The sequence below is a fragment of the Flavobacterium sp. CLA17 genome, assembly GCF_013112255.2.
In the GTDB taxonomy this organism is placed as follows: Bacteria; Bacteroidota; Bacteroidia; order Flavobacteriales; family Flavobacteriaceae; genus Flavobacterium; species Flavobacterium circumlabens.
In genome coordinates, this window is the sequence record NZ_CP068294.1 from 5,240,356 (window position 1) to 5,471,041 (window position 230,686).

The following is a 230,686-nucleotide window of genomic DNA, read 5'->3' on the forward strand; positions in this document are numbered from 1 at the left end:
GGTATTCCATTAATTCTTCTGAATTAAACAGGAATAATTGCGGTAATTCAGCTACTGCAAACCTGCTCTGCTTTGCAAAATTCCTAAGAATCAGTTGAAATGAATCTATTTTCATTTTCATTTTCCGATGAAAGTCCATCAAAATTTCATAATCTTCGAAAACGTAATAGTTTTTAAAAAATATTATGCATGCATAGTATATTATTCCGATTTTAATTTCTAAATTTGTAAAAGAATATTATAAATATAAAATATATACTTATGAAAATATTAGTTTGCATCAGCCATGTGCCTGATACTACTTCAAAAATTAACTTCTCAAATGGTGATTCAGAATTTGATACCAATGGTGTACAATATGTAATTAATCCTAATGATGAGTTTGGTTTAACACGTGCCATCTGGTTCCAGGAGCAACAAGGTGCTACTGTAACCGTAGTAAATGTTGGAGGTCCTGATACGGAGCCAACTTTACGTAAAGCACTTGCAATTGGTGCAAATGAAGCTATTCGCGTAAATGCAAATCCAACTGATGGTTTTTTTGTTGCAAAACAATTGGCTGAAGTAATTAAAACCGGTGGTTACGATTTAGTAATTGCAGGAAAAGAATCTTTAGATTATAATGGCGGAATGGTTCCGGGAATGATTGCAGGAATTTTAGGTTCTAACTTTTTAAACTCTTGCACCAGTGTAACTGTTGACGGAAATAATGTAAAAGCGGTTCGTGAAATTGATGGTGGAAAAGAAACAGTAAGCACTACTTTACCTTTGATTATCGGAGGTCAGAAAGGTCTTGTTGAAGAAAAAGACTTACGTATTCCGAACATGAGAGGAATTATGACTGCAAGAACAAAAGCGCTTACTATTCTTGAGCCGGTTGATGCTCCTCTAAATACAAAAGCAGTAAAATTTGAAAAACCAGCTCCTAAATCAGCCGTAAAATTAGTTTCTCCTGATAATTTAGATGAGTTAGTTAATTTATTACACAACGAAGCGAAAGTAATCTAGTAATCAGTTTTCAGTCGCAGTTTTCAGTCTTATAACCTGAAAACTTAAACTTCAAACTTTTAAACAAAAAAATCATGTCAATATTAATATACGCAGAATCTGCAGAAGGAAAATTTAAAAAAGTTGCTTTTGAATTAGCTTCTTACGCTAAAAAAGTAGCCGAATCACTTGGAACAACTGTTACAGCTTTAACTATAAATACCAACGACGTAAGCGAATTATCAAAATACGGAGTTGATAAAGTTCTAAAAGTAAACAACGATAAGTTAGCTGGTTTTACGGCTAAAGCTTACGCTGATGTAATCAAACAAGCGGCTCAGAAAGAAGGAACAAAAGTAGTTTTACTTTCGTCTACAACAGACAGTATCTACCTTTCTTCATTGGTAGCCGTATCATTGGAAGCTGGTTTTGCTTCAAATGTGGTTGGTTTACCGGTAAGCACTTCACCATTTCAGGTAAAGAGAAATGCTTTCTCCAACAAAGCGTTCAACATTACACAAATCGATACGGATGTAAAAGTTCTTGGTCTTGCTAAAAATTCTTACGGAATTTTTGAAAGTGCAGGATCTGCAACCGAAGAAGATTTTAACCCTGCAATCGGTGATAACGACTTTGGTGTAAAAGTAGAATCTGTAGAAAAAGTATCCGGAAAAGTTTCTATCGCTGATGCTGATGTAGTAGTTTCCGGCGGACGTGGACTAAAAGGTCCGGAAAACTGGGGATTGGTAGAAGATTTAGCGGCTGTTTTGGGCGCTGCAACTGCCTGCTCTAAACCGGTTTCTGATTTAGGCTGGAGACCTCACAGCGAGCACGTTGGACAAACAGGAAAGCCAGTGGCAACCAATCTTTACATTGCAATCGGAATCTCAGGAGCGATCCAGCATATTGCGGGTATTAACTCTTCAAAAGTAAAAGTAGTAATCAACAGTGATCCTGAAGCACCTTTCTTTAAAGTTGCCGATTATGGAGTTGTTGGAGATGCTTTTGAAATTGTACCGCAATTAATTGAGAAATTAAAAGCCTTTAAAGCACAACATTCTTAGAAATAAAATTCTCTGTAAAAATATAGCTGCCTAAAAATAAGATAATCGTATCTTTGTTTTAGGTAGCTTTTTTGTTCCATATTTTTTGATTAAAATTGCACCTTTATTTTCCAATCAAAAAAAGTATTAAAATGAGGCATTAATTGCCCTTTTTTACCCACATATATGAGTCTAGTAAAACTATCCATAAAAGGAATTTCATACAGTCAAACTCAAAATGGCGCTTATGCCCTTATTTTGAATGAAGTTGACGGCGAAAGAAAACTTCCGATTGTTATTGGTGCTTTTGAAGCCCAGTCGATTGCTATCGCCTTAGAAAAAGAAATAAAACCGCCCCGCCCGTTAACACACGATTTATTTAAAAATTTCGCGGAAAGATTTGACATTGTTGTAAAACAGGTTATCATCCACAAACTGGTCGATGGTGTTTTTTATTCCAGTTTAATTTGTGAAAGGGATAAAATCGAAGAAATCATCGATGCCAGAACCTCTGACGCTATTGCTTTGGCGTTGCGTTTTAATGCTCCTATTTTTACCTATAAAAACATTTTGGATAAAGCGGGAATTTATTTAAAATCAAATTCTGCAGAGACGGATCAGGGAGCGCAGGAAATAGATGATGTACTATCAAATCCGGAGACTTTCGGACGTGAAGAAGAAAGTAATCAGTCCGGCGATGTCTACGCAAAACACAGCTTACAGGAACTAAACGATCTTTTAGATCAGGCAGTCTCTCAGGAAGACTATGAAAAAGCAGCGAAAATCAGAGACGAGATCTCAAAAAGATAATTTTAAGGCTGAAAGCCATGAGCTTTACGCTATAAGCTAAAGCACAAAATATTAAAAACAAGCTGTAAGCATTAGGAAAAAGCCTAAAGCTTAAAGCCCAAGCTTAAAGCAATCATGAAGCAATACTTAGACTTAGTACAACATGTTTTAGAAAACGGTTGTCAAAAAGGAGACCGCACAGGAACAGGAACAAAGAGTGTTTTTGGATACCAGATGCGTTTTGATTTAAGTGAAGGTTTCCCAATGGTTACAACCAAAAAATTACACTTAAAATCTATCATCTACGAATTACTTTGGTTTTTAAAAGGAGATACCAATATTGCTTATCTTCAGGAAAACGGAGTGAAAATCTGGGATGCGTGGGCAGATTCAAACGGAGATCTGGGACCTGTTTACGGACATCAGTGGCGTAACTGGAACAGCGAGGAAATCGACCAGATTTCTGAATTAATAACAGAATTAAAAACAAATCCGAACAGCAGGAGAATGCTCGTTTCTGCATGGAACCCTTCGGTTTTACCGGATACCAAAAAATCATTTGAAGAAAATGTAGCCAACAACAAAGCCGCATTGCCTCCCTGCCATGCCTTTTTTCAGTTTTACGTGACGAATCCTGATACGGAAAAAGGGGAAACAAAAGGAAAATTATCGTGCCAGTTGTACCAACGAAGTGCTGATATCTTTTTGGGAGTTCCATTCAACATTGCTTCTTATGCACTTTTAACCATGATGATTGCACAGGTTTGCGATTTGGAATACGGTGAATTCATTCACACTTTTGGAGATGCACATATTTACAACAACCATTTTGAGCAATTAGAATTACAATTGACCCGTGAACCAAAACCATTACCAAAAATGATTTTAAATCCGGAGATTAAAAACATTTTTGATTTCGATTATAATGATTTTACACTTTTAGATTATGAGCCACACGCTGGTATAAAAGGAAGTGTTGCTGTATAAATATAAAATCCGCTTTAAGGCGGATTTTTTTATACTACCAAGACACTATTTTCACTTCCGGCAAAATCATTCCATTTATAGGAATCGGCTTCCGGTTCATTCACATAAGTTCCGTCAATTACGTATTTAAACTCGTAAATCGCATCTTTAACCAGGTCATAGGTCGCTTTAAAAGTTCCGTTTTTCAACTTACTTAAAGTTCCTTCCTGAGCGTTCCAGTTGTTAAAGTCTCCAACTACAGCTGCCGCACTGGCATCTTTAGCATCTATTGAAAACGTAACTTTACAAACTGGTTTCGTTTTCACAAATTGTTTTTTTAAAGCCATAACCATTTAATTTTTAGATTGATAGAACTAAATTACGCAAATTAACAGGAAGATTCGACACTCGGATAAACGATTTGTGATAATAGCAAAAAGCGCAACTATTTTTAGCCGCATTCATAATTAATTCCCGCTTAAATTTTGGATTTCAGATTCTTAGCGCATTTAAAAGCAAATATTCTGTGCTCAAAATATTGTCCTTTCAAAATAAATTCTAACTTTATAATCTCATTATTTTTGAAATCTTATGGAAAAAGAAGTGCACGAGCAATATGAATATGCCAGAAGGAGGATCAGACAAAAGAAAATATTGTATTTTCATTTTGTGCTGTTTCTTTTAGGCAGTTTATTTTTATTTATTGCGAATCGATTTTTTGGATTTGGTACTACTAACACCAACAGCGTTACCGTTACCGACACTACTCAAAATTGGTGTATCTGGGCGATCACAATATGGTTTTTTATTTTTATCCTTCATTTTATAAAAGTTTATATTACGGATAGGTTTATGAATAAAAACTGGGAAAGAGAGCAAATTGACCGACTTGTTGCCTTGCAGCAAAAAAGGATAAGCCAATTAGAATCAAGAATAGAAGAGAATACCGAAAATAAAATTTAGTTCAGCATACCATGATTATAATGATAGCAGCCGTTGCCGAAAACAATGCCCTTGGAAAAAACAATGAATTGGTCTGGCATTTGCCAAATGACTTCAGGAGATTCAAAGCATTAACTACAAACCATTATATTATAATGGGAAGAAAGACTTTTGAAAGTTTCCCAAAACCCTTACCAAACCGGACCCACGTGATTATAACCCGTCAAAAAGATTATAATCCGCAAGGCTGCATTGTTGTGGACAGTATTGAAAAAGCACTTGCGGTATGCCCTGCAGAGGAAGATTCCTATATTATTGGCGGAGGTGAAATCTATAATTTAGGTCTCCCATATGCCGACATTATTGAAATAACCAAAGTACATTATACTTTTGAGGCTGATACATTTTTTCCGAAAATCAACAAAAACGAATGGCAGTTGGTGGAGGCTGAGACGAATCTCAAAGATGAAAAACATCAATACGATTATACTTACGAAACTTACATTAGAAAATAATTTCCTTTTAAAGTTTTTAATAAAATATCATTTAGAATACTCATTTTTCAAAATTTAAATTTAGCTGCTCATTTTCTTTGGTATCGTTTAATTTTATCTCATAAACATATTTTTCACAAGTATTCTATCTTTTTGTTTTAGCTACTTGGTTCCTTTGCGGAATTATTTAATTTAGCCTCCGATTAAAAACTAAAAAATATCATGAAAAAATTACTTTATTTATTAAGTGCAATTATAGCAATATTAACATCTTGTTCCAGCGACAATGATACTGATTCACTTAATCAAGCACATATACCCTTATTACTAAAATATGTTATTACTAAAGATGGTAAGACGATTTACACGGGAGAAAATATTTACAATGGAAATAGAATCGTAAGCTTTAGTGACTCAAATGGAAACAAATCAAATTACACATATACTGGAGATCTAATCACAAAAATAGAAGACATTAATACTAAAGGAATGATAACTAGAGACTATAGTTACTCTAGCGGAAAGCTAGAATCAGTTTTATATAAATCCCCTTCTAGTAAAAATTTAAAAATAAAATACACTCATAATCAGGACGGTACGATATCTTACAAAAAATATCTCATTCAAGTATCAACAGGATCAGAAGAAGAAGAGGGTAGTACAGGAAAATACACTTTTAAAGATGGTAATTTAATAAAAACTGAAAGTTTCTATTATAATAGTCCTGAAGGCTTAACAATAAGCGAATATGATTCTAAAAATTCTTTTAATAAAAATATCCTAGGACTGAAACTATTACTAGATTACAGTTCCACTTCTATTAATAATTTAGTTAAACAAACTATTGTAACATTTTCAGACAACAATTCCACATCTATCATATCAACTTATGCTTTTACATATGACGCAAACGGTTACGCAACAGAAATGAAAACCTCAAAGAGTGACGGAGCCTCTAATACTACACAAACAATAAAATATTTCTATTAATTAAATCATTAAAATGAATTAGAATTTTCACAGAAACCTCATTTCATAAATTTAAGATAAAACACCAATTACAAGCTGCACTTACATTAAGAAATAAAAAAAACATCCTCAATTGAGGATGTTTTTGGCAAAAATTGATTTCTGGTTTTGGACTTTTCAAGAGTAGCATTGGATAGGAACAACAATTACCTGACGGGATTGTTATAACATTATTATTATTTTCTGAGAGCAAATCTCAAAAAAGCCTTTACTACCAAATACCACGAAGGCGTTAAAGGCTAGAAAATTAAAATTTCCAAAAACAAATTAATCCTAAGAACGTATTGCGCTTTAAAATTGAATATTGTCAACCAAAACAATATTTAAAAAACTACTACAAGAACAAACTACAGCCAGCGCAGAGGCATTCATTTGGTTTAAGTCACTAATCACCAGCAATCCGTAAAAATCTTAAACATTATCATATGACAAAATTGACTATAAAATCCTACATCTACAATACCCACTTACCGTGATTTTTTTAAAATACCCCCTTTTAGGGATGGGCCAAAAAAAGAATCTTCAGCAAAAAATAGCTGTTTGTAAAAACATTTGATTTACAAATTAAAAATCTGAATTACAGTTAAAGAAGATTTGTATTATATTTGCGTAAATAAAAAAAATGTCTGAAAAAATAACTCCGTATAAAAACTCTACATTAGGCAAAAAAGAACAAGTTGCCCAGATGTTTGACACGATTTCCGGGAACTATGATAATTTAAACCGTGTAATTTCATTTGGTATTGATATTAAGTGGAGAAAAAAGGTATTGAAAATAGTTTCTGACACAAAACCAAAAATTATACTTGATATCGCAACAGGAACCGGCGATTTAGCTATTTTAATGGCACAGACGAATGCAGAAAAAATTATTGGTCTGGATATTTCGGCAGGAATGCTTGAAGTTGGAAAAAAGAAAGTAGACGAAAAAAAATTATCAAATGTTATTGAGTTGGTTTTAGGAGATTCTGAAAACATCCCTTTTGAAGATAATTATTTTGATGCCATAACCGTTAGTTTTGGAGTTCGGAACTTTGAAACCCTTGAAAAAGGTTTTGGTGAAATCTTAAGGGTTTTGAAACCAAACGGTGTATTTGTAATTCTTGAAACTTCGGTTCCGGACAAAACACCTTACAAACAAGGATATCGTTTTTACACCAAAAATATACTTCCGTTAATAGGAAAACTGTTTTCAAAAGATAATTCAGCTTACGGATATTTGTCCGAATCTGCTGCTGCTTTTCCTTATGGAGAGGCCCTGAACAATATTTTACGAAAAATTGGGTTTATAGATGTTGTGGCTATGCCTCAAACTTTTGGAGTTGCAACCATTTATTCTGCTTCTAAAAAATAGTATGAAAAAAACAGTAATCTTAATTTTATTAGTCTTAACGACAAAAGGATATTCGCAATTTGCTAAAAATATGTTTAGCAAAGACCCTATTATTAATCTCGAAAACTGGCAAAAACAACGCCTGTACTTCGGTTATTATTTAGGTTTTAATAGTTTCGACTTTAAATTTGATTACAAAAACAAGGTACAGCAGGATATTCAGGTAAAAAAAACAACCGGTTTTAATGTTGGGGTTGTAGCCGATTTAAGATTGCAGGAATATATCAACCTGCGTTTTGAACCTGGTTTGTATTATACAAAACGTGATTTATATTATCCGCTTGAAAAGCAGGCTGATTATTTGCGAGAGGTAAGCAGTACCTACATTCACTTTCCTCTATTACTGAAATTTTCTGCTTTACGTACCGGAAATATTCGCCCCTATTTAGTGGGAGGGATGTCAACTACATTAAACCTTTCGAGTAATTCAAAATCTGTAGATGATAATCATGATCAGAAATTTAGGGTAAAACCCTGGACTGCGGCTTATGAACTTGGTTTTGGAATTGATATTTTCTCAGAGTATTTTATTTTCTCTCCTTCTATCAGAGGAATGTTTGGTATCACTGACGAATTAATCAGGGATAATCCGGCTAATGGCCCAAGCCCATGGACGGATAACATTGATTCCATGAAATCGAGAGCGATTTTAATAAATTTTACTTTTCATTAAAACAAAACCCTAACTATTTCGTTTAAATTCACTAAGAATAATTGCTGTTGCGGTGGCTACGTTTAAACTTTCCGTTTTTTGCAGTTCACCGAACCTTGGAATTGTGAGTCGGCTTGTAACCGTTTTTTCAATCTCTTCAGAAATACCATTGGCTTCATTACCCATGATAATGATCCCGTCTTGTGGCAAATTGGATTGATAAATGTTTTCTCCGTCCATAAAGGTTCCAAAAACAGGCAACTTTGTTTGCGTGATAAACGTTTTCAGATCGACATAATTTACATTTACCCTGGTGATAGAACCCATCGTAGCTTGTACTACTTTCGGATTGTAAATATCAACGGTTTCTTTAGAGCAAATAATTTGCTTAATACCAAACCAGTCGCAAAGACGTAAAATCGTCCCTAAATTTCCGGGATCACGAATGTCGTCCAGCGCCAGAATTAAACCGGTATCGGTAATTTTATTTTCGGAAGGCATTTTGAAAACCGCTAAACACGAATTCGGAGTTGCCAAAGCACTTATCTTTTTAAGTTCCTGCTCATTAATAAGCGTACGTTTTGAAGACTGAACGGCCTCAAAATCATTTTGTGTGGTGTATAAATGTTCTAATTCAAAGTTGGATTGCAAGAGTTCCTGAATTACTTTTACCCCTTCGGCAAAAAATAATTGATTTGCTAAGCGTTGCTTTTTTTGATGTAAACCGGATATAAGCTTGATTTGGTTTTTACTAACCATAAAATAATGTACTTTTGAATTAAATATTTAATATCACTTGAAAAAGAATTCCACAAAAATACTAGCATTTATTCTAATAGCAATACTTATTTGCGCTTGTAATGCTGTAAAAAGAGTTCCGGACGGAAAAAGCCTTCTTACTAAAAACACTATTCTTGTAAATGGAAAGTCTACCAATGATGAAACTGCTTCCAACCAAATGTACCAAAAACCAAATGGTACTTTACTGGGATACAAATTACGTCTGAATTTATACAACTTAGCCAACTTAAATCCGGATTCTACGTATCAGGCAAAATTTAAAAACAATCCGGGCTTATATGAGCGCCAGGCAAAAATATTATCTGCAAAACAAGTCGACCGTCTTGGACAGTCTTTTTTATACAAAGGAATTCACGAATTTTTGAAAAGTACCGGAGAACCACCGGTTATTATTGATACGACAAAAACAAAAAAATCTTTGCTGCGTTTGAAATTTTACTATTTCAACAATGGTTATTTTAATGTAAAAACCGATTATAATATTGACAGCGTAGGGCGCAAAAAAGCTAAAGTCAATTATAATATCACCACAGGCCCGGCTTTTCTTCTGGATTCCATCAGAACCAGTATTATGACTCCGGCTTTAGATTCGTTATATAAAACCAATAAAGAACCTTCCTTATTGAAATCGGGAAGTCAATATAAAACTTCGGATTTTGAGGATGAGAAAAACCGTATCACTACTTATTTCAGAAATCACGGTGCGTATTTCTTCCAGCCTACCTATGTAACTTATGACATTGATACGATTGGTAAAAAAAACAAAGCTGACGTTAATTTAATCATCAACAACAATAATATCCAGGAAAGGGATTCCAGCAGAACAGAGCCCTTTAAAATATATAAAATAAGTGATGTAAACATCTATACAGATTATTCACCGGCCAATTCAAAAACTCCGATCAAAGACAGTACGACGTACAACAACTTTAACCTGTACAGTTATAAAAAATTAAAATACAAACCGCGTGCTATTACAGATGCTGTTTTTATTTCAAAAGGAAGTACGTTTTCAGACACCAGAACAACGCTTTCGACACGATACTTAAACAATCTGAAGATTTTTAATTATCCGTCGATACAATATGAAGTGGACAAACGCGACCCATTGGGAGAATCGCTGATTGCGAATGTTTTTTTAACTCCCAGAAAAAAATACAGTTTCGGTGCGACTTTAGATTTTACCCATTCCAATATTCAGGATTTTGGAATCGGAGCCAGTGTTTCCGAGACTATCCGTAACGTTTTTAACAGGGCTGAAACTTTAGAGATTTCCGCGCGCGTAAATATTGGATCCTCAAAAGACATGGCCAATCCGAACAATAATTTCTTTAATGTTTCGGAATATGGTCTGGATATGAAATTAAATTTTCCGAGAATCTTATTGCCTTTCGGAACCGAAAAAATTATTCCGAAAAGAATGATTCCGTCCACAAGTATCTCTGCCGGTTTCTCCAAACAAAGGAACATTGGTCTGGATAAAGAAAATTTCACGGGTGGACTTGCTTACAATTGGTCTCCGAAGCGAAGCAACACTGCCAAACTCGAATTGCTGAATGCTCAATTTGTACGCAACTTAAATCCGGACAATTACTTCAATGTGTATACTTCCTCGTATAACGAACTGAATAATATTGCCAGTACTTATAACACAGATATTACCAATTTGGACGATAATGAAAATCTGATCATCACAAAAGGAACCGCAGGTTTCACCGATGATGTTATAAATGGACGAACTTTGCTAACACCCGGCAGTCCGGACTACAAACAAGTTGAAAGTATTGAAGAACGAAGAGTTCGTCTGACCGAGAATGATTTTATTCTGGCCACCAGTTATACGTTCACCAAAACAACCAAAAAAGATCTGGCGGACAATACTTTTTATCAGTTTAAAACAAAAATAGAATCTGCAGGTACCTTACTGACAGCGGTTTCAAACATTGCTAAGTTGCCTAAAAACATCAGTGGTAATTACGAAATATTCAACTTAGAATATTCAGAATATATAAAAACCGAATTTGATTACATCAAGCACTGGGATTTTGGAAAAGAAAAAGTAATAGCCGTAAGGAGCTTTTTCGGAATCGCGATTCCATTTGGAAATTCAGATTATATTCCGTTCTCCCGAAGTTATTATTCCGGAGGTTCAAATGATAATCGTGCCTGGCAGCCGTATTCATTAGGTCCCGGAACTACCAATGCTTCCAACGACTTTAATGAGGCCAATATGAAAATTGCACTTAGTGCCGAATTTCGATTTAAGGTATTTGGAGATGTAAAAGGAGCTATCTTTGCAGATGCCGGAAATATCTGGAATGTGCTCGATAATGTCATCGATGAGAAAGCAAAATTCTCTGGCGTAAACGATTTAGCTGAAATTGCTTTGGGTTCCGGATTTGGATTACGTTACGATTTAAGCTTCTTTGTTATTCGTTTAGATTTAGGCTTCAAGACCTATAATCCGGCGCATGACGAAGGAAATCGTTGGTTCAGAGAATACAATTTTGGTCACTCGGTTTTAAATTTTGGAATAAATTATCCGTTCTAATGCTAATTAATTCTTATTTTTGCAACCTAAAAACTAAAAACAACTATAAAAAAAATTACAATGGCACACAATATCAAACCAGGAGTAGCTACAGGAGATCAGGTTCAGGAGATTTTTAATTATGCGAAAGAAAAAGGATTTGCACTTCCGGCAGTAAATGTTACGGGATCAAGTACTATTAATGGAGTTCTTGAAACTGCAGCGAAACTTAATGCACCGGTTATCATTCAATTTTCAAACGGTGGAGCACAATTTAACGCTGGTAAAGGTTTATCTAATGCAGGTGAAAAATCAGCTATCGCTGGTGGAATCGCAGGAGCAAAACATATTCATACTTTGGCAGAAGCTTACGGAGCAACTGTAATTTTACACACTGACCACTGTGCCAAAAAATTATTGCCTTGGATTGATGGTTTATTAGATGCTTCTGAAAAACATTTTGCAGAAACAGGAAAACCATTATTCAGTTCTCATATGATCGATTTGTCTGAGGAGCCAATCGAAGAAAACATCGAGATCTGTAAAGAATATTTGGCAAGAATGAGCAAAATGGGAATGACATTGGAAATCGAGCTTGGAATTACAGGTGGAGAAGAAGATGGCGTTGACAACTCTGATGTTGACAGCTCAAAATTATACACACAACCGGAAGAAGTAGCTTATGCTTACGAAGAATTATCTAAAATAAGCCCTAAATTTACAATTGCAGCAGCTTTTGGAAACGTTCACGGGGTTTACAAACCAGGAAACGTAAAATTGACTCCGAAAATCTTAAAAAATTCTCAGGATTTCGTTCAGAACAAATTCAACACGGGTCATAATCCGGTAGATTTCGTTTTCCACGGAGGTTCAGGTTCTACATTGGAAGAAATCAGAGAAGGAATTAGCTACGGAGTAATCAAAATGAATATTGATACTGATTTACAATTTGCATACACAGAAGGAATTCGTGATTATATGGTTAAAAACATTGACTATTTAAAAACACAAATCGGTAACCCGGAAGGTGCTGAAGCTCCTAACAAAAAATATTATGACCCAAGAAGATGGGTACGTGAAAGCGAAGTGACATTCAACACAAGATTGGAGCAGGCTTTTGCAGACTTAAACAATGTGAATACACTATAAGTAAAAGTTTAAAGTTTCAGGTTTCAGGTTTCGCAACTTTAAACTTTAAACCTGAAACAACAAAAACAATAAATATGGCTTGGTTTAAAAGACAGGAAAAAGGGATTACGACCGCTACTGAAGATAAGATGGACGTTCCGAAAGGATTGTGGTACAAATCTCCGACCGGAAAAATTATTGATGCTGACGAATTAGCAAGAAACTTATTTGTGAGTCCTGAAGATGATTTTCACGTTAGAATTGGAAGCGCAACCTACTTTGAGATTTTATTCGACAACAATGAGTTTGTTGAATTAGATAAAAACATGACTTCTAAAGATCCCCTGCATTTTGTGGATACAAAAAAATATGCAGAAAGACTGAAAGATGTAATGGAGAAAACTCACCTTAAAGACGCTGTGCGTACCGGAGTGGGAAAATCTAAAGGAAAAGAACTGGTAATCTGCTGTATGGATTTCGCCTTTATTGGTGGCTCTATGGGAGCTGTTGTAGGGGAGAAAATCGCAAGAGGAATTAATCACGCGATCAAAAACAATCTGCCTTTTGTCATGATTTCAAAATCCGGAGGAGCCCGTATGATGGAAGCGGCTTATTCGTTAATGCAGTTGGCTAAAACCTCTGTAAAACTGGCACAGCTTGCAGAAGCAGGATTACCGTACATTTCTTTATGTACAGATCCTACCACCGGAGGAACTACTGCCTCTTACGCCATGTTGGGAGATATTAATATTTCTGAGCCGGGTGCTTTAATTGGTTTCGCAGGTCCGCGTGTGGTTCGTGATACTACAGGAAAAGATTTACCGGAAGGTTTTCAAACCGCTGAGTTTCTTTTAGAACACGGTTTCCTTGACTTTATTACGCCAAGAAAAGATTTAAAGGATAAGATCAACTTATATATTGATTTAATTCAAAATAATAACATCAGATAGTTTCTAAAAACTTCTAAAATACCCAACCCGACAGCCTTAAAACTGTCGGGTTTCTTTTTTACAAAAAAATCGAAAAATACAATTGTGACAAAATAAAAATTAAGTTTGTCACACTTTCTGTTTCAAAATTTCTGTTGTAATTTTTTTGTTATAAAAAAAATTACAACAATTTATTTACAACACTTTTGTTGTAAAATTTCTGTTGTAAAAAAAAAATACAACAATTAGTTTACAACAGTATTGTTGAAAAATTAAAATTACACTTAAACTTTCAACAACAATAAAACACAATACATACTAGTTCATCAATTAATCCCTGAAAAATTGTATTTTTGCCTGGTGCACCGTAAGTAATCGTTTTACCCCCAAAACGAACCAGCAAGGGTAACTTACAAAAGCAAAACCGTTTTTTACCAAAACCGATTTTTTTTAAAGCAATATAAATATCTTTGAACTATGAGCACAGCAACGAAACCAAGTCATATCGGGCGAAAAATTAGCCGTATTCGTGAACTGAAAGACATGAAACAGGAAGCTTTGGCACAAGCTTTAGGCACCAACCAACAGGCCATTTCGATTATCGAGAACAGCGAAACTATAGACGAAGAAAAACTTAAAGAAGTAGCAAAAGCACTTGGTGTAAGTGTGGAAGCCATAAAAAACTTTACGGAAGAAAATATGATCAGTTATTTAAATAATTTCTATGATAATAGTAGTGCCGGAAATGGCTTTAATGCTAACCCAAGTCATTGTACTTTCAACTCATTAGACAAAATGATGGAAATGGTAGATGAAAACAGAAAGCTGTACGAACGTTTGGTCCAGTCAGAAAAAGATAAAATTGAATATTTAGAAAAATTGCTCAAAGGAAAATAAGGTTTTCCAACGTTTGACTAAAGCCCTTTTTAACTGCTCTATATTTAAATCTCCAGCTAAAGCAGGAGGCAATTCAATATAAAAAACGCATAACAGCAAAACTGTTTTTTACCAAAATCGATTTTTTTTTAAAGCAATATAAATATCTTTGAACTATGAGCACAGCAATAAAACCAAATCATATAGGCCGAAAAATCAGCCGTATTCGTGAACTGAAAGACATGAAACAGGAAGCTTTGGCACAAGCTTTAGGCACCAACCAACAGGCCATTTCGATTATCGAGAACAGCGAAACTATAGACGAAGAAAAACTTAAAGAAGTAGCAAAAGCACTTGGTGTAAGTGTGGAAGCCATAAAAAACTTTACCGAAGAAAATATGATCAGTTATTTAAATAATTTCTATGACAATAGTATCAGCAATGGCATGAATGGAATATTCAATCCTAGTCATTGTTCCTTCAACCCACTAGACAAAATGATGGAAATGATAGATGAAAACAGAAAGCTGTACGAACGTTTGCTCCAGTCAGAAAAAGATAAAATTGAATATTTAGAAAAACTGCTCAAAGGATAATAAGGTTTTTCGAAACCTGTTCCTTTCCATAAAAAAATCCCGTGAAAAATTTTCCACGGGATTTTTTAATTTTGTCTTGTTCGAAAATGATACGTTTTAAGTGTACTATTTTTTGGGTCTGCCCCTTTTTAATTCTTTTTCGGCTATTTTAAAAGCTAATTTTTCACGCCATAGCGCGTACCGTTCCCTAAAAACTATTTTTACAGCGCTATCTACCGCACCATGCAGGAACAAACTCCAGACGCTGGCCATTTTTCGGGTTATAGAACTGTCCCATGCGCGAAGACTCAGCGAAAAAGAGCCATCAATATACCGCATCCAGTGCCACATTCCGGTAGGCATGAACAAGGTATCTCCGTGTTCCAGGAAAACTTCATACCCTTCGACGCCTTTCAGCGCGGGAAATTTTTTAAAATCGGGGTTGGTTACATCATACTCTTCTAAAGCGTAGGTCGTATTTGGAACACAATAAAGCCTTTTTTTCCATTTATAGTCAAACAAGATAACCTGTTTTCTCCCTCCAAAATGGGTATGGAAAAGATGAGGCAAATCGATATCATAATGTAAAAATGTGATAGCCTGCGAGCCTCCGAAAAACATGGCAGGCATACTTTCTATAAACCCTCCCATTAATTCTTTTGGCACTTTCACATCATTGACCAATTCGGGTTTGTGTTTAAAAAGATTGAAGAAAAAAATACGCAGTTGTGTTGGCTCTCTTTTTATCAGATCCAGATAATCACCGAATTTCATCGTGGCAATCGAGGCATTGATTACTTTTTTAGGATCTGCTTTGGAGTTGTCCACTAGTTTGACTTCAATATCCCCTGCAATTTCCTTAAAATAATCCGTGGACCATTTTTCTCTTGCCGGCCAGTCTTTTGTCAATCCTTTTATAATTAAAGGCTTTTTTTTATCTAAATAGTTCTTCTTAAAATCTTGTCTGGAAATAGACTCAACAACGTCGACAGGTTTTAGTATAAAGCTCATTTTTTTCCCTAATTTAAATTGTCAGTTTCCCAAAATTATCTAATTATTTTTATTCTATAACATTTGCAGTAAAATAGTACAAAAGAAAAACAGGCCGTATTCCTGACCGAATAACTTCAACAGGAGCAGCACTTACTTTCAAAAACATCAAATTTTCCAGTCCTTATATTTCAGGACCATACAATTTAATCAAAAAAAACCGAAGAATGATCTTCGGTTTTTTAAATTTTAAATTTATTATTCAATAGAATACATTCTTTCGCTAAAAAACACATCGTTTCTCTTAAACTTCTTATTACATTTCAAAAGAAACACAAAGTTTACCCAGCAAAAACCTCTGACCCTTTGCAACTCTGTCCCTTTGTACCTACTTCAAAGAAGCCATATCAATCACAAAACGATATTTCACATCACTTTTGTTCATACGTTCGTAAGCTTCATTAATGTACGCCATATCGATGATTTCAACATCTGACGTAATATTGTGTTCAGCACAGTAATCTAACATTTCCTGCGTTTCTTTAATTCCGCCAATCAAACTCCCAATGATACTTCTTCTTTTCATGATTAAAGTAAAAACAGGTATTTCTGCAGGTGCAGGTGGTGCTCCAACCACAATCATGGTTCCGTTTGTTTTTAGTAAATTCAGATACGCATTATGATCGTGTTTGGCCGAAACGGTATTTAAAATAAAATCGAAGCTGCTCGCTAATGATTCCATAGTTTCCGGATTGGAAGTCAGGGCAAAATGATGTGCCCCTAATTTTTTAGCATCGGCTTCTTTAGACGGAGAATGGCTTAACATGGTCACTTCGGCACCAAACGAAACCGCAAATTTTACGGCCATATGTCCTAAACCACCCAAACCTAAAACGCCAACTTTATGCCCCTTGCCTACTTTTAAATAACGCAGCGGAGAATAAGTAGTAATTCCGGCGCATAATAAAGGCGCCACTCCTTTTAAATCTAATTTTTCAGAAACGTGAAGGGTGTAATTTTCATCGACAATAATACTGGTCGAATAGCCGCCTCTTGTCGGAATATCAGTTCCTCGTTCTACACTATTGTAAGTTTGCGTCATTCCTTCATCACAAAATTGTTCCTCACCAGCCTGACAGCTCGGACAAGTTCTGCAGGAATCTACAAAACAGCCTACTCCGGCCAGTTCGCCAACTTTAAATTTAGAAACCTCACTCCCAACAGCAACAATTCGGCCCACGATTTCGTGTCCCGGAACTAAGGGGTAATTTACAGGTCCCCATTCTCCTTTTGCGGTGTGAATATCGGAGTGGCAAACACCACTATACAAAATTTCTATCTGAACCTGATGAGCACCAACTTCTTTTCTTTCAAACGTATAGGGTTTTAACGGATTTTCTGCATCAAAGGCAGCATAAGCTTTTACTGGTATCATGTTATCGTATTTTAATTAAGCTATTAAAATTACAATAAATTCTCCATCAAAATAAAATTTGAAGGGGCAAAAAAGATGTTTTTTTGAGTATTTGAATTTTACATTCCGGTTCTGATGGCCTCTACCGGATCCAAATTTGCCGCCGAAATTGCCGGCAGAATTCCCGAAATCAATCCGATAAGCGCGGCTAAGCTTGTTCCTAAAACTATATTTCCGAAACTTAAAACGAATTCAAAATCTAATAATTTGGTCAATAAAAGGGAGATCCCCCAAACCATCAGCAAACCAATTATTCCTCCGATTACAGACAGAATAATGGCTTCAAACAAAAACTGAAATAATATAAATTTGTTTTTGGCTCCTAATGATTTCTGAATTCCGATAAGATTCGTGCGCTCTTTAACCGAAACAAACATGATATTCGCAATTCCAAAACCGCCCACCAGCAGCGAAAATCCACTGATAATCCAGCCCACAACGTTCATCTGTCCTAAAATTCCATCAATAAAATCGGTAAACCCGGAAAGTACATTAATGAAAAAGTTGTCTATTTCACCCGCTTTCATCCCACGGATCCCTCTTATTTTTTGTGCTATTTCGGCTTTGTAAGCATCCATGTCAACGCCTTTAACCGGTTTCAAAACAATTACCGGGGTCATCGAATCGCTGTCGCCATACATTCGGCGTAAAAAATTGGCCGGCAAATACACAGAGGTGTCATTACTATCGCCAAAAAAACCTGCCCCTTGTTTCGCTATCACTCCGATTACGGTAAAACGCTGTCCGTAAAGTCTAATATTTTTTCCAATAGGATCTATGGTACCAAAAAGGCCGTCTGCAATTTCGTATCCCAAAACAATAACGGCGGTTCCTGAATTCGATTCCGATTCGTTGTAGAATCTTCCTTTATCAAAACTTAATCCATCAATATCGACCATCTCAAAAGAAGACGGTACAATATTTACATCGGCAACGGTTTTAGAATCGTATTTTAAGCTTTCATGATTGACAAAAAGCTGATAACCGACTTGTTGTGTATTGTTGAGTGAGTTTTTTAAAGCAATGTATTCATCGTATTTCACATTTGGGAACTGTTCTCTTTTCCATTGGGGAATTTCGGAAGGCCCGAAACAATACTTCATCAAATAAATCGTATTTTTATCTAAGCTGCTCAGATCTTTAGAAATTTTACGGTCTAAAGAATCAACTGCGGCGAGTACCGCAATAATCGAAAAAATACCAATTGTTACACCAAGCAATGACAATAAAGTACGCAATTTATTATTCCTTAAAGCATTTATGGCAAAGCTTAAACTTTCTTTCAGCAACCTTAGATAAACAATCATATTTTCGTATTTTTCAATAAAGTAAAATTCAATAATTTAAAATAAAAAACCTAACAAAACTTAACTTACTCATCAGTAGATTTTTTTACCATAATGTTACAGTATTTTTCTTTAAAATAATATTTAAAAAAACTACTTTTGCAGTCTGAAAATCATAACTACACAATGAGCACAACTAAAACAATACAATCGGCCTTAATATCTGTTTTTTCGAAAGACGGACTTGAGCCAATCGTTAGAAAATTACACGAACAAAACGTAACACTTTATTCGACCGGAGGAACGGAAGATTTTATTAAAAACTTAGGGATTCCTGTAGTTCCGGTTGAGGATATCACTTCTTTTCCTGAAATTCTTGGCGGAAGAGTAAAAACGTTACACCCGAAAATTTTTGGCGGAATTTTAAACCGTCAGGATAACGAAAGTGATGTTCAGCAAATGAAGGAATTTGATATTCCCCAGATTGACTTAGTGATTGTTGATTTGTACCCGTTTGAAAAAACGGTTGCTTCAGGTGCAAGCGAACAGGATATTATTGAAAAAATTGATATTGGCGGAATCTCCTTAATCCGTGCCGGTGCAAAAAACTTTAAAGACACTGTAATTGTAGCTTCAGTAAATGAATACAGTTTGCTTTTGGATTTGATTACAGAACAAAACGGAGCAACAACGCTTGAAAACAGAAGATTGCTTGCTACAAAAGCATTCCACGTTTCTTCTCATTATGATGGTGCGATTTTTAATTACTTCAATACAGATGAAACGATCTATAAAGAAAGTATTGACAACGGTCAGATTTTACGTTATGGAGAAAATCCACACCAAAAAGGATTCTTTTTTGGAGATTTTGATGCCATGTTCAAAAAAGTCCACGGAAAAGAGTTATCTTACAACAACCTGCTGGATGTAGATGCTGCGGTAAACTTAATTAATGAGTTTAAAACAGACGGGCCTACTTTCGCCATTTTAAAACATAACAATGCTTGTGGTTTAGCTTCAAGAAAAACAATCAGTGAGGCTTACTTAGCGGCGCTGGCTTGTGATCCTACTTCTGCGTTTGGCGGAGTTTTGATTTCAAATGTTAAAATTGATTTGGCTACAGCCCAGGAAATCAACAAATTGTTCTGTGAGGTTGTCATCGCTCCAAGTTATGATGATGAGGCCATTACGGTTTTACAGGAAAAGAAAAACAGGATTATATTGGTTCAGAATGAAGTGGAATTACCTTCAAGACAAGTGAGAACATGTCTTAACGGTTTGTTAATTCAGGACAGAAATAATATTACGGATACTAAAGAGCATTTAAAGACCGTTACTATTACCGAGCCGACTGCTCAGGAAGTAGAAGATTTGATATTTGCTTCAAAAATTTGCAAGAACACCAAATCAAATACGATTGTGTTTGCTAAAAACGGAACATTAATTTCGTCAGGAACAGGTCAGACGTCAAGAGTTGATGCTTTAATGCAGGCAATTGACAAGGCAAAAGCTTTCGGTTTTGATCTGACAGGAGCTTCGATGGCGAGCGATGCATTTTTCCCGTTTCCGGATTGTGTTGAATTAGCCAAAAAAGCAGGAATAACCGCTGTTATTCAGCCGGGAGGATCAATAAAAGACGAATTAAGCATAAATTATTGCAACGAAAATAATCTTGCAATGGTATTTACAGGAACACGTCATTTTAAACATTAATTTGTTTAACTTTGTTCAAAATAATTTATAACATTTTAAACCCCTAAAAAACTTATGGGATTTTTTGATTTCATGACCGAGGATATTGCGATAGACCTTGGTACCGCAAACACTTTAATCATACATAATGATAAAGTTGTTATTGATAGTCCGTCAATCGTTGCACGTGACAGAATATCAGGCAAAATCATTGCTGTTGGTAAGGAAGCCAATATGATGCAAGGTAAAACGCATGAAAATATCAAAACCATAAGGCCTTTGAAGGACGGTGTAATTGCCGATTTTGATGCTTCGGAAAAAATGATCAATATGTTCATTAAAAGTATTCCGGCATTGAAAAAAAGAATGTTTACTCCAGCGCTAAGAATGGTATTATGTATTCCTTCCGGAATTACTGAGGTTGAAATGCGTGCCGTAAAAGAATCTTGTGAAAGAGTAAACGGAAAAGAAGTTTACCTGATTCACGAACCAATGGCAGCAGCAATTGGTATTGGTATCGATATCATGCAGCCTAAAGGAAACATGATTGTTGATATTGGTGGTGGAACAACTGAAATCGCAGTTATTGCCTTAGGCGGAATTGTATGTGATAAATCTGTAAAAATTGCAGGTGACGTTTTCACTAACGATATTGTTTATTACATGCGTACACAACACAATCTTTTTGTTGGAGAAAGTACTGCCGAGAAAATAAAAATTCAGATTGGAGCTGCTATCGAAGATTTAGACGGTCCTCCGGAAGATATGTCTGTTCAGGGTAGAGATTTACTTACGGGTAAACCAAAACAAGTAGATGTTTCTTACCGTGAAATTGCCAAAGCATTAGACAAATCGATTCAACGTATTGAAGATGCTGTAATGGAAACGTTATCACAAACTCCTCCTGAATTAGCAGCCGATATCTACAACACCGGTATTTATTTAGCCGGTGGCGGATCGATGTTAAGAGGTCTTGACAAACGTATTTCCCAAAAAACAGATTTACCTGTTTATATTGCTGAAGATCCGTTAAGAGCCGTTGTTCGCGGAACCGGAATGGCACTTAAAAACATTGCAAAATTCAAAAGCATCTTAATAAAATAAGATTTAAAATAACAATTCTTATATTTTTATCAGAGTCAGATTGAATCATCTGACCCTGATAAAATTTGAACCCAATAGCATATCCTGAAACAAAATAACCGAACAAGAAATGCAGCAAATTTTTAATTTCATTATAAGAAACAGTAATCGATTGCTGTTTTTGCTGCTTTTAGGTATTTCGTTGGCTCTCACAATTCAATCTCATTCGTACCATAGAAGCAGAGTAATCAGTTCAGCAAATTTTTTAAGCGGAGGTGTTTATGAAAGAATTAATCGCGTAAACGAATATTTGAACCTGAGAACACAAAACGACGAACTGGTACTTGAAAACGCAAGATTAAAAAGTCTTTTATTCAATAAAGAAGATACCACAAAAATACCTTTGGCAGACAGTATTAAAGGCGTAAAACCTGCTGATATTATTGTTTCGAAAGTTATTCACAACTCCTACAATACACACGAAAACTATATCACTTTAAACTCCGGTGCAAAAGAAGGAGTGAAACAGGATATGGGAGTTATCAATAGTCTAGGAATTATTGGTGTGGTAGACAATACATCAAAAAACTATTCTACCGTAGTTAGTATTCTGAATATGAAATCGCACATTAATGCAAAACTAAAAAAGTCAAATCATTTTGGTTCATTAACATGGAGCGGAAAAAGCACAGGATTTGTTCAGCTTGAAGATGTTCCAAGACTAGCTTCTATTAGAAAAGGCGATACAATTGTTACAGGTGGGCAGTCCGTAATTTTTCCAGAAGGAATTAATATTGGTACAGTCGAAAAAATATACGTTAAAACAGGCACCAGCTATTATGTTATAGACGTTAAACTTTTTAACGACATGACAAACTTAGGACATGTATATGTCATTAAGAGTAAGGACAGAGAAGAACTTATTAATTTAGAAAAACAGGGAAAAGATGAATAGCGCATTGTTAGTCAATATTTTTCGATTTATTGTGTTACTGGCAATTCAGATTGTTATTTTCAATAATATGAATTTCCTGGGATACATAAGTCCTTTTCCATACCTGTTGTATATCATTCTTTATCCTGTAAACAGTAACAGATCCGGTTTAATTATCTCCAGTTTTTTACTTGGACTCACCATGGATATGTTTTGTAATTCTGGCGGAATTCATGCTACGGCCTGTGTCATTTTAGCGTATTACAGGCCCTATATTTTCAAATTTTCATTTGGACTGAGTTATGAATATCAAACTATAAAACTAAACGAATCCTTAACACCGGAAAGATTCTCTTTTATTTTAGTATCCGTGATTCTGCATCACATTATACTTTTTACATTTGAAGCTTTTCAATTTAAATTCATTGGTGACGTTTTACTTCGAACTTTATTCAGTTCCATATTTACCATAATTGTTTCAATCATAATAATATATCTTATTAAGCCCAATAAACGATGAGAAAAATTCTGCTGCCCTCTTTAATTATTATCGCAGCATCTCTGCTTGTGATGAGGGTATTTTATTTGCAAATTATAGACGATTCTTTTAAGTTAAAATCTGACAATAATGCAATCAAGAAGCAGTATGACTATCCGGAAAGAGGCTATATTTATGACCGAAACGGAAAGTTATTAGTTGCCAATCAGGCTTCTTATGACATCATGGTAATCCCGAGAGAAATCAAGGAAAACCTTAATATTGACGAATTTTGCGCATTGCTCAATATTACCAGAGAAGATTATGAAAAGAGAATTGCAAAAGCGAAAGTATACAGTCCGAGATTACCTTCTGTTTTTCTATCGCAATTAAACAAATCTGAATTTGCCGCTTTTCAGGAAAAAATCAGAAAATATGAAGGCTTTTATTTCCAGAAACGTTCTCTTCGTGATTATGAAGTAGATTATGGCGCCAATATTTTTGGTTCTATTCTACAGGTAAATGAAAAATTAATTGCTAAAAACCCTTATTACAATAGTGGTGACTTAATTGGAAGACAAGGTGTTGAAGAAAGCTACGAAGAAGTTTTACGCGGAATAAAAGGTGTAAAATACATCCAGAAAGACAAATACAATAGAGAAATTGGTTCTTATAAAGAAGGCAAATACGACACTATCGCTGTAGCCGGAGAAGACATTAATCTGACTATTGATGCTGAACTTCAAAAATATGGTGAAGAATTAATGATCAATAAAAGAGGTGGAATTGTTGCCATTGAACCTAAAACAGGTGAAATTCTGGCATTAGTTACCGCTCCTTCTTATGATCCTGGTATTTTGGTGGGAAGACAACGATCTAAAAACTATACGATTTTATATCATGATTCTATTGCAAAACCTTTATACGACAGAGGTCTTTTAGCGGAATATCCTCCGGGATCTCCATTTAAAATCCTAACCGGATTGGTTGCTCTTCAGGAAGGTGTCATTAACGAACAAACTACTTTTATGTGCCATCACGGTTTCAGTTATGGCAGAGGTCGTTTTATGAAATGTCACGGTTTTGGCCCGCACCAGTTACATAACGGAATTTACAATTCGTGTAATACTTATTTTGCTCAGTCTTATATGTTAACTATTAACAAATATGGTGACCCGGGCAAAGCGGTAGACATTTGGAGCAATCACGTAAAAAGTTTTGGTTTAGGCCAATTTATGGGATACGATTTACCAACGGGTAAAAAAGGAAATATTCCAACTTCAAAAACATACAAAAAAATATATCCCAACGGCGGCTGGAGAAGCACCACGATTGTATCAAACGCAATTGGGCAGGGAGAAGTTTTAATGACTCCTATTCAATTAGCCAATATGATGGCGACTGTTGCCAATCAGGGATATTACTATACGCCTCATATTATTAAAAAAATTGAAGGTAAAAAAATAGACGCTAAATTTACAACCAAACACGAAACTACAATTGACAAAAAATATTTTCCTCCGGTCATAAGTGGTTTGTTTGATGTATATAATAAAGGAACTGCTTACGCTTTAAGAGTGGAAGGAATCGATATTTGCGGAAAAACAGGAACTGCTGAAAATTATGCCAAAATCGATGGTGTGAGAACAAAGCTAAAAGATCACTCTATTTTTGTGGCTTTTGCGCCAAAAGACAATCCTAAAATCGCAATCGCGATTATGATTGAAAATGGAGGTTTTGGAGCAACTGTTGCAGGTCCAATTGCCAGTTTAATGGTTGAAAAATATCTGAGAAGAAAAATTTCAAGAACTGATTTAGAAATTCGGGTTTTAAATAAGAGCTTAGTCAGTGAATATGCGAAAGTTGGAGGAATCAATCCGGCAAGTTTAATTGAATCTACACCAAAAGATTCCGTTTTAAAAGCTAAGATTATTGTTCCAAAAACTCCAGCAGCTGCAAAAACAGTAACTCCGAAAACAGAGATAAAAAGAACTACAGTAGACACAACAAAAGAAAACTAACAAAGATTATTTCAAATGAAAAATCAAAGTGTAAAAAATAATATTGACTGGATAAGTGTTATTATCTACGCTGCACTTGTTGTATTGGGGTGGCTGAACATCTATTCTTCTTCATTATTATCTACTGATGGTACTTATGAAAAGCAATTAATTTTTATTGCCTGTACAATTCCTTTAATTTTTATTGTTCTTTTTGTAGATGGTAAATTTTATGAAAAATACGCCAGTATTATCTTTGGGGTATCCTTACTGTCATTGGCAGGTTTGTTTCTTTTTGGAAAAACAATTGCCGGACAAAGATGCTGGTATGCTATTGGAAGTTTTACGATACAGCCTTCGGAGTTTGCAAAAGCTGCAACTTCACTGGCACTGGCAAAATACCTGAGTGACAGTCAGATTAACCTAAAAGAGACCAACAGACAAATTCAGGCTTTAGCCATTGTCTTTTTACCGGTTCTTCTGATCTTACCACAACCCGACCCGGGAAGTGCTTTGATTTATAGTATTTTCATCGTGGTTTTGTTTAGGGAAGGATTACCGGCATGGTATGTATGGACAGGATTTTTAGCTATATTACTCTTTGTTTTAACACTTGTTCTGGAACCTTATGTCGTAATTTTAATCTCTCTGGCAGTATTAACCATTATCTATTTTAAGGGAAGGGTCGTCGATCGAAACCTTCTTTTGAGTGCTATCTTACTGGCTATTATTTCAGGCTTTGTTCTTTCTGTTGATTATGTATTTGACAATGTTTTCAAACAACACCATAGAGACCGTTTCAATATCCTTTTAGGAAAAAGTGTCGATATGAAAGGCATCGGATACAACACAAATCAATCTGAAATTGCAATTGGATCCGGTGGATGGATGGGAAAAGGTTTCCTGGAAGGAACTCAGACCAAAGGTGGTTTTGTACCCGAACAGCATACCGATTATATCTTTACGACTGTTGGTGAAGAATGGGGTTTTCTCGGATCATTAGTGGTTATTTCCCTTTTTGTCGGATTGTTATTAAGAGTCATCTATTTGGCCGAAAGACAAAAGACAAAATTCAGCCGGGTATATGGTTATTGTGTGGCCGGAATTTTATTCACGCACTTTTTTGTAAACATTGCTATGGTTGCAGGGATTTTCCCAACGATTGGAGTGCCATTGCCTTTCTTTTCATACGGTGGTTCCGGACTCTGGGGATTTACTATTTTACTGTTTATTTTCTTAAAAATGGATGCTAATAAGGTTAATGAATGGTAATTTTAAAAAAACAAAAGTTTAAAATTCCAAAATCCAATTCCGAAGAAAATAACAAAAGAATTAATTAAGTTCTTAAACTAAAAAACAGCTCGTTCGTTATCCTGTAACAAACAAACTACCTTAAAAAACTCTTTTTAAATTTAATAAGTCATTCTAAAACATAAAAAAGTCCGAAGCTTAAAGCTTCGGACTTTTTTATATATGTTAACTATACTTATATTTTTTCGCTTGGTCTTTTCTTTAAGAATTTAAGTAAAACCGGGAATGTAGAGATGATTACAATGATAATAATAATGTACTCGATATGTTCTTTTAAATCTATACCTTGTTTTAGAAAAACGCCATATAAATAGTGCCCTGAAAAGATCAATAAGAATGACCAAAGAAATGAACTCAGGATATTATAAAACATAAATTTCTTTTTATCCATAGAAACTATTCCGGCTATAATTGGAGCAAAAGTTCTTAAGATTGGAAGAAAACGGGCATAGATAATTGCTTTACCTCCATACTTCTCAAAGAAATCTTTTGATTGCAATAAGTATTTCTTTTTGAACCAGAAGGAATCTTCTTTTTTAAACAAGTAATATCCGCTTTTGGCTCCAAACCAATATCCTGTCATATTACCCAAAACTCCCATCACCGCAACCAAAGTTGAAAGCAAAAATACGTTGATAAAATCGCTTGGAATATGCACCACATTCTGAATCAAATCACGACTGTAAATACCCGCTAAAAAAAGCAAACTATCTCCAGGCAGAAAAAAACCTGCAAAAAGTCCTGTCTCAGCGAATACGATAAACAAAACAATATATAACCCAATCTGAAATCCTCCGACACTTAACGTAATATAAAATTCAGGGTTAATTAATTGAGTCCAGTCGAAATTATTCATAAATGCGTTTGGTTATATTTATAAGTTCGTGAAAGTAACAATAATTTACTTCAACCACAATAAAATGCGGTATTTTAAAGATAAATTAACGATTCAAAAAAGCCCGGGTTCAAACCCGGGCTCTCAAAATTATTCTCTTTGATACTTGCAGCAAGTGTGCAAATTATCATAATCTGCCTGAGTTGCTTTTATCTCTTTGGTATCATGTCCAACCTTTGCGATTGCTTTATTTAAATCTTCCGGAGAAGACTTTTCTTCATTCAGAATTACGGTAAGCTGGTGCGAACTCATATCCCAGTTAGCCGTCTTTACGCCCGGCACACCAAAAGCAGCTTTTTCGATACGTTTCTTACATTGTTCGCAATTACCATTTACTTCTGTAGCGTATTTTAGATTCTTGTTCTTTTTAGTCTGCGCCTGGGCTGAAAATCCTAAAAAAGTTACCAGTACAATTAAAATTAAGTTTTTCATTTTAGTAGTATTTATTGTTATTGATTTTTGATATTGATTTTTGATATTGATTTTTGCTTTTATTTTATTTTATTTTATTTTAAATCGCAATCCTGCGTAATACATTTGACCAAAAATGGGTGCGTAAGCTATAGAAGCATCAAAATTAGGCCCAAAAGGATTGCTGGCTCCTAAAATTGCTTTTTCCTGCTTGTAATTCCCAATATTTTCCCCGCCAATGTAGACTTCAAATACCGGAGAAAAAACTCTGGTAACCTGTGCATTCATAACAGCGTAAGAAGGCGAAAAATCAGGAAACTGATCTGCTGCAGGATTTGATGCTGTATAGGGCAATTGCTGTTTTCCCGACCAGTTAAAGGTGTAATCAAACTTCCATTGTTTGTCGTTATTCATATTGGTTTCATATTCCAGATTTCCTAAAAAACGGTGTTTTGCCTGCAAAGGCCGTTGGAAAGTTCCTCTTAGATAATCGGTCTGAATGTCATAATATTTATAAGCGGTTCTCAAATTCAGATTATGAACCAATTCATAATTGAACTCCACCTGCAGACTATTTGCAAATGAACTTCCTTTAAGGTTATAGAACAAAGCTTCCTGAGGACTTTGCATCAAATCAACAACGGCCTGGTTTTGAAAATCCGTACGATACAAATCAAATCCCGTTTCTGCATTTTTACCAAACAATTTAAACTTCTGGGAAAAACTTAAACCGTAATTCCAGGCTATCTCCGGATTTAATCCGTAAATTTTTCCGTTCGTATCTAAAATTGAAAAAGTTCTTGAACTGGCAAAAAGCTGCTGGTTTTCGGCAAAGATATTAGCGGAACGCTTTCCTCTTCCTGCTGAAAAACGAAGCACGCCATCTTTCCACGGATTGTATCTCAGATGCAGACGCGGTGTTACAAAAAAGCCTAATCTGTTATGATTATCGACTCTTCCGCCTAAAATCAAACTGAAGTTATCGGTGTTATCATAGGTGTATTCAAAAAATGCCCCAACCGAATTATCGATTCTGCTGTAATCATTCACATTTACAAACTCCTGATACTGGTCGTACGAAAAATTCAGACCTGTTGTGAATTTATGCATCGTATTGTTGATAATGGAATTGAAAATCAAATTCGAATAATAACTGTTTTGCCTGATGTTGTATTGGTTTAAACCAAAGTACGATTCCTGATCGTGGCTATTAAAAGCATTCTGAAAACCAATACTCTGATACGGCATATTCTTAAAAACATATCCTATTTTTGTGGAAACTTCAAAACGTTCCGTATTGATTTCCGAACCCCAGTAATTAGTTGTTCCTCTGTCCCTGTCTTTATCAAAATTTACTTCACCGGTTTGCTTTTTATCATTCATATACCTGAAATTGATAAAACTTACCAGACCGCTTTCCGGGTTATAATATTGATAACGATTCAGTATATTGATTTGTTTCCCTAACGGATTATCCAGAAAACCGTCGTTATTCATGTCGTTCTTTGCAACACGGGTATTTCCGTGCAGAAACAGGCTGGTTGCCCATTTATCGGATAATTTTTTATTGAAATGTGTATTCAGTTCAAAACGGGAATCCGTAGACCCGTAAACGTTTAGAAAAAACGGAATGTCGCTTAGCGGTTTTAAAAGCTCTGTATTAATTTGTCCTGAAATACTTTCATAACCATTGATAACACTTCCGGCGCCTTTGGTAATCTGCACACTTTCGATCCAGGTTCCCGGGGTAAAGGACAAACCATAAGCCTGGGAAGCTCCACGGACTGAAGGAATATTTTCTTCCGTAATCATTAAATACGGGCTTGTTAAGCCGAGCATTTTTATTTGTTTCGTTCCCGTTAAGGCATCAGAAAAATTCACATCTATAGACGGATTGGTCTCGAAACTCTCGGCAAGGTTACAACAAGCCGCTTTTAGCAATTCTTTACTTGTAATGAGAGTTGTGTTGGCGGTAACGGTATAGGATTTTTTAATTCCTTTTTGCTTTTTCGTAATTTTTACTTCTTCCAGATCTTCTTGTGAGAAGACAGAAACGGAAAGCAAAAACATAACAAAAAGCATTATATTTTTTTGCATACAAAATAATTTTAATGTTAAAAGATAACTGCTTTTGAATGTTTCTCCACTAATAAGAGACAACTAAGCAGTACAATACAAGCCTAGAAAAGACTTGATCTTAAGCATTAAAATCAGGCGTAAAAAATATATTGACTGTATAATTTAAATAAGGGAGGCGCATTCGCATCTGAATAGTACGAAATGATCTGATTGCTTTTAAAATTTGGAATGGCCAGAAAAGCAATTGGCTGGAATTCCTGAAGTACAGCCGGAAAAGCAAGCTGAAAAAAGAATAACTTAAAAGTGGCGTTATCCGATTTTTTTTCGAAATGAACTACTTTATCTTTACAACAGGATGATTTTTTCTCAGACGATCCGCAACATTTCTTTTCAGGAGAAACAGAAGCTGTGGTATTTAAAGAAACGGAAGCAATTTTTCCTCCACAATAATGCACATCAAAAGCAAACCCAATGTTGGAAACCAACAAAAGGAACGCTAAAAATAATCCGGTGCACTTCTTTAAATTCATAATTGCAAAAATATTCAAAAGACCCTGAAAAAAATATAATAAAATGTTATTTTTTGAAACCCTGCATCTGATAATAAAAGGCAGGAATAAACAGCAATACAAAAATGGGCTGAATGATAAATCTTCTAACGTAAAAAAGCAACCAGCTCCCATCGGCAAAATATTCCAAAATCACAAAAAACACCCCGAAAAGAACCACCAGAAAACAACCGTACAAAAAGGCACTAAATTTAAGAATTACTAAATCCTGAAACAGTACATAAATAAGCAGGAGAGATAAAACCGTGTTTAGAAAATACCGCAGTAAAAGTCCCCAAAAAAGTTTAAAAACATCAACTTTGGGAAAAGGCAATCCTTTAAAATCAGAATCAAAATAAACCAAAAAAGGATCGTAAAACAAGATCTTTTCAAAAGCTCTTATTACACCAAAACCGACCACGATAAGAACCGCAAGTATGATTTTACCTTTATGATCTTTTATTTTATTTAGCATATTTTGAAAATTTGTTGACCCAAAAAACCCATAAACCAAAAACCAATCCGTAGATTATTAACGGAAAAAGGACTCCATGGAGAATATGTTCTTTCTCCCGAAAATGAAATAACAACACAGTCAATAATCCAATTCGGATAACATTCATAACATAAATCAGGAAAACACCAAACAGAATAAAAAGCAAAGTCGTCTTAAACTTTCCGGAAAATGCTATTACAAAAGAAACAAACAGAATCATAACGCTTACAGCATTACATCCTTCTACAATTATAATGGTAAACTTATTATTATACCGAACTTCTAAGTAAGGACCTGAAAGACTTTTAGCAATTTTAGTGTTTTCATTAAACAACTGCATCAGCTGATCTACATTATGACCAATCATTGTGGTTATTCCGTCAATATCATTTGCATGAAAACTGTTTAAGTAAAATTTATAAATAACAGTCAATCCGATATAAGCAGCGAAAAAAGTGCCTATAAAAATCAGAAAGGGTTTAAATTGAAGTAAATATTTTTTCAAGTGAAATTTTTAACAAATTTATGTATTTTTTAAATTCAGTATTAAATACTTTTGCATAAAATTTTGCATTATGACATTTCAGGAATTACAACCAAAGATAAGTGCTATTATAGCTGATACCAATACGGTTAGAGACGAAAAATTATTATCTGTCTGCCAATTATTAAACGAAAACGTTGAATATTACAATTGGGTTGGGTTTTATTTTGCGAATCACGAAAGCAAAACGCTGCATTTAGGTCCTTATGTAGGAGCAGAAACCGATCACACCGTGATTCCTTTTGGAAAAGGAATATGTGGTCAGGTTGCAGAAAGCAATGCCAATTTTGTGGTGCCGGATGTTGCTGCACAAGACAATTATATTGCCTGCAGTTTTACCGTGAAGTCTGAAATCGTTGTTCCTTTATTTGTTAACGGACAAAACATTGGTCAGATTGATATTGACAGTCACGTTATTGATCCGTTTACAGAAGCTGACGAAAGATTTTTAGAATTTGTAAATCAGGAAGTTGCTACTTTATTTTAAAAATTACGGGCCTCAAGAATTACCAGAATGCTATTTTTTGACCTAATTTATTGAAACTTTAAATTTTTCAGTCTATAAATTTATTTTTTCGGAAAAAAAATGTAATTTTGCACCCGTCTTACAAAAGATGTATGACATACATAAAAATCATTAAATAATATTGGAATGTATTTAACTAAAGAAAAAAAAGAAGAGATTTTTGCACAACACGGTGAAGCAACAAACACTGGAAAAGCAGAAGCTCAAATTGCATTGTTCACTTACAGAATTTCACACTTAACTGAGCACTTGAAAAAAAATCGTCACGATTACAACACTGAGCGTTCTCTTGTACTACTAGTAGGTAAAAGAAGATCTTTGTTGGATTACTTGAAAAAGAAAGAGATCAACAGATATCGTGAGATTATCAAAGTATTGAATATCAGAAAATAATCAATATAGAAAAGAGGTGCGAAAGTGCCTCTTTTTGTTTTTTACAGAATATATTTATTACAAGCATTTTATTAGAAAAAAAGTTTGGTTTTTCATTGGGTTTTAGAAACAACAACTACACACAACAACTACAACACAACTAAAACCCATTGTATAACCAATAAGGAAAAAATTTATGATTCCACAATTATTTGTAGAAAAAATCGATTTAGGTGATGGCAGAAACATCACAATCGAGACAGGACGTTTAGCAAAACAAGCTGATGGTTCTGTAGTAGTAAGAATTGGTAAAACTGTTATTTTAGGAACAGTTGTATCATCAAGAAAAGCGAGTCCTGGTATTGACTTTTTACCATTAACGGTAGATTACCGTGAAAAATTTGCAGCAGCAGGTCGTTTCCCTGGTGGTTTCTTCAAAAGAGAAGCTCGCCCTAGTGATAGCGAAGTATTAACAATGAGATTAGTTGACCGTGTTTTACGTCCGCTTTTCCCAAGTGATTATCACGCAGAAGTTCAGGTTATGATTCAGCTTATGTCTCATGACGATGAAGTTATGCCGGATGCATTAGCAGGATTAGCCGCTTCGGCAGCACTTGCTTTGTCTGACATTCCTTTTGAAACTTTAATTTCTGAAGCCAGAGTTGGAAGAATTGACGGTAAATTTATCATCAATCCATCCCGTGCACAATTAGAATTATCTGATATTGATATGATGATTGGAGCTTCGACTGATTCTATCGCAATGGTAGAAGGAGAAATGAAAGAAATCTCAGAAGCTGAAATGTTAGAAGCAATTAAATTTGCTCACGAACATATTAAAGTACAAATTGCAGCTCAGGAAAGACTGGCAGCTGCGTTTGGAAAAAAAGAAGTTCGTACTTATGAAACTGAAAAAACAGACGATGCTATTTACGCAAAAGTAAAAGCAGCGGCTTACGATAAAATTTACGCTATTGCAAGTAAAGGTTCAGCTAAACACGAACGTTCTGCTGCATTTGATGCCGTAAAAGAAGAAGTGAAAGCCTTATTTACTGAAGAAGAATTGGCAGAAAATGGAGATTTAGTTTCTAAATATTTCTACAAAACCAATAAAGAAGCGGTTCGTAATGTAACTTTAGATTTAGGAACCCGTCTTGACGGAAGAAAAACTACAGAAATCAGACCAATCTGGTGTGAAGTAGATTACTTACCATCTGTTCACGGTTCTGCATTATTTACACGTGGAGAAACTCAGGCTTTGGCAACAGCAACTTTAGGAACATCCAGAGAAGCAAACCAAATTGATTCTCCATCTGAACAAGGAGAAGAAAAATTCTATCTACACTATAACTTTCCACCATTTTCTACAGGAGAAGCTCGTCCGTTAAGAGGAACTTCAAGAAGAGAAGTTGGACACGGAAACCTGGCACAAAGAGCATTGAAAAATATGATCCCTGCTGAAAATCCGTATACTATCAGAGTTGTTTCTGAAGTATTGGAATCAAATGGTTCCTCTTCTATGGCTACAGTTTGTGCCGGAACATTAGCTTTAATGGATGCCGGTATTCAAATGATTCGTCCGGTTTCAGGAATTGCAATGGGATTGATTACTGATGGCGATCGTTTTGCTGTTTTATCTGATATTTTAGGTGATGAAGATCATTTAGGAGATATGGATTTCAAAGTAACCGGAACTTCTGAAGGTATTACAGCTTGTCAGATGGACATCAAAATTGACGGATTGAAATACGAAATCATGGAGCAGGCTTTGGCTCAGGCTCGTGACGGACGTTTACATATTTTAGGAAAATTACTTGAAACTCTTGCAAAACCAAATGCAGATGTTAAAGCGCATTCTCCAAAAATCATCACCAGAACTATTCCTGGAAACTTTATTGGAGCATTAATCGGACCTGGCGGAAAAGTAATTCAGGAATTACAAAAAGCCACGGGAACAACTATCGTGATCAACGAAGTAAACGAAGAAGGTGTTATCGAAATCTTAGGGACAGATCCTGCCGGAATTGAAGCTGTATTGGCTAAAATTCAATCTATTACTTTCAAACCGCAAATGGGCGAAGCTTATGAGGTTAAAGTAATTAAAATGCTTGATTTTGGAGCTGTAGTAGAATATACTGCTGCGCCAGGAAATGAGGTATTGCTTCACGTATCTGAGCTAGCCTGGGAACGTACTGAAAATGTTACCGATGTTGTAAACATGGGAGATGTTTTTGAAGTGAAATACTTAGGGCTTGATCCTAAAACCAGAAAAGAAAAAGTGTCCAGAAAAGCACTTTTACAAAGACCTCCGCGTGAGGAGAAAAAAGAGTAATCAGATCTTAGTTTACTAAAGGTTTATTCATAGAAAACCCCAATTCATTTATTTGAATTGGGGTTTTTCGTTTTAAATATTAGTGTTTTTATTACATTTTAACAGATTTTCGTGTAGCGTGTAGCATTTTTTTAATACTTTTGAAATCATCAAAACAAATCATCAAAACCACACAATATTTTGAAAAATTATCAAAATAAATCTATTTTCCTTATTTTATTTGGATTATTCTTAAACATCTACACCATACACAGCCAGACAAGCAATACTGCTTCTTTATACAACTGGTTTGACAAAACTGTTGGTAAACAAAACTTAGAACTGTATAATGGCCCCCGCCATGTTAATCTATACAGGACTCTCGATAAAAGTCATAGTTATTATTTCTCCAATAACTACAGCACCGGAGATCTTAAATACCAGGGTCAGAATTACTATAATCTGGATCTTAAATATGATATCAATAATGACATCATAGTATTGAAGGCTAATGGTGAATACGATTATTTGGGTATCAATCTGATTAAAGAGGAAACGGCCTGGTTTACTCTTAACAACAAAAAATTTATTAATATAAATTTCAATAACCCATCAAGCCCGGCTTACATGAATGGTTATTATCAGGAAATTATTTTCTCCAAAAACAATACACTTTATATCAAACACCATAAAAACAGGACAAAAGTTATTGATACCAGAGCAATTTCTGACGGAACCAATCAGAATAGTTCTGATGAATTTAAAGAAAAAAATGAATACGTCTTAAAGTACAAAGATGCCTACTATAAAATAAGTTCAAGAAGTGACATTATTGAAATTTTTCCTCAGTATAAAAGCGAAATAAAAAAATACTACAACTCTAACATTCAATTAGAAGAATCCGATAAGAAAGTTTTTATTGAAAATTTAATCAAAGAAATCAACAGTCTTATCCCTAATGAAGTCAATTAAAAAAATGAGAAAAATTATATTAGCCCTATTTTTATTAGCTTTTACATTATCGTTCAGTCAGGAAAAAAAGAACAATATATCCATTGAATTTAAAAATGCTGACTTAAAAACAGCAATAGAAAGTCTTGAAAAAGTGGCGGGCTACCGATTTTATTTCGATGAAAACTGGATCAAATCTGAAGCTGTTGTCATAAACGTAACTTACACCGATGCTTCACTGGAAGAAGTACTTAGCACTATTTTCGAAAAAACGACCCTGAATTATTTCATTACCGATAAAAAAATAATACTGACAAAAAATAGTATAATCCACAGTTCCTTACCTAGTAATTATTTTGAACCTGTACCTGCAAAAACCGTTATTGCAGAAAACAAAAGCACAACAAAACCCTTATTTCACCAACAACTCGATACAAAAAGACAAAATACTACCAATAACGGCATAACCTATATTGGTAAAGAGAAAAGGGGAGAAGAATTAAAATCATACTCCTTATCCGGCATCATAAAGAATGAAAAAACTAAAAAACCTCTTTCTAATGTCACCATAAAAGTGCGTGATAAAAATATCAGCACAACCACTAACGAACAGGGATATTATAAAATTGAAGTGCCGTATGGTCTCAATTATCTGGAAATAGAATCAATCAATCATAAAAAGGACACACAACCAATTATGGTCTATGACGATGGTAAACTGGATGTCACTCTTTATGAAAGCATCAATGAGCTGGACGAAGTAGTGATCAATAAGAACGCGAATCGAAATGTAAAAACTGCCGTAGCCGGGGTTTCCAGTATAGATGTCGAAGGAATAAAAAATATTCCGCTGGTTCTTGGGGAACGTGATATTTTTAGAGTTGCCACTACTTTACCCGGAATAAAAACTACAGGGGAAGGTTCTGCAGGATTTAATGTGCGTGGAGGAAAAGATGACCAGAATCTAATCCTTTTAGACAATGCCGTTTTATACAATACCTCGCATTTCCTCGGATTTTTCTCTGCTGTTAATCCATATACAACCAGCAAAGTAGACATTTACAAAGGGAGTATCCCGGCAAGGTTTGGAGGAAGATTATCTTCTGTTTTTGATATTACCACAAAAAATGGCAATCCTGAAAAATTCTCCGGTGAAGGAGGAATCGGATCTGTAACAAGTAATCTTTCGATAAGTACACCAATAGTAAAAAACAAATCAAGTTTATTAGTCGGTATCAGAGGAACCTATTCTGAATGGATTTTAAAACGATTGAAAGACGAATCTTTAAAAAACAGTGAGGCGTCTTTTTTTGATGGAATCCTAAAATACAATCACAAAATAAACACCAATAACAATATTGAGACAACTTTATATTACAGTAAAGATCGTTTTAGTATTTCTTCGGATTCTGTCTATAAATACAGTAACGCACTGGTTTCATTAAAATGGAATCATTCCTTCAATGCTAAAAGCAAAGCAGATCTTATATTTACCAATAGTGAATATAAATTCAACATTGACTATGACAACGGAGGAATAAATTCGTTTGATTATGGCTATAAACTAAATGAAACGCAGGTTATTCTAAATGGGAATTATAATTTAAATAAAAAGCACGCTTTTAATTACGGTGTCTCCAGTAAACTTTATAATGTTGATCCCGGATATCTGCATCCCAAAAAACCGGAAGATGCTACATTAATTGCAGTAAACATAGACGGCGAGAAGGCATTAGAATCAGCGGTTTATTTTGCAGACAATTATAATATCACCGAAAAACTATTGATCACTTTAGGCTTGCGCTATTCGAGTTATTCGGCAATGGGTGAAGCCACGGAAAGAATTTACCAAAACAATGCCCCTATCAACGACAATACGGTCATAGGTTCCAAATATTACAAGAAAAATGAAACTATTAAAACCTATGGTGGATTTGAACCCCGAATTGCAGCACGGTATTTATTTACAGACGATTTCTCTGTAAAAGCCAGCTATGACAAAACGTATCAATACATTCACTTATTAACCAGTAACACTACACAATCGCCTACTGATGCCTGGAAGTTATCTGATTTAAATATAGCACCTCAGAAAGCACAGCAATTTTCACTGGGCCTTTATAAAAATTTAGACGATGACAAATATGAACTTAGCCTGGAAGGCTATTATAAAAAATCCGATAATTTACTAGACTATAAAGTTGGTGCAGAATTGTTATTGAATAAAAATCCTGAAACACAACTACTTCAGGGAGAAGGAAAAGCTTACGGAGTTGAGTTTTTAATCAAAAAAAACACAGGCAAACTTAATGGCTGGCTAGGTTATACGTATGCCCGTACTTTTATTAAATCAGACAGTCAGTTTGCGGAAGAAAAGGTAAACAATGGCCATTATTTTCCAACAAATTTTGACAAACCACATGAGGTGAGTGCTGTATTAAATTATAAATTCACGAAAAGATACAGTCTTTCCAGTAATTTTGTCTATCAATCCGGAAGACCCATTACCTATCCTATAGGAAGCTATGTATACAATGGTTTAGAATATACCTTATATAGTGACAGGAATAAATTTAGAATCCCGGATTATTATCGATTAGATGTTGGTTTCAATATCGAAGGAAATCATAAAATTAAAAAGCTGTCACACAGCTTCTGGAATATATCAATCTATAATGTTTTAGGAAGAAACAATCCATATTCTATCTTTTTTGTAACGACAAATGGTGAGATAAAAGCCTATAAAACGTCTATATTTTCGGTGCCTATTCCAACTATAACTTATAATGTCAAATTTTAGTAATCGTTAAATGAAATTTACAATTCGACATAGTAACCTTCTTTATCAAGCAATTGTTTTAGTACTTTTTTGCCTTTCTATGGGTAGCTGTACAGAGCAATATGCTTTTCAAACCAATACCTTTGAGAGCATACTTGTTGTTCAGGCAAACATTACAAATGAATTAAAAAAGCAGGAAGTTAAGATTACCAGATCTTATCGTCTTGAGGAAAACGGACCAACTCCTGAAAAAGGAGCTACTGTGTACGTAACCGATAGCGAAAACAATAACTATGAATTTGAATTTGAAGACTTCTCTGGTCTTTACGTTTCAAACAATCCTTTTCAGGCAGTTCCCGGGCGATCCTATCAATTGAATTTCACCACCAAAGAGGGAAAATCATATTCGTCTGCAATGGAAACTTTGACTCCTGTTAGTGAAATTAATGTAGAGCCAAAAATCGAAACAGTCGACGGAGAAAAAGGAGTACAAATAAGGGTCACCAGTAATGACCCAAGTTCAAAATCACAATTCTACAGATTCGAATATGACGAAACCTACAAAGTAGTCGCTCCCGACTGGAAACCGAATAAACTTATTGTAGACCCAAGCAACCCGGGTCCGGAATATACTTTCCTTACTGTTCCAAGAAATAATGGCGAATCAAGAATATGTTATACCACAAAAAAATCAGATGATTTGCTTTTGATAAGCAATGTAGGCCTTAGCGAAGATCGTATCAATTTACCCATACGCTTCATAAACATCAAGGATCCGATTATTATGCAGCGTTACAGCATTATAGTCCGTCAATATGTTCAGAATTTGGCCTCTTATACTTATTATAAAACACTGAAAAATCTTTCTACTTCTGCAAGTCTCCTTTCACAAGTACAGCCAGGGTTTAATTATGGTAATTTAAAATCAAATGATGATCCCGATGAGAAGATAATTGGCTTTTTTGAGGTATCATCAATTTCATCAAAAAGAATATTTTTCAATTTCAGGGATATCTTTATAACAGATCAGCATCCTCCATTTTTTTTCAGTTGCACACCACTGGAATTATCGAATTGCTGGAATGTCGGTTGCGGCGGACCAAAAATATATTCGATAGTTACCGGATTAGGCCGAGAGTTTATTTTTTACGGATCTCAGAATTATATGGAAAATATCATATTTGTTCCATCACCCTGTGGTGATTGTACTCAAATTTCATCTAACATCAGACCTTTATTCTGGATAGATTAAAAAATAACACAATGCAATCCATAGTATTACACACATTGGTAATTGCACAAAATATTTCGTTAAGAAAAAAAAAGAGAATACAAATTACCTACTTATGAAATTTATAATTCAACATATCAACTTTTTAGGCAAGACAATTGCTTTAGTACTTTTTTGCCTTTTTATGGGCAGTTGTACGGAGCAATATGCTTTTCAAACCAACACCTTTGAAAGCATACCGGTTGTTCAGGCAATCCTTACAAATGAAGTAAAAAAGCAGGAAGTAAAAATCACCCGATCCTATCGTCTGGAGGAAAATGGCCCAACTCCTGAAAAAGGAGCAACTGTCTTCATCACCGATAGCGATAATAATACATATGAATTTGAATTTGAAGAATTCTCCGGTCTCTATGTTTCAAACACTCCTTTTCAGGCGGTTCCCGGAAAATCATATCAACTGAATATTACAACCCCGGACGGAAAATCATACTCGTCTGTACCAGAAACTTTAACTCCTGTTACCGAAATTCAGGTCGAACCAAAAATCGAAACAATCGACGGGCAAAAAGGGGTACAAATAGTAGTAACCAGCTATGACCCGACTTCAAAATCACAATTTTACAGATTCGAATACGACGAAACTTATAAAATAGTATCTCCGGACTGGAAACCTAATAAACTGATCTTAGATCCCAATAATCCGGGTCCGGACTTCACTTATCTGACTGTTCCCAGAGATAACGGCGAATCAAGAGTCTGTTTCACCACAAAAAAATCAGATGACTTACTGTTAATCAGCAATGTCGGCCTTAGCGAGGACCGAATCAATCTGCCCATACGTTTTATAGATATACAAAGTCCGCTACTTTACGAACGATACAGTATTATAGTGCGGGAATATGTGCAGAATTTAGCCTCTTATACCTATTACAAAACCTTAAAAAACCTTTCTACTTCCTCCAGTCTTTTATCACAAGTTCAGCCCGGGTTTAATTATGGTAATTTAAAATCAAATGATAATTCAGACGAGAAAATTATTGGCTATTTTGAAGTATCATCCGTTTCATCAAAAAGAATCTTTTTTAATTTCAGGGATATCTTTAAAGATGATCCCTACCCGCCATTTATTGCAGATTGCAGTCAGACACTATCCTTAGCGAACTGCTTTACGGACAAGTTCTGCAGAGGACCGCAAATATATTCTATAGTTACAGGGGCCGGAAGAGAGTATGTGTTTTTTGCCGCTCTTAATAATAACACAACCTATGTTTTTACTCCTGCACCTTGTGGTGACTGTACTAAAATTTCATCTAACATTAAACCTTTATTTTGGATAGATTAAAACGAATAACCAGCACAATAATGGTAATAGCAATAAATACTTTTGCTATTGCCCAAAATAGTTCATTAAACAAAAATGAAGCTATTAGTACAGCTACGACTGAAAATATATTTGTTCACTTAAACAACACAACATTAATTACCGGAGAGACGCTGCATTGCAAATTGTATTGTACCAATCCAGTCAATAATGCTTTGAGTAAAATCAGTAAAATTGCTTATGTTGATCTTATCAATAGTGACAATCAGGTTGTTTTTACCAACAAAATTTATCTGGATAACGGAAAAGGGCAGGGTGACTTTTTCATACCGACCACAATTGAAACAGGCAGCTATAAACTTATTGCCTACACCAAATGGATGTTAAATAAAAATGATTTTAAAACTTCCAAAACGGATCTTTTAGTAATAAATCCCTATTTAGCCGGTAAAAAATCTAACTCCGGTAAGAATTCTAATTCCCAGAGTAAAGAACCAAATGTGTTAGCGAGTGGATCTGCTGCAGAAAATGAAATTAAGGATAAAAATTTCGCAATAGCATTAGATAAAAACACATTTCACGAAAGAGAACTGGTTCAGTTAAAAATAAAATCGTTAACTCCTGAAATCAAAAAAGGAAGTTTTTCTCTTTCTGTAAAGAAAATTGATAATTTGCCTGCTAAAAAACAATTGAACGCTTCAGAGTTTGTAAAATTCAACTCTACTAATGAAGTAACAAACAGAATAAATGATTCGATCCAATTTATTCCTGAGCTTAGAGGTGAGATTATTTCAGGCGTTATTACAAATAGTAAAGACCCTAAGCAGGTAAGCCATAAAAACGTAGCCTTGTCTATTCCCGGTAAAGAATTCGCCTTTAAAATTGTTCAGACCAATTCAGTGGGAAGGTTTAACTTTATTCTGGATAAAAATCCAAACTATTCCAGTGTTGTTGTTCAGGTATTGGAAAATGATAAGAACGACTATAAAATAGAAATCGATAAAAACACAGGATACAATTTGTCTGACTTAAAAACCACCGATGAGCTATCCCTGACTGCTGATTATAAAGAAGCTATCGAACAAAGATCCGTTGCCAACCAGATAGAGAATTCGTATTACCCGCTAAAAAAAGACAGCATAGCGGCTAATCAGAGTACTTTTCCGTTTTATCATCCACTGGAAAAAGAATATGTACTGGCCGACTATACAAAATTCCCTACCCTAAAGGAAACCATTACAGAAGTTGTAAAAGAGATGTATTATCGCGAAAAAGACAATAATTATTCCTTAAATCTGAGAGATATCAATTACGACCTGGAATATTTTTCCGAACCTGCTTTGGTATTAGTTGACGGGCTTTTAATTCAGAATGTAAATGAATTATTTACTTATAAAACAGAAAACATCTATAAAGTCAGCATTGTTCCGGGCGTCTATTTTTATGGACCAAAAGCGTTTAATGGCGTTATCAATTTCACTACTAAAAACATGGATTACGTAACATCAGCAAATGGCAGTTATATTTTAAAAACTGAAATTCAAAGACCTCAGAATAAAATCATCGCTTTCAAAGAAGATTATACCGATAAAAGCAAATACGAAAGAATTCCGGATTACAGATATCAATTGCTTTGGCAGCCGGAATTAACTTTAGAAAACAAAGAAAATATAATCTCCTTTTTTACCTCTGATGTTGCAGGAAAATACGAAATAAACGTGGAAGGATTTACAAATGAAGGAATTCCTGTCTCTTTAAAAGAAACTTTTGAAGTAAAAGATTCAACTGTAAATTAAAAAATAGCACCTGTTTTTTCTCCTAAAAACCCTTGTTTCTAAACTTAGGAGCAAGGGTTTTATTTATTTTCTATTTCACAACGCAACCTTTTTAGTGTTTTAATACTATTAATTATAAACCGTAAGTTAGAATAAAAAATAAAATTTGAATTTAGACCAACTCATAAAAGACTGTTGCAAACAAAACAGAAAAGCACAAGAAGCATTATACGAAATGTATAAAAAGACTCTTTTTGTGTTAAGTCTGAAGTATTGCCCGAATGACGCAGAAGCAGAGGATAATCTTCACGACTCTTTTATTGAAATCTTTACCAATATAAAAAATTATAAAGGAAATGGAAGTTTTGAGGGCTGGATTAAAAGAATTACCATCAACAAGGCAATAACAAGGTACAAGCAATCATATACCCTGACTGCTATCAAAGACGATTATCCTGAAGACCATACTGTAAATGAAACTGAAATCGATCTGCCTCTTGAAATCCTCTTATCTTTTGTTCAGGAACTCCCTCACCAATATCGTTTGGTTTTCAATTTATATGAACTGGATGATTACTCACATCAGGAGATCGCAACGATGTTATCCATATCTGAAAGTACTTCAAAATCAAACTTACACAGAGCAAAACAAATTTTGAAAGAAAAAATTAAATCAAAAAGCACATTTTATTATTCTAAGCGAAAAAATGGAAAATAGAACTGAAATAGGAAAAAAAATAAAAGACAAGTTAGCTGATTTGGATAAAAATCCAAGTGAATTTGTATGGTCTAAGATTGAAACCGATCTTAATAAAAAAAGAAACAAAAGAATATTATCCTGGATAATTCCGGGCATAATCATTGCTATACTTTTTTGTACACTATTTTATTTTAATTCAGATTTCCAGGATAAAACTCAAAAATCGGATAATCAGGCAAAACAGGAAACGACAGCGAAAGCTCCTAGCCAAAAAACCAATCTTGTATCAGATCAAAAACTAAATCAGAAATCAAATCCAAAACTGCAAAAATCAGGATCAGATATCGTTACCAGAGTTAAAAAAACTAAAAGTGTAAAACTAGTTAAGGAATCGAGCAAACTTGTGACTTCTACAAATGAGTACGAAGAATACGAAGTCGTAAAAAAATACAAAGTCATTCTTAAAAAAGAACAGGTAACCACAAAACTATTAAAGTCGGGAACCGTAAAAAAAACGATCCGGCCAAAGGGTCAGGAAAATAAAGTGGTGATAAAAAAAAACAAAACTACAGAACCAAAGTCTAAAAAAAAGACTAAACGACATAATACAAAAGCCAACAAAACTGTTTATAAGCCAATAGCCAACGAAATTCCTAAAAAGACAGCCTTCGAAAAAGACGCTGCAACACAAACAAAAACGGAAAGCACTCCACGAATAATTGAAGCAAAAACCGATACCATTGCAAAAATTGACAGTCTCAAAGTAAAGAAAGACACGCTTCCGAAAAGAGCCTATAAAAAAACCGTTTATACTACTGAAAGCAAAGATTCAGATCCGGAAGTGAGCGTATCCATTTTTTACGGTCCGGCTATTTCCGGATCTTTAAACAGCGCATCGATGATCGATCCGTCTATGGATAATTTAGCGACAAAGCACCCGGTCACTTCACATTATGGTGTCTATGTAAAAACCATGTACGACAAAATCGGTTTTCGGGCAGGATTTTCTAAAATAAACTTAAAAACTTCAACCCGAATGGATAAAGATGAACTAATCCCGAATTATAACAATATCGCATTAAAGTCTGAAATCAATATAAAACAAACCTTTGCCGGTTCAAATGAAGTTGATTTAGTACAAAAGCTGTCTTATTACGAACTTCCAATAGAATTTGTGTATGCTTTCAAAAAAGATGAAAGTAAAATCGGAATGGAAGCTTTTACGGGATGCAGCTTTTTAATTTCAGATCAAAACCAGCTGTCCTTAAAATCCGAAAAAGTTGCTATGCAAAATATCGGCGAAGCAAAAAATATTTCAGGCATCAATTTTTCATACAATTTAGGAATAGGAATCAGCTATAAACTAAATTCCAGATTTAACCTGGATATCAATCCTCTCTTCAAATATTATTTGAGCACTTTCAAAGAAAGCGGCGACGCTAAACCCTATAGTTTCTCACTTCAATCCGGGGTTAGTTATAAATTTTAAAAATATTTTTCAGTTCGTTGTAACTTTTTCTCCACTTCCTACGTATAACTATTTGTACACTTTAAAAAATAGGGAGACAACAACATGAGACAACTTAAAATCACCAAGCAGGTAACCAATCGTGAAACTGCATCGTTAGATAAATATCTACAAGAAATCGGAAAAGTTGACCTGATTACCGCTGATGAAGAGGTAGAATTAGCACAAAGAATAAAGGCCGGTGATCAAAGAGCTTTAGAAAAATTAACAAAAGCCAACCTACGTTTCGTAGTTTCTGTGGCAAAACAATATCAAAATCAAGGATTAACTCTTCCTGATTTAATTAACGAAGGAAACTTAGGTCTAATTAAAGCGGCTCAGCGTTTTGATGAAACGCGTGGTTTCAAATTTATCTCTTACGCAGTTTGGTGGATTCGTCAATCGATCCTTCAGGCTCTGGCAGAACAATCACGTATCGTACGTTTACCATTAAACAAAATTGGTTCCATCAATAAAATCAACAAGATGTACGCTTTACTAGAGCAATCTAACGAGCGTCCGCCTTCTGCTGAGGAAATTGCAAAAGAACTTGACATGACCGTAAATGATGTAAAAGAGTCTATGAAAAACTCTGGCCGTCACTTATCTATGGATGCACCTCTTGTTGAAGGTGAAGATTCTAATCTTTATGACGTTTTACGTTCCGGAGAATCTCCAAACCCGGACAGAGAATTAATCCACGAATCATTACGTACTGAAATCGAGCGTTCGTTAGAAACATTAACTCCAAGAGAGGCAGATGTAGTTCGTTTGTATTTTGGTCTTGGCGATCAGCATCCAATGACATTAGAAGAAATTGGAGAAACTTTCGACTTAACCCGTGAGCGTGTACGTCAGATTAAAGAAAAAGCAATCCGCAGATTAAAACATACTTCAAGAAGTAAAATCCTTAAAACTTATTTAGGATAAAAAGCCTAAATTCCATTATTTAAATCCCAAATTCCAACTCAAAATTGGAATTTGGATTTTTTATCCTGGAATTTTATAGTAAACAACAGTTTGATTGACTGTTCGTTTTTTGATTGATGATTGAAACTCCGGCTGATTACCGGAGTTTTTTATTTTTATTTTTTAACCGCAAAGCACGGAAGTGGTTTACGCGAAGTTCGCCAGATTTTTTTTGCTGTTTATTTTAAAAAAAATAGGAAAGACACAAAGCTTTGCGAACTTTGCATTTTTTACAAAATCTTATAAGACAAAAATCTTTGCGCGCTTTGCGGTTAAATTTTACTGCAAATCATAAAAAATTTATCTTTGTAAAAAACAACACACAATACACAATGAAAAATACATTTATTGCTCCTTCCGTTCTTGCAGCAGATTTTGCTAATTTACAGCGCGATATCGAAATGATAAACAACAGCCAGGCTGATTGGTTTCATATTGATATTATGGATGGGGTTTTTGTTCCGAACATCTCTTTCGGAATGCCTGTTTTAGAGGCCATTTCAAAACATGCCAAAAAATATATTGATGTACATTTAATGATTATCGATCCGGATCGTTACATCAAAACTTTTGCTGATTTAGGAGCAAATGGACTAACAGTTCATTACGAAGCCTGCCCACACCTGCACAGAACATTACAGGCTATCAAAGCCGAAGGAATGAAAGCTGGAGTAGCAATGAACCCGCATACAAATATTGACCTGTTAGAAGACGTTATAAACGATATTGACGTTGTTTGTATTATGAGCGTGAATCCGGGCTTTGGAGGACAATCCTTTATTGAAAACACCTATGCCAAAGTAAAAAAACTAAAAGAGTTGATTACGCGCAAAAATGCTTCGACACTTATTGAAATTGATGGCGGTGTAACCAATAAAAACGCAAAACAATTAGTAGAAGCCGGAGCAGACGTTCTGGTTGCCGGAAGCTTTGTCTTTAAAGCCGAAAACCCTACAGCAACTATTGCTGACTTAAAAGTCATGACTGCTTTTTAAATTTTTTAAATTTGGAAAAAAATCAATTCCGGTCTTGTTTTCGATAGTTTCGATAGGAACTACAAAATCGTAAAGCGACTTATCACTATCTTCATTGGGAACCAAAAAAGCAATAGCTTTATGCTCATTTCCTGATTTAGCCAGAATGATTTTATAAAAATATTTGGGAACAGAAACCTTTTCTGTTCCTATTTTTTTATCTGAATCTTTCAAAATACCTCCTGTTACCACATAAATATCATTGTACTTTCCAGCCCAATAACGCGTCTTCTGCTCTATTCTATTCCAGATTCCGCTATTAAAATCATGTTTCTGAGGTGAAATATTTGAGGTGTAAAAAGTATCATTATAAGCACTTACATCAAACTCCATATCTCCGGCAGGGCAAAGATGCCCTTTGTCATATCCTGATTTTTTATAATTTCTCCAATCGGCAGAACCTGTTGTTACTTTTGGATCTTCAATGAAATACGGACGCTTATAATTTCCGTTTTTCAAATATTCTTTCTTTAATTCGTAAGCAACCCATTCTGCCTGCTCAAATTTTTCATTATAAGAGAGTGTATAATACTTATGAGTTACAATTTGTCTGGTTGTAGATGTTGGCAGATAAGCAGTCGTATACAATGAATCAGAGCTGTTTTTATTCGAAGAAAAATGAGGCTGCTCTTCTATCATCTGCTTCTTTATTTCTACTTCATTTTTACAGGAAAGAAACACAAAATTTATCAAACACAAAACAAGAAATTTTTTCATATTCTTATACTTAAAATAAATAAAAAAACGCTCCGTAAATATAAACTTTCGGAGCGTTTCAATAACAAATTAATTTTCAGAAAAATTAAGATTTGACTAATTTATCTTTTTTAATTTTCGAAGAATTATTTTTAACCATAGAGGCTTTAGTTTGTAAATCATCTAAAACATTTAAGGCTTCTTCTACATAAACATCTTTTGACAATGCCTGGTGCCAGGCTTCTCTTTTCTCTTTTAAAGTGGCATCATTTTTAATCTCAAGCTCTTCATAAGGCAAAGATTTAAATACCAGATTGTTTTTATACTCTGAAATAGGTTTGTATTTTTTACCTTCATTTTCAACCTGTTCCTGCGTTGCTTTAAAGCTTGTAATATTCAGGCTGTATGTATTCTCTTTGCTCTTAACATCAATCCATTTTGCGTTGTCTTCAATTAATTTAAATTGAGCATTTTGAGCAATTCTGCTTGTACTGTTTGCGATAGCCTGATTGAATTTTTCATTTGAAGTCCACGTGCTGTAATCAGCAGGGTCAATTTTATCCCAAGGCATTGCGTTATCAATATCACGCTCTCCCATTTTCAGGTAAGCATAACGATCCGGCATAACAACATCACTGTGAACACCTTCTAATTGAGTTGAACCTCCATTAATTCTGTAAAACTTTTGTCCGGTAATTTTCAAAGCACCTAAATCGCCATAACTTGTGTTACGAACAAACTGATTTAAATCAAGTACGTTTTGTACAGTTCCTTTTCCGTAAGTTTGTTTACTTCCGATAATAACGCCACGTTTGTAATCCTGAATTGCGGCAGCCAAAATTTCCGATGCAGAAGCTGAAAAACTGTTTACCATAATTACTAACGGTCCATCCCACTCGATTTTTTTATCTTTATCGTATAGAACTTCTTTCTTTTTACCTGCAGATTTTACCTGAACAATTGGCCCTTCTTCGATAAATAAACCGGCAATATCAACAACTGTAGATAAAGATCCTCCTCCATCGTCACGAACGTCAAGTACAATTCCGTTGATATCTTCTTTTTTAAGTCTTTCCACTTCCAGGGCAATATCTTTTCCGGCATCACGGCCATCTTTATTTTCAAAATCGATATAAAATTTAGGCAAATAAATCACCCCGTATTTCAATCCGTTTTTCTCAACAATACTGGATTTGGCATATGTTTCTTCTATTTCGACTACGTCTCTTATAATAGAAATAACTTTGATACTTCCATCTACTTTTTTAACTGTAAGTTTAACTTCAGTACCTTTATGTCCTTTAATTTTCTTCACAACATCATCCAGACGCATACCTACAACATCTACAGGCTCTTCGTTTCCTTGTGCTACTTTCAAAATTAAATCGCCGGATTCCAGTTGTTTTCCTTTCCAGGCAGGTCCGCCTGAAATCAATTCATCTATCTGGGTAAAGTCATTTTTCTTGGTCAGTCTCGCTCCGATACCTTCCAGTTTTCCACTGATGTTCACATCAAAACGGTCTTTTTCTTCCGGAGCAAAATAACTTGTATGCGGATCAAAACGTGTCATAATAGAATTTACATACACAGAAAACCAATCTTCTTTGTTTAAGTCCTTGATAAGGCTGAAATTATCATCCAAAGATTTCAAAGAACTCTCACGAGTTTCCTTTTCTAAGGTTTCAAAAGATTTTGCTTTGTAAGCAGGATCTGTTTTCTTTTTATCCTCTTCTAATTTTTGTTTTGTTACCAGTGAAGAAAGGGTTGAAAGTTTAATTTGCTTTCTCCATCTTTCATTAATTTCAACTGCATTTTTAGCGTAAGGTAAATGCTCATAATCTGCATTGAAAGTCTCATCAACATTGTAGTTGAAGGGCTGGGCTAAAATAGTTTTGTAGCGTTTTTTACTTTCTTCCATACGCTTCATCAATCTTGTATAGGTAAGATTGAAAAAAGTAAGGTCTTTATTCAAAAACTGGTCATCCAGCATCAGTTCATATTGCTTGAACTCATCAATATCAGATTGCAGGAAGAATCTTTTGGAAGGATCCAGTGCATCGATATAGTCTTTGAAAATTCCCTTAGAAAACTCATCGTTAATTTCTGCCGGACTGTAATGTCCTTTTTCAATCACAAAAGCAAGTAATTCTAATAGTGTTTTATCTCTGTTAGGGTCCGGATCAACTGTGTTATCTGCATTTATTTTGAAAGCAAATAAGGTCAACGACAAGCATAATACGGCTATAAGTATTTTATAATTTCTTTTCATAAATTTAATAATAGCATTCATCAATTTTTTAATCTAAGTTACGGTAAAAACTATGCCAGTTAAGCCAAGTTCACTATAATTTTTTGTTAAAGATATAAAAATGTTTCACTTCCCAAAGTTAACTTTTATTTAGTTGACAAATTTTATTTTATTTGTTATTATTCTAAGAAATTCTGTCACTACATTTGCTTTTCTTATCCTTTTAACTGCCAAATACCTGCAACATGAAACAAGAAAAACCACTTATATTAGTAACCAATGATGATGGTATTCTCGCTCCGGGAATCAGAGCTTTGATAAGTGTGATGGAAACAATTGGAGAAGTGATTGTGGTTGCACCCGACAAACCTCAAAGTGCAATGGGTCATGCCATTACTATCAACAATACGCTGTATCTGGATAAAATTTCCGGAGAAAATGACCCTATTGCAGAATATAGCTGTTCCGGAACTCCGGTGGACTGCGTTAAACTGGCCGTAAATGAAATCCTGAAAAGAAAACCGGATATTTGCGTTTCCGGAGTTAATCACGGTTCCAATTCTTCTATAAACGTAATTTATTCCGGAACCATGAGTGCCGCAGTGGAGGCCGGAATTGAAGGAATTCCTGCCATCGGATTTTCTTTATTGGATTATGACTGGAATGCGGATTTTGAACCCATCAAATCTTTTATAAAAAAAATTACGCTGGAAACCATTGAAAACAAACTTCCTAAAGGAATTGTTCTAAATGTCAATTTTCCAAAATTAAAGGAAAATGAAATCAAAGGAATCAAGATTTGTCGTCAGGCGAAAGCTTATTATGCCCAAAAATTTGACAAAAGACAAACCCCTTTCGGCAAAGACTATTACTGGCTGACCGGAAAATTTGTAAACGAAGACAAAGGGGAAGACACTGACGAATGGGCATTGGAAAACGGATACATCTCAGTAGTTCCTGTACAATTTGACTTAACCGCTCACCATACGATACAACAACTTAACACCTGGAATTTAAATGAATAAAAAAGATTTACTCATTGGTTTTATTGTCGGCATTTTTACTTCTCTTTTAGGAAGTTATTTATTTATTACGTTTTTTACTCAGTTTGACATTGCAACAGGGATTCAAACTATACGAGAACATGGTTATTTGGGAAAAATAATCACTTTAGGAACTATTTTAGACCTTGCCGTTTTTGCTATTCTCTTAAAAAAGGACAAAGAATTTATGGCTCGCGGTGTTATCTTAGCTGTGATTGTTCTGGCAATTTCTACTTTGTTTATTTAAATCTTATCTTTGCCTTGCAAAAAATTAGTTGTGTTGAAAAAAGAACACATTCTCAAAAATACGAATATGAAATACTATATAATAGCTGGTGAAGCCTCCGGAGATCTGCATGGTTCTAATTTAATGAAAGCGCTGTATGAGGAAGATCCTCAGGCTGAGATTAGATTTTGGGGCGGCGATTTAATGCAAAAGGCAGGCGGAACTTTAGTAAAACACTATCGTGAATTGGCTTTTATGGGTTTTATTGAAGTTGTTTTTAACTTAAAAACCATTTTATCGAATATTACTTTTTGCAAAAAAGACATTACTGCTTTCCAACCTGATGTTCTTATTTTTATTGACTACCCGGGTTTTAATATGCGTATTGCAAAATGGGCCAAAGCTCTTAATTACAAAACCCATTATTATATTTCTCCGCAAATATGGGCCTGGAAAGAAAGCAGAATCAAGGCCATTAAACAAGATGTCGACAAAATGTTTGTCATTTTACCTTTTGAGAAAAGTTTCTATGAAGACAAACATCATTTTCCGGTAGATTTTGTGGGACATCCCTTAATTGATGCTATCCAGAATCAGCCTGCTTTTGACGAAGCTGTTTTTAGAAAAGAAAATCATTTGAGCGAAAAACCAATCATTGCCGTTTTGCCGGGAAGCCGTCAGCAGGAAATTACCAAAATGCTGAGCGTAATGCTGAGTGTTGTAGATGATTTTCAGGAGTATCAATTTGTAATTGCAGGTGCCCCAAGTCAGGATTTCGAATTTTACCAGCAATTTATCACCAATAAAAACATCAAATTTATTTCGAATAAAACATACGATTTACTTCGATCCTCAACTGCGGCTCTGGTTACATCAGGCACTGCAACTTTAGAAACAGCTTTGTTTAAAGTTCCGGAAGTGGTTTGTTATAAAGGAAGTAACATTTCCTATCAGATTGCAAAGCGTATTATTACCTTAAAATACATTTCACTTGTCAATTTAATTATGGATCAGGAAGTTGTAACCGAATTAATTCAGAGCGACTGTACTACCAAACGCATTAAAGAAGAATTACAAAAATTACTAGAGCCTGCTTATCGTGAAAAACTGCTGAAAAATTATGATATTTTAGAGCAGAAACTGGGCGGGGTTGGTGCGAGTAAAAAAACCGCAAAACTTATTGTTGCTGATTTAAAACAACTTTAAAAGAATTCATTTTGAACAAATTACTCGTTTTAATCCTTTTTGCCAGCATGCTTTCTTTCTGCAAATCAGGTTCAGCAGTAGTTAAAAACGAATCGATACGGGAAAGCAAAAATACGGTAAAGCATTTAATTGATGTATCAACATCTAATCTCGGGGTGCGATACAAAGCCGGAGGCACAACTAAAAGCGGCTTTGATTGCTCAGGATTAGTTTTCACTACTTTTCAGACTGAAAATATTACAATGCCGAGAAGTTCCTACGAGCAAGCAAAAATTGGAAAAATAATCCAATTTGATGATGCCAAAAAAGGAGATTTGATATTCTTTAAAACCAACAAAAGCAAACAAATCAACCACGTTGGACTTATCACGGAAAAAACCGGCAATGAAATAAAATTTATACATTCCTCCACTTCAAAAGGGGTAATAATTTCCTCCACTAAAGAGCCTTATTACCAAAATTCCATTGTTCAGATCAACAGGATTATTGAATAATTATTTCTAAATAAAATATTATTTTTCTTACAAAATTTTAATACTTTTAATCCATGAAAGTATTAGATTTCCCTTTGACTAAAATCACAATCAGTTTTGTAATCGGTATATTGGTTTCGTACTACTGGCAGCCCACAATTTTTATTGCTGCCGCTATGACAATAATTACAGCCATTATTTTTTCAATTCTCTATTTCTTATCCTTTAAAAACAAAAGAGTAATCCTTGTTTTTGGTATAAGTACTTACCTTATTTCATTTTGGCTGGGTATTATTACCTTATTACTCCATACAGAATCACTTCAGCAGTCGAATTATATTCATTGCAAAAAAGCGTTCGAAAATGAGCAAAACATTTCTTTTACTTTAATGGAACAATTAAAAGGCAATAGTTATAATGATCGATATGTCGCTCTTTTAAACCATATTGAAAGCAGCACGTATACAGGAAAAATTATTGTAAATATTAAAAAAGACAATCTCCGTAATACGCTTATTATTGGAAATATCATTCAGGCAAAAGTAACTTTACAACACACAACTGCGCCAAAAAATCCCAATCAATTTGATTATGGTAAATATCTGGCAAATAAACAAATATATGCTCAGGTGTATCTTTCTAAAGCAGAAATAGAGGTTAGTAAAAAAATCAGAAAGAATGTTTGGTTTTATGCTGCAAGGCTAAACTCACGAATAATCCGCAATCTTGAAAAAGCACATTTCAATAAAACTGAAATGAATGTTGCAATGGGGTTGATTTTAGGCCAACGCCAAGAAATTTCATCTGATATCCTTAAGGACTATCAATATTCGGGAGCAACACATATCTTATCTGTTTCCGGACTTCATGTGGGCTTTATTATGTTGTTTATACTGTTTATTTTAAAACCAATATCCAATACCAGAAAAGGTTCGTTTATAAAATTAATCGCCATTTTGATTTCACTAAGCCTTTTCGGGATTATCTCGGGACTTTCACCTCCGGTTTTGCGTTCTGTTGTCATGTTCTCCTTTCTGGCAATTGGAAATCATTTGAGAAGAGGCAGCAATATTTACCATACTTTACTAATTTCAATTCTGCTGATTTTATTATTCGAGCCCTACTTTTTGTTTGATGCCGGTTTTCAATTAAGTTATATTGCCCTCTTTTCGATTCTCTGGATACAGCCCTTGCTTAAAGAAATATGGAAACCCAAAAACAAAATTTCGACTTACATCTGGGAAGCTTTAACCGTTTCTTTTGCCGCTCAGATCGGAACATTTCCTGTTTGTTTGTATTACTTTCACCAATTCCCTTGTCTGTTTTTTGTAACCAACATTCTCATTCTTCCTGTTTTATCGTTTACAATGATAACCGGAATTATAGTAATGCTAATTTCTGCGTTTTTCAGTTGTCCCGTTTTCTTAATTCAGATTTTTGAAAAAAGTATTTATATCCTAAACCTGATTACCCATACTATAGCTTCAATGGAATATTTTGTAATTCGTGATATTAGTTTCAATTTTTATTACTTAATCACTTTCTATTTGTTGACTATAGCTATCATTTTTTGGCTTAAAAAACCAACTTACCCTAAAGTAATAGCGATTTTTATTGCTGTTATTCTTGTTCAGTTGTCCTTCATTATGACAAAAAAAGATCTGGAAGAAAAACAGGAACTGATTGTTTATAACGTAAAGAAAAAAACGATTATCACAGAAAGAAACGGAAAAAAAATGCTGCTTTTTACAAATGAGGATTTGGGAAAAAATAGTAAAACCCTTTCTATAATTGGAAATACTGAATCTTTACAGGGTATACAAAAAATTAAAAACACCTTCTTTTTTAACAGTAAAAAAATCCTTTTGATTGACAGTAGTGGTGTTTACAAGAGAAACATCTCCCCGGACATTTTGATCCTTATACAGTCTCCGAAGATCAATGTAGATCGTGTTTTACTTGATCTGAAACCAAAAATAATAGTTGCTGATGCATCAAATTCTTATTCAATTCAGAACTATTGGAAAACCAGTTGTTCAAAAAAAAGAATCCCATTTCACGCAACCGGCGAAATGGGATTCTTCAAATTAAACTAGGAAATTAATATATAGGCAGGTCTATTCAGACGGATTTAAAATCAATTCAGATTCTGATATCCAGGACCTTGCTCCCTCATTTTTATAGGATAATTTTCCAAGTGCCTGAAACATTGTTTTACCATTCCTGGTGTTAGCGAAGGCAAAACACACTTCCGGTAAATCGACAATGCTAAAAGCATTTTTTAACTTAATATTTTGCTCCTTCACATCACTGGAGGTATCAGCAGATAAATCAAGTTTCACTAATATGACTTTTTTACGGGACCAGTTCTGAAATTCAGGAGTATTGAACACCTCTCTTTGGATACTTTCAGATGCACCTGTCCCGGTAAATAAAATTAGGAGTGGTTTTCTTTGTTCATTACTCAGTGTAATTGCATCAGTCATGTTTGTTGTCCAAACTCCATTCTGCGCCTTCATCAGAAATGTAACTAAAAAAAATAGTAGGATAAGTAGTTTTCGATTCATAAATGGGCAGTTATTTAAGTTAACAAATAAAAACTAAATTAACATAATAGGCTTAAAAAACAATACATATTGTTACCAAAAACCAAATAAACATGAAGTAAAACGATATTTATTATTAAAACGATAAATATTTCATATAATAAAAAAAATCAGAGTTTTAAATAGCAATAGTTCAGCTGCTATTTTTTAATTGTAAAAAAATATCCCTTTTTACTTAGCAGCAAAAAGGGATTCTACAAATTAAACTAAGAAACTTAATTTAAATTTTATTCATTCACTGGGATGCAAAATAGCATCTGATTCTGAAATCCATGATCGGGCACCGCCAGGTTTGTAAGCGATTTTTCCTAATGCACTAAAAGTGGTTTTGTTCTTCCTGATGGAGGCGCTGGCATAACATACCTCCGGTAAATCGACAACACCAAAAGCATTTTTCAATCTGAGGTTTTGCTCTTTGTCGCTATCAGATGCATTAATATCCGATAAATCCAATTTTACGAGGATAACGTTGTCTCTTGACCAGACAGCAAAATCAGGTGTTTTAAAAATTTCATTTTGAAGATTATCCGGCACACCTGAGGCGGTGAATAAAATCAGCATGGGTTTTCTTTGTTCATTACTTATTGCAATTGCATCGGTCATATTAGTTCGCCAGACTAAATTTTGGGACTGCATTAAAAATGAACCTAAAAAAAAGAGTAGGATAAGTATTTTTTTAGTCATATCGTTTGGTTTTGGTTAGATTAGCATAACGAAATTAACATAATATTTTAATTTTCCAATTTTTATTAATAAAAAAAATACACTATTTGTTTTTTTTATTATAATTAAATATTAAAATAATAATTACATAAATACAAGTGGATACTTTTTCTTACTAAACAAAAAAACTCCTTACGTTACCGTAAGGAGTTTTACAAAAATTTATGAGTATTTATTCTTTTTAAGATTTCTTTGGATGAACAATTCCGTCAGCAACTGCTAACCAGGCAGATGGCCCTCCGGCAACATATCCTGTCTGACCAAGGCCTTTGAAATTAACCTTTCCGTCTTTGGCTTCGGCACTTGTAAAATAAATGGTTGGAAAACCTTGTATGCCGAAAGCTTGCTGCAATTCGTTGTTCTGACTTTTTAACTCCGGAGCCTGAGGTGTTCTTCTCGGATAGTCTAACTCAACTAAAATGACATTATCGCTGGCCCATTTTGTAAACTCAGGTGTTTTTAAAACTTCATTTTGCAATCGGATACACCAGCCACACCAGTCGCTTCCTGTAAAAAACAACAGCATTGGTTTGTTTTCCTTATTACTTATTGTAATCGCTTCTTTGACATCAGTATACCATTTTAATTCCTGTGCCTGTGAAGTAAAAGCACTTACTATAAATAAGGCTACTAAAAATATTTTTTTCATGATCGTTTTAATTTTTTACAAATCTAAACAAAATTTGAATTGTAAAATGTCGTCTATTTTACTTCTTGCATTAATTTTCTAATAATTGGCGAAATTGCAATTAAAATTACTCCGGCAACAACCGAATAAATAGCCAGTTGATAATATCCTTCTGTGTAAGATTGCAATTTAGAAAGCAAAGTATCACCTGTATTCGATCTGGATATTTCAGCACCTAGCTTTCCTGCGAATAATTGTCCAAACGCACTGGCTAAAAACCATAATCCCATCATCATACCAAATAATCTTTTTGGAGATAACTTCGTGATAATAGACATTCCGATTGGTCCTAAACAAAGCTCCCCGATAGTCGTTATTAAATAAGCAAAAGTAAACACGTTTAAAGAGGCAATACCTTCAGCATTCGCAAAGAACTTCGTAAGATAAAAAATATAAAAAGAAGCCCCTAAAAACAAAAACCCAATTCCGAATTTAATCAAAGTATTAGGCTCAATTTTTCTCTTGCCCAGCCAAATCCACAGCAAACCGATAAGCGGACTTAAAACCACCACAAAGAATGTGTTCGAACTATTATTTACGACATTAGGATCAATGCTAAAAAACAACAGCTTATTGCTTAAGTTATCTTTAGCAAAAAGTGATAACGAACCACCACTTTGCTCATAGATTGCATTAAACAATAAGTAAAAGAATACAAACAAAAAGGCTGCAAATAACTTTTTCTGCAATTTTACATCCCCTAACTTAATCAGTTCATATGTAAAGTAAAGAACGGCCACTATACCGATTGTGTACATGAAATAATCGGTATAATCCGTATTTTTTACCATTATAAAAATAAAAGGCAAACTTAAAATTGATACCGCATACACAGCTATCTCGCGAATTCTTCTCTTACCAGGCTCTAAATTTAACAACGGAGAATCTCCAATTGGGCCTAAGTATTTTTTAGTGAATAAAAAGGTAACTAAACCTAAAAACATTACTATGGCCGCAGATAAAAAGCACAATTGCCAGGAATAATATTTACCCAGATAAATACATAAGGCACCTCCTAAAAGGCCTCCCACATTTATCCCGGCATAAAACATTCCGTAACCTGCGTCTCTTCTGTTATCATCTTCGTGATACAACTCCCCTACCATTGAAGAAACATTTGGTTTAAAGAAACCGGTACCAATAATAGAAAATGCAATACCATAATAAAACATAGCTTGTGGCGAAAAAGCAATCAAAAGATTCCCAAGAATCATAACGATTCCACCAAAGAACAACGATTTTTTAAATCCTAAAACTTTATCTGCAAAAATACCTCCGATAAAAGTAAAAGCATATACGAAAGCCTGAATAGCACCATATTGTAAATTGGCATGTTCATCTTTCAACAAAAGCTGATCTACCATAAAAAATGTAAGCACTCCGCGCATTCCGTAAAAACAGAAACGTTCCCACATTTCAACAAAAAACAAATACCACAATTGCTTTGGATAGTTGCCCTTAAAATTCTGAATTTCTTCTAATGTTATTGTTTTCTCCATTTTATCTAACACCATGCATCATTTTTTTCAAGAATGGAGTCAAAGCAAATAACACAATTGCCGCGATACCTGTAAGAACAACAAACACCATAAAAAACTCATACAAATTGTGGATTTCAAATCCTGCAAAAAAGTGATTATGCGCACTAATCTGATGTTTGTCCAACAAAGCTATTTGCTCTGCCGTTGGTGTTATTTTATTATCTAAAACTGCCTGAAGATCGATTCCTAATTCTTTTGCTTTTTCAAATTTATCACCTGTTGCCGGTAAAATAGATCCTAAAGTTCCTCCTAAAGCATAACCTGAAGCATTCGACAAAAAGAAAACCCCATATAACAATGACGCAAAACGCTTTGGAGATAATTTACCTACTAATGATAAACCAATTGGAGATAAACACAACTCCGCACACGTGTTTAAGAAATATAATAAAATAAGCCATTTTACCAATAACAGACCAGAAGTTCCGATATAGGAAACCTGAGTTGCAATCATAAAGAAACTTACTGAAATTACTACCAAACCAACAGCAAGTTTAACCGGTGAAATTGGTTCTCTGTTATTAGCTCTCAAAGAATCCCATAAGATACTGAACGGCACAGCCATTATTACAACAAACAATCCATTAAAAATCTGAACCATTGAAGGTGGCATCTCCCAGCCAAAGAAATGTCTGTCTGTCTGATTATCTGCAATAAAAGTCAATGAAGAACCTGCTTGTTCAAATGCAGCCCAGAAGAAAATAATAAAGAAAGAAACAATATAGATTACAATAATTCTGTCTCTTTCTATTTTTGTCAAAGAAGTATCAGAAATAATTAGTCCTGCCAATGACAATCCGCTGGAGTAAATCAAAGTATAAATTAAATTCTGACCTACAACATAATGAAAAAAGAATCCTAATGCTATAAATGCAATCCCGGCAATCGTTAAGGCTTTACCGGAGAAATTAGCTTTTTGAGCTTCTCCTTCTTCAAAATCTTCTGCTACGTTTTTAGAAGGCAGACCTCCTAATGGTCTTCCTTCCGGAGAAACCACATATTTATTTTTCAAGAAATAGAAAAGAACTGTTCCGATAAGCATCGCTCCGGAAGCTGCCATAAATCCCCATCTGAAAGCGTGAATATCTCTAATTCCACCAGAATCTTTAACATCTCCCAACAAAGGACAAATAGACTGCCCTAAGAAAGCTCCAATGTTAATTCCCATGTAGAAAATAGTAAAAGCAGTATCCAGCTTTGTTTTTTCCTGTTTAGGATACAAACTCCCAACCATACTTGAAATGTTTGGCTTAAAGAATCCGTTACCAAAAACAATAACTCCCAAACCGCAGTACATGATCGCTTTAGCCAAAGGCAAATTACTTTCAAAAACACTACCGCTCGTAAACAATAACATTTGTCCGATCGCCATCAACAATCCGCCTAATAAGATACAATTCCTGTTACCTAAAAAACGATCTGCAACAAAACCACCCAACATTGGAGTCAGGTAACAAAGTCCAAGGAAACCTCCATAAATCAAAGACGCCTCTTCTTCCTTCATCAATAATGAATTCACAAGAAATAAAGTTAATAAAGCTCGCATTCCATAAAAGTTGAATCGCTCCCACATCTCCGTTCCAAACAATACCCAAAGCCCTTTTGGATGCCCGGTTTTTACTTTAGTTTCTCCCATATTATTCATTATTTTTAAGGTTAATAAGATTTCGATTATAAATTTTCTTTGATAAAGTTAGTCATTTTATTATAAAGCTGAATTCTGGTCTTCCCACCGTAAATACCGTGGTTTTTGTCCGGATATATCTGAGAATCAAATTGTTTATTCGCCTGAATTAACGCTTCCATCATTTGCATTGAGTTTTGCACATGAACGTTGTCATCACCAGATCCGTGAATCAATAAAAATTTACCTTTTAATTTATCAACATGATTTATTGGAGAATTCTGATCGTAACCGCCTGCATTTTCCTGAGGCGTCTGCATGTATCTTTCTGTATAAACGCTGTCATAAAAACGCCAGTTGGTTACCGGAGCAACCGCGATCGCCATTTTGAAAACATCGTTCCCCTGAAAAATACAGTTTGAAGCCATAAAACCTCCATAACTCCAACCAAAGATTCCAATTCTTGAAGCATCAACATATGGGTAAGTCCCTATTACTTTCGCAGCATCAATCTGATCTTCTACCTCGTATTTTCCTAATTCTTTTTGTGTTACTTTTTTGAAATCAGCACCTTTAAAACCGGTTCCTCTACCATCTACACAAACTACGATATAACCTTGTTGTGTAAGGGATAAAAACCAGTAATCATCGGTATTATTCCAGTCATTATTTACCTGCTGAGATCCCGGACCAGAATATTGGTACATGAAAACAGGATATTTTTTTGAAGCGTCAAAATCTTTTGGTTTTAAAATCCACGCATTTAGTTCGTTTCCTTTAGCTGTTTTTAAAACAAAAAATTCTTTTGTCGGCAAATTATACGCTGCTAATTTTGCAGCAAGTGCCTGATTGTTTTCAATAACCTGAACTTCTTTACCCGTTTTTGCTTCGTTTAAAGTATAAGTGGTTGGCTGAGATGCACTGGAAAACGTATTAATATAAAACTGGAAGTTCGGACTTAAGGTCGCCGCATTGGTTCCGGTATTTTTAGATAAACGAACTTTGTTTTTTCCGTCTAAAGCGATACGATAAATATCTCTGTTGATTGAACCATTTTCAGTAGACTGATAGAAAATAGTTTTAGTTTTTTCGTCAAAACCGTAGTACGAAGTTACTTCCCAGTTTCCTTTTGTAACCTGATTTTTTAATTTTCCGTTTTTATCATACACGTATATATGATTAAAACCGTCTTTTTCGCTTGTCCAGATAAAACTGTTGTCTTTTAGGAAAGTCAGATTATCCGTAACATCTACATAAGCTTTGTCCTTTTCATTCAAAACTACTTTTGCAGCAGCCGTTGTTCCGTCGACAAATAACAAATCTAAATTATCCTGGTGGCGGTTTAGCACCTGAGCTGATAATGTATTAACATCATTTGTCCACTGTAATCTGGCAATATAAAAATCATTGTAGTTTCCTAAATCAACTTTTTTAGTGGCATTTCCTGCAGCATCATAAATATGCAATGAAACTACTGAATTTTTTTCTCCCGCTTTCGGATATTTAAAAGTCTCAATGGTCGGATATAAATCTTTATGAAACATTGACATGGAGAATTCCGGAACGGCGCTTTCGTCAAAACGGATATAAGCTAATTTTTTACTGTCTTTACTCCAGTCGAATGCTCTTACAAAAGCAAACTCTTCTTCGTAAACCCAGTCCGTAATACCGTTGATGATCGCATTTTTCTTGCCGTCAGTTGTAACAGCCGTTGCTTTCTTTGAAGCTACGTCGTAAATGTATAAGTTATTCTCTCTGGCGTAAGCAATTTTGGTTCCATCAGGAGAAAAAGTTGGCTCCTGAATCTTAAAGTCAAACAGTTTCGTTAATGACTTTGAAGCAATATCGTATAAAAAGTAGTTGGCCGTAAAAGAGTGACGGAAAATTTTATCGGAGTTGCAGGCAATTAAAATCTTTTTTTCTGAAGCATCAAAAGTATAACTGTCAATTCCGTCTGCAAGTTCCTTATGATTTTTGGTATCAATTAGATTGGATACTTTTTTCAGCGTTGCAAAATCATATAAATCAATTTGCATGCTCCGGCTGGCCTGATCAACATTCAATACTGTATACTGATCTGTATTTTTCAGGGATTGCAGTTCATCCATTCCTTTTGCCCGGAAAGTCCCGCCATAAATATTCTCAACAGTGATTTTTTGTTGCCCGAAAACGGTACCAACTAATAACAAAAATATTACAGTAATTTTACTTGCATTCATTAGAATTATTTTAAATATAAAAAAGAGCCCAATTTTAGTAAAAAAAATAAACATAATACACATTTCAAGTGTTAAATGTTAAAAAAAATAACGATTGCGTAGTTTTCAATTTTCAAATAGATTGCAAACAAAACCCCAGAATTGGTATATTTGCGGCAACATTACTATTTAATATACTGAGAATGAACAACGCCGTTGCCGGATTTTCGAAATTATCCAAAAAAGAAAAAGTAAACTGGATTGCAGAAACCTATTTTTCCACTCCTGATGAGGCGCTTAAAATAATAGGAAATTACTGGAATTCAGACGACAAGCTCCAGCAACTGCACGATGAATTCATAGAAAACACCATTACTAATTTATACATACCATTGGGAGTTGCTCCTAATTTTTTGATAAACGGAAAGTACAAAACAATTCCAATGGCAATTGAAGAAAGTTCCGTGGTGGCTGCTGCTTCAAAATCGGCAAAATACTGGGCCACCCGAGGCGGATTTAAAGCAACTGTTATTGATACGCAAAAAATTGGTCAGGTTCATTTTACTTTCAACGGAGACGGGCAAAAATTACAATCGTTCTTCGATCAGATAAAACCGTTGTTTTTCTCCAATACGCAAAGCATTACGAAAAACATGCAACAACGCGGCGGCGGAATTCTTGATATTCAGCTCAAAGACAAACGAAACCTGCTGGAACATTATTTTCAGCTTCATGCCACTTTTGAAACCAAAGACAGCATGGGAGCTAACTTTATTAACTCTTGTCTCGAGCAATTTGCATCAACCTTAAAAGAGGAGTTTCAGAATTGTGATGCATTTGATGAAAATGAACACCTAAATGTAATCATGAGTATTCTGTCTAATTATGTACCAAACTGCATTGTACGAGCCGAAGTTTCCTGTCCTGTTGAAGATTTAAGCGAAAAACATATTGCAAATCCACAGGATTTTGCGGAACGATTTGTACAAGCCGTTCAAATTGCCGAAGTCGAGCCGTTCAGGGCAGTAACCCACAATAAAGGCATCATGAATGGTGTCGACGCTGTCATTCTTGCAACCGGAAATGACTTTAGGGCTGTAGAAGCCGGTGTACATGCCTATGCAGCAAAAAATGGCCAATATGCAAGTTTATCACATGCTAAAATCGAAAACGGAATTTTTACCTTCTGGCTTGAAATTCCATTAGCTTTAGGTACTGTAGGCGGATTAACTTCTTTGCATCCTTTGGTAAAACTATGTTTAGAGATACTGGAAAAACCTTCAGCTGAAGAATTAATGCAAATTGTTGCGGTTGCCGGACTGGCTCAAAACTTTGCCGCTCTACGATCGCTGACTACAACCGGAATTCAGGAAGGACACATGAAAATGCACCTGAACAATATCATCAATCAATTTGAAGCTACAGAAGAAGAGCGTCATTCGATTAAAACTCATTTTAAGAAAAATGTGATTTCTCACAGCGCGGTGGTTGAATTTATTGAAAATCTAAGAAAATAAAATAAATAAAAATTCCAAGTAGTATAGCTTCTGAATAAATTCCAAATCCCAGTTATTGGAATTTGGAATTTATCCTGAGGCTTCGGAATTGGAATATATTTTAAAATTGAAGCATGAAGACAACCTATTACAGTAACGGAAAACTTTTAATAACAGGCGAATATCTCGTTTTAGATGGTGCTGAAGCGCTTGCATTACCAACGAAATTTGGTCAGAATTTAATCGTGGAGAACGATTCTGAACACCAGATTCAATGGAAAAGTTTTGATTTTGATCAACAAATCTGGTTTGAAGACACGATTACTTTTACTGAGATTATAAACAATGACGGCCCTAAAGTCGAAAATGTAAAAAAGACTTTAATCAATATTTTACATGAAGCTTATCTTCTGAATCCTGATTTTATTGATTCCTCAGAAGGTTATAAGGTAAGTACAGCGCTTACATTTCCCAAAAACTGGGGGCTGGGAACTTCCTCTACTTTATTGAACAATATTGCACAATGGAGTAAAATTGACGCTTTTACATTGCTTAAAAACAGCTTTGGCGGTAGTGGTTATGACATTGCCTGCGCACAAAACAATACTCCTATTGTATATCGTCTGGATCAGAATTTCCCAACGGTAGACCTTATTAATTTTAATCCTGAATTTAGAGATCACATTCACTTTGTTTATCTTAATAAAAAACAAAGCAGTAAAGCCGCGATCAATGCTTATTATAACAACAAGAATGAACATTTAGCACAAAATATTGCGACGAATGATAAAATCACAGCTGCTGTTATCAATGCTAAGACAATAAAGGAATTTGCTTCTGCTATCGAGAAACATGAAATTCATTTAAGTACGATCTTAGAAATAAAAACTATAAAAGAGATTGCTTTTCCTGATTTTAATGGTGTCGTTAAGAGTCTTGGAGCCTGGGGGGGCGATTTTATAATGGCAATTTCGAAAGAAAATCCGAAGGACTATTTCGTTTCAAGGGGCTATGAAACTATTCTTTCGTATAATGAGATGATTTTGTAGGTAAATCATTTCTATTTTAAAATAAAAAGCCTTTTAATAATTTACTTTTTTGTTTTTATCATGTTTCGTCTCGAGTCGCCGGACTATCTGATTTTCCTGCTCATTCGGATCAACAGAGGAATTGGACTCAATAAGCGTATTATGTAAACGCTCTGCCATCTTTTCTATACTGTTGGTTATAGAATCGTAGACTACTTCCATTCTCCGGTGTTTTTCTTCTTTTACAGCTTTTAAAACATCCTCCACAAAAATCTTGTCGTATTTTTCAGCAACAGAATCACGAGTGTTTGTCAATCTGATTACATTATCGTGTCCTAGTATAGTTACTTTAAAGTGCTGTTCTTCGTTGCTTAAATAATACTTCCCTCCCAATTCATCACAATTAATGTCGGTACTACCCACTTTTAATAGTTCAGTGATGATTCCAAAAATATGATTTTCAATTTTGGAATATACTCTGGGTTTCTTTTTAAATAACTTAAACATAAAAATCATTAAACACTTGATTATTAAAGTATTTGTTCGTCATAGTCTCTTTTATTTATTGAACCTGTTTAATGTTTTAGACCATTTGCTAAAACAAAAATTCAGACAAATTAACATTAATATTTTGAAAAACCCAAATTTTTTAGATTGTATTTCTATTATTCCTATATAATTAAATAAAATCTGAGTGATAAGTATTACAAATGAAAACCCTCAAATAAATAGAAATAAAAAAGCCCGAAACATTCAAAAGAACATTTCGGGCTGTCTATTTTATTTTAAGTACTACATTAAAAACTAGTAGTTAAATTGTAATCTGTTATCTTCAATTTTTGCATTGTTTTTTAACGCTGGTAAAATTCTGCTTGCATCAGATGCACTTTGCGCTTTTACTTTTGCAACATATTCAGCATGATTAGCAATCGCCGGAGCTTTTACTACACTAATATTTTTAACAACATAAACACCTGTATTTCCTTCAATTGGAGCAGAAAGTTTATTTGCAGTTAAAGCAAATGCATTACCTACAACTTTTGGCTCTTGTCCTACTCCTCCAGGAAGAACCGGATTGTCCATAGTTACGTCAGCAGCTTGCTGAACAGCAACACCAGCACTTTTAGCAATTGCCTCAAGGGTTGAACCTGTCATTTTAGCTTTTAGCATTTCTGCTTTTTTCTTGTTTTTTAAGATTGACTCTACATAAGGTCTTGCCAAACTTACAGATACTAAACCTGATTTGTTTTCGCTTTTGTATTGTGCAATTACGTGCCCAATATTAGCCAGCTCAAATCTTTTTACATCCCCTTTGTTTGTTTCTTTGTCAAATGCCCATCTTACAATGTTACGTTGGTTTCCCAGAGGACCAAACGCTTCATCCATTGCTTTTGCCGTTACAGGTGCAGCAATTTTTAAACCTAATTCTTTTGCTGTAGCAGCAAAATCTTTATCAGCAGCTTCCATTTCAAATTTGGTAGCCAAAGTAAATACTTTATCAGAAGTAGCTTCAGAAGGCTCAATTTTCTGAGCAATAGTCGCTAAACGAATTCCGTCTTGTTTATCCGTGATTTTGATAATATGAAATCCGAAAGGAGTTTCAACTAAACCAATTTTACCAATTCCGTTACTGAATACGAAATCATTGAATGGTTTTACCATTTGGTTTGGGCCAAAATATCCTAAATCACCACCTTGTTGTGCAGATGAATCATCAGAGCTTGTAAAAGCCAGCATCATAAAACTATCCGGATTAGCCTGAACCTGAGCCAGAATTTCTTCTGCTTTTGCTTTAGCTTCTTCTTTAGTTCTTTTTTCTTTTGTGTTTGGAGTCTGAGACCCTGTATATCCAATTAAGATGTGACTTGCTTTTGCATTAACTCCTGCTTTAAATCCCTGAGATTTAGAAATGCAGTAGTATTTACCATAAACATAAGGTCCGTAGATTTCACCCGGAGCTAAACTGAATAATTTATCAGCGTCAACTGCAGGTAAATTATTTTTAGCCACGTAGGTAGAATCGTAAGGAATATCAGAATTTGAGTTTACAAATTCAGCAATGTTAGTTGCATTTCTGAAACCCGGCAAAGTATCATTTTTACCAGTTTTTGCGTTGTAAACAACACTTCCTGATAATAATGCAGTGATTCTAGCTTTGATTTCAGCTTCGTCTTCTTTTGACGCTTTGTCTTCTACTAAAACATATTGAATCTCACGAGTTTCATCTGCTTTGAATTTCTTCTCGTTTTTCTTCATGTAATCCACAATATCCGAATCAGAAATTTTCACGTCACTGTCTTTAATAGAAGAATACAATGCGGCAGCATAAGCAAAGTTTACTTTGTTCGCTTCCATTTCATATTTCAGTTTTCCTTCACTAGCCGTTGTATAAAGTGCTGATTTTACTAATGTATTGTAGATTTGAAATTTTGCATTTAATGTAGCATCTTTTTCTTTCTCAGAAATATATTGTGCTGCTTCAGGATTTGTTTTAAAGTACTCCTTGAATTTAGCGATATCAAACATACCGGCTGCATTCAGGAACATTGGATTTTTACCAATATTCGGATCTGCTTTTAAAACCTCCAAAAGGTGTTTTTCACCGACTCTTAATCCTAATTTATCAAATTGAGATGACAATAAAGCGATTGAAACTTCCTGATCCCAAACTCTGTTTGCAGCTTCAGTAGAAGAAATCCCTTGTCCGCTTTTTTCAACATTACTAACTTTAACTCTAAAGTCTTCAAATGAAATATCTTTTCCATCGATGCTTCCCACATCTTTTGAACTTTGACCGAAAGTCCCTCTAGTGAATAGATCTTGTATTATAAATGCAAATAATGCAAGTGCAATAACTCCTATTAATAAAGCGGAACGCTGTCTGATTTTTGCTAAAACTGCCATTTTTATTGTCGTTAATTTTTATATTCAGTTTGCGAAAATACAATTATCTAGTTAATAACAATACAACTAGTGTTTTATTTTGCACATTTTTTTTTAATTACTAAAAAAATTACTCTTTTATAGTCATTTTTACCAATTCAATTTTCTTGTTTGTCGCTTCCTGTATCACAAAATAGTAGCGACCAATAACGATTTCTTCCCCTATTTGCGGAATTTCTTTTGTTGAATTCACAATAAAACCTCCTAAAGTCCCGTAGGAATCTTCTTCAGGAATACCCAACTTATAGACTTCATTCAAATACTCCACATCCAGACGGGTCGAAAATAAATACTTACCTTCTCCTAACTCCTGCTCTATCAGTTCTTCGTCTAAGTCATGCTCATCTTCTATTTCGCCAAAAAGCTCTTCTACAATATCCTCAATGGTTATTATGCCAGAAGTTCCTCCGTGTTCATCGAGTACAACAGCTACATTTCTCCTTTTTTTAATCAGCAGGTTCAGGGCATCTTTTATCGAAATGGTTTCCGGAACAAACTCAACAGTCATCAAAACAGATTTAATGGTTTTCGGCTTTTTAAACAAGTCAAAAGAATGCACATAACCCACAATATCATCGAGCGAGTTTTGGCTCACTACAATTTTAGAATAGCCGGTTTCTACAAACAAATCCTTAAGTTCCCCAACGCTGTCAAATAAATCTATATCGACAATTTCCGTACGGGGCGTCATAATATCACGCGCTTTTACACCTGAAAACTCCAAAGCATTCTGAAAAATCTGAATTTCGGAATCTACCTCTTGATTGTCTTCAACAGAGCTCATTTGCTCTGTGATATAATTACCCAGTTCTATTTTACTAAAATACAACTGCACCTGATCTCCTTCTGTTTTGAAAAATTTCCTTAAAATAAAATCAGAAATCCAGATAAAGAAAGTCGAGATATAGTAAAACAAACGGTAAAAGAGATAGGCCGGAATGGCAAAAATCCTAATAAATGAATTGGCATAAATTTGAAAAAAGACTTTCGGAAAAAACTCTGCTGTTATTAAAACTATAAAGGTAGAAATAGCGGTCTGAATCAATAAACTGGTAAGATCCGAAAAATGGTATCCAAATTTAAGGAGCTGAGCCAGAATAAGATCACCCATAAAAAACCCGTAAACCACCAGTGCAACATTGTTACCAATAAGCATTGCGGCAATAAATTTGGAAGGATTCTCGGTAAGTCTGGTCAGAATTTGGGAAACAAAATTGTCTTGTTTTTTTTCTATTTCAAGATAAATTTTGTTAGAGGAAATAAAAGCTATTTCCATTCCTGAAAAAAAGGCTGATAGTATTAAACATAGTATTATAATACTAATCTCCATTTTTTATTGTTTTTTGTTACGATCGTCAAACTTCTTAGCATATTTTCTTCTGAAGAAAAACATAAAAACGGCTAAGAAGGCAATTATGAAACTTAAAGTTGAAGTATCATTTCCTTCATTTAGCTTTATAATTCCATCATAAATAAAAAAAACCGCAAACAATATGTAAACGTATTGTGTATATTTTAAGTAACCCATAATCTGTGTATTTATTCTTCGGCTTCTAATTCGCCTGTTATTCGCTGTGAATTGATCACTTTAAAGTCTTTACTAAAATCTATTCCCTGCCCGTAAGAAACTCCTTTTGCATCGGTAAGCTTAAATTTTCTTTCCGTATAAAACCATTCGTTCTTCTGATCAAAATACAGCTGTTCTGTTTCAAGCATCTGACCTGTTTCTGAAGTGATTTTTACTTTTCCCTGCAGGTCTATAATTCCGGTTTCTTTATACGAAACAGCATAATTCGATCTGATAAAAGTACGCTTTTGTTTTTTATCATATAAGGTGACATCAATACCTTTTGGGAATTCTGTAAACGGGAAGTCAAGATTTGAATAATCCAGCATTTTTGAACTGATCAGTACTCCGGTTATGCGTCCGGAATCTGTGTATTTTATATTAACGGTATCTGCGTCACTTCCGGGAACAAACTCTGAGAAGTTAATTTTCTGAACTTCTTTAAAATTACTTTCGCACCCAAAAAACATTGTCACAGCTAGAACTGTGACAATGGTTATTATATATTTCTTTGGTAAATTCATTTGCCAAATGTAGTAAATTGTAATGAGCTTAAAAAAACATTAAGTTCTGCTTAGTTGAATTTACTTTTCACGAACCATTTGTCGTTGAAAGAAAAACCTATACTAAAGTTCAGATAATTTTCCTTAACCAAACCTGAAGAAGTAGTTCCTCTTTTACCAAACTCAACTCCAAAATTCACATTTGAAAAAGATCCTGTAATCGGCAAACCTGCACCTAAACTCATCCCAACATCATTAACTGATTCATTATTTATTACTAAACCAATTTTTTCATATTTAAGACCTGCTCTGTATGTGATTCTGCTAAAGTAACTTGAAAACGAAGTGTAGTTGGGAATATAATAACCTCCAATAGCATATTTGGCATAATTTTCGTAACGCACATTGTCTACTGTATTGTAATGGTTATTAAGTTTTCCATCTCCCTGAAAAGCCAATGTAGTACCGATTAACCATTTTCTGGCCTCTCCAATACCAGCGCCAATCGTAAATTTACCAGGTAATTTCAATTCGGTTGCAACAACAGGATAAGTATAAGAAGCAGCATCACCGTCAACCTGGACAGTTCTGGTATTATCTGAATTTAAATTACCGGAAAAATTGTAACTCAAACTCGTATATAAATTCATTTTTTTATAAATCTTCGTTTGATACATGGTACCAATGTTAAAAGTAGCACCGGATATTTTAGAAATATTTTCTTCTCTGGTCGCATTTTGAACGTCTGTTACAAGCTCTATACTGGTGGTTGTAATTTTACCAAAATCATATTGCACATCTGCTCCAATGTTCCATTTAGGCGTAATTTTATATCCTAAACCAAAGAACACTTTATTAACGCCTCCTTTTCCTTCCAGCTGACTACTTACACCTCCGGGAACATCAGTATTATCATTTGCAATTCTGTATCCTACAGCCGACAAAGGAACCAGACCAAATGCTGCACCGAATTTTCCCATAGGAATTCCCACTGCCAGATAATCAAAAGTTGTTCTTTGTGCTTTTGAAGTTTCACCTTCTGTTTTTATCTTAGAAGTTCCAAAAGTTCCCCCTACAGAAAAAGTCGTTTGCCCCAAACTGGCATAACTTGCCGGATTTTCAATATTCAAATGTATACTATCCTGTTCTACTGCAACACCTGCCATAGACCTGAATTCAAGAGTTCCTTTGAACTTTACATCTCCAATTCCGTAGAAGGAATATGGTGAAGCAGTACCTTGTTGCGCGAATGAAACGAACGATATAAGTAAACAGGTACTTATTATAATTTTTTTAATCATTGTCGATTTTATATTGAAATGTTTGGCTCAAACTTTCCAAAAGGAAATTTGAATTGGCAAATATGGTATTTTTTAATCGTTTAGCCAAAAAATCTGCATCGCCACCCGTTAAAATTATTATAAAATTTGAAAAGTTTGCCCGATATTCATCGATAAAACCATCGATCTCATAGACGAACCCATTCACAACACCAGAGTGAATAGCCTCTTTTGTGGAATTTCCTATATAGTGTTCCGGACCTTCCAGAGTCAGCAAAGGCAGTCTGGCCGTGAAATTATGCAAAGCTTCATAACGCAATCGCAAACCCGGAGAAATTGCTCCGCCCAGATAATTATCCTTTTCGTCGATAAAATCGTAGGTAATGCAAGTTCCTGCATCGATTACTAATCTGTTTTGTTTTGGAAACTGTAAAGTGGCGCCGGCAGCCAAAACCATCCTGTCAATTCCTAACGTTTTTGGGGTTGCATATTTATTGTTGAAGGGAAAAACATCTTCATGCGTTAAAAAATGAATATTGAGTTCCTTTTCGAAAGCCAAAAAAGACTGTTTTTCGATATTTCCGACCGAAGCAACGACCAAATCGGAACAATTTTGAAATTTTTTTAAAATTTTTTTAATTTTTTTTTCAAGCTCATTTTTCTCAAAAACAAAATTTTCAACAACAGTACTTCCCTCAAAGACAGCAGCTTTAATTCTGGTATTACCAACATCAACAGTTAAAATCATGTTTGCTTTTTTATAAATGCAAAGATACGAATTGATTTTTTTTAAAAAATGTTTTGGATAAACGAAAAATGATTCTATCTTTGCACCCGCAATCAGCACGGTGCCTTAGCTCAGATGGTAGAGCAATGGACTGAAAATCCATGTGTCCCTGGTTCGATCCCTGGAGGCACCACCGTTAAAACCCGAATAGAAATATTCGGGTTTTTTGTTTTTAATATCTTTTGACAAATGCATTATTTGGAAAAATTCATTAAACGAATGAAAAGCAAAATCTTTAATAATAAAGTAATTAATGATCCTTCTATCTTAAAAGATATTCTTTCTAAAAGAAAATCATAATTTGTCCCTGATTCTCCCGAAGCCTCGGGACTGGAGGCGCCACCGTTAAAACCCGAATAGTCCCGAGGCTTCGGGATTCGGTTTTTTTGTTTTTAATATTTTTCTGAAAGTTTTACCACAATGAGCGCTAAGATTTACACAATCCCGATAGCTATCGGGAGCAAAGTATAGTTAAACCTTTGTGGACTTCTTACTGTTAAATACTTAAATCATTTTGTCATTTCGACGTAAGGAGAAATCACATTTGCAATTCGACAAAGATTGGCGATTTGAGGAACGGAGCTTCTATTGTGATTTCTCCTTACGTCGAAATGACAAGGTGCGGATTCCAAAGAACGCTAAGATTTACGCAATCCCGATAGCTATCGAGAGCTAAGTTTAGCTTAAGCTTTGTGAACCTTTGCGTTTTTACGTTGTACCCTTGCATTTAAATTAAATTTTACTTCCTCCTATTATAATTTTAACAAGGTTTATTACTGTTAAAAACACACTTGTTTTAAATTAATGTCTTTTTGTTAAAAAAGTATTAACTAAATAAAAAAATATCTCATATATTCGTGAAATGATACCTTATGATTTCATTTATTATTAAAACCACAAGACAGTTTATGAGTAAAAATTCTACAAAAGGCATTTGGAAAGTAATTTCGGCCTCTTCAATGGGGACTATGATAGAATGGTATGACTTTTATATTTTTGGAAGTCTGGCCGTCGTAATCTCCACCAAATTCTTTCCGACTGATAATCCGACTGCAGCTTTTTTATCCACTTTAGCCACTTTTGCCGCCGGATTTGTAGTTCGTCCTTTTGGTGCTTTATTTTTTGGAAGACTTGGGGATATCATTGGCCGCAAATATACTTTTATGGCTACCTTATTATTAATGGGTGGTTCGACGTTCTTAATCGGCTGTATTCCCAGTTATGAAACGATAGGCTTTTTAGCGCCGTTACTGGTACTTATCCTGCGTTTACTGCAAGGACTTGCTCTTGGCGGAGAATATGGCGGAGCAGCCACTTATGTTGCCGAGCATGCTCCCCAGGGACAAAAAGGATATTGGACCTCCTGGATTCAGACCACTGCAACTGTAGGTTTGTTTATTTCTTTGATGGTCATATTAGCCACAAAAAATGTGCTGTCAGCTGAAGACTTTGATTCCTGGGGATGGCGCGTACCGTTTTGGGTTTCTATTGTTATGGTTGGAGTCTCCTATCTGATTCGAAAAAACATGGACGAATCTCCTGTTTTTGCAAAAGCAAAAAAAGAAGGTACTACAAGTAAAAATCCTTTAAAAGAAAGTTTTGGCAATCGATATAACCTGAAGTTTGTATTACTGGCCTTATTTGGCGCTACCATGGGACAGGGTGTGGTTTGGTACACCGGGCAATTCTATGCCATGAGCTTCATGAAAACAGTAATGAACATCGATTCCTCGCAAGTTGATCAACTTCTTGGAATTGCTTTATTATTAGGAACTCCTTTTTTTATTGTTTTCGGGTGGCTGAGCGACAAGATCGGACGAAAATACATTATGATGGGCGGAATGCTGCTTGCCATTTTATTGTACAGACCTATTTATAAAGCAATGTATACTACTACAGATGTAAGTACCAAAACTGAAATTGTAGAAAAAAGAAGTCAAAACTCAGCAACAACAAAAAATAACGATGTAATCACCACAATTTCAAAAACCTACACTGACAGAACTTCGTATGTAGAGAAGAGAACGGCTTTTAACAATAAGAAAGAAGCCCAGACCAACGTCTCCATCACTATTAATTCTAATGATGAGTGGGCCTTGATTCTACTGGTTTTCATTCAGGTTTTATTTGTTACTATGGTATACGGACCGATTGCAGCATTTTTGGTAGAAATGTTTCCGGCCAAAATCAGATATACGTCTATGTCTTTACCTTATCATGTTGGAAATGGAATTTTTGGAGGATTGCTTCCTGCAATATCCACCTATTTTGTAACACATGCCAAAGAAACAGGAAAAGCTGATTTTTATCTGGAAGGATTATGGTATCCTATTATTATTGCTTCGGTATCCTTTATAATTGGAATGATTTACATTGATAATAAAAACAAAATTAATCACCTTTAAATTTAATAAAATGAATACAATCAAACAGACTTTAGGTGTTCTATGGGTGATACTGGCAATTGCAGCTGCGTATTTTTGCGTTTTTGAATTCGGTTTACCAAAACTGCTGTCAGACAAACAAGATGATCTTGTATTCGGGATTATAATCCTTTTTATCCTGACTCCTTTAATTGTTCTGGGATTGGGAACTTTTGGTTATTTTGCCGTTATTGGAGAATACAACGAAAAGAAATAAAGTAGTAAAAGCACAAAAATAAAAAGGCTGTCTATTTACAGACAGCCCTTTTACATTACTAACAAACTATTATTTTTTGATGAATTTCATCACTTGTGTTTTATTGTTTTCATCAACTGCTTTAACAAGATACAATCCTGTTTCCAGATCTGTTACCGAAAACTGAAAATCTGCATTTCCATTCGTTACAAAACTTTTTACCAATTGACCCGAAACGGAGTAAATCTGAACTTTTGCTGTACTTACATTTAAAGTAAAATAATCTGAAACCGGATTTGGATACAGATTTACCGTATTCCCTTTTTCAAAATCAGCTATTGCTAAACTTGCCTGTTTGTTACCGTAAATTCGGTATTCTCCAGCCGGAATATTTATTGGAGCTGCAGCATCTGTAACATTCATACTGGTATTATCCATTAAATTATACCAGGTTCCGGTGTATTGGAAACCTGTAGCAACATTTTGAGCCGTAAGTCCAAAGTTGGCCAGAATCAATACATCTTTTAATTGCGTTGCCGCTAAATTTGCATTGGTGATTTTTATGTTGACACTTGATGAACTTGCATTAGCAATTGTAGGTGTTCCCAAAAATACCGGTTCCGTAGTTTTTAGTGTAATCATTTTAGCCCAATCGTTATAGATTTTATTTCTGCTTGAATCACCCAGCCAATTCTCAACCCATTGAGGCTGTGGTTTGGTGTCTAATTTACAATCTCCCGAAATGGTTCCTGAGGAATCATTTACCGAACCATTCTGACAGGTGAAAATAGAATCATCCCAGCCTAATTCTCCAAAATGCCAAATCATTTTTGGACCCGGCACTAATAAAGATACGGCTCCTATAGCAGACATTCTTGATAAGGCTGTATTTAAGTTTTTAACATTATAAGTTCCGTTGGAAGCTCCGTATTGTACATTTTTATACATCAAACGCTCTTCATCATGACTTTCTGCGTAACCCATTAATCGATTTCCCGTAAAACCATGGCTACCGCTTGTCATTCTTGAAATATTACCACCATATCCCATTGACAATTCATTGTAAGGATCTGTCATTTTGCCCCACATCATGATTCCTTTACTTGGTGTTTCGGTGATTCTGTAATTGGCCCATTGCTGTTCTTCTGAATCAGAACCTAAGTGTTCGAAAATCGTGTAATGTGTAGGATCCAGGCTCCAGGAATAATCGGCATATTTTCTCAAAACATCTACTCTGTCCTGCTGATAACCGTTTGTACAAGATTCATCACTGGCAGTACAAGCTTGTGTAAATCCTTTGGTCAAATCCCAACGGAATCCATCTATTTTATATTCCTGAATCCATTGTTTGATAACGCGGTCTACATAATTTTGCGTTTTTAGGGATTGGTGGTTAAAGTCTTCCCCAACACTATAAGTATGTTTAGCCACCGTATTAAAATAAGGATTTTCAGCTGTTGGTGACCCAAAACCATCTCCATCCGGATCGTTCATCCACATTCTGACCATCGGATTTCTTCCGAAGGCATGATTTAAGGCAACGTCAAGAATAACTGCAATTCCGTTTTGGTGACACAAATCGATCAGCTCTTTTAATTTCTCTGAGGTCCCGTAAAACTTATCCAAAGCCATGTGAAAGGAGGTATTATAGCCCCAGCTTTCGTTGCCTTCAAATTCCATTACCGGCATTAATTGGATCGCATTTATTTTAAGGTTTTTAAAATAATCTATTTTGTCAATCAAACTTTGGTAGTTTCTGGCAGCATCAAAATCACGAACCAAAACTTCATATACTACCAGTTTCTCTTTCTCCGGTTTTGTAAAATTAGTCACCTGCCAATTATAAGGTGTCTGACCTGTTTTAAGTACGGTAACTTCAAAGTTTTGTCCTGTCGGATAAACCGGCATATTCGGATAAGAAGCTGAAGGAATTCCGGCATCATCATAAGGAGATAACACCAAAGTAGAATACGGATCAGCTGTTTTTACCAAAGAAGGCGAATTAGCAAGCGGTGTTGCATCAACCACCCAATATTGATAGGTATTGTTTACTCCGGAAACCAAACCTGTAATTTCCAGCCAGAATTTTCCTGAAGTTGGATCTTTTTTCATGGCGTATGCCGATGAAGGCTGCCAGTTGTTAAAACTTCCCGCAACGTAAACAAAGTCTTTTAGAGGTGCATCCAGAACCAAAGTCGCTTTTGTAGCATCGGCAGTATTATAGTTAATTCCATCCACTAAACCGGCTGGCATTGCTGCTGAAACCGTATTTGGATTTACAATTACAGAGAATTTTTTAAGAATAGTTGTTGCTCCCTGAACGATACTTAACTCATAGCTTTGATTATTTGTAATATTAGTATGAGAGTAGGAATAAGATGATGTACCTGCATTCGTATTGATTGTCGTTCCGTTTGCTTTCAGGGTATAACTTGCAGCACCATTTGTATTGGTTGCTGAAATAGTAAAATTGGAACCTGAGGCAATAACGCTGGCGCTATTTTCGGTCGGAGCCGTTAAAGTGGCCTGAAAAGAACCTACTTCAACCAGAATATCCTGAGATTGTTTTCCTCCTGATCCGTCTTTTGCTTTAACCAGAAAGCCCATTCTGCCGATTCCGCTTCTATTAAAATATACAGACGGGACAAAAGTTTTGGTATAGGTATCTGTTCCGGCATTATAAGTGAATTTACTGGCTTCATTAGAAACCGTCCAGGAACCGTTCGAAGGAGAGTCCATTTGAGCGGCATCGTTTACATTATAGGACCATGACCAAAGATATAAGGCATTTCCGCTAACACTCCACGTACTTTCATTAATACTTGAACCATTAATTGTTATAGTAATAGAAGTCGTATCCTCAAAAGGTGACGGATTTATGGAGTACGTAACTGTTTGCTGTTGTGCAAAAATAGCCGTCGACAGCAAAAGGAAAAATAAGTGTAAAGTTTTTTTCATAATGTGGTTGATTGGTTAGTTATATTAAAAAAGGGCCATCCTGAGACAGCCCTTTTACTATTTCAAAAATTATTAGTTTTTCTGAATAGTGTATTCTTTATTAGCGATATCAACGATAACAGTATAATTACCAGCTGATGTGATTGGAATATTAGCACCTCCGGCATCTAATTTCTTGTCATTACCATCATCTCCGTAATTAACAGCCCAGCCATCATCTAATCTAAACTTAATTTCTCCTACTATTAATGGTCCCACATAAGAATATTTTTTAGTAGCCAAATCATAATTTAAATCCGTGTCCGGATCATTCCATCCATTAGGAGTTGCAGAACCAATTAGACCCCAGTTAGCCCAGGCAGCATAAGGTGTTACTTTAATTGTAAATGCATTAGAATATTGAGGAAGACCTGTGGCTCCTACAACAGATTTAATACGAACATCAACATCATTCGACTGATATGGCGTAAAACCTCCATTAAGTACTGCAGAATTTAATTCTTCAACAGTCAATTCTTTTGAATTCGCTGTAGTATTACTTACCGTACTTGGATTTGCAAAATTAGTTCCCGCTTTTGCAATTTGAATAGTATAATTTACTACGGTTTGCTGTCCCGTGTAGGTTGCTTTATTCCAGGTTACTGTTGTAGCAATATCTTTCCCGGTTTCTTTTGAGAGCACGATACTAAAACCAGTTAATGGTGTTAATAATACAGGAGCTGTTCCTGCATCAACAACAGGTCTGTTTTCTACATCATCAGCATTACATGAAACCAGCAATACACCAATAAATGCGATTAAAATTTTATAACTATTTTTCATTTTAATATTTTATAAGATGTTAGTATTGCGGATTTTGCTTCAAGGTTGGATTTGCCTGAATGTTTCTTGCAGGAATTGGCATTAAATCCCTGTAAGACTCAGTAGCATTACCATTTACAGAACCACCTTTCCATTGCCAGATTTTAGATCCGCCTGTGAATTTTCCAAAACGAATCAAATCAGTTCTTCTGTGGCATTCCCAAAACAACTCTCTTCCTCTTTCATCTAATAGGAAATCAAGTGTTAACTGAGCCGTTGTAATAGTTTGCGCACCAGCTCTTGTTCTAATTTGGTTGATATACCCTAAAGCAGTATTAATATTTCCTGTTGATGCTCCTCTTACAGTTGCCTCAGCATACATTAAATACGCATCCGTTAGTCTGAACATTGGGAAATCAATATCCGGGATATCATTTCTTTGAGCAGCAGTACCATCAGAATTTTTGTTGATGTACTTTGTTACAGCATAACCGTCTGTAAAAGTTCCAACATTATTAATGTCTTTTGACTGACCAGCTGTATAAAATGTACCTCTTTTATCTCCGGTTCCGGTTTCGTCAGGGAAAAGATTTACAAACTCTCTACGAGTTCTGATTCCCTGCCATCCACCATCCATACCTCTTGAAGCAGCATCCATGCTACCTCCGATAGAAGCGTGCATGATAAAACTCATTCCTCCACCAGTTGCTCTAATGGCGTTACCATCTCCAACAATTGGAAATATAAATTCTTTTTCAGCACCATTTCTGTTATTATCCGCAGAGAATAAATAGCGGTAAGGAACATCTGCAAAAGCATATGTTGAATTAATGACTTCACTGCATAATGTAGCCGCTTCATTGTTTCTGTCTACACCTGTATATACTTTAGAATTTAAATAAATTTGTGCCAATAAAAATTTGGCCGCTATTTTATCTACTCTGCCATATTCATTTTGTCCCGAAGCAGCTAAAGTATTGTCAATGTCTTTTAATTCAGATTCAATAAAAGCAAAAACTTCCGCTCTTGATTTTTGCACCGGATAAAAGAATCCAACAGGATCATTTTCTGTAGTAATTGGCACATTTCCGAACAAATCCATTAAATTATAATAAGAGAAAGCTCTTAAAAAGCGTGCTTCAGCTCTAAATTTAGCAATATCCGTTTTCAGGTTGGCATCAACGCCTCTTGCTGTTAATTTATCATCAGTAGTTTGTCTTAAAAACTCATTGGCAAGACTAATGTGATAAAACGCTCTTGAGAAAGTTCCTTCCAGAAATTCATTTGCCGGAGCCCATGTCTGAGAATTAAGAGTTGGTAAAGTACCATCAGCCCAGGCAATAATTGCTTCATCTGTAGAAAATTCCTGTGTTACGAAAAGTAATCTTAAGTAACTGCTAAAGTCACCTCCAAGTCCTGCAATATCAGGATTTTTTCCTGGTTGAGAAGCATCACCATCACCATCATTTCCACCTACATACAAACCTGCGTACAATTTTGCCAGTACTTGTTTGTAAGATGCCGGATCCTGAAAAAAGGTCTCAGATAAAAATTCGTCATCATCCTTTGGCGTCACGTTTAAATCGTCCGTACACGAAGTAAGCGTCATACTTAATCCTAAAACGAATAGGAAAAAATAAGATATATATTTAAATGATATTTTCATTTTGTTTGTTTTTAAATTTTTGATTTTCAAGCTACTATTAGAAATTGGCATTTACTCCAAACAGGAAAGTTCTCGCTCTTGGGTAAACATTATTATCAATTCCGTTGAATTTTTCAGGATCTAAACCGTCATATTTCGTTAGAATGAAAACATTCTGAACACCTGCTGTAAATCTTAAAGAAGCACTTTTTATGATTGTTTTATCAAAAGTATATCCAAGTGTAACGTTATCTAATTTGATAAAAGAAGCGTCTTTTACAAAATAATCAGACAAATAACGTGATGTTCCGTTATCTTCAAAAGTAAATCCGGTATTGTAGTAATCGGAGCTTACGTTAGATAAATCAGTTTGTCTTCTTAATCCTGCATCGGAATATCCTAAGTTAGAACTTACGTTATCAAAAATTTTGTTTCCTACACTTGCTCTCCAGTTCATTGTAAAATCAAACTTTTTGTAGTTTAAAGTAGAGAACAAACCAAAAGTATAATCCGGTGCCGTTTTACCAGCTCTGTAACGGTCACCCGCATCAATTTTGCCATCCGCGTTTCTATCCACATAAGCTCCTGCAATTGGTCTCTTATTGGCATCATATAACTGCTCGTATACAAAAAATGAATTTGGCGCATATCCTACTGAGTTAATCAGGATTTTATTTCCATTTCCACCAGCAATATTATCTCCGGTTAAATACCCCTGAAAACCCGGAACTGTAATTCCTAATTCAGAAATATTCTGGTCAATGTAAGTCGTATTGAATGCTACATTCCAGGTCAGATCATCCGTTTTAACAATATCAGAAGCAATACTAAACTCAACCCCTTTTGTTCTTACGCTACCAATATTAAAGAAACCCTGGTTTCTTAGGTTGGCACCATCAGGAACTGCAATATCTGCTAATAAATCGGTTGATTTTTTATCGAAATAGTTAATAGATCCTGTAACTCTGTCGTTGAAGAGTCCGTAATCAATACCTACGTTCATCTCAGCCAATTCTTCCCATTTGATATTTTCGTTATATCCTTCAGGTCTCGCAGTAGAATAAACAGTATTACCAAAAACATACTGAGAATTTATGGTTCCTAAAGTTACTCTTCGTAAATAATCGTACTGAGCAGAAATATCCTGCTGACCTGTTGTACCGTAACCAACTCTTAATTTTACAGTTGAAAAAGTAGCATTATCTTTTAAGAAAGCTTCCTCAGACAGGTTCCATGCAAAAGCACCCCCTGCGAAGTTACCCCATCTATTATCTTCAGAAAAACGGGAAGTTCCGTCTCTTCTGTAATTTAAAGTAAGTAAATATCTGCTGTCATACCCTAAATTCAAACGTCCGAAGAAAGATTGTAAGTTAACATCCGGATCCGTAGCAACATCCTCATTTGGATTTGGCTGTCTTGTCTCACCAGAAGAATACTTTTCTTTTTGGAACAACTGGTAGTTATAACCTGCAGTCGCATCAATTTTAATTTTTCCTAAATCTTTAGTATAATTAAAATAAGCATTTAAGTTTTTGTTTTGAAGTGCATCCGTATAGCTTGAATAGTTTCCTAAATTTACGTAAGCAGGATCACTAAACGCTTTTGGCTGATATCCTAAAGCACTTTGAGTACTTACTTCAGTAAATCCGCTACTGTCAAATCTGTCAATACCTGCTTCAACAACAGCTCTTAAATCTTCAAAGAAATGCAGTTTATAATCTAATCTTACATTACCCCATTTTCTTGTAGAAGTTGCTCTTCTGTTATCCTGGTTTAATCTTGCAACAGGGTTTCTTGCCGGCAATAATGGTAAATTTCCTGTAGGCTCTAACCATTCGAAATAACCTCCGTAACGGGAACCTGCTTCGTAAACGGACTGCGTTGGATCAAATCCGATAGCACTTCCGATAACAGCACCTTCGTCCTGAAATTGATTTTTACCAAAAGATAAATTTCCGCTAATGTCAATTTTTAAATGATTATCAAACAAAACCGGATTTAACGATATCGATGTCGTAGTTCTTTCAAAAGAAGTGTTTCTAAGGATTCCAGGATTATCAACATTTCCAACAGATAAACGCACCGGTAATTTATTGAATAAAGAACCACTTACAGAGATATTGTTGTTTGTTGTTAAGGCAGTATGGAAAATTTCATCTTGCCAGTTTGTATTGGCAGTACCCAATAACGCTTGTTGCGCCGGAGTACCTTTTGTATTTACCAGTTCACGGTATTGATCAGCACTCATTACATCCACTGTATTGGCTACTGTATTTACCCCAATCTGAGAACTGAAATTCACTTTTACAGCACCTTTTGATCCTTTTTTAGTGGTAATAACAATTACACCATTTGCAGCTCTTGATCCGTAGATGGCAGCAGCAGAAGCATCTTTAAGAACTGTAAATGATTCAATATCATTCGGGTCAATTGTAGACAAAATACTTGTAGCTCCACTTGGAACCGCGTTGCTTAAAGGAAGTCCGTCTAAAACGATTAAAGGCTCATTAGAAGCGTTTAATGAAGATCCTCCACGAATTCTAATATCCGCTTTGGCTCCAGGAGAACCTCCTCCAACAACATTTACACCTGAAATACGTCCGCTAATCAAACTTTCCGGAGTTACGTTAATTCCTTTATTAAATTCTTTAGCAGAAATTTGTGATACAGATCCTGTCGCGTCTTTTTTCTTAACAGTACCATAACCTACTTGCACCACAACTTCTTTAAGCTGATTGGTATCTTCTTCTAAGGAAACACTTAATGTTTGTTGGCCATTATACGTTACAGTTGACGTTTTATACCCAATAAACGAAACAATAATTTTGTCTCCGTTTTTTACATTAGATAACTGAAATTTACCGTCAAAATCTGTTGATGTTCCGCCCGGAGCACCTTGTACATTTACATTTACTCCCGGAATTGGTTGTCCCGTTGCCAGATCGGCAACTGTTCCTTTTAAAGTACTTTGAGCTAGTACTGTAAACGGTAACAGTAAGAATAAAAATAACAACTTTTTGTAAATTGTTTTCATACTTTTTGTTTAAATTAGTTTGAGTTTTTGATTGTTAGTTTAGTTTTTAATTTTACTTCGAATTTCAAAATTAGGAATTTATTAACATGCTCAACGACTTACAATTTTAATAGGGTTACGAAAACGTGATAGTGTTGAAAACTTTCTATTTTTTGTAATCTTTTAAGTCAAAAATTATCAATTATAAAAATATTAGATACCTTTATTAACAATTAGATTTTTTTCAAATTAGTATATGAAACGTAAAATAACCCTAAAACAGATTGCAAGGGAACTTGACGTATCGATTTCAACTGTCTCAAAATCACTACGAAACAGTCTTGAAATCGGCGAAGAAACACGCGAAAGAGTGCAGGCTTTTGCAAAGTATTACAATTACAAGCCGAACAATATCGCCCTTAGTTTAAAAAATCGAAAAACGAAAAGTATTGGTATTATCATTCCGGAAATTGTACATTATTTTTTCTCTACCGTAATCAACGGAATCGAACAGGTGGCCAATGAAAATGGCTACAGTGTTGTGATTTGTTTATCGGATGATTCTTTTGACAAGGAAGTCTTAAATATGGAAATGCTGGCCAACGGAAGTATCGATGGTTTTATCATGTCTCTTTCTAAAGAAACCCAGTATAAAGGTGATTTTCACCACATTACCGAAGTCATCAATCAGGGAATGCCGGTGGTCATGTTCGATCGTGTGACCAACGATATTTTATGCGACAAAGTAATTATAGATGATAAAGCTGCTGCCTACGAAGCCGTTCAGAGTTTAATCGATAATGGCCGAAAAAAGATCGCCCTGGTAACAACTGTTGACTATGTAAGTGTGGGGAAATTACGTACTGACGGTTACGAAAAAGCCTTACTGGACAACGGATTACCTTTTAATGAAGATTTAATTATTAAAATTGAAGATGTCGATACCTGCGAAATCACCATCAGTCAGCTTTTACACGACAGGGCATTTGATGCCGTTTTTGCTGTAAACGAGCTTTTTGCCGTTACCATTATCAAAACAGCCAGTAAAATGGGCCTTAAAGTTCCCGAAGACCTGGCCGTAATTGCTTTTACAGACGGAATTATCTCTAAATACTCGACTCCAAGTATCACGACAGTGAGCCAGAGCGGTGAAAAAATGGGAAATAAAGCGGCTAAAATGCTGATCGAAAGACTGGAAGCCGAACACGATGACGACGACGAAGAAAACGAAAATTATACTACCGAGGTCATTGAAACTCATTTAATAAAAAGAGAATCTACTGACTAAAAATCTTAAAATCAACGTTTTCTAAAGCCGTAAATAATATTTATGGCTTTTTTGTTAGGCTATTTTAAAAAATAATTAATACTTTTACGCCTGCTCAAAGCTTTTACTTTTACTTCGAAAAAATAAGTAAGTTTTGATAAGCAAAGCGCTTATCGTCTAATTAATTTTTTAATTACGATAATGGAAAAGCGTAAATTAAGTTTCTGGGAAATTTGGAACATGAGTTTCGGTTTCTTAGGAATACAAATGGGATTTGCACTTCAGAATGCAAATGCCAGCAGAATTCTTCAAATTTTTGGTGCCGACGTACATGAACTTTCATGGTTCTGGATTATTGCTCCTCTTATGGGATTAATAGTTCAGCCCGTTATTGGTCATTACAGCGATAAAACCTGGGGACGTTTCGGCAGACGAAAACCCTTTTTTCTGGTTGGTGCTATTTTAGCTTCAGTTGGATTAATTTTAATGCCACAAGCTAATATTTTCATTTCAGTTTTGCCTGCTTTATGGGTTGGAGCCGGAATGTTAATGATTATGGATGCTTCTTTCAACATTGCCATGGAGCCGTTTCGCGCTTTAGTTGGTGATAATTTAAGAACAGATCAGCGTACTGCAGGTTTTAGTATTCAAACTTCATTAATTGGTTTTGGAGCCGTAATTGGGTCAGCTTTGCCTTATGTTTTAACGAAATATTTTCATATTTCAAACAATGCCGCTCCTGGAAGCATTCCTTTAAATCTAAAATTATCTTTTATTATTGGAGCAGCCGTCTTAATAGGTTCTATTCTGGTGACACTTTTTACAACAAAAGAATATTCACCTGAAGAATTAGCCAATTTTGAAGATCCTCAAAGTGAAGTCGACGTTCCTTCTGACGAAAAATCAAAACTTACAGACATTTTTACAGACTTTGCAAAAATGCCAACAACAATGCGTCAGTTGAGTTGGGTACAATTTTTTTCCTGGTTTGGATTATTTGGAATGTGGGTTTTTACAACTCCCGCCATTGCGCATCACATTTACGGATTACCTTTAGATGACACTTCAAGTCAGCAATATCAGGACGCCGGAGACTGGGTTGGGATTTTATTTGGAGTTTATAACTTAGTTTCTGCTATTATCGCACTGTTTTTCCTGCCTTACATCGCTAAAAAAATTGGAAGAAAATCTACTCATGCACTTTCTTTAATTATTGGAGGAATTGGATTAATCTCTATTTATTTCATGCCAAATGAAGACTGGGTTGTATTACCAATGATTTTAATTGGAGTCGCATGGGCTAGTATTCTGGCCATGCCATACGCTATTCTTGCAGGATCAATTGCTCCAAAAAAGATGGGAGTTTACATGGGAATCTTCAACTTCTTTGTCGTTATTCCACAAATTGTAAATGCACTTATTGGAGGTCCAATTGTAAAATACCTTTATAATGGCGATGCAATCTACGCCTTAATTACAAGTGGGATTAGTTTTTTAATTGCCGCTCTTTTAGTCTACAAAGTAAAAGATGTAGATGATACTGTACAAAAATCATAAATAAGAATCCCCCTTATAATGAACAAAAAAGCATTCATATTCGATCTTGATGGCGTAATCGTTGATACTGCCAAATATCATTTTTTAGCCTGGCAGAAAATCGCTGAGGCCTTAAACATAAATTTTACACACGAAAATAACGAATTACTAAAAGGTGTAAGCCGTGTACGTTCGTTAGATATAATTCTTGAATTGGGAAATGTTCAGGCTTCGCAGGAAGACAAAGACAAATGGCTGATTCAGAAAAATGAAGATTATTTATCTTATTTAGTTGATATGGACGAAAGCGAGATTCTTCCCGGAGTTTTTAAAATTCTGCAACTATTGAAAGAAAAAAATCAGGGAATTGCGTTGGGCTCTGCGAGTAAAAATGCCAGACCAATCCTTGAAAAAACCGGAATCCTTTCGTATTTCGATGTTATTGTAGACGGAAATGACGTCACCAATGCCAAACCGGATCCGGAAGTTTTCTTAAAAGCGGCTCAATTATTAAACATTGAACCCGAAAATGCAATAGTGTTCGAAGATTCAGTTGCCGGAATTCAGGCAGCAAACATAGGAGAAATGGTGAGTGTAGGAATTGGTGAGGAAACAATTTTACATGAAGCTGATTATATTTTTAAAGATTTCACAGAAATCGACTCGAGCTTTATAGAGCAGTTAATTGGATAATTTAGAAAATGTGTCAATGAGATAATGATCTTATCGACAAATTCTCTAATTAGCTTATTATTTCTGTTTTATCTAATGTGAAAAAGTTATTAAAAACCAAGGCAATTATCTAATTATCAAATTGCCATATTATCTAATTTGAAAAATGAATCAAGATTATATAAAACCAGACAATTGGTCCATCATAGAAGAAGGATTTGACTCTGAAAGAGTAAAATCGTCGGAAAGCCTTTTTAGTATCGGAAACGGTGCTATGGGACAACGTGCCAATTTTGAAGAAACCTATTCCGGTGAAACTTTTCAGGGAAGTTACATTGCCGGAATTTATTATCCCGACAAAACCAAAGTGGGCTGGTGGAAAAATGGCTACCCGAAATATTTTGCAAAAGTATTAAATGCACCAAACTGGATTGGAATTGACGTTGAAATCAACGAAGAAAATCTGGATTTACACCAATGTACCGAAGTTAGAAATTTCCGCAGGGAACTGAATATGAAAGAAGGATGGTACAATCGTTCTTTTGAAGCCGTGATGAAAAACGGAACTGAAATCGCCGTAAACGTTCGTCGTTTTCTTTCTTTAGACCTGGATGAAACGGGTGTAATCAAATTTGATATTACCCCTTTAAACAAAGATGCCAAAATTGTTTACAAACCTTACGTAGATGCAGGCGTAACGAATGAAGATGCGAACTGGGAAGAAAAATTCTGGGAGCCATTAGAAGTTAAAAAAGGCACCAATGAAGCTTTTGTAACCGCGCAGACTTTTAAAACGCATTTTAAAGTGACCACCTTCATGCACAATACGATTTTTGCAAACGGAGAAAATGTAAACATTTCCCCTTCAACAATCGATTCAACAACCGACAGGGTTCAGTATACATACGGGACTATTATCGCAAAAGGCCAAACCTCCTCCATTCAGAAAATTGGTGGCTATACCGTTTCTTTAAATCATGAAAATACGTTAACCGCTGCCGAAAAAGTTATTAAAGCAGCCTTACATTTAGGATACGATACTTTATTTCAAAATCAAATTGACGCCTGGAGTAAAATTTGGGAAATGTCAGATATTACGATTGATGGCGACGTAAAAGCGCAGCAGGGAATTCGTTTTAACATCTTCCAGTTAAACCAGACCTATTTAGGAAAAGACAGTAGATTAAACATTGGACCAAAAGGTTTCACCGGAGAAAAATACGGTGGATCTACTTATTGGGACACTGAAGCGTATTGTATTCCGTTTTACATGGCGACGAAAGATCAGCAGGTTGCCCGTAATTTATTAACGTACCGTTTCAATCAATTAGACAAGGCAATTGAAAATGCCAGGGATAATTTAGGTTTCAAAAATGGCGCTGCACTTTACCCGATGGTGACCATGAATGGGGAAGAATGCCATAATGAATGGGAAATCACACACGAAGAAATCCACAGAAATGGTGCGATCGCTTTTGCTATTTTCAATTATTACCGTTACACCGGAGATTACTCGTATATCCCTGAAAAAGGCTTGGAAGTTTTAATCGGAATTGCGCGTTTCTGGCACCAGAGAGCTTCTTTTTCTAAAGACAAAAACCAATATGTAATTCTGGGCGTTACAGGTCCAAACGAATACGAAAACAACATCAACAATAATTTCTACACCAATTATATTGCAAAATGGTGTATTGATTATGCCACAGAACAAATTAAAAAAGTGGCTTCAGAATATCCTTTAGACCACAAACGCATTATAGAAAAAGTAACTCTTTCGGCTGCTGAAATTCAGGAATGGAAAAAAGTGGCTGACAATATGTATTTCCCAACCTCTAAGGAATTAGGAGTTTATTTGCAGCAAGACGGTTTCTTAGACAAGGATTTAGTTCCTGTCAAAGATCTGGATCGTTCTCAGCGTCCAATCAATCAAAAATGGTCATGGGATCGCGTTTTACGTTCGCCTTATATCAAACAAGCCGATGTACTACAATGTTTTTATTTCTTCGAAAGTCATTTCTCTAAGGAAGAATTAAAACGTAATTTTGAGTTTTACGAATCTTTTACGGTTCATGAAAGTTCGCTTTCGCCTTGCGTGCACTCGATTCAGGCTGCCGCTTTAGACAAAATGGATATGGCGTATACGTTCTATCTAAGAACTTCCCGTTTAGACTTAGACGATTACAACAAGGAAGTGGAAGAAGGCTGCCACATCACCTCTATGGCCGGAACCTGGATGAGTATCGTGGAAGGTTTTGGCGGAATGCGTGTTACAAATGACCAGCTTCATTTTTCCCCGAAAATTCCAAAAGAATGGAAAGGATATTCCTTTAAAATTAACTTTAGAAATCAAATTCTGAAAGTGGCTGTCAATCATAATGAAACGACTTTTACAGTAGATGGAGATCAGGATTTAACAATTGTAGTAAACGGAAAATCTATAGTTGCCAATAAACAACTTGTTCAAATTAATTAAATTACAATACTTTAAAAACTAAAAAACATGAAAAACTTATTTTTCGCAAGTTTACTCTTGTTTGCATTTAGCTCCATTGCAAATGCACAGCAATTAAAATCACCCGAAGGAAAGTTCGTAATGGAATTTTCGCTTCAGAATGACGGAACTCCGACTTATAATTTAAAATACAAAAATAAAGAAGTTGTAAAAACCAGTAAATTAGGTCTTGAACTTAAAGACGACAAAAAATCTTTATTGAATGATTTTGCGATTGCTGACAGTAAAACAACAACTTTCGACGAAACCTGGAAACCGGTTTGGGGAGAAGTGGACCAAATTAGAAATCATTATAATGAATTGGCCGTTACTTTAAACCAAAAAGGAACAGATCGTCAAATCGTGATTCGTTTCCGTTTGTTTGATGACGGTTTAGGATTCAGATATGAATTTCCAACGCAAAAGAACCTTACCTATTTCGTAATCAAAGAAGAAAGAACTCAATTTGCAATGGCGGGCGACCACACGGCTTTCTGGATTCCGGGAGATTACGACACCCAGGAATACGATTACACCAAATCAAAATTATCTGAGATCAGAGGTTTGTCTGAAAAAGCTTTTACCGCAAATGTTTCGCAAAAAAACTTTTCACCAACCGGAGTTCAGACTTCCCTGATGCTTAAAACAAACGATGGAATTTATATCAACCTGCACGAAGCGGCACTGATCAACTATTCCTGTATGCATTTGAATTTAGATGACAAAAACATGATCTTCGAATCCTGGTTAACGCCGGATGCAAAAGGAGACAAAGGGTATATGCAGGCACCAAGTCATTCGCCATGGAGAACGATTATGGCAAGCGATGACGCGAGAGAAATCCTATCATCCAAAATGACTTTAAACCTAAACGATCCGTCTAAAATTGACGATACTTCGTGGATTAAGCCTGTAAAATATGTTGGTGTCTGGTGGGAAATGATTACAGGAAAAAGCTCCTGGTCGTATACTAACGATTTTCCAACGGTACAATTGGGAATTTCTGATTTCTCTAAAGCAAAACCAAGCGGAACACACGGAGCAAATAATGCCAACGTAAAAAAATACATTGATTTTGCTGCTGCAAATGGTTTCGATGCTGTTTTGGTTGAAGGCTGGAACGAAGGCTGGGAAGACTGGTTTGGTCACTCCAAAGATTATGTTTTTGACTTCGTAACCCCTTATCCGGATTTTGACGTGAAAGGTTTGCACGAATATGCAAAATCGAAAGGAATCAAAATGATCATGCACCATGAAACTTCAGGTTCTGTTCGTAACTACGAACGTCACATGGACAAAGCTTACCAATTCATGAAAGACAACGGATACGATGCTGTAAAAAGCGGATACGTTGGAGATATTTTGCCTCGCGGTGAAAACCATTACGATCAATGGATTGTAAACCATTATCAATATGCAATCGAAAAAGCAGCTGATTATAAAATTATGGTGAACGCTCACGAAGCAGTTCGTCCAACGGGAATTTGCAGAACATACCCAAACTTAATTGGAAACGAAGCAGCAAGAGGAACAGAATATCAGGCTTTTGGAGGTTCTAAACCAAACCATGTTACAGTTTTACCATTTACACGTTTAATTGGCGGACCAATGGATTATACGCCGGGAATCTTCGAAATGGATATCAGTAAAATGAATCCTGACAACAAATCGCACGTGAATAGTACCATTGCCAATCAACTGGCATTATACGTTACGATGTACAGCCCATTGCAAATGGCAGCTGATACACCTGAGAATTACAACCGCTTTCCGGATGCCTTCCAGTTCATTAAAGATGTAGCAGTAGACTGGTCGGAGAGCAAATATATCGAAGCTGAACCAGGTGATTTTATCACGGTTGCCCGTAAAGCAAAAGGAACAAACAACTGGTTCGTTGGAAATGTAAACGGAGAAACTTCACGTACGTCAAACATCGATTTCAGTTTCCTTGAAAAAGGGAAAAAATACACCGCAACAATCTATGCTGATGCAAAAGATGCGCATTACAAAACAAATCCGCAAGCTTACACCATCAAAAAAATTGCTGTAACCAATAAATCAAAATTATCACAGTTATCCGTTCCTGGCGGAGGTTACGCAATTAGTGTAATCGAAACTAAGTAATTTTTTCAAAGGCAAGTAATCCTCCCCAAGATTACTTGTCTTTTTTTTAACTCTATCTTTTTGTCAGTCGAGCGGAGTCAAAATGCCGCAAAGGTTCTCGACTTCGCTCGAACTGACAATTAGAATAATTACATTAAAACTATGAATATCCAAAAAACAACACCTCAGACCAACCATTTCTTGTATACAGTATTACTGCTTATTCTAATCTTTTCTGCTTCCGCGAAAGCACAAATCCAAAAAGTAGAACCACCCTTTTGGTATGCGGGCATGAAAAATCCGGAAGTACAAATTATGTTCTACGGAAAAAATATAGCGCAATACGACGCTTCGGTTTCGAACAATGTGACGATCAAAAATGTCGAAAAAACAGAAAATCCAAACTACCTTTTTGTTACCATCGATACACAAAACAGCAAAGCTTCTGAATTGGTTTTTTCTTTTAAATTGAAAAACAAAGTCGCTTTTACACAAAAATATTCGCTTAAGGAAAGAAGAGCCAATTCGGCCGACAGAAAAAGTTACGATGCATCAGACATGATTTACCTGATCATGCCGGATCGTTTTGCTAATGGAAACCCTAAAAACGACAGTGATGCCGTCTTAACCGAAAAAGCAAACCGCGCTGAACCTGGTGGACGTCACGGAGGCGATATCGAAGGAATCATCAAAAATCTGGATTACATTTCTTCTTTGGGTGCCACAACAATCTGGAGCACTCCTTTATGTGAAGACAACGACAAACAGCATTCGTATCATACTTACGGACAATCTGACGTTTACAAAATAGATCCGCGCTACGGAAAGAATGAAGATTATGCGCGTCTATCAGCAGAAATGCATAAAAAAGACATGAAACTGGTGATGGATTATGTAACCAATCACTGGGGAATTACACATTGGATGATCAAAGATTTACCAACAAAATCGTGGATCAATCAATTCGAAAACTACACCCAAACCCATCACAGACGTGAAGTAATTACCGATATTCATGCCTCAAAATTAGATCAGGAGGTTTGTGTTGACGGATGGTTTGTTCCTTCAATGCCGGATTTGAATCTAAGAAATCCTCTCGTTGCAAAATACCTGACGCAAAACGCCATTTGGTGGATTGAATTTGCCAATCTTGACGGATTCAGAGTAGATACTTACAATTATTCTGATGCTACCGCGATGGCCAATTGGGCAAAAGCAATTACCACCGAATACCCGAATTTTAATATTGTAGGTGAAATCTGGATGCACAATCAGGCGAATTTATCATATTGGCAAAAAGACAGCAAAATTGGTGCAATCGAAAATTACAATTCCAATTTGCCAAGCGTGATGGACTTTACTTTGCAGGATCAGATTGGTTCTGCTTTTAATGACAATGAAGCGAATTGGGATAACGGCATGATTAAATTCTATAACAATTTTGCTTTAGATTATTTATATCCAAACCCGAACAGTATTATGGTTTTTGCCGAAAATCACGATACTGATCGTATCAATCATACCTACAAATACGACTTCACGAAATACAAACTGGTCATGACTTTACTGGCTACCGTTCGTGGAATTCCGCAATTGTATTACGGTTCAGAAATTGGAATGGGCGGTGATAAAGGCAAAAGCGGCGATGCAGACATTCGTCAGGATTTTCCGGGCGGATGGGCCGGCGATAAAAACAATGCTTTAACCGCGGCAGGGAGAACTGCGGAACAGGCTAAATTTTTCGATTTTACATCCAAATTATTCAGCTGGAGAAAATCAAATGAAGCTGTCCACTTCGGCAAAATGACCCATTATATTCCGGAAAACAATACGTATGTTTATTTCAGATACACTGATGCTAAAACCGTAATGGTTGTTTTCAATAACAATGCAAAAGAGCAGACAATTAAGACAAATCGTTTTAAAGAAAATATTAAAAACTTTAAATCAGGAAAAGATATTCTTACCGGAAAAACATTCGATTTAGCTACTGAAATCACTTTAGAACCTAAATCGGCTGTTGTTTTAGAATTGGAATAAAAACGTTTAACCGGAAAGTCCGCAAGGGCAATCGCAAAGTTCGCAATATTTTCTGCCACAGATTACAAGATTAACTCAGATTTTAAAAAATCATTTTAATCTTGTAATCTGTGGCATTTTTTTAAATTTTATACTTTCCTTTCTTTATCTTTAATATTTATGGCTTAAAATTAGTTTTAATGAATAACGACAATACTTCAAAAGCACCTTTCGTCTGGGAAGGGGCAAATGTTTATTTTTTACTTACCGATCGTTTTTATAACGGAAATCCTGCTAACGATTTAAATTACAACCGAACCAAAACTCCAGGGAAACTCCGTGGTTTTGAAGGTGGGGATATTATCGGAATTACGAAGAAAATCGACGAAGGTTATTTTGAGCTGTTAGGCATAAATGCCATTTGGCTTACGCCGATTGTAGAACAAATTCACGATGGCGTTGACGAAGGAACCGGGCTGAGTTATGGCTTTCACGGTTATTGGGCAAGAGACTGGACGGCTTTAGATCCAAATTTCGGAACCAAAGAAGATTTGGCCAATCTCGTTAAAAAAGCGCACGCAAAAGGCATCCGAATTGTACTGGACGGCGTTATCAATCATACAGGTCCGGTAACTCCCGAAGATCCCATTTGGCCGGAAGACTGGGTAAGAACAGGAGTGGTCTGCGATTACAAATCATTCGAAAATACCACCATGTGTACTTTGGTCGATAATCTTCCGGACGTCAGAACCGAAAGTAATCAGGAAGTAGCGCTGCCTTCTTTTTTAATCGAAAAATGGAAAAATGAAGGCCGTTATGAAAAAGAAGTTACTTCCTTAAATGAATTTTTCGAAAGAACAAAATATCCCCGAACACCAAAATATTACATTATAAAATGGCTGACCGATTATATCCTGGAATTCGGAATTGACGGTTACCGAGCCGACACCGTAAAACATACCGAAGAAATTGTCTGGGTTGATTTCAGAAAAGAATGTGACTACGCTTTTGAAATCTGGAAAAAAAATCATCCTTCAGAGGTTTTAGACCAAAATCCATTTTATACCATTGCCGAAGTCTACGGTTATGAAATCAGTGGTGGGCAGGATTATGATTTTGGAGATAGAAAAGTAAATTATTTTCAGCATGGTTTTCACTGCATGATTAATTTTGAGTTTAAGTTAGATGCCCAAAACGATTATGAATTTATCTTTTCGAAATATTCGGAGAAACTTCAAAATGAATTAAAAGGGTATAGTGTATTAAATTATGTATCCTCTCACGATGACCCCACTCCTTTTGATGCGCATCGAAACAGAACGTTCGAATCCGGAACCAAATTATTGCTTTCGCCCGGAATGTCTCAGGTGTACTATGGTGATGAATCAGGTCGCTCACTGGTTATTGAAGGTACAGAAGGCGATGCTACTTTACGATCTTTCATGAACTGGGATGATATTCAAAATAATTCCGAGACACAAAAAATACTCTGGCATTGGCAAAAACTGGGTCAATTCCGTAGAAATCATCCGGCAGTGGGCGCAGGAATACACCACCTGATTTCGGCAAAACCCTATATTTTCTCGAGAAGTTATACGAATGGAAATTATACAGATGAAGTTGTAATTGGGTTAGATTTAGGAATTGGCTTAAAAGAACTTCCTGTCGACTCCATTTTTAAAGACGGTACCCCACTAAAAGATGCTTTTTCCGGAAAAGAAACAACAGTTCAAAACGGAAAAGCATTCATTGATTCTGAATTCGGACTTGTTTTATTGGAGCCTGCTTAGTTGCCAAAACGATTTCTTAAAATCTAGTGCTGGAATTTTTCGCTCGCAGATTTTGCAGATAAGGCGCATTTAAAAAATAAATGCATGTTTGATTCTAAATAAATCTGCTTGATCTGCAAAATCTGCGTGAACCAAAAAACATTTTAATTTTTTTATTCCGATAACTCTCGGAAAAGATTTTTTCAGCCACAGATTAAAGGATTAAAAAGGATTTCGAAATCTGTGTAAATCTGTGTACTCAGTGGCTAACTTTTTTATACAATCCTTGCGTGCTTTGAGCAAAACTTTGCGACCTTTGCGGTTAAACTTTTTAGACATGCTGAAAATAGCACATCGAGGTGCCAAAGCTTACGAACCTGAGAACACTTTAAAAGCCTTTCAGAAAGCATTAAATTTAAATGCTGACGGAATAGAACTCGACGTTCACTTAAGCTCCGACGGACATATCATCGTTATTCACGACGAAACCATCGACAAAATGACTAACGGAAAAGGGTTTGTAAATACGCTGTCTTTGCCCGAATTGAAATCGTTTTTAATTGACGGTCAGTACGAAATTCCGACTTTAAAAGAAGTTTTTGATTTGGTAAATAAAAAATGCCTGATCAATATCGAACTGAAAAATGCAGCTGCTTTAACGAAACTTGTTGCTTTAATCGATGAATATGTTTCCGAAAAAAACTGGAAGTATGAGCATTTTATCGTCTCAAGTTTTGACTGGAATGCTTTGCAGGAAGTACACAACTTAGATTCAAAAATTCCGATTGGTGTTTTAGCGGAAACCAATCTTGATTTGGCTTTGGCTTTCGCTGAGTTTATAAAAGCACGCGCCATTCATCCGTATTACCATTTACTGAATCCGGAAAATGTTCGCGAAATGCAGAAAAAAGGATTTCTCGTTTTACCGTGGACCGTTAATATTGAAGAAGACATTCAAAAAATAAAAAGTTATAACGTTGACGGAATCATAACTGATTTTCCGGACAAAATATAAAGTTAAAAATTTAGCCATTGCCGATAAATATTGGGATAAAAGATTATAATGATTTCAAAATCTGTGTAGTCTGTGGCATATAAAAATTAGTGCTAATTCGTGCAATTCGTGGCAAAAAATAAAATATGATCAAAAATTTCGACATAATCATCGTTGGCGGAGGCGCTGCAGGTTTTTTTACTGCCATTAATATTGCAGAGAAAAATCCGAAACTTAAAATTGCTATTTTAGAAAGAGGCAAAGAAGTACTTTCTAAAGTTCGTGTTTCCGGCGGCGGAAGATGCAACGTAACACACGCTTGTTTTGAACCGAATGAATTGGTTAAGTTTTATCCGCGTGGCGAAAAAGAACTTCGCGGTCCTTTTCATCAGTTTTGCTCCGGTGATACGATTGAATGGTTCGAAAAACACGGTGTTGAATTAAAAATCGAAGACGATGGCCGAATGTTTCCGGTTTCCAATTCTTCGCAAACCATCATTGATTGTTTTCTGGAAGCCACCGGAAAACTAGGCATTAAAGTCCTGACCGGACAAAGCGTACAATCGATTTTTAAAGCTGAAAATCACTGGAAAATTGACACCCAGGATGAAAATTATGTAACTGAAAAATTAGTGCTGGCCACAGGAAGCAACCCTAAAATATGGGAAATGCTACAGACGCAGGGCCACGCAATTGTAAGCCCGGTTCCTTCCCTTTTTACTTTCAACATCAAAGATCCCCGCATTAAAGAATTACCGGGCGTTGCGGCACAAGTTACCGTAAACGTAAAAGACACCAAATTGGAATCAACCGGACCTTTGTTAATTACGCATTGGGGAATGAGCGGTCCGGCAATTTTGAAACTTTCTGCCTGGGGCGCACGAATTTTATACGACAAAAATTACCAGTTTACCATTTTCGTCAACTGGCTGAATGACGTTGATACCGAAGATGCAGAAAAAATCCTGAAAGACTTAAAACAGGAACACGCCAAAAAAGCAGTTTCGAAAAAATCCCCTTTCGACTTTCCGAATCGTTTATGGGAAAGTTTAGTGCTCGCTTCCGAAATTGAAGCAGAAACAAAATGGGCAGATCTGTCTAGAATTCAATTGCAGAATTTAGCTTCCCAATTAACAAAAGCAAAATTTCAGGTCAACGGAAAAAGCACCTTCAAGGAAGAATTTGTAACTGCCGGCGGTATAGATTTAAAGGAAATCAACTTTAAAACCATGGAAAGCAAATTACATCAAAACCTTTATTTCGCCGGAGAAATAGTCAATATTGATGCAATTACAGGTGGATTTAATTTCCAGAATGCCTGGACAAGCGGATTTATTTTGGCTAACAATATATAGAAGGCTTTTTTTTAATTAAGACCGAATCGTACGGAGGGAAAAGTAGCGGTTTTTAGTCGCAGTCGCAGTCCCAGTTTTCAGTCGCAATCTGAGCAACTGTAAACTGGGACTGAGACTGAGACTGTACACTACACCAAAAACCGAATTAACAAGACTTTACGTCTTTGCTAAGTTTTCATTAAGACAATTCTAATAATTTTACTTTCAACTAAATACCACTAAATGAAAGTAAAATTACTTACTACAATTTCCTTTTTCACGTATCAGCTCTCTATTTCTCAAACCGAAAAATTGGTTCACGGAAAAGTTATTTCCAATAATAATCCGCTTAATAAAGTAGAGGTTATAAACAAAACAGCCAAAACAAGTACGAGAACAAATGATTTAGGAGAGTTTTCGATTCTTGTACGGGCTAAAGACAGTTTACTCTTTTTTTCAAAAGACTATTTTTTCAAAAGATTGAAACTTACTCAGGAAGAGATTGATCAGAATAATATTCTCGTTAATATGATTATAAAACCTGAGGAACTGGATGAAGTAGTCGTTACAGCGATAAAATTTGATAAAATAAAGATCTCCCAACACGACATAGATACCATAAAATTTACCAAAGATGTCGGTTCGCTGCAAAAATATACCGGCGTATATAACGGAACTATTACAAACGGTATGGACTTTACCAGAATAGGAACAGGGCTTTTAAATTTATTTAAAAACGATAAAGAAGAGCTCAAAAAGAAAACTTCGCAAACTGATTTCAAAAAACTTATAGCAGCGTCGATTCCTTCAGATTTTTTTACCCGAGATTTAAAATTAAAACCCGAAGAAAAAGAGTTATTTATCGAATTTTGTGACGCTGACCCAAGATCTAAAACTATTTTAGAACACAATAACGTATTAACTACAATGGATTTCCTTTATGCTAAAAATGAAATGTTCAAAAAACTGAAAACCGAGACTAAAAACTGAGACTGAGACTTAAAAAAAAATCACCTGTTCAGCCACCAGATACTCGCATTCAGAATTGCAGCAAAACTTACCCAGGCCATATACGGAATCAGCAGATATCCCGCCGTTTTATTGATTTTGAGGAACTTTAAATACGTTTCGTAAATCATAAGCCATAAAATTGCAATTTCGATTAAAGCCAGCATTGGGTTTTTTAATCCGAAGAAAAGATACGACCAGAGGGCATTCAATATTAACTGAACCACAAAGAAGCCTAATGCTTTTTTAACTTCTGTATTCTGTTCTTTTATTTTATCCCAAACCAATCCTGCAGCAACCGCCATAAAGACATAAAGCAACGTCCAAACCGGCATAAAAATCCAATTGGGCGGATTAAAAACTGGCTTTATAATTGTTGGATACCAGGTTTCAACACTCGGTCTTGTAACCATACTTGCCGAATATCCTACCATCAGACAAACTACCAGAGCAATTGCGATTTTGGCTATTTTGTTCATTTTATTTAATTTTTAGTCAAAAATAATCAAAAGAAAGGTTAAACCATATAAGTTATGTAAGTTCATTTTAGTGCTAACTGTTAGTTTGACGTGCATTTTTATTTTTGATTCAAAAAACACTGTTTATAAAATTGTTATACAAGTTAGATTTAGTTTGACTTATATTTTCTTATATAACTTATATGGTGAAATATTTTAAAAACTATCTTTGCCAAAATTTTATAATTCATGTTTACAGCAACTGATTTTATTCCAAAAAAATATACTTCGACTATCGAAAATGGAAACTCTGAATGGAGTGCTCCCAGCAATATTGCATTAGTGAAATACTGGGGAAAAAAAGACCACCAGATTCCGGCAAATCCATCGGTTAGTTTTACTTTAAACAATTGCAAGACCATTACGAAGTTAGGCTTTTCGAAGCGATATACTTCGGCTCCGCTGAGTGAGACAACAGCTATTTTTTCATTTGATTTACTTTTTGAAGGAAAACCGAAAGAAGATTTCAAACCGAAAATTCAGAAGTTTTTAGAACGAATTGAAATTTATTTGCCTTTTTTAAAAGATTATCATTTTACAATCGATACCCAAAATACGTTTCCACATAGCTCGGGAATTGCTTCTTCCGCCTCAGGAATGGCTGCATTGGCAATGAATTTCATGAGTTTGGAAAAAGTATTAAATCCCGAGATGAGTGATGAATATTTTTTTCAAAAAGCATCTTTTTTAGCCCGTTTAGGCTCCGGAAGTGCCTGCAGAAGTGTAAAAGGAAATGTTGTGGTTTGGGGAAATCAGGCGAATATCGAAGGAAGTTCAGACTTATTTGGTGTTGAATTTCCGCATACCATTCATGATAATTTCAAGAAGTATCAGGATACGATTTTATTGGTGGATAAAGGAGAAAAACAGGTTTCCAGTACCGTTGGACACGATTTGATGCACAACCATCCGTATGCTGAAAGACGCTTTGCCCAGGCACACGAAAACCTGGATCTGCTAATTTCGATTTTTGAAAGTGGGAATGTTGACGAATTCATAAAAGTGGTCGAAAGCGAAGCCTTGACTTTACACGCTATGATGATGACTTCGATGCCGTATTATATTTTAATGAAACCAAATACATTGCAAATCATAAATGCCATTTGGAAATTCAGAACGGAAACACAAATTCCGGTTTGCTTTACGCTGGATGCCGGAGCAAATGTTCATGTTTTATATCCCGAAAACGTTAGCGAAAAAGTACTTCAATTTATTCAGGACGAATTAGTTGTATTTTGCCAGAATGGTCAGTACATTTGTGATCAGATTGGAGACGGCGCAATTGCATTATAATTTTACGTATCTTTAGTTAAAATTTTGATTATGGACATTCAATTAGAAAAACTCGAGTTAATAAAAAAGCTAGTAGAGACTGAAGATCCAACTATTATAAATTCTATCAGGAAAATTTTTTCGAAAAAGAAAAAAGATTGGTGGGATGATTTAACTGAAGCCCAGAAAGAAGAAATTAAAGAAGGGGAAAGACAAATTGAACGAGGTGAATTTGTTTTGTATGAAGATATGATGAAAAAGCATCGTTAATGGAAAGAACGATAATCTTTTCAAAAAATGCAGAAAAAAGTTTATTTGAATTATTTGAGTACATGGAAATTAAATGGTCAAAAGAAGTAAAAAATAAATTTATATCAAATCTAGACAAAGTAATCTATCTAATACAAAGAGATCCTGGAATTTTTCCTAAATCGGAACTAAATAAAAATTATCACAAATGCGTTTTGTCAAAACAAACAACAATATATTATAGATTCAATACAAAAAGAGTTGAAGTAATAACATTTTTTGACACACGACAAGACCCAAATAAAATAAAGAAAGACATAAAATAAACATGAAAGGACCCTTATTTTACTCAAAAATATTACTCTTTGGAGAATACGGAATCATCCGCGACTCTAAAGGACTTTCTATCCCTTATAATTTTTACAATGGTGCTTTGAAGAAAACCGAAAATCCTTCGGCAGAAGCAATTGCATCAAACTTAAGCCTGAAACGTTTTGTAAGTTATCTGGAAACTTTACAAACAGAACAACCGGAACTGGTTACTTTTGATTTGACTTCCCTAAAAAATGATGTTGAAACCGGCATGTATTTCGATTCAAGTATCCCGCAAGGATATGGCGTTGGAAGCAGCGGTGCGCTTGTGGCTGCAATTTATGATAAATATGCACATCAAAAAATTACGGTTTTAGAGAATTTAACCCGTGAAAAACTATTACAGTTAAAAAATATATTTTCTCAAATGGAGAGTTTTTTCCACGGAAAAAGTTCAGGATTGGATCCTTTAAACAGTTATTTGAGTATTCCGATTTTAATTAATTCCAAAGACAATATTGAAGCAACCGGAATTCCGACTCAAAGTTTTGACGGAAAAGGTGCTGTGTTTTTATTAGATTCAGGAATTGTTGGTGAAACGGCTCCAATGGTGAACATCTTTATGGAAAACCTGAAAGACAAAGGTTTCCGTGCAATGCTTAAAAACCAATTTGTAAAATATACAGATGCCTGCGTAGAGAACTTTTTACATGGAGACATGAAGTCTTTATTTACCAACACAAAAAAATTATCTAAAGTCGTTTTAAACAACTTTAAACCGATGATTCCGGAACAATTTCACGGAATCTGGCAAAACGGAATTGACACAAACGACTATTACTTAAAACTTTGTGGTTCCGGAGGCGGTGGTTACATTCTTGGTTTTACAGAAGATTTGGAGCGTGCTAAAGTTTCGCTGAAAGATTACAAACTAGAAGTTGTTTATCAATTTTAAATTATAATTTTCCCTCCAATTAGACGTTACTATAGAGAGTGTAGCTCATTATTCCCTTTTTTTATTTTGTTACTTTGTCTGATTTTTTTTATTAAAAAATAACCCGTTAACCCAAAATGTTAAGCAGAAAGAATAAAATTTTAGCGATGAAAGTTATTAGTTTGTTCTCTGTGGTGAGAGGTTATAACATTCCTATTATCGTTTTAGCGCAGTATTTATCTGCAATTTTCATATTGGCTCCCGAAAAAAGAGCTCTGGATATTTTACTCGATTTCAATTTATTGTTAATTGTCTTTGCTTCTGCCATTACGATTGCTTCGGGATATATTATCAATAATTTTTACGACAGTCAGAAAGATCTAATCAACAGGCCAAACAAATCTATGCTGGATAGATTGGTGAGTCAGAAGACTAAATTATCGGTGTATTTTACCTTGAATTTTATCGCTGTTTTAATGGCCCTGATTGTTTCCTGGCGCGCTTTTTTATTCTTTTCCGTTTATATTTTCTTAATTTGGTTTTACTCCCATAAAATAAAAAAATACCCGATTATTGGTAATTTAACCGCTGCTTTACTGGCTGTAGTTCCGTTTTTTGCCATCTTATTATATTTCTATAACAAAATATCTTTCGAAGAAATCGAAAATCACATGAGTCATTTCGCGGTAATTTCAGCACATGCCATGTTCTTATTTTTATTGCTTTTGATTCGCGAAATGATAAAAGATCTGGAGAATCTGAAAGGTGACCTGGTAAACAATTACAAGACGATTCCCATACTATATAACGAAACAACTTCAAAACAAATCATTACGGTTTTAACCTTTTTGACGATTGTACCCGTTTATATCCTGATTAACATTTACGATGTGGGTTTTATGGATATTTATTTTTATATCTGTTTTGTGGTAATGCTTTTTTTCCTTTTATATCTTTGGAAATCAAACTCAAAAGGGCAATATTTACTGCTGCACAATGTATTGAAATTCCTGATTGTCTCCGGAGTTTTCTGTATTGTTTTAATCAATCCAAGTGTTTTGTGGCACGGGAAGAGTTTGCTGTTGAAATCTTAATTATCATTCACAGAGATTCTCAAAATTCACACAAAACTGCACAATAATTAAATATAATTCTTTGCGAATCTCTGTCAAATTCTTTGTCAATCTCTCTGTAAATAAGCCCAAAAAATAACAGCTATTAATCTAAGGACAATGAACTTAGGATTATTTAGCAAGAATAAACTATCTTTGCACAAATTACAGAATTATATGAACAATAAGGAAGGCAATAAAGACAGAGGCGGATCGAGACCAAATAGCTCCAGATCAAACTCTAACAAGCCAAAACCTGCCATGCAAAAGCGTGCTCAAGGGCCGAAAAAAGTGAAACCTGCTGTGAAAGCAGCTGAAGAAGAAGCGGCACAAAAACTTAAAAAACAGAATCAGGCGCCAAAAAGGCAAAAAGCTGCTGACGAAATTCGTCTGAACAAGTACATCTCAAATTCTGGTGTATGCTCGCGTCGTGATGCCGATATATACATTCAGTCCGGAAATGTCAAAGTGAATGGTGTACCGGTTACTGAAATGGGATATTTAGTAAAATTAAATGATGTTGTAAACTTTGACGGTGTTGTTCTGACTCCGGAAAAGAAAGAATACATCTTGTTGAACAAACCTAAAAACTTTACAACTGCCTTAGATGAAGGTCAGGAATATCGTAATGTTCTGGAATTAGTTCGTGGTTCTACTACCGCTAAGATTGCTCCGATTGGCAGAATGGATAAAAACACAACTGGTTTGTTGTTGTTTACAAACGATACGGATATGATTCGTAAATTTACTTTACCGAGTCAGAAATCATCTAAAATCTATCAGGTTTCTTTAGATAAAAATCTAAAATTTGAAGATTTAGAAAAAATCAGCAAAGGTCTGGTTCTTGACGGACACCGCGTTTTTGTTGAGGAAATCAGCTATATTGAAAAAGAAGCAAAAAGTGAAGTGGGTCTTAAATTACGTTCATCTAATGTAAAGGTGGTTCGTGCAATTTTCGAAAACTTTGATTATGATGTTTTACGTATAGATCGTGTTTCATTTGCCGGTCTTACCAAAAAGAATTTACCACGTGGTAACTGGCGTTTTCTAACGGATCAGGAAGTCATAAACTTGAAAAACGTTTAATAAAAACGATTTCAGACAATCCATATAAATCCTGTTTTACTGCTGTAAAATGGGATTTTTTATTTTAAGAATATTTTGAAAATATTAAAAGAAATTGTGACCGAAAAGTGTAAAGATTGATCTTCCTAAATTGGCCTGATTTTTATCATCTACTGATTCGTAACACGAAAAACCAAGTATAATTTTGATTCCAGGGTGAATACTATTTAGGATATCTCTTTTCTGTTCTTCCAATAACAGTTTTAAACTGTCTAAAAGCTGGATATTATTTTTAAGATACGAAACGACCAGTAGTGCTGAAAAATTTAAAATTTCTCTTGCTGTCTCGCTTTTGATTCCGACTTCATTTGAAATCATCTCAGAGATTCTTCCTTTTTTGTTGGTGAAAATTTCTTTTAATAAATCATTTCCCTCTTCACGATAACAATCATCTACTGATAAAATTCTTCCGGAAGTAAAATCAACTTCACCATAAAAGGTTGAATTTTCGTCAATTAATGAAACAATTTCTTTATAAAAACCTGACTCCTCTGATTTATTGTACAAGCCCATTAGAACTGTACCTATTGAAACATCAATTCCTTTTATTAAAAGGGCATCATTTTCAAAATAAAATTTATTCAGCTTTGAAACGACATTGGAAGATATAAAACGTCTAAGTTCAATTTGTAGGTTTGGAGTCATAATATTTAATTTTTTAGAAATTTATTTAAATCCATTCAAAATAATCGACAAAGTGGGGCTTTTAATCGTTTATCAGGATAAAAATATAAAATATTTTAACATTTCCAAAAGATAAGTTAAAAATTTCCCTATGCAATTATGACATATTTAGCACCAAATCCAAAAAGTCTCAATGAACATAACCCTTTCGTTATCAAAAACAAATAAAAAAAAACGAAAGAAAATTAAAATATTTTTCACAAAAAATAAAAAAATAAGAAAAAGCTTAATCCCTGAGCAAAAATTTAAAACAATCCACTTCGGTTTTGCCACACTATATTGATAAAAATACCAAGAAAAATAATACAAAACAGAAAATTAACAAAACTGGAAGCGAGAAATCCGAGTAAGGATCCTGTTGCCGCTTTTAACGCCCTGCGGTGATTTTTAGAATCATAAATAAGCTCCCCTATAAAAGCCCCTGCAAAAGGACCGATAATCACACCAAAAGGAATTGGGGAAAGAATTCCGACTATCAAACCGATATTGGTGCCCCAGACTCCGTAGGAACTCCCGCCAAATTTCTTAGTTCCTTTGGCAGGAATTACATAATCCAGAATCGTAATGATAACTGTTATTAAAAGTGTAATCCCTAATACCCAATAATTATTTTCAACTGCTTTCGTTAAGTACAAAAGTAACAGGCCCACCCAACAACTGGATAATCCCGGCAAAACCGGCATAAAGCTACCGAATATCCCAACAATCATGCACACAAAACCAAGTACTAACAATACTATATCCATACGAAAAAGAATATTTTTTTATTTAACAAAATGAAACTGCAATTTAAAACAACAATGTCTTTTAGAAAGCTACGAAGAATATCTGTAATACAAAGCTTCTAAAAAAAAATAATTGTATTTTTATACCATAATTAATTTAGTTCCATTCAACATCAAAATCTTGAAGCATTTCCCTCTTTTTTTAGTCGTACTATTTTTCAATTCTTGTCAATATTTTGAGAAGCAGGTTCCGTCTGAAAAAGAATTACTACAAAAAGAACTGAAATCAATTAACTGGAAAGAAGTAGATGAATTTCCATCTGTTGCCGATTGCGAAAAAATAGCAGACAAAAAACAGCGTCAGCAGTGCTTTTTCGAAAAAATGGCACAACTAATTCAGGAAAAATTAGATGTAGATTCTCTTTCTATTCTTTATCCCGAACTCGATACTATTGAGGTAAAAGTAACGGTGTTTCCTAACGCCACAATGAAATTCGAACCCCAATTTCCAAAAGATTCGGTCGCTTATGACACCATTAAGATCGACAGCATACTGCATGCGCGCCTGGTTGATTTTCCAAAAGTAAATCCTGCGATCAAACGCGGAGTCCCTGTAAAAACACAGTTTATTCTTCCTGTCATTATAAAAGAAAAAAGTAGTAAGTAAATTTTAGACAGATTTGAATGCATAACTTTTTACTGAATATGCAAACTTGTTTTCTTTGAGATTAAAAAAAACTACACTTTAAAACTTCGTCCCTTCCAGTTGTAAGAGCCAAACAAACTATACAAAGCAACAGCCGAACTGAAAAAAGGATAAAACAAACTACTCAAAAACAAATACTTAATTCGTTTGTTCGTTAAAAATTGATTGGTGATGTAAAGCAGTCCAAAATCAATTATAAACTTTAAACCCACCAATAAAGTTAAAAGTTGCCACGACCAGATTCCGAAAAACAAAAATACAGTTCCGATTACCAAACTAAGATTTGCAAAGAAAACGATCAGTCCTAAAATTTTCCCGAAGAAGCTTTGATATGAACCTGTTTTTGCGGCCCAACGCACTCTTTGGTAAAATAGCGATTCCCAGTCCTGAGTTGGTTTTGTATGAACAATCGCTTCTTCTGCTTTTAGATAATGAACCAGATTTTGATTTAAATTTGCAACTTTTTGGAGTAAAAAAACGTCATCTCCGCTTGCAATTGCATTATTCCCCTCGAAACCATTGATCTTTTCAAACAATGATTTTTTATAGGCAAAATTTGCCCCGTTGCACATAAAAGCTTTTTTTATTCCGAAACTTCCAATTGTAGCACCTTGCAGACTCGTAAGATCTAACTGCTGAAAATGATGCAAAAACGAATTGTCGCAATCATAAGTGACAGGGCCTGCAAGCATTGCAACTTTGTTTTCCTGAATATAATGATCAAAAGTCAGCAGCCAATTTTCAGGAACGATACAATCAGCATCGGTCGTAATAACCCAATCTGTTTTTACGTGTTTCATTGCTGTAGCAATGGCATCTTTTTTAGGAGATTTTGAAACTCTGATATTGTCAATTATCTTAATTTGGAATTTAAAAGCTGAAAACTGAAATTTTTCCGTTGATTCATCATCAACCAAAATCACATCCAATAAATCAACCGGATAATTAAGTTTTGAAAAACTGGTCAAAAGATGAGGCAAATTATGAGCTTCATTTCGAAAGGGAACAATAATCGTAAAACTCGTCTGGGGATCTAAATTATTTTTCCGGTATTTTTTTACTTTGAAAAAACCATAAATCAACGAGCCAATCGTAATGATGTAAATTTGTAACAGGAGGAACAAGGCCAGACTCATTTTACAGCTTTCGTTTTAAAATTCAAAACATAATAACTTCCCAAAATTACCGGTAAAACAACATTTAAAAACCACATTAAAGTAGAAATAAAAACGACAATCCATTCGTTAACACCTAAAATTCCGAAGAAATAAATAGCCACACTTCCTTTGACCGCAAAGTCCAAAAACTGAAAAGTCGGCAACGATGAAGCCAAAAAATAGACTACCGCAATCGTTGCGATTAGTGTAAAATAGGGCAACTCTACATCAAAAGCCAAAAACAAAAAGTAATATTGATGTGAAAAAACCAGGTAACGGCAAATGCCTAAAAATATATTTTTCTGATGAACTGACTTTGGAATTTCATTGATTTTATGAAGCAGTTTTTCTATCGAATACCCTTTGATTTTAATCTTTTTCAATGAAAATAAAATTGCAAAAAACAAAAAGAAAACGGCAAATAAAATGAAAACGGTTTTGGTTGTGATTACATTGTATTTCGCATTAAAATACAGCAATCCGAAAACACCAAAAATCACCGTCAGAATCATCTGGATTCCGTTACAGATCAGATTCAGGAAAACCACTTTCTTTGCTTCCGATTTGGGATAAAACAATGCTTTTCCGGCATACTCTCCTACTCCATTTGGTGTAAAAATTCCGGCTGTCAGAGCGGCAAGTACTTGTTTCGTAGCTTCTCCTATTGAAATTTCGTTAATTACCCTGGCCAGATTCTGCCATTTCAAAATCTCAAAATAACGATTCAAAACACTTAAAAGCAAAATAAACGCAATTCCTGAAACAGACTGATTTTTACGAAATAAAGTGATAAATTTCTGCCAGTCCAATTTGTCGTTGTGTGCCAGCTGATCGTAAATAAAATAAAAAGCACCTCCAACAATCAAAAGTTTGGCCAGAAGAACAAGGAATTGTTTAGCTTTGTGAGGAATTGAAATCATGCTGCAAAAGTAATCAATTTGAAAATGTGGCAATTTTAAAATTAGAAAATGAATTATATTCCTTTTTTAAAACTTTCAACCTGAAACTTCAAACCTGAAACAAAAAACTTGACAAAAGAACGCATCATATTAGGCATTGACCCCGGAACAACCATTATGGGCTTTGGATTGATTAAAGTCATCAATAAAAAAATGGAATTCCTGCAACTGAATGAGTTGCAGCTTTCTAAATATGACAATCATTACCAGAAGCTTAAAATTATTTTTGACCGTACCATAGAATTAATCGAAACACATCATCCGGACGAAATTGCCATCGAAGCACCTTTCTTTGGGAAAAACGTACAATCGATGCTGAAGTTAGGCCGTGCGCAAGGCGTTGCAATGGCAGCGGGACTTTCGAGAGATATTCCGATTACGGAATACGAACCCAAAAAGATCAAAATGGCCATTACCGGAAACGGAAATGCCAGTAAAGAACAAGTTGCCAAAATGCTGCAACAGCTTTTAGGCTTAAAAGAATTACCTAAAAATCTCGATTCAACTGATGGTTTGGCCGCTGCAGTTTGTCATTTCTTTAACTCCGGAAAAATAGTTGCCGGAAAAAGTTATACCGGTTGGGATGCTTTTGTGAAACAGAATGAAGACAAAATCCGTAAATGAGAAAATCCGTAAATTAGGAAATGTGTCAATTAGATAATTACTATATGACGTATATTTTAATTTTTCTAATTTATTAATTCTTATTTAGCTAACGATCTGATTATATATATTTTTGCATTCTTTATATTGCCCCTCTATATCATTATCTAATTTTCTAATTGATAAAATTATCTAATTTAAAAAATGTCCGGTATCTACATCCACATACCATTTTGCAAACAGGCTTGCCATTATTGCGATTTTCATTTTTCGACTTCTATGAAGAAGAAAGAAGAGATGGTTTTGGCTATTGCCAAAGAAATCGGGATGCGCAAAAGTGAGTTTGAAAATGAAATCGTTGAAACCATTTATTTTGGCGGAGGAACTCCTTCGGTTTTGGAAAATTCAGAACTGCAGCTTCTGATTGATACGATTTATGAGAATTACAGGGTTTCTGAAAACCCGGAAATAACGCTTGAAGCCAATCCTGATGATTTGTCGAAAGAAAGAATTTTTGAATTATCTAAAAGTCCCATAAATCGGCTAAGTATTGGAATTCAGTCTTTTTATGAAGAAGATTTAAAGATGATGAATCGGGCTCATAACAGCGCGGAAGCCATCAATTGTCTGACAGAAGCGACAAAATATTTCGACAATATTTCATTGGATTTAATTTATGGAATCCCGGGAATGAGCGACGAAATGTGGAGGCAGAATATTGAAACGGCATTGAGTTTCGGCATTCCGCACATATCAAGTTATGCCTTAACAGTGGAACCAAAAACAGCTTTAAGAAAACTTATCGATACCGGAAAGATTGCCGAACCGCAAGATGAAGTGGCTTCCAATCATTTTATGATTTTGGTGGAAACACTTGAAAAAAGGGGTTTCATTCATTACGAATTATCGAATTTCGGAAAAGAGAATTACTTTTCTAAAAACAATTCCGCTTATTGGCTGGGCAAAAAATATATCGGAGCCGGGCCTTCTGCTCATAGTTATGATGGTGAAAAAAGAGGCTGGAATATTGCTAATAATTCACTTTATCTCAAATCGATCCTGGCCAGTGTATTGCCAATTGAAACCGAAATTCTATCAAAATCAGATCGTTATAACGAATATATTATGACGGGATTACGAACCATCTGGGGCGTTTCGCTGGAAAGAATTGAAAATGAATTCGGATCTGAATATCTGGATTATCTGAATAAACAAATGCAGAAATTTCTTGATGACGATTTAGTTTTTATTGAAAATAATATTCTAAAGCCAACCGCAAAAGGAAAATTTTTAACAGATGGAATCGCAAGTGATCTGTTTTACTTAAATTTGGAAGAATAAAAATTAGAACGCTGATAAAACGGATGCAAGCAACGCCGATTGAAAAAATCCGTAAAATCCGCGTTAGAATATCCGTAAAATCCGCGTGCCATTATGCTAGCAAAAATAAACAACTTCGAAATAGACTTGTCAAAACCAATCGACATCTCGATTCCGTTAACGAATACAGACGAAAATCCGATTGCCTGGTACATTGAAAAACCAACCATTGAACCTGTCGTTTTTGGCGAATGGATCGGGAAAGTTTCGGAAGGAAAATCTTCGACCAATTTTAACAATATCTTTTTCAATCCGCACGGACATGGCACACACACGGAATGCCTGGGACATATTACCAATGACTTTTATAGTATCAATCAAGCACTGAAACAGTTTTTCTTTGTTGCACAACTAATCACCATTGAACCTGAAAAATTGGGAGATGATTTGGTTATTACAAAAAATCAGGTTGAAAAAGCGATAAATGCATGGACTTCCAGTGCTAAAACTGAAGCTTTAATTATCAGAACAATTCCGAATCAAAAAGAGAAAAAATCCAGAAAATATTCGAATACCAATCCGCCTTATTTATCTGAAGAAGCAGCAATTTTCATCCGCGAAAGCGAAATTCAGCATTTATTAATCGATTTGCCAAGTGTCGACAAAGAACATGATGAAGGAAAACTCCTGGCTCATAAAGCATTCTGGAACGTAAAAGACACCTTACACTTAAATTCTGATGCGCGTTTAAACGCTACAATTACCGAAATGATTTTTGTTCCCAATGAAATTGCAGATGGAAACTATTTGCTAAATTTACAAATTGCATCATTTGAAAATGATGCCAGCCCAAGTAAACCAATTTTATATTCTGTACTATTTTTTTGACATAATTTTGTTGATCACAATTATAACTTGTAGTTTTGCACCTACAAAAAATTAGAAAAAATGAAAACAGCAAAGAAACCAAACCTGAAACGAACCAATCACCATACAATTTGGTCTCATCTGATTTTGTTTATTTTTGTTTTCTCTTTTACGAGCATATTTAGCCAGAATAAATCTCAAAAAGACACCGTAAACTTTATTTATTATCCGGATAAAATAATGATTCGGGCAAACGTAAGCACGCAAAGTGACAATTATTTTTTGAATAATAAAAACGGTACTAATTTAGATTTAGAGACCAACAACAGTTACAAACTATTCTTAAATATCGATTATAAATTTATTGGATTTAGTTACGGATTTTACCCGAAGTTTTTTGGCGGCAATAAAGATGAAAATTTAAAAGGAAAATCTTCATTTTCAGATTACAATTTTCGCTTCTTTTTAGGAAGATGGCTTCAGACAGTGCAATTCAGCAAAACAAAAGGTTATTATATCTCCAATATGGCTGATTTTTCACCTGGCTGGGTAGAAGGAAAAGATCCCTATCTTCAGTTTCCGGATTTTAAAACGATACAATACGGAATGTCAACATCCTATATTTTTAACCCTAAATTTTCGCTTAAAAGTATTACTTCACTTACCGAATGGCAAAAAAAGAGTGCCGGAAGCTTTATTCCTTCCTTAAATTACAGCTATAACACTATCAGATCAAAAATAGATAATTTTGACGGTAAGCAAAAGGAATTCGATGTTCGATTGGCAGCGGGATACTATTATAATTTCATCATTGGAAAAAAGTTTTATATTGCCCCAAATTTATCCCCATCGCTTGGCGTAAAATTTTTAAAGGACAAGAGTACTGATTCCGGTGTTACAACGATCGAGAAGCACACGTACTTCACCCGAAATCTTGAAGGCGGCATAAAAATGGGCTATAATAGTGACCGCATACTTTGTGGAGCAAGCTTAAACTTTAGCAGCAGCTCTTATAACGAAGATAAATCTACTATTATTTCTAATGACAAAGTCTACGGATTATTGTATTTTGGCTATCGTTTTGATGCTCCCGGTTTTATTAGAAAGCCAATTGAAAAAATTGACGGGAAAATTAAAATGTAAGACCACCTAAAACTATAGTACCGCAAGAAAGCATGAATCAGATTATCGTTTCGACAGATAAAAATAAACTTGATGTTCCGTTTATTCAAACTTTTTTAAAAGATATTTACTGGACTGCGGCACGAACAATCGAAGACGTACAGACTACTATAGATGCTTCGGTTTGTTTTGGAATTTATTTAAATGATAAACAGATTGGTTTTGCACGCGTGATAACGGATTATGTGGTTTTCGGATATGTGATGGATGTTTTTATTACCGAAGAACATCGTGGCAAAGGTTACTCTTCTGTCTTAATCGAAAAGATGATGAGTGAACCCGTTCTGAAAGATATTAAAATCTGGAGATTGGCCACGACAGATGCGCATTTTTTATATGAGAAATTTGGCTTTAAATCATTAGAACATCCTGAAAAAATGATGGAAAAGAAATTACTATGAAAACAATAATCAAACTGGAAGAATCAGGCTTATTTATTTTGGGGATTTATTTATTCAGTCTCTTAAATTATCAATGGTGGTGGTTTTTGGTCTTAATTTTAGCACCGGATTTTTCTATGCTTGGTTATATCTGAATACTAAAATTGGTGCTTATTCCTACAATCTATTTCATCATAAAGGGCTTTCCGTTTTGCTTTATTTAGCGGGTTGTTATTTAAAAATAGAATTATTGCAGCTTGTTGGCGTTATTTTATTTTCGCATGCTGCAATGGACCGAATATTTGGCTATGGACTAAAGTATGAAAAAGGATTTAAATACACCCATCTAGGTGAAGTTGGTAAATAAATAATGATATGAATTTAGAAACGTTTTACGAATATTGTCTTTCGAAAAAAGGAGTGACCGAACATTTCCCGTTTGATGAAGATACTCTGGTTTTTAAAGTAGGCGGAAAAATGTTTGCCTTATCCTCCTTATCGCAATGGGAAAAAAGCGAACCTTCCGTAAATTTAAAATGCGATCCCGAGCGTGCACAGGAGCTAAGAGCCGAATACGAAGAGATAAAACCCGGATTTCATATGAGTAAGGTACACTGGAATACGATTGCACTAAACGGAAATCTGCCAGCGAAATTCGTAAAAGAATTAATTGATCATTCGTATGAACTGGTTTTCAAAAGTTTGACAAAGAAAATTCAAAATGAAATTATTGAATTAGAAAATTAGGCATTACATTTGCATCGTAGGAAAAAAAACTTAGCAACTTATACCCCATGAAAGAACAATTTAAAAAGTTTTTAAACGAAGAACAAGATCCAAAGGCGATTGAAAAAATCACTTCAAAACTCAATGATTTATTGATGAAAGGTGAAGAAATCGGATACATCGCGGTTCAGAAAAAACCGGCAATAACTGTTTTTCCTGATAGTATTGTATTAACAAACAAAAGAATTATTATTTGTAAACCTAAAAATTTAGGTCTTTCAATGGACTTTACAGATTACACCTGGGATGAAATCGTGGGTACTTTTGTAAAAGAAAACATTTTAGGTTCAGAGTTCTCTTTTTCTACGAAAACCGATATTCAGGCTTCGATAGATTATATTCCAAAAATTCAGGCTCGTAAAATTTTTACTTATGCTAAAGAACAGCTGGATATCTTAAAAAACCCAACTGTTGCAACTCCTGTCGTGGAAGCTATTCAGGCAGAAGAATTTGAAACAGAAGACGAAATCGAAGAAGTGGAAACGGAAGAAGTAACCAGTTTTGCAGAAATTATGCCGGCTGTTACGCCATCTTACACGGAGACTTTTGAGCCAATTCAGCCTCAAGCTCCGACCGGAGATCGTAAATTAAGCGAATTATCCAAAGAAGAGCTTTTTGATAAACTACAGAATTACAAAAAATTACTGGACAACGGTTTAATCATGCAAGGTGAATACGATACATTCAAAAAAGAAATATTGAGTTATATGTAAAATGTAATTTGTGAGAGGTAAAATGTCTTCTTACTAAAAATAAAAAAAGTCTTAAGTTCATTTAGATCTTAAGACTTTTTACATTTTACGGATTACATTTTCACAAAGTAGCTTTCTGTTTTTCTACAAAACTATTAGATTGCAATTCCAGTAACTCTGTTGCATTTTTACGCTGCAGATCATACAGGCTTTTATCTTCGGCTATATCCGAGTAAACTCTGTCGTGCATTTCTGCACTGGTTTTAACCAATAAATCACGTTGGTATTTATTCTGCGATAAAGTAGCTTTCATGGCAGTTTCGGCTTCTTCCTGCTTGAAATCAAATTCGCCTTTAGGAGCAAGTAATTTAGCAATAATCGGAGAGGTTTCTATCGCCAGAAACAACAACATGATAAAGAATGACGGCAGCCATGGCAATTTATCCAAAGCATTAATTCTCGCCATTAAACCATCAAAACCTTCTATGATGGGTTGTGTTTGCGATACTTTTTTATCTAAATCGGCCTGAAGCTGTTTTCCTGTTTTTTCTTTCTCAGCTATTTTTGCTTCGTTGCTTGTTTTTAAATCCGCAAACTCTTTTAGGGAAGCGTCGTGCTTTTCTCGTTTTTCTTTATAAACCGGACCTTTTCCTAACTTCTTAGTTCCTGCAGTTCCTTCAGCTTCTGTAATATAAGTCGAATATAAGGCATTTACTTCCTTCTCTTTTTTCAGGATATCATTTTTCAAAGCTGTAATCTCCGCCTTATTCTTGTCTAAATCAGATTTGAAATAATTCCCAACCTGTTTTTTGTTGGCCAGTTCCATTTCATTTTTTTCTTTCAATAAAACAGTATTGATTTCTTTTTCGAAAATTTTAATTTCCAATGGCTTCGAAATTACGATTGCAATAATAACCGCCAAAAGGATACGCGGTGTAGCCTGAAGAAATTCATCTAAAAAACGATCTCTTTTTTTAATCGTAGAAACGATAAACCGATCTAAATTGAAGATTAGCAAACTCCACACAAATCCGAAGATTAAAGCCGGATAAATAGAGTCAAAAACAGTGAAAAGCGCATAAGCACTGGCCAGAAAAGCCATAACTGCAGTAAAAAAAACAGTGGCGCCAATACCCACATATTTCGTTTGTTCCCCTTCTGAACAACCGTCCAGCAAGTCTCGGTCGACTCCTGAACAAAGGATAAAAAATTGTTTTAACATGATTGATGATTTTTGATTGATGATTACTTCGTCAGTTCTCCCTTCGGGCTCGTGTGATAGGGCAAATTTAGCGCCAAAATTTTGATTCTCACGCAAATAGTTGATTTGTTTTCATTTAGCCAACTTCAAAATTATGTTTATTAAATGTTATTTAAACATTAATCCTTTTGTAATCCAGACTACAAATCATAACACTATGTTAATTTTTTTCACCAAGTTTAATAATATTTAGGTTTTAGTTTCGCAATTAAAATAAACCAAAAAACACAATGAAGAATTTTTATTTAGTAGTAACACTCTTTTTATTAACCATGTCCGGTTATGCTCAAAAGGCCATAATATCCGGAAAGGTATTAGATGCCGATGACAAACTCCCGTTACCGGGAGCAATGATTCAGATTGTAGGTGAAAACAAATACACTGTTTCAGATTATAATGGGCGATTTGAATTGCTTAATATAAATGTAGGTACTTATCAGGTTTTAGTAAAATATATTGGTTACACTTCAATAACGCATGAAATAACTGTAGAACAAGGTAAAAACAATGTACTTGATTTTGTTCTTAAAGCTTCAGGAACCGAATTAAATGAAGTTGTTGTCGGAGATATCTTAAAAGGTCAGGCCAAAGCCCTAAATCAACAAAAAAACAATAAAAATATCGGAAACGTAATCTCCTCTGATCAGGTAGGTCGTTTTCCCGATGCTAACGTGGGTGACGCTTTAAAACGTGTTCCGGGAATCACCATGCAAAATGATCAGGGCGAAGCACGTAATATTATCATAAGAGGTTTGGCTCCTTCTTTGAACTCTGTTACGCTAAATGGCGACAGAATTCCGTCTGCAGAAGGAGATAACAGAAATGTACAAATGGATTTGATTCCATCAGATATGATTTCGACTATCGAAGTGAATAAAACCCTGACTTCAGATATGGATGCGGATGCTATTGGAGGTTCTGTAAATTTAATTACCAGAGCCACTCCAAATGGCGAAAGAATCTCTGCTACTCTTGCCGGAGGTTATTTGCCTATACGTGAAAAAGCAAGCTACACCGCAGGTTTAGTATACGGAAATCGTTTTTTTGGTAATAAATTAGGTGCTGTTTTCAGCGGATCTTACAACAATGTAGATTACGGTTCTGATAACATCGAAAACGAATGGGTAAAAGATGAGTTCGGAAATGAATATTTACAGGCATCAGAAGTTAGAAAGTACGATGTACAACGTATTCGCCGCAGTGGATCTGTTGCTTTAGATTACAAATTTGATGAAAACAATACCATTTTCGCCAATGCTATTTATAACTGGAGAGATGACAGAGAAAATCGTTTCAGAACGACTTATGATGATATCGAACCGATTTACAATGGTGAAACCATTACCGGTTTTGAAGGCCGTGTAACCCGCCAGACAAAAGGTGGTGTTGACAACAGCAGAAACAAAAGCAGAAGATTAGAAGATCAGCGTGTTCAGAACTATTCAATCCGCGGTGAGCATTTGATTCACTCTACATTAGATCTAGACTGGTCTGCCAATTACGCAAAAGCAAGAGAATACCGTCCGGGTGAGCGCTACATTGACTATCGTCAGGAAGGCCTGGAAGTGTTTGAAAACTTAACTGATTTGAGATTTCCTCTGGTTACAACTGCAGGAGAAGCCGTAGATCAATTCGAATTTGATTCGGTTACTGAAAATACAGATGAAACAAGCGAAAGTGAATTTGGTGCCAAAGTAAATATCCGCTTCCCTTTTTCTATCATTGCTGCTGAGAAAGGAAGAATCAGAACTGGTCTTCGTCTTAGAATGAAAGAAAAAGAAAGAAATAATATTTTCTATTCGTATGAACCTGTGAGCGGAATGGAATTATTATCAGAGGTAGGAACAAGTTATTACGATGGCAAAAATTTCAATCCGGGTAACAAATATGTTCCGGGAACTTTTGTTTCAGCCAATTTCTTAGGAAATCTGGATTTGAATAATGCCGCATTATTTGATAAAGAAACAGATCCTTCAGAATTTTTAGCAGTAAATTACAATGCCAAAGAAAATATTTATGCGGCTTATGTAAGATGGGATCAGGACTTTAACGATAAGCTTTCAATGGTTTTAGGTTTCCGTTTAGAAAACACTCACATTGATTACACCGGAAACCGTGTATTAGATGAAGAGGAATTAGAAAGCCAGATCAACACCACGAATTCTTATACCAATCTCTTACCAAGCATTTCATTCCAATATAATGCAACGAAAGATTTAGTTTTAAGAGCGGCAGCTACAACAGCTTTGGCAAGACCTAACTATTATGCATTGGCTCCTTACGTAAACAATGTTGCTTCTGATAAGGAAATTACAGCTGGAAATCCAGCTCTGGATGTAACGTATTCATACAATTATGATTTTATGGCTGAAAATTACTTCAAATCAGTTGGATTAATTTCAGGAGGTGTTTTCTACAAAAGGTTAAATGATTTCATTTACAACTACAGCGATAATCAATATACTGATACAAAATTTGCTGCTGATTTTCCAAATCAGGCAAATCCTATTCCAGCCGGCGAAAACTGGTCGTTTATACAGTCCAGAAATGGAGATACAGTTGATGTATACGGATTTGAGGTTGCTTTTCAGCGTCAGTTAGATTTCTTGCCAGGGAAATTTTTAAAAGGATTTGGAATCTATCTGAATTATACTTACACCAAATCTGAGGCAAAAGGAATTGCTGATGAAGACGGAAACGAAAGAAACAATATCAGTCTTCCGGGTACCACTCCTCATATGTTTAACGGATCGTTATCTTGGGAGAACAAAAGATTCTCTGCCAGAGTTTCGACCAACTTTACTTCAGATTATTTAGATGAATTAGGTTCAGAATCTTACAAAGACAGCTATTACGATAAACAACTTTTTGTTGACGCCAATGCTTCTTTCAAAATCACACCAAAACTTCGTCTTTTTGCAGAAGCCAATAATTTAACCAACCAGCCATTGCGCTATTACCAAGGTATTGAAGCGCATACCAAACAAGCAGAATATTACCAGGCCAGATATAATTTTGGATTGAAATTAGACTTGTAACAATCAATTTATATAATTCTTACATTAGACAGGGCTTAACCGCTCTGTCTAATTGCATTAAACTAATAAACCAAATGAAAAATAAATCACTACTCTCATTTTTACTTTTAGGGTTTTTATTAATCGCCTGTAAAGACGACAAATTAGCTCCGGTTGCTAAAAATGCAGTAAAACCAACCCTCGTTACAAAAGCTTTGCCTCACGATACTGATGATCCCTCTATCTGGATTCACCCGACAGATCCTTCAAAAAGCATAATTGTAGGGACTGATAAAGATACTGATGGCGGTTTATACGCTTTTGACCTGAACGGAAAAATTCTAAAAAAATCAATTCCGTTGAAAAGACCGAACAATGTTGATATCGCTTACGGCTTATTAATTGACGGAAAAAAAACAGACATTGCCGTTACTACAGAACGTGAAAGCAACAAAATCAGAATTTTCAGCCTGCCGGATTTAGAACCAATTGACAATGGCGGAATTCCTGTTTTTGAAGGTGAAGAATTACGCGACCCAATGGGAATTGCATTGTACACACGCCCGGACGATAAAAAGATTTTTGCAATTGTGGGAAGAAAATCAGGGCCTTCAGGAAGTTATTTATGGCAATACGAACTTTCAGGTACCGGAAAAGCAGCAACTGCAAAAGTGGTTCGGAAATTTGGCGCTTACAGCGGAAAAAAAGAAATCGAAGCCATTGCGGTGGACAACGAATTAGGAACAGTTTTATATTGTGACGAACAATTCGGAATCAGAAAATACAAAGCCGATCCTGCTTTAAACGATAATAAGGAAATAGCACTTTTTGGAAAAACAGGTTTCAAAGCCGATAATGAAGGAATCGCCATCTACAAAAAAACAGATTCTACAGGTTACATTTTAGTATCCAACCAACAGGCCAATACCTTTATGGTGTATCCGAGAGAAGGTGCAAAGGGAAATCCAAATAATTATCCGCTGCTGGCAGAAATTCCAACGTCCACAATCGAATGCGACGGAGCCGATGTAACCAGCATTAATTTAGGTGGAAATTATAAAAATGGGCTTTTCGTAGCCATGAGCAACGGAATGGTTTTTCAGTATTATTCCTGGGATTTGATTCAGGCACGTATCGATAAGAAGTAGTTTTTAGTCGCTGAGTTCAGTCGCAGTCGCGGTATTCAGTTTTCAGTTTCTTACTGTGACTAAAAACTGAGACTGAAGACTCAAGATCTGTCAGGCTGAGCGAAGTCGAAGCCCACGCAAAGAAAAGCCCTTCGACTTCGCTCAGGGTGACACCGAAAACCGAGACTGAGACTGCGACTGAAAACTGAAACCAGCATATAACAAAAAAAGCTGTTCATAACGAACAGCTTTTTCTGGTTTGAATTAGTAATTTCCTTATTCTGTAATCGGTGCGCCGGCCAAAATTTCGGCATTGGCAAATTCTTCAAATTTGGCAAAATTAGCTTTGAATTTCTGAGCTAATTCAATTGCTTTTTTATCGTATAAATCTTTGTCTTCCCAAGTATTTCTAGGATTCAAAATCTCGCTTGGAACATTAGGGCAGCTTTGTGGTTTTGCAATTCCAAAAACGGTATGGTTTTTAAATTCTACATTGTCCAATTCACCGTTAAGTGCTGCAGTAATCATGGCACGTGTATATTTCAATTTCATACGGGTTCCGGTTCCGTAAGCACCACCTGTCCAACCGGTATTAATCAACCAGACTTTTACATCTGCATCTTTCATCTTTTTAGTCAACATTTCTGCATAACGTGTTGGATGCAAAGGCATGAATGGCGCTCCGAAACAAGCTGAGAAATTAGGCTGTGGTTCTGTAACTCCGGCTTCAGTTCCGGCAACTTTAGCGGTATATCCTGATATAAAATGGTAAGCAGCCTGACCTGGAGTCAGTTTTGAGATTGGAGGCAAAATTCCAAAAGAATCTGCCGTTAAGAAAAATATATTTTTAGGGTTATGTCCGATAGATCCCGGCTGAATATTGTCAATATGTGTTATTGGGTAACTTACACGTGTATTTTGAGTAATCGAAACATCATCATAATCCACTTCATTTGTTCCCGCTTTGAAAACCACATTTTCTAAAAGTGCTCCTTTTTTGATCGCTCTGAAAATGTCCGGTTCGTTTTCTTCTGTCAGGTTAATAACTTTTGCGTAGCAACCCCCTTCAAAATTGAAAACAGTATTTTCCGCAGTCCATCCGTGTTCATCATCACCAATTAACTTACGTGCAGGATCTGCAGATAAAGTTGTTTTTCCTGTACCTGACAATCCGAAGAAAATGGCAGTATCACCTGCTTCTCCAACATTGGCACTACAGTGCATTGGTAATGCATTTTTGAAAACCGGCAAAATGAAATTTAAAGCAGAAAAGATTCCTTTTTTCATTTCTCCTGTGTAACCTGTTCCACCAACAAGGGCAATTTTTCTGGTAAAATCCAAAATAGCAAAATTAGACTGACGTGTTCCGTCTACCGCAGGATCTGCCATAAAACTTGGTGCACAAATTACTGTCCATTCCGGAGTAAAGTTCGCTAATTCTGAATCTTCCGGTCTTAAAAACATATTGTAACAAAACAAATTAGACCATGCCGTTTCAGTTACTACACGAACATTTAATCTGTAATTGGCATCAGAGCAAACGTAAGAGTCTCTGACAAATACTTCTTTATGAGATAAAAACTGAGTTACTTTATTATATAACTTTTCAAAAGCTTCCGGTGAAAATGGAATGTTTACATTTCCCCACCAAACTTTATCTTCTGTAATACTGTCTTTTACAATAAAACGATCCTGTGGAGAACGTCCTGTAAATTCGCCCGTATTAATTGCCAATGCTCCCGTAGAGTTCTCCACACCTTGGCCTGACTGCAAAGTAATCGCATGCAATTCATCTGCTGATAATTGATAGCGAACTGTTGCATTTTCAATTCCCAGTTCTTTTAACGAAATCGATTGCGTGAAAAGTGTGTTAGTGTCCATAAATTTTGTTGTTGTGTGTGTTTCTTTTTTTAGTGAACAAACATAATTACTTTGATTCCTAAGCTTTTATACTCAAAACATGAATTGTTATATTTTTTATCAATAGAGATAAAAACCAATAAAAATTCACATAAGCAATCTTATATGTTATTTATGAGACAAAATTAAAGATTAATTTTTAGATAAAATTTTTTATTCGGGATTTTATGATTTTTTCCTCAAAATAGTAGCAAATAATACCAACCATGCAAGAATTAACAGAAATCCTCCTAAAGGTGTTGCGAATACGATAATTTTTGAGTCAAAAACTGTGTATTCTTTTGTCACTAATAAATAGATTGACCCGCTAAACAGAACAACACCTGCAACCGCCAGACTATAGATGGTCTTTAAGGTTTTTTCAGCAATGTCTTTTCTGGTGGAAAGAAAAAACAGAAAAAAAGCATGATACATCTGATAACGGACGCCAACTTCAAAAGTATTTAATTGTTCAACCGATAACCATTTTTTAAGAAGATGGGCTCCGAAAGCTCCCAAAATAATAGCTAACATCCCGATAAATGCACCTGTCAAAACAATTTTTCTTTTCATGTTTTCTATGTTTTTCAATATTTAAACAAAAATACTTCAAACCATTCAAAAAACTTTTCTCTTTTTAAAAATCTTTTGCAGTAAAGGGAATTTGTTCGTTTTATTCTTAAAATTAAAAATAAATCATTTTTTTTAAATATTCTGAATGTTATATTTATAACATTTTAATATATTTGTGTTATAAATATAAAACATGAGAAGCATTTTAATTATTGGAGCCGGTCGTTCTGCCTCTTCACTGATCCGTTATTTACTCTCAAAATCAGAGAGTGAAAATTTACATCTTATTGTAGCCGATTTGTCTTTGGCCCTGGCCGAAAAAAAAACGCAGCAACACCCGAATGCCACTCCAATAGCTTTAGATATATTTAATATTGCAGAAAGAAAAGAGGCAATAGAAAAGGCATCCATTGTAATCTCAATGCTTCCGGCACATTTACACATTGAGATAGCCAAAGATTGTATTCAATTCAGGAAACACCTCGTAACGGCTTCGTATATAAGTGATGCCATGCAGGCGCTAGATGAAGAAGCCAAAGAAAACAACCTGATTTTTATGAACGAAATCGGTCTTGACCCCGGAATCGACCATATGAGCGCCATGAAAGTTATTGATGAAATCAGGGTAAAAGGCGGTAAAATGCTGCTTTTTGAATCTTTTTGCGGTGGATTAGTCGCTCCCGAATCCGACAATAATTTATGGAATTATAAATTTACCTGGGCACCCCGGAATGTAGTTTTAGCAGGACAGGGCGGCGCCGCCAAGTTTGTTCAGGAAGGCACTTATAAATACATTCCGTATTGCAATTTATTCCGAAGAACTGAATTCCTTGAGGTGGAAGGCTACGGAAAATTTGAAGCCTATTCGAATCGGGATTCGCTAAAATACCGCTCTATTTACGGATTGGATGATATCCTGACTTTATACAGAGGAACCATCAGAAGAGTTGGTTATTCTAAAGCCTGGAATATGTTTGTGCAGCTTGGAATGACCGATGACAGTTATGTTATGGAAGATTCTGAAAACATGAGTTACCGCCAGTTTGTGAATTCATTTTTACCGTATCATCCAACAGATTCTGTTGAAATCAAGACCCGATTGATCTTAAAAATTGATCAGGACGATATTATGTGGGACAAACTTTTGGAACTGGATTTATTCAATCCCGACAAAAAAGTGAATTTGTCGAATGCAACTCCTGCTCAGATCTTAGAAAAAATACTTTCCGACAGCTGGACATTAGAACCTGATGATAAAGACATGATTGTAATGTATCATAAATTCGGATACGAAATAAACGGCGAGAAAAAGCAAATCGATTCTAAAATGGTCTGTATTGGAGACGATCAGACGTATACCGCGATGGCAAAAACCGTGGGGTTACCGGTTGCAATGGCTACTTTATTGATTCTGAATGGGAAAAATTACAACCCCGGGCGTGCAACTTCCTATAAACAAAGAAGTTTATGTGCCTATTTTGAAAGAATTAGAAGAGTATGGTGTCGTTTTTAACGAACAAACCATGCCTTACTTTGGATATAATCCGGACTTGTTTTAGTTCTGATTTATTTATTTTTTTTGAGAATTTTTTTAGTTTTTAATTTTATCCGCTTCTAAAATTTTTAGAAGCGGATTTTTTTATAATTACTCCTTAGCCTGAATTGTGATTGGCAAACTGTACATCGTAGCAACCGGCTCTCCGTTAACTTTTCCCGGCAGCCAGTTCGGACATAACTTAAGCACTCTGATAGCTTCGTCTCCTGTTCCGTAGCCAATATCTCTTAATAATTTAAAATCAGACAACGCTCCGTCTTTTTCTACAATAAAAGTGACATAAACTCTTCCCTTTAATTTGACATCTGCTGGTGTCACTGGCATTTTATAATTCTGACCAATGAACTTATAAAACAGCTCAATTCCTCCCGGGTAACTTGGATTTTCAGTTAAATCACTTGTCTTATAAATTGCACCTTCCTCTTTTTTTACTTTTTGATTTTTCGGGTCATACACATCGATTTCTACAGATTCGGGACCACCCTTTTCGAGCTTTGAATCAATTTCCTCTTTGATCGCAGGAAATTTTACTCCCTCAAACAAATTTGGCACTACTTTCTTTTCGGTCGGGCTAAGGTCTTTATATTTTTTCTCAGCCACTACAATCCCTTTATCATCTTTTATTTTAAAAGTGGTCTTATCATAATAAGCATCCAAAGCACTCGCCTTTTTAGCAGTTTCTTTATTTGAAGTTGATTTGATTTTTGCTTCCTGTGCCACCGTCTTAGTACATAAAAAATATACCAGTCCGGTTAATAATGGCAAAAGAATTGTCTTTTTAAAAAATCCTCTTGAAGCAGAGGTTGTGGTTGTCATCATAATTAATCTTTTTTTAGTTACAGAATAGTTCAAATTACTGGCCAGGTAATAGATCGGATTATGATTCGCTTTTGCCAGTAATAAATTCTGGTAAAACGAAACATTGTTATGTGATTTTACAACTTTTTCATCCGCAAGAAATTCGTGATTAAGTTGTATTGATTTTTTATAGAAAATGAATATTGGATGGAACCAAAAAACAGTTTTAATTATTTCTATCAATAAAACATCAAGAGAATGCTTCTGATTAACGTGAATGAGCTCGTGCGTAAATAATTCGGTTTCAATTTTATTGTTTTGAAACTCTTCTTCATTTATGAAAATAGTATTGAGAAATGTATACGGCAGCGTTTGTTCCTTCAGTAAAACCAAGGTTGCCTTTTGGTGCTTTAGTGTAACACCGGATTTTGTTTTTTTAATCAGTTTATATAAATTGTTTACAAATCTGAAAAATAAAACTGTCGTTACTATTCCGTATAAAAACCAGCCAAGAATAACATAAATTGAAGTTTTCTCCGCTACTATATTGGCGGTAATTTTCCCCGGAACCACAACATTTGTATTTGCGACATCTGCCACTTCTTTTATAATTTCGATCGTAACAAAGGGAAGTACAAACGAAATTACAAGACTCCCAAGCAGGAAAAATCTATTGAATTGATGAAATTTTTCCTTTTCTAAAAGCAAATAGTAAGCCCCCAGAAGCACACACAATGCAATCGTCGATTTGATAAGAAAGTCTGTCATTTTTTCTTTTTTTGAATTTGCGAATCAATTATTTTTCTAAGTTCTTCCAATTCAGAAGTACTAAGATTGGTTTCAGTCGTAAAAAACGAAGCAAACTGCGAGGCCGAATTATTAAAGAAATTGCTAATCAATCCGTTGACATGTTTAGAAAAATAAACCGTCTTTTCGACCAAAGGATAATATTCCCTCGAGTTCCCGAATTCATTATACGCAACAAATTTCTTATCGATCATTCGTTTTAGTAAAGTTGCGACTGTCGTGGTCGCCGGCTTTGGATCGGGATACGCTTCAAGCAAATCTTTCATAAAAGCTTTTTCAAGCTTCCACAAATGCTCCATTAATTGTTCTTCTGAGTTTGATAGTTGCATTTTTTTAGGTTCTAAGGTTCTGAGTTACTAAGTTTTTGAGTTTTTTTGCCACAGATTAAATCGATTAGATGATTTTTATTCCATGTCTTGCTTCTTGCTTCTATATTCTACATTCTATACTCTTTATTCACCATTACTATACTTCTTGATTTCCGTTAATTTTCCTTTATCCGAATAAAATTTCCAGTCTCCAAAATAAAACCAATGTATTTCTGTTGAATTAACTTCGATTTTAGTTTTTCCTGTCGATTCTAATTTTCCGTTTTCATAATAATTTTTGACCGTACAGATTCCGTTTTTATATTTTTCAGTTTTGCGAATTTTTCCGTTAATGTAAGATTTCCACTTTTTTACCGGTTGATCGTGTTTGTAATATTCAAGTGATTTGTATTGAATACTGTCCTGCACATAAACATCGACCCATTTTCCTTCTTTCTTCTTGTCAACTTTCTGATTGATCAGCGGTGCTTTACATCCAAACCATAAAAACAGAACTAATATAAAAAGTAATTTATCTCTCATTTTCGTTCTACATCTATAGTTGTTACTCTACAAATGTAGAGATTAATTTTTAATGTGCAAGAGAAATTTTAAAAAAGTTACTAAGGACCTAAGTCGCTAAGGCTCTGAGGTTTTCTTTTGAGGTTCAGTAGGCAGGTGCAAAGAGGCAGAGGCTCTAAGGAACAAAGGTTTTTTTGAGAAGTAAAGGCGCAGACGTTTTTTCAATAGCCCCCAGCTTTAGCTGGGCCGTTTACAATACAGGTGAAGAAAACGGCTTTAGCCAAATCATTACACCCCCCAAGATTAAGAACAAAAAAAAAACTCCGGCTAAAAGCCGGAGTCTATATAATCTAAAACAAATACGGTGTCAAAACCTTTGCACCTTTGTACCTCTGTTCCTTTGCACCTTTTTCAAAAAAACCTACTTCGAAAGCTCTACAAAATACTTGTAAAACAACGGAATCGTTTCAATTCCTTTTAAGTAATTAAAGATTCCGAAATGCTCGTTTGGCGAGTGAATCGCGTCACTGTCCAATCCGAAGCCCATAAGGATGGTTTTGCTTTTCAGTTCTTTTTCGAACAAGGCTACAATCGGAATACTTCCACCAGAACGAACCGGAATTGCCGGAACTCCAAACGTTTCTGTATACGCTTTGTTTGCCGCCTGATATCCAATACTGTCAATTGGCGTTACATAACCCTGACCTCCGTGGTGCGGTGTCACTTTTACGGTAACCCCGGCCGGAGCAATACTCTCGAAATGTTTAGAGAAAAGTGCTGTGATTTCTTCCCAGTCCTGATTTGGAACCAAACGCATCGAGATTTTAGCGAAAGCTTTGCTCGCAATAACCGTTTTGGCACCTTCACCCTGATATCCGCCCCAGATTCCGTTTACGTCTAACGTTGGACGAATCGAGTTACGTTCGTTGGTTACATATCCTTTTTCGCCATAAACATCGTTTAGCGCCAAGGCATTTTTATATTTTTCTAAACTGAAAGGTGCTTTTGCCATTTCAGCTCTTTCTGCTGTAGATAATTCCTGAACTTTATCGTAGAAACCCGGAATCGTAATATGATTGTCTTCGTCATGAAGCGAAGCGATCATTTTTGCCAGAACATTAATTGGGTTCGCCACTGCTCCACCATATAAACCGGAATGCAAATCACGATTCGGGCCTGTAACTTCTACCTCAACATAACTCAATCCGCGTAAACCTGTCGTAATCGATGGTTGTTGGTTAGAAATCATTCCGGTATCTGAAATTAGAATCACGTCATTTTTTAGTTTTTCCTGATTGCGTTCTACAAACCAGGCCAAACTTGCCGAACCTACTTCTTCTTCACCTTCGATCATGAATTTTACATTACATGGCAGCGTATTCGTTTGCACCATAAGCTCTAACGCTTTTACGTGCATGTACATCTGACCTTTGTCATCACAGGCTCCACGGGCAAAAATAGCCCCTTCAGGGTGAATTTCTGTGTTTTTGATTACGGGTTCAAAAGGTGGTGATGTCCATAATTCTAATGGATCCGGCGGCTGCACATCATAATGTCCGTAAACCAGAACGGTTGGTAAATTAGGGTCGATTATTTTCTCTCCATAGATAATCGGATAACCCGGAGTATCGCAAATTTCGACTAAATCACAGCCTGCTTTTGATAAACTTTCTTTTACAGCTTCGGCTGTATCAATAACATCTTGCGAGTAAGCAGTGTCGGCACTTACCGACGGAATTTTTAATAATTCGATCAACTCACTGATAAAGCGATCTTTATGTTGTTGAACGTAAGACTTTATATTTTCCATTTCAATTATTTTTATAGAATTTCAAAAATACAAAAAAGAGAATAAATATTTTTTTGCAAAAATGCTTTGAAATTTAGAAGTTATGTTTATCTTTGCACCCACAATTGAGCGGATATGGTGAAATTGGTAGACATGCCAGACTTAGGATCTGGTGCCGCAAGGCGTGTAGGTTCGAGTCCTATTATCCGCACTGAAAAAAGCTTCTGAGAAATCAGAAGCTTTTTTGTTTTTAGGCAGTTTGTCATTTCGAGGAACGAAAATCCAATTTTTCAAAACCACATCCATATAATAACAACTACAATTATGGATATAATCAGTATGACGCAGTTGGCTTTCTGATCTTTTGATTTGTCATTATTGCACCAATGACAGACTTTACCAATAAACGATGTTTCTTTTCCGCAGTTGCTGCATTTCATCTTAGTGATGGTTTTAATTAATAATCCAAAACTAATTTATAGCGATGATTTTGTTTTACGGTTTTCCATATCGTTCAAAGCTCGCTCACTCCACATCCAGATAAGGATCTAAAACTTCCGCCAGTCTATGAAGCCAGTAAAAATTACTTTCAAGATGGTTTAATTCAGGTTGTACTGTTTCGCATCCACTCATTGTACATAGAGAAAGCGTATAATTTACTTGTCGTATGGTTTTTGCCATATCTTTCGGGTCAATCGTGTTGCTGAAAAATTCGGTTAGTCGGTTTTCAACTTCTTTTGAAAGGTTTTCTGTAGTCATAATCTTATTTTTTTGATCTGACAAATATAATAAATTACACCCATATATGGGTGTAATTGAAAAATAAATCTTATCACTTTTGAAATATGAATATTTCAGAAGAAACTTTTATTACAAACCTCGGGATTCACATCAGGCAACTACGTGAAAAGAAAGGTATGTCTCAACAAGACTTAGCTGATGATTGCGGTATCACCCAAAATCAAGTAGGCAGAATAGAAAGAGCAGAAATTAATACAACCATAAAAACTCTTGTAAGAATCGCAAATGCTTTAGATGTTGAACCTAAAGAATTATTTGATTTTCCTTTAAAATAAAAACTTCAAGCCTAATTTTCGCCAACCACCAATGATTAAAACCAAAAAATTTCATCTCACAAAAAAAGAATATTTCTTCTTCATTATTAGAATTTTATTAAAAAAAAGATGGTGGCTGTATTCTTTTATATTATTCCTTTCGGTAGCATTTTTATTTAAGGATCATAAAGATTCTTCTGATATTTTTATGATAGCTTTTGGGTTTCTTTTTCCGCTAGTTACAGTATTTCAATATTGGAGATTTGCAAATTCAAAGGAAAACGAGATTTTTTTCAAAGAAACGCAATATGAAATTTTCAAGGACAAAATAATTTCTAACATGGGAGAAGTCTCTGAAGGCACAATTGCCATAGGAAGTTTCATAAAAGTTTTAGAACTGAAAGGTCTTTATCTTTTATACATTTCAAAAGGTCAATGTTTCTATTTTCCAAAACGAGTTTTTGAAACTCAAGAAGATGAAAATTGGTTTAGAAAAGAAGTGTTTTTGAAGATTAAAAATAAATAAATTTCGGCTAAAGCCTTTCCTTCCAAACGTAAAAAACCTCCAGTTAAAACTGGAGGCTATCCATTTATTATAAATATCTTTAAGCTTTTATAGGAATCCATCGAAAAACAACTCTAATCAAAAATTATGGCAACAGAATTTCAAAAGGTAATCGAAAAGGCTTACGGAGCTTTCAACGACAGAAACATACAGGCCGCTCTTGAAACCATGCAGCCTAATGTACAATGGTCAAAGGCCTGGGAAGGCGGCTACATCAGCGGTCATGACGAAATAAACGCCTACTGGACCAGACAATGGAAAGAAATTAATCCGAAAGTCTATCCAACTGAATTTAACGAAAGACCAAACGGAAGTCTGGAAGTTGTGGTGCATCAAATTGTAAAAGACCTAGAAGATAAACTTATGTTTGACGGAAGTGTTAAACACATTTATACTTTCAAGGACAATCTGATCCATACTATGGATATTGAATTGGTAGAAGAATAATAAAACTTTTATCTTTGAATACTTTACCTAAAAAAAGGAATTATGTCAATTACAACAGAATCAGAATTAGTTGGAATGCAAAAAGCCAGTGACGCTGTTGCTTTCACTTTAAAAAAAATGAGAGAATTTGCCAAACCGGGAATGTCTACCAAAGAATTAGACGATTATGGCGGACAAATCCTTAATGAAATGGGCGCTAAATCGGCTCCGTATCTAACGTACGGTTTTCCGGGCTGGACTTGCATTAGCGTGAACAATGAATTTTGTCACGGCATTCCATCCGAAAAAAGAATATTGGCCGAAGGAGATCTGATTAATATTGATGTTTCGGCAGAATTAGGCGGGTTTTGGTCCGATAACGGAGGCTCGTTTGTTATTGGCTCCGATGTCAACCAACACCAGAAACTGATTGAGGCTTCAAAACAAATTTTACATAAAGCCATACACAATATAAAAGGCGGCGTCCGCATTTCGGACATCGGTTTTATCATGGAAACCGAAGCCAAAAAAAGAGGTTACAAAGTGATTAAAAACCTAACCGGCCACGGTATCGGAAGAAGCCTTCACGAAGCGCCGCACGAAATAGCCAATTACAGAGATAAATTTAACCTGACCCGATTTAAGAAAAATTCTGTGGTTGCGATCGAGACCTTCATTGCCACAATCTCAACCTATGCCGAAACATTACAGGATGGCTGGACAATGGTCGGAAACAAAGGCGGTTTTATGGCACAACACGAACACACAATTGTCGTTACCGACGGCAAACCGATTATACTAACAGCCATGAATGAAATCTGGAATTAGAAAACAAAAAAATCCTTTAATTGAACTTAAAGGATTTTTTATTTTATATCATTTTGATTTTTTAACCAATCCAAACTTTGGTTTTAAATACGTTCAGGGTTTGTCTCAAATGCTGATTTAATCCAATTAAGACCACCAAAATCAGCAAACCATATCCCACCACGGTATAAATTTCCATATTCGATAATAAAGTCGCTTGTCTGGCAACGGAGCTAAAGACTTTTTTTAGCGCCAGTGTATTAGAATCGTCAGGCGAATATCCTTTTGCCGCGAAACTCTGGGCTGTTTTAGCAATGGTTTCCTGCGCCTGAGGATTATCGCCTGTTACAAACTGACTGAGTTTTAAAAAGTGCTTTTTATTCAAAAATACCTGTGCGTTCTGCATGATGCAAAAACCAATCGTGCTTCCCCAGAAACGTCCTGAAACGCCGACAATTCCGGAAGAAGTCATCATTTTCGCAGGAACTGCAGAAACGGTAAACAAAACCAGTGGCACAAATAAAACACCAACGGCAATTCCCTGTAAAATATATGGAATCACGATATCTGACAATGAAACATCGGATACAAACAGAAACGTAAACCAAAAATGAAATACTGCTAAAAGCGCAAAACCAATCATAAAAATGTATTTGGTCGCCATGGATTTCATCAGGAAAAATGCGGCCAGAATCAGTCCGATTACATTTCCGAGTCCGTTGATGTATTGTACTCCGGCCACTCGGGAAGGATCCCAGTTCCAGATCGAAAACATCGCGCTGTGACAAAGACTCAAAGTGGCTCTGGCGATGTAGAAAATAAAAAACAACAGAAATCCTGTTCTTAAATTGGCATACCTGAAAACCTCAAAATCAAAACTTGGGCGTTTGACCAGCAATTGTCTAAAAATAAACAATCCGCCTGTAATGAGGCAAATAATCAAAGCCAAAATCAATTGCGAAGATTCAAACCAATATTTCTTTTCGGCATAGACAAAAAAGAAAGCCCCGCTTAAAATCGAAGTCAAAACCAAAACATAACTCAGCAAATCAACCTGATACAAAGGGATTTTCTTGGTGATTCTATGACTTCTGAAGGTAACCAGAATCAGAAAAACATTAATCAGCTGAAGCATTCCGGAAACGTACAGCATGTATTTCCAATCGTAATGATCGAGAAACCAAACCGCAATGTTCATAATAAAAGGCGTTGCGAGCAAAAGTGATCCGTAGTAAAAAGAGAATCCAATAATAATGGCGTTTTTAGACTTAAAACGTTCAACCAGTAATTGTCTCAGGATCATCACCGGCAAAGCCATCAGGATTCCTTCGGCTATCCTCAACATGATAAAAAGCGCAAAATTGGTTACATAACCCGACGAAATTATGGTGACGGCTATCAAAATATAGAGCGCGATCAGATACGTTTTCGCAGGAAAGTAATTCGAAAACCGGCTTTCGATCAGGATTGTCGCCAGCAGCGTTCCATAGGTTACACACATGGAAAACTGCAAGTCTTCGGCTTCAATATCCAGAAAACTTGCCGCGTAGGCCACGTTCGAACTGTAAACGCCCAGCAAAATCATAGAATGCAGTAAACACACAAACAAGATGATGATGATCGCCCAGTTGGGAACCCAGGATTTAAAAATACTTTTATCTTCCATTTTAGTTGTGCTGCGCAATAACGGTAATGTTCATTCCGGCTCTTAAAAAGTCAGCTTGTTTGTCGGTGTCTTTCAGTTGAATTCGCACCGGAATCCTTTGTTCGATTTTCACAAAGTTTCCCGTGGCGTTATCGGGAGGCAACAGCGAAAAACGCGCCCCGCTTGCAGGTGACAATGAGGTAATAATTCCTGTAAATTCCTTATCATTTAAAGCATCAGCCTGAATTTTAACTTCCTGACCCACGGTTAAATATTGCAGTTGTGTTTCTTTAAAATTGGCCGTGATCCATTTTTCTTTGCTTACGATCGAAAGTAACGATTGCCCTTCTTTGATCATTTGTCCGGGCTGTAACGTTCTTTTACCCACCCAGCCGTCATAAGGCGCCGTGATTACCGTGTACGAAAGAAACAATGCCGCATTGTCGACTACAGCTTGTTTGGATGCAATATTCGTCTGCGTTGCCGGAACATTTGCCTGCGCCTGAGAAGTGTTTAAATGAGAAGACTGGATTCGATCCCGCATTTCCTGAAAATGGGCCTGTGCCGACTCGTAATCGGCTTTTACTTTCTCTAATTGTTGCGAAGTTGCCGCTTCGTCTTGTACCAGCGCTTTGTATCGGTCGTATTCTAATTTTGTCTTCCAGAGATTGGTTTTAGCGGCCGCCAGCTGCGATTCTCCAATGGCAGTAGAACTTGCTGTTGTCGTCACATTTTTCTCGGCTACGACACTGCTCTGCTTCGCACTTTGTACATCGGCCAGGGCAACATTCAGTTTCGATTTGTATTCCCTGTTGTCAATCACCACTAAAGTATCACCCTTATACACGAACTGATTTTCTTCAAAACGAACTTCCTGCACATAACCCGTAATACGCGACATGATTGGCGTCACGTATTGCTCCACCTGAGCATCATTGGTTTCCTCATGGTTTCTGTTGAACACATAAAACCAAATCCCTAAAATGACTCCGCTTACCACCAATATACAGGCAATAATTGTTATTAATATATGAAACGTCCTGTTTCTTCTAGTTTCATTTTTTATCTTAACCATAAACTTTATATCTTTTCTATTTTCTAACTTCTTGCCTCTTTATTCTTGCTTCTATCCTCTATATTCTATTCCCCTTCTGCATTATCCCCGCCGTATGCAGCAATTCATAATGTTTCAAAATGGCGTCCAGTCGGGTAGAAATCTTGTTGTATTTTGCCTGTAATAAAGCATTATCGGCATCGACCATTTCGGTGATTAAAACAAGTTGATTGAGGTATTTTAGTTTTACGATTCGGTAATTTTCATTCGCCAGATCGAGGGCTTTATCGACCACCACAAATTTTTCAAGGATTTCCTGATATTGGGTATGTTCCTTAAACAGCTTATCCTGAATTTCATCTTTTATAATTTCGGACTGCATCTGCTGCCATTCAATTTTCGTATTCGCCTGCTGTACTTTGGTTTTGTTTTTATACAAAGCCGAAATATCAAAATGCGCTTCGATACCCACTTGTCCCAAAGTGTACAAATATGGATTCGGCGGAAAAAATTTGTAGTTGGGATAGTAAAAACCATAATTCCCAAAGAAATTTACGGTGGGCAGATAATTTCCTTTGACCAGCTTCAGTTCTGTTTTTTTGATGTTCAGTTCCTGGCTCGCCATTCGCATTTCCTCATTCTGAAAGGCTTTATTCAAATAAAAATCATAGGGATCCAAACCCTTCATTTCATCAAGATTGGCCGTGGTGTCGATTGTAATTTCTTCGGTTTCCGGAAGCTGAATCAAAGTTTTCAGCTCATGCATTGCGATTTTTATGTTTTTGGAATTCGTCAGCGCGCTCAATTCACGGTCCGAAAGCTGCAATTCGGCTCTAATGACTTCGTTTTTGGTGACAGTTCCGTGCTTTTGCAGTGACGCGACTTCTTTTAACCTGCTTTTTTCTTCCTTAATGTTTTCCTCGAAAATCTTCTGAAGTTCCAACATTTTATAAATCGCCAGGTAATTGGCTACCACTTCCAGCTCGATATCATTTTCAGCCTTTTCTGTTTTTATTTTGGCAATTTCATTTTCCTGACTCGCAATCCTGATGGCGTTGTTAATCTTATTTCCGGCGTAAATTGGCATTTTAAAAGTTGAATTGACCTGATAAATTTCAGGAATTGCCTTGGTCACTTCTTTGCCATTTAAGAAACCGCTTCCTTTGAATTCCGTAATGTTGGTAATTCTGGAATACTCACCGTTTAATTCGATATCCGGTAAACGGAGTTCTTTTCTTTCTTTGATGTTTTGCTCGGAGAGCGTTGTCTCCAATTGAGATTTGAGGATTTTTTTATTGTTTTCTTTAGCCAGTTTTACCGCTTCACTTAAAGAAACCGAATGAATTTCCTGCGCTTGTAAACTATTGACTGTTACTATTATTAGAAATAGCCACGTGATTTTGAGAAAACAATCTGCTGTAGAATTTGTTGTTTTAAGGAACATGAATTTATAAATAATTTTTATAGTGCAAAGTTCCTGCATTTTTTTGGCGACTGATAATTCTAAAAAGTCAATAACGTATTCATTTCGGACAAATGTTAAAATTGTAATTTTCGAAAACGTTTTATTAAAATATTGAAAATTAATATATTATCAACCAAAAGAGTTTTCTCGCAGATCAGGCAGATCAGGCAGATTTCTTTTTAGAATAATCTGCTCAATCTGCGGGAGAAATAAATCTGAAGGTCTTTGTCTAAAAAATGTTTTCTCGCAGATTTGGCAGATGGAGCAGATTTGTTTTTTTAGAGTAATCTGCTCAATCTGCGGGAGAAATAAATCTGAAGGTCTTTGTCTAAAAAATGTTTTCTCGCAGATTTTGCACATCATGCAAATTTCTTTTTTTAGAATAATCTGCTCCATCTGCCAAATCTGCGGGAGAAATAAATTTTATCGGCTTTTTAAAACATCTTCTCCGTTTAAGTAATCGGAAGGCCGTTGTCCGAGGATTTTAAAGAAGGTATTACTAAACGTCGGTACACTGCTGTAACCGACTTCCTGGGCAACTTCTTTTACGGACAATTTTCTTTCAAGTAGCAATTCGATTGCCTTTAAAATTCTTCTTATCGTATAATATTGAATGAAGGACATTTTTAGGTCTTTCTGAAACAGGCGATACAAAGAGCGTTCACTGTAACCGAATTCCTGTGCAACAGCTGCAAACAAAATCGTTTCTCCTAAATTATTCTCGACATAGCGCAGTATTTTACCCAGGCGGGCATCTTTGGGTTGTGGCAATTCAAGAGGTAAATTAGTCAGGCAGATTTGCGGAAGAATTGCTTTAATCGCTTTGGCAATCACAAAATTCGGACTTCCTTTTTTAAGATCACCATTCCATTGATTCGTGAAAAGCATCATTTGAAGCAGTAAATTATTGACCGGATAAATTCCTTCGTTCTGGTAAAAAGAATCTTCGTCTTTTTCAACCGGAAAATACAGATTTCGCATCATCACATTTTCAGACTTCGGATGAATGCTATGCTCCACTCCACTCGGAATCCAGATAAAATGTCGTGCCGGCAAAAAATAGGTTTTGGTTTCGGTCGTAACAAAGACCACATCGCCTTCGGCATAGAGCATTTGTCCTTTCTCATGTTTATGCGTGGGAACAAATAATTCGCCCATGACATCATGATGACAGTAAATACTTTTTTGATCTGCATCTACTTTTTTGATGTAATACTGGTCTACTTTATGAGTGGATTGTTCCATTGAAGTAATTGAATATCTTTCTTGTGATATAAATGTAGGCAAATTAAAATCCAAATAAAAAAGTCCAAATTCCAATAAGACATTATAGTAGTATTGCAATTTGGACTCGAGCGCTAGCGAACAGGCGAAGCAATTTAAATATTGGAATTTATTTTAGAAAGTGTTCTAAAAACAAAAAAGCCTTTCCGTTAAGAAAGGCTTCTTCCAATATTGCGGTCTGGACGGGACTCGAACCCGCGACCCCATGCGTGACAGGCATGTATTCTAACCAACTGAACTACCAAACCAACTGCGTTATTGTGACTGCAAAAATACAATAGAACTTTGATTTTACAAGGGTTTTTATGAATTAAAATTGAGAAATTTTTAATGAACTAAATTCCAATCTTTTAAAATCCAGAATTTCAATTTTAGAGAGTAAAAAAACTGCATTTAACCGCAAAGTGAGCAAGGTTAAAAGCGCAATTCCGATAGCTATCGGGAGCAAAACTTAAAAAAACTTTGATCACGATAGCTATCGGGATTGCATTTTTTTTTTCGACTAAAAAATTTGGAATTTGGAATTTTATTCCGAGGCTTCGGATTGAAATTTGCATTTATCTATATGCCCTAAATCAAAAAAGCCATCCACAAAAGTGGAAAGCTTTTCATTGGTCTAACTACTAAACCAGCTACGAGTTACAAATTCGTAGCAAACAACACAACTAATCTTAGATACCGTATTTGGGCAAAAAAGCCTTTCCGTTAAGAAAGGCTTCTCCCAATATTGCGGTCTGGACGGGACTCGAACCCGCGACCCCATGCGTGACAGGCATGTATTCTAACCAACTGAACTACCAAACCTCTGCGTTATTGCGGTTGCAAAGATAGTACAGAATTTCATTTCTGCAAGTGTTTTGCTAAAAAAAATCGAATAAATTTTTAAATCCTTAGCCAAAGTTTTGTTTTTCAACTAAATATGTAGTCAATATTTTTTCAAAACTATCTCCCACATTGACCGGAACGTACTTAATCTGGTTCTTTGCACAGGTCAAAGCCAATCTTTTAAAATACTCTTCAGCCCTTTTTTCATATTCCTCTTTTACATTATCGGCAAAAATCGACACTTCTTCACCTGATTCTAAGTCGATAAACTTTCTTGGTGTATTATCAAAATCGAATTTCAGCTCCGTTTTATCGTCAATAACATGAAACAGCACCACTTTATGCTTGTTGTGTTTTAAATGCTGCAAGGCATTAAACAGCTTTTCATCCTCTTCCGACTGCAGCATGTCTGTGAACAGAATAATCATCGAGCGACGATGCATTTTTTCGGCAATATGATGCAAATAAGTTATGGTATCGGTGCTTTTTTTGACTTTTGGCTGTTCTAACAATTGTTCTAATTTATTGAGCAGCATTCTGTGGTGACGATCGCTTCCTTTTTCGGGAGCATAATATTCGTACGTATCCGAGAATACACTCAAACCAACGGCATCGCGCTGTTTCTTCAAAATATTCATTAAGACTGCCGAAGCCAAAACAGCAAATCCAATCTTCTTTTCATAAAAAGGCTGATTCGATTTTAATTCCGGATAATGCATCGACGACGAGTTATCGACAATAAGGTGACACATTAAATTGGTTTCTTCCTCAAAACGTTTGGTATACAACCGATCGGTTTTGGCAAACAGTTTCCAATCGATATGTTTGGTGCTTTCTCCGGCATTATAGACTTTATGCTCTGCAAATTCAGCCGAGAACCCATGAAACGGACTCTTGTGCATGCCCGATATAAATCCTTCCACCACCTGATTGGCCAGCATTTCAAGATGCTGAAAACTGGATACTTTCTCTATTTCCGATTCGATCTTCATCTTTCAAATGTATTAAAAGATTAAATCATTTAAAAATAAAAAAGGCCTGACCTTTTGGCCAAACCTTTTTCAACTAATTCAAAGCTATCCAAAATTATATTATTCTGTTTGCTGAAATTTAAAGCTCATATCTCCTGCATAGTAAGTATTACGCGCATTTGTCGGGAAAATAGTTTCTGCAGCTGTACTTGAGATATACGCATATCCTGTAATGGTTATATTTCCGGCTACAATAGGATAAGTCGCAGCAGAACCATCTGTTTTTGTTCTGTTGATCCAGTCGTCGCTGTTTACCGTGAAGAAATATTCTTTATCTTTCGTCAAGGCAATCGGAGTGATCGCTTTTTCGACGGTAACATTGGCTGTTGCTACATTTATAACTTCAGATTTTATAACCGTTTTCGTAGCCGCATCCCATACTGTAATTCTTAAAGTTGGGTTTACATCCGGAATTTTTACCACTAAAGCGTTTATTTTTCCGGTTACGGTTGGCTTAAAACTAAAACCATATTCATAAATCCCTGAGTTTTTTACATCAACTGCTTTTTGGCTGAATCCTGAGCCTGCCATATAAGCATCTAAAGGATTTTCTTCGGCATATTTAATTGGTTCCGGTTTATCGTCATCGCTGCTGCATGAAAATGTTATAAGCGCAATTGATAAGAGGAAGAAAAGTGTTTTTAAAGTTTTCATAATAATTTAATTTAACTGGTTTTATTTATTGGATTGTTTTATGCTGTATTAATCTGTTTCTCAAAAATTAAGGCTGAATATTAAAATGTGCGCAAACTTCTTCGTAATTCATTTTAGAATAATCCGGTTTTGCCGTTTTTGCGGTTGCAGCAGCAACACCTCCCGGAATCAGGATATAACGCCAGCTCAATGATGTTGGAAGATTGACAGTTCCTCCTGCGTCATGTCTAAATCGGAACAATTTGATTTTCTTTGCCGTTGAGATAGCTGTAATGGTGTTAGCAAATCCTCCTGCTGTTGAGGTATAAGGTAATGGATAGTTTCCTGCCCCAAAAGACATATAAACCAATATGGTTCCTTTTGCAAGAATATCTTCTGATAGTTGGGGTGCGTTGATACTCGTAGACATTCCCGAAGTACCGTCAATGGTTTCTGCAACTGCCGTTGGTGCTGTGATCCACGCACTGTAAATAACATTGGCTGTTCCGGTTGCCCCGTCTGCTCCCGGAAGTCCATCAACTCCGTCCGTTCCATCATCACTGCTGCAGGATAGGGTAGAAATAGCAACTATTAAAAGTGTAAAAATAGTTTTTAAAGTTTTCATAATAATTTTGGTTTAAATTTGGCTAAATGATTCTTATTTAATTCAATAACATTATTTTTGTAAAAGTCAAATGATCTAAAAGAACGTTTCTTTTTATCTGATGCCTTAATTACAAAGCAAATTTGCGGGATTAAAACAGGCGGAAAAACAGCTAATAGACAGACGACATTTTAAATAGACAGACGACATAAAATCGAATTAAATGAATAAAATATACACCTGCATTATTATTGACGACGACGAAATAGACAGACTTACGGTAGTATCGTTTGCCAAAAAGTTTCCGATTCTGGATATTTTAGGTGTTTTTGAATCGGCTGATGAAGCACTTCCGTTTATCGAAAAACAAAAAGTAGACATCTTATTTCTGGATATTGATATGCCGGGCTTAAACGGAATTGAGTTTAGAAAAAAAGCACTGGAAATTCCGGTTTGTATTTTTATAACCGCACATCCGGAACATGCTGTAGAAAGTTTTCAAATAGAAACGCTGGATTTTATCGTAAAACCATTAAAACTCGATCGCTTCGCGCAAACAGTAAGTCGTATCGAAGAGTTTATGGAAATTAAACTGAAAGCCTCTCTTTTTGAAGCCAGTATCGGCGGTGATACCATTTATATCAAAGAAGGCCACGAACAGACCAAAGTTAAACTGCACGAAATTTTATACCTCGAAGCGCTAAAAGATTATACCTTAATCATTACCGACAAAAAGAGACATTGTGTTTTATCGAGTATTGGCAATCTTTTAAAAGAAGATCATTTTCAGTCCTTCATCAGGATTCACAGAAGTTATGCCGTTCAGAAACAGTTTATCCATAAAATGAATTCGACGGAAATTATTTTAAACAATAACATTTCCATTCCTGTGGGAAGAAGTTATAAAGAAAATCTAAACCTCATTTAGATGAAAAAGGCCGGTTTTTTGTTGCTGTTTTTTATAACCCTTTCTGTTTTTGCACAACAAGAACCGAATTTGTCCCGATATAAAACCACAAACGAAAAACTAAAAGTCTGGCTAAAATATACCAATGTATTTTTAGATTCCGAAGATTATCCCAGACTGCTTATCGCCGCACAAAAAGGAATTGTACTTTCTAAAGATCATCCCGCGTACCAATCAAGGTTTTATTTCTTAAAAGGAAACGCTTACGAATTCAATAACAATCAGAACAAGCAAGCCTGCGTTAATTATGAACTTGCCTTAAAATTTGCACAAAAGGCCCGACATCTTAAAAACGAAACCTCAGCCTTGATGCGCCTCAGTTATGCGTATTACGCCCTTAATGAAACTTCAAAACGAAAACAATTAATCGCACACATCAAACAAGTGCTGGACACTACAAAAAGCAGCTATACCAAATCTGTTCTTTACGGAAGCCTGGGCGAATATTATCTGGACAATGCCCAATATGAAACCTTTATCAGTTATCAGCTCAAAGCGATTAATTACAAAAAACTGCTTAGAAAAACGGTGGCCAACGATGAGACCATCGGCGTTTCTTACAGTCAGATTGCAGCTGCCTACACCAAAATGAAACAATACAATAAAGCCCTTGAATATTTAAATTATGCCCAGCCCTATATAAAGACTTCTCCATATGTCAGTGCTTTTTCCTGCAACTATTACCTACAGTGTTTTGTTCCTTTAAAAAACCTCGATAGCATTCAAAAATATTACCGCCTAACATATACCTTCCCTTCTAAAAAAGATTCCCTATTTCTTAATTTAAGTTTTGCCAACCGAAGCGTATCTGAATATTATGCTAACGAAGGCAAAATCAATACCGCATTGGGTTATGCCAAGAAAGCCATTACACTGGCCCAAAAATCAAATGATGAAGATATAATCATGGAAGCAAACGCCATAATGGGAAGAGTTTTATATGAAAAAGGAGAATACAAAAAGGCCATCGAAACCTTAAAAAAAGCTTCGGAAAATGCGCTGACATACGATAAGGAATCGTTTGTAAATATCAATAAAAAACTATCTCAGAGTTATGCCGCACTGGGACTTTGGAAAGAAGCATTCCATTACAACGAAATCTACAGCAAATACAATGACGAGATGATGCAGGAATCGGCCAAACAAAGTATTGCCAATGCCGAAGCAAGCTACCAGAACAAAACCAAAAAGCAGGAAATAAAAAGCTTGTCAGCACAAAATACAATTAAAAACATTCAGATTGAAGAAACCAAAAAGCAGCTTTTATTTTTAATTTTCGGACTGGCATCAGTCGCCATTATCGGATTATTATTATTCAAACAAAGCCAGAACCGCAAGAAAACCAATCAGAAATTACAGCTTTTGAATCAGGAATTAGACGAAGCCAACAAAATAAAAGCCCGGTTTTTTAGTATCCTGAACCACGATTTACGAAGTCCGGTTTCGAATTTAATTCACTTCCTGCACCTTCAGAAAGAAAGTCCGGAACTCATTGATGAAGCAACTGCTTTACGAATGCAAACCAAAGTTATTAGCGGGGCCGAGAATTTATTATCGTCAATGGAAGATATCTTATTGTGGAGTAAAGGACAGATGGAAAACTTTAAACCTCATCTGCAGAAAACACCGATTTCGGTTTTATTTGATGAAACGCAAAGACATTTCTCGGGAATTGAAACCGTAGCAATTTCATTTGAAGATCCCGAAAACATCATTTTAGATACCGATGAAAATTACCTGAAAACCATTATCCGAAACCTGACCGGAAATGCCATAAAAGCACTGGACAAAACCCCGGACGGAAAAATAATCTGGAAAGCCCGGACAGAAAACCAACAAACCTGTCTTTCCATTACCGACAATGGTCCCGGCGGAACTCAGGAACAATTTAAAGCTTTATACGACGACTCCGAAGTTATCGGAATCAAATCCGGATTGGGATTACACTTAATTAGGGATTTGGCAACCGCCATTAATTGTAAAATCGAAGTAACTTCAAAACCCGATTCCGGCACTACTTTTACGATTAAATTCTTAGAATAAGGTTTGCCACGAATGGCACGAATTTCCGCGAATTAATTATTTTGATTTTGCTTTAAAATGTTGCCACAGATTAAAGGATTTTCACAGATTAGAAAAATCTTTTTAATCCTGTAATCTGTGGCAAAAAAAAAAAATAAATACATTTTAATTCGCGGAAATTCGTGCCATTCGTGGCAAAAAAAACCTTTAAATATAAAAAAGGCTTGACTTTCGTCAAACCTTTTTTATATAAATTATAATCTTACGATTACAACAAAGCGTCTAAACTATCTGCGTAGGTTTGTTTCGGAGCAACTCCTACTTGTTTACCTACTACTTCACCGTTATGAAAAACCAAAACGGTTGGTATGTTACGCACACCATATTTTGCAGCGAATTCCTGGTTAGCATCTACATCTACCTTCCCAACAACTACTTTACCTGCGTATTCTTCGCTAATCTGATCAATGATCGGACCAACCATTCTACAAGGACCGCACCATGCTGCCCAAAAATCTACCATTACTGGTTTATCTGATTTCAAAACTACTTCGTCAAAAGTAGCATCTGTTATTGCTAATGCCATAATAATTTTATTTAAAGTTTATCCCGTTAATTTCTTTTCGGGAGCATTTTTAATTAGTTCCTTAACTGAGTACAAATTTAGAAATTTTAAATCAATCAAACGCCATAACCAAATTAGTTTTCATTATAAACGTATTGTCATTAATTATATTAATACTAAAATTCCTATTTGTAAGTTTTGTCCTATAGTCACCTGAAAGGCATGTTTTTAGGAATTTCATACATTTTTACTGTATCTTTAGTAATCCTGAAAATCAGTTTATATGAAAGCACTTTTACTACACATAAAAAACTTTTTACAATCGGCAGGTTTTCGAAAATACGCCAGACGTTTTGGCTTTTTCGTTGCAGGATGCGTTGTACTGGTTCTTATTCTGGCCGGAAGTCTGTCTTTCTATTTCAACCGGAACAAGACTGAAATCATCGCTAAAATCAACACCAAAATAAACGAAAACATTAATGGCGAATTTCATGTTGGTGATTTTCAATATAAGTTTTTAGTTGGTTTTCCGAATTTTACCCTGGCCTTAAAAGACGTTGAACTCAAGGACAAACAATGGAAAACACACCAACACACTCTTTTAAAAGCCCGGGAAATCGAAGCCCGTCTCAACATCTGGAGTTTACTGCAAAACGAAATCAACATTCATAAAATCCTCATTAACGACGCCGATATTTACGTTTATAAAGCCGAAAACGGATATTCGAACGCTAATATCTTTAAACCGAAAAAGAAAAAAGCACCCGAAGAGAAATCCGATACCGAAACCACCATTGATCAGGTTGACCTCAACGATGTACACTTTATTCTGGACAATCGACTGGGGCATAAATTATTTGATTTTGATGTTGCCAGCCTAAAAACCGAAGTAGATTACGACGGAAGCGACTGGCAAACCGATGTGTTTCTGGATACTCAGATCAAAAGCCTGGCTTTTAATACCAAACATGGCAGTTTTGCCAAGGAGAAAAACCTAAAAGGAACTTTTAATGTTTCGTATTCCTCCGAAAAAGAAAAAATAGATGTCGTAACCCGAAATTTAAAAATCGGAAAGGACGCTTTTGACATCACCGCGTTTTTTAATTTAGCTCAGGGCAATGCCTTGTTCGGAATCAATATCGGAACTACAATCTTATGGCAAAATGCTTCGAATGTCTTATCTGCCAACATCAGCTCGAAGCTAAACCGGTTCAATTTGGGCAAACCGATTGATGTAAATTGCGACATCAGAGGTGATTTTAATGCCGAAGGCGATCCGAAGATTGTCGTTCAGGCGATTATAAAAGACAACGAACTGAGTATTCCCGACGGACAAATTAAAAACTGTAATTTCAAAGGTATTTTTACCAATAATTTCAAACCAAAGGAGGGTTTCAACGACGCCAATTCGGCTATTATTCTGACCCGATTTGTGGGGGATTATGAAAATATTCCGCTTGCGATTCCGCAATTGTCGATTAACAATCTCGAAAAACCTGTCGCCACCGGAAACGTAAGTTCTGATTTTGAAGTGGAAAGACTCAACGAAATCAGCAACGACAAATGGATTCAGTTTACATCCGGTCATGCCAAAGCCAACCTCAAATTTCAGTTTGACATTGTCGATCTGTACATTACAAAACCACGTTTTATAGGCAAAATAGACGTCGACAACGCCTCTTTCCATTATATTCCAAAAGATATTCAGGCTGTTAATACCAACATCCATCTCGATTTTACAGAGAAAGCCCTGCTGATTAAACAGATTGCTTACAAACACAAAAAAAGCGCCGTTTTCATAGAAGGAAAAATAGACAATTTCCTGAACCTCTATTATGATGCTCCCGAAAGAATGGTTGTCAACTGGAAAATCTATTGCCCGAATATCGATCTCAAGCAATTTTTGGGTGTTCTGGCTACTTCCCAGAAAAAGAAAACCGCCGCGAAAACCACCAAACGAACCACAATTTCCAATCATTTAAGAACCGTAATCGATAAATGTCTGGTCGTAATCGACATCAAAGCCGACAAAATCAATTACAATAAACTGACGGCGACGAATACCACCGCAACCATCCAGATGGTCGATTCGAAATTGGTGATCAAAAACGGTTCGCTGCAAACGTCCGGCGGAAGTATCACCTTTAACAGCGAAGTACAGCCCAGCGGAAAAAACTTTGCTTTTAGTTCCAACGCACAGGTAAACCGGGTTGATATTGCGAGTTTTTTACGCTCGTTCAACAACTTCGGCGTTACGTCTTTTAATCCCAACAATATCAAGGGAAAACTCAGCAGTCAGGCCAATGTAACGGGTCTCATCAACAGCAATGGCGGACTGATTACCAATTCTATGCACGGCAATCTGACGTTCAACGTCAAACAGGGCGCTTTGCTGGAATTCGAACCTATTGTAAAAATCGGAAAGTTTGCTTTTCCGTTTCGCGATGTCAGGAATATAACGTTTAGCGATTTATCGGGCAATCTTAAATTACGCGGAGAGCAAGTCGATGTCAATGATTTCACCATTAGTTCCAGCGTCCTAAACCTCGATGCCGAAGGTATTTATTCCTTTGGCCGTGGCACCAATCTCGCCCTCACCATCCCACTCCGAAACTCCAAAAACGACATCAATCTCGCCACCCAGGCCGAACGTGATGCGGTTCGCGAGCGCGGTCTTGTCCTGCATTTAACTGCGGTTGATGATGAAGGGAAAATGAAAATTAAATGGGGGAAGAAGGGGAAGTAAATTTATTTATAACACACTTTCCACCCAATCTTGTCATTCCGAAGAATGAGGAATCACACCAGAAACTCGACAAAGATTTGTCACTCTGAGCGAAGTCGAAGAGTTTTCCAGCTTGGAATTTGGATTTTAAAAATTGGATTATGTAGAAGCTATTCCCTGCTCTCCACTATATCTTTTGTGGATGCCGATAGCTATCGGGGCCGCTCCAAAAGGATGCCTTATTCATCAGGGTTAGGCTTTTGTTTTCATAAAAAGTTTAGAGATATTAATTACACTGATCTAAAATAATCAGCATTTTTTTAGGGGAAAAATTTAAACCCACAATAAAATCACTTTGAAAACTATTATTTAATGATGTTAATTGTACAAAACTTATTTGCAAGAATAAAGCTATATTTGCAAACTATGAATATCAAAGAAAAATTCGGTTTTAAAGTCAAAGAACTTAGAGAACAAAAAGAATACTCAATCGAATATTTAGCTAATATTTCTAATGTTGACAGAACTTATATCTCTGATATAGAAAAGGGAAAAAGAAATGTATCAATAGAAATTATAGAAAAAATACTTACCTCGCTTGATACTGATTTTAGAGACTTTTTTAACGACAAAAACTTTAAGAGATAAAGGAGAAATTTAAATCTCTTCAATTCATAATGATCTAAAAAACTCAAAAGTTCCATCATACATAAATTCTGGTCTTGTAATATCTTCATTATTTCCGTAAGGAATATAAATAACCATTCCTTGTCTCGCTCTTGTTAATAAAACGCGATAAGAGTTAATCAAATAACTTGTAATTTCAGAACTATTAATATTTTGCCATTTAGTCCCTTTAAATTTTCTATAGTTCCATTGATTATTGTCATAGAATAAATCTCCATCCCAAGCAACACAAGTCCAATCTAATTCTAATCCTTGAATATCAAATTCTGTAGCAACTTCTTCCAAAAAATAAGATGAACGAATATCATTATTATCATTTAAAAACCAAATTGGAGCATCAATTTTTGCTTTTACATTTAATCCAAAAGGCCTTAAACGAATTCCTCCTGATGAAGCTACAATTCCAATTCTTTCTGATCCTTTTGCTGAATTTTTTAACCAATTTCTAGCTTTATCTAAATCACGAGTTATCTTAATTGGATAATTTTTTCTAATAAATTGATCATATATTATTTTAGCACTTTCAATATCATTATCGATTACCTCTTGAATAAAACTGGATAATTGAGCACTTCTAAATGATCGCAATGAAATAGACAAATGAAGTTCATCTTTCTTTATTGCTTTTTTATCATCCAAAATCATTAGTGCTTTTTTGTCTTTGATATAATTTTCATCTTCCACGATTTTAGAAGAATAATAAATATCCCAATCTTTAAACTTATTTGAAAATGGTATAATCCATTCTTCTAAACCAGCCTCTCCTGTATTTATTTCTTGTCCCCCTCCAATCAAACAAACAATTGTACACCAATCTTTATGTCTATCCATGACTTCAATAAGAAATTCAGGTTCCGATTTATCAAAATCCGATATTCCTTTATTTCTTTTCATAAAATTTGAAGCTTGTTCTTTCGTCCATGCTCTTTGGGCTTCATCAAAAATTGTTACCTTTTCAATTGGGGCCTTTTCATCTTTTATTGAGGCATCTCTAAAATGATGAATATTTTGAATAAAAGATTTTACATGAGATGTTGCTGAAGATTTTGCAATAATTTCATTTTCATTTTTAGCTGTTTTAACTTTATCTCTTGCCAAAGCTTCTCGCAAAACATCAACCAACGGACCATTACCTGAAAGAAAAACAGCATGTTCTTCTTGTTCATAATTTGAACGTAAGTTGGCAATATTTAATCCCGCTAATGTTTTTCCTGCACCAGGAACTCCAGTTATAAAGCAAATTGATTTTCTACCCTTACTTTTAGAATGATCTATTATATTAGAAATACATTCTGAAGTCACAGATAAATTTTCTGCGCCTGAATCACTTCTTGAAATTTCAGAAACATTATGTTTTTTATATAAGGCTGTAGCCGCTTCTATAATTGTTGGTGTTGGCTTATATATTGAATTTTCCCAATTTTCAATATTTATAATTGGTGAATTTTTAAATTTCGATAAGGTTTCAGATAGTACTTCGGCTAAGTTATTTTCATTCGCTACAATTGTTTCATATAAATTATCAAGAGACTTTTTGTAAATATTACTAACATTACTTGCTTTGTCAGCAATTAAAATTGGTATAATTATTTTATTATGACTTCCTTCATGAAAATTATTCAAATCTAATCCATAATCAAAAGCTTGGTCTTTTGCATATTTATCATACTCTTTTGAACCAATCTTGAATTCTAAAACAAAGATGCAATTATCAATAATTAAAATATTATCAACTCTTTTACCCATTCTCGGAATTGTAAATTCAAAATAAACCCTTCCACTAAAACTTAAAATTGTCTGTTTTAAAATTTTAATTTGACTTTGCCATGCATTAGATTGCTGAATAGTCAATTTGTTTAAGTCATATCCTGTAGAAATTTTCCCAAAAATACTATCTCCACCTTCGATACAGAAATCATAAATGGAATTGGCGTAATAAGCCCTATTCATCAAATAAGTCTTTTACTTTAACTTCTAAAGCATTCGCTAATCGCTCCACAACTTCAATAGAAACATTTCTTTCTCCCTTCTCTATTGTTGGTAAATAGGTTCTGTCGATCTCTGCTAGATTGGCAAGCTTTTCTTGAGATAATCCTTTGAGTTTTCTAAGCTCCTTAATTTTGAGTCCGAATTTTTGCTTAATATCCATGTTAACAAAAGTTGCGAAATGCAGACTTTAAAACAACGGAGTATAGTCGGGTTTTTTTATCTTTGAAATAAAAATCTTATGTTAACCTTGAATGAAAAAATTCAGCATTTGGAAAATTATTTATCGCAATCAAATGAAAATTATGCAGATAGTTTTAAAGAAGATATCGTTATGTTCATAGATGATTTTACAGATCAAAATCAACTTTTGTCTTTTTTAAATAACATTGATTCTTTAGAAGAAATTGAAAATTGGGTTGGTAATTTATGCTCCAGAATTATTTTAAAGTTTGATTCTGAAGGAGAAGATATCAACGATTTTATATATGATTATATACAATTTGGTTAATTTAAAAAACATGATAGAACATTCAATCTTAGAAATCTCAACTGTACTTAATCCTCCTATAAAAGTTATAGACGTTATTTACAATTGCCCTGTTTGTGATTACGAAATTGAAATAGATATGTTTGTAGATGATAATAGTTTTCTCAAATGTGATGGATGCGATCACATAATTAAACTAAAAATTAAAAGAATCTGAATTTCTTTTTATGAAACGAAAGACAAAACAATTAGAAACTTCCTGTTGTATTTTTGTTTTTTGATTTCATTTCTACAACAAATTTGTTGTAAATATTCTGTTGTACTTTTTTTCTCCAACAAAACTTTTACAACAAAACCGTTGAAAATATTTTGTTGTAGTTTTTTTTACAACAGAATATTTACAACAGAATTTTTTTCAAAATAAACCGGCTTTAAACAAAAAAAGCCACTGCTAACAGTGGCTTTTCCAATTTTTAATCAGTCAACATCCAGATAAGGATTTAGGATTTCGGCTAATTCGTTCATCCAATAAAAGCAAACTTCGAGACTTCTTTTATCTGAGTGCAGTGGTTCGTGATCGCGCATGGCGCCGAGAGCAAGCAGATAATTGACGTGTCTGATGGTTTTGGCCATACTCTCCGGATCAATTGATTGGGTGAAGAAATCATTTAACCTCAATTCGGTTTCTTTTGAAAAGGTGTTGGTACTCATAATTTAACGGTTAGGAATATGAAGCCCGCATAGCTTAGGTGTCCTACGCCGTTAAAAGCGTTGCGGTTGTTTCCAATACCGCCACCATACCACACGGGCAAAAGTTTAATCAAGTTCATTTTTTAACGTTTAGGACTGCGAAGATACACAAAAGTTGGGAACTACCGCGAATCAACACAAAAAAATACAAGATAAATTCTTACAATTTATATTTTCCTATTGGTGTGGAGTTTGTGATGTGATTTCTCCTTCGTCGAAATGACAAAATGGGGTAAATATTTTCATAATGTTTTATTAACTCACTTGGCTTTTCAATCTAATTAAGATAGCTTTGAGAAACAATCATTAAATATAAACCCTATGAAGATTCAAATTAATACAGACAAAAACATTGAAGGACACGAAAGATTAGCTACTTACTTTTCTGAAGAACTGGAAAAAGGCTTAACTCGTTTTGAAGAAAAAATTACCCGCGTGGAAGTACATTTCGGAGATGAAAACGGAGAGAAATTCAGCTTAAACGATAAAAAATGTGTGATTGAAGTTCGTGTAGCCAATTTACAACCCTTAACTGTAACAGACCACTCCGATACACTTGAAAAAGCGTTCATCGGTGCGCTGGCCAAAGCAAAAAAATCACTTACTACGACTTTCGAAAAAATGAAAGAGTATTAATTTATATAGTTTACCACTCTACCAATAGCAGTATTGCTAATGCGTAGCAACAAAAAACCGAATACGATTTGTATTCGGTTTTTTTGTGTTTATGATTTTGGTAACGGCTGACCAACCGCAATATCGCAACGATGTCCGGGTTGTCCGTGTGCCGGATTCATCCCTTCTGCTACCTTATTGCCTGTTTCTGTACTCAGCAATGCCGGAACTGTACTATTTGCCGGCGGTGGTGTTACGGTGATTTTTTCAGAAAACGTTCCGCCTTGCGAAGGAGCCGAAGCTGTAGTCGTAGTGGTTGTACTCGCTTTCGGAGAATTCAGTGGTGCCCCAACAGGAATATCACATCTATGTCCCGGTTGCCCGTGTGATGGATTCATTCCTTTGGCTACTTTTACCGGTGCTGCCGTCGTAGTCGTAGTTACCACCTGCTTGCCCGGATTGACCTGCATGGTTTGTGCGGTCTGAGTCGTGGTGGTCTGAGTCGTGGTGGTCTGCGTTTGTGTTTGTGTCGGAGCCGAATTTAGTGGCGCACCAACCGCAATATCACATCGATGTCCGGGTTGTCCGTGTGCCGGATTTATTCCTCCTGTGGCGTTCATAACGGTATTCGGGTTTGTAACTGGCGCAGGTGCGGCAGCGGCTGTATTGACTTTGGTGGTATCTTTTATCAATCCTAATTTTACCAATTCAGAGGTTGGGGTGTTTTCCTGTGGTTCCAGTTCCTTCTTGCAGGATACTAAAACCAAAGAAGAAAGGACTAAGGAGCTTATAATGATTTTCGAATTCATAACTGTATTATTTAAGAGCTCTCAAATATACTAAATAAACCCTATAAGGGATATAAGTTCATTTAAGTTTTGAATTGTTTAAACCCAAGGAGCGCTAAGATTAACATTGTAACTGAACAAACCATGTAAGGAATGTAAGTTCATTTAAGCTTTGAATTGTTTAAATGCAAGGAGCGCTAAGTTTTATGCAAAGCTCGCTAAGATTAAAAAAACTTTGCGCCTTTGCGTGATTAAAAGAATGCGCAAAACGTTGAAAAATTGCACGCAAAGTCGCGAAGTCGCAAAGAAAAAAAATAAAACTTTGCTTCCGATAGCTATCGGGATTGCGCTTTTACATTGCGAACTTTGCGGTTAAATATTTACTAACTTTAAAACCAAAACAAACCTATTATGAAAAAATTAATTCTACTAGTATTATTCCTTTCGACTTTTGCCCATGCTCAGAAAACGGAAAAAGAAAAAATAAACAACCTGCTGAATGACTGGCACAAAGCAGCTGCCGATGTCAAGTTTGAGGCTTATTTTAATGCTTTCGCCGATGATGCTATTTATATCGGAACCGATGCCACAGAAAACTGGACCAAACCGGATTTTAAAACCTGGGCGAAGCCTTTTTTCGACAAAGGAACTACCTGGAATTTTACGGCTTTAGAACGCCATATCTTTTTTGATAAAACAGGGAAAATAGCATGGTTTGATGAATTGCTCAATACACAAATGAAAATCTGTCGCGGATCGGGTGTTTTGGTGAAAATTGGTAAAGAATGGAAAATTCAACATTATGTTTTATCGATGACCGTTCCGAACGAAGAAGCTGATGCAGTGACCAAAATAAAAGCACCCATTGAAGATGCCCTTATTGCAAAGCTTCAGAAAAAATAAACAAATTGAGGGATTGTTATTATAATCCTAACTTTTTGAGTGCTTTACAAAACCGAATATCGATTTAATTATAACATATTTATCAAGTAAGCCTGTTTTTTTAATCCCGAAAATAGCATACTATCAAAAAAAGGTATTGAATTTTACAAAATTGACTAAAATAAAGCCCTGCCCTCTATTTTATCAGCCCTAAAAAGCTGAATATTTATTTTTTTTTAACTTTGACCCCAAAAAAAATAGGGTTTAAATAAAGTATCTGAAAAATGAAAATAGAAAAACGCTGGATCATTTCCTTTATTATTATAAGTATTGTTTGTATTACAGGTGCATTTTGGCCTACGGTTACCGAAAACAATTACGTACTGTCTGAATTTGGAACTACAGACCACATAGTTCCTGCTGATGTTGCCTGGATGCTTACCTCCTGCTGTCTGGTTTTGATTATGACACCCGGATTGTCGTTTTTTTACGGCGGAATGGTCGGTAAGAAAAATGTAATCTCGACCATGCTGCAAAGTTTTATCTGTCTGGGTGTGGTAACGCTTTTATGGGTTACGGTGGGTTTCAGTCTGGCTTTTGGAGATCCGGTAGGTTTTGGCTCAGGAGCGCATTTTTACAGTTTCTTTGGCAACCCGACCACTTTTGCTTTTATGGATTATGTGGGCGTTCTTCCGCATAAAAAATTAGCCAGCACGATTCCGTTTATGTTATTCGCTTTGTTTCAGATGAAATTTGCGATTATTGCTCCGGCGATTATTACGGGTTCATTTGCAGAACGCGTTCGTTTTATATCGTATTTAATTTTCATCAGTTTGTTTACGATTTTCATCTATGCGCCTTTATGTCACGCCGTTTGGTATCCGACAGGGGTTCTGGGCAGTTATTTTGGCGTGAAAGATTTTGCAGGAGGAACCGTAGTACATATGAGTTCGGGTTTTGCCGCTTTGGCCGGAGTACTGGTTTTAGGAAAAAGAAAAAACAGTTTACATATCCCGACCAATATTCCGTTTGTCTTATTAGGAACCGGAATGTTATGGTTCGGCTGGTTCGGGTTTAATGCCGGTTCTGCACTTGCGGCCAACGGAACCGCTGCCATGGCTTTTGCAACAACGACTACCTCATCGGCTGCAGCGATGTTAACCTGGGTTTTCTTTGACCGAATGAACGGTAGAAAAGTGTCGGCTCTCGGCGCCTGTATCGGAGCTGTGGTAGGCCTGGTAGCCATAACACCCGCGGCAGGTTATGTTTCGGTTCCGGAAAGTATGTTTTTCGGATTCGTAACGGCTTTGGTTTCTAATTATGTGGTGAACTGTAGTTTCTCCAGAAGATTTGACGATACGCTTGACGTTTTTGCCTGTCATGGTGTGGGCGGAATCATGGGAATGATCCTTACCGCGATTTTTGCTCATGGCGAAAAGGCAAGTTTATTACACGGTGGCTGGAGTGTATTTGGTCATCATATGATGGCTTTGGTGCTGGTTTCGATCTTTACTTTCTTCGGGGCTTATTTCTTATTCAAAGTAACTAACTTTATTATTCCGCTGCGTGTTTCTGAAGAATCCGAACACATCGGACTTGATTTATCACAACACGATGAGACATTAGATCCTAAAATGTTAGCCGTACCGGAAACACAATACCATTAAAAATTTGGTTTGCCACGAATTATAATTAAAATATATGCCACAGATTTCGCAGATTCACACAGATTAGAAAAAAAGAAATCCAACAAATCTGTGAAATCCGTGGCAAAAAAACATAACATTACGCCTAAAATATTAGCCACAGATTTTGCAGATTCACACAGATTAGAAAAAAAGAAATCCAACAAATCTGTGAAATCCGTGGCAAAAAAACATAACATTACGCCTAAAATATTAGCCACAGATTTTGCAGATTCACACAGATTGGAAAAAGAAATCCAACAAATCTGTGAAATCCGTGGCGAAAAAAACATAACATTACGCCTAAAATATTAGCCACAGATTTTGCAGATTCACACAGATTGGAAAAAGAAATCCAACAAATCTGTGAAATCCGTGGCGAAAAAAACATAACAATACGCCTAAAATACTAGCCACAGATTTTGCAGATTCACACAGATTGGAAAAAGAAATCCAACAAATCTGTCAAATCTGTGGCAAAAAAAACATAACAATACGCCTAAAATATTAGCCACAGATTTTGCAGATTCACACAGATTAGAAAAAAGAAATCCAACAAATCTGTGAAATCTGTGGCAAAAAACAAAACCTGCCTAATTCATTCGTTTATATTCCTTAATTTTGCTGAAAATTTTTGTAAAAGTGGGAAGTAAAAATAAACTTAAAAGATTCAGGGAAAACGAAACATTTGAAAACGTTTTTCAACCAACCAGAGAAGAAGTGGTAGGCAATTTAATGCCCTTAAGAGGAAAATGGAATGCTGATTTCTTTAAAAATGACAATCCGTTAGTTTTGGAATTAGGCTGTGGAAAAGGAGAATATTCTGTTGGATTAGCCGAAAAATATCCCAACAAAAATTTTATCGGAATTGATATTAAAGGAGCGCGTTTCTGGAGAGGTGCCAAAACTGCTGTCGAAACAGGCCTGCATAATGTTGCTTTTATCCGAACTCAAATTGAACTGATCGATCATATTTTTACAGAAAATGAAGTGGATGAAATCTGGATTACTTTTCCGGATCCGCAAATCAAATACAAAAGAACGAAACACAGAATGACCAATTCTGAGTTCCTGAAACTGTACAAAAAAATCCTCAAAAAAGACGGTGTTGTAAACCTGAAAACCGACAGTGAATTTATGCACGGTTATACCTTAGGATTGCTTCACGGAGAAGGACACGAAGTTTTATACGCTAACCATAATGTGTATACCAACGAAGGAAGTCCGGAAGAAGTAACTGCTTTCCAAACTTTTTACGAGAAACAATATTTAGAAATTAATAAGGCAATTACGTATATTCGTTTTAAAATTAAAGATTAATTTAGTTTTAAAAACAAATATTTAACCCATCAATTAACTGAATGGCGATACTTACTCCATTACTTTCAGGTTTCATTGCCGCTTTCATCGGAATTATTCCTCCCGGTTTAATTAACATGACGGCAGCTAAAATAAACGTGAAAGAAGGGAAAAAGAATGCTTTGTGGTTTGTTATTGGTGCTGTTCTGGTTATTCTTTTTCAGGTATCTTTAGCGGTATTATTTGCTCAGGTGATCGATAACAGACCGGACGTTGTTACTTTGTTACGTGAAGTCGGGTTTGCTATTTTTTCTATTCTGACGATTTACTTTTTGTTTATCGCCAAGGAACCGAAAGCCAAAAAATCGAAGATTAAAAAGAGCAGTAAAAAAAGCCGTTTCTTTCTTGGGATGCTGCTTTCGGGTTTGAATTTCTTCCCGATTCCGTATTATGTGGTAGTCAGCGTAACGCTGGCTTCTTATCATCTTTTTGCCTTTGAAAACAATGTCATTTTTACTTTTGTCCTCGGATCAGTTGTGGGTTCATTTGCTGCTTTATACAGCTACATTGGTTTCTTTGGAAGAATAGAAAAGAAAACCGATTACCTGATGCGAAACATGAATACCATTATAGGAAGCATTACCGGTTTGATTGCTATTGTAACGCTTTTTAATATTCTGAATTACTATTTCGGGTAAAAATACACCTGCTGTAGATTACAGGATTAAAATGATTCTTGTTGTGATGAATATTTTTCACGCAGATTTTGGAGATTTAGCAGATAAAATCAACTATGGCTGAAGATAATTTTTTTGAAAGAGTTTACGCTGTTGCCAGACAAATTCCGTACGGAAAAGTAACTTCGTATGGTGCTATTGCAAAGGCATTGGGAACAGCTCGTTCTGCACGAATGGTGGGCTGGGCAATGAATGCCTGTCACAATAGGGAAGATATTCCCGCTCACCGGGTTGTCAACCGAAAAGGACTTCTAACCGGAAAACATCATTTTGACGGAACCAATTTAATGCAGCAGCTTCTGGAAAGCGAAGGTATTGAGGTAGTCAACAATCAGATTATAGATCTCGAAAAACACTTTTGGACACCTGAAATTGAACTTTAAAATGTTTACCATATAAGTGATTATAAGTCCATATAACAGGGATGTTTATGCTGATGTGTAAAATATGCAGACGCTGCTTCGTAAAATTTCTGAAACGTTTTTAAGCCAAAACTTAAATGAACTTATAATCACTTATATGGTGAAAAAAGTTCAATCAAATCAAACAAATTACAAAACTCGTCCGGTCTTCATCGGTCTGGTAACTTAAGTAACCGCCATGCGCTTCTATGATGTTTTTAGAAAGTGTCAGACCAATTCCGGCGCCGTCTTTTCTGGTAGTAAAAAACGGAAGAAATACTTTGTCCCTGATCTCGGTGTCGATTCCTTTTCCGTTGTCTGAAATGGTGATGAAAAAGCGGTTATTTTCGGTATAACTGGACAAAAACATTTTCTTTTCGCTTTTTTCTTTCAAAGCATATACGCTATTGGTAATTAAATTGATAATCACCTGTTCCATCTGGTTTTTGTCAATCAGAATCGATCTTGAACTATTAATTTCGTTGATCAGTTCAATTTGCTCCGCTTTCAGAATCGGACTCATGATTCGCATGCAATCTTCAAAAAGCGCATTGATTGGCGTCATTACTTTTGTGGGTGTGGGAAGCATGGCCAGTTTTCGGTAATTTTCTACAAAAACCTGTAAATGGTCACTCCTGTTTATGATCGTTGAAATACTGCTTTTGATATCTTCAAAATCTTCTTCCCCGAGTTGTTCCTGATCTACAATGTGCAGTAAATTTTGTGAAAGCGCGCGTATTGGCGTCAGGGAATTCATTAATTCATGCGAAATAATTTTCATCAGATTGATCCAGGCTTCTTTCTCTTTTTTCTCAATTACGCGCTGTATACTGTCCAGTAAAATGATGAAATATTCTTTGTTGTATGTTTTTGTAAGGGAGGTCTGCAGCATAAAAGTCTGCAAATCCTGTTCTTCAATTTTTATGGAAATAGCTGATTTTAATTCGGCAAAACCAATTTTCTCAATTTCAGCACAAAGTGACGGCAGATAATTCTTAAGGTATTTCCAATGACTGACTTTTGGGACTTTAAACAGGTTTGAAAAACAATCGTTCATTAAAAAAATATGCCATTCATCGTTTTCTTTTTCCAAAATTAAAGCGGCGCTGTCTATACTGTTCAAAATAGAACGATAAATCAGTTCTTTGGAAGTCTGCTCCTGTTTTTGGTTTTTCAGTGTCTCGTATAAAAGGTATAAAGTCTGATAGCTGTCTTTTTTGTTCTCTTCCGGAAAATTGGTCGAAAAATCATTCTTCAATATCGAAAGCAGGGTTTTATCGTAAAACAGCAATCGGTTTTTTATGGCAACATACATTTCCGAAATCAGTATAACCGCAAAAAAACCAACCAAAATGGCATTGTAATAAAGTCCTTTGTAAATCAGAAAAACGCAAAAGAAAAACAATACCATAATACACAGTATTCTTAAAAACAAAGCATTGTAGAATTTCAGGTTTTTCATTGTTTTATTTTTTTTATGGCCACAGATTAAGGGATTTCACATGATTTATTAAAATGGTTTCCCGCAGATTTGGCAGATTGAGCAGATTCTCACTGATTAAAAGTTTAAAGTTTCTAAAGCTAATTGATCTGCTAAATCTCCAAAATCTGCGAGAGTAAAAAACTGTTCATCATTCTAATCTTTTAAATTATTTCTTAAATATTGGCTCCCGCAGATTTGGCAGATTGAGCAGATTCTCACTGATTGAAAGTTTAAAGTTTCTAAAGCTAATTGATCTGCTAAATCTTCAAAATCTGCGAGAGTAAAAAACTGTTCATCATTCTAATCTTTTAAATTGTTTATTAATATTGGCTCCCGCAGATTTGGCAGATTGAGCAGATTCTCACTGATTAAAAGTTTAAAATTTCTAAAGCTAATTGATCTGCTAAATCTCCAAAATCTGCGAGAGTAAAAAACTGTTCATCATTCTAATCTTTTAAATTGTTTCTTAATATTGGCTCCCGCAGATTTGGCAGATTGAGCAGATTCTCACTGATTAAAAGTTTAAAGTTTCTAAAGCTAATTGATCTGCTAAATCTCCAAAATCTGCGAGATTAAAAAACTGTTCATAATTCTAATCTTTTAAATTGTTTCTTAATATTGGCTCCCGCAGATTTGGCAGATTAAGCAGATTCTCACTGATTGAAAGTTTAAAATTTCTAAAGCTAATTGATCTGCTAAATCTCCAAAATCTACGAGAGAATAAACTATTTACCACTCTGCATCTATGTGTTTTTCAAATCGTATTTTTCAATTCTTCGGTACAAAGCAGCTCTTGATAAACCCAGTTCTTCAGCTGTTTTACTAATGTTTCCGTTGTGTTTGAATAATGCTTTTTCAATTGCATTTTTCTCCAGTTCCGATAATGGGTTATCGTCGTTTTCCTGAAAATCCTCAAAATCCAGAATATCCAAATCGGTTACAGTAATGGTATTATTATCTGCCAGAATCAAAGCGCGCTCGATTTTATTTTCCATCTCACGAATGTTTCCTTTCCAGGGATACTTCTCTAAGTAAGGCCCAACATTGGCTTCAAAATGCCAGTTTTCCTGATTGTATTTGGCTGCAATCTGATCTAAAATAAAATCCGCCATCGGAACAATATCGTCCTTTCGTTCGCGAAGTGATGGCAGGTATATTTCCATCGTGTTGATCCTGTAAAGTAAATCTTCTCTAAAGTTTTTGTCTTTCACTTCCGCTTTAATGTCGCTGTTCGTTGCTGCAATAATGCGTACGTTTAAAGGTCTTGGTCTGCTTTCTCCCAAACGTGTTACGGTTCTGGTCTGCAAAACATGCAATAATTTTGCCTGAAGATGAAGCGGTATATTTCCAATTTCGTCCAGAAAAATGGTTCCCTCAGCAGCCATTTCGAATCTTCCGGGTGTATCGGTCTTGGCATCTGTAAAAGCCCCTTTTGCGTAGCCAAAAAGCTCACTTTCGAACAGACTGTCACTTAGTGAACCTAAATCTACATGTACAAAAGGCTGTTTCTTTCGTTCTGAATTTAAATGGATAAACTCGGCAAAAACATATTTTCCGGTTCCGTTTTCTCCCAAAATCAAAACATTCGCCTCTGTTCGGGCTACTTTTTCAGCCATCGAATAGGCTTGTTTTATTTTAGCCGAAGTACCCACAAAATATTTTTTGTCCTCTTTTTCAGCTGCTGTCTTTTTGGTGTTTTTTCGACTTTCAGAGACTGCTTTATCAATGGTTTCCAATAATTTTTCGTTGTGCCAGGGTTTCAGGACATAATCGAAAGCCCCTATTTTGATGCCTTCCACAGCGGTATCAATTTTTCCGAAAGCAGTCATTAAAATCACAACGGTTTGCGGCGAAAGTGTTTTGATTTCTTTGAGCCAGTGAATTCCTTCGCGCCCGTCCTCAAAACCTATCCGGTAATTCATGTCTAATAAAACTACATTAATTTCATTTTCATTGAGAATTGAAATGATTTTTTTGGGGCTATTTGCCGTAAAAATGGTTTCAAAATGTTTTTTCAGAATCATTTTTGCCGAAAAAAGAATTTCTTCCTGATCATCAACGACTAATATTTGAGCTAGTTTCTTTCGCATGTCATTTGTTTTTGTTCGGTTCCGAACGGTCAACTGTTCATTATCGAACACTCCTTTTTTTGATGGTATTTAAAGTCTCTTTAAAATCAATGCTTTACAAATAATACTTTTTATGGCACAATATTTACCTATTGATTATCAGCAAATTATTTAAAAAATGGATACGGTAATTCCTCGTAAAAATAGAAAATTTAGAAACCTCACAATACTAATTGGTGTTTTTTTAGCTTTGGCAGCAGTTGTCTTTTTTTCGTTCAGCACTAAAAGAAGCCTGAATGTAAAGGCTGATGAATTGACCGTTCAAAAAGTCGAAAGAGCTTTCTTTGAAGACTTTGTTGTTTTCCAGGCCAAAGTAGAACCTTTGAACGTGATGCTTGTCAATGTAACTGAAGGCGGTTCTGTAAAAGAAATTTTTGTAGAAAATGGGGCAATGGTGACCAAAGGACAATCTTTGGCGCGTTTGTACAATCCGAACACCGAACTTAATTATCTGACGCAGGAAACGGCCATTATCGAGCAAATCAACAATCTGAATTCAGGCAAACTGAACATTAGAAATCAGGAACTGAACCTCAACAAAGATCTGGTTTTGATCGAACATGATTATAATGATGCCAAAAGACTGTACGACATGAACTCGAAATTGTTTGATAAAGATGTGATTTCGAAAAATGACTGGAATACTTTTAAGGAAGGCCTGCGTTTTCAGGAAGAACGAAAAAGAACCATTCACCAAAGTATTCAAAAAGAAAAACAAAGCAATCAGGTTCAGATTTCGCAAATTAACCGCTCCATACAAACCATGGAAAAAAGTCTGGAAATTCTGAGAAACAACAAAAATAACTTTTTGATCACGGCTCCTGAATCCGGAAGATTAACTTCTTTTGAACCGGTATTAGGAAAAACATTTCAGGCCGGAGAAAGTATCGGAAAAATAGATTCTAAAAAAGGATACAAACTGATCGCAGAAGTAGATGAATTTTATCTGGAGAAATTACGAGAAGGCCTGAAAGGTCAGGTAGAATTTAAAGGTAAAAACCTTGAAGTTCTGGCAACCAAAGTAATTCCCGAAGTAAAAAGCGGTCATTTTACGGTTGAACTGGCTTTTACGTCTAAAGAAAATATCGTTTTACAAGACGGATTAAGCTTCGGCGTGAAACTGATTTTATCCGAGAAAAACAAAACTCTTGTCGTTCAGAAAGGAAGCTTTAATCAGGAAACCGCCGGGAAATGGATTTTTGTAGTAAAAGGAAATAAAGCTGAAAGAAGAACTATAAAATTAGGCCGCGAGAATCCTTCGTACTACGAAGTTCTTGAAGGATTAAAAGAAGGCGAATCTGTAATTACTTCTTCCTATTCAGATTATAAGGATATTGAAGAGCTTTCTATTAGTTCGCAGTGACAGTTTGCAGTCGCAGTCTCAGTCACAGTTTACAACTCATAACTCATAATTTATAACTTATAATTCATAAAAGTTTCAATCATCAATCAAAAAAACAATCAACAACCACTAATACTTTAAAAATATGATAACCATTCAAAATTTAACCAAAGTTTTCAGAACCGAAGAAGTAGAAACGGCTGCCTTAAGCGGAATTAACTTAGAAATTAAAAAGGGAGATTTTTTAACGATCATGGGGCCTTCGGGCTGTGGGAAATCGACTTTATTGAATATAATCGGATTATTAGACAGTGCAACTAACGGAAGTTATAAATTACTGGATCAGGAAATGATTGGCTTAAAAGAGAAAGGAAGGTCACGTGTCCGCAAAGAAAATATCGGATTCATTTTTCAGAATTTCAACCTGATCGATGAGCTTTCGGTTTACGATAATATCGAATTGCCTTTGCTTTACAACAATGTCAAAGCATCAGAGAGAAAACAAAAAATTGAAGAAATTGCCGAAAAATTAAATATCTCGCATCGTCTGAAACACTTTCCGCAACAACTTTCGGGAGGTCAGCAACAAAGGGTTGCGGTGGCAAGGGCTTTGGTAAACGATCCCAAAATTATTCTTGCCGATGAGCCAACCGGAAACCTGGACAGTAAAAACGGTAATGAAGTAATGGAACTTTTAACAGATTTACACGCTAAAGGCGCGACAATCCTGATGGTGACACACTCCGATTACGATGCTTCTTTTTCGCAGAAAACAATTCATATGAAAGACGGGGTGATCTTCTCTGAACGCTTCAATCAGAGAAATGTAGATGTTTTTATGGACGCTAAATAAAAATTAAAATGATCAAATTTATTGTAACTGCACTCTTAATTCTGGTGGGATTTGTTTGCAAAATAATGTCTTTCGAAAGTAAAAATGAGGTTGCTGTTCCGACTTTGACCGAACTAATTTTAAAGAAATAAAAAGATGATCCACAACTGGTTTAAAATATTTGTTTACCATTTAAAGCAAAACAAACTGTTTTCCTTTTTAAATGTCTTAGGGTTAAGTATCGGTATTGCAGGCGTTATTTTCGCTATTTTATACTGGAATAACGAAAATGCTTACGATCAGTGGAATCCCGAAAAGGAAAACTCTTATCAGGTCCTGAATAAAATTGGGATGACCGGAGATATCTGGGCTTCGAACTCGATTCCTTTTGGTGAAACCTGTAAAGCGACTATTCCCGAAATTGAATCAATTTGTTTCTTAAATAATACCTGGTATGACGATGCCCCTGTAAAATATGGGAATCAAAAAATAATTGCTTCAAAAATCACGGTCTCTGATAATGGCTTTTTTGATGTTTTCCCTTTCCCAATTATTAAAGGCGCAAAAACAAACATACTGAAAGAAAATAACAGTGTTGCGATTTCTGAAGAAGCTGCGAAATTAATTTTCAAAAATGAAGATCCAATTGGGAAATCAATTAATTATGCTAATAATAATTATATTGTAAAATCTGTTTATCGCGTGATTAGGCCCTCTTCTATTGAACCTAATTATGTTTTTGGAGGAATTCAGCGGGAACAGGACAAAAACAGCTGGGGAAATTTTAATTATGGTTTATTAATTAAAGTAAAAAAAGGAACTGACCCTGCTTCTCTTTTGAAAAAAATGCAGAATATTGATTATGTCAACAGAACTTTAAAAGAAGCTAAATCCAGCGGACAGACTGTAGCACAATATATAAAAGAAAACGGGCAAACGACGGTAATTATTGACCAGTTGAAAACATCCCGACTGCACGGCACAAAATCAAGCACAGGACGCAATTATCCGGAAGGAAGAGGCAATCTGCAATTGCTTTATATCATGATTGGCCTTTCTATTTTGATTTTAGTTTTATCTCTGGTAAACTACATCAATTTAGCAACAGCATCAGCTATCAAACGTGCTAAAGAAGTAGGAGTCCGCAAAATTGTTGGCGCCACCAAAAATCAAATTGTTGTTCAATTCATCTTTGAAACTACTATAATTGTTATTTTGGCTATTCTTTTTGCTTTGGCAATTGTAGAACTTTCATTACCTTATTACAACACCTTTTTAAGAAAGACGTTAACGATGAATGGCGGTGAATTTTACCTGCAGCTTATTTTCATTTTTGGATTAGTCATTGTTCTTGCAGGTATTTTTCCAGCCGTTTATATTTCAAACTTTGAAACACTTAAAGTCTTAAAAGGGAATTTCTCCAGAAGCAAAAGCGGTATCTGGATCAGGAACTCCATGCTTATTTTTCAGTTTGGTATCGCTGCTTTTTTTATAGTAGGTGCCTTAATCGTGAATTCGCAGGTAAGTTTCATGATGAATAAAGATCTTGGATTCAGCGGCAGTCAAATAATCAGAATTCCTTTTAATTATCAGGAGCGACTTAAAAAAACAGAAAAGTATCTGGCTTCAAAACAGGAAATTCTAAAAATACCCGGAGTTGAAGGCATTACTACTTTTGCAGGAACTTTTGGAAACAGTACGAATTCAAGTTCCGGTTTTACGCATAATGGCACTTTTGTGCAGCCGAGAAATGTTGAAATGGATTTTGGTTTCCTTGAAATGATGAAAATCAAAATCGTACAAGGACGCGATTTGTCTCCTCAATTTGCTTCAGATACAATAGACAATATGCTGATGAACGAAACTCTGGTAAAGACTTTAAATCTTAAAAATCCCATCAACACTATCATTACTTCAGGCTGGGGGAATGATAAAGGTGAAAATATGAAATTTAAAATTGTTGGGGTGGTAAAGGATTTCAATATTACCGGATTACAGGACAAAATTCCTCCAATGGTTTTTATAAACATGAAAACTATCAAATGGAACAATTTCAACAATATTTATGTAAAAGTTTCTCCTGATAATTTAGCAGGGACTTTAGCTAAACTGAAGTCTTACATGGAGAAAAATATAAATGCGGATTATCCTTTTGATTATGAATTTGTAGATAAGGGATTTGCCAAAACCTACCAGGAGCAGGTAAAACAAAAAGATCTGTTTTTTATCTTAAATCTTGTTGTGATTATCATCGCCATTTTCGGATTGTTTGCATTGGCTTCCTTCTCGATGGAAAGAAGACTTAAAGAAATTGCGATCCGAAAAACACTGGGCGCAGAGACTGATATTTTATTGAAAGAATTATCAAAACAATATGTCATTTTCTGCCTGATGGGATTTGTGATCGGAATTGTTCCGGCTTACATCTTACTGCAAAAATGGCTTGAAAATTTTGCTTTCAGAATCGGAGTTTCAATTGTTCCGTTCAGTATTGCTTTAGTCTCTTTATTGGTCCTGACGCTATTAATTGTTTTAACCAAAGCCTATCAGGTCACTAAAATAGACATCCTGAAATATTTAAAATACGAATAGTTTAGTTTTCAGTTTTCAGTCGCGATATCCAGTCGCAGTTTTCAGTTTTCAGTCACAGTCTCGAGTTTCAGCTGAAAACTGTGACTGAGACTGAAAACTATTTCATACTAACTGAATCTGAATACAGTAGTTTATCCAGACTTTCATCGCGTTCGTAAACATCCGGAAAGAAGCTAATTTCGCCGTCATCATTTACCCATGAAGTAAAATAACCAATGTAAATCGGGATTTTCTTTTTCAGCATGCAGGTGGTTTCTTTTTCGCCACTCATTGCAGTATCAATTTTATCTGCCGGCCAGTCGGGATTATTTTTCAGAATCGCAAGTGCCAGTCCTTTCGCTTCTTTTACGTTGATACAGCCATGACTGAAAGTACGTTTTTCGAAGTCGAACAAACTTTTTGCGGGTGTATCATGAAGGTAAATATCATTGGGATTCGGAAACATAAACTTAACGAGTCCGAGAGAATTTTTTGGCCCCGGTTTTTGTCGGACACGCCCTCCGTTCCATTCCATATTATGCTCTGCCAGGTAATTTTTATCGCTGGCCATCTGAAGTTTTAATTCATTTTGAATGATACTGGTCGGCACATACCAATACGGGCTAAAAACAATTCGATCCATATCTCCACTAAAAATTACTGTTTCGGTCATTCTGGTACCCACAAAAATATCAGATGTAAAATCATATTTTCCGTCTTTGACATAAATCAGCCTGAACGAAGGAATATTGACCATAATATATTCTTCTGCTTTTCTCAGTTTGGCCGGTATCCATCTGCAGCGCTCCATGTTGAGCATGATGGTTTTTATTCTTTTGGAAATCGGCTCATTCATCTGATCAATATGTTCTTTGGTTAGGGTGTAGTTCAGCTTCAGGCCATATCTTTTCTTATAATTCAAAACGCCCGCCATCAATTCTTCGTCGTATACATCACTTTTAGAATCCTGTGCAAGATCCCCCACGACAAACAAACGCTGTCTTACATCCTTAACTGTATTTGATATATCAAAAGGTTTTAAATCTTTGTACGTCGCAGCATCAATCCTAATGGGCTGCCACAACTGATCGGTCTCTATTTTCCGGTATTTTTTTAAGGCTGCCTGAAGTTTATAATACTGACTGAACAATAGATTATCGTCTTCATTTAAGCGACTTGAATCTACAATAAGCGAATCTAATATTCTGGCATACGAAATGGTTTTGGTAGGCAAAAACCATCCGATTTTCTTTAAAGTTGCCGGATCAACGCCAGAATAAACATTACTGGCGTAAAAAACATACATATTGGTGAGCAGCAGCTCCGTTTCGGTTTGAGATGTTTTTTCAGTCGAACTTTCGTTAAAAATCGCATCTATATCGTCTTTATAAGGCATCACCTTTTCGATTCCCTGATCTTTTAAAACATTTACTTTTTGATACAGTAAATGACCAAATTCTGTGATGTTTTTTTCACCGTACCAAATGGATTTGAACCCTCGCTTTTTATAAATATCCGAAACATCGCTTTTATATTTTTTCAGTTTGGAATATTTTTTAAAAAACTGATTCAGAGTAGCACTGTCTAATGTAACTGCCGAGACATTATTTCTAATGACAACTGAATTTTCAAAAGTCCTTTTTGATTTAATTTCATTAGTTTCCAGCGGCTTAAAAGAAAAAACAAAAAAGCTAACCACAATAATTAACGAAGAGTAAATAAAATTTCGCATAAATTTATTATTTAAAAAGTTATAAATAAATCATATAAAAATCAGCGAAAGAATACAGGAGAACCACAATAAACTTTCACATTATTTTTAAACATTGAAAATCAAAATTGAGGGGATTCAAAGATAATAATTTGATGAATAGCGAAAAGTCAAAAATATATTAAAATTCATCTTATTTTACTGCAAGCTATTTTGAAAACATTGAAGAGAAAAAAATATTTCCCATAAAACACTTCCCAACCTATATTTTAACGGTATAATTTTGAATAATCCCCATATCAACAAATGCGATGCAAAAAGGGTAAAATCCGAACATAATCCGTTATCTTTGCAGTCTGAAATCAGTTTAAATAAAAACAGTTTTTAAATTAATTTCACTCAATAGAAAAATACTACGTTAAAAATGAAATTAGACAGAAAAGAAATTCTTAAAGCTCTAGAAACAATTACTATAGCGGGAGAAGGAAAAAATATGGTTGAAAGTGGCGCCGTTGCCAATGTAATTACTTTTGGCGATGAAGTTGTGGTAGATTTAGTACTTCATACTCCTGCGATGCACATTAAAAAAAGAGCAGAAGACGATATCAGGAAAACCATTCATGAGCTTGTATCTCCTGAAGCAAAAATTAAAGTAAATATTAAAGTTGAAACTCCTGAGAAAAACGAAATTAAAGGTCGTGCAATTCCGGGAATTAAAAATATAATCGCCGTTGCATCCGGTAAAGGTGGTGTAGGAAAGTCTACTGTTACGGCGAATCTTGCGGTAACACTGGCAAAAATGGGATTTGCAGTTGGTATTCTTGATGCTGATATTTACGGTCCGTCGATGCCAATTATGTTTGATGTTGAGAATGAAAAACCAATTTCTATTACCGTTGACGGTAAATCGAAAATGAAACCGGTTGAAAGCTATGAAATAAAAATACTTTCTATCGGATTCTTTACCGCTCCGAGTCAGGCCGTAATCTGGAGAGGTCCAATGGCTTCAAAAGCATTAAACCAGATGATTTTTGATGCAGACTGGGGAGAATTGGATTTTATGTTAATCGATTTACCTCCTGGAACAGGTGATATTCACCTTTCGATCATGCAATCGTTACCAATTACAGGAGCTGTAGTCGTAAGTACACCACAAGCTGTTGCTCTCGCTGATGCTAAAAAAGGTGTGGCCATGTTTATGCAGGATAACATCAATGTTCCGGTTTTAGGGATTATAGAAAATATGGCGTACTTTACACCAGAGGAATTGCCTGATAATAAATATTACATCTTTGGACAAGAAGGGGCTAAAAACCTGGCTGAAGATTTAGATGTTCCTTTTCTTGGAGAAGTACCAATTGTACAGTCTATTCGTGAAGCGGGAGATTACGGCCGCCCGGCAGCTTTGCAGACAGCTTCCCTAATTGAAACTGTTTTTGAAGAAATTACCCGAAATGTGGTACAGGAAGTAGTAAACAGAAATGATAGTTTACCCGTTACGGAAGCCATTAAAATTACAACTATGGCAGGTTGTTCAGCAGTAAAGAAAAATTAGATAATTGAGATAATGAGATAATTAGATAATTTTCTAATTGACACATTCTCTAATTGACACATTAAATTATGACAACAGAAGAATTAACAAGCAACGTATTATTGGCTCTGGACGAAATCAGGCCTTTTTTAAATTCTGATGGAGGAGACATTACACTCATTTCTATTGACGATGACAAACATGTAAAAGTTCGTCTTGAAGGGGCATGTATTAGCTGTAGTGTAAACCAAATGACTCTAAAAGCAGGCGTTGAAACGACGATAAAAAAATATGCACCACAGATTGAAACTGTAGTCAATATCATGTAACGCAAAATATTTTTTTGCACGTTACTACGCAGTTGAATTAACAAGAATAATAGGCCTTAAGGTGTTTTTGATTGTAAAATCTAAAAAAACATTCAAAAAAACGCTTGTTTTTGCGATTTTAACAAAAAATAATATAAAGTTTTAAGAGATTATATTGCTTTATTGTTACATAATTAACTTAAATTTGTGACATAACCCTTAAGCTTTAATCTATGAGAAATTATTACACTTTAATTTTATTATTATTTTTTGTTTGCGCAAACTATGCACAAAGTCCTAAAACCCTAATAGTTGATAAAGCCTGGGTAAATGAATCAGAAGAATGGTCTGATTTTACGTATGCCGGACAAATTGTGTTTTCGACGAATTCCAGTACAGAAGAAGGAGCATTAAGAATTGGTAACTACGATTTTTTATACGACTTCTGTGAAGGAAAAGCTAAATTTGCGAATAAAGCAACTTACAGCGCAGCCGAATTTTCACATCCAAGAAAACTTTCTGTAACAACAGATAAACAAGGAGTTGTTAATTCAACTTACGAAGGGACTTTAATTTTTCAATCTGACAAAGATTATTACTCTGTAATTGCAGTAGTGACATTGTTAGAAAAAGAAGGAACTATGCTTGGTGTAAAAATGCATTTAAAGGATAACGAAAGAAGAGAATATGCTTTTAGTTTAAAACCTAACAGTTAATTAAAGATGAAGGATTTGTTCACGTTTTCAAATCCTAAAAAAAATTCCACCAATTAAAATGGATGTATTAATAAAGATTAAAGATCGAGAAGGAGTTATACACGAATTACAGGCTCCAACTGATATGGCAATGAATATAATGGAGTTGTGCAAAGCATATGAACTTCCTGTTGAAGGAACCTGCGGAGGAATGGCAATGTGTGCTTCCTGCCAGTGTTATGTTCTGAATGATGTTGCATTACCGGAAATGGGAGATGAAGAAGAAGCCATGCTGTCGGAGGCGTTTTATGTTAAATCTAATAGTCGCTTAGGCTGTCAGATCCCAATTACAACAGAATTAGAAGGGCTGGAGTTAGAACTGGCACCGGAATATTAAAATTATCAAAAAAAGCGAGAATTTAGGTTCTCGCTTTTTTATTTAATTTTCAATCAACAACTTTAAATCTTTAGAATCGCCAGCTAATTCCTTAATTTCAAGAAGTATATCATCGTATTCAAACGAAAATTCTACAAAAGCTATTCGGATCAATAAATCCTTAAATTTATTATAGCTACTAACTGAAAATTGTGATTGCAACAGATCTGAATTATTTTCATTCAAAATCATTTTCTCAAGAAGACGACGAAGAATTTCTTTAGAATTTGTGGATATGCTATTTTTTCTAAAACTATCAAATAGATTAAAGAATGCATCCAAAGCCATCTCTTCATTTCCAAAATATTCAGCCAATATTATATTTCTCCAGCCTGGAGTAGATTCAGAACGTAAATAATAATTTGCTACAAAATCATGAAATAAACCAAAATCCGGCTCTAATTTTTCATCAATTCCCTTTATACTACAAGCAGTCAAGTATCCATTAATATGAAAATATAATGCTGAAAGGGAATATTCTCCAATATATATCGCTGTTCTAATTTTAATCAAATCAATGTAGTCATATAAATTTTTAATATTCGTCATAAGTTATTTGCTTTCAATCTTTAATTGTATTTTTTAATAAGTTCTTCCAAAGAAAACTCTTTTAGCAATTTATCCAAATATTTTCCTCTGCTGCTTAACTCACGCTGATAAGGCGCAAAATGACTTGTATATTTATTGAATGCATCATTCAGTTCTTTTAAATGATTTATTTCTTCTTTGCTTATAGCTGAATCTTTATTTTCAATGAAATCTAATATTCTTTTTATTGCGATTTCTTTTTCGATAATGGCTTCCTCATTACTTTGTAGAGTACAGATTCCGTAAATCCCTTTGCAGAAATAATCCCATTCTTCTTCGAGTGCCTTATCTGCTTTTATAAGATCTATTTTCCCATTTTCATCAAAAGTATTTCCGTACGCGAATTTTTTGTGATTATGATTGGTTAAATTAGACAATAACTTTTCCTTAAACTCGCTTTTAAACTTTTCAGGATTAGTATTCTCAACATTTTTTTCAATAAGTTTCACAATGCTTTTTGGAAAATACTTTTTAGAATTAACAACCTTAAAATGATCATTTAAGGAAGAACTGATATTTATTTCTGAGTTAACAACGTATGAAGGTTCAGGAATGAGTTTGTCTTCAATAAGTTGCTTTAATTTATCCGAAGTAATCTTTGTTATTTTGATAATCGCTTCGGCTTCCAGATAATTATCTTCAATGTATTTTATATTTATATCCTGCATCTTAATTCTATTTACAAATCAAATATAACATAACATCACACAAAAAAACCGTAATTACGAAACATAATCACGGCTTTCTCTATAACAACTTTTGTAACCTCTATTTATTACACCAAACCTGCTGCAATTAAATATTCAGCGATTTGAATGGTGTTTGTTGCAGCCCCTTTTCTTAGGTTATCAGCAACAATCCACATGTTTAAAGTGTTTTCCTGACTTTCGTCACGACGGATTCTTCCAACGAAAACATCATTTTTACCTTCAGCGTAAAGAGGCATTGGATACGTAAAAGTATCTATATTATCCTGAACCGCTACTCCATCAGTATGGTGTAAAATTTCACGCACTTCATTTACATCAAAATCATTGGTAAACTCAACGTTTACAGCCTCACTGTGACCTCCAACAACCGGTACACGTACAGCAGTTGCCGTAACTCTGATGGTATTATCGCCAAGGATTTTTTGAGTCTCACGAACTAATTTCATTTCTTCTTTCGTGTATCCGTTGTCTTCAAAACTGTCACAATGTGGAATTGCATTTCTATGAATAGGATATTTGTAAGCCATCTCACCCTGAATTCCCGCGTATTCATTTTCTAATTGTCTTACCGCTTTTACACCTGTTCCGGTGATGGATTGGTACGTAGAAACAATAATTCTTCTGATATTGTATTTTTTATGCAAAGGTGCCAATGCCAGTACCATCTGAATAGTTGAGCAATTTGGATTCGCAATAATTTTATCTTCTTTTGTTAAGGATGAGGCATTGATTTCCGGAACAATCAATTTTTTGGTCGGATCCATTCTCCAGGCAGAAGAATTATCGATCACTGTAGTTCCGGCAGCTGCAAATTTTGGAGCCCATTCTAATGAAGTATCTCCTCCTGCGGAAAAAACTGCAATATCAGCTTTCATATCAACAGCGGTTTGCAATCCTACAACTTTATATTTTTGACCTTTATATTCAATTTCTTTTCCAATTGATTTCTCAGAAGCAACAGGAATCAATTCTGTAACAGGAAAATTTCTTTCCGCTAAAACTTTCAGCATTACTTCGCCAACCATACCAGTGGCACCTACAACCGCTATTCTCATTTTTATATTTTTAGTATGAATTAATCTAAATTACAATGCAAAAGTATACATAATAAAAATCAAAACAAGACGATTCACAAAAAATAACAAAATGTTACAAAACAAACAAAAACAAAAAAACCGTCCCAATTAAGGAACGGTTAAGTTAGACTTAGTGTAGCGGTATTATATTATTGTTTATTTTTTAAAAGATCTCTAATCTGGATCAATAACTCTTCCTGAGTTGGGCCAGCCGGAGGTGGTGGCGGAACGTCTTTCTTTTTAAGATTATTTATTCCTTTAATAATCAGGAATAATACAAAGGCAACAATTACAAAGTTAATGACTGCCGAAAGAAACAAACCGTATTTGACTCCTCCAAAAGCTGTCAGTTCTTCTATGGTAGACAGATGTGCAGCATCTAAAGCAGGCTTCAATATCAATGGTGTAATAACATTCTCAATTAATGAGCTTACAATTTTTCCAAAAGCAGCTCCAATTATAACCCCGACAGCCAAATCGACTACGTTGCCTTTCATTGCAAATTCCTTAAATTCTGAAAACATTCCCATAATTCTCTCTTTATTTAATGATTAATTGATACCGAAAATACGTAATTTTCTCTAAAGTTCCTGAAATCTATCTGAAAAAAACGCGCTTCACCCGTTGCGAAATACTCGTTAAAATTTCGTATGGTATTGTTTTTAAAGCGTCTGCAATCTCCGTTACGGTTGGATTTTCTCCAAAAATAACAACTGAATCTCCTTCTTTACAATCCATTTCACTGACATCCACCATCAGCATGTCCATACAGATACTGCCAACAATGGGTGCTTTTTGGTTTTTAATATTTACATAACCGACCTGATTTCCCCATAACCTCGAAATTCCATCGGCATAACCAATCGGGATGGTTGCGATTTTAGTTTCTTTCTGTGCCATGAAACGACGGCCATACCCAACGCTGTCTCCTGCCGGAATGGTACGGACCTGTGAGATAATCGATTTTAAAGTCCCCACATTTTCCAGGTATTTCTGCTCCAGAGAATCGTTTGAAACGCCGTACAAACCAATTCCAAGACGCACCATATTATATTGGGCATCAGGAAAATTACTGATTCCGGAGGTATTGAGGATATGACGGATCGGATTTATATCTAATTCCGACATTAATTTAGACGATAATCTTTCAAATAACCGGACTTGGGAAAGCACAAATTCATAATGATTCATATCATCACTGGTTGCCAGATGCGACAAGATACTTTGTATGCGAACGGTTGAATTTCCTTTTAAAGTGGCAATTAATTCATCTATCGTATTTTCTTCAAAACCCAAACGATGCATTCCGGTATCTAATTTGATATGAATTGGGAAGTTTTTCAGGTTCTTTTCACGTGCGATTTTCAGGAAAGCATTTAATCCTTTCACACTATAAATCTCCGGTTCCAACTGGTATTGAATAATTGACGGAAAACTTGTCGATTCCGGATTCAAAACCATAATCGGTAATTGGATTCCGCCGTTTCTAAGCGAGATTCCTTCATCGGCGAAAGCCACACCCAAATAATCTACTTTATGATATTCTAATAATTTTGCAATTTCCAAACCTCCGTTCCCGTAGCCAAAAGCCTTGACCATCACCATCATTTTTACCTGAGACGCTAATTTGGCTTTAAAGAAATTCAGGTTATGACTGATGGAATTGAGGTTAATTTCAAGAATCGTTTCATGTGTTTTCTCTTCCAGCAGGGTCACAATTTCTTCAAACTGAAAGGATCTTGCTCCTTTTATCAGAACGGTTTCATTGGCAAAATTCAGACTTTCAAAACTGTCTATAAAATCGGCTGTGGTCTGAAACATTACGGCGTTTGAAAATTTGTCTGAGAAGGATGAAATCGTATTTCCAATTCCAATTACACGGTTTACTTTATTATCGGTGATTAATTGTGCTACTTTCGAATACAATTCTTCGTTTGAAAATCCGCTTTGAAAAATATCGGATAGGATAACCGTTTTAGAAGCATTCTTATTCTGGCTTTCCAGAAAATCCAGAGCAATTTTGAGCGACTGAAAATCGGAACTGTAGCTATCATCAATAATACTGCAATTATTTATTCCGTTTTTTACTTCAAGGCGCATTTCTACCGGATATAACAACTGCATTCGATTTTGAATTGTTGCAGCGTCATATTTGAAATACAGCAAAACCAACAAACAGGAAATACCATTTTCGATAGAAGCAGAATCCTGAAAAGGAATTTCTAAATCAAAAATCCCGTTTTGATATTGATACTGAATAATTGTCTTATCGTTTTTACTCTCTTTTTTAAGAATAAAAACATCTGCCGTTTTATCGGTGAAACTCCATGAAAAAAGTACTCTGTCCTGTAATTGATTTTCTTTCAAAAAAGAAGCCAGACATCCATCAACAAGTTCACTTTTTTGATAGATAATTACTGCTGCCCTTTTGAAAAGCTGGAGTTTCTCGCTGATCTTTTGTTCTAAATTCTGAAACCCTTCATCGTGAGCTGAGCCAATATTGGTTAAAACGCCAATATTCGGTTTGATGATTTGCTCGAGATGGGCCATTTCATTAACCATAGAAATTCCGGCTTCAAAAATTCCCAGATTATGTTTTTCATTAATGGCAATTACAGATAATGGAACTCCAACCTGCGAGTTGTAACTTTTAGGACTCCTGATAATATTGTAATCGGGGCTCAATAAAAAATTAAGCCATTCTTTTACGATCGTTTTGCCGTTGCTTCCGGTTAATCCGATAATAGGGAAATGGAATAAATCCCTGTAATAAGCAGCAAATTGCTGTAGGGCATTCAGACTATTTTTCACCACCAGGAAATTGGCTTTTCCCTTGGCATTTTCAGGTATATATTGCACGACAAAATTCTGAACGCCTTTTTCGATAAGTTCGGGAATATACAAATGAGCATCATTATTTACACCCGACAGTGCAATAAACAAAGTTTTTGATCCGTTTTGTAAGGAACGGCTGTCGATCGAAACATGATCTACAAAAGTAGCTGTATTGAAACCAATCCATTCAGCCTGAAGAACAGGAATCAGGTTTTTTAAGTCTATGCTCATTTAAAAATCTTTTTGTCAAATTTAAAACATTAAAGACAGAAAAGAGTTGTGATTCTCTTAAAAATACAAGGATTGATTACGGCAAAAAAGTGCCCTTAAAATAATTTGATCTGTGAAAACTTATGAAATTCACAGCAAAAAACTTTATTTTATTATATTTGTTTAACACCTCAAATTACCTTGTTTTGAAAAAAATCCTGCCCCTGTTTTCTTATATCCTTCATCCGATTTTTATATCGGTGTATGCTACTTTATTTTATCTGTACTGCAAAGAGGATATTTTTACGAACAGGGAAAAATATTATGTTTTATTTCAAATTCTGATCATAACCGTTTTAGTACCGGTATTGTTTTTCCTGTTACTGCGCTCCACCGGACATATAAAATCGGTCATGGTTCCCGAAATTTCCCAGCGCAGAATTCCGCTTATCTTACAATGCTTTTTATACATTTTACTGGTAAAAAGAAGTATTATTATCACCCGTTATCCTGAACTTCATTTCTTTTTCCTTGGCGCTTTATTCAGTACCATTGTTGCATTAGTGCTTTCTCTTTTTAAAATAAAAGCAAGCCTCCACATGCTGGCGATTAGCGGGCTGACTGTTTTTATTATCGGGCTAAACATTCATCTGCAAATGCAAAATCCGTATTGGACGGCTTTGGCTGTACTATTAACGGGTGCAGTAGCTTCATCCCGTCTGGAAATGGAAGCTCACACCCATAAAGAATTACTTATTGGTCTTTTGGCCGGGACCCTTCCCCAGATTTTATTCCTGTATTTGTGGTTATAAAATATAGAAAATCAAACCGGCATTGATGGTCTGAATGTTTACGTTTTGACCGGAAATGGTTTTAACTGAGGATTTAAACAATGGATTTAATCCGTAATAGATATAAACATTCCAGGTATTGTAGCCCGCAGCAAGATAAGTACCGTATTGCAGTTTATTTATATCCGGATTATTGTTGATTTTATAAGTCATCTCACCATCATCTACAGCAGATTTAGTAGAGAACGCATAACTGACTTTAAGTCCTCCGTAAACTCTCCAAAACTTATAACTTTCATACGTTGAATTTCTCCAGCGGAATTCGATAGGAAGATCTATCAAATATTGCCTGTATCGATTGGAAACAATTTCATTATAATCATTTACCCCATACACTATTTCGCCCTGACCGTCTCTGGAAATAGTAAAATTCTGAAAGAAATTCTGATAACTCAAACCAAGACCTGTAGCAAAGGCAAGGGTTCTTTTTTTGTTAATGGGCATATCGCGCAAAAAACCAGCCGAAAGTCCCACTGAAAATTTATCCTGTTTAAGGCCGGGAGGAATATTGGCAAAAAGATTATAGGTAACAGAAAAGTAAAACTGATCTTCACGGTATAACGAATCGATTTTAACGATTGGCTCTATTTTAGGTTTTGTTTCTTCCTGAGAAAAAACAGTAAAAAACGACACTAAAAATAAACAGCTAAAAAGTAATCTCATATCGTATTTTGATTTTAAAGAGTTTTTCAAGTAAACGTTTTTTGAAGATGATTTATTTCACTTACAAATATAATATAATGCCGGCTCAAGAGCCGATTAGAAAGCAATAATTCTCTTTTTCTTTAAAAATAAAACGATTTCCTGCACTAGTTTTAATGAATCAACAATAGAATTTAAAAAAATTGCTCCATTTTTGACTGCTCTTTTATACCTTTGCATAGAATGAAGAAAAAGCAGCTCATATTAAGTGTTTCTTTGGCCCTGACAGTATTGTTCTCAATATTGTTTCAGTCGATACACAGTTATGAGCATATTGTAAAACAACTTTCAGAGAAACAGTGCCATCACGATTATAGCGACCCAAGTGGCGAGATCACGCATGAGCATCATAATTATGATCTTTGTTATGTGTGCCATTTTTCTTTTGGAAGCTACTTAGTTCCGGAAGAATTTTCATTTCAGTTTACTGTTTCCAACAAGGAAATACCTTATTTCTTTGCTCTTTCAGAAAAAATATTTCCATTTTCAGAAAGTGCTTATTTATTGCGCGGTCCTCCAAAAGCTATAGTTGCTTAAATTTCGAAACATCGAAATAAAATCAAAAATCTTTTAAGTTACATTTCAAAAAAGCATTGGGTTTCCCCATCCTGACAGTATCAGGATCGGCAGACTTTACTATTATTTTGGTGTTTATTTTAAAAGAAAAATCCATTTAACTATAGCATCATTTTCAAATGAAAAAAATAATATTAGCCCTTGTTTTAGGGTTTTCAGGGCTGCTTTCAGCTCAAAATTCCGTGTCCGGAACCGTATCCGATCTTCAAAACCAGCCAATGCCGGGAGTCTCTGTTTATGCTCCGGAATTACATAAAGGCACCACCACTGACGTCAACGGAAAATATGAATTTACGAATCTTCCAAACGGAAGTTTACGCCTTTCTTTTACTTTTGTCGGCTACACCACGCAAAACAAAACGATTGCCAAACTACTAAAAGAGAATACGCTGGACGTCACATTACCGGAGTCTATCTTTGAGATGGATGAAGTAATTGTATCTACGCCTTTCAATAAACTGCAATCGCAAAACGTAATGAAAGTGGAACATGAAAGCATCAAAACATTACAGCAAAAAGGAACATCAACTTTAATCGAAGGTCTGGCAACCATTCCCGGGGTTTCTCAGATTTCAACGGGAACTTCTATCGGGAAGCCGGTCATCAGAGGTCTTAGCGGGAATCGTGTTTTGGTGTATTCCCAAGGTGTTCGTATAGAAAATCAACAGTTTGGAGACGAACATGGATTAGGTTTAAATGATGCCGGAATCGAAAGCGTTGAAGTCATTAAAGGCCCAGCTTCTTTATTGTACGGATCGGATGCTTTGGGCGGGGTTTTATACTTTAATCCTGAAAAATTTGCTGATGCGAATACGTTTAAAGCCAATTTCAGTCAAAAATACTTTACCAATACACAGGGAAGTAATTCATCTATTGGACTAAAAACGTCTACAGACAACTGGAAATTCTTAGCCCGCGGAAGTTTCAACACACATTCCGATTATAAAATTGCCGACGGAGACCGCGTGACCAATTCACGTTACAACGAAACTGATTTTAAAACCGGAATCGGGTACAGTAACTCCACTTTCTCCAGTGTATTACGATACAATTACAATAAATTGGATATTGGTATTCCCGAAGACGGAATCGCGGAACAATCTTCAAGTAAAGACACACAATTTCCGAGACAGGGAATTTTCAATCACTTATTGAGTTTAAACAATGTGATCTTTTTTGAAAATTCGAAATTAGACGTTGATTTGGGTTATATTTCCAATGACCGAAGTGAATTTGAAGACAGTAATGTTGCGTCTTTACACATGAAGCTGAACACTTTGAATTATAATGTAAAATATCATTTCCCGAAATTTGGTAAAATTGAAACCATTCTTGGCGTACAGGGAATGCATCAAACGAATACCAATTCAGGTGAAGAATATTTGATTCCGGATGCCACTACCAATGATTTTGGCGTTTTTGGAACCGCAAATTACGAATGGGACAATAGTGTTATTCAGGCCGGATTACGTTTTGACAACCGAAATGTGAGTTCTGAGGCTCATGGAATTGTAGATGAAGAAGGTTATTTTCAGGCTTTAGACCGCTCTTTTGACAGTTTTAATGCTTCATTAGGTTATAAAACCAAACTGGCTGAGCCCCTGACGCTTCGCTTAAATGTCGCTACAGGATTCAGAGCACCAAACTTAGCCGAATTAACGTCAAATGGTGTTCACGAAGGAACCAACAGATACGAAATTGGAAACGCGGCTTTAAAAACCGAGCAAAACGTTCAGACAGATTTGAACCTGGAATACAAAAATTCGCATTTTGAGTTTTTCATCAACGGATTTTACAATCATATAAACAACTATATCTACACTTCTCCAACAGGGCAAACCTTAGAAGACAATGATGTTTTTGCCTATATTCAGGACAATGCCAAACTATACGGTGGTGAAGTTGGACTTCACTTTCACCCTCACCCGCTGGACTGGCTGCATTTTGAAACCAGCTTTGAAACGGTAACCGGTAAAAAAGACAATAACGATTATTTACCTTTAATTCCGGCTAATAACTGGAATAACACGCTTAGAACGGAGTTCAAAATCAAAAATTGGCTGGAGGAAGGATTTGCTTCCCTGAACGTTTCGTCTACTTTTGATCAGGATAATGTGAGTGGTTTTGAGACTGCTTCAAAAGGGTATACATTAGTAAATTTAGGTTTTGGAGGAACGGTTAAGCTAGGGAAAACCGCTTTCGACATCAACCTGAATGGAAATAATTTATTCGATAAAAAATACATTGCACATCTCTCCAGATTAAAAACAGACGGTATTCCGAATATTGGAAGAAACATTGTGTTAGGAGTTAACTTCAACTTGTAATTTTCTTTAACCATATAAGTCATATAAGTAAATATAAGCATGCTTAATTAAATGAACTTATATTACTTATATGGTTTAAAATTATTTAATCCAAAAGTGCTATTTTTGCTACAACCATAAACCTTAACGATGAAAAAAACAATTCTTATAATGGCTATCACTACTGCAGGAATTTCATTTGGACAAAATAAAATTAAATATCCCGAAACCAAAAAAGGAGAAACAATCGATACGTACTTCGACACCAAAGTAAATGATCCGTATCGCTGGCTTGAAGATGATAAATCAATCGAAACAGGAGCCTGGGTAAAGGCTGAAAATGAAGTAACTTATGGTTATTTAGATAAAATTCCATTTCGAGAAGCGCTTAAAAAACGAATGGAAAAGCTTTGGAATTTCGAAAAAATAGGTGCCCCGTTTACAGAAGGAAAATTTACATACTACTCTAAAAATAACGGACTTCAGAATCAATCTGTGATTTATAGAAAAGGAGAAAAGGGTAAAGATGAAATCTTTTTGGATCCCAATACTTTTTCGAAAGACGGAACTACTTCTCTTGGCGGTTTAAATTTCTCTAAAGACGGATCAAAAGCAGCGTATTCCATTTCTGAAGGAGGAAGCGACTGGAGAAAAGTTATTATCATTGATGCTGTTTCGAAAAAAGTGTTAGAAGACACCATCGTCGATGTGAAATTTAGCGGTGTTTCCTGGTTAGGAAATGAAGGTTTTTACTATTCCAGCTATGATAAACCGAAAGGAAGCGAATTATCTGCCAAAACAGATCAGCATAAGTTATATTTCCACAAATTGGGAACTTCACAAAAAGACGATAAAATAATTTTTGGAGCAGATCAGAAAAGAAGATATGTTGGTGGTTCTGTTACAGAAGATGATCGATATCTGATTATCTCGGCAGCAAATTCTACTTACGGAAATGAATTGTACATTAAAGATCTATCCAAACCGGACAGTCCGATTATTACTATTGTTGACAACTTTAACAGCGACAATCAGATTATTGAAAATGAAGGCAGTAAATTGTTTATCGATACTGATTTAGGCGCACCTAATAAACGAATTGTCACCGCAGATGTCAGTAACCCGAAACCGGAAAACTGGAAAGATTTCATCAAAGAAACCGAAAATGTTTTAGCTCCCTCAACCGGTTCAGGATATTTCTTTGCGAATTATACCAAAGATGCTGTTTCATTGGTATTGCAATATGATTATAACGGAAAATTAGTTCGTGAGATCAAACTTCCTGCTGTTGGAACTGCCGGAGGATTTGGAGGAAAAAAGGAAGAAAAGGTTCTTTACTACAGCTTTACCAATTATACTACTCCGGGAACTATCTTTTCTTTTGATCCTAAATCGGGAAAATCGGAAATTTATCAAAAACCGGTAGTAGACTTCAAAAGCGAGGATTACGAATCAAAACAGGTTTTCTATACTTCAAAAGACGGGACAAAAATACCAATGATTATTACCTATAAAAAGGGATTAAAATTAGACGGTAAAAACCCGACGATTCTTTACGGTTACGGTGGATTTAATATCAGCCTGACGCCAGGTTTCAGTATTGCAAATGCAGTCTGGATGGAAAACGGAGGCGTATACGCTGTTGCCAATTTAAGAGGCGGAGGCGAATACGGTAAAAAATGGCATGATGCAGGAACGAAGCTGAAAAAGCAAAATGTATTTGATGATTTCATTGCTGCCGCTGAATATCTGATTGCCCAAAAATATACTTCATCCGATTTCTTAGCCATTCGCGGAGGTTCAAACGGAGGATTATTAGTAGGCGCTACAATGACTCAGCGTCCTGATTTGATGAAAGTAGCTTTACCGGCTGTTGGAGTTATGGACATGTTGCGTTATAACGCTTTTACTGCCGGAGCGGGTTGGGGTTTTGACTACGGAACTGCTCAGGACAGCAAAGAAATGTTCGAATACCTAAAAGGATACTCACCGGTTCAAAACGTTAAAAAAGGAGTTCATTATCCGGCAACTATGGTAACTACAGGAGACCATGATGATCGTGTTGTTCCTGCGCACAGTTTTAAATTTGCTGCTGAATTGCAGGAAAAACAAACGGGAGACAATCCTGTTTTAATCCGTATTGATGTAAAAGCCGGTCACGGAGCAGGGAAATCTGTTGCGGCCACTATTCAGGAAAATGTAGACATTCAGGCGTTTACGCTTTACAATATGGGCTTCAAAGCTTTACCGAAAAAGTAAAACTAAGTCTGTTTTTATAGCCCCAGATTTAAGAGTTAAAATGATTTTTTTTGCCACGAATGGCACGAATTATCGCGAATTTTAATTGGAGAACATTTGTAAATCGTGGCTATTTTTTCACGCAGATTTTGCAGATTGAGCAGATTTATTTTTTTTCTGCAAAATCTGCTCAATCTGCGTGAAACTTTTTTAATTTTATCTAACCTCCTTTTTTAAGCAATCCTTTTCTCTTAAATTTGAAATAACTAAAAAACCAAAAAAATGAAAATTGTAAAATGGGGAATTATCGGTTGTGGTAATGTAACCGAAGTAAAAAGCGGACCTGCTTTCCAGAAAACTCCAAACTCAGCCTTAGTAGCCGTAATGCGCAGAGATGCTGCCCTTGCCGAAGATTACGCCAAACGTCATAATGTGGCAAGATGGTATTCGAATGCCGTAGATTTAATTAACGATCCCGAAGTCGATGCCGTTTATATTGCTACTCCTCCATCTTCTCATAAAGAATATACAATTTTGTGCGCCAAAGCCGGAAAGCCGGTGTATGTGGAAAAACCAATGGCGCTCACGTTTGAAGAATGCAACGAAATGATAAGCGTTTGTAAAAAGCACAATGTCCCTTTATTTGTCGCTTATTACAGAAGAAGCTTGCCGCGATTCCTAAAAATAAAAGAGTTAATCGATCAAGGGAAAATAGGAGCTGTAAGACATGTAAATTGCGTTTTATATCATCCTTTTGAAGAACGTTACGATGATGAAATCAATTTGCCCTGGACCGTTTTGCCACACATTTCAGGCGGTGGAATATTTGTCGATTTAGCGTGCCACACTCTGGATTTTCTTGATTTTGTATTGGGACCAATTCAATCCGTTCGCGGACATGCGAGTTCTCAGCTTCAAGCGTATCCTGCAGAAGATTCGGTTTCGATGTCCTTTTTATTCGAAAACGGGATTCACGGAACCGGTTTATGGAATTTTGCGAGTTTTGAGCGTTATGACAATACTGACATCGTAGGTGATAAAGGAAAAATCTCTTTTTCAACTTTCGGAAATGATCCAATACATATTCAATATACAAATGGTGAGCAAGAAAGTATTACGATCGAAAATCCGCTTCACATTCAGCAGCCTTTTATCGAAACTGTTGTTGCAGAACTTTTAGGTAACGAAGGATTTTCTCCATCAAAAGGAACCTCGGCAGCCAGAACAACCTGGGTTATTGATGAAGTGCTGAAGGAATTTAGAAATTCGAAATAGAACAATATCAGATAATTTGTCATTTCGACCGAAGGGAGAAATCGCATAAGAAACTCCGTAGCTATAATCACCAATCTTTGTCGATCATCTAGTGTGATTTCTCCTTCGTCGAAATGACACAAAACCAAAAAAAGAGGATATTCGAAATGAATATCCTCTTTTTCTAAAAACTAAACTTTATAAAATTACAGGCTGTATTTAAGACCTATAGTCAAACCTACACCAGAAATTCCAACATAAGAACTAATATCATCAGTAGCTTTTGTATCATCAAAACCAGCTGTATTAGTTACTTTACTATTAGAACTTGTAGTTAATTTATCCACGTAATTAGTATGAATAGCAGAATAAGAAGCATCTTGTCTAAAAGTAGATGGTGTATGCAATTTATCCACTCCGTTTTCTGTAAATACAGTAGTTTCTTTTGTTTTTCCGTGAACAGTAAAGTTTCTGTATTCAATTTCAGCAAATAAAGCTATTTTTTTGCCTAATTTATAAGAACTTCCAATTGCAGCCATAAAACCAATAGTTGGGTTAGGTTTTACAACATCTTCAGAATACGTTTTTGCCATTACGCCTGCTGCAGTAGAATACTCACGATTAGTCTTAATAGTTAAATCTCCATGAATAGGAACAATAACTCCTACTTTTGTATATGGCTCAAAACCTTTAGTTTCTCCCAAAAATAGCACTAATGCAGGTGATAAATCCCAAGCTTTGATTTTTCCTACAGCATCTCCGGACACAAAAATATTTGTTGGCGCAGTAGCAACTAAACGATTCGTAGTTTGAACCATCAATTTATCAGCACTAGAATAATAGTTAATTCCCATTTCAACTCCTAAACGCGTTGAAAAACGGTAACCTGCAGTTAATCCAGAACGAAAACCCTCTCCAAATGAACCATGATTTGTTTCTCTCGAAATTAAAGTAGTTCCATTCGGTCCATAAACATCCGTATTAGGCAATTGACCATTTACAATTGGAAATTCAGTTGCCGCAGTTTGAATAAAATATGATCCTCCCAATTTAAAATACCAGCTCTCTGGTTTATCTGCATTTTCTGTCTGCGCCATTGTGGCCATAGAGCAAACTAATAATCCTAATAAAAATAGGTTCTTTTTCATAATTCTGATTTAATTAATTTATACAAACTTAGATTATTTTAACACAATCTTACAGTTTGCTAAGTGAGACTTGTAGCGAAATCGTTATAATTTCGAGCAATATTACTAAAAAAGTATTATGCATGCATATTTTTAACTAAAAAAAAACGCATCCTTTTAAATTTTAACTGTTAAAATTTAGTTCAACTTGAAATTTACCTGCATTTTCTCTAATTCCTGTAATAGTTCTGTCGAAATTTTAATCTTTAACCGGCGACTTGGCATCGTTAATTTGGTCACGACCTTAATTTCTTCAACTTCATTTACTTCCTGAATTTTAGTTTCTTCCAGCGGGGTATCGTCACTATCGTTTTCTTGTTCAAAAACAGCATCATCAGTTCCTTCAAAATCAGTTGGAGTTTCAACCGCAACCAAACGTTTTATATTTTCTAATTCCATGATTTCAAAAGTCACAGTATTATCTCCTTTATTCTCATTAAATAAATGACTCAGTTTATGAATAAATTCAGTTTGCAGGTCTTTAATATTCAGCAATAAAACCAATTTTTTGGCAAAGGCTTCCAGAATATCCTGTAATTGCCTGATCTCAACAAACTGCATTCTTGGATCCGATTTTTTACCGGTATCATGATTTACCCAGCCATCTTTTATTACTATTTTAAGGAAAGCGAAATTATTCTGAATCAGGAAATGGCGAAACTTTAAGTATTCCTCGCCAAAAATCTTAAACTCATAACTTTCATCATATCCTTCTAAATTAAATACAGCCCAGCCTTTTCCGTTCTTAGCAACACGATGCTGCACATTATTTATGATTCCGGCAAAATTTAGATTTTTACCTACATATTCATTCATACTTTTTAGCGCTTCCAATCGGGCATTGCAGAAGTATTTCATTTCAAATCTAAAATCGTCCAGCGGATGTCCGGAAATATAAATTCCAACCACTTCTTTTTCCTTGGCCAGTTTTTCCATCGTGCTCCAGTCTTCACATGGAGGAACGACAGGCTCGGCAATCTGAACTTCACTTGATTCCCCGAACAAACTTACCTGCGATGAATTTTCATTTTCCTGAAACTTAGATCCGTAACGAATTGCTTTTTCATAAAAGGTAATTCCGTCACCATCATCATGAAAATATTGTGCTCTTGTTGTTCCTTCAAACGAATCGAAACCACCGGCCAAAGCCAGATTTTCGATCGCTTTTTTATTGGCCGCACGCAAATCGATACGCTTCGCCAAATCAAAAATCGATTTATACTTCCCTTCTTTTCTATTCTCTACAATTGTTGCCACAGCTCCGGACCCGACACCTTTTATAGCACCCATTCCAAAACGTACCGCATATTCATCATTTACGGTGAATTTATAAAACGACTCGTTTACATCCGGTCCTAAAACCTGCAATCCCATTCGTTTGCATTCTTCCATAAAAAAGGATACTTGTTTGATATCATTCATATTATTCGAAAGAACCGCAGCCATATATTCTGCCGGATAATGTGCTTTTAAATAAGCCGTCTGATACGCAATCCAGGCATAACAAGTCGAGTGTGATTTGTTAAAGGCGTAACTCGCAAAGGCTTCCCAGTCTTTCCAGATTTTCTCTAAAACTTTTGCGTCATGACCTTTTTTTACCGCCTGCTCTACGAACTTAGGCTTCATTTTATCCAGTACGTCTTTTTGTTTTTTACCCATCGCCTTACGCAAAACGTCGGCTTCACCTTTTGTAAAGTCTGCCAGCGATTGCGACAAAAGCATTACCTGCTCCTGATACACCGTAATTCCATAGGTTTCTCCCAGATATTCCTCACAGGCATCTAAATCGTATTTGATTTCTTCTTCCCCATTTTTTCTTCTTACGAAAGACGGAATATATTCTAAAGGTCCCGGACGATACAAGGCGTTCATGGCAATTAAATCCCCAAAAACCGTCGGCTTCAGGTCCTTCATGTATTTCTGCATTCCGGGCGACTCGTACTGGAAGATTCCAACTGTTTCTCCTCTTTGGAAAAGCGCATACGTCTCAACATCATCAATCGGAAATGTATCCGGATCCAAATCAATTCCGTTTCTATATTTTACCAGTTTAACGGTATCTTTTATTAAGGTAAGGGTCTTCAGACCCAGGAAGTCCATTTTTAGTAATCCAGCACTTTCTGCAACCGAGTTATCAAACTGCGTTACATATAAATCAGAATCTTTTGCGGTGGTAACGGGAACGAAATTCGTAATATCCGATGGCGTAATAATTACACCACAGGCGTGAATTCCGGTATTTCGCATCGATCCCTCCAGGATTTTTGCCTGTTGAATGGTTTCTCCTGCCAAATCATCTTCATTGGCAATGGCGATTAATTCTTTTACATTATCAAACTCATCCGAACGAAGGGCTTTTTTAACCTCATCTTCGTTTTCAGAGATAAAACGCGCCAGATTCCATTTTGAAGGCATCATCGCCGGAATCAGTTTTGCAATTCTGTCGGCTTCAAACAATGGTAAATCCAGTACACGAGCCGTATCACGAATCGCTGACTTGGTGGCCATTTTACCATAGGTAATAATTTGCGCCACCTGATTTTTACCGTATTTATTGATTACATAATCCATAACGCGTCCACGGCCCTCATCATCAAAATCGATATCAATATCGGGCATGGATACACGATCCGGATTCAGGAAACGCTCAAAAAGCAAATCGTACTTAATCGGGTCAATATTTGTAATTCCTAAACAATAGGCTACGGCAGATCCCGCCGCAGATCCACGTCCCGGTCCTACCGAAACGTCCATATTTCGGGCTTCGGCAATGAAATCCTGTACAATCAAAAAGTAACCCGGATATCCGGAATTCGAAATGGTCAGTAACTCAAAATCCAAACGTTCCTGAATAGATTCCGTAATTTCTCCATATCGTTTTTTTGCCCCCACCATCGTAAGGTGTCTCAGGTATTTATTTTCTCCTCTTACACCGCCATCCGCTTCATCTTCAACTACTACAAATTCCTCCGGAATATCAAATTTCGGAAGCAATACATCGCGATAAAGCGAGTAAATCTCCACCTTATCGACAATTTCCTGAATATTGATAATCGCATCCGGCAAATCGGCAAAGAGTTTTTTCATCTCTTCCTGCGACTTATAATAATATTCCTGATTGGGTAATCCGTAACGATAGCCACGACCACGGCCAATTGGTGTCGCTTGTTTTTCTCCGTCTTTTACACACAATAAAATGTCGTGTGCATTGGCATCTTCTTTATTTAAATAATAGGTATTGTTTGTGGCAATTAACTTGACATTGTGCTTCTGAGAAAATTCAATCAGGGTTTTATTAACACGATTCTCATCTTCCTGATTGTGGCGCATGACTTCAAGATAAAAGTCATCGCCAAATTGCTCTTTCCACCAAATCAAGGCTTCTTCGGCTTGGTTTTCACCGACGTTCAGGATTTTACTCTGGATTTCTCCATATAAATTCCCGGACAAAACCATGATATCCTCTTTATATTTTTCTACGATCGCGCGGTCAATTCTCGGAACATAATAAAATCCGTCCGTAAACGCAATCGACGACATTTTGGCCAGATTATGATAACCGTTTTTGTTTTTAGCAAGCAATACTAACTGATTACCATTGTCTTTTTTACTTTTATCCAAATGGTTGTCGCAAACATTGAATTCGCAACCTACGATTGGTTTCATCTCCGTTTCTGTTGGCTCTTCTCCAGCTTCAACCAAAGCTTTATTTTTCGCAGAAGCTGCTTTGTTGTGATTCATAACGGCGCTCACAAAGTGAAAAGCCCCCATCATGTTTCCGGTATCGGTCATTGCCACGGCCGGCATTCCGTTTTTGGCTGTAGCCGAAACAATATTGGCAATTCCTATAGTAGATTGTAAAACCGAAAACTGGGTGTGATTGTGTAAATGCGCATATTTTGCCGCTTTAAAATCTGCTCTGTCAGAATCTGAAACTACCGTTTGTTTATCATCTGATTCTAAAGCTCTTAATTGCTCCCTGATTTTATCAGATGCTGCTTTTAAGTTGATGTGTTTTAGACCAATTAGCGGAAATTCCTGTGGATTTCTATTTTGAAATTCCTTAAAATAATCCTTCGGAACATCCAGTTCTTCTTTGGTAAAAACCTCTCTTCTTATTAATTCCAGGAAACAACGCGTAGTTGCTTCAACGTCGGCGGTTGCGTTGTGTGCTTCTGCAAACGGTTTATTAAAAAGATAACTGTGTAATTCTGTCAGGGTTGGTAACTTAAACCTTCCTCCACGACCTCCGGGAAGCTGCAATAAAGAAGCAGTAACCTCTGTACAAGTATCCAGAACCGGCATTGAAGCCATTGGAGAATCAACTCCCAATCTATGGAATTCGGCTCCCATAATGTTAACGTCGAAACCTAAATTCTGTCCGACAATAAATTTGGTTTTGCCTAAAACAATATTGAATTTCTCCAAAACTTCGGCCAGCGTAATTCCATCCGCTTCTGCAAGCTCAGTCGAGATTCCGTGAATACGTTCTGCGTCATACGGAATGTTGAATCCGTCCGGTTTTACCAAATAATCCTGATGCTCGATCAATTGTCCCATTTCGTCATGCAGCTGCCATGCGATCTGTATACAGCGCGGCCAGTTATCAGAATCGGTTATGGGAGCATCCCAGCGTTTTGGTAATCCGGTTGTTTCGGTATCGAATATTAAATACATAAGTTTAAATAGCAAAAATTAAATTCCAAATTCCAGGTCCTTTGTCGACATAAAACGTTGATTATATGAATTATAAAAATCCCGAAATACAAATATGGAAGAAGTTCAAATTTAGTCATTTTTTGGAAAAAGAAAACGGATTAATACTCAAAAAATTATTCTTATCAACTCATCAGTATTTCTCTTAAAATACATAAAATTTGATAAAAATCACTTCTTTGGATGTCGTAGTATTTCAATTAAAAAACAGAAGAAAATGCTCGCTTTAAATCTCGTTTTAACAGCATCAAAAAAGACTTTTTATTTGAAATTTAAAAAATGAAAGAAAGAATTCAAAACTGATAATTATTACTATTTTTACTTACATTGTTACATTTATTTCACCAAAACACTCTATTTTATAGTAATTTTGAGATAATTTCACAAACTATCAGAATAAAAAACAATAGAAAATAATTTAAGCCGAAAAAGAAAAATAAAATCAATTTTCTATTCCTTTTTCGATAAAATCTGAATGTATAAATGCCAATCGCAATTTGTATTTTGGTTTGGGTATCGTATATAATGAAATATTGAAATTGACGCCCTAGTATCTTTTTTTACTTTTGTTTTCCTATTATAATGAGCAGGAAATTGCTGTGGTTAGAAATTACAATTAAAAAAAATAAAAAATGAGTAAGACATTATTTGACAAAGTATGGGATTCACATGTAGTACGTAAAATTGAAGATGGGCCGGATGTGTTTTTTATTGACCGTCATTTCATTCATGAAGTTACTAGTCCCGTTGCTTTTCTAGGATTAAAAGCCAGAGACGTTACCGTTTTATATCCGGAACGTACTTTTGCAACTGCAGATCACAATACACCAACCATAAACCAACATTTACCAGTTGAAGATGCTTTATCTGCCAATCAGCTTAAAGCACTTGAAGATAATGCTGCCGAATACGGAATTTCGCACTGGGGATTAGGTCACATTAAAAATGGAATTGTACACGTAGTGGGTCCTGAAAACGGAATTACTTTGCCGGGTGCTACTATTGTTTGTGGCGATTCCCACACGTCTACTCACGGTGCTTTTGGAGCGATTGCTTTTGGTATCGGAACTTCTGAGGTGGAGATGGTGCTTTCTACGCAATGTATCATGCAGCCAAAACCAAAGAAAATGCGCATTAACGTAAATGGTGAATTGAGTAAAGGTGTTGGTCCAAAAGACGTGGCGCTTTATATTATCGCTCAATTGACTACTTCCGGCGGTACAGGTTATTTTGTTGAATACGCCGGTGATGTTTTCGAAAATATGACGATGGAAGGCCGTATGACGGTTTGTAACCTAAGTATCGAAATGGGTGCGCGTGGCGGAATGATCGCTCCTGACCAGAAAACTTTTAATTTCCTTGAAGGAAGATTATACGCTCCAAAAGGTGAAGCCTGGGATAAAGCAGTTGCGTATTGGAAAACTTTAAAAACGGATGCGGATGCTGTTTTTGATGCGGAACTAAACATCAACGCCTCAGATATTGAACCAATGATTACTTATGGTACTAACCCTGGAATGGGAATTGGTATCTCCAAACATATTCCGAACGCCAATCAGGTTGAAGGCGGTGAGGAAACCTATAAAAAATCTTTAGCCTACATGGGTTTCGAAGAAGACGATGTCATGATTGGAAAACCAATTGATTATGTTTTCCTAGGAAGCTGTACAAACGGACGCATTGAAGATTTCAGAGCTTTTACAGAAATTGTGAAAGGAAGAGAAAAAGCAGATAATGTTACCGCCTGGTTAGTTCCCGGTTCTCATGTTGTTGAAGCTCAGATTAAAGAAGAAGGTTTATTGGATATTTTAACTGAAGCCGGTTTTGTATTACGTCAGCCTGGGTGCTCAGCATGTTTAGCCATGAACGATGATAAAGTTCCTGCCGGAAAATATGCGGTAAGTACTTCAAACCGAAACTTTGAAGGTCGCCAGGGTCCTGGTTCCAGAACATTATTAGCAAGCCCAATTATGGCTGCCGCTGCTGCTGTTACAGGTAAACTTACAGACCCAAGAGACTTATTTTAATTCTCGCTATACGCTTTAAGCATTAGGCTTTAAGCTGAAAAATCAATACAAAAACATTGCTGTAGAGAAAAGCCTAAAGCTTACAGCCTACAGCCTAAAGCAAAAAAAAATGGCATACGATAAATTTAATATACTTACCAGCAGCGCAGTGCCGCTGCCAATTGAGAACGTAGATACAGATCAAATTATTCCGGCTCGTTTCCTGAAAGCTACAAAACGGGAAGGTTTTGGAGACAATCTTTTTAGGGACTGGAGATATAATAGTGATGATACTCCAAAAGCTGATTTCGTTTTGAACGACTCCACTTATAGCGGAAAAATTCTTGTTGGAGGAAAAAACTTTGGCTCAGGTTCTTCCAGAGAGCATGCTGCCTGGGCAGTTTATGATTATGGATTTCGCGCTGTTGTTTCAAGTTTCTTTGCCGATATCTTTAAAGGAAACTGTTTGAATATTGGCGTTTTACCCGTTCAGGTTAGCCCTGAATTTGCAGATACTATTTTCAAAGCTATCGAAGCTGATCCTAATACTCAATTAGAAATTAACTTGCCCAATCAAACCATTACTTTATTAGCGACAGGACAACAAGAGTCTTTTGCTATTAACGGATACAAAAAGAACAATATGGTTAATGGCTTTGATGACATTGATTATTTGCAAAATATTAAAGAAGACATTGTGGCTTTCGCCGATAAACTTCCGTACTAAAAAAATCTTGTTCACTCTATTTAGACCCGACAGATTCCAAAAACCTGTCGGGTCTTTCTAAATTAAAGAAGAGAAAAATACAAAACTACTATAATTTCATTTTTAGAAATATAGAATATCAATATGGAAAAAAGAAAAATTGAAATAATGGATACAACGCTTCGTGATGGTGAACAAACCTCCGGAGTATCTTTTTCTGCTGCAGAAAAACTGACCATTGCACAATTATTGTTGGAAGAATTAAATATTGATAGAATTGAAATTGCTTCTGCACGTGTGAGCGAAGGTGAATTTCAGGGCGTAAAAGGCATCATGACCTGGGCTGAAGAGAAAGGATACACTAACCGAATCGAAGTGCTTACCTTTGTAGATGGGGGTTTATCTATTGAATGGATGAAAAAATCAGGTGCAAAAGTTCAGAATTTATTAACCAAAGGCTCTTTAAATCACCTCACCCATCAGTTAAAAAAAACACCGGAGCAGCATTTTTCCGAAATTGCACAGGCGATCGCTTTAGCGAAAGAAAACAATATAGAAACCAATGTGTATCTCGAAGACTGGAGCAACGGAATGCGTAATTCTCCTGAATATGTTTTTCAATATTTAGATTTTTTAACGCAGCAGCCCGTAAAAAGAATTTTACTTCCGGATACGCTGGGCGTATTGATTCCGTCGCAGGCTTTTGAATTTATCTCCAAAATTACAGCGAGATATCCCAAAATCCATTTTGATTTTCATGCTCACAATGATTACGATTTAAGTGTTGCTAATGTTATGGAAGCCGTAAAAGCCGGCATTAACGGTTTACACGTGACCGTAAACGGAATGGGAGAACGCGCCGGTAATGCTCCTCTGGAAAGTACCGTGGCCGTAATAAACGATTACATGCCAGAAGTGAGTATCAATATAAAAGAAACCTCCTTGTATTCAGTGAGCAAACTGGTGGAGACTTTTACCGGGTACCGAATTCCTGCCAATAAACCCATTGTAGGCGATAATGTTTTTACACAAACTGCCGGAATTCATGCCGATGGTGACAATAAAAACAACTTATATTTTAATGATTTACTTCCGGAACGTTTTGGAAGAAAAAGAAAATACGCGCTCGGAAAGACATCGGGAAAAGCTAATATTGAGAAAAATCTTCAGGAGCTGGGCTTAAAACTAAATCAGGAAGACTTAAAATTAGTTACACAAAGAATCATCGAATTAGGAGATAAGAAAGAAACGGTCACCAAAGAAGATCTTCCCTATATCATTTCCGATGTATTGGACAGTCATACCTATCAGGATAAAATTACGATTGAGTCCTATATATTAGTACACTCAAAAGGAATGCGCCCGTCAACCACCTTGCTATTAAAAATTGATGACGAAGTTATCGAAGAAAATGCACAGGGCGACGGTCAGTTTGATGCTTTCATGAATGCGCTGTCTAAAATCTACAAACAAAAGAAATTAACATTACCAAAACTGATCGATTACGCCGTTCGAATTCCGCCCGGAAGCAGTTCCGACGCTCTATGCGAAACGATCATTACCTGGGTAAACAACGGAAAAGAATTTAAAACCAGAGGATTAGACTCAGACCAGACGGTTGCAGCCATTATTGCAACCCAAAAAATGCTGAATGTGATTACCGATTAGAGGCACAAAGGTTCATAGCAACAAAGGCACAAAGGTTTTTTAATCTTTAGTGCTTTTAAACTTTGAGCCTTTGAACCTTTGCCACTTTGAACCTTAAAACAATAAATACTAAAAATAATGAAATTTAACATAGCCCTTTTAGCAGGAGACGGAATTGGTCCTGAGGTAATAAATGAAGCTGTAAAAGTATCTGATGCTATTGCGAAAAAATTCAATCACGAAATAACCTGGACACCAGCTCTTACCGGAGCTTGTGCTATTGATGCCGTTGGGGTTCCTTACCCGGATGAAACACATGAAATTTGTATGGCTGCCGATGCCGTTTTGTTTGGAGCAATCGGTCACCCCAAATATGATAACGATCCAAGCGCACCAGTTCGTCCGGAACAAGGTTTATTGTTGATGCGTAAAAAATTAGGTTTGTTCGCCAATGTTCGTCCAACTTTTACTTTTCCCTCTTTAATTGATAATTCTCCTTTAAAAAGAGAAAGAATCGAAGGAACGGATTTGGTTTTCTTAAGAGAATTAACAGGCGGAATCTACTTTGGAGAAAAAGGAAGAAGAGACGGTGGAGAAACTGCTTTCGACAATTGCGTTTACACCAGAGCCGAAGTACAGCGTTTGGCTAAAAAAGGTTTCGAATTGGCGATGACACGCAGCAAAAAATTATGCTGTGTTGACAAAGCAAACGTTTTGGAAACTTCCCGTTTATGGAGAGAAACCGTTCAGGCAATGGAAAAAGAGTATCCGGAAGTTACAGTTTCTTATGAATTTGTAGATGCAGTGGCAATGCGTTTGGTTCAATGGCCAAATTCATATGATGTATTGATTACAGAAAACTTGTTTGGAGATATATTAACAGATGAAGCTTCGGTAATTTCAGGCTCAATGGGATTAATGCCTTCTGCTTCTGTTGGAGAACATACTTCTTTGTATGAACCTATCCACGGATCTTACCCACAGGCAACTGGATTAAATATTGCTAATCCGTTGGCGACTATTTTATCTGCAGCCATGATGTTCGAAGATGCTTTTGGATTAAAAGAAGAGGCTGAAGCCATCAGAACGGTTGTAAATAAATCTTTGGAACAAGGTTTTGTTACGGAAGATTTAGCTGTAAAAGGTGCAAAAACATACAAAACCAGCGAAGTTGGAGATTGGCTTGTATCGAACTTATAGGTAATTTTTGTTTCAAGTTTCAAGTTTCAAGTCGAAAACCTGAAACTTGAAACAAAAACTATTAAACATAAAAAAAGGGATCAATTTACATTGATCCCTTTTGTATATTTTAGAAAAAAATATTAATATCCTCCTCTGTTACCACCACGGTCATTTCCACCACGGCTGTTTCCTCCACCATAACCTCCGCGTGAATCTCCACCGCGACTGTTATTGTTGAAGCTTCTTCTTTCGCCTTCTGGTTTCGGTTCAGATTTATTAACCACAATTGCACGACCTTGAACAGTAGCTCCGTTCAATTCATCAATTGCTTTTTGAGCTTCAGCATCGTTTGGCATCTCAACAAAACCAAAACCTTTGCTTCTTCCTGTAAATTTATCAGTAATGATCTTAACTGAATCTACTGCTCCATAAGCCTCGAAAGACTCTCTTAAATCTGCTTCCTCAATACTGAATGGAAGACTTCCAACAAAAATGTTCATATGTACTTATTTATAATAATGTAGCAAATGTAATCTTATTTTTCTCTAATCTACTATATATTAGTTTATTTATGTTTTTATTTTGATTTTGACACCGTAATTTTAGAAAAATTAAATAATTAAAATTTAATTAATTTTCGAAACTGCTGCTGGGAGTGACCGGAACCTTGTAAAACACACCTTCAGTAAAACTTACATTCGTTTTTTCATTTTCGGCTGCATTTGAATTTACTGCCTTAAATTTAAATGTTCCCGAAATGGTTTTATTTTCAATATTATATTCTGTAATTGTTATTTGCCCTTCTCCAATATTTGGTCCGGTACTAAACAAAAAAACATCTGAGCCAATCTCATAATAGTAAGATGCCCTTGTTACATTATCAACTCCAAGAAAATAGGTCTTTTCCTCTGAAGATGCTAAATTAAGCAGTACCTGTTCAGAGCCCATCGTTCCTTTAATTGTTACTTTATCATCCAGGGCAATTTGAGCCTCAGAAATTTGAGCTCGCCAAAAAACATTGTCTTTTAAACCTTGAAAAGCCGGATTATTGAATTTCACCTCTTCTGTACAAGAGGAAAGCGAAAAAATTAATGAAAGAAAATAGAAGTATTTTTTCATGTAAAATAAATTTAGCGCAAAAGTATTTCATTTAAGAGAAATAATTAAAAAACAAGTCCAAAAAACAACAAAAATCAGGAATAATTTACCATTGGGACATTTAATACAATTTCGAACGTAGAATTAAGAAAAAAATTATATCTTTGCGCCCTTAATTAACAGAGGTCGAGTACCTCAAAATTTAATCATAAGATTATGTCAGTAAAAATTAGATTACAAAGACACGGTAAAAAACAAAAACCTTTTTACTGGGTTGTAGCTGCAGATGCACGCTCAAAAAGAGATGGTAAATACTTAGAGAAAATCGGTACTTACAATCCAAACACAAACCCTGCAACTATCGAACTAAACATTGATAGTGCCGTAAAATGGTTGCACAATGGTGCACAACCTACTGATACAGCCAGAGCAATTCTTTCTTACAAAGGTGCTTTATTGAAACACCACCTTGATGGAGGTATTCGTAAAGGTGCTTTAACTCAAGAACAAGCTGATGCTAAATTATCTGCCTGGTTAGATGCTAAAGCTGGAAAAGTTGATGCTAAAAAAGAAGGTTTAACAAAAGTGCAAGCTGATGCGAGAGCTAAAGCTTTTAAAGCAGAACAAGAAGTTAACGCTAAACGTTTAGCTGCTGCAGCTCAGGCTGAAGCTGATGCTATCGCTGCTGCAAATCCTGCAGTTGAAGAAGAAGAAGTTGCTGAAGTTGAAGCATCAACTGAAGAAACTGAAGCTCCTGCTGCTGAAGAAAATAACGAAACAACTGAAGCATAATTTTAGTTAGCGATAATGCGTAAAGAAGATTGTTTTTATTTAGGTAAAATCGCTAAAAAATTTAGTTTCAAAGGAGAAGTTCTGGCTTATTTAGACACGGACGAACCTGAGTTATACGAAAATCTGGAATCAGTGTTTGTTGAATGCAACAAACATCTGGTTCCTTTTTTTATTGAAAAAAGTTCATTGCATAAAAACGATTTTCTTAGAATTCGTTTTGAAGATATGAACACCGAAGAAGATGCAGATGCCATTATGGGCAATGCCATTTATCTTCCTTTAAATATGCTGCCAAAACTTACAGGCAACAAATTTTATTTCCACGAAGTAATTGGTTTTGAAATCGAAGACCAGCGTTTAGGAGTATTTGGAAAAATTGCTGCCGTAAATGATACTACTGCACAGCCTCTTTTTGAAGTTTTAAACGGCGAAGTTGAAATGCTGATTCCGATGATTGATCATTTTTTAGTGAAAATCGATCGTGAGAATAAAAAAGTGATCATGAACCTTCCGGAAGGATTGGTTGAGATGTACTTGTAGTTTTAAATTCCAAATTCTTTAAATTCCACATTCCAACCTAAAGGTTAAATTACAACCCGAAGCCTTGGAATGATATTTCAAATTCCAAACTTAAAAGGTTGATTCTTATTTTGTAAAGAAATTTATTTTTGAAAGAAAAAACTTTCTTTTATTGATGCTTTTTTTATAATTTTACATTCCAACGTTGGAATTTGGAATTTAAAAAATTGGAATTTACTTCATGAACAAACCTTACGATTTAGAAGAAAGAACTTTTCTGTTTGCAAAGGAATGTAGACTTTACATTCGAACCCTACCAAAAACGATATCAAATATTGAAGATGGTAAACAATTAATAAGATCATCTGGTTCGGTAGGAGCTAATTATTTTGAAGCTAACGAAAAATTGGGAAATCAAGGATTTATTATTTAGATTAAAAATTTCCCGAAAGGAAGCGAAGGAATCTAAATTTTGGCTACGCTTATTAAATGAATTAAATCCTGATCAAAAAATAATTTCTGATTCTTTATTATTTGAAGTAGAAGAATTACGAAAAATTCTATCGGCAATAATCACCAAAACATCAAAATAATTAATTAGGATTTTAATCTTATTTTTGCAGTACAAATCATCAGGAATTTACTTTTACCAATTTGAATTTGGAATTTCATTTTGGAATTTATAGTCTTCTGTTGGAATTTGGAATTTTTAAAAATTGGAATTTTCTATCTTTATGTTTAAATTCAAGCAATTCTCTATCCAACAAGATAAAACCGCTATGAAAGTCGGAACCGATGGTGTTTTATTAGGCGCCTGGGCTCCAGTAGCAAATAATCCATTTAGCGTTTTAGACATTGGTGCCGGAACCGGGATTATTGCTTTAATGCTCGCTCAGCGAACTCATGCCGAACAAATCGATGCTTTGGAAATTGACGAAGACGCCTACGAACAGGCTGTTGAAAATTTCGAAAGTTCTCCCTGGGGCGATCGCTTATTTTGCTATCATGCAGGCTTAGATGAATTTATTGAAGAACCCGAAGATGAATATGATTTAATCGTTTCGAACCCTCCTTTTTATTCCGAAGATTATAAAACCGAAAATGAACAGCGTGATCTGGCTCGTTTTCAGGATGCCATGCCTTTTGAAGAATTAGTAGAAGCTGCTGATCTATTGCTTTCTGAAAATGGAATCTTTGCTTTAATTCTTCCTTACAAAGAAGAACAAAGTTTTATCGCCCTGGCTAGAGAATCCGAATTGTACCCTCTAAAGATTACACGTGTAAAAGGAACTCCAACCTCAAGTATCAAGCGTAGTTTATTGGCTTTTAGCAGAAACGAAAAGGCAGAAATTGAAATCGATGAATTAATTATCGAAATCGAAAGACACAACTACACTCCTGAGTATATTGAAATGACTAAGGATTTTTATTTGAAATTTTAATTTAAATATAGAGAGAAAGCATCACTCCCTCTCTATACTTATTATATAATTATCTTTCACAGCACCAGCTTCCAGGGTATTGCACCGGATAAACTCCTCCACATGTCGGACTTGGATTCACACAATAGCCAGTTTTATCAGAATAACTCCAATCTCCTCCTTTTATTAATTTTTGCTCTTTTTCAGTTAACTTTTTAACCCCTTGTAAGTTTAAAACTTTTTTTAACATAATTTAAAATTTATAGATTTGTAATAACTCAATCATTTTAAGACACTTGAGTCTTATGTCTACTCTTGCGCAAGAATATCTTAATTCATTTTAGAATTATAGAAAAAAAGAGCCATTCAACGGGGGAGTTGAAAAATTTAAATGACATAAAATATTAATGAGTACATAACCAAACAATCATTAAGTCGATTATGTAAAACTAACCTTATAAAGATAAATATTGATCTCTTAAACGGAAGGAAATAAGAGGTTTATTAAAAACATTTTAGGGTTATTTTGTTAAATTAAAACTAAGAATCAAACGTTCTGAATTACTACAAGTGAGATTAAAAGGACTCTGTTACTACTAAACCTGCTCGAAAATATTTTTAAACTGATATAAAATCCTTTCGAGCAATCGCAAGTCTTCGGTTACGATTTCAGCGCTTCCTTTCATTTCCTGCTGGAATATGATTTGTTTTTTATAAGAAGTCTCTAATCCGTTTGGCAGGGCAACGTCTAACAGTAAGTTACCGTCTTTATCCGGAACCAGGGAAATATTCTGAATTTTACCATATAAAACCCCGAATTCACGATCAGGAAAATTGGCCAGTCTGATATTCACTTTTTGACCTACTTTTATTTTACCTGAATTTAGAGCCGGTGCTTTTACTTTGCCTACAAATCCATTTTTCGCATCCGGAATTATCGAAAAAACATTATCTCCTGAATTGATGGTTTGATTCTCTGTCCATACTTGTAAAAAAGTAATAACACCACTAATCGATGATTTTAAAGCATAATTGAGTTCCCAGTCTTTTATCACTTTTTTTAACTGATAAAAGGACTGCGCCATATTTCTTCCCAGATTAACTTCTTCTTTAGTACTGTTTATATGAGAGCTCTGACTTGATTTTGTATTATCAATCAATGATGATCTTAATTGGGAAATAGACGACAACAGGCTTCTGTAATTCTTCTGAGCCTGGAGATAATTTAGCTTTTTAGCTTCCATTTCCTGAGTTGAAACGATTCCTTTATTGAATAATGTTTCAAAACGGGCGACCTCATTCTTCTGAAGCTGTAATTCACTTTCGTTGATTACTTTCTGTTGCTGCAAAATCTCCAATCGCTCCTTAATTTGAATGTTTTCTGAATTCTGCGCTCTGTTCTCCACTTCAAATGGCTGTAAATTTTTATTTAATTCCTGAGCCTGATAATCTTTTTGAAAAACAGCATAAGCGCTTTCAATTTCTCCTAATTGCGCATTTTTCAGTAAAGCAAATGGAAAATCTTTTTTTGAATCATTGATACTGTAGCCTTCAACAATACTTTTTAGCAAAAAGACATCTTTATAGTTGGCCGTATTTTCAATGATAGCCAAAATCATATTTTTTTTCACTACAGATTTATCTTTAACCAGTATTGCCTCTATACGTCCGGATGTTTTAGAAACTATTTTTTCCGGCGGAATATTGGTCGTAATAACAATTTCGGTATTTACAACATCCGGGTATTTAATAAACCAGGACACAAAAAACAGCATAAAAAGTATGGTAAATATCAAAACCGTCCCCCAGCGTATCATCCAATGTGGTACTTTTGTGAGAATGTCCTGAACTTCTTCACTTCTTAATTCGAATGTAGTATTATCTTCTGCCATGATTAATTTCCTAATTGCAATTGATTTCGAACCAATTCAAAATAATTCCCTTTTTGTTCTACTAAAGCCGAATGACTTCCAATTTCAATGATTTTTCCTTTATCTAAAACTACAATCTGATCCGCATTCATTACCGTACTTAACCGGTGTGCAATTACAACTACCGTTTTATCCTTGAAGAAAATATCCAGCTTTCGCATAATTTCTTTCTCATTATTAGCATCTAAAGCAGAAGTGGCTTCATCAAAAAACAGTATTTCCGGATTTTTATAAACTGCTCGCGCGATAAGCAATCGTTGTTTCTGACCTGTACTCATCCCTACACCTTCAGCCCCTATTTTTGTATTATACCCTAGCGGCAAACTACTTACATACTCTTTTATATTCGCTACGTCGGCTGCATAAATCAATCTTTCTTTATCTACTTTATCAACTCCTATAGCAATATTATTTGCAATCGTATCGCTAAAAATAAAACCCTCCTGCATGACAGCCCCGATATTGCCTCTCCATGCTTTTTGGGAAATATTCTTCAATTGTGTAGTGCCTATGTTAACCTCCCCTTTTTCCGGTTCATAAAATTTAAGGAGTAATTTCATTAAAGTTGTTTTCCCGCTTCCGCTCACGCCAACAATAGCTGTAACCTTATTCGCCGGAATTATTAAACTCAGATCATCTAATACCGGAATATCGGATCCCAAATAACGGTAGGATAGATTTTTTATTTCTATATCAGCATCAAAAGGAACATCACTGGTTTGATGCACTTCCTGCTGCGTTTCATCTTCTTTATCATGAATTTCAGACAATCTTGCCAATGAAATTTTAGCATCCTGAAGCTCCCGGACAAACTCAATAAGTTGTGTAATCGGCCCATTTAAACTCCCTACAATTGAACTTATCGCCAGCATCATACCCAGTGTAATGGAACCGTCAATAACCAATTTTGCAGACAGGAATATGATAAAAATATTCTTAAGCTCATTTATTACAGAAGACCCAATAGTTTGCGTCTGCTCTAAAATCAGCCCTTTTATTGAAACCCGGAATAATCTTGCCTGTACATACTCCCAACCCCAACGCTTTTGTTTTTCGGCATTATGAAGCTTTATTTCCTGCATTCCGTTAATAAGCTCCATTACTTTACTTTGCTCCTGAGATACTTCGGCAAAACGTTTGTAATCGAGAATTTCTCTTCGTTTCAGAAATAGGGTGATCCACACGAAATAAAGAACACTTCCTGCAAAAAACACAAAAAATATCTTGAGATTAAAGTAGGCTAAAACACCTCCCATAACGAACATATTGATTACAGAGAATAAAACATTTAAGGATGACGTAGTCAAAATTCGTTCTATTCTTCGGTGATCATTGATACGCTGCATTATATCTCCCGTCATGCGGACATCAAAGAAGGAGATCGGCAGGTTCATTAGCTTAATAAAGAAGTCTGAGATCAACGAAATGTTTATTCGAGTAGAAAGATGAAGTAATATCCAGCTTCGGATAAGCTCTAAACCTGTTCTTCCGGCGAAAAGAAACAATTGCGCAAAAAGAATCAGATAAATAAAATGAATATTTTGGTTTTGTATCCCAATATCAACAATACTCTGGGTTAAAAAAGGAAAAATCAACTGCAACAAACTACTGGCCAGTAACCCGATACTTAATTGAATTAAAAATGATTTGTATCGCAATACATATTGTGACAGCAATCCGAATCCAAAACTATTATTATCTTCTCTGTCAAAATCGGTCTGAAAGAATTTTGGAGTAGCTTCTATCAACAATGCAATTCCTTCCTGAGTAGATTCGTCAGCATTGTTTCCTATCCAAAATTTAATAAAATCTTCTTTATTATATTCAATTAAACCAAAAGCCGGATCCGAGATATAATAAATACCTTTTTTTATTTTGTAAAGTACTACATAATGATTCTGATTCCAATGCAAAACACAAGGCAAAGGAGCTTCCTCCAGCCTTTCCGGACTTAACTTAACCCCTAAAGTCCTGAAACCAATTTTCTCAGCGGCATCGCTCAGAAAAAGCAAATTACTTCCTTCACGAGTCGTTTCACTATGATCCCTCAACTCCTGAATATGGATTGTCTTGCCGTAGTGTTTTGCAATGATTTTTAAACACGTTGGGCCACAATCTTTATAATCTGCTTGTTTGTAATTGGTGAATTTTTTCAATTCTAAATTGATTTAATGTAATAGCAATATTATACAAAAATTCTTAAAAAAAGAAGGTTCTCACTATAATATGTTAGATTTAAAATTTAATTCAATTTATTTTTAACAATTTCGCAAAAACAAAACAATCCCTTAGATATCAATTTGTTACGCTAATTTTATTTCTATTACCAGCGCTATTTTAAGAAAAATAATTATTATGAACTAAAAAAAAGCAGACAGGAACAATTTCCTCTCTGCTTTTACTATTTTATATTTAATAAATAACTATCCGCATAGTTCTGATCCGATCTCAACAATGCACATGTTCTGGAACGTATTCCATTTTCCACCAACTGCAGTACATTGGTCTTTAGAAATAGGGGCATAACAATGATATTGATCAATTCCTCCTTTAATTTCTTTTTGCTGATTTGCCGTTAAAATTTCAACTCCGTTTAGGTTTTTTAGTTTTTTCATAATTTGAATTTTGTTTGATGTTAAATATTTATTTAAGTAAGATTATTTGTTGATTAGTCCCAATTAATGAATATTTCATTCCTGAACTTCTTACTAATTCAAAAGTTCTCTTAGACATTTTAATATTCTCAATTTAAAATGTTTAGGCTTTATGAAGTTTTTAAACAATTCAATTATAGTATTTTTACTACTATTTTATTCTGCTGCAAAAAAAAAGAAAGTTTACACTCTCTTTTATATTAAATACATTTTAGTACTACTAATTTCTCTAGGAGATGGTACACTGGTTAGTCCTAACCAAATAAAACCAACCAAGTGACCAATTATCCTGAGAATCCCAACACCAATCATCAATGTGGGGATATTTGCCCGATGTTCCACGATCAGGCGCCTACAAATTCAAAAAAAACATGACTAAATTTTAAATAAGGCTTTATTTTTTGCGTACTAAAACTGTAAAATCAAATTATGGGCGTATACAACGCCAGGAATTATATTCACAAATTGATCCTTTAGGACATGTTCCGTCTTCGTAACATGCAAGACCTCCTTTAATAACTTTTTTTTCCTCTTTTGTAAGCTCTTTAGCTCCTTCAAGGTTTAGGATTTTCTTTAACATAACTTTAAGTTTTGTGAGTTACTACTCCAACTATTTAAAGACATTGAAGCTCAGGTCTATACTCTATATCTATGCTGTCTTTTCTAAAACTTCAATTTCTTTCTCCTCTACAAAATCATTTAAAAAATATTTCAATTCGTTTAGTTCATATTCGTTAGGAAATATTTTCTCATTTACAATCTTAACAGGTGTATAGTTAAAATTGTTTTTAGAGCACCATTCATATTGTTTTTGTATCTCCTGGTTTATCAACATGCTTACAGGTTCTGTATGCCATTTTTTCAACCATTTTTTAAGCCCAATTTTTTTAATGTGCCAATCTGAGATTGCTTCTACTGTTTTTCCCGGAGTAGCCCTGTTTATGGTTAAAAGTCTCTCGACAACAATCTTATAAGGGTTATCTATATTTTCAGGGTTAACATTAAACAATACATTTAGGAATATCTTATCGGGAAATCTTAAAACCAGATCAAATGCTTCCTGAAATGTCTTGTGACAATGTCCACAACTTGGACTTATTATTACAGACAACTTTATTGCTGCGTTTCTGTTTCCAAAATTCAATCCTCTCAGATCCTCAAATCCTAGAGTATATGGTACCTTTTTCGACAGAAAATTTAATAATGAAAAATTTCTTTTAAATTTTTTCAACTCTTTTAAGTCACCATCTACATTTAGTATATTCTTAATAATAGGTTTTAAAGCCATCCAGAATGTTACTAAAAAAACCAGTGAGAATAAAAACGGGAAAACACTACCGAAACTAAAACTCAGCGTAAAAAAATCTGATGCAAACCAAATTATACTTTGTACCAAGATCAAAGCTGAAACTGCCAGGCACATTACACACCATTTTTGAATTTCAAATTTTTGTATCCAGATTGATGTTACAACAACCGGAATTGCCAATAAGCTCAAAAAACCAATAAAAATTGATGAATTTGAAGGCTGAAGCAAGATTGCCAAAAAACTTGAACTAAAAAAAATCAAAGGCAAGTCTGAAAAACCAACCCATTTTCTGCCGGATCCATCAAAATTAAGAACGGAGTTACAAGAAGCATTAGGGGTAAGATTACAAATCTTTGAAATAATCGCACTTTTTAAACCTAATTTTTCCTGAACAATTAAAATACTAACAAATAATCCTAAAAGTGATGTCGTTAAAAATACAGCACTGAAAAAATTATAACTATTGTAAAAAAATGATAATCCAATTAAAAGAAATAACGGAACATAATATTTTACATTTTTATATTGATCCTTGAAGCCTTCTCTTCCAACTGTACTGTTCGGTTCAATTGCTACAATTACACCATTCCAGTCTAGGAGAAAACTATCATAAGATATTTTTTCACTTCCTTTTTTTATAGTTTCGATGCGAACATAATCGTTTGATCTTTCAACTAAAGTAAGTTCTTCTTTAAAATACGCTAAAAAATTAGATGGTAAATTTTCAATCTGTTCTTTCGAAACACGCACTGCTGCATTCTCCACAGACAACAAATCCAATGAATCTGTTATCGCAAACAAACTTGGATAATTTGGATGAGAAAGAAACAAATCTTTGAACTCATTTTTTATATCCGAGTACTTGTTAATTAGAAGAAATTTCTGAACCAGTTTTAACATCTTTTTGTGGCGTTTAAATCATAACTACGATGCAAATATTGTGGTTTTTATTTGAAAAAAAAGCCTTTGTATATACTTTTTATTAATTATAGCACATACAATTTATAAATTATACCAGCCTGAATAAAATGTATAAATCTCTGTTTTTCAGTTTATTAAATCTATTTTACAGCTCATAAAATCGCAAAAAGCCAATTCTCGATTAAGGGTTTTGCTTTTTGTCTAGTTTTGAAAAAGTTAAACCATAGCACTCAAAAACATGACAAAAAAAAAATTAAAATTCGAAGATTTTGAAGTAGAAAAATTATCTAAAAATCAGCAAAAAATTGTACTCGGAGGAAATATTCCTGAGGAAGAAAAAGATCCGGTTCGCGGTCCGGGGACAACTAACGGAAATGGATAAATTTTAATTAAACAGATAAAAAGAATAACTTTAATAAATAATTATTATGAAAAGTAAAAAACTAAAATTCGAAGATTTCAAAGCCGATAAAATAAATAAAACACAACAAAAAATGGTTTGGGGTGGTGATCCAACAGGCGGAGAAGATCCGGTAGATGGAAAAGACCCCATCAGAGGCGGGGGAGGCAGCGGCACCGGAGGAAATGGAAACGGATAAGGTCTCCTGAAAAAAATCATTGAAAACGAATTAAATATTATTCGCAAACTGAGCTGGAGATACTCCAGTTCTTTTGCGAAATGATTTCGCAAAAGACACTGCATTTTTAAACCCTACACTTTCTGCAATAGCCTGAGTAGAGTATTTGCGATACATATGATTGCTAATCATCTCATTGATTACGTAATTAATTTTAAGCTCATTCGAATATTCGCCGAAAGATTTTCCAAATCTTTTATTTACAACATAGGATAAATAAGTTGTATTCGTTTTTATTTTTTTAGCAACATAAGACAACGTAAAATCAGCATTTAAGTATTCGAGTTTATTTTCTAATGCCAGCAATTTTTCTACGATTTTATTTTCTTTCGCTTCATCAATACTCAAATTAGCATTTTCTTTCTTAAGCAATACATCTTCTTCCTGCTCTATCACAGCAATTTCGGGCTGAGGATTCTCTTTCTTCTCCAGATTCGCTTTAAATTCTTCAATCAACGCATTCATTTTTTTATGCGCCTTATTTTTGTCTCTGATGTTTTTAATCAGCAAAAAGACAATTCCGATCACCAGTAAAACATAAAAAATCTTCAACGCTTTATTCAAAAGAACGTCATTTTCATATTTTTTCTGAATAGTAACCATCTCATTACTCAAATCACCGGTTCCCAATCTATAATTAACCTCTAAAGCCTCATTGTTTAATTTTGCCTCTGATTTCTCATAATTATCCAAATAGATTTTTGAATGCTTGAAAGCCAATTCAGGTTCCTTCTTAATGTTATAAATTTTTGCCTGATAGTAATTTGACTTTAAAAAGCTTTCATCTTTTCTATTATCTACCATGGAAACAGAATCTACCTTTTTGAAAAAAACCAGTGCCCTGTCATACTTTTTTATTTCATAATACAGATTACCCAGATTGTAAGTGGCAATTTTATACTCTCTGTTAAAATTATTTTGCTGCGCAAAAAATATAATGTTATAGTAGGTCTTTTCAGCATTCTTAAAATCATTTTTCATATAATAAACATTCCCTAAACTTATTTTAGCAGAGATATTGTTCATTGGCAAATTTTGAGAATACGAAACTGTTTTTTTATAAAAATAAGCTGCCGAATCAAGTAGTGTTGTCTGATTCTGGTTTTTCATGTACCAACTTTCGTACCAACCTGCCAGAGTAAGATTATTATTACTCTTTATGGTATGAAATTGCTCTTTGGTATAGAAACTTTCATTTTTGTCTATAAAATCATTGATTTGCTTTAAGTTTTTGATAGCCAATTGATAATTGCCAATTGCATCATTAATAAAAGCAATATTACTTTTGAATTTTACAATCTGGATAATGTCTTCTATCTGAACAGAAATTTTCATTCCTTTCTGATAATTTTCAAGAGCAGCACTATAATTACCTTTTGAAGCGTCTATTAATCCGCCATAATTGTAGAGATAAGATTTAAGCTGAATTTTTTCTCTGGACTCGGGCATTTTATCTAAATATTGAAATGCCAGGTTATATTTTTCTTTAGATTTTGCGGTATGATCTTTTAACTGAAATAAGTATGCCAATGCAACATTTGCAAAAGCCATATGCTTATTATTGTCAGACTTTGCCATTTTATAAGCGTAGACTGCAGCACTATCTCTATTTGCGTTAAGATTTAAACGTATTTTATCCTGCAGGAGCAAATATTCTTGTTCCGTTAATTCTTTCTTTTGTTGTGCAAAAGAATTATTCAGGACAAAAAAAAGTAAAAAAGAGATGATCAGCCTCATTTATATTGTTTTTGGACTCAAAAATAGTTTATAAAAAACCAATAAACTAAAATTACTTCTTCTTATTCTTATTTATTTTTATCAGATGTTATTAAAATATAACAAATTACCTTTGTTTTGTTATATTTTTATTACGTAAATTTGTTTTGTAAAACTAACTAAAGATGAAACCAGACTTATTTCAAGCCCCAGATTATTATAACCTTGACGATTTATTGACAGACGAGCATAAATTGGTGCGCGACTCAGCACGTGCATGGGTAAAAAGAGAAGTTTCTCCTATTATAGAAGAATATGCTCAAAAAGCAGAATTTCCTAAACAAATTATTAAAGGGCTTGGGGAAATTGGTGGTTTTGGACCTTATATTCCTGAAGAATATGGCGGAGCAGGATTAGACCAGATTTCTTATGGCTTAATCATGCAGGAGATCGAACGCGGGGATTCCGGTGTACGATCGACTTCATCTGTACAATCTTCCTTGGTAATGTACCCGATTTGGAAATACGGAAACGAAGAACAAAGAATGAAATACCTGCCGAAATTGGCAACAGGTGAATTTATGGGTTGTTTTGGCCTTACAGAACCTGATCACGGTTCTGATCCGGGAAGTATGATCACCAATTTTAAAGATATGGGGGATCATTATCTTTTAAACGGTGCCAAGATGTGGATTTCGAATGCTCCTTTTGCTGATATTGCAGTAGTCTGGGCTAAAGATGAAACGGGCAGAATTCACGGCTTAATTGTAGAACGCGGTATGGAAGGCTTTTCTACTCCCGAAACACATAATAAATGGTCACTTCGTGCCTCATCAACAGGAGAATTAATTTTCGATAATGTAAAAGTTCCCAAGGAAAACCTTTTGCCAAATAAATCCGGTTTGGGCGCACCACTTGGCTGTCTCGATTCAGCCAGATACGGAATTGCATGGGGAGCAATCGGAGCAGCAATGGATTGTTACGATACCGCGCTGCGCTATGCCAAAGAACGAATTCAGTTTGGAAAACCAATTGCAGGAACTCAATTACAACAAAAGAAATTAGCCGAAATGATTACCGAAATCACAAAAGCGCAATTGTTAACCTGGCGTTTAGGCGTTTTGAGAAATGAAGGAAAAGCAACAACGGCACAGATTTCAATGGCCAAAAGAAATAATGTAGATATGGCCATTCATATTGCACGTGAAGCAAGGCAAATGCTGGGTGGAATGGGAATTACAGGCGAATATTCTATTATGCGCCACATGATGAATCTTGAAAGTGTCATTACGTATGAAGGAACCCATGATATTCATTTATTAATTACGGGAATGGATGTAACTGGAATTCCAGCATTTAAATCGTAACCGTCTATTAAAATATATACAAAATCAATATAAAAAAGCTTCTTCTTACCGAGAAGCTTTTTATCTTTGCTTCAAAATTTATTAAAATGAATATTGAAAGTATAAATAATAGCATCCAACCTCAAAAAGACCAGCTTTTACAACATTCTTTATATAATAAAATACAAAGTATAGATGATTTACATAGCTTTTTAGAAAACCATGTTTTTGCTGTTTGGGATTTTATGTCATTATTAAAGGCGTTACAAGCTAAACTTACGTGTACTACAACACCTTGGTTTGCGACCAAAAATCCTGAAACAAGATATTTAATCAATGAAATTGTGCTAGCCGAAGAAACTGATTTAACGATAGACGGAAGAAGACAAAGTCATTACGAGATGTATCTGGAAGCAATGGAAGATTGCGGAGCAGATACCACCGGAATCAATACTTTTTTGTCTGAAGTACATTCGCTTCATAACATTTTTGTTGCGATCAAACAAAGTGCGCTTCACCCTGATGTAAAATCCTTTTTAGATTTTACCTTCAGAGTTATCGAACAAGGAAAACCACACGAAATTGCTGCTGCCTTTACTTTCGGAAGAGAAGATCTGATTCCGGGTATGTTTACTGAAATCCTGAAAAACTTCCAGAAAAACCTGCCCGAAACCGATTTAAGTAAACTGCTTTATTATTTTGAAAGACATATCGAACTAGATGCAGACGAGCACGGACCAATGGCCATGCAAATGATCACTGATCTTTGCGAAGAAGATGCCCAAAAATGGAAAGATGTTGAAGATATTTCAATTTTGGCATTAGAAAAAAGAATCGGTCTTTGGAATGCCATCGAAGAAGAAATAGTAATGAAAGCAGAAATGGTGTAAAACCAAAACTGCGTATTTAACGTAACTATTTGTTTAGAATGTCCCAACTTAATTTAAACAAATTATGACAACAGAGTTCAAACAAATAGTTATTGTTTTATTTTCTATTTTTCTTATGAGTTGCAGTTCTGATGAAATGCCTTCGCAAAACAATTTTACTGTTGTACCACCTACAACGACAACACCTGCTACACCTGTAGTAACTTCAATTAATTATCTGGCTTTAGGAGACAGTTATACAATAGGCCAAAGTGTCTGTGAAACCTGCAGGTATCCCGAACAACTCAAAGCAAGCCTGAAAGCCATCTATCCTCAAAGCAGTATTTCACTAAACATAATTGCTGCTACCGGCTGGACCACTTCTAATTTAATTTCTGAAATAAAAGCACAAAATCCCAAATCGAATTATGATCTGGTAACTTTATTAATAGGTGTAAACAATCAATACCAGGGCAGAAGTTTTTCACTCTATGAAAAGGAATTTCCGGAATTGGTTACCAAAGCTATTGCTTTAGCCAAAGGCGACAAAAAAAATGTAATTGTACTTTCTATTCCGGATTATGCCTACACTCCGTTTGGTAAAATCCAGATGGCAGGACAAGGTGAAAAAATAACTGCAGAAATAAACAAATACAACCAGTTTGCCGAGAACTACTGCACCAGCAACAATGTTGTTTTTGTTTCGATAACCGACATTACACGTCAGGGACTCATGAATCCCGATCTGGTAGCCGGAGACGGCCTGCATCCCTCTGAAAGTGCTTATACGTTATTCACGGAAAGAATGTTGCCTAAAGTAAAAATAGCACTTCAAAATTAATCTTTTGTTCTGCTATTATTTTTTATAAGGAACTTAAAATAGTAAACTTATCAAAAAAGAGGAAATAGCTCCAAGAACAAACCATAACAATCTTGAAACCCGATTGTCACGAATAATTTCCATTTTATTCAGATCTTCCATATTGTTGATTTATAGCACAAAAGTAAAGCACCGCAAAAAAGCAAATAGTCCGTAAAAGACATAATTCTATCAGATTAAGACAAATATCAGTTTTTTTGAAGGTGTTCAGGCCTGAGAAATCAGATTGCCTAAAAAATTAAAAAGAATTCCCGGAAAATATATTTAATTTTACTTCACTGTACCTATACATAGGTTAACAACCATACAGACTATGCAAGTTTCGCCTCCGAGGGAATTATCAGCTTATATCAAGCATTATCTTTTTTTAGAAAACAAAGGAAATACGGCTCAGCAACTCCGCTTTTTTTCTGATGGCAATACCGGAATTGTATTCTCACAAAAAAGCAAACTTATAGCTGGATTAAATAACTCTGAAACACGAAATTACCTGCCTGGCTCTTTTTTTTACGGACAACCAAACGGTTTTAAAAATATTTATTCAGACAACGAAATACTGATTGTTATTGTCGTTTTTCAACCTAATGGCATAAACCAGCTATTAGGAGTTTCCGGCAGTGAATTTCGGGATGCTATTATTACTATTGATGGTATATTTGGCAGTGCAGGTTTAGAACTTGAGGAAAAATTAGCCGAACAAGTAACAATTAAGGGTCGATTACAGCTGTTAAATCATTTTTTCAGAAGGATTGAAGCAAAAAAACCACAAACAAACCAATTGATAGCAAATGCCTCCTTAGATTTTATCCTCAAAAACAAGGGCCAGTTTTCTCTAAGTCAATTAGTAGCTTACACAGGTTATACGGAAAGACATATCGAAAGAAAATTTACGGAAGGTATCGGATTAAACCCAAAGAAATTTGCTGCCATTATAAAATTGCAACATTTTTTAAGTCTTCTTAAAAACAAAACCGGGAACATCTCTCTCACATCAATTTCGTATGAAGCAGGGTTTTCGGATCAGTCACATTTAATACGGGAATTTAAAAAACATACGGGAATAACACCACGGGAGTATCTGTATCATACCGGAAAACTAACGAACAATTTCATCGAAACCTTTCCTAAAAGCAAAATGTAAATGTCGGTTTTATACAATTTCTAAATTGCCGCTACTGCTATTTTTGATCTATCATTAATTATTCACCAAATGAAAAATCTAAAAATAGCTACTGCCCAGTTTGAAAACAGAAGTGGTGACAAAAACTACAATTTGTCCGTAATCGAAAAACTTTCGCAGAAAGCATCCAGTGAAGGCTGTGATGTAATTGCGTTTCACGAATGTTCTGTAACAGGATATACTTTTGCCCGGCATTTATCAAAAGAACAACTGCTTGATGTAGCAGAAATTATTCCGGAAGGGAACAGTATTTTAAAGCTTATTGAAATAGCCAAAAATAATAACATTGTTGTATTGGCAGGACTTTTTGAAAAAGATAAAAATGATACTTTATTTAAGGCTTATGTTTGTGTCGACAAAAATGGTTTAGTTGCGAAATATCGAAAACTTCATCCGTTTATAAATCCGCATCTCACTCCGGGAGATCGTTATTGCATTTTTGAAATCGGCGGCTGGAAGTGTGGAATCCTGATTTGTTATGACAATAACATAATCGAAAATGTACGTGCCACAGCTCTTTTGGGAGCTCAAATTATTTTTATGCCACACGTGACCATGTGCACTCCTTCTACCCGTCCAGGTGCCGGCTTTGTTGCTCCCGAGCTTTGGAAAAACCGGGAAACCGACCCGACTTCTTTACGAATGGAATTTGACGGCATGAAAGGCCGTGACTGGTTAATGAAATGGTTACCGGCAAGGGCTTATGACAATGCTATTTATGCCGTCTTTTCAAACCCTATCGGCATGGATGACGACCAGTTGAAAAACGGATGCGCTATGATTATTGATCCTTTTGGTGATATCCTTACCGAATGCCGCTCTTTTGACGACTCTTTTGCCACAGCGACAATTACTCCTGAAAAATGCATTCTGGCAGGAGGCAATCGCTACATAAAAGCCAGAAGACCCGATTTATACAAAGCGATCATTGGTATGGACCATCAACCGGAACAAAAGGTAGTATGGCTTGCTGATGGGAAAAAGAGTTAAAACCAAAAAATCGAAAGTCTTTTACCGGCCAAAAATCTATCTTTGATATCCTTTAATTTTAGAGAATAAAACAAAATAATGAAATTTCTTAAAACTGTAAATGAAGATATCGATGCCGTTTTCGATATTTATAATCAAGCTACCTCTTACCAAAAAACGGTCAACATAAAAAGCTGGAGAGGCTTTGAAAAATCACTGATCGAAAAGGAGATTGAAGAGAACCGACATTTTATAATCAGGGAAGAAGACGAAATTGCCTGTACTTTTGTGCTTACCTTCAACGATTTGATTATCTGGAAAGAAGCGGCTGCAGACCCTGCCGTCTATATTCATCGTATTGCTACGAATCCAAAATTCAGAGGACGTTCTTATGTGAAGAAAATCATTGAATGGGTTAAGACATATGCCAAAGAAAACGGAAAAACGTATATCCGACTTGACACGCATAGCGGTAACGAAAGAATAAATAAATATTACACCAGCTGCGGTTTTGACTACAAAGGCATCAGCGTTATCGAATGGACGGCAGAATTACCGGAACATTACAAAGAAGGTTCTTTTAGCTTGTTTGAGATTAAACTTTAAAAAAGCCGCTTCATTCAAAAAAGCAAAACCCTTGCGGAATTTCCATAAGGGTTTTGCTTTTTAAGTTTTCAAAAATCTTACGCTATTTATAATTTTCAAAATCAACATCGATTTTTTCAAACTGTTCCGACTTCTCTAAAATCGAATTGATCCGATATAATCCCTCCTGATTATGATCGGCCATAATAAAAGCAAATCCCCAGATATCTTTTGAAACCGTAAATTTTCCTGCTTCAGAATCTATGGTCATCAGCACCTCATCATTCATCCATAAATCCAGAATATCAATCATTTTTGGCTTTATTTCTTTGATTGCAGTCATAAAATCCGGGAAAAAGGTTTCCTTTTCAGCTCCATCAAAAACATCAATCAAAAGTTCTTCTGATTGGTACCCCGGACGAAAATAATATTGATACATATTTTCTTATTTTAATTGAAGTACAATATTAAATAGTTAAATTATGATTAGAACCTTTTATAAAGGATTTTTACCTTTCTTTTTTTTAAAGCACACCGTATTAGCATTCTGTACCAAAAGTTCTCTTTATTTTTTAACTGGCATTTTAGAATCTCCTACTATAACAATTATTTATATTATTCTAAAAATCAATAGATTAAATTTAGTTAAACTACCTTTGGCAATTGCAGGATAAACTATGAACCCAACACAGCCCAATACCACTTTTACAGATCTTGCACTTCTCTCTGAAGAAAAGACCAACCATCCGGCAGAATTAATTCTGGCTAATAAAAAACTCGCTCAGCAAATAGAAGATCGTGGCAAACGCGCCGCTGAATTGGTGATTGCCAATACGGAACTGGCTTTTCAGAATAAAGAAAAAGAAAAACGTGCTGCAGAGCTCGTTATTGCCAATAACGAATTGGCTTTTCAGAATAAAGAAAAAGAAAAACGCGCTGCTGAACTGGTTATCGCCAACCGGGAACTGGCTTTCCAGAACAAAGAAAAAGAAAAACGTGCTGCCGAATTACTGATTGCGAATATCGAACTTACCTATCAAAACGAAGAAAAGGAAAAACGTGCTGCCGAATTGATTGTGGCCAATAAAGAACTGGCTTTTCAAAACAGAGAAAAAGAAAAACGGGCTGCTGAACTTGTTATTGCCAATAGCGAACTGGCTTTCCAGAATAAAGAAAAAGAAAAACGTGCTGCTGAACTCGTTATTGCCAATAGCGAACTGGCTTTCCAGAACAAGGAAAAAGAAAAACGGGCTACCGAACTTTTAATCGCTAACATCGAACTTACTTTTCAAAACAAAGAAAAAGAACAGCGCGCTGCCGAACTTATACTTGCCAATACGGAACTGGCTTTTCAGAATGAAGAAAAAGAAAAACAGGCTGCTGCATTGCTGATCGCGAATAAAGAACTCGACTCTTTTACGTACATTTCCAGCCATCATTTACAAGAACCTCTGCGAAAAATTCAGGTTTTCTCCAATCGTATTCTTACTGACGAACACCAGAATCTATCCACAAAAGGACAATATTATTTTAAACGTACTGAAATTGCAGCTGCCCGCCTGCAGACACTTTTAAATGATCTGCTTACGTATTCCCAAACCAATTCGACCGACAAAAAATTTGTAGATACCAACCTAAATACGATCGTACAAAAAGTAGTCCTGGATCTTAAAGATGATATTGAAGAGAAAAAAGCCATTGTCGAAGTTTCTGTTCTGGGTAACGCTACTGTTATTCCGCTTCAGTTTAAAGAGCTTTTAAAAAATCTTATTTGCAATTCCCTTAAATTTTCCAGACCGGGTTTTCCTCCTCATATCATTATTAAAAACCATATTCCATTCGCAAGATCAAAAGACAGAAATCAATCCAAAAGTGGATATTATGCCCATATCAGCATCAGCGATAACGGCATTGGATTTGACCCACAATTTAAAGACCGGATTTTTGAACTTTTTCAATGTCTGCATACCAATTCGGAGTATGAAGGAACAGGGATTGGTCTTGCCATTGTAAAGAAAATTGTCCAAAACCATAATGGAATTATTACCACAACAAGCCAGCTTAATCAGGGTGCAACATTTGACATCTCTATTCCGATATCAGGAGAATAATGGCAACGGGCTAAAGATGTTTAAGTTTAGAATTCATTTTTGTATGAATTGTTTTGGAACGAAAGAAAATTAAGTATTAGCTCTTTCCAGATTTCAGTAAAATAACTAAAAAATGGACGCTCCCGATAAATTAAAAAACTGTATTTTTGTATAAAATTGAAAAGCATATCTTACAAAATAAGCCTGTTTTTACTACAATCTATATCTTAAAGAATTTTAATATCTTTGAATTATGAGCACAGCAACAAAACCAAATCACATAGGCCGAAAAATCAGCCGAATTCGTGAACTTAAAGACATGAAGCAGGAGGCACTGGCACAAGCTTTAGGTACCAACCAACAGGCAGTTTCGATTATCGAAAACAGCGAGACGATTGACGAAGAAAAGTTAATTGAAGTAGCAAAGGCCCTTGGCGTAACTGTTGAAGCTATTAAAAACTTTTCTGAAGAAGCTGTTTTTAACTATTTTAATAATTTTTATGACAACGAAATTAATGGTAGTGTTGTAGCACCACAGTCTAATCATTGCAATTTTAATCCTTTAGACAAAGTTGTTGAACTTTACGAACGTTTGGTACAAGCCGAAAAAGAAAAAAACGAAATATTCAGAGAAATTTCGAAAGGGAAATAACCTTTTACAAAACATAAATAATGCTATATAGAGATCCTAATTCGGGTCTCTTTTTTTGTTTAAAAAAATGGATTTCCTTCTTAATTCTGACAGTTTGACATTGTATTTTTCATACGTCATTTCTCCGTCACGTTACCGTCACTCCTCCGTCACCGCTCCGTCACTCCTATACGTGAACTTTATTGTAGATTTTGGGTAGATTTGGTCTTTTTTTGTCATATTGTCAGGGGTACTCGTGGTTAGAATGCTGATTTTATTAGTGGTTAAATTGAGGATCTGATTAATTTTATATCCCCAATATTGTCATTTCGACGAAGGAGAAATCACATTCGTAATTCGACAAAGATTGGCGACTTTTAGGGACGGAGTTTCTGGTGTGATTTCTCCTTCGTCGAAATTGACAAAATGTACAACATAAATCTACTCTCCCGCTCTCCAAAGTGTTCCTCATAAAAAGCTTCGCAAATGTCTCTCACTCTTTGCACAATTTTTTTGTGTTCTCGTGAAAATTAAAACCTGATGAAAATCTACCGACTTTTTAAGTTTGGTTATTTATGAATACTGATTTGATATAGCAGTTAACATTCTAAGAAAATTAGTTTTAAAGTCAGAGACTTTAAAAGATTTCTGTTTTAATTACATTTGTTTTAAAATGATGCAAAGTCAGAGACATTTGCATAGCGTCGATGAAAACTTCGGTGATCTGGAGTAAATCTTACTGGTGCTGCTTTAGATTCAAATGGTTTAATTCAGGGAGCAAGTTCAGTAGTGCAAAAATATAAAAAAGATAATTAATGATTTATAAATTACGTGTATCATCAGTGTTGCTAAAACTTTTACTAATTGGGATAGTATTCAATTTTTTGTTTTATTTTGTTACTAAAACTTTTAATTTTGAAGTTTATTTAATCTCTTTTACTATTATTGTTGTATTAGAGGTTTTTGTATTCTTTTTTAAACCATTCCTATATAAAATTGTTATACTTGAGAATTCAATCTGCTTTTATTACAGGAAATTTTTAATAAATAATTATTTTGAAAAGGCGAATCAAGAAGAAATTAGTTTTTCATACAAACCCGAAAAAGGAGCTAGAGGAAGTGAAGCGGAAGAATTGAGATTTTATATTAGGGGAATAAAAATAGCTGGAATAGGAAGAGGTTTTGATGGTTGGACAAAAGAAACTTTAGACAACATTATCGAGGAATTTGAAAATTTAAGAATAAATGAAATAGAGTAAATGAAAACAAAAAATAAAGTGATAATTAGGACTATCGCTTTATTTTTTGTTTTATTCTGGTCAATATACCCCTGCTCCGCGAATTGTCCCTTATGAAAAGCTGCGGAAATGTCTCTGAACTGACCCCATTTTTTGTTTGTTGTAAATTGTAAACGTGTCAAAAGTCTCCTGACTTTTTTATAATTAGTCTTAAACAATGTCTTATAAAATAGACAAAGTAAATCACACCAGAAACTCCGTACTTAAAGCCGCCAATCTTTGTCGAATTACGAGTGTGATTTCTCCTTCGTCGAAATGACAAAATGTACAACAAAAACTTTGTTCTTATTTTAAGAAAAAAGATTATTCCATAAAAAAACCCTTGTGAATTAAACTTCACAAGGGTTTTTAATTTTGCAGAGAGGAAGGGATTCGAACCCTCGATACAGTTACCCATATACTAGCTTTCCAGGCTAGCTCCTTCAACCACTCGGACACCTCTCTATTTCGGTTTGCAAATAACACAAAAAAAAATGACTTACAAAAGTAAAATCCAATATTCTTTAGATGCTTTTTCTAAACTCTTCCATAAACAGTTTTACGGCCTTTTTCTGGTAACCGCCAATCGTGAGCATAAACGAATCTCTTTTGGTCGGAACTCCCGTAATCTGAATCGATTTGAGGTTATCCCAGCCTTTTAAGGCTTTTTCTGCCACTATCGTCGCCCAGTCACTGTTCTCTACCATTTGCAGCAAAGCGTGAATGGAATTTAACTCTATGGCGATTTTAGGTTTCATGTTGTGCTTTAGAAACAGTCCTTCTACAAATTCCCTGGAATTGGAACCTTTTCCGGGTAAAATAAGCTGAATTTCTTCTATTTTCTTAAAGGCAATTTTATCTAAAACCGCCAAAGGATGCGATTTTGACACCGCCATGACCATGTGGGAAGTAAACAAAGGCACTTTCTGGATCGGAAGCTCAATTTCGTGTGACGAAATTACCAGCACCAAATCCAATTCGTTGTTCATTAGTTTTTGTTCCAGGGCTTCTGTTGTACCATACTCGACTACAATTTTGAGGTTTTGATATCTTTTTGCAAAGGAATTGATCACCGGCAAAATCAAAAGTCCGAAAATATAGGTTACGCCTACCCGAAGTTCGCCCCCTATCATTTCGTTTAAATCGTCGATGGCCTGCTTTCCGTTTTGTACATTTTCGATGACCTGTTTGGCATGAATCAGAAAAACAGAGCCGGCTTCGGTAAGCTGTACTTTTTTTCCGATCCTGATAAACAAAGGCATTCCGAGTTCTTCTTCGAGCTTTTTGATCTGTTGTGACAATCCGGATTGCGTAACAAAACACAGCTCGGCGGCTTTTGTAAAATGAAGTACCTCAGCCGTCTTAATAAAATACTGTAGTTGATAGATTTCCATATCGATTAGTTTTACTACTTATTATCAGTAAAATTATTAATTTTTCTAATGAAATCATAATCCCGAACTTTGTAAAAAAATAGCAAGGGTTATGTTTCAGGCGTTAAAATCAAAAAACTTCAAATTATTCTTTTACGGTCAGTCGGTTTCGGTTATTGGGACCTCGATGCAGAAAACTGCGGTCAGCTGGATGGTCTACAGCATCACCGGATCTGTTTTCTTACTGGGGCTTGCTACTTTTCTGAGTATGATTCCCTCCTTATTTTTGGCGCCTTTGGCCGGAAGTATTATTGGCCGTTACGACAGACACCGCTGTATGATGATTTTACAGTCTTTGGCAATGCTTCAGGCGGGTGCACTGGCTTTGCTTATTTATCTGAAAGTATACAACATCAACTTTATTCTCGCACTCAGTCTTATTCAGGGTATTATCAATGCGTTTGACATGACCTGCCGACAAACCATGATGATTGATATCGTCAATGACAAAGAAGATTTACCCAATGCCGTAGCGCTTAATTCAACGCTAAACAACTTCGCCCGAATTGCAGGTCCTGCCCTCGCCGGAATTATTCTGCACCAGTATGGTGAAGACATTTGTTTTATTGGAAATTTTATTAGTTATATTCCGGTTTTGATTTCATTGCTACTGATGAAAATCACACCGCATATCAAAGCAGAGCATAAACTTAAAATGCTGGACGATCTGATAGAAGGCCTTGATTATGTTAAAAAAGAAACCGAAATGGCCCGAATGCTGCTGATGTTAATGTGCAGTAGTTTATTTGTTATTTCTTTCAATACCCTTATGCCTGTTTTTGCCAAAGATATCTTTAGCGGAAATGCCCAGACTTTTAGCTGGTTCGAAAGTGCCGCAGGGATTGGTTCTGTGCTCTCCGCAATTTACCTTGCCAACCTGAAATCGTCCAAAAACATGAATAAAATAATGATTGCTTCGAGTTTATTACTGGGCTTCAGCATTATTATACTGGCGGTTTCTAACAGTCTGACCATTGCGCTTATTTGCATGACGCTGAGCGGTCTCGGAATGATGGGACAAACTTCATCGATCAATATTTATATTCAGACGCAAAGTGCTATCAATATGCGATCCAGAAGTATTAGTTACTACCTCATGGCGTATCAGGGCATGATTCCTGTGGGAAGCTTGATTATTGGGTATCTTTCTCACTCCCTTGGTGTACGAACTACGGTTGCAATTCAGGGTATCATCTGTATTATTTCGGTTATTGTTTATGTGTATTATAAAAATCACAAGGCTGTTGAAGAGGATTTAGAAACTTGCCCCGTACCTTATAAGGATTGATAAATTCCAATTCTTGTAGCTATCTAAATAAATTCCAAATTCCAATTGTTCACAATCTTGTCATTTCGACGTAAGGAGAAATCACACTAGATGATCGACAAAGATTTGCGATTATAGGTATGGAGTTACTTGTGTGATTTCTCCCTTGGGTCGAAATGACAAACAATGCGAATTAAATGAACTTACATCACTTATATGGTAAAAAAATTACAGTGAAATTTCCCCGCGTAAAGAAGTTTCAAAAACGGTTTTGAAGTTTTTCGCTTCTATTTGATGACCTAACAAATACATCAGTTTTGTAATGGCCGCTTCGGTTGTGATGTCTTTACCTGAAATTACCCCTAATTCTTTGAGGGCCGTACTGGTTTCGTATTGTCCCATATTCACGCTTCCGCCGGAACATTGCGTAACATTTACGATGTGCAGACCGGATTGAATTGCTTTCTGAATCAGGTTTAAAAACCATTCTTCGGTCGGGGCATTTCCGGAACCATAGGTTTCCAGAACAATTCCTTTTAGGTTTGGCGTTGAGAGAATCGAACCCAAAACAATTTCACTCATTCCGGGAAACATTTTTACAATGGCTACATGATTGTCCAGATTCTTATGTACAATCAATTTTGCGTCGGTGTTTACAGGAAGGAATAAATGGGAGTTTAATTTAAGATGAACACCCGATTCTACCAATTCAGGATAATTGGGTGCTGTAAAAGCCCTGAAATGTTCTGCATTTACCTTAGAAGTGCGGTTTCCGCGGTATAATTTGTATTCAAAATACAAACAAACTTCATGGATTACCGGTTTATTATTTTCCTGCAAGGAAGCAATCTGAATGGCTGTAATCAGGTTTTCTTTAGCGTCGGTACGCAAATCCCCTATTGGCAGTTGCGATCCTGTAAAGATTACAGGTTTAGTTAAATTCTCGAGCATAAAGCTCAGTGCTGAAGCAGAATAAGACATGGTATCCGAACCGTGCAACACTACAAAACCGTCAAAAGCGATATAATTTTCCTCGATAATTGTGGCCATTTTGGCCCACATTTCAGGATTCATGTTCGAAGAATCGATTGGGTTTTCAAATGAAACCGTTTCGATTTCGCAATCCAGTTGTTTTAACTCGGGAATTTTTTGCAATAATTTACTAAAATTGAAGGCTTTGAGCGCTCCTGTCTCAAAATCCTTGCTCATACCGATTGTTCCTCCGGTATAAATTAAAAGTATTTTAGCCTTAAATGACATCCTGATATTTTAATTTATTGACAACCGGATTCGCATACATGGATAAAAATCCTTGTCTGGTCACGGGATTATCACTTCCGATTCGCATTTCTAAACGACGCTCAAAAAGCGACTTTTCGTTTTCTTTGTACAGATGTGCAAATTTATTGGTTCCGTTTAAGATATCGTAGGCGATAAAATTAGTCGGCCATAATTGGTAATTTTTCAGAATAGAATCATCAATTACCTGCGCCAAAGCCTGAATTTGTTTGTTGGCATTGTCATTTTCTGCTACAATCTGATCAATTTCCGTGTTTAGAACATCACCGACAGAAATATGTATTCTCTTCTTAGTTCCCATAATACCACTTAAAATGGTCATGAAATCTTCGTTTTTTTCTTTGATATAAACTTCGTTGTTCGCTTCTGCCATTAATTGCGGCATTTTCAGCACATCTGTAGGGTCGTACTCGTATGAAATAGAAACCGGAACGATTTTTATTTTCCTGAAATAATCCATCAGATTGGCTTCATCAGAACCCATTCCGATCATTTTCAGCACGCCGGGATTTGTTTCGTCATTTCCGTCTTTGGTGCGGCCTTCTCTTTGGGCAATCCAAACCGAACGATTTTCACGAAGCAATAGCTGCCCCATATATTCTGCTAATAATTTAGAACTATGCAGCATTTCCCTTGGTGTTAAACCTCTCAAAACCAAAAAGTTTCTATTCAGTTTTGCCAAGGTGCTTAAGAATGCTTTTTTAACCAGATTATCTCCAATTGCAGATGCTGTCATTACCAGGCCATGTTCGAATAAACAAACATTTAGCAGGGTAGTATCTAATAAAATATCACGGTGATTGGATACGAATAAGTAAGAAGTGTTTTTTTCCAGTTTATCAAAACCTGAAGTGGTAAGTCCTTCAGAGCTTCTCTCCAGCACTTTTTGAATGGTATGATAAATAAAATTACATTGAAAATCACGAATCGAATGTGTTTTCTTAAGCTGATCTTTCCAAGCATCATCTTCTAATTCCGGAAAAGTAAAATTCATCATGGCCTTCATCATCGGATGATTGACAACATCATGAAGTGCTTCATTTATTTCTGAATCATAAAACGGTCGAATGGCATCAAATCTCTGCATTACATTTCTATTTTAGTGGGGCAAAAGAACAAAAAAAAAATTAAAGTATTGTAAGTTGTGGGTTAAATACCAAAAACGTCTTGTGAGTTCTGGGTGGTAATCGCTGCTATTTCCTCTTCGGAAACATCATAAATATCGGCTAGTTTTGCTACTACATTTACGATATAACTGCTTTCATTTCGCTTTCCGCGATACGGAATTGGAGCTAAATAGGGCGAATCGGTTTCGAGAACAATATTTTTTAAATCGATCTGGTTTAGGAACTGATCTATTTTTCCGTTTTTAAAAGTCGCCACACCACCGATTCCGAGTTTCATATTATAGGATATGGCCTGTAAAGCCTGTTCGTGTGTTCCGGTAAAACAATGGAAAATTCCAAACAAGTCTTCTGATTTTTCTTCTTCCAGAATTTCGAAAATCTCATCGAAAGCTTCACGGCAATGAATTACGATGGGCAGTTTATACTGTTTCGCTAACTGAATTTGTTTTCGGAAAGCAAATTGCTGCTCTGTCAGATGTGTTTTATCCCAATACAGATCAATTCCGATTTCACCAACGGCATAAAATTTCCTTTTGGACAATTCGGTTTCAACATGTTGCAACTCGTCCAGGTAATTGTCTTTCACGTAAGTGGGATGCAGACCCATCATCAAAAATACATTCTCAGGATATTTTTTTTCGAGATCATACATAGACTGCGTTGCGGCAGCATCAATTGCGGGAATAAAAAAACGGGTTACTCCTGCATTTAGGGCTCTCCGGATCATTTCATCGCGGTCCTGATCAAATTCTTCTGAGTATAAATGGGTGTGTGTATCGGTAATAATGGTTGTTGCGCTCAATGGGACTGATTTTTAAGAAGCCAAAATTACGACAATATTAAAAACTTTCCAATTGGAATGGTGAGAGCGGGAAATGGGTACGCGGATGATACGGATTCACTTTGTGAAAACGCGGATTTGCACGGATTTTTCCTGGTTTATCAATCGTTGGGTTTCTTTCGGAAATCCTTTCTTGTCGGGAATACAAAAAAATCATTTCCCGCTTTCAATAAACAATAATGCTCTATCCAGAACTTCATCTTTTCCTTCCTGAATTCCTTTGATTGTTGGTTTTACTTCAATATCCGGAACAATTCCGATTCTCTGTGTTTCTCTTCTGTCGGGATAATAAACACCAATACCTGTGTATCTGGTATGAAATTCCTTAAAGTCAAGCTCTATTACATTTCCATCAGCACCAGCGGTCTGACTTCCAATAATGGTGGTATTTCCAGCAGTTTGAAAACACATGGCTGTCCATTCTGCCTGGCTTAGTGATTCTTCGTTGAGCAATACGATGACTTTTCCTTTGTAATTATCTTTGTTTTCGGAGCCGCACATTGTTCCTTCTGTCCATTTAAATCTTCCCGGATAGCTAAAATCCGGATGGGTGTAAATGGCAAATTTTTCTTCGTGAGCGTTTAAGAACTTAGCGATATCATCATATGTTCCGTTTGGATAATTTCTCATGTCAAAAACAATCGCTTTGGTAGGCTTTAATGCTGTAATCATATCGGGTACGTTTTGAGGTTTGAGAATCCCCATATCAACATATCCTATATTATTCTCCAGAACTTTAAATTTTTCCTTTTTTTTCTTGGATCCTTTTTTAAATTCATTTCTGTGAGAATCATGATAATTAAACCAACTCATTGTCTTTGTGGTGTATGTACCATCTTTTAAAAACTCAACATTTACCTGATCTGAATAGCCATTTAAAATTTTTCTAACAACCTTATCTAAAAGCACTGGCTCATTGGAAGCTGCAAATAAATCGCTGTATTCTGAAATAAGTGCTGCAATGGTTTTGTCGTTTACTTTCGTTATCACATCTCCTACCTTAATATCCTGCGCCTGAGCGAGACTGTCTGCAAAAATTTGAGTAACCACCATTTTGTGATCCATTATTTTGCAGTTGGCCGGAAAATACCTTCTGTTATCATTAAATTTATTATACTTATATATTGCAAAATCAACATGACTATCATCAAGCTTAGCCGATAATTTTCGCATTGCTCTATAAAATTCATCCTCATCTTTAGCTTCAAGAGCTAATGGAAGTGTTTTTGCTAAACTCACCTCCCATTTCTCGTCCATTATATATTTATACGGGAAAAAATATTCTACTAAATTCCAATACATAAACAGCCAAACCATTCTTGAATTTTTATTATCGAATTTAAGATTGAAATAATCTCCGATTTTTAAAGGATTATAGCCCGGTCCGATTTCCTCATCGGTCTGAAATCTGTTGTCTTCTATAAATTTCAATTTCTTCGAAAGCTTCTTTGAAAACAGTTTATTTGTACTGATCCAGGATAAATCAAAATTTTTATCAAAATATTCAATGTCTTTTGGCTGCGGAATTGGTGCAATTTTCGGGACTTCGCCTAAAGAATCAATCCAATTAATAAGTACTAATGAAAATTCTTCTTTGGTTTTTGCCTGCTCAATTTTTGGCAACACTTCAAGAAGCTGATTGTCCCAGTTAAAATCACCTTTGGCTACTTTTGGATGATAGTATTTTAAAAACCCCCATACTTTGCAGGTGGCGGTAAGTTTTTCTGTTTCGGTGATTGTGGTATTGGCCAATAAGGTGTGAGAAAATACGAGAAGTACTAACAGGGTAATTTTTTTCATTTAAGATGGTTTGTTTTTTGGTGAGCCGAATATAAATATTAAAATTTAAAACCGCTGATTTTTACCACAAAAAAGCGAGGAATCCCTTTAAAGAAATTCCTCGCTTTCGAAATGAAAAACCATATATTGACCCGTTTATTCTAAATCTTTTAATAATAGCTGTACTTCTACATTATCTTCATAATCCTGCGGAATGGTAAGCAGAATTTTTTTGCAGCCGGCATAATCTTTTTGTTTCAATTTGCATAAAGCAAGATTCCACGTGGCTTTATCTTTGTATACTGATGTTCCTGCTCTTAGCGCTTCAAAAATAGCTTCCGCTTTTTTATACTGGTTTTCTTCCAGTAAAGAAATGCCATAAAAAAGCTGAATTTCAGGTGTTTTTGATTCCTTAAGGATTTTCTCGAAAAGCGGAATTGCAGCTTTATAGTTGTGCGTGTTAAAAGCAGTTTCCGCTTGTTTTAAAGTGGTGTTTGCATTTCCTCTTTCGGTAAAATAAGCCTGTTCGTGCTTACTGAAATCTTCATAAACCGGATTTTTGCTATAATTAAAAAAGAACAATCCAATCAAAATCACTACAGAAGCTGCAACCGCATAATTCCACGGTTTTAAGGCAATTACTTTTGATTTGTCTTTATGGAAATGTTTGTCCGAGATCTTCATCAGATTTTCTTTGAACGCTTCTCTTTCTGCTGCTATTCCGAATTTATTTTCCAATTGCTGTTGTGCGGTTCTGAAAGCGGCAAACTCCGCAGCAAATTGCAGATCATCGGCTATTTGTTTTTCAAAATTCGCTTTTTCATCAATAGTCAGTTCGCCCTCCAGGTATTGATCGAATAATATATAGCGTTCTTCGTTCATGACTAATTATTTTTTAGAGATTTAAAGTTTTTGGTTTCCTGAATCCACTGCGTCAACTGGCCAATGCATAACGATTTCTTTTTACGGACATATCCATAGGTTACATTGAGCTTTTCGGCTACTTCTTCCATCGATTTAATTTCAAAACTCAGCTTTAATAACTCCTGACATTTGTCTCCTAATTTTTGGAACATGGTGTCAAAAAGCTGTTGTTTTTCATTAAATTCTTCGGTTTGCTCTACCAATTCATGAGCAGATTCACTTATAGATCCCGCATCTTCATTAATTGTTACCCCTTTATTGGCTGTTTTTTTCAATTCATTCAGCCACTTCCTTTTGCACAACAGGAAAAAATAAGCATCAAACGGACAGGTCAGTTCGAGTGTATTGGCTTTGGCCTGATTGAACAGCAGTATCAGTACTTCCTGAACAACATCCTGCGCCTGATCCTGATTACCGGAATTGTTCCTGATATAGTAAACAACTTTCGGAACAAACTTTTTATAGATCTCCTGAATTATAATCGAATTATTGGCAGCAAGTCCTTCGATATATTTTTGGTCGGAATGAATTTTAGTTTTGGCCATAAAACAGCTTTTTAAAAAGCTAATGTAAAAAGAATCTGAAAATAATTTCAAAAACAAGGGTAACAATTCTAAAATCAGATGGATATAACGAAACAGGAATCTTTTAAAACAATTCAAAAAATTAAGAGAAATGGAAAGTTATCCCCTTATAAACGAAAAAAATCTGGATCGTTTTCACAAAATGCTTTTGGCAAAAAAACGAAACGGTTTTGTCATTATCGAACATAATGAAAAATTGCCGTATGCGGTTTTATCCAAAGAGAAAAAAGAAATCAATCATCCCTTTCATTTATTTCTTACGGTGATCACATTGGGTCTCTGGTCGATCGTCTGGATTTATTTGATCGTATCGCTTTCACGAAAGAAAGAAATCCTGGTCGCATTGGATGAAGATGGAAATGTTTTTGAAGAAAAGTGCCTTTCGAAATAAAATGCAAAAAAAAGTAAAAAAGAAGGGTAACAAAATTTCAATGCAATTGATCTGCTGTTATAAACCTGAAATAAATTAAAAACAGGGGGTAACAATTTCCCCGCATTAAACATCTATTATTAAATAACTATTAAAACTGAATATCATGAAAACAAATTTTAAAACAATTGGACTTTTATTATTCGCTATAACGACATTAGTAAGCTGTGACAACAGCGACGGCGACAACAACAATTCAATCCTGCCTCCTACTGCTGCAGCATTTAAAGGAATCACCGAAAAAGGAATCAAAAGAAATACACAAAACTTTACCGTAACAGCCGGAAACGGGGTGGTAAGCTTTACTTCTGCAAAAGGAGTTAAAGTAAACATCAACGGAGACTGTTTAACTAAAAACGGGGTTGCTGTAACCGGAGCCGTAAATATCGAATATATCGAGCTTTTTGACAAAGGAAATATGCTCGTTACCAACAAACCTACCATGGGGCTTACAGCAGACGGAAAGAAAAACCTATTGATTTCCGGTGGTGAATTTTTCATCAAAGCTACTCAGGGCGGTGTTGAACTTCAGACTTCCTGTTATATGAACATGTTGGTTCCTGCAACTTTAACAGATGGTGTAGACAATGCCATGACTTTATGGACAGGCGCGATCAATGAAGCCGGAGAACTGGCCTGGAGAGAAGCCAAAGGCGATGCAGATGGCGGTAACGGAAAAGGAGGTGTACAAGGCGAAGGAAACAATTACTATGTCACTTTTGGAAATTTTGGATGGACGAATGTGGACCGTTTTTACAGCGATCCAAGACCAAAAACAACTATTCTCGTAGACGTTCCGGAAGGTTTCGACAACAACAACAGTGCGGTTTATTTGTCTTATGATGGTGAAGGTACAAACGCACTGGCTAAATTGGATACTTATACAGCAGCAGGATTATTTAGCGAACACTACGGACAAATACCAATTGGACTGGCTTGCCACGTGATTTTTGCAACCGAAGATAATGGTCAATGGCGTTACGCAATCAAAGGGGTGACAGTGGCTGCCGGAGACATTTATACTTTCACACTTGCCGAAACAACAGTCGGCACAGAAGCTCAACTGATAGCGGCAGTTAATGCTATTCAGTAACTTACAAAATACTTTTTAAGAAAAAGTGGTGATTTGCTCATCACTTTTTTTTACATTTAATCCAGTTTTCAAAATAATTCTGATGATTTTCAGAAGCTAATCCTGCTATCCGTTCCAATCTTTTATGCCTCCCGATAGCTATAGGGGCCGGCAAAAAAGGATTTCCACTATTAGCAGGGCTAAAAAAGTATCTAGTTATGAAACCACTATCATCTATTTTCTTTCTTCTATTTTCTATAATCTCTTTCTCACAAACCAAAGTAAAAGACACCATAACCCGAAGGGCCCATATTGTTTTTATCCAAAACGGAAATGCCGTTACCTATAAACCCGAGACGCCACCGCTAATTCCGATTGCGGGGGCACCAAAACCAAGTTATTCATATTTATGGGAACTGGGAGACGGCCATTACAGTAAAGAAGCGGAGCCGAAACATGTCTATAAAACTAAAGGAAATTATACCACACGACTTGCCGTAACCAACAATTACGACAACGGCAAACCTCCGGCTACACGGCCGAAAAAGGTCGCTGTAAATGAGATCACCGATACAAATTATAAAGACATCGCATCGATAGCCGACCAAAACGGATTTGCGATCCTAAAAAACTGTGACCCGATTCCGGATCAGGAAATGCTAGTTGTAGTGAGTTATCAAAATCTGGAAAATTATGTCTCCAGCGGTAAACTGTATTTGTTTTATAATGAGAAGCAATTCAAAAGCAATAATTTCGAACTGATTGATTTCAGAACGTATGCCAATGAAAGAGAAGTAAAAGAAAATCCGGTCGCTGCCGTTGACGATCTGGACGATACTAAATCGTATCTGGCTGCTGCCGAAAATACTTTCAAAATCAAAAAATACAGGAATACCACTACCGAGGAAGATCTCGATGCTTCATTAGCAGACGCCAACAAAACGTATCATAATGTGTCTGTCCTGGAATTTGATGATGCTAATCCCGGGGAAACCCGTAACCTTTTTTACACTTTCAAAACAACACCCGAAATGATCAAGGATACCAGCGCAACAGTGACAATGCGCGGAATTTTTGTCCCAAACCGAAGTTATAAAAACCACAAAATAAAAAACCTCGAAATGGAAATTGTAACTTCCCATGATCCCAACAAAATGGGTTCTAACGGAAGTTTTATGAATTACCGATTCGTACGTTTTAAAAGGGTAAATTTCAAAACCCGTTTCCAAAACAATGGTGAAGGACCGGCAAGAATGATTCGTCTTGAAACGGATATCCCCGACATGTTCGACAAGAAAACATTTCAGGTCGAAGACCTGTACCCAAAATGTCCGATTTGCCCAAAAGATGAAGAACCAACCGTAAGCTGTCTGGATACCATCATTAAAAAAAATCAGATCTTTTTTACGTTTAAAAACATCTATTTACCGGGAAGCGAGCAAAAAAATGTACACGAAAAAGACAGTACAAAAGGGTTCGTAAAATATTCCATGAAGTTTATCGAGGATTTCCATAAAGTAAAAACCCGAAGCCGGACTGCCATCATTTTCGACAAAAACGAACCTATCATTACCAATTATGCTACGACCCGATTTTTACCGGGAATCTCCATCGGGGCAAAAGCAGGTTACAATTTATATCCGGATTTAGAAAATTCGACCAGTTATTTTGTGGGCGCGACGATTTCACCATTTAAATCGTATCGCTTTTACTGGCAGGCAGAATGGCTAAATAGTGTCAATAAATACGATAGTGCCACTAACGTAATTGATGAAGTGGTTGTAAATCCGAATGGCGTAAAACAACGGCAACGTACTACGACAAGTACGGAAAATAAAAGTGTGAATTGGGAGGTACCGGTGCTGATTCGGTACAATATCAATAATTACATCGGAGTTGGTGCCGGTTTGCAGGCCAATTTCAATGTTTCTCAGGAGCAAAATCAAACTATAAAAATTGAATCTTTTGAAGGTGATTCAGAAAAATTTATAATCAACACCAAAACTGCTTCTAATGCGGTCAAAAGTTCCTTTGCAGATTTTAAAACCGGATTGTTATTCGATCTGACGGTTGGTGCGGCGAGAATCGGTCCGAGTCTGGGGGTGCGATATGTGATTAATTTCGAACAGAATTTCAATTATTTTCAGTTTTACGGAATCTGGAAATTTTGATGTTTTTCACCCTATAAGTTATGTAAGTACAGTTAAGTTTTTCGTTTTATAAATTTCAAACGAATTATAATCTGAAGTTATTTAACTTTCATGGTTTATTTGGTGAGCCAAACAAAGCAACTTTTATATGAACTTACATCACTTATATGGTTTACTCCTGCTTTTTGTGAATCTGAATGTTTTCGGACAGCATCAGGAAGATCAAATATATCACGCGATTGATGTTTTTGTTGCGAATCCTTCGGCGAAAGCCCTGCAAAACTTAACGAATACAGAAGCGGGATTTTGGAAAAACCAAAAGCCCAAAACCAATGAGGCTTTACTGGCTCTTGTGGTTTTAAATTGCAATAAAGCCTATTATGAAAATCAATATGGGCAGTTGGAAAAAGCGATTAAAAGCTACGAAAAAGCCTGGCTGTTGTGCCAAAAACATCATTTTAAAGGCTACGATATTATCGAATACTGCCTGAAACCTTTAGGCAATTTATATACGCTTCTGGGCGATTATGACAATGCTGAAAATACCATCAAACAATATTATTTTATTGCCGATCAGGAGAAAAATGAACCTCAGAAAGTAGCGGCAATTCTTAATTTATCGAATGTGTATCAAAACACAGGAAATCTTTATAAGGCAATTGATTTACTGGAAAAAACAATTCAGACCGAAAAATTAACGTCTACTCAAAAAGGTATTTTATTAAACAATTTAGGCGCCGATTACTTCCTGACGACAAAAAGTTTTTCAATGAAAACTACTGCTATTGAAAAAGCCGAAAGTGCTTTTCTCAAAGCCGTTTTACTTTTAAAAAACGATAAATCGCAAGCGGAGACTTTATCTAATTCGTATCGAAATTTAGCCAAATTAAAAATAGAACAAAATGATCTGGCCAAAGCTTCGGACTATTTTGAGAAAGCCAAAACAGCGTTCCATCAAACTTCCGGTCAGGAACCCCGCAAAAAAGCACAATTGTATTATGAAGCTGCTTTTCTTGCTTTCAGACAGGGAAACATAAAAGAGGCCAACCAAAATATTATTAGTGTTTTTAAAACACTCCTTCCGGATTATACGGATTTCAAAAGTATACTGCCCAATCAGAATTCACTTTATGCAGAAACGGTTTTGTTGGATGCTTTAGATTTGCAGGCAGCGTTATACCTGACGAAAAACCAACCCAAAAATGCGTTGAAAAGTTTTGCTCTTTCGTTTTATATCGAAGAATTGTTTCAGTCCCTTCTGGTGTATGAAAATTCTAAAATCGTGACGCAAATCAGGAATCGAAACCGAACCGAAAAGTGTCTTTCGATTTATTATTCCCTTTACGAAAAAGAGAAAAAGATCCATTATATCGAAAGTGCCTTTTTACTTTCGGAACAAACCAAATCGGTGGTTTTAAAAAGCCGTCTTCATGAAAACACGAATTTGTCCAGAGAAGAAAAGCTCATTTTGCAACAGCTTCAAAATTGGAATACTGTTATTCTAAAAGAACAGCAAAAACTGGAACGGGCCAATATTCCTAAAATCAATGAAGCCATAAAAAAACAAAATGAACTCATGCTGCTTCTTAAAAAAAATAAAAGTGAAGATATCAATGAAACCAATACTACTTTTGACCTGCAAAAATTATATGTCAAATTAGCGCAAGACAATGCCGTACTAACAGAGTACTTTGCAGGTTCCGACGGCATTTATAATTTTACGGTTGAAAACAAAACCATAAAGCTTTACTATATTTCCCTTGAAGGCACCGGTTTTACCAGCCTGATGGAATTTATCCGTTTTTTTAATGACCCGAATGCGATTAATGATAATCCACAAAATTACAATCGTCTTGGGAGCCGCATTTATAAAAACCTAAAAATTCCTTCCTCCGCAAAGCACAAAAACCTCATCATTATTCCGGATGGCATTTTGAGTTTTCTGCCTTTTGAAG

At 35.5% G+C, this 230,686-nt stretch carries 204 protein-coding genes, 5 tRNA genes and 1 pseudogene (1 of these 210 cut by a window edge); 124 read left to right on the forward strand and 86 right to left on the reverse strand.

Going from position 1 to position 230,686, the window contains the following annotated elements:
* The first annotated feature begins 261 nt into the window (after positions 1–261).
* From HAV12_RS21570 to HAV12_RS21585, 4 genes are all read left to right on the forward strand, one after another.
* Positions 262–1,008, forward strand: coding sequence for an electron transfer flavoprotein subunit beta/FixA family protein (locus tag HAV12_RS21570; protein WP_171571411.1), 747 nt, complete (start codon positions 262–264; stop codon positions 1,006–1,008).
* A 74-nt stretch (positions 1,009–1,082) separates the two neighbouring features.
* Complete coding sequence (locus HAV12_RS21575; RefSeq protein ID WP_132031981.1) at positions 1,083–2,051, forward strand: electron transfer flavoprotein subunit alpha/FixB family protein; 969 nt, start codon at positions 1,083–1,085, stop codon at positions 2,049–2,051.
* Between the two features lie 165 nt (positions 2,052–2,216).
* A complete protein-coding gene (locus HAV12_RS21580) occupies positions 2,217–2,840 on the forward strand; it encodes a bifunctional nuclease family protein (protein WP_127337866.1) in 624 nt (207 codons plus the stop codon).
* Positions 2,841–2,954: 114 nt separating this feature from the next.
* Positions 2,955–3,806 carry a thymidylate synthase gene (locus HAV12_RS21585; protein WP_171571412.1) on the forward strand — a complete coding sequence of 284 codons (852 nt, stop codon included), beginning with the start codon at positions 2,955–2,957 and terminating at the stop codon, positions 3,804–3,806.
* 29 nt (positions 3,807–3,835) lie between these two features.
* On the opposite strand, the gene HAV12_RS21590 is transcribed toward HAV12_RS21585, so the two are convergent.
* The gene (locus HAV12_RS21590; RefSeq protein ID WP_132031985.1) at positions 3,836–4,132 is read right to left on the reverse strand and encodes an isoamylase early set domain-containing protein; all 297 of its coding nucleotides are present in this window, start codon (positions 4,130–4,132) and stop codon (positions 3,836–3,838) included.
* Positions 4,133–4,376: 244 nt separating this feature from the next.
* On the opposite strand from HAV12_RS21590, the gene HAV12_RS21595 reads away from it, so the two are divergent.
* The 5 genes from HAV12_RS21595 (at position 4,377) to HAV12_RS21615 (ending at position 8,316) form a co-directional block, all read left to right on the forward strand.
* The gene (locus HAV12_RS21595; RefSeq protein ID WP_132031987.1) at positions 4,377–4,748 is read left to right on the forward strand and encodes a 2TM domain-containing protein; all 372 of its coding nucleotides are present in this window, start codon (positions 4,377–4,379) and stop codon (positions 4,746–4,748) included.
* Positions 4,749–4,759: 11 nt separating this feature from the next.
* Positions 4,760–5,242 (forward strand): dihydrofolate reductase, encoded by a 483-nt coding sequence (locus HAV12_RS21600; RefSeq protein ID WP_171571413.1) that lies wholly within the window; start codon positions 4,760–4,762, stop codon positions 5,240–5,242.
* Positions 5,243–5,443: 201 nt separating this feature from the next.
* Positions 5,444–6,211, forward strand: coding sequence for a hypothetical protein (locus tag HAV12_RS21605; RefSeq protein WP_171571414.1), 768 nt, complete (start codon positions 5,444–5,446; stop codon positions 6,209–6,211).
* A gap of 661 nt (positions 6,212–6,872) precedes the next feature.
* The gene (gene ubiE / locus HAV12_RS21610; protein ID WP_132031993.1) at positions 6,873–7,604 is read left to right on the forward strand and encodes a bifunctional demethylmenaquinone methyltransferase/2-methoxy-6-polyprenyl-1,4-benzoquinol methylase UbiE; all 732 of its coding nucleotides are present in this window, start codon (positions 6,873–6,875) and stop codon (positions 7,602–7,604) included.
* Between the two features lies 1 nt (position 7,605).
* Entirely contained in the window at positions 7,606–8,316 is a 711-nt protein-coding gene (locus tag HAV12_RS21615; RefSeq protein ID WP_132031995.1) for a porin family protein, read from the forward strand.
* A gap of 9 nt (positions 8,317–8,325) precedes the next feature.
* Here the strand turns inward: HAV12_RS21615 and HAV12_RS21620 are convergent, their stop codons facing one another.
* The gene (locus tag HAV12_RS21620) at positions 8,326–9,054 is read right to left on the reverse strand and encodes an RNA methyltransferase (RefSeq protein ID WP_171571415.1); all 729 of its coding nucleotides are present in this window, start codon (positions 9,052–9,054) and stop codon (positions 8,326–8,328) included.
* A 37-nt stretch (positions 9,055–9,091) separates the two neighbouring features.
* Between HAV12_RS21620 and HAV12_RS21625 the strand changes: the two genes are divergently transcribed.
* The 5 genes from HAV12_RS21625 to HAV12_RS21645 all read left to right on the forward strand — a co-directional run bounded on the left by HAV12_RS21625 (position 9,092) and on the right by HAV12_RS21645 (position 15,155).
* Entirely contained in the window at positions 9,092–11,647 is a 2,556-nt protein-coding gene (locus HAV12_RS21625) for a BamA/TamA family outer membrane protein (protein ID WP_171571416.1), read from the forward strand.
* 60 nt (positions 11,648–11,707) lie between these two features.
* On the forward strand, positions 11,708–12,775 hold the full coding sequence (fbaA, locus tag HAV12_RS21630) for a class II fructose-bisphosphate aldolase (RefSeq protein WP_132032001.1): 1,068 nt from the start codon (positions 11,708–11,710) through the stop codon (positions 12,773–12,775).
* A 74-nt stretch (positions 12,776–12,849) separates the two neighbouring features.
* Entirely contained in the window at positions 12,850–13,704 is an 855-nt protein-coding gene (accD, locus tag HAV12_RS21635) for an acetyl-CoA carboxylase, carboxyltransferase subunit beta (RefSeq protein WP_132032003.1), read from the forward strand.
* Positions 13,705–14,160: 456 nt separating this feature from the next.
* On the forward strand, positions 14,161–14,580 hold the full coding sequence (locus HAV12_RS21640) for a helix-turn-helix domain-containing protein (RefSeq protein WP_171571417.1): 420 nt from the start codon (positions 14,161–14,163) through the stop codon (positions 14,578–14,580).
* Between the two features lie 155 nt (positions 14,581–14,735).
* A complete protein-coding gene (locus HAV12_RS21645; RefSeq protein WP_171571418.1) occupies positions 14,736–15,155 on the forward strand; it encodes a helix-turn-helix domain-containing protein in 420 nt (139 codons plus the stop codon).
* A 105-nt stretch (positions 15,156–15,260) separates the two neighbouring features.
* On the opposite strand, the gene HAV12_RS21650 is transcribed toward HAV12_RS21645, so the two are convergent.
* The 3 genes from HAV12_RS21650 to HAV12_RS21660 all read right to left on the reverse strand — a co-directional run bounded on the left by HAV12_RS21650 (position 15,261) and on the right by HAV12_RS21660 (position 18,905).
* Positions 15,261–16,145, reverse strand: a complete 885-nt coding sequence (locus HAV12_RS21650; protein WP_171571419.1) for a cupin-like domain-containing protein — start codon at positions 16,143–16,145, stop codon at positions 15,261–15,263.
* A gap of 367 nt (positions 16,146–16,512) precedes the next feature.
* Positions 16,513–17,559 (reverse strand): NAD(P)-dependent alcohol dehydrogenase, encoded by a 1,047-nt coding sequence (locus HAV12_RS21655; protein ID WP_240345208.1) that lies wholly within the window; start codon positions 17,557–17,559, stop codon positions 16,513–16,515.
* Between the two features lie 98 nt (positions 17,560–17,657).
* Positions 17,658–18,905, reverse strand: a complete 1,248-nt coding sequence (locus HAV12_RS21660) for an ABC transporter permease (protein ID WP_171571420.1) — start codon at positions 18,903–18,905, stop codon at positions 17,658–17,660.
* 165 nt (positions 18,906–19,070) lie between these two features.
* Between HAV12_RS21660 and purH the strand changes: the two genes are divergently transcribed.
* From purH to rodA, 6 genes are all read left to right on the forward strand, one after another.
* Positions 19,071–20,597 (forward strand): bifunctional phosphoribosylaminoimidazolecarboxamide formyltransferase/IMP cyclohydrolase, encoded by a 1,527-nt coding sequence (gene purH / locus HAV12_RS21665; RefSeq protein ID WP_171571421.1) that lies wholly within the window; start codon positions 19,071–19,073, stop codon positions 20,595–20,597.
* Between the two features lie 54 nt (positions 20,598–20,651).
* A complete protein-coding gene (locus HAV12_RS21670; RefSeq protein WP_171571422.1) occupies positions 20,652–21,680 on the forward strand; it encodes a rod shape-determining protein in 1,029 nt (342 codons plus the stop codon).
* A 109-nt stretch (positions 21,681–21,789) separates the two neighbouring features.
* Positions 21,790–22,614: a rod shape-determining protein MreC gene (gene mreC / locus HAV12_RS21675; protein WP_171571423.1), complete on the forward strand. Its 825-nt coding sequence runs from the start codon at positions 21,790–21,792 to the stop codon at positions 22,612–22,614.
* Entirely contained in the window at positions 22,607–23,113 is a 507-nt protein-coding gene (locus tag HAV12_RS21680; RefSeq protein WP_132032025.1) for a rod shape-determining protein MreD, read from the forward strand. Before mreC ends, HAV12_RS21680 begins: the two co-directional genes overlap by 8 nt.
* On the forward strand, positions 23,110–25,092 hold the full coding sequence (gene mrdA, locus HAV12_RS21685; RefSeq protein ID WP_171571424.1) for a penicillin-binding protein 2: 1,983 nt from the start codon (positions 23,110–23,112) through the stop codon (positions 25,090–25,092). Before HAV12_RS21680 ends, mrdA begins: the two co-directional genes overlap by 4 nt.
* 15 nt (positions 25,093–25,107) lie before the next feature.
* Positions 25,108–26,343, forward strand: coding sequence for a rod shape-determining protein RodA (gene rodA, locus HAV12_RS21690; protein WP_171571425.1), 1,236 nt, complete (start codon positions 25,108–25,110; stop codon positions 26,341–26,343).
* Between the two features lie 214 nt (positions 26,344–26,557).
* Here rodA and HAV12_RS21695 read toward each other — a convergent pair whose 3' ends face one another.
* The 6 genes from HAV12_RS21695 to xrtF form a co-directional block, all read right to left on the reverse strand.
* A complete protein-coding gene (locus tag HAV12_RS21695) occupies positions 26,558–27,238 on the reverse strand; it encodes a DedA family protein (RefSeq protein WP_171571426.1) in 681 nt (226 codons plus the stop codon).
* 129 nt (positions 27,239–27,367) lie between these two features.
* Positions 27,368–27,709 (reverse strand): heavy-metal-associated domain-containing protein, encoded by a 342-nt coding sequence (locus HAV12_RS21700; RefSeq protein WP_171571427.1) that lies wholly within the window; start codon positions 27,707–27,709, stop codon positions 27,368–27,370.
* A gap of 69 nt (positions 27,710–27,778) precedes the next feature.
* A complete protein-coding gene (locus tag HAV12_RS21705; protein WP_171571428.1) occupies positions 27,779–29,785 on the reverse strand; it encodes a TonB-dependent siderophore receptor in 2,007 nt (668 codons plus the stop codon).
* A gap of 113 nt (positions 29,786–29,898) precedes the next feature.
* Positions 29,899–30,297, reverse strand: a complete 399-nt coding sequence (locus HAV12_RS21710; protein ID WP_132032036.1) for a hypothetical protein — start codon at positions 30,295–30,297, stop codon at positions 29,899–29,901.
* Between the two features lie 46 nt (positions 30,298–30,343).
* Complete coding sequence (locus HAV12_RS21715) at positions 30,344–30,790, reverse strand: exosortase F system-associated protein (protein WP_171571429.1); 447 nt, start codon at positions 30,788–30,790, stop codon at positions 30,344–30,346.
* Positions 30,780–31,316: an exosortase family protein XrtF gene (xrtF, locus tag HAV12_RS21720; RefSeq protein ID WP_171571430.1), complete on the reverse strand. Its 537-nt coding sequence runs from the start codon at positions 31,314–31,316 to the stop codon at positions 30,780–30,782. Before xrtF ends, HAV12_RS21715 begins: the two co-directional genes overlap by 11 nt.
* Before the next feature lie 70 nt (positions 31,317–31,386).
* Here xrtF and HAV12_RS21725 point away from each other — a divergent pair, with 70 nt between their 5' ends.
* The 12 genes from HAV12_RS21725 to rpe all read left to right on the forward strand — a co-directional run bounded on the left by HAV12_RS21725 (position 31,387) and on the right by rpe (position 46,792).
* The gene (locus tag HAV12_RS21725; protein WP_171571431.1) at positions 31,387–31,842 is read left to right on the forward strand and encodes a GAF domain-containing protein; all 456 of its coding nucleotides are present in this window, start codon (positions 31,387–31,389) and stop codon (positions 31,840–31,842) included.
* Between the two features lie 165 nt (positions 31,843–32,007).
* Positions 32,008–32,274, forward strand: a complete 267-nt coding sequence (rpsO, locus tag HAV12_RS21730) for a 30S ribosomal protein S15 (protein ID WP_041516556.1) — start codon at positions 32,008–32,010, stop codon at positions 32,272–32,274.
* 175 nt (positions 32,275–32,449) lie between these two features.
* Positions 32,450–34,585 (forward strand): polyribonucleotide nucleotidyltransferase, encoded by a 2,136-nt coding sequence (locus HAV12_RS21735; RefSeq protein ID WP_171571432.1) that lies wholly within the window; start codon positions 32,450–32,452, stop codon positions 34,583–34,585.
* A gap of 180 nt (positions 34,586–34,765) precedes the next feature.
* The gene (locus HAV12_RS21740) at positions 34,766–35,536 is read left to right on the forward strand and encodes a hypothetical protein (RefSeq protein ID WP_171571433.1); all 771 of its coding nucleotides are present in this window, start codon (positions 34,766–34,768) and stop codon (positions 35,534–35,536) included.
* 4 nt (positions 35,537–35,540) lie between these two features.
* On the forward strand, positions 35,541–38,315 hold the full coding sequence (locus tag HAV12_RS21745) for a TonB-dependent receptor domain-containing protein (protein WP_171571434.1): 2,775 nt from the start codon (positions 35,541–35,543) through the stop codon (positions 38,313–38,315).
* A 10-nt stretch (positions 38,316–38,325) separates the two neighbouring features.
* Positions 38,326–39,546 (forward strand): DUF4249 domain-containing protein, encoded by a 1,221-nt coding sequence (locus HAV12_RS21750; RefSeq protein ID WP_171571435.1) that lies wholly within the window; start codon positions 38,326–38,328, stop codon positions 39,544–39,546.
* A 94-nt stretch (positions 39,547–39,640) separates the two neighbouring features.
* A complete protein-coding gene (locus tag HAV12_RS21755) occupies positions 39,641–40,867 on the forward strand; it encodes a DUF4249 domain-containing protein (protein WP_171571436.1) in 1,227 nt (408 codons plus the stop codon).
* Positions 40,868–40,887: 20 nt separating this feature from the next.
* Positions 40,888–42,642, forward strand: a complete 1,755-nt coding sequence (locus HAV12_RS21760) for a hypothetical protein (RefSeq protein WP_171571437.1) — start codon at positions 40,888–40,890, stop codon at positions 42,640–42,642.
* Positions 42,643–42,787: 145 nt separating this feature from the next.
* A complete protein-coding gene (locus HAV12_RS21765; protein ID WP_171571438.1) occupies positions 42,788–43,339 on the forward strand; it encodes an RNA polymerase sigma factor in 552 nt (183 codons plus the stop codon).
* A complete protein-coding gene (locus tag HAV12_RS21770) occupies positions 43,329–44,810 on the forward strand; it encodes a hypothetical protein (protein ID WP_171571439.1) in 1,482 nt (493 codons plus the stop codon). The genes HAV12_RS21765 and HAV12_RS21770 overlap by 11 nt, the downstream gene beginning before the upstream one ends.
* A gap of 84 nt (positions 44,811–44,894) precedes the next feature.
* Positions 44,895–45,758 carry an RNA polymerase sigma factor RpoD/SigA gene (locus tag HAV12_RS21775; RefSeq protein WP_007804760.1) on the forward strand — a complete coding sequence of 288 codons (864 nt, stop codon included), beginning with the start codon at positions 44,895–44,897 and terminating at the stop codon, positions 45,756–45,758.
* 371 nt (positions 45,759–46,129) lie between these two features.
* Positions 46,130–46,792 carry a ribulose-phosphate 3-epimerase gene (gene rpe / locus HAV12_RS21780; protein WP_171571742.1) on the forward strand — a complete coding sequence of 221 codons (663 nt, stop codon included), beginning with the start codon at positions 46,130–46,132 and terminating at the stop codon, positions 46,790–46,792.
* Here the strand turns inward: rpe and HAV12_RS21785 are convergent.
* Together HAV12_RS21785 and HAV12_RS21790 are read right to left on the reverse strand one after the other, a co-directional pair.
* A complete protein-coding gene (locus tag HAV12_RS21785; protein ID WP_171571440.1) occupies positions 46,769–47,548 on the reverse strand; it encodes a DNA/RNA non-specific endonuclease in 780 nt (259 codons plus the stop codon). The two genes, rpe and HAV12_RS21785, sit on opposite strands and share 24 nt — an antisense overlap.
* Before the next feature lie 85 nt (positions 47,549–47,633).
* A complete protein-coding gene (locus tag HAV12_RS21790) occupies positions 47,634–49,817 on the reverse strand; it encodes a carboxy terminal-processing peptidase (RefSeq protein ID WP_171571441.1) in 2,184 nt (727 codons plus the stop codon).
* 203 nt (positions 49,818–50,020) lie between these two features.
* On the opposite strand from HAV12_RS21790, the gene surE reads away from it, so the two are divergent.
* The 5 genes from surE (at position 50,021) to HAV12_RS21815 (ending at position 54,819) form a co-directional block, all read left to right on the forward strand.
* Entirely contained in the window at positions 50,021–50,800 is a 780-nt protein-coding gene (gene surE, locus HAV12_RS21795; RefSeq protein WP_171571442.1) for a 5'/3'-nucleotidase SurE, read from the forward strand.
* Entirely contained in the window at positions 50,793–51,065 is a 273-nt protein-coding gene (locus tag HAV12_RS21800) for a hypothetical protein (protein WP_132032065.1), read from the forward strand. Before surE ends, HAV12_RS21800 begins: the two co-directional genes overlap by 8 nt.
* Positions 51,066–51,131: 66 nt before the next feature.
* Positions 51,132–52,250 carry a lipid-A-disaccharide synthase gene (gene lpxB / locus HAV12_RS21805; protein ID WP_171571443.1) on the forward strand — a complete coding sequence of 373 codons (1,119 nt, stop codon included), beginning with the start codon at positions 51,132–51,134 and terminating at the stop codon, positions 52,248–52,250.
* Between the two features lie 11 nt (positions 52,251–52,261).
* Positions 52,262–52,744 (forward strand): C40 family peptidase, encoded by a 483-nt coding sequence (locus HAV12_RS21810; RefSeq protein WP_171571444.1) that lies wholly within the window; start codon positions 52,262–52,264, stop codon positions 52,742–52,744.
* 53 nt (positions 52,745–52,797) lie between these two features.
* A complete protein-coding gene (locus tag HAV12_RS21815; RefSeq protein WP_171571445.1) occupies positions 52,798–54,819 on the forward strand; it encodes a ComEC/Rec2 family competence protein in 2,022 nt (673 codons plus the stop codon).
* Positions 54,820–54,840: 21 nt separating this feature from the next.
* On the opposite strand, the gene HAV12_RS21820 is transcribed toward HAV12_RS21815, so the two are convergent.
* From HAV12_RS21820 to HAV12_RS21845, 6 genes are all read right to left on the reverse strand, one after another.
* Positions 54,841–55,290, reverse strand: a complete 450-nt coding sequence (locus HAV12_RS21820) for a thioredoxin family protein (RefSeq protein ID WP_171571446.1) — start codon at positions 55,288–55,290, stop codon at positions 54,841–54,843.
* Positions 55,291–55,560: 270 nt separating this feature from the next.
* Positions 55,561–56,013 carry a thioredoxin family protein gene (locus HAV12_RS21825; protein ID WP_132032077.1) on the reverse strand — a complete coding sequence of 151 codons (453 nt, stop codon included), beginning with the start codon at positions 56,011–56,013 and terminating at the stop codon, positions 55,561–55,563.
* Positions 56,014–56,233: 220 nt separating this feature from the next.
* On the reverse strand, positions 56,234–56,701 hold the full coding sequence (locus tag HAV12_RS21830) for a thioredoxin family protein (protein WP_171571447.1): 468 nt from the start codon (positions 56,699–56,701) through the stop codon (positions 56,234–56,236).
* A gap of 53 nt (positions 56,702–56,754) precedes the next feature.
* Positions 56,755–58,239 carry a peptide MFS transporter gene (locus tag HAV12_RS21835; protein ID WP_171571743.1) on the reverse strand — a complete coding sequence of 495 codons (1,485 nt, stop codon included), beginning with the start codon at positions 58,237–58,239 and terminating at the stop codon, positions 56,755–56,757.
* Position 58,240: 1 nt separating this feature from the next.
* Positions 58,241–59,917 carry a peptide MFS transporter gene (locus HAV12_RS21840; protein WP_171571744.1) on the reverse strand — a complete coding sequence of 559 codons (1,677 nt, stop codon included), beginning with the start codon at positions 59,915–59,917 and terminating at the stop codon, positions 58,241–58,243.
* Between the two features lie 35 nt (positions 59,918–59,952).
* Positions 59,953–62,124, reverse strand: a complete 2,172-nt coding sequence (locus HAV12_RS21845) for a S9 family peptidase (protein ID WP_171571448.1) — start codon at positions 62,122–62,124, stop codon at positions 59,953–59,955.
* Positions 62,125–62,306: 182 nt separating this feature from the next.
* Between HAV12_RS21845 and HAV12_RS21850 the strand changes: the two genes are divergently transcribed.
* Entirely contained in the window at positions 62,307–63,620 is a 1,314-nt protein-coding gene (locus HAV12_RS21850; RefSeq protein ID WP_171571449.1) for a hydroxymethylglutaryl-CoA reductase, degradative, read from the forward strand.
* A 113-nt stretch (positions 63,621–63,733) separates the two neighbouring features.
* On the forward strand, positions 63,734–64,648 hold the full coding sequence (locus HAV12_RS21855; protein WP_171571450.1) for a GYDIA family GHMP kinase: 915 nt from the start codon (positions 63,734–63,736) through the stop codon (positions 64,646–64,648).
* Between the two features lie 33 nt (positions 64,649–64,681).
* Here HAV12_RS21855 and HAV12_RS21860 read toward each other — a convergent pair whose 3' ends face one another.
* From HAV12_RS21860 to HAV12_RS21890, 7 genes are all read right to left on the reverse strand, one after another.
* Entirely contained in the window at positions 64,682–65,134 is a 453-nt protein-coding gene (locus HAV12_RS21860; RefSeq protein ID WP_171571451.1) for a hypothetical protein, read from the reverse strand.
* A gap of 297 nt (positions 65,135–65,431) precedes the next feature.
* Positions 65,432–67,531 (reverse strand): peptidylprolyl isomerase, encoded by a 2,100-nt coding sequence (locus HAV12_RS21865; protein ID WP_171571452.1) that lies wholly within the window; start codon positions 67,529–67,531, stop codon positions 65,432–65,434.
* A gap of 109 nt (positions 67,532–67,640) precedes the next feature.
* Positions 67,641–68,900 (reverse strand): hemolysin family protein, encoded by a 1,260-nt coding sequence (locus tag HAV12_RS21870; RefSeq protein WP_171571453.1) that lies wholly within the window; start codon positions 68,898–68,900, stop codon positions 67,641–67,643.
* A 3-nt stretch (positions 68,901–68,903) separates the two neighbouring features.
* The gene (locus tag HAV12_RS21875) at positions 68,904–69,098 is read right to left on the reverse strand and encodes a hypothetical protein (RefSeq protein WP_132032095.1); all 195 of its coding nucleotides are present in this window, start codon (positions 69,096–69,098) and stop codon (positions 68,904–68,906) included.
* Between the two features lie 11 nt (positions 69,099–69,109).
* Positions 69,110–69,661: an LPS export ABC transporter periplasmic protein LptC gene (lptC, locus tag HAV12_RS21880; protein WP_132032097.1), complete on the reverse strand. Its 552-nt coding sequence runs from the start codon at positions 69,659–69,661 to the stop codon at positions 69,110–69,112.
* 50 nt (positions 69,662–69,711) lie between these two features.
* A complete protein-coding gene (locus HAV12_RS21885; RefSeq protein ID WP_171571454.1) occupies positions 69,712–70,941 on the reverse strand; it encodes a hypothetical protein in 1,230 nt (409 codons plus the stop codon).
* A complete protein-coding gene (locus HAV12_RS21890) occupies positions 70,934–71,668 on the reverse strand; it encodes a type III pantothenate kinase (RefSeq protein ID WP_171571455.1) in 735 nt (244 codons plus the stop codon). The genes HAV12_RS21885 and HAV12_RS21890 overlap by 8 nt, the downstream gene beginning before the upstream one ends.
* A 99-nt stretch (positions 71,669–71,767) precedes the next feature.
* Here HAV12_RS21890 and HAV12_RS21895 point away from each other — a divergent pair.
* The 3 genes from HAV12_RS21895 to HAV12_RS21905 all read left to right on the forward strand — a co-directional run bounded on the left by HAV12_RS21895 (position 71,768) and on the right by HAV12_RS21905 (position 74,347).
* A tRNA-Phe gene (locus HAV12_RS21895) sits at positions 71,768–71,840 on the forward strand.
* A 775-nt stretch (positions 71,841–72,615) separates the two neighbouring features.
* Positions 72,616–74,112 (forward strand): MFS transporter, encoded by a 1,497-nt coding sequence (locus tag HAV12_RS21900; RefSeq protein WP_171571456.1) that lies wholly within the window; start codon positions 72,616–72,618, stop codon positions 74,110–74,112.
* Between the two features lie 10 nt (positions 74,113–74,122).
* Positions 74,123–74,347 carry a DUF6814 family protein gene (locus HAV12_RS21905; protein WP_171571457.1) on the forward strand — a complete coding sequence of 75 codons (225 nt, stop codon included), beginning with the start codon at positions 74,123–74,125 and terminating at the stop codon, positions 74,345–74,347.
* A 69-nt stretch (positions 74,348–74,416) separates the two neighbouring features.
* Here the strand turns inward: HAV12_RS21905 and HAV12_RS21910 are convergent, their stop codons facing one another.
* The 4 genes from HAV12_RS21910 to HAV12_RS21925 all read right to left on the reverse strand — a co-directional run bounded on the left by HAV12_RS21910 (position 74,417) and on the right by HAV12_RS21925 (position 82,764).
* Positions 74,417–77,284 carry an alpha-amylase family glycosyl hydrolase gene (locus HAV12_RS21910; RefSeq protein WP_171571458.1) on the reverse strand — a complete coding sequence of 956 codons (2,868 nt, stop codon included), beginning with the start codon at positions 77,282–77,284 and terminating at the stop codon, positions 74,417–74,419.
* Positions 77,285–77,356: 72 nt separating this feature from the next.
* Positions 77,357–78,106, reverse strand: coding sequence for a SusE domain-containing protein (locus HAV12_RS21915; RefSeq protein WP_171571459.1), 750 nt, complete (start codon positions 78,104–78,106; stop codon positions 77,357–77,359).
* Between the two features lie 19 nt (positions 78,107–78,125).
* Positions 78,126–79,751, reverse strand: a complete 1,626-nt coding sequence (locus HAV12_RS21920; RefSeq protein WP_171571460.1) for a RagB/SusD family nutrient uptake outer membrane protein — start codon at positions 79,749–79,751, stop codon at positions 78,126–78,128.
* Between the two features lie 37 nt (positions 79,752–79,788).
* Positions 79,789–82,764, reverse strand: coding sequence for a TonB-dependent receptor (locus HAV12_RS21925; protein WP_171571461.1), 2,976 nt, complete (start codon positions 82,762–82,764; stop codon positions 79,789–79,791).
* A gap of 235 nt (positions 82,765–82,999) precedes the next feature.
* Here HAV12_RS21925 and HAV12_RS21930 point away from each other — a divergent pair, with 235 nt between their 5' ends.
* The 10 genes from HAV12_RS21930 (at position 83,000) to HAV12_RS21975 (ending at position 97,918) form a co-directional block, all read left to right on the forward strand.
* Positions 83,000–84,031, forward strand: coding sequence for a LacI family DNA-binding transcriptional regulator (locus tag HAV12_RS21930; protein ID WP_171571462.1), 1,032 nt, complete (start codon positions 83,000–83,002; stop codon positions 84,029–84,031).
* A gap of 180 nt (positions 84,032–84,211) precedes the next feature.
* Positions 84,212–85,567, forward strand: coding sequence for an MFS transporter (locus tag HAV12_RS21935; protein WP_171571463.1), 1,356 nt, complete (start codon positions 84,212–84,214; stop codon positions 85,565–85,567).
* Positions 85,568–85,585: 18 nt separating this feature from the next.
* Positions 85,586–86,239 carry a beta-phosphoglucomutase gene (gene pgmB, locus HAV12_RS21940; RefSeq protein WP_171571464.1) on the forward strand — a complete coding sequence of 218 codons (654 nt, stop codon included), beginning with the start codon at positions 85,586–85,588 and terminating at the stop codon, positions 86,237–86,239.
* Positions 86,240–86,384: 145 nt separating this feature from the next.
* Entirely contained in the window at positions 86,385–88,691 is a 2,307-nt protein-coding gene (locus HAV12_RS21945) for a glycoside hydrolase family 65 protein (protein WP_171571465.1), read from the forward strand.
* A 27-nt stretch (positions 88,692–88,718) separates the two neighbouring features.
* Positions 88,719–90,833: a glycoside hydrolase family 97 protein gene (locus HAV12_RS21950; RefSeq protein ID WP_171571466.1), complete on the forward strand. Its 2,115-nt coding sequence runs from the start codon at positions 88,719–88,721 to the stop codon at positions 90,831–90,833.
* Between the two features lie 141 nt (positions 90,834–90,974).
* The gene (locus tag HAV12_RS21955) at positions 90,975–92,852 is read left to right on the forward strand and encodes a glycoside hydrolase family 13 protein (RefSeq protein WP_171571467.1); all 1,878 of its coding nucleotides are present in this window, start codon (positions 90,975–90,977) and stop codon (positions 92,850–92,852) included.
* Positions 92,853–93,031: 179 nt separating this feature from the next.
* Complete coding sequence (locus HAV12_RS21960; protein WP_171571468.1) at positions 93,032–94,621, forward strand: alpha-amylase family glycosyl hydrolase; 1,590 nt, start codon at positions 93,032–93,034, stop codon at positions 94,619–94,621.
* A gap of 316 nt (positions 94,622–94,937) precedes the next feature.
* A complete protein-coding gene (locus HAV12_RS21965) occupies positions 94,938–95,615 on the forward strand; it encodes a glycerophosphodiester phosphodiesterase family protein (RefSeq protein ID WP_132032130.1) in 678 nt (225 codons plus the stop codon).
* Between the two features lie 125 nt (positions 95,616–95,740).
* Positions 95,741–96,949, forward strand: a complete 1,209-nt coding sequence (locus HAV12_RS21970) for an NAD(P)/FAD-dependent oxidoreductase (protein WP_171571469.1) — start codon at positions 95,741–95,743, stop codon at positions 96,947–96,949.
* Positions 96,950–97,171: 222 nt separating this feature from the next.
* A complete protein-coding gene (locus HAV12_RS21975) occupies positions 97,172–97,918 on the forward strand; it encodes a hypothetical protein (RefSeq protein ID WP_171571470.1) in 747 nt (248 codons plus the stop codon).
* Positions 97,919–97,938: 20 nt separating this feature from the next.
* Here HAV12_RS21975 and HAV12_RS21980 read toward each other — a convergent pair whose 3' ends face one another.
* Positions 97,939–98,415, reverse strand: a complete 477-nt coding sequence (locus HAV12_RS21980; RefSeq protein ID WP_171571471.1) for a TspO/MBR family protein — start codon at positions 98,413–98,415, stop codon at positions 97,939–97,941.
* 228 nt (positions 98,416–98,643) lie between these two features.
* Here HAV12_RS21980 and HAV12_RS21985 point away from each other — a divergent pair, with 228 nt between their 5' ends.
* The 6 genes from HAV12_RS21985 to HAV12_RS22010 all read left to right on the forward strand — a co-directional run bounded on the left by HAV12_RS21985 (position 98,644) and on the right by HAV12_RS22010 (position 103,419).
* Positions 98,644–99,747, forward strand: coding sequence for a diphosphomevalonate/mevalonate 3,5-bisphosphate decarboxylase family protein (locus HAV12_RS21985; RefSeq protein ID WP_171571472.1), 1,104 nt, complete (start codon positions 98,644–98,646; stop codon positions 99,745–99,747).
* 30 nt (positions 99,748–99,777) lie between these two features.
* Entirely contained in the window at positions 99,778–99,996 is a 219-nt protein-coding gene (locus HAV12_RS21990; protein ID WP_171571473.1) for a hypothetical protein, read from the forward strand.
* Positions 99,996–100,301: a type II toxin-antitoxin system RelE/ParE family toxin gene (locus HAV12_RS21995; RefSeq protein WP_171571474.1), complete on the forward strand. Its 306-nt coding sequence runs from the start codon at positions 99,996–99,998 to the stop codon at positions 100,299–100,301. The genes HAV12_RS21990 and HAV12_RS21995 overlap by 1 nt, the downstream gene beginning before the upstream one ends.
* Before the next feature lie 2 nt (positions 100,302–100,303).
* Positions 100,304–101,242: a mevalonate kinase gene (locus HAV12_RS22000; protein WP_171571475.1), complete on the forward strand. Its 939-nt coding sequence runs from the start codon at positions 100,304–100,306 to the stop codon at positions 101,240–101,242.
* A gap of 116 nt (positions 101,243–101,358) precedes the next feature.
* Complete coding sequence (locus HAV12_RS22005) at positions 101,359–102,315, forward strand: geranylgeranylglycerol-phosphate geranylgeranyltransferase (RefSeq protein WP_171571476.1); 957 nt, start codon at positions 101,359–101,361, stop codon at positions 102,313–102,315.
* A 195-nt stretch (positions 102,316–102,510) separates the two neighbouring features.
* Complete coding sequence (locus tag HAV12_RS22010; protein ID WP_132032148.1) at positions 102,511–103,419, forward strand: pseudouridine synthase; 909 nt, start codon at positions 102,511–102,513, stop codon at positions 103,417–103,419.
* Between the two features lie 84 nt (positions 103,420–103,503).
* Here the strand turns inward: HAV12_RS22010 and HAV12_RS22015 are convergent, their stop codons facing one another.
* Both HAV12_RS22015 and HAV12_RS22020 read right to left on the reverse strand, forming a co-directional pair.
* A complete protein-coding gene (locus HAV12_RS22015; protein WP_171571477.1) occupies positions 103,504–104,103 on the reverse strand; it encodes a DUF937 domain-containing protein in 600 nt (199 codons plus the stop codon).
* Between the two features lie 284 nt (positions 104,104–104,387).
* Entirely contained in the window at positions 104,388–104,888 is a 501-nt protein-coding gene (locus HAV12_RS22020; RefSeq protein ID WP_171571478.1) for a DUF456 domain-containing protein, read from the reverse strand.
* Positions 104,889–105,048: 160 nt separating this feature from the next.
* Between HAV12_RS22020 and HAV12_RS22025 the strand changes: the two genes are divergently transcribed.
* The gene (locus HAV12_RS22025) at positions 105,049–105,534 is read left to right on the forward strand and encodes a hypothetical protein (protein ID WP_171571479.1); all 486 of its coding nucleotides are present in this window, start codon (positions 105,049–105,051) and stop codon (positions 105,532–105,534) included.
* A gap of 71 nt (positions 105,535–105,605) precedes the next feature.
* On the opposite strand, the gene HAV12_RS22030 is transcribed toward HAV12_RS22025, so the two are convergent.
* The gene (locus HAV12_RS22030) at positions 105,606–106,709 is read right to left on the reverse strand and encodes a glycosyltransferase (protein WP_171571480.1); all 1,104 of its coding nucleotides are present in this window, start codon (positions 106,707–106,709) and stop codon (positions 105,606–105,608) included.
* Complete coding sequence (locus tag HAV12_RS22035) at positions 106,706–107,650, reverse strand: lysylphosphatidylglycerol synthase domain-containing protein (protein ID WP_171571481.1); 945 nt, start codon at positions 107,648–107,650, stop codon at positions 106,706–106,708. The genes HAV12_RS22030 and HAV12_RS22035 overlap by 4 nt, the downstream gene beginning before the upstream one ends.
* A gap of 108 nt (positions 107,651–107,758) precedes the next feature.
* On the opposite strand from HAV12_RS22035, the gene ruvC reads away from it, so the two are divergent.
* From ruvC to HAV12_RS22075, 8 genes are all read left to right on the forward strand, one after another.
* On the forward strand, positions 107,759–108,313 hold the full coding sequence (ruvC, locus tag HAV12_RS22040) for a crossover junction endodeoxyribonuclease RuvC (RefSeq protein WP_132032160.1): 555 nt from the start codon (positions 107,759–107,761) through the stop codon (positions 108,311–108,313).
* 183 nt (positions 108,314–108,496) lie between these two features.
* A complete protein-coding gene (hemW, locus tag HAV12_RS22045; protein WP_171571482.1) occupies positions 108,497–109,633 on the forward strand; it encodes a radical SAM family heme chaperone HemW in 1,137 nt (378 codons plus the stop codon).
* Between the two features lie 93 nt (positions 109,634–109,726).
* Positions 109,727–110,500, forward strand: coding sequence for a cyclase family protein (locus HAV12_RS22050; RefSeq protein WP_171571483.1), 774 nt, complete (start codon positions 109,727–109,729; stop codon positions 110,498–110,500).
* Positions 110,501–110,560: 60 nt separating this feature from the next.
* Complete coding sequence (locus HAV12_RS22055; RefSeq protein WP_171571484.1) at positions 110,561–111,622, forward strand: DUF4421 family protein; 1,062 nt, start codon at positions 110,561–110,563, stop codon at positions 111,620–111,622.
* 32 nt (positions 111,623–111,654) lie between these two features.
* Entirely contained in the window at positions 111,655–112,062 is a 408-nt protein-coding gene (locus tag HAV12_RS22060; RefSeq protein ID WP_171571485.1) for a GNAT family N-acetyltransferase, read from the forward strand.
* Positions 112,063–112,114: 52 nt separating this feature from the next.
* Positions 112,115–112,408, forward strand: a complete 294-nt coding sequence (locus HAV12_RS22065) for a DUF4260 family protein (protein WP_370528500.1) — start codon at positions 112,115–112,117, stop codon at positions 112,406–112,408.
* Between the two features lie 8 nt (positions 112,409–112,416).
* Positions 112,417–112,788 carry an MmcQ/YjbR family DNA-binding protein gene (locus HAV12_RS22070; protein WP_132032172.1) on the forward strand — a complete coding sequence of 124 codons (372 nt, stop codon included), beginning with the start codon at positions 112,417–112,419 and terminating at the stop codon, positions 112,786–112,788.
* A 47-nt stretch (positions 112,789–112,835) separates the two neighbouring features.
* A complete protein-coding gene (locus HAV12_RS22075; RefSeq protein WP_171571486.1) occupies positions 112,836–113,540 on the forward strand; it encodes a PH domain-containing protein in 705 nt (234 codons plus the stop codon).
* Between the two features lie 100 nt (positions 113,541–113,640).
* Here HAV12_RS22075 and HAV12_RS22080 read toward each other — a convergent pair whose 3' ends face one another.
* Positions 113,641–114,741: a DUF4407 domain-containing protein gene (locus tag HAV12_RS22080; RefSeq protein ID WP_171571745.1), complete on the reverse strand. Its 1,101-nt coding sequence runs from the start codon at positions 114,739–114,741 to the stop codon at positions 113,641–113,643.
* A 269-nt stretch (positions 114,742–115,010) separates the two neighbouring features.
* On the opposite strand from HAV12_RS22080, the gene HAV12_RS22085 reads away from it, so the two are divergent.
* Both HAV12_RS22085 and HAV12_RS22090 read left to right on the forward strand, forming a co-directional pair.
* A complete protein-coding gene (locus tag HAV12_RS22085; RefSeq protein ID WP_171571487.1) occupies positions 115,011–117,818 on the forward strand; it encodes a TonB-dependent receptor in 2,808 nt (935 codons plus the stop codon).
* A gap of 74 nt (positions 117,819–117,892) precedes the next feature.
* The gene (locus HAV12_RS22090; protein ID WP_171571488.1) at positions 117,893–118,945 is read left to right on the forward strand and encodes a phytase; all 1,053 of its coding nucleotides are present in this window, start codon (positions 117,893–117,895) and stop codon (positions 118,943–118,945) included.
* 255 nt (positions 118,946–119,200) lie between these two features.
* Here HAV12_RS22090 and pckA read toward each other — a convergent pair whose 3' ends face one another.
* The gene (pckA, locus tag HAV12_RS22095) at positions 119,201–120,805 is read right to left on the reverse strand and encodes a phosphoenolpyruvate carboxykinase (ATP) (RefSeq protein ID WP_171571489.1); all 1,605 of its coding nucleotides are present in this window, start codon (positions 120,803–120,805) and stop codon (positions 119,201–119,203) included.
* A 204-nt stretch (positions 120,806–121,009) separates the two neighbouring features.
* Complete coding sequence (locus HAV12_RS22100; protein ID WP_132032182.1) at positions 121,010–121,396, reverse strand: DUF423 domain-containing protein; 387 nt, start codon at positions 121,394–121,396, stop codon at positions 121,010–121,012.
* A 193-nt stretch (positions 121,397–121,589) separates the two neighbouring features.
* Between HAV12_RS22100 and HAV12_RS22105 the strand changes: the two are divergent.
* Positions 121,590–122,955: pseudogene (locus HAV12_RS22105) on the forward strand (saccharopine dehydrogenase family protein).
* 86 nt (positions 122,956–123,041) lie between these two features.
* Here the strand turns inward: HAV12_RS22105 and HAV12_RS22110 are convergent.
* The 4 genes from HAV12_RS22110 to HAV12_RS22125 all read right to left on the reverse strand — a co-directional run bounded on the left by HAV12_RS22110 (position 123,042) and on the right by HAV12_RS22125 (position 127,196).
* Entirely contained in the window at positions 123,042–124,517 is a 1,476-nt protein-coding gene (locus HAV12_RS22110; RefSeq protein ID WP_171571490.1) for a M56 family metallopeptidase, read from the reverse strand.
* Positions 124,514–124,885 carry a BlaI/MecI/CopY family transcriptional regulator gene (locus HAV12_RS22115; protein ID WP_127337971.1) on the reverse strand — a complete coding sequence of 124 codons (372 nt, stop codon included), beginning with the start codon at positions 124,883–124,885 and terminating at the stop codon, positions 124,514–124,516. The genes HAV12_RS22110 and HAV12_RS22115 overlap by 4 nt, the downstream gene beginning before the upstream one ends.
* A 123-nt stretch (positions 124,886–125,008) precedes the next feature.
* A complete protein-coding gene (locus HAV12_RS22120; protein ID WP_171571491.1) occupies positions 125,009–125,407 on the reverse strand; it encodes a hypothetical protein in 399 nt (132 codons plus the stop codon).
* A 400-nt stretch (positions 125,408–125,807) separates the two neighbouring features.
* Positions 125,808–127,196, reverse strand: coding sequence for a dipeptidase (locus tag HAV12_RS22125; RefSeq protein WP_171571492.1), 1,389 nt, complete (start codon positions 127,194–127,196; stop codon positions 125,808–125,810).
* 108 nt (positions 127,197–127,304) lie between these two features.
* Between HAV12_RS22125 and HAV12_RS22130 the strand changes: the two genes are divergently transcribed.
* Positions 127,305–127,386, forward strand: a tRNA-Leu gene (locus HAV12_RS22130).
* 314 nt (positions 127,387–127,700) lie between these two features.
* Here HAV12_RS22130 and HAV12_RS22135 read toward each other — a convergent pair.
* On the reverse strand, positions 127,701–127,934 hold the full coding sequence (locus HAV12_RS22135; RefSeq protein ID WP_171571493.1) for a hypothetical protein: 234 nt from the start codon (positions 127,932–127,934) through the stop codon (positions 127,701–127,703).
* A gap of 86 nt (positions 127,935–128,020) precedes the next feature.
* Here HAV12_RS22135 and HAV12_RS22140 point away from each other — a divergent pair, with 86 nt between their 5' ends.
* From HAV12_RS22140 to map, 4 genes are all read left to right on the forward strand, one after another.
* Positions 128,021–128,251: a helix-turn-helix domain-containing protein gene (locus HAV12_RS22140; RefSeq protein ID WP_171571494.1), complete on the forward strand. Its 231-nt coding sequence runs from the start codon at positions 128,021–128,023 to the stop codon at positions 128,249–128,251.
* A 31-nt stretch (positions 128,252–128,282) separates the two neighbouring features.
* Positions 128,283–128,756 carry a YcxB family protein gene (locus HAV12_RS22145; protein WP_171571495.1) on the forward strand — a complete coding sequence of 158 codons (474 nt, stop codon included), beginning with the start codon at positions 128,283–128,285 and terminating at the stop codon, positions 128,754–128,756.
* A 126-nt stretch (positions 128,757–128,882) separates the two neighbouring features.
* Positions 128,883–129,242 (forward strand): nuclear transport factor 2 family protein, encoded by a 360-nt coding sequence (locus HAV12_RS22150; RefSeq protein ID WP_171571496.1) that lies wholly within the window; start codon positions 128,883–128,885, stop codon positions 129,240–129,242.
* 42 nt (positions 129,243–129,284) lie between these two features.
* Positions 129,285–130,049 carry a type I methionyl aminopeptidase gene (gene map, locus HAV12_RS22155; RefSeq protein ID WP_171571497.1) on the forward strand — a complete coding sequence of 255 codons (765 nt, stop codon included), beginning with the start codon at positions 129,285–129,287 and terminating at the stop codon, positions 130,047–130,049.
* 61 nt (positions 130,050–130,110) lie between these two features.
* Here the strand turns inward: map and HAV12_RS22160 are convergent, their stop codons facing one another.
* From HAV12_RS22160 to HAV12_RS22200, 9 genes are all read right to left on the reverse strand, one after another.
* The gene (locus HAV12_RS22160) at positions 130,111–131,694 is read right to left on the reverse strand and encodes an MFS transporter (RefSeq protein ID WP_171571498.1); all 1,584 of its coding nucleotides are present in this window, start codon (positions 131,692–131,694) and stop codon (positions 130,111–130,113) included.
* Between the two features lies 1 nt (position 131,695).
* The gene (locus HAV12_RS22165) at positions 131,696–132,748 is read right to left on the reverse strand and encodes an HlyD family secretion protein (protein ID WP_171571499.1); all 1,053 of its coding nucleotides are present in this window, start codon (positions 132,746–132,748) and stop codon (positions 131,696–131,698) included.
* A 58-nt stretch (positions 132,749–132,806) separates the two neighbouring features.
* Complete coding sequence (locus HAV12_RS22170; protein WP_240345209.1) at positions 132,807–134,210, reverse strand: TolC family protein; 1,404 nt, start codon at positions 134,208–134,210, stop codon at positions 132,807–132,809.
* A 405-nt stretch (positions 134,211–134,615) separates the two neighbouring features.
* Complete coding sequence (locus tag HAV12_RS22175; RefSeq protein ID WP_171571501.1) at positions 134,616–135,437, reverse strand: AraC family transcriptional regulator; 822 nt, start codon at positions 135,435–135,437, stop codon at positions 134,616–134,618.
* A 213-nt stretch (positions 135,438–135,650) separates the two neighbouring features.
* Positions 135,651–135,724, reverse strand: a tRNA-Asp gene (locus tag HAV12_RS22180).
* A 482-nt stretch (positions 135,725–136,206) separates the two neighbouring features.
* Positions 136,207–136,280, reverse strand: a tRNA-Asp gene (locus HAV12_RS22185).
* 86 nt (positions 136,281–136,366) lie between these two features.
* Positions 136,367–137,293 (reverse strand): DUF58 domain-containing protein, encoded by a 927-nt coding sequence (locus HAV12_RS22190; protein WP_171571502.1) that lies wholly within the window; start codon positions 137,291–137,293, stop codon positions 136,367–136,369.
* Positions 137,294–137,392: 99 nt separating this feature from the next.
* On the reverse strand, positions 137,393–137,986 hold the full coding sequence (locus tag HAV12_RS22195) for a DUF4082 domain-containing protein (protein ID WP_171571503.1): 594 nt from the start codon (positions 137,984–137,986) through the stop codon (positions 137,393–137,395).
* Positions 137,987–138,053: 67 nt separating this feature from the next.
* Complete coding sequence (locus HAV12_RS22200; RefSeq protein WP_171571504.1) at positions 138,054–138,590, reverse strand: hypothetical protein; 537 nt, start codon at positions 138,588–138,590, stop codon at positions 138,054–138,056.
* Between the two features lie 202 nt (positions 138,591–138,792).
* On the opposite strand from HAV12_RS22200, the gene HAV12_RS22205 reads away from it, so the two are divergent.
* Both HAV12_RS22205 and HAV12_RS22210 read left to right on the forward strand, forming a co-directional pair.
* Positions 138,793–139,497, forward strand: coding sequence for a LytTR family DNA-binding domain-containing protein (locus tag HAV12_RS22205; RefSeq protein WP_171571505.1), 705 nt, complete (start codon positions 138,793–138,795; stop codon positions 139,495–139,497).
* Positions 139,498–141,579 (forward strand): HAMP domain-containing sensor histidine kinase, encoded by a 2,082-nt coding sequence (locus HAV12_RS22210; protein ID WP_171571506.1) that lies wholly within the window; start codon positions 139,498–139,500, stop codon positions 141,577–141,579.
* A 247-nt stretch (positions 141,580–141,826) separates the two neighbouring features.
* Here HAV12_RS22210 and trxA read toward each other — a convergent pair whose 3' ends face one another.
* Positions 141,827–142,144 (reverse strand): thioredoxin, encoded by a 318-nt coding sequence (gene trxA, locus HAV12_RS22215; RefSeq protein WP_041516662.1) that lies wholly within the window; start codon positions 142,142–142,144, stop codon positions 141,827–141,829.
* 262 nt (positions 142,145–142,406) lie between these two features.
* Between trxA and HAV12_RS22220 the strand changes: the two genes are divergently transcribed.
* Entirely contained in the window at positions 142,407–144,869 is a 2,463-nt protein-coding gene (locus HAV12_RS22220) for an AsmA-like C-terminal region-containing protein (protein ID WP_171571507.1), read from the forward strand.
* A 351-nt stretch (positions 144,870–145,220) separates the two neighbouring features.
* A complete protein-coding gene (locus HAV12_RS22225) occupies positions 145,221–145,496 on the forward strand; it encodes a helix-turn-helix domain-containing protein (RefSeq protein ID WP_240345210.1) in 276 nt (91 codons plus the stop codon).
* Between the two features lie 24 nt (positions 145,497–145,520).
* Here HAV12_RS22225 and HAV12_RS22230 read toward each other — a convergent pair whose 3' ends face one another.
* Both HAV12_RS22230 and HAV12_RS22235 read right to left on the reverse strand, forming a co-directional pair.
* The gene (locus HAV12_RS22230; protein ID WP_171571509.1) at positions 145,521–147,485 is read right to left on the reverse strand and encodes a DUF2075 domain-containing protein; all 1,965 of its coding nucleotides are present in this window, start codon (positions 147,483–147,485) and stop codon (positions 145,521–145,523) included.
* A complete protein-coding gene (locus tag HAV12_RS22235) occupies positions 147,478–147,684 on the reverse strand; it encodes a helix-turn-helix domain-containing protein (RefSeq protein WP_089477728.1) in 207 nt (68 codons plus the stop codon). Before HAV12_RS22235 ends, HAV12_RS22230 begins: the two co-directional genes overlap by 8 nt.
* Positions 147,685–147,771: 87 nt before the next feature.
* Between HAV12_RS22235 and HAV12_RS22240 the strand changes: the two genes are divergently transcribed.
* The gene (locus tag HAV12_RS22240) at positions 147,772–148,032 is read left to right on the forward strand and encodes a hypothetical protein (RefSeq protein ID WP_205423341.1); all 261 of its coding nucleotides are present in this window, start codon (positions 147,772–147,774) and stop codon (positions 148,030–148,032) included.
* Between the two features lie 456 nt (positions 148,033–148,488).
* On the opposite strand, the gene HAV12_RS22245 is transcribed toward HAV12_RS22240, so the two are convergent.
* Positions 148,489–148,722, reverse strand: a complete 234-nt coding sequence (locus HAV12_RS22245) for a hypothetical protein (protein ID WP_171571511.1) — start codon at positions 148,720–148,722, stop codon at positions 148,489–148,491.
* Between the two features lie 360 nt (positions 148,723–149,082).
* On the opposite strand from HAV12_RS22245, the gene HAV12_RS22250 reads away from it, so the two are divergent.
* Positions 149,083–149,397 (forward strand): HPF/RaiA family ribosome-associated protein, encoded by a 315-nt coding sequence (locus HAV12_RS22250; RefSeq protein WP_132032239.1) that lies wholly within the window; start codon positions 149,083–149,085, stop codon positions 149,395–149,397.
* An 89-nt stretch (positions 149,398–149,486) separates the two neighbouring features.
* Here HAV12_RS22250 and HAV12_RS22255 read toward each other — a convergent pair whose 3' ends face one another.
* A complete protein-coding gene (locus HAV12_RS22255) occupies positions 149,487–150,185 on the reverse strand; it encodes a hypothetical protein (protein WP_171571512.1) in 699 nt (232 codons plus the stop codon).
* Between the two features lie 390 nt (positions 150,186–150,575).
* Between HAV12_RS22255 and HAV12_RS22260 the strand changes: the two genes are divergently transcribed.
* The 6 genes from HAV12_RS22260 to HAV12_RS22285 all read left to right on the forward strand — a co-directional run bounded on the left by HAV12_RS22260 (position 150,576) and on the right by HAV12_RS22285 (position 155,150).
* Positions 150,576–151,067 (forward strand): nuclear transport factor 2 family protein, encoded by a 492-nt coding sequence (locus HAV12_RS22260; RefSeq protein ID WP_171571513.1) that lies wholly within the window; start codon positions 150,576–150,578, stop codon positions 151,065–151,067.
* 263 nt (positions 151,068–151,330) lie between these two features.
* Positions 151,331–152,713, forward strand: coding sequence for an ammonium transporter (locus HAV12_RS22265; protein WP_132032245.1), 1,383 nt, complete (start codon positions 151,331–151,333; stop codon positions 152,711–152,713).
* Positions 152,714–152,812: 99 nt separating this feature from the next.
* Positions 152,813–153,046 (forward strand): hypothetical protein, encoded by a 234-nt coding sequence (locus HAV12_RS22270; RefSeq protein ID WP_205423342.1) that lies wholly within the window; start codon positions 152,813–152,815, stop codon positions 153,044–153,046.
* A gap of 327 nt (positions 153,047–153,373) precedes the next feature.
* Positions 153,374–154,051 carry a tRNA (guanosine(46)-N7)-methyltransferase TrmB gene (trmB, locus tag HAV12_RS22275; protein WP_171571746.1) on the forward strand — a complete coding sequence of 226 codons (678 nt, stop codon included), beginning with the start codon at positions 153,374–153,376 and terminating at the stop codon, positions 154,049–154,051.
* A gap of 41 nt (positions 154,052–154,092) precedes the next feature.
* Entirely contained in the window at positions 154,093–154,728 is a 636-nt protein-coding gene (locus HAV12_RS22280; protein ID WP_132032247.1) for a LysE family transporter, read from the forward strand.
* 95 nt (positions 154,729–154,823) lie between these two features.
* The gene (locus HAV12_RS22285; RefSeq protein WP_171571515.1) at positions 154,824–155,150 is read left to right on the forward strand and encodes an MGMT family protein; all 327 of its coding nucleotides are present in this window, start codon (positions 154,824–154,826) and stop codon (positions 155,148–155,150) included.
* Positions 155,151–155,304: 154 nt separating this feature from the next.
* On the opposite strand, the gene HAV12_RS22290 is transcribed toward HAV12_RS22285, so the two are convergent.
* Both HAV12_RS22290 and HAV12_RS22295 read right to left on the reverse strand, forming a co-directional pair.
* Positions 155,305–156,630 (reverse strand): PAS domain-containing sensor histidine kinase, encoded by a 1,326-nt coding sequence (locus HAV12_RS22290; RefSeq protein WP_171571516.1) that lies wholly within the window; start codon positions 156,628–156,630, stop codon positions 155,305–155,307.
* 764 nt (positions 156,631–157,394) lie between these two features.
* Positions 157,395–158,741: a sigma-54 dependent transcriptional regulator gene (locus HAV12_RS22295; RefSeq protein WP_171571517.1), complete on the reverse strand. Its 1,347-nt coding sequence runs from the start codon at positions 158,739–158,741 to the stop codon at positions 157,395–157,397.
* A gap of 157 nt (positions 158,742–158,898) precedes the next feature.
* Between HAV12_RS22295 and HAV12_RS22300 the strand changes: the two genes are divergently transcribed.
* The 3 genes from HAV12_RS22300 (at position 158,899) to HAV12_RS22310 (ending at position 163,546) form a co-directional block, all read left to right on the forward strand.
* Entirely contained in the window at positions 158,899–160,143 is a 1,245-nt protein-coding gene (locus HAV12_RS22300) for an efflux RND transporter periplasmic adaptor subunit (protein WP_171571518.1), read from the forward strand.
* A gap of 124 nt (positions 160,144–160,267) precedes the next feature.
* The gene (locus tag HAV12_RS22305) at positions 160,268–160,975 is read left to right on the forward strand and encodes an ABC transporter ATP-binding protein (RefSeq protein WP_171571519.1); all 708 of its coding nucleotides are present in this window, start codon (positions 160,268–160,270) and stop codon (positions 160,973–160,975) included.
* 135 nt (positions 160,976–161,110) lie between these two features.
* A complete protein-coding gene (locus tag HAV12_RS22310) occupies positions 161,111–163,546 on the forward strand; it encodes an ABC transporter permease (RefSeq protein ID WP_171571520.1) in 2,436 nt (811 codons plus the stop codon).
* A 97-nt stretch (positions 163,547–163,643) separates the two neighbouring features.
* Here HAV12_RS22310 and HAV12_RS22315 read toward each other — a convergent pair whose 3' ends face one another.
* Positions 163,644–165,257: a murein L,D-transpeptidase gene (locus HAV12_RS22315; protein WP_171571521.1), complete on the reverse strand. Its 1,614-nt coding sequence runs from the start codon at positions 165,255–165,257 to the stop codon at positions 163,644–163,646.
* A 403-nt stretch (positions 165,258–165,660) separates the two neighbouring features.
* Between HAV12_RS22315 and HAV12_RS22320 the strand changes: the two genes are divergently transcribed.
* The 4 genes from HAV12_RS22320 to HAV12_RS22335 all read left to right on the forward strand — a co-directional run bounded on the left by HAV12_RS22320 (position 165,661) and on the right by HAV12_RS22335 (position 168,170).
* Positions 165,661–166,791, forward strand: a complete 1,131-nt coding sequence (locus HAV12_RS22320) for an Mrp/NBP35 family ATP-binding protein (protein ID WP_171571522.1) — start codon at positions 165,661–165,663, stop codon at positions 166,789–166,791.
* A gap of 68 nt (positions 166,792–166,859) precedes the next feature.
* Positions 166,860–167,099 (forward strand): NifU family protein, encoded by a 240-nt coding sequence (locus HAV12_RS22325; protein WP_026982674.1) that lies wholly within the window; start codon positions 166,860–166,862, stop codon positions 167,097–167,099.
* 212 nt (positions 167,100–167,311) lie between these two features.
* Positions 167,312–167,794 carry a hypothetical protein gene (locus HAV12_RS22330; protein ID WP_171571523.1) on the forward strand — a complete coding sequence of 161 codons (483 nt, stop codon included), beginning with the start codon at positions 167,312–167,314 and terminating at the stop codon, positions 167,792–167,794.
* Between the two features lie 58 nt (positions 167,795–167,852).
* A complete protein-coding gene (locus tag HAV12_RS22335; protein ID WP_026982672.1) occupies positions 167,853–168,170 on the forward strand; it encodes a 2Fe-2S iron-sulfur cluster-binding protein in 318 nt (105 codons plus the stop codon).
* 42 nt (positions 168,171–168,212) lie between these two features.
* Here the strand turns inward: HAV12_RS22335 and HAV12_RS22340 are convergent, their stop codons facing one another.
* The 5 genes from HAV12_RS22340 to HAV12_RS22360 form a co-directional block, all read right to left on the reverse strand.
* Positions 168,213–168,758 (reverse strand): hypothetical protein, encoded by a 546-nt coding sequence (locus HAV12_RS22340; RefSeq protein WP_171571524.1) that lies wholly within the window; start codon positions 168,756–168,758, stop codon positions 168,213–168,215.
* A gap of 20 nt (positions 168,759–168,778) precedes the next feature.
* Positions 168,779–169,465: a DUF6058 family natural product biosynthesis protein gene (locus HAV12_RS22345; protein WP_171571525.1), complete on the reverse strand. Its 687-nt coding sequence runs from the start codon at positions 169,463–169,465 to the stop codon at positions 168,779–168,781.
* A 107-nt stretch (positions 169,466–169,572) separates the two neighbouring features.
* Positions 169,573–170,562 (reverse strand): aspartate-semialdehyde dehydrogenase, encoded by a 990-nt coding sequence (locus tag HAV12_RS22350; protein WP_171571526.1) that lies wholly within the window; start codon positions 170,560–170,562, stop codon positions 169,573–169,575.
* Between the two features lie 170 nt (positions 170,563–170,732).
* Positions 170,733–171,113, reverse strand: a complete 381-nt coding sequence (gene mscL / locus HAV12_RS22355; protein WP_171571527.1) for a large conductance mechanosensitive channel protein MscL — start codon at positions 171,111–171,113, stop codon at positions 170,733–170,735.
* 67 nt (positions 171,114–171,180) lie between these two features.
* On the reverse strand, positions 171,181–173,649 hold the full coding sequence (locus tag HAV12_RS22360; RefSeq protein WP_171571528.1) for a bifunctional UDP-N-acetylmuramoyl-tripeptide:D-alanyl-D-alanine ligase/alanine racemase: 2,469 nt from the start codon (positions 173,647–173,649) through the stop codon (positions 171,181–171,183).
* A 185-nt stretch (positions 173,650–173,834) separates the two neighbouring features.
* Here HAV12_RS22360 and HAV12_RS22365 point away from each other — a divergent pair, with 185 nt between their 5' ends.
* Complete coding sequence (locus tag HAV12_RS22365; RefSeq protein ID WP_240345211.1) at positions 173,835–174,440, forward strand: hypothetical protein; 606 nt, start codon at positions 173,835–173,837, stop codon at positions 174,438–174,440.
* Here HAV12_RS22365 and HAV12_RS22370 read toward each other — a convergent pair.
* Positions 174,435–175,172, reverse strand: a complete 738-nt coding sequence (locus tag HAV12_RS22370) for a porin family protein (RefSeq protein WP_370528470.1) — start codon at positions 175,170–175,172, stop codon at positions 174,435–174,437. The genes HAV12_RS22365 and HAV12_RS22370 overlap by 6 nt on opposite strands.
* 192 nt (positions 175,173–175,364) lie before the next feature.
* Here HAV12_RS22370 and HAV12_RS22375 point away from each other — a divergent pair, with 192 nt between their 5' ends.
* The 4 genes from HAV12_RS22375 (at position 175,365) to HAV12_RS22390 (ending at position 181,576) form a co-directional block, all read left to right on the forward strand.
* On the forward strand, positions 175,365–175,718 hold the full coding sequence (locus tag HAV12_RS22375; protein WP_171571530.1) for a hypothetical protein: 354 nt from the start codon (positions 175,365–175,367) through the stop codon (positions 175,716–175,718).
* A gap of 158 nt (positions 175,719–175,876) precedes the next feature.
* Positions 175,877–178,084 carry a TonB-dependent receptor gene (locus HAV12_RS22380; RefSeq protein ID WP_171571531.1) on the forward strand — a complete coding sequence of 736 codons (2,208 nt, stop codon included), beginning with the start codon at positions 175,877–175,879 and terminating at the stop codon, positions 178,082–178,084.
* Between the two features lie 129 nt (positions 178,085–178,213).
* Positions 178,214–180,322, forward strand: coding sequence for a prolyl oligopeptidase family protein (locus HAV12_RS22385; protein WP_171571532.1), 2,109 nt, complete (start codon positions 178,214–178,216; stop codon positions 180,320–180,322).
* A 261-nt stretch (positions 180,323–180,583) separates the two neighbouring features.
* Entirely contained in the window at positions 180,584–181,576 is a 993-nt protein-coding gene (locus HAV12_RS22390) for a Gfo/Idh/MocA family protein (protein WP_171571533.1), read from the forward strand.
* A 185-nt stretch (positions 181,577–181,761) separates the two neighbouring features.
* On the opposite strand, the gene HAV12_RS22395 is transcribed toward HAV12_RS22390, so the two are convergent.
* Both HAV12_RS22395 and dnaE read right to left on the reverse strand, forming a co-directional pair.
* Complete coding sequence (locus HAV12_RS22395; protein WP_171571534.1) at positions 181,762–182,703, reverse strand: outer membrane beta-barrel protein; 942 nt, start codon at positions 182,701–182,703, stop codon at positions 181,762–181,764.
* Positions 182,704–182,880: 177 nt separating this feature from the next.
* Entirely contained in the window at positions 182,881–187,419 is a 4,539-nt protein-coding gene (gene dnaE, locus HAV12_RS22400) for a DNA polymerase III subunit alpha (RefSeq protein ID WP_171571535.1), read from the reverse strand.
* 671 nt (positions 187,420–188,090) lie between these two features.
* Between dnaE and leuC the strand changes: the two genes are divergently transcribed.
* The 4 genes from leuC to leuB all read left to right on the forward strand — a co-directional run bounded on the left by leuC (position 188,091) and on the right by leuB (position 193,017).
* Positions 188,091–189,485 (forward strand): 3-isopropylmalate dehydratase large subunit, encoded by a 1,395-nt coding sequence (leuC, locus tag HAV12_RS22405; RefSeq protein WP_171571536.1) that lies wholly within the window; start codon positions 188,091–188,093, stop codon positions 189,483–189,485.
* A 109-nt stretch (positions 189,486–189,594) separates the two neighbouring features.
* Positions 189,595–190,191 (forward strand): 3-isopropylmalate dehydratase small subunit, encoded by a 597-nt coding sequence (leuD, locus tag HAV12_RS22410; RefSeq protein WP_171571537.1) that lies wholly within the window; start codon positions 189,595–189,597, stop codon positions 190,189–190,191.
* 123 nt (positions 190,192–190,314) lie between these two features.
* Positions 190,315–191,838, forward strand: coding sequence for an alpha-isopropylmalate synthase regulatory domain-containing protein (locus HAV12_RS22415; RefSeq protein ID WP_171571538.1), 1,524 nt, complete (start codon positions 190,315–190,317; stop codon positions 191,836–191,838).
* A 117-nt stretch (positions 191,839–191,955) separates the two neighbouring features.
* Positions 191,956–193,017, forward strand: a complete 1,062-nt coding sequence (gene leuB / locus HAV12_RS22420; RefSeq protein ID WP_171571539.1) for a 3-isopropylmalate dehydrogenase — start codon at positions 191,956–191,958, stop codon at positions 193,015–193,017.
* A 122-nt stretch (positions 193,018–193,139) separates the two neighbouring features.
* Here leuB and HAV12_RS22425 read toward each other — a convergent pair whose 3' ends face one another.
* The gene (locus tag HAV12_RS22425; protein ID WP_026982652.1) at positions 193,140–193,499 is read right to left on the reverse strand and encodes an RNA-binding protein; all 360 of its coding nucleotides are present in this window, start codon (positions 193,497–193,499) and stop codon (positions 193,140–193,142) included.
* Positions 193,500–193,629: 130 nt separating this feature from the next.
* Positions 193,630–194,118: a DUF6252 family protein gene (locus HAV12_RS22430; protein WP_171571540.1), complete on the reverse strand. Its 489-nt coding sequence runs from the start codon at positions 194,116–194,118 to the stop codon at positions 193,630–193,632.
* A 195-nt stretch (positions 194,119–194,313) separates the two neighbouring features.
* On the opposite strand from HAV12_RS22430, the gene HAV12_RS22435 reads away from it, so the two are divergent.
* The 5 genes from HAV12_RS22435 (at position 194,314) to HAV12_RS22450 (ending at position 196,850) form a co-directional block, all read left to right on the forward strand.
* Positions 194,314–194,889, forward strand: coding sequence for a 30S ribosomal protein S16 (locus HAV12_RS22435; protein ID WP_171571541.1), 576 nt, complete (start codon positions 194,314–194,316; stop codon positions 194,887–194,889).
* A gap of 15 nt (positions 194,890–194,904) precedes the next feature.
* Positions 194,905–195,429: a ribosome maturation factor RimM gene (rimM, locus tag HAV12_RS22440; protein ID WP_171571542.1), complete on the forward strand. Its 525-nt coding sequence runs from the start codon at positions 194,905–194,907 to the stop codon at positions 195,427–195,429.
* Between the two features lie 220 nt (positions 195,430–195,649).
* Positions 195,650–195,841 (forward strand): four helix bundle protein, encoded by a 192-nt coding sequence (locus tag HAV12_RS23000; protein ID WP_255539425.1) that lies wholly within the window; start codon positions 195,650–195,652, stop codon positions 195,839–195,841.
* Complete coding sequence (locus tag HAV12_RS23005; RefSeq protein WP_255539426.1) at positions 195,798–196,001, forward strand: four helix bundle protein; 204 nt, start codon at positions 195,798–195,800, stop codon at positions 195,999–196,001. Before HAV12_RS23000 ends, HAV12_RS23005 begins: the two co-directional genes overlap by 44 nt.
* A gap of 141 nt (positions 196,002–196,142) precedes the next feature.
* The gene (locus tag HAV12_RS22450; protein WP_171571748.1) at positions 196,143–196,850 is read left to right on the forward strand and encodes a tRNA1(Val) (adenine(37)-N6)-methyltransferase; all 708 of its coding nucleotides are present in this window, start codon (positions 196,143–196,145) and stop codon (positions 196,848–196,850) included.
* A 49-nt stretch (positions 196,851–196,899) separates the two neighbouring features.
* Here HAV12_RS22450 and HAV12_RS22455 read toward each other — a convergent pair whose 3' ends face one another.
* From HAV12_RS22455 to HAV12_RS22480, 6 genes are all read right to left on the reverse strand, one after another.
* The gene (locus tag HAV12_RS22455) at positions 196,900–197,079 is read right to left on the reverse strand and encodes a hypothetical protein (RefSeq protein ID WP_197984821.1); all 180 of its coding nucleotides are present in this window, start codon (positions 197,077–197,079) and stop codon (positions 196,900–196,902) included.
* A 346-nt stretch (positions 197,080–197,425) separates the two neighbouring features.
* On the reverse strand, positions 197,426–198,721 hold the full coding sequence (locus HAV12_RS22460; protein ID WP_171571543.1) for an HlyD family secretion protein: 1,296 nt from the start codon (positions 198,719–198,721) through the stop codon (positions 197,426–197,428).
* 2 nt (positions 198,722–198,723) lie between these two features.
* Positions 198,724–200,916: a peptidase domain-containing ABC transporter gene (locus HAV12_RS22465; protein ID WP_132032307.1), complete on the reverse strand. Its 2,193-nt coding sequence runs from the start codon at positions 200,914–200,916 to the stop codon at positions 198,724–198,726.
* A 267-nt stretch (positions 200,917–201,183) separates the two neighbouring features.
* Positions 201,184–201,375 carry a hypothetical protein gene (locus tag HAV12_RS22470; protein WP_171571544.1) on the reverse strand — a complete coding sequence of 64 codons (192 nt, stop codon included), beginning with the start codon at positions 201,373–201,375 and terminating at the stop codon, positions 201,184–201,186.
* A gap of 466 nt (positions 201,376–201,841) precedes the next feature.
* Positions 201,842–201,994, reverse strand: coding sequence for a hypothetical protein (locus tag HAV12_RS22475; protein WP_158286284.1), 153 nt, complete (start codon positions 201,992–201,994; stop codon positions 201,842–201,844).
* A gap of 69 nt (positions 201,995–202,063) precedes the next feature.
* Entirely contained in the window at positions 202,064–203,623 is a 1,560-nt protein-coding gene (locus HAV12_RS22480; RefSeq protein ID WP_171571545.1) for a vitamin K epoxide reductase family protein, read from the reverse strand.
* Positions 203,624–203,882: 259 nt separating this feature from the next.
* Between HAV12_RS22480 and HAV12_RS22485 the strand changes: the two genes are divergently transcribed.
* Positions 203,883–204,026 (forward strand): rSAM-modified peptide, encoded by a 144-nt coding sequence (locus tag HAV12_RS22485; RefSeq protein ID WP_132032313.1) that lies wholly within the window; start codon positions 203,883–203,885, stop codon positions 204,024–204,026.
* A gap of 46 nt (positions 204,027–204,072) precedes the next feature.
* Positions 204,073–204,243, forward strand: a complete 171-nt coding sequence (locus HAV12_RS22490) for an rSAM-modified peptide (protein ID WP_171571546.1) — start codon at positions 204,073–204,075, stop codon at positions 204,241–204,243.
* A gap of 30 nt (positions 204,244–204,273) precedes the next feature.
* On the opposite strand, the gene HAV12_RS22495 is transcribed toward HAV12_RS22490, so the two are convergent.
* A complete protein-coding gene (locus tag HAV12_RS22495; RefSeq protein WP_171571547.1) occupies positions 204,274–206,019 on the reverse strand; it encodes a helix-turn-helix domain-containing protein in 1,746 nt (581 codons plus the stop codon).
* A 164-nt stretch (positions 206,020–206,183) separates the two neighbouring features.
* On the opposite strand from HAV12_RS22495, the gene HAV12_RS22500 reads away from it, so the two are divergent.
* The 6 genes from HAV12_RS22500 (at position 206,184) to HAV12_RS22525 (ending at position 211,848) form a co-directional block, all read left to right on the forward strand.
* The gene (locus HAV12_RS22500) at positions 206,184–207,365 is read left to right on the forward strand and encodes an acyl-CoA dehydrogenase family protein (RefSeq protein ID WP_127340632.1); all 1,182 of its coding nucleotides are present in this window, start codon (positions 206,184–206,186) and stop codon (positions 207,363–207,365) included.
* 86 nt (positions 207,366–207,451) lie between these two features.
* Positions 207,452–208,234, forward strand: coding sequence for a DUF3050 domain-containing protein (locus HAV12_RS22505; RefSeq protein WP_132032317.1), 783 nt, complete (start codon positions 207,452–207,454; stop codon positions 208,232–208,234).
* 64 nt (positions 208,235–208,298) lie between these two features.
* Positions 208,299–209,054, forward strand: coding sequence for an SGNH/GDSL hydrolase family protein (locus tag HAV12_RS22510; RefSeq protein ID WP_171571548.1), 756 nt, complete (start codon positions 208,299–208,301; stop codon positions 209,052–209,054).
* 352 nt (positions 209,055–209,406) lie between these two features.
* On the forward strand, positions 209,407–210,234 hold the full coding sequence (locus HAV12_RS22515) for a helix-turn-helix domain-containing protein (RefSeq protein WP_171571549.1): 828 nt from the start codon (positions 209,407–209,409) through the stop codon (positions 210,232–210,234).
* A gap of 69 nt (positions 210,235–210,303) precedes the next feature.
* Positions 210,304–211,263, forward strand: coding sequence for a nitrilase family protein (locus HAV12_RS22520; RefSeq protein ID WP_171571550.1), 960 nt, complete (start codon positions 210,304–210,306; stop codon positions 211,261–211,263).
* A gap of 78 nt (positions 211,264–211,341) precedes the next feature.
* Entirely contained in the window at positions 211,342–211,848 is a 507-nt protein-coding gene (locus HAV12_RS22525) for a GNAT family N-acetyltransferase (protein WP_171571551.1), read from the forward strand.
* 82 nt (positions 211,849–211,930) lie between these two features.
* Here the strand turns inward: HAV12_RS22525 and HAV12_RS22530 are convergent, their stop codons facing one another.
* Entirely contained in the window at positions 211,931–212,266 is a 336-nt protein-coding gene (locus HAV12_RS22530; RefSeq protein WP_171571552.1) for a hypothetical protein, read from the reverse strand.
* Positions 212,267–212,504: 238 nt separating this feature from the next.
* Here HAV12_RS22530 and HAV12_RS22535 point away from each other — a divergent pair, with 238 nt between their 5' ends.
* The 3 genes from HAV12_RS22535 to HAV12_RS22545 all read left to right on the forward strand — a co-directional run bounded on the left by HAV12_RS22535 (position 212,505) and on the right by HAV12_RS22545 (position 215,807).
* Positions 212,505–213,938 carry an ATP-binding protein gene (locus tag HAV12_RS22535; RefSeq protein ID WP_171571553.1) on the forward strand — a complete coding sequence of 478 codons (1,434 nt, stop codon included), beginning with the start codon at positions 212,505–212,507 and terminating at the stop codon, positions 213,936–213,938.
* A 232-nt stretch (positions 213,939–214,170) separates the two neighbouring features.
* Positions 214,171–214,569, forward strand: a complete 399-nt coding sequence (locus HAV12_RS22540) for a helix-turn-helix domain-containing protein (protein ID WP_171571554.1) — start codon at positions 214,171–214,173, stop codon at positions 214,567–214,569.
* A 794-nt stretch (positions 214,570–215,363) separates the two neighbouring features.
* Positions 215,364–215,807, forward strand: coding sequence for a hypothetical protein (locus HAV12_RS22545; protein ID WP_171571555.1), 444 nt, complete (start codon positions 215,364–215,366; stop codon positions 215,805–215,807).
* A 396-nt stretch (positions 215,808–216,203) separates the two neighbouring features.
* On the opposite strand, the gene HAV12_RS22550 is transcribed toward HAV12_RS22545, so the two are convergent.
* Both HAV12_RS22550 and HAV12_RS22555 read right to left on the reverse strand, forming a co-directional pair.
* Positions 216,204–216,290 (reverse strand) — tRNA-Ser (locus tag HAV12_RS22550).
* A 59-nt stretch (positions 216,291–216,349) separates the two neighbouring features.
* Positions 216,350–217,219: a LysR substrate-binding domain-containing protein gene (locus tag HAV12_RS22555; RefSeq protein WP_171571556.1), complete on the reverse strand. Its 870-nt coding sequence runs from the start codon at positions 217,217–217,219 to the stop codon at positions 216,350–216,352.
* Between the two features lie 91 nt (positions 217,220–217,310).
* On the opposite strand from HAV12_RS22555, the gene HAV12_RS22560 reads away from it, so the two are divergent.
* Positions 217,311–218,546 (forward strand): MFS transporter, encoded by a 1,236-nt coding sequence (locus HAV12_RS22560; RefSeq protein ID WP_171571557.1) that lies wholly within the window; start codon positions 217,311–217,313, stop codon positions 218,544–218,546.
* Between the two features lie 207 nt (positions 218,547–218,753).
* Here the strand turns inward: HAV12_RS22560 and HAV12_RS22565 are convergent, their stop codons facing one another.
* From HAV12_RS22565 to HAV12_RS22590, 6 genes are all read right to left on the reverse strand, one after another.
* A complete protein-coding gene (locus tag HAV12_RS22565; RefSeq protein WP_171571558.1) occupies positions 218,754–219,785 on the reverse strand; it encodes an asparaginase in 1,032 nt (343 codons plus the stop codon).
* Positions 219,775–220,911 (reverse strand): 1-acyl-sn-glycerol-3-phosphate acyltransferase, encoded by a 1,137-nt coding sequence (locus HAV12_RS22570; RefSeq protein ID WP_132032370.1) that lies wholly within the window; start codon positions 220,909–220,911, stop codon positions 219,775–219,777. The genes HAV12_RS22565 and HAV12_RS22570 overlap by 11 nt, the downstream gene beginning before the upstream one ends.
* Before the next feature lie 62 nt (positions 220,912–220,973).
* Complete coding sequence (locus HAV12_RS22575) at positions 220,974–221,753, reverse strand: TatD family hydrolase (protein WP_171571559.1); 780 nt, start codon at positions 221,751–221,753, stop codon at positions 220,974–220,976.
* Positions 221,754–221,945: 192 nt separating this feature from the next.
* On the reverse strand, positions 221,946–223,592 hold the full coding sequence (locus HAV12_RS22580; protein WP_171571560.1) for a S41 family peptidase: 1,647 nt from the start codon (positions 223,590–223,592) through the stop codon (positions 221,946–221,948).
* Positions 223,593–223,727: 135 nt separating this feature from the next.
* Positions 223,728–224,453, reverse strand: coding sequence for a tetratricopeptide repeat protein (locus HAV12_RS22585; protein WP_171571561.1), 726 nt, complete (start codon positions 224,451–224,453; stop codon positions 223,728–223,730).
* 2 nt (positions 224,454–224,455) lie between these two features.
* Positions 224,456–225,040: an RNA polymerase sigma factor gene (locus HAV12_RS22590; RefSeq protein ID WP_171571562.1), complete on the reverse strand. Its 585-nt coding sequence runs from the start codon at positions 225,038–225,040 to the stop codon at positions 224,456–224,458.
* A gap of 130 nt (positions 225,041–225,170) precedes the next feature.
* Here HAV12_RS22590 and HAV12_RS22595 point away from each other — a divergent pair, with 130 nt between their 5' ends.
* From HAV12_RS22595 to HAV12_RS22610, 4 genes are all read left to right on the forward strand, one after another.
* Complete coding sequence (locus HAV12_RS22595; protein ID WP_132032378.1) at positions 225,171–225,470, forward strand: DUF4234 domain-containing protein; 300 nt, start codon at positions 225,171–225,173, stop codon at positions 225,468–225,470.
* Between the two features lie 145 nt (positions 225,471–225,615).
* Positions 225,616–226,602, forward strand: a complete 987-nt coding sequence (locus tag HAV12_RS22600) for a hypothetical protein (RefSeq protein ID WP_171571563.1) — start codon at positions 225,616–225,618, stop codon at positions 226,600–226,602.
* 197 nt (positions 226,603–226,799) lie between these two features.
* Positions 226,800–228,752, forward strand: coding sequence for a PKD domain-containing protein (locus tag HAV12_RS22605; protein WP_171571564.1), 1,953 nt, complete (start codon positions 226,800–226,802; stop codon positions 228,750–228,752).
* 127 nt (positions 228,753–228,879) lie between these two features.
* Positions 228,880–230,686 carry the 5' portion of a CHAT domain-containing protein gene (locus HAV12_RS22610; RefSeq protein ID WP_171571565.1) on the forward strand. It continues 833 nt past the right edge of the window, so only the first 1,807 of its 2,640 coding nucleotides appear in the window; its start codon is at positions 228,880–228,882; its stop codon lies off the right edge, out of view.

Coding starts and splice junctions, on each gene's coding strand:
- HAV12_RS22590 (WP_171571562.1), bottom strand. CDS start 225,040: ATGGCCAAAACTAAAATTCATTCCGACCAAAAATATATCGAAGGACTT.
- HAV12_RS21615 (WP_132031995.1), top strand. CDS start 7,606: ATGAAAAAAACAGTAATCTTAATTTTATTAGTCTTAACGACAAAAGGA.
- HAV12_RS21775 (WP_007804760.1), top strand. CDS start 44,895: ATGAGACAACTTAAAATCACCAAGCAGGTAACCAATCGTGAAACTGCA.
- HAV12_RS22295 (WP_171571517.1), bottom strand. CDS start 158,741: ATGCGAAAGAAACTAGCTCAAATATTAGTCGTTGATGATCAGGAAGAA.
- HAV12_RS21840 (WP_171571744.1), bottom strand. CDS start 59,917: ATGGGAGAAACTAAAGTAAAAACCGGGCATCCAAAAGGGCTTTGGGTA.
- HAV12_RS22230 (WP_171571509.1), bottom strand. CDS start 147,485: ATGAATAGGGCTTATTACGCCAATTCCATTTATGATTTCTGTATCGAA.
- HAV12_RS22570 (WP_132032370.1), bottom strand. CDS start 220,911: ATGCAGAGATTTGATGCCATTCGACCGTTTTATGATTCAGAAATAAAT.
- HAV12_RS21575 (WP_132031981.1), top strand. CDS start 1,083: ATGTCAATATTAATATACGCAGAATCTGCAGAAGGAAAATTTAAAAAA.
- map (WP_171571497.1), top strand. CDS start 129,285: ATGTCAATTACAACAGAATCAGAATTAGTTGGAATGCAAAAAGCCAGT.
- HAV12_RS21710 (WP_132032036.1), bottom strand. CDS start 30,297: ATGAATTTAAAGAAGTGCACCGGATTATTTTTAGCGTTCCTTTTGTTG.
- HAV12_RS21825 (WP_132032077.1), bottom strand. CDS start 56,013: ATGACTAAAAAAATACTTATCCTACTCTTTTTTTTAGGTTCATTTTTA.
- HAV12_RS21985 (WP_171571472.1), top strand. CDS start 98,644: ATGTTTACAGCAACTGATTTTATTCCAAAAAAATATACTTCGACTATC.
- mrdA (WP_171571424.1), top strand. CDS start 23,110: ATGAGAAAAATTCTGCTGCCCTCTTTAATTATTATCGCAGCATCTCTG.
- HAV12_RS21580 (WP_127337866.1), top strand. CDS start 2,217: ATGAGTCTAGTAAAACTATCCATAAAAGGAATTTCATACAGTCAAACT.
- HAV12_RS22190 (WP_171571502.1), bottom strand. CDS start 137,293: ATGAAGATCGAATCGGAAATAGAGAAAGTATCCAGTTTTCAGCATCTT.
- HAV12_RS21835 (WP_171571743.1), bottom strand. CDS start 58,239: ATGGAGAAAACAATAACATTAGAAGAAATTCAGAATTTTAAGGGCAAC.
- lpxB (WP_171571443.1), top strand. CDS start 51,132: ATGAAATACTATATAATAGCTGGTGAAGCCTCCGGAGATCTGCATGGT.
- HAV12_RS22260 (WP_171571513.1), top strand. CDS start 150,576: ATGAAAAAATTAATTCTACTAGTATTATTCCTTTCGACTTTTGCCCAT.
- HAV12_RS22520 (WP_171571550.1), top strand. CDS start 210,304: ATGAAAAATCTAAAAATAGCTACTGCCCAGTTTGAAAACAGAAGTGGT.
- HAV12_RS22245 (WP_171571511.1), bottom strand. CDS start 148,722: ATGAGTACCAACACCTTTTCAAAAGAAACCGAATTGAGGTTAAATGAT.
- HAV12_RS22335 (WP_026982672.1), top strand. CDS start 167,853: ATGGATGTATTAATAAAGATTAAAGATCGAGAAGGAGTTATACACGAA.
- HAV12_RS22345 (WP_171571525.1), bottom strand. CDS start 169,465: ATGCAGGATATAAATATAAAATACATTGAAGATAATTATCTGGAAGCC.
- HAV12_RS22305 (WP_171571519.1), top strand. CDS start 160,268: ATGATAACCATTCAAAATTTAACCAAAGTTTTCAGAACCGAAGAAGTA.
- HAV12_RS22160 (WP_171571498.1), bottom strand. CDS start 131,694: ATGGAAGATAAAAGTATTTTTAAATCCTGGGTTCCCAACTGGGCGATC.
- HAV12_RS22070 (WP_132032172.1), top strand. CDS start 112,417: ATGAATTTAGAAACGTTTTACGAATATTGTCTTTCGAAAAAAGGAGTG.
- HAV12_RS22425 (WP_026982652.1), bottom strand. CDS start 193,499: ATGAACATTTTTGTTGGAAGTCTTCCATTCAGTATTGAGGAAGCAGAT.
- HAV12_RS22150 (WP_171571496.1), top strand. CDS start 128,883: ATGGCAACAGAATTTCAAAAGGTAATCGAAAAGGCTTACGGAGCTTTC.
- HAV12_RS22455 (WP_197984821.1), bottom strand. CDS start 197,079: ATGTTAAAAAAAGTTTTAAACTTACAAGGGGTTAAAAAGTTAACTGAA.
- HAV12_RS22315 (WP_171571521.1), bottom strand. CDS start 165,257: ATGCGAAATTTTATTTACTCTTCGTTAATTATTGTGGTTAGCTTTTTT.
- HAV12_RS21640 (WP_171571417.1), top strand. CDS start 14,161: ATGAGCACAGCAACGAAACCAAGTCATATCGGGCGAAAAATTAGCCGT.
- HAV12_RS22020 (WP_171571478.1), bottom strand. CDS start 104,888: ATGGATATAGTATTGTTAGTACTTGGTTTTGTGTGCATGATTGTTGGG.
- HAV12_RS21620 (WP_171571415.1), bottom strand. CDS start 9,054: ATGGTTAGTAAAAACCAAATCAAGCTTATATCCGGTTTACATCAAAAA.
- HAV12_RS22030 (WP_171571480.1), bottom strand. CDS start 106,709: ATGAGTCTGGCCTTGTTCCTCCTGTTACAAATTTACATCATTACGATT.
- HAV12_RS21980 (WP_171571471.1), bottom strand. CDS start 98,415: ATGAACAAAATAGCCAAAATCGCAATTGCTCTGGTAGTTTGTCTGATG.
- HAV12_RS21595 (WP_132031987.1), top strand. CDS start 4,377: ATGGAAAAAGAAGTGCACGAGCAATATGAATATGCCAGAAGGAGGATC.
- rodA (WP_171571425.1), top strand. CDS start 25,108: ATGAAAAATCAAAGTGTAAAAAATAATATTGACTGGATAAGTGTTATT.
- HAV12_RS22140 (WP_171571494.1), top strand. CDS start 128,021: ATGAATATTTCAGAAGAAACTTTTATTACAAACCTCGGGATTCACATC.
- HAV12_RS22470 (WP_171571544.1), bottom strand. CDS start 201,375: ATGAAAAAACTAAAAAACCTAAACGGAGTTGAAATTTTAACGGCAAAT.
- HAV12_RS22220 (WP_171571507.1), top strand. CDS start 142,407: ATGAAAGCACTTTTACTACACATAAAAAACTTTTTACAATCGGCAGGT.
- HAV12_RS22015 (WP_171571477.1), bottom strand. CDS start 104,103: ATGACTCCAAACCTACAAATTGAACTTAGACGTTTTATATCTTCCAAT.
- HAV12_RS21970 (WP_171571469.1), top strand. CDS start 95,741: ATGATCAAAAATTTCGACATAATCATCGTTGGCGGAGGCGCTGCAGGT.
- HAV12_RS21960 (WP_171571468.1), top strand. CDS start 93,032: ATGAATAACGACAATACTTCAAAAGCACCTTTCGTCTGGGAAGGGGCA.
- HAV12_RS21645 (WP_171571418.1), top strand. CDS start 14,736: ATGAGCACAGCAATAAAACCAAATCATATAGGCCGAAAAATCAGCCGT.
- lptC (WP_132032097.1), bottom strand. CDS start 69,661: ATGAATTTACCAAAGAAATATATAATAACCATTGTCACAGTTCTAGCT.
- accD (WP_132032003.1), top strand. CDS start 12,850: ATGGCTTGGTTTAAAAGACAGGAAAAAGGGATTACGACCGCTACTGAA.
- HAV12_RS21735 (WP_171571432.1), top strand. CDS start 32,450: ATGATTCCACAATTATTTGTAGAAAAAATCGATTTAGGTGATGGCAGA.
- HAV12_RS21885 (WP_171571454.1), bottom strand. CDS start 70,941: ATGATTAAAAAAATTATAATAAGTACCTGTTTACTTATATCGTTCGTT.
- HAV12_RS21770 (WP_171571439.1), top strand. CDS start 43,329: ATGGAAAATAGAACTGAAATAGGAAAAAAAATAAAAGACAAGTTAGCT.
- rpsO (WP_041516556.1), top strand. CDS start 32,008: ATGTATTTAACTAAAGAAAAAAAAGAAGAGATTTTTGCACAACACGGT.
- HAV12_RS22540 (WP_171571554.1), top strand. CDS start 214,171: ATGAGCACAGCAACAAAACCAAATCACATAGGCCGAAAAATCAGCCGA.
- HAV12_RS22060 (WP_171571485.1), top strand. CDS start 111,655: ATGAATCAGATTATCGTTTCGACAGATAAAAATAAACTTGATGTTCCG.
- HAV12_RS22195 (WP_171571503.1), bottom strand. CDS start 137,986: ATGAAAACTTTAAAAACACTTTTCTTCCTCTTATCAATTGCGCTTATA.
- HAV12_RS21600 (WP_171571413.1), top strand. CDS start 4,760: ATGATTATAATGATAGCAGCCGTTGCCGAAAACAATGCCCTTGGAAAA.
- HAV12_RS21920 (WP_171571460.1), bottom strand. CDS start 79,751: ATGAAAATATCATTTAAATATATATCTTATTTTTTCCTATTCGTTTTA.
- purH (WP_171571421.1), top strand. CDS start 19,071: ATGAGCACAACTAAAACAATACAATCGGCCTTAATATCTGTTTTTTCG.
- leuB (WP_171571539.1), top strand. CDS start 191,956: ATGAAATTTAACATAGCCCTTTTAGCAGGAGACGGAATTGGTCCTGAG.
- HAV12_RS22530 (WP_171571552.1), bottom strand. CDS start 212,266: ATGTATCAATATTATTTTCGTCCGGGGTACCAATCAGAAGAACTTTTG.
- HAV12_RS21760 (WP_171571437.1), top strand. CDS start 40,888: ATGGTAATAGCAATAAATACTTTTGCTATTGCCCAAAATAGTTCATTA.
- HAV12_RS22490 (WP_171571546.1), top strand. CDS start 204,073: ATGAAAAGTAAAAAACTAAAATTCGAAGATTTCAAAGCCGATAAAATA.
- HAV12_RS21570 (WP_171571411.1), top strand. CDS start 262: ATGAAAATATTAGTTTGCATCAGCCATGTGCCTGATACTACTTCAAAA.
- HAV12_RS21680 (WP_132032025.1), top strand. CDS start 22,607: ATGAATAGCGCATTGTTAGTCAATATTTTTCGATTTATTGTGTTACTG.
- HAV12_RS21755 (WP_171571436.1), top strand. CDS start 39,641: ATGAAATTTATAATTCAACATATCAACTTTTTAGGCAAGACAATTGCT.
- HAV12_RS22285 (WP_171571515.1), top strand. CDS start 154,824: ATGGCTGAAGATAATTTTTTTGAAAGAGTTTACGCTGTTGCCAGACAA.
- HAV12_RS22375 (WP_171571530.1), top strand. CDS start 175,365: ATGAAGAAAAAGCAGCTCATATTAAGTGTTTCTTTGGCCCTGACAGTA.
- HAV12_RS22210 (WP_171571506.1), top strand. CDS start 139,498: ATGAAAAAGGCCGGTTTTTTGTTGCTGTTTTTTATAACCCTTTCTGTT.
- HAV12_RS22170 (WP_240345209.1), bottom strand. CDS start 134,210: ATGCAGGAACTTTGCACTATAAAAATTATTTATAAATTCATGTTCCTT.
- HAV12_RS22265 (WP_132032245.1), top strand. CDS start 151,331: ATGAAAATAGAAAAACGCTGGATCATTTCCTTTATTATTATAAGTATT.
- HAV12_RS22135 (WP_171571493.1), bottom strand. CDS start 127,934: ATGACTACAGAAAACCTTTCAAAAGAAGTTGAAAACCGACTAACCGAA.
- HAV12_RS21900 (WP_171571456.1), top strand. CDS start 72,616: ATGAGTAAAAATTCTACAAAAGGCATTTGGAAAGTAATTTCGGCCTCT.
- HAV12_RS21655 (WP_240345208.1), bottom strand. CDS start 17,559: ATGATACCAGTAAAAGCTTATGCTGCCTTTGATGCAGAAAATCCGTTA.
- HAV12_RS22525 (WP_171571551.1), top strand. CDS start 211,342: ATGAAATTTCTTAAAACTGTAAATGAAGATATCGATGCCGTTTTCGAT.
- HAV12_RS21935 (WP_171571463.1), top strand. CDS start 84,212: ATGGAAAAGCGTAAATTAAGTTTCTGGGAAATTTGGAACATGAGTTTC.
- HAV12_RS21790 (WP_171571441.1), bottom strand. CDS start 49,817: ATGAATGCTATTATTAAATTTATGAAAAGAAATTATAAAATACTTATA.
- HAV12_RS21785 (WP_171571440.1), bottom strand. CDS start 47,548: ATGAAAAAATTTCTTGTTTTGTGTTTGATAAATTTTGTGTTTCTTTCC.
- HAV12_RS21890 (WP_171571455.1), bottom strand. CDS start 71,668: ATGATTTTAACTGTTGATGTTGGTAATACCAGAATTAAAGCTGCTGTC.
- HAV12_RS22050 (WP_171571483.1), top strand. CDS start 109,727: ATGCTAGCAAAAATAAACAACTTCGAAATAGACTTGTCAAAACCAATC.
- HAV12_RS21725 (WP_171571431.1), top strand. CDS start 31,387: ATGACATTTCAGGAATTACAACCAAAGATAAGTGCTATTATAGCTGAT.
- HAV12_RS22330 (WP_171571523.1), top strand. CDS start 167,312: ATGAGAAATTATTACACTTTAATTTTATTATTATTTTTTGTTTGCGCA.
- HAV12_RS22055 (WP_171571484.1), top strand. CDS start 110,561: ATGAAAACAGCAAAGAAACCAAACCTGAAACGAACCAATCACCATACA.
- HAV12_RS21950 (WP_171571466.1), top strand. CDS start 88,719: ATGAAAAACTTATTTTTCGCAAGTTTACTCTTGTTTGCATTTAGCTCC.
- HAV12_RS21905 (WP_171571457.1), top strand. CDS start 74,123: ATGAATACAATCAAACAGACTTTAGGTGTTCTATGGGTGATACTGGCA.
- HAV12_RS21660 (WP_171571420.1), bottom strand. CDS start 18,905: ATGATTGTTTATCTAAGGTTGCTGAAAGAAAGTTTAAGCTTTGCCATA.
- HAV12_RS22495 (WP_171571547.1), bottom strand. CDS start 206,019: ATGAGGCTGATCATCTCTTTTTTACTTTTTTTTGTCCTGAATAATTCT.
- HAV12_RS21705 (WP_171571428.1), bottom strand. CDS start 29,785: ATGCAAAAAAATATAATGCTTTTTGTTATGTTTTTGCTTTCCGTTTCT.
- HAV12_RS21670 (WP_171571422.1), top strand. CDS start 20,652: ATGGGATTTTTTGATTTCATGACCGAGGATATTGCGATAGACCTTGGT.
- HAV12_RS21700 (WP_171571427.1), bottom strand. CDS start 27,709: ATGAAAAACTTAATTTTAATTGTACTGGTAACTTTTTTAGGATTTTCA.
- HAV12_RS22360 (WP_171571528.1), bottom strand. CDS start 173,649: ATGAGCATAGACTTAAAAAACCTGATTCCTGTTCTTCAGGCTGAATGG.
- HAV12_RS22485 (WP_132032313.1), top strand. CDS start 203,883: ATGACAAAAAAAAAATTAAAATTCGAAGATTTTGAAGTAGAAAAATTA.
- leuD (WP_171571537.1), top strand. CDS start 189,595: ATGGCATACGATAAATTTAATATACTTACCAGCAGCGCAGTGCCGCTG.
- HAV12_RS22510 (WP_171571548.1), top strand. CDS start 208,299: ATGACAACAGAGTTCAAACAAATAGTTATTGTTTTATTTTCTATTTTT.
- mreC (WP_171571423.1), top strand. CDS start 21,790: ATGCAGCAAATTTTTAATTTCATTATAAGAAACAGTAATCGATTGCTG.
- HAV12_RS21990 (WP_171571473.1), top strand. CDS start 99,778: ATGGACATTCAATTAGAAAAACTCGAGTTAATAAAAAAGCTAGTAGAG.
- HAV12_RS22460 (WP_171571543.1), bottom strand. CDS start 198,721: ATGGCAGAAGATAATACTACATTCGAATTAAGAAGTGAAGAAGTTCAG.
- HAV12_RS22290 (WP_171571516.1), bottom strand. CDS start 156,630: ATGAAAAACCTGAAATTCTACAATGCTTTGTTTTTAAGAATACTGTGT.
- HAV12_RS22385 (WP_171571532.1), top strand. CDS start 178,214: ATGAAAAAAACAATTCTTATAATGGCTATCACTACTGCAGGAATTTCA.
- HAV12_RS22430 (WP_171571540.1), bottom strand. CDS start 194,118: ATGAAAAAATACTTCTATTTTCTTTCATTAATTTTTTCGCTTTCCTCT.
- HAV12_RS21850 (WP_171571449.1), top strand. CDS start 62,307: ATGAACAACGCCGTTGCCGGATTTTCGAAATTATCCAAAAAAGAAAAA.
- HAV12_RS22010 (WP_132032148.1), top strand. CDS start 102,511: ATGAACAATAAGGAAGGCAATAAAGACAGAGGCGGATCGAGACCAAAT.
- HAV12_RS21975 (WP_171571470.1), top strand. CDS start 97,172: ATGAAAGTAAAATTACTTACTACAATTTCCTTTTTCACGTATCAGCTC.
- HAV12_RS22515 (WP_171571549.1), top strand. CDS start 209,407: ATGCAAGTTTCGCCTCCGAGGGAATTATCAGCTTATATCAAGCATTAT.
- HAV12_RS21875 (WP_132032095.1), bottom strand. CDS start 69,098: ATGGGTTACTTAAAATATACACAATACGTTTACATATTGTTTGCGGTT.
- HAV12_RS22300 (WP_171571518.1), top strand. CDS start 158,899: ATGGATACGGTAATTCCTCGTAAAAATAGAAAATTTAGAAACCTCACA.
- mscL (WP_171571527.1), bottom strand. CDS start 171,113: ATGGGAATGTTTTCAGAATTTAAGGAATTTGCAATGAAAGGCAACGTA.
- HAV12_RS21945 (WP_171571465.1), top strand. CDS start 86,385: ATGAATCAAGATTATATAAAACCAGACAATTGGTCCATCATAGAAGAA.
- HAV12_RS22005 (WP_171571476.1), top strand. CDS start 101,359: ATGTTAAGCAGAAAGAATAAAATTTTAGCGATGAAAGTTATTAGTTTG.
- HAV12_RS21695 (WP_171571426.1), bottom strand. CDS start 27,238: ATGAATAATTTCGACTGGACTCAATTAATTAACCCTGAATTTTATATT.
- pckA (WP_171571489.1), bottom strand. CDS start 120,805: ATGGACACTAACACACTTTTCACGCAATCGATTTCGTTAAAAGAACTG.
- HAV12_RS21860 (WP_171571451.1), bottom strand. CDS start 65,134: ATGTTTAAGTTATTTAAAAAGAAACCCAGAGTATATTCCAAAATTGAA.
- dnaE (WP_171571535.1), bottom strand. CDS start 187,419: ATGTATTTAATATTCGATACCGAAACAACCGGATTACCAAAACGCTGG.
- HAV12_RS22085 (WP_171571487.1), top strand. CDS start 115,011: ATGAAGAATTTTTATTTAGTAGTAACACTCTTTTTATTAACCATGTCC.
- HAV12_RS22565 (WP_171571558.1), bottom strand. CDS start 219,785: ATGTCATTTAAGGCTAAAATACTTTTAATTTATACCGGAGGAACAATC.
- HAV12_RS21955 (WP_171571467.1), top strand. CDS start 90,975: ATGAATATCCAAAAAACAACACCTCAGACCAACCATTTCTTGTATACA.
- HAV12_RS22035 (WP_171571481.1), bottom strand. CDS start 107,650: ATGATTTCAATTCCTCACAAAGCTAAACAATTCCTTGTTCTTCTGGCC.
- HAV12_RS22110 (WP_171571490.1), bottom strand. CDS start 124,517: ATGACAGACTTTCTTATCAAATCGACGATTGCATTGTGTGTGCTTCTG.
- HAV12_RS22545 (WP_171571555.1), top strand. CDS start 215,364: ATGATTTATAAATTACGTGTATCATCAGTGTTGCTAAAACTTTTACTA.
- HAV12_RS21965 (WP_132032130.1), top strand. CDS start 94,938: ATGCTGAAAATAGCACATCGAGGTGCCAAAGCTTACGAACCTGAGAAC.
- HAV12_RS22175 (WP_171571501.1), bottom strand. CDS start 135,437: ATGGAACAATCCACTCATAAAGTAGACCAGTATTACATCAAAAAAGTA.
- HAV12_RS22125 (WP_171571492.1), bottom strand. CDS start 127,196: ATGGAAAATATAAAGTCTTACGTTCAACAACATAAAGATCGCTTTATC.
- HAV12_RS22325 (WP_026982674.1), top strand. CDS start 166,860: ATGACAACAGAAGAATTAACAAGCAACGTATTATTGGCTCTGGACGAA.
- HAV12_RS22390 (WP_171571533.1), top strand. CDS start 180,584: ATGAAAATTGTAAAATGGGGAATTATCGGTTGTGGTAATGTAACCGAA.
- HAV12_RS22480 (WP_171571545.1), bottom strand. CDS start 203,623: ATGTTAAAACTGGTTCAGAAATTTCTTCTAATTAACAAGTACTCGGAT.
- ubiE (WP_132031993.1), top strand. CDS start 6,873: ATGTCTGAAAAAATAACTCCGTATAAAAACTCTACATTAGGCAAAAAA.
- pgmB (WP_171571464.1), top strand. CDS start 85,586: ATGAACAAAAAAGCATTCATATTCGATCTTGATGGCGTAATCGTTGAT.
- HAV12_RS22255 (WP_171571512.1), bottom strand. CDS start 150,185: ATGAATTCGAAAATCATTATAAGCTCCTTAGTCCTTTCTTCTTTGGTT.
- HAV12_RS22000 (WP_171571475.1), top strand. CDS start 100,304: ATGAAAGGACCCTTATTTTACTCAAAAATATTACTCTTTGGAGAATAC.
- HAV12_RS21915 (WP_171571459.1), bottom strand. CDS start 78,106: ATGAAAAATAGTTATAAAATTTTAATCGCATTTATTGGTGTATTGCTG.
- HAV12_RS22115 (WP_127337971.1), bottom strand. CDS start 124,885: ATGCAACTATCAAACTCAGAAGAACAATTAATGGAGCATTTGTGGAAG.
- HAV12_RS22340 (WP_171571524.1), bottom strand. CDS start 168,758: ATGACGAATATTAAAAATTTATATGACTACATTGATTTGATTAAAATT.
- HAV12_RS21820 (WP_171571446.1), bottom strand. CDS start 55,290: ATGAATCGAAAACTACTTATCCTACTATTTTTTTTAGTTACATTTCTG.
- HAV12_RS21590 (WP_132031985.1), bottom strand. CDS start 4,132: ATGGCTTTAAAAAAACAATTTGTGAAAACGAAACCAGTTTGTAAAGTT.
- HAV12_RS22450 (WP_171571748.1), top strand. CDS start 196,143: ATGTTTAAATTCAAGCAATTCTCTATCCAACAAGATAAAACCGCTATG.
- HAV12_RS21865 (WP_171571452.1), bottom strand. CDS start 67,531: ATGGCAGTTTTAGCAAAAATCAGACAGCGTTCCGCTTTATTAATAGGA.
- HAV12_RS21925 (WP_171571461.1), bottom strand. CDS start 82,764: ATGAAAACAATTTACAAAAAGTTGTTATTTTTATTCTTACTGTTACCG.
- HAV12_RS22080 (WP_171571745.1), bottom strand. CDS start 114,741: ATGTTAAAACAATTTTTTATCCTTTGTTCAGGAGTCGACCGAGACTTG.
- hemW (WP_171571482.1), top strand. CDS start 108,497: ATGTCCGGTATCTACATCCACATACCATTTTGCAAACAGGCTTGCCAT.
- HAV12_RS21870 (WP_171571453.1), bottom strand. CDS start 68,900: ATGGAGATTAGTATTATAATACTATGTTTAATACTATCAGCCTTTTTT.
- HAV12_RS22200 (WP_171571504.1), bottom strand. CDS start 138,590: ATGAAAACTTTAAAAACTATTTTTACACTTTTAATAGTTGCTATTTCT.
- HAV12_RS21585 (WP_171571412.1), top strand. CDS start 2,955: ATGAAGCAATACTTAGACTTAGTACAACATGTTTTAGAAAACGGTTGT.
- HAV12_RS21855 (WP_171571450.1), top strand. CDS start 63,734: ATGAAGACAACCTATTACAGTAACGGAAAACTTTTAATAACAGGCGAA.
- HAV12_RS22250 (WP_132032239.1), top strand. CDS start 149,083: ATGAAGATTCAAATTAATACAGACAAAAACATTGAAGGACACGAAAGA.
- HAV12_RS22585 (WP_171571561.1), bottom strand. CDS start 224,453: ATGAACGAAGAACGCTATATATTATTCGATCAATACCTGGAGGGCGAA.
- HAV12_RS22165 (WP_171571499.1), bottom strand. CDS start 132,748: ATGGTTAAGATAAAAAATGAAACTAGAAGAAACAGGACGTTTCATATA.
- surE (WP_171571442.1), top strand. CDS start 50,021: ATGAAACAAGAAAAACCACTTATATTAGTAACCAATGATGATGGTATT.
- HAV12_RS22225 (WP_240345210.1), top strand. CDS start 145,221: ATGATGTTAATTGTACAAAACTTATTTGCAAGAATAAAGCTATATTTG.
- HAV12_RS21995 (WP_171571474.1), top strand. CDS start 99,996: ATGGAAAGAACGATAATCTTTTCAAAAAATGCAGAAAAAAGTTTATTT.
- HAV12_RS22090 (WP_171571488.1), top strand. CDS start 117,893: ATGAAAAATAAATCACTACTCTCATTTTTACTTTTAGGGTTTTTATTA.
- HAV12_RS22605 (WP_171571564.1), top strand. CDS start 226,800: ATGAAACCACTATCATCTATTTTCTTTCTTCTATTTTCTATAATCTCT.
- HAV12_RS22100 (WP_132032182.1), bottom strand. CDS start 121,396: ATGAAAAGAAAAATTGTTTTGACAGGTGCATTTATCGGGATGTTAGCT.
- HAV12_RS21930 (WP_171571462.1), top strand. CDS start 83,000: ATGAAACGTAAAATAACCCTAAAACAGATTGCAAGGGAACTTGACGTA.
- HAV12_RS22310 (WP_171571520.1), top strand. CDS start 161,111: ATGATCCACAACTGGTTTAAAATATTTGTTTACCATTTAAAGCAAAAC.
- HAV12_RS22435 (WP_171571541.1), top strand. CDS start 194,314: ATGTCAGTAAAAATTAGATTACAAAGACACGGTAAAAAACAAAAACCT.
- HAV12_RS22535 (WP_171571553.1), top strand. CDS start 212,505: ATGAACCCAACACAGCCCAATACCACTTTTACAGATCTTGCACTTCTC.
- HAV12_RS22120 (WP_171571491.1), bottom strand. CDS start 125,407: ATGAGAGATAAATTACTTTTTATATTAGTTCTGTTTTTATGGTTTGGA.
- HAV12_RS22380 (WP_171571531.1), top strand. CDS start 175,877: ATGAAAAAAATAATATTAGCCCTTGTTTTAGGGTTTTCAGGGCTGCTT.
- HAV12_RS22235 (WP_089477728.1), bottom strand. CDS start 147,684: ATGGATATTAAGCAAAAATTCGGACTCAAAATTAAGGAGCTTAGAAAA.
- HAV12_RS22415 (WP_171571538.1), top strand. CDS start 190,315: ATGGAAAAAAGAAAAATTGAAATAATGGATACAACGCTTCGTGATGGT.
- HAV12_RS22205 (WP_171571505.1), top strand. CDS start 138,793: ATGAATAAAATATACACCTGCATTATTATTGACGACGACGAAATAGAC.
- HAV12_RS21800 (WP_132032065.1), top strand. CDS start 50,793: ATGAATAAAAAAGATTTACTCATTGGTTTTATTGTCGGCATTTTTACT.
- HAV12_RS22500 (WP_127340632.1), top strand. CDS start 206,184: ATGAAACCAGACTTATTTCAAGCCCCAGATTATTATAACCTTGACGAT.
- HAV12_RS22350 (WP_171571526.1), bottom strand. CDS start 170,562: ATGAGAATAGCGGTTGTAGGTGCCACTGGTATGGTTGGCGAAGTAATG.
- HAV12_RS21815 (WP_171571445.1), top strand. CDS start 52,798: ATGAAAGTATTAGATTTCCCTTTGACTAAAATCACAATCAGTTTTGTA.
- HAV12_RS21910 (WP_171571458.1), bottom strand. CDS start 77,284: ATGAAAAAAACTTTACACTTATTTTTCCTTTTGCTGTCGACGGCTATT.
- HAV12_RS22555 (WP_171571556.1), bottom strand. CDS start 217,219: ATGGAAATCTATCAACTACAGTATTTTATTAAGACGGCTGAGGTACTT.
- trxA (WP_041516662.1), bottom strand. CDS start 142,144: ATGGCATTAGCAATAACAGATGCTACTTTTGACGAAGTAGTTTTGAAA.
- fbaA (WP_132032001.1), top strand. CDS start 11,708: ATGGCACACAATATCAAACCAGGAGTAGCTACAGGAGATCAGGTTCAG.
- HAV12_RS22395 (WP_171571534.1), bottom strand. CDS start 182,703: ATGAAAAAGAACCTATTTTTATTAGGATTATTAGTTTGCTCTATGGCC.
- HAV12_RS22145 (WP_171571495.1), top strand. CDS start 128,283: ATGATTAAAACCAAAAAATTTCATCTCACAAAAAAAGAATATTTCTTC.
- HAV12_RS21750 (WP_171571435.1), top strand. CDS start 38,326: ATGAAATTTACAATTCGACATAGTAACCTTCTTTATCAAGCAATTGTT.
- HAV12_RS21830 (WP_171571447.1), bottom strand. CDS start 56,701: ATGAAAAAAATATTTTTAGTAGCCTTATTTATAGTAAGTGCTTTTACT.
- rpe (WP_171571742.1), top strand. CDS start 46,130: ATGAAAAATACATTTATTGCTCCTTCCGTTCTTGCAGCAGATTTTGCT.
- HAV12_RS22075 (WP_171571486.1), top strand. CDS start 112,836: ATGAAAGAACAATTTAAAAAGTTTTTAAACGAAGAACAAGATCCAAAG.
- HAV12_RS22280 (WP_132032247.1), top strand. CDS start 154,093: ATGGCGATACTTACTCCATTACTTTCAGGTTTCATTGCCGCTTTCATC.
- HAV12_RS23000 (WP_255539425.1), top strand. CDS start 195,650: ATGAACAAACCTTACGATTTAGAAGAAAGAACTTTTCTGTTTGCAAAG.
- HAV12_RS21650 (WP_171571419.1), bottom strand. CDS start 16,145: ATGAGCTTTATACTAAAACCTGTCGACGTTGTTGAGTCTATTTCCAGA.
- HAV12_RS22560 (WP_171571557.1), top strand. CDS start 217,311: ATGTTTCAGGCGTTAAAATCAAAAAACTTCAAATTATTCTTTTACGGT.
- HAV12_RS21845 (WP_171571448.1), bottom strand. CDS start 62,124: ATGAATGCAAGTAAAATTACTGTAATATTTTTGTTATTAGTTGGTACC.
- HAV12_RS22580 (WP_171571560.1), bottom strand. CDS start 223,592: ATGAAAAAAATTACCCTGTTAGTACTTCTCGTATTTTCTCACACCTTA.
- rimM (WP_171571542.1), top strand. CDS start 194,905: ATGCGTAAAGAAGATTGTTTTTATTTAGGTAAAATCGCTAAAAAATTT.
- HAV12_RS22600 (WP_171571563.1), top strand. CDS start 225,616: ATGAAAACAAATTTTAAAACAATTGGACTTTTATTATTCGCTATAACG.
- HAV12_RS21715 (WP_171571429.1), bottom strand. CDS start 30,790: ATGCTAAATAAAATAAAAGATCATAAAGGTAAAATCATACTTGCGGTT.
- HAV12_RS22595 (WP_132032378.1), top strand. CDS start 225,171: ATGGAAAGTTATCCCCTTATAAACGAAAAAAATCTGGATCGTTTTCAC.
- HAV12_RS21605 (WP_171571414.1), top strand. CDS start 5,444: ATGAAAAAATTACTTTATTTATTAAGTGCAATTATAGCAATATTAACA.
- HAV12_RS22505 (WP_132032317.1), top strand. CDS start 207,452: ATGAATATTGAAAGTATAAATAATAGCATCCAACCTCAAAAAGACCAG.
- HAV12_RS22475 (WP_158286284.1), bottom strand. CDS start 201,994: ATGTTAAAGAAAATCCTAAACCTTGAAGGAGCTAAAGAGCTTACAAAA.
- leuC (WP_171571536.1), top strand. CDS start 188,091: ATGAGTAAGACATTATTTGACAAAGTATGGGATTCACATGTAGTACGT.
- HAV12_RS21745 (WP_171571434.1), top strand. CDS start 35,541: ATGAGAAAAATTATATTAGCCCTATTTTTATTAGCTTTTACATTATCG.
- HAV12_RS22320 (WP_171571522.1), top strand. CDS start 165,661: ATGAAATTAGACAGAAAAGAAATTCTTAAAGCTCTAGAAACAATTACT.